Below are 163,131 nucleotides of genomic sequence, written 5' to 3'. Positions count from 1 at the left end.
CGGGGCCGCCCCCACCCTGCGTGGTGGCCAAACCCCGGCCCCCCCCCCCCGCCGGGCCCCGGCCCCCGGCCCCCGGCGGGGGGGGGGGGGGGGGGCCCCCCCCCCCCCCCCGGGGGCCCGCCCCCCCCCCCCCCCGCCGGACCGCACGAAGGGGCCGGCCGCCCTACCCGGGAGGTAGGGCGGCCGGCCCCTTCGTGCGTCCGTGTGTGCCGTCGGTCCTACGGGGAGGAGTTCAGCGGGGCCAGCGCGCGCGGGCGCCGGCAGTGGAGGACGAAGGCCGGCGGCAGGGAGTCCCACGACGTGCGGCCGGCCACCACCTCCTCGAAGGACACCCCGAGCATCCGCCGGAAGCGCCGCTCCTCGGCCCGGAACCGGGCGTGCAGCGGGCCGGGCGCGGTGAACGCCCCCGCGGGGCTCAGCACCTCGCGGACCGCGGCGAGGGAGGCCCGCCGCTTCGCGTGCGGCAGGCCCGCCCAGGACCGGCCGGCGATCACCACGTCCGCCGCCGCGATCCCCCGCCCGGCGAGCACACCGGGGAGGGACGCGGCGTCGGCGGTGACCACCTCGACGTCCGGGAAGCGCAGGCTCAGGCGGGCCGCCCGCACCGGATCGGACTCGACGGCGAGGTGCCGCCCCCGGCCGCCCAGCAGCTCCCGGACCAGGGCGGTCACCTCGCCTTCGTACGCGTCCAGTTCCACCACCACGGCAGGTCCCGACTCGGGCACCGGCGCAGTCAGGGCCATGGCGATCCGACGGGGGCCGGACGCCCCGGCGCGGGCCCAGGGCCCTCGGCGCGGGGGCCCACCGGGCAGGGTGGCTCGGTCGCTCGTCACAGCGCTGGCCTCTCGCGTTGTAAGGGAGTGGGCGCGGGGTGCCGGGGCGCGGCGGGATGCGCCCGGTACCAGGCGGTCACTCGCGCATGCCCGCCAGTTCGACCGGCCGGACGCGCAGCGCGAACGACGCGGGCAGCACGGAAGCCACCGTCGCGAGCAGGGCGCTCGCGCCGATCACCGCGGCGACCGTGCCCCAGGGCACCACGACGTCGGACCACACGTCGAGCAGGCCGAGGGCGCTCCACACACCGAGGAGGTTCACCCCGGCGATCACCGCCCCGAGCACCGCGCCGACCGCGACCACCACCAGGGCCTCGACCCCGACGAGCCGCAGCACCTGCCCCTTCGTGGCGCCCGTCAGACGCAGCGAGGCGAGGTCGCGGACCCGGTCGGAGGTCGCCATCATCAGGGTGTTGGCGAGCGCGATGCCCGTGTAGATCAGGGCGATGCCGAGGATCATCCACAGGCCGAGCCGGGTGTTCTCGCTGGAGCGCGGGTAGTGGACCTCGACCCATCGGTCGCCCGTCAGGAGCTGGACGCCGGTCGCCTTCGCGGCGGCGCCGAGTGCGGCGGCCGCGGTGTCCGCGCCGTCCTGGGGCAGCGCGAGGTCGACCCGGTCGACGGGGGCACCGGCGGCGTTGCGTTCCGTGAGGTAGACGCCGTTGCTGCCGGTGCCGGTGGAGAGCACCGCCGCGATGCGCAGGTCCGCCTTGCGGCCGTCGCCCAGCCAGACGGAGACCCTGTCGCCCACCTTCGTGGTCAGCCACTCCTCGTTGACGACGATGCTGTCGTCGTCGAGGTCGGCGAGGCGGCCCGCGACGACCGGCAGGTGGGAGACGGCCGCGTGCGCCGCCGGATCGACCGCCTTGGCCTCGGACTTGACGAGGGCGACCCCCTCCTCCAGGACGGTCACCCCGGTGGAACGGGTCGCGCTGACGGTCACGCCGGGGACGGCCCCGGCACGCCGGACGAACTCTTCGGGCAGCGCCCGGCCCTCCCCGCCCGCCGTGGCGACCAGGTCCGCGGTGATCTGCTCCCGCGCCTCGCCGGCCTTGGCCTCGCTGATCGTGGCGGTGGTGCCCATCAGGGAGGCGGCGAGGGCCACCGTGATGATGACCGGGGCGGCGACGGCGGCGGTCCTGCGGACCCCGGCGGACGCGTTCTCCCGGGCCAGCATCCCGGTCGCGCCGGGAAGCCGGGCCGGCAGCCAGGTCAGCAGCCGGGTCAGCGGCTTGACCAGGACCGGCGCGAACAGGGCGAACCCGACGATCAGCAGCATCGGCTGGGTGATGTAGGTCTTGCGCTTCAGGACGTCGCCCGGGCTGTCCACCAGGGCCAGGGAGAGCAGCCCGAGGCCGGTCGCGAGGACCGCGCCGCCGATCAGCCAGCGGCTCACCGGCATCGCGCGGGAGTCGATCGCGGACTCGCGCAGCGCCTCCGTCGGACCGACCCGGCCGGCCCGCCACGAGGAGACGACCACCCCGCTCAGGGCGACGAACAGGCCCGTCCAGAACGCGGTGTGCAGCGGCCACGTCTGCTCGCCGATCCGGAACCAGGAGGGAGCGATGCCGGCGTCGGCCATCCAGGCGGCGAGTCGTGGCGCGCCCGCCGCGCCGAGCCAGCAGCCGGCCGCCGAGGCGAGCACGCCGATGACGAACGCCTCGGTGAACACCATCCGCCGCACCTGGGCGGGGGTGGCACCGGCGGTGCGCAGCAGTCCGAACTCCCGGCGCCGCTGGGCGACCGCGAAGGAGAACGTCGAGGCGACGACGAACACCGACACGAAGCCGGTGACGCCCGCGGCCGTGCCGAGGAGCGCGTTCACCGCGACCAGTGCCTCCTCGTCCCGGTCGGGGTCCGGGTCGGCGCGCCGGCGTTCGTCGCCGGTCAGTACGTCGAACCCGGCGCCCACGGCCGCCTCGACCCGGTCGGCCGGGGCGTGCACGGCGACGGCGTCCACGTCGGGAGAGATCCGCGCGGCCTCGGAGTCGGTGAAGAACAGCGCGTTCTCGAAGCCGGCCGAGGCGACCGTCCCGACGATGGTGACCTGCTCGGACCCGCGGGCCGTGGCGGCCTGCACCCGGGTGCCCGGGCGCAGCGCGTCCCCGGTGGCGACGGCCTCGCCGGGCGCTGAGGGGGCGCGTCCGGCGGTCAGCGTGTAGGGGGTGAGCGCGGCGACCGACCACGGGTGGCCGACGGTGTCCTCGCCGAGTCCGGGGCCCGACACGGGGAAGGTGCGGTCCTCGACGGTCCCGCCGAGCGCCGCGAGCTTCGCGGTGACGGCTGCCGGGACGGGCGCGGGATCGGTGATCGTCTGCGTACGTTCCCCGATGGGGGTGTCCGCCCGGACGAGGCCGGAGGTCTTCACGACGACCGGCGCCTTCACGAGCCGCTCGGGCCCGCGGTCCGGAGCGCTGAAGGTCGCCGCGAGGGCGAGTCCCGTGGTGGCGATGAGGCCGACGCCGAGGGCGAGGGCGATGAACGAGCCGATGAACGTGACCCAGCGGGTCCGCATTCCCTGCAGAGCGAGCTTCAGCACGGGAGGGCCGCCAGTCCGGTCATGTGCGCGGCGACCTGCTCGGCCGTCGGGGCGAACAGCTCGTCGTTGACCCGGCCGTCGGTGAGGAACAGCACCCGGTCCGCGAAGGAGGCGGCCACCGGGTCGTGCGTCACCATGATGACGGTCTGCCCCTGGTCGACCATCTGCCGCAGCAGCGTGAGCACTTCACGGCTGGTGGTGGTGTCCAGGGCGCCGGTCGGCTCGTCACCGAAGAGCACCTCCGGCCGGGTGACCAGGGCGCGGGCGAGCGCCACCCGCTGCTGCTGACCGCCGGACATCTCACTGGGCCGGTGCCCGGCCCGCTCGCGCAGGCCCACCTTCTCCAGCACGTCCAGGACATCGCTGCGCTTGGGGCGGCGGCCGGCGAGTCGCAGCGGCAGCGCCACGTTCTGCTCGGCGGTGAGCGAGGGCAGCAGGTTGAACGCCTGGAAGACGAAACCGATGCGGTCCCGCCGCAGCAGCGTGAGCTTCTTCTCGCTCAGCTTGCTCAGGTCGGTCTCCCCGAGAAGCACCTGGCCGCCGGTCGGCCGGTCCAGACCCGCGGTGCACTGGAGGAAGGTCGACTTGCCGGAGCCCGAGGGCCCCATGACGGCGGTGAACGTGCCGCGGGGGATGTCCAGGGAGACGTTGTCCAGGGCGGTCACGGCGCTCGCGCCCTTGCCGTAGGAGCGAGTGACCGAACGGAGTCGGACGGCTGCTTGATTCATGGTGTCCACTCAATCGGGCCCGGAGCTGGCGCACATCGCAGCCGGGCGGAGTATTCGGGGTGGAGATAGCTCCACCCTTCTGTGCACGGTGGCCGCCCCGGGCGGGAAAAGGCAGTGCCCGGAGGCGACAGGAACTTGCGTGGGCAGCCTCCTGCCGCCGTCCCGGCCAGGTCACCGCGGCAACGGCCCGCACCATGGAGGGACGGACACGGCCACCGCACGGTGGCGGGAGGGCGGCTCGGAATGACGATCATCAGCAGGGGAACAGCGGGAAAGTGGTTCCGGAGGTACCCGGCGCGGAGCGGGGCACCCCGGCTGCGCCTGGTCTGCCTGCCGCACGCCGGCGGCACCTCGACGCTGTTCCACCGTTGGGCGGGGCTGCTGCCCGACGGTGTGGAGGTGCTGGCCACCCAGTATCCCGGCCGCCAGGAACGGCTCGGCGAGCCGTGCGCCTCGTCCATGACGGAGCTGGCCGACGCGATCGCCGACGCCCTGAAGCCCGAACTCGACGCGCCGGTCGCCTTCTTCGGCCACAGCCTCGGTTCGGCCGTCGCCTACGAGGTGGCCCGCCGCCTCGAAGACCACCACGGCGTCGTCCCCGAACGGGTCGTCGTCTCGGGCCGGGGAGCCCCGCACACCGAACGGGCCGGCGGCACCCTGCACCTGCTCGACGACGAGCTCCTGGTGGCCGCCGCCCGCAGGCTCGGCGATGTGGGCTCCGCCGTCTACGACGACCCCGACCTGCGTCCGCTGCTGCTGCCCTCGCTGCGCGGCGACTTCCGGCTCATCGAGTCCTACCGGCCCCTCGACGTGACACCGCTGCGCGCTCCGGTGACGGCCGTCGGCGGCACGGCCGACCCGGGCTGCACCCTCCCCGAGCTGCTGTCCTGGTCGGCGCTGACTACAGCGTCGTACGAGCACCGGCTGTTCCCCGGGGACCACTTCTACCTGGTCCCGCAGGAGGAGGCACTGGTGCGCTTCCTCGCCGAGCGGCTGTGACCAGGACGTCGCCGGCCACGGCGGGCGCGCCCAGGGGGCCCTGGGCGCGCCCCTCTTCGGTACGGGCGGCCCGGGCGGCCCGGGCGTGCTCGCCGCGGGCCGTGAGCAGCAGCGGCAGCGACGTGGTCAGCAGCAGTACGACCGACGCGCAGGCCAGCACACCCGAACCGCCCCACTTCTCCCAGGAGCTCCCGGCGAGCAGCCCGAGCCCCACACAGCAGGGCGCCCACAACAGCGCGGCCAGCACGGACCACCCCAGGTACGGCCGCCAGGGCACCTGTACGGAGCCGCACAGCGCCGGGACCAGGGTGCGCAGGCCCCCGTTGAACCGGCCGAGCAGAACGGCCCGGCCGTGCCGGGCCCCCACCGTGGCCAGCGCCAGCCGGTAGGACCGCGAGCCGGTGAGCCTCCCGGGGAGGGCACCCTCCAGCCGGTCGCCCCAGCGCCAGCCCACCCCGTACCCGAGCACATTGCCCGCCAGAGCCCCGGCCACCGCCAGCGCGAACACCCCCGCCAGCGGCAGCACCCCGTGGTGCACGAGCACCCCGCTCGCCACCAGGGCGGTCTGCGAAGGGAACAGCATGCCCACCACCGGTACCGCGGGCTCCACCGCGGGCAGCAGGAACACGATCACCAGCGTCAGCCAGACGGGCACGACCGCGAACATGGCCTCCGGCGAGAACATCCCGGTCCCCTCCCCCTCGTACAGGAGCGGGCGGCTGCCCACTGCCCCCATCCGACCCCGCGGCACCCCTCGCGCACATTGCACCTGGTGGCCGTCCTTACGGGGAGCCCGCTACCGGTCGGATGGTGGAGCTGGCTGGGTGGTCCGCGCGATACGGGCCTCATATCGTGCCCCCATGCACTCACCCAGCCTCTGGCAGGCCCTGCACCAGCGCCGGTACCTCCGGAGCGGCTGGCCCTGGCGCTGCGCCCTGTACTTCCTGACCAGCGTGCCGCTGGGCGCCGCTCTGCTGGCCTGTCTGCTCGTCCTCGCGCTGGCCGGCAGCCTGCTGACCGTGGTCCTCGTCGGGGTGCCCCTCCTGCTGACACTGGTCCTCGCCGGGCTGCCGGTCGCGCATGTGGAGCGGCGCCGGCTACGCCTGATCGATCCGGCCGTGCCGCTGGCCGACGCCCACCAGGACCCGCCGCGCACCGGGCCCGCCGCCTGGCTGCGTACCCGCCTCCAGGAGCGTTCCACCTGGCGGGAGTTGGGTTACGCCCTCCTGTTCGGCTGCCTCCTGTGGCCCTTGGAGGCAGCGGTCATCGGCACGGTCCTCGGCGTGAGCGGGGGGCTGATCTCCACCCCCCTGGTCATGGCCACGGCCGGCGGCGGCGAGGAGGCGCGGGTCATCAAGCTGTGGCTGGTCCACTCCTACCCGGCGGCGTTCGCCGTCGCCCTGGCCGGGCTGCTCCTGCTCCCCCTGCTGGCCTACCCGCTCGGCCTGCTCGCCGTGGGACGCGCCCAGCTCACCCGCCTCCTACTGGACGTGTCGCCCCATCAGGACGACGTACGTGTCAAGGAGTTGAGCCGTTCTCGGATGCGCCTGGTGACCGCCTTCGAGGCCGAACGCCGCCGGATCGAACGTGACCTGCACGACGGCGCCCAGCAGCGGCTGGTCTCCCTGTCGATGCGGCTGGGCCTGGCGCGCCTCGACGCCCGCGAGGAGCCCCTCGCCGGGCTCCTGGCCCAGGCCCACGGTGAGGCCCAGGCCGCTCTGGTCGAGCTCCGGGAGCTGATCCAGGGCATCCACCCCCGGGTCCTCACCGACCGGGGTCTGGCCGCGGCCATCGAGGACATCGCCGACCGCTCCCCGGTCCCCGTCGACCTCGATCTCGACCTGCCCCACCGGTTCCTCGAAGCGGTCGAGTCCGCCGTCTACTTCGCGGTGTGCGAGGGTCTGGCGAACGTCGCCAAGCACAGCCAGGCCACCAGGGCCACCGTCGAGGCCCGCGTCGAGGCGGGCCAACTCGTCGTCCGCGTGGTGGACAACGGCGTGGGGGGCGCGGACGAGGCCGACGGCACCGGGCTGGAGGGGGTCGCGGATCGCATCTCGGTCCTGGGCGGGCATTTGCTAATGTCCTCACCGTCCGGCGGGCCCACGGTCTTCCGTCTCCTCGTGCCCTGCACCCCGGCTCCGGACCGCCGACTCGACGCCCCGCCGGCCCGATAGCCCGTAGAGGAAACAGATGTTGCGCATCGTGTTGGCCGAGGACAGCGTGCTGCTGCGGGAGGGCCTCGTCGGGCTCATGGAGCGCTTCGGCCACCAGGTTCTCGCCGGTGTCGGTACGGCCGACGAGCTCACGGCAGCCGTCGCGGAGCACGAGCCCGACATCGTCGTCACCGATGTACGGATGCCGCCCGGCTTCTCCGACGAGGGGCTGCGGGCCGCGCTGCGGCTGCGCGAGAAGAACCCCCAGCTGCCCATCCTGGTCCTCAGCCAGTACGTCCAGCGCGCCTACGCCGAGGAGCTGCTCGACTCCTCCGACGGCACCCACGTCGGCTACCTCCTCAAGGAACGCGTCGGCAACGTCGAGGAGTTCGTGGAAGCCCTCCAGCGGGTGGCCGCCGGCGCGACCGTCGTCGATCCCGAGGTGGTCCGCCAGCTCCTGCGCCACCGCCGCGACCCACTGGCCAAACTGACCCCCCGTGAGCAGGAGGTCCTCGCGCTGATGGCCGAGGGCCAGTCCAACGCGTCCGTCGCCGCGTCCCTGCACGTCAGCGAGGGCACCGTCAGCAAGCACTTCGGTTCCATCCTCACCAAACTGGACCTGAGCCTGTCCGACGCCACCAACCGCCGGGTACTGGCCGTCCTGGCCTACCTGCGCGGCTGATCTTCCGGGACAGCCTTACGGTGTCCCCGCGTCCGGGTCCGCTCAGCCGACGAGCCAGCCCCGCTCAGCCGCCAGCGCACCCAACTGAAAGCGGCTACGGGCCCCCAGACGGTTCATCAGCGCCGCCGTCACCCGGCGACTGGTGCGCACCGAAACCCCCAGCTTGCGGGCGATCACCTCGTCGGTGAGGCCGGCCGCGAGCAGTCCGAGCACCGCGCTCTCCTGGTCCGCGAGCGCCCCGTCCCGCTCCCGGTCCCGCTCCTCGCCGAACCGCGCCGCCCGCTGCCACACCTGCTCGAACAAGGACTGCAGCGCGGCCACCGGCCCCGGGCTGGACAGCAGGAAGGCTCCCGTGTCCGGTGCGGCCGGGTCGATCGGCACGAGCGCCGTGCGCCGATCCCAGATGATCACCCGGAGCGGCAGATGCGGAACCGTCCTGACCTCAGCCCCCTGCTCGACCAGCCACTGCGCGTACTCGCTGGTGGGCCGGTCGTTGCGGATGCTGTCCTGGTAGACGTAGCTGACCCGGGCCGACCGTTCCAGGAGCAGCAGATCGAGCGGCTGGGAGGAGGCGAGGACGTCACCGGGCTGCGCGCCACCGGGCACGAACACCTGGATCTCCTCCCGGCACTCATGACACGTCTTTTCCACACAGGTCTGCACGGCGTCGATCCCGCGCAGTTCCCGCACGGATGACACCGGCCCGCTCTCCGATGCACTGCGGTATTCGTCGACCAGGTTCTCCGCCGCGAGTTTCGTCTGCGTGAGAATCTGCTGCCGCCGGAGCAATTCCCTTTCCTGTGCGTCGATCAGAGCTTGCAGTCCGAGTTCAGGATCCACCAGCCGCCGGCTGTCCCGGTGCTCGTGCGAGGGCCGCACGAGAGAGAGGCCGAAGAGTTCATCGAGGGCGTTCGACGCCCGGTCGACCGACCAGCCGAGGCGTGCGGCGAGCGCCCCCGTCTCCGCTCGCGGCTCCTTCAGCAGAGCGCGGTACGCGCACGCGGCGTCCGTGCCGAGCCCGATCTCCGTGAGCACTCCGGCCTCCAGTCGTCGATGGTGCGCGCAGCGTATGCCGACCTCCTTTTCACCCATTTTCACGAGGATTTCCGCGCTGCGAAATCGAGGAAAAATAGGCTCGAAAGTCCAGCTCCGTAAGGTTCTGCTCAGAAAACGAAAACAGCGCGAACGGCCGATGCGGCGTTCAACGAGGGGGAAAAATCCACATGCGTAACAAGAGCGCGTTCCTTGCAGCGGCGACCGGTGCGATCCTGATGAACGTCCTGCTGCTGGCGACTCCGGCCGCCGCCGACGGCGGGAACGAGCGCGACCTTCCCTGGACTGCACCGCCGGCGCGCACGGTGGAGCTGGTGCTCGACCCCGTCCTGGACGTTCTTGACCCCCTGAGCGGCGAGGTCGACGGCGACCTGCCCTGGACCCGCTGATCGACGGAACTCGCATTGCCGGGCGGCCGGAGCGTGAGCCGGGGCGTCCGGCAGGCAGAGCAAGAACCGGTAGGGGGAGTCTGGGCAGCTTCCGCCGTATGTCTCGCGAGTGCGAGCAGTGGGCTGGCCGCCCCCTGCGTCGACCGTCATGCGCTGTCTCAACCGACGGCGCAGTTGCTGGGGGAGTAAACGGCACACGCACCTGTGAGAACAACGCACACATAAGATCGCCGAGCCCACGTCACGGACAACGCACCCGACGCCAAGGCTTGGACGTCCCGTTTAGATCCTGCCGCTTCATCACGCACAGCTGTCCACCGGTGGCATCACGCACCAGAGAAGTCGCACATGCCCGATTCACCCGGAACTCAAGGCCATTCGACAGAAGAAACCCCAGGTCACGGGCTATTTGACCTGGGGTTTCGCTGAGCCGCCTTCGGGATTCGAACCCGAGACCTACGCATTACGAGTGCGTTGCTCTGGCCAACTGAGCTAAGGCGGCGTGCCCTGTCGCACTATGGTGCGATCAGCAGCGGGGCCAAGTCTACACAGTTTCCGGGGGTGCTCCGTACACGGCACCCCCGGAGGCGTTTGCCCTGGTCAGGGGGGTCAGGTGCACTTCTTGGCGTCGGTGGGCGGCGTGCCCTCCAGGAGGTAGGTGTTGATCGCCGTGTCGATGCAGTCGCTGCCCCGGCCGTACGCCGTGTGGCCGTCGCCGTCGTACGTGAGCAGGGTGCCGGAGTCGAGCTGGGCGGCGAGGGCCTCGGACCACTTGTACGGGGTGGCCGGGTCGCGGGTGGTGCCGACCACGACGATCGGGGCGGCGCCCTTCGCCTCGGTGCGGTGGGGGGTGCCGGTGGCCTTGGTGGGCCAGTACGCGCAGTTCAGGGACGCCCAGGCGAAGCCTCGGCCGAAGACCGGGGAGGCCTTCTCGAAGTCTGGGACCGCCTTCTCCACGGCGTCGGGGGTGTCGAAGGCGGGCGGGAGGTCGAGGCAGTTCACGGCGGCGTTCGCGTACATCAGGTTCGCGTACTTCCCGTCCGGGCCGCGCTCGTAGTAGCTGTCGGCCAGCGAGAGGAGGCCGGACCCGTCGCTGCGCTGGGCGCCCTCCAGTGCCTCGCGGAGCTGGGGCCAGGCCGCCTCGTCGTACATCGCCGCGATCACCCCGGTCGTCGCCAGGGACTCGCCGAGCTCGCGTTCGTCGTCGCCGCTCGGGATCGGCTTCGCGTCCAGGTCCTTGAAGAGCTGCTTCAGGTTCGTCGCCGCGTCCGCCGTGGATGTGGTGCCCAGCGGGCAGTCCGGCTGCTTGACGCAGTCGGCGGCGAAGGACTGGAACGCCCCCTCGAAGCCCGCCGTCTGGTCGCGGTTCATGTCGATGGCCGGCAGGGACGGGTCCATCGCGCCGTCCAGGACCAGGCGGCCGGCCCGCTGCGGGAAGAGGTCCGCGTACGTGGCGCCCAGGAACGTGCCGTACGAGGCGCCGACGTAGTTCAGCTTCTCGTCGCCGAGGAGGGAGCGCAGGACGTCCATGTCGCGGGCCGTGTCGACGGTGGAGACGTACGGGAGGATCTCGCCGCTCCTCTTCTCGCAGCCCTGCGCGAATTTCCTGAAGGCCGCGCTGAGCTTCTGGACCTCCGCCTCGTCGTCCGGGGTCTGGTCCACCTGCGTGTAGGCGTCCATCTCCTTGCCCGTCAGGCACTCCACGGGTTCGCTGCGGGCCACGCCGCGCGGGTCGATGGCCACCATGTCGTAGCGGGCGCGCACCGGGGCCGGGTAGCCGAGGGCCGCGTACCCCTGGAGATAGCTGATCGCGGAGCCGCCGGGGCCCCCCGGGTTCACCAGGAGCGAGCCGATCCGCTTGCCGGGGCCGGTCGCCTTCTTGCGGGAGACGGCGAGGTCGATGTCCCCGTCAGCCGGCTTGCCGTAGTCCCTCGGCGCCTTCATGGTCGCGCACTCGAACCCCTCCACCCCGCAGTCGCGCCAGCTCAGCTTCTGCGTGTAGTACGCCGACAGCCTCTCCGGCGCCGCTGTGCCGGTGGCCGAGGCGTTCGGCGACGAGCCTCCGGTGCTGCAGCCGGAGATGAGCAGGCCGGCAGTGCCGATCCCGATGGCGAAGGTGCGGAGCAGGCGCCTGGTATCCATCCTGGGAGCGTATCCGGCGGGTGACGTGTCGTCCGATTCCCTGCTCAATCGGGTGAACCGGGACGCCCCCGCATACCGCTCAGCCCGCTCTCAGCGACATCGTCATCGCCTCCACCGCCAGCAGCGGTGCCACATTGCGGTCCATCGCCTGCCGGCACGCGATCACCGCCTCGATCCTGCGCAGCGTCTGCGCGGGTGTCGAGGACTCCGCGATCCGGTCCAGCGAGTCCTGCACGTCCACATTGGCGATGGCGATCCGCGAACCGAGCTGGAGCGCCAGCACATCGCGGTAGAAGCCGGTGAGCTCGGTGAGCGCCAGGTCCAGGCTGTCGCGCTGCGTACGGGTCTTGCGGCGCTTCTGTTTGTCCTCCAGCTCCTTCATCGCCCCCGCCGTGCCGCGCGGCATCCGGCCGCCCGCCACCCCGCCGAGCGCCGCCTTGAGGTCCTCGGTCTCCTTGGCGTCCACCTCATCCGCCATCTGCTTGGCGTCGTCGGTGGCCGTGTCGATCAGCTCCTGGGCCGCCTTGAGGCAGCCACCGACATCCGCGACCCGCAACGGAACCTTGAGCACCGCCGCCCGCCGTGCCCGCGCCCGCTCGTCCGTCGCGAGGCGGCGCGCCCGGCCGATGTGTCCCTGGGTGGCCCGCGCCGCGGCGTGCGCGCGCTCGGGGTCGACCCCGTCGCGGCGGATCAGGACGTCCGCCACGGCCTCCACAGGCGGAGTGCCCAGGGTCAGGTGGCGGCAGCGCGAGCGGATCGTGGGCAGGACGTCTTCGAGGGAGGGGGCGCACAGCATCCACACCGTGCGCGGCGCCGGCTCCTCGACCGCCTTCAGCAGCACGTTGCCCGCGCCCTCGGTGAGCCGGTCCGCGTCCTCCATGACGATGACCTGCCACCGGCCGACCGCCGGGGAGAGCTGGGCACGACGGACCAGGTCGCGGGTCTCCTTCACGCCGATGGAGAGCAGGTCCGTACGGATCACCTGGACGTCGGCGTGCGTACCGATCAGGCTCGTGTGGCAGCCGTCGCAGAAACCGCAGCCGGGCTCCCCGCCCAGCGCCCGGTCCGGGCTGGTGCACTGGAGCGCGGCGGCGAAGGCGCGGGCGGCGGTGGACCGCCCGGAACCCGGCGGTCCGGTGAACAGCCAGGCGTGGGTCATCTTCGACCCCTGCGCCTCGGCGTCTTGCGGTTTACCGTCGGAGACCGCCGTGACCAGCGCGTCGGCGTCCCTGGCGGCAGCGGCGAGCTGTTCCCTCACCCGGTCCTGTCCGACCAGGTCGTCCCATACGGTCACCGGTCCGCCCTTCCCATCGTCGGATCCCTGTCGGATCTCCTGTCGGATCTCCTGTCGGATTTCCTGTGCGATCCCATTGTGGAGGACGCCACTGACAAGTCCGGCCCGCCCACCCCTCAGGGCGGACGGGCCGGACTCCCGACAGATTCAGGTCAGCCGCGCGGGCGGCGCCCCCGGCCCGTGGGGCCGTCGTCGTCCTGGCCGCCGAGCAGTTCGTCCGCCAGCGTCGGCAGATCGTCCAGCGGGGTCTCCTCGGCCCAGTCCGGACGGGGGCGCTTGCGGCGGGCGCGGGACTCGTCACCGGCCTGGCCCGCGGCCCGCGGGTCCTCGACCTGCGGCAGTTCCCGGGTGCGCTCGTTCTCGCTCTCCGCCGGCGGGGAGGCCGGGCCCTCGTCCCGGAAGTAGCCCTTGGGCACCCGGTCGGAGGGCTGATCGCCCCGTACGGGCGGCAGCACAGCCGTCTCGTCGGCGGCCCGAGAGTCGCGAGCGTCCCGGGTGTCACGCGCATCCCGCGCGCCCCGAGCGTCCCGGCCGTCCCGCGCGTCGCGCCCCGACCGCTCGTCCGTGATCCGCGGCAGCATCGCCGTCTCGTTGTCCCCGGACGACTTGTCCTCCTCCGGACGTGCCGTCGGCACCTGCTGCGTGATCTCATTCGGGTTCACGATCGGCGTGGGCACCGTCAGCTCGTTCTCCGGAATGGTGGGCCCATGCCCCTCCGACCGCGAGAACGCCTCAGGCCCTGAGTCACGGGCGTCACGGGAGTCACGGGCGTCACGGGCGTCACTGGCGTCACGGGAGTCACCGGAAGCACGCGAAGCACGCTCCGCCTCCGCGCGCGAAGCCCGCTCCGCCTCTGCCCGCTCCGCAGCCTCGGCCGCAGCACGCCGACGCGCCTCCTCCGCCCGTACCAGCGCCTCCTCCGCCTTCCGCTGCTTCTCCAGACGGAGCGCCTCGGCCTCCTTGCGGAGCCGCGCCTCCTCCGCCGCCTGCTTGCGGAGGCGTTCCTGCTCGGCCTCGCGGGCCCGCTCCTCGGCCTCCAGCCGGCGGCGGTCCTCCTCGGCGCGGCGACGGGCCTCCTCGGCACGCTGCCGGGCCTCCTCCGCCTGGCGCTCGGCCTCGCGCTGCCGGGCCTCCTCCAGCTCGCGCTGCTTGCGCTCCTCCTCCTCGGCGCGCAGCCGGGCGAGCTGCTCCTGGCGCTCCTGCTCCAGGCGCTCCTCCTCGGCCTTGCGGGCGGCCTCTTCCTCCGCCTTGCGCCGGGCCTCCTCCTCGGCCTTGCGCCGCGCCTCCGCGATGGCCTCGATCTCGGCCTCGGAGAGCGGAAGGAGCCGGTCGAGCCGGTGACGTACGACCGTGGTGATCGCCTCGGGCTCCTGCCCGGCGTCCACCACCAGGTAGCGCGTCGGGTCGGCGGCGGCCAGGGTCAGGAACCCGGACCGTACGCGCTCGTGGAACTCCGCCGGCTCCGACTCCAGCCGGTCCGGCGCCTCCGTGAACCGCTCCCGCGCGGTCTGCGGGTCGACGTCCAGCAGCACCGTCAGATGCGGTACGAGGCCGCTCGTCGCCCACCGCGAGATCCGGGCGATCTCGGTCGGGGCCAGGTCCCGTCCGGCGCCCTGGTAGGCGACGGAGGAGTCGATGTAGCGGTCGGAGATGACGATCGCGCCGCGCTCCAGCGCCGGGCGGACGACGGAGTCGATGTGCTCGGCGCGGTCGGCGGCGTACAGCAGCGCCTCGGCGCGGTTGGAGAGCCCGGCGGAGGAGACGTCCAGCAGGATCGACCGCAGCCGCTTGCCGACCGGGGTGGCCCCGGGCTCGCGGGTGACGACGACCTCGTGGCCCTTGGAGCGGATCCAGTCGGCGAGCGCCTCGACCTGGGTGGACTTGCCCGCCCCGTCGCCGCCCTCCAGGGCGAGGAAGAAGCCGGTGGCGGCGGGCGCGACGGCCGGGTCGCCGCCGCGCAGCGCCTCGCGCAGGTCGCGGCGGAGCGGTACGCCCGACCGGTCGTCCGTCTTGGCCAACACGATCGCGGCGAGCGGCAGCAGCAGCGCGCCGATCAGCATCAGCGTGAAGGCCGCACCGCCGTGGGCGAAGACGAAGTCACCGGAGGCGGAGGCCAGGCGGTGCTGCCCGATCGCGGCGGCGAGCAGCGGACCCGCGACCGCGCCGAGTGCGACGAGCACCCGGACGAGGGCCTGGAGGTGCTCGGTGGTCCGGGCCTGCCGGGCCGCCTCCGTCTCCTGGTCGATGATCGTGTGCCCGATGTTCGCGGCGACCCCGGCCGCGTAACCGGCGAGGAGCGCGATCGCGAGCACGGTGGCGGTGTCCGGCACCAGGCCGAGCGCGAGGAGCGCGATGCCCGTGACGGTGATGGCCAGCGCGAGGAGGCGGCGCCGCGACAGGGCGGGCAGCACCTTCTGCGCCGTACGGATACCAAGGGCGGTGCCCCCGGTCAGCGCCAGGATCAGCAGCGCGAACGTGACGGGTCCGCCGCCCAGGTCGTAGGCGTGCAGGACGGATACGCCGGCGGCCGCCGCGATCGCTCCGGCGACGGCCGCGCTGACGGCGGCGACCAGCGGGAGCGCGCCGGTGCGGCCCTTGTCCGGCCCGCTACCGGTGGTGGGGCGGCGCAGGCCTTCCAGGGGCGAGCGCGGCCGGGGGGTCTGGGTGCCGGGCAGTTCGAGGAAGTACAGGATGGAGATGGAGGCCGAGAACAGACCGGCCGCCACATACGAAGCCAGCGCCGCCTGGTGGAAGGAGAACCACTCCAGGCCGGTGCCGAGGAGGTTGCCGATCAGCGTCGCGAACAGCAGGACCACCGCGGCGGCGGGGACGGCGAGGAAGTTCGTACGGAGCGACAGCCTGCGCAGGGCGTCGAGGTGGTCGGGGAGCGGGCGGACGGCGGCGCCTTCGATCGGCGGGGCCGGGAGCAGCGCCGGGGCGGCGCTCTCCTTGGCCACCGTCCACAGGCGCTCGGCGGCGCCCGTCACGAAGACGGTGATGAGGATCATCATGGGCGCCTTGTCGGGCACCCAGTCGATCCACAGCGGGGCGATGATCAGCAGGGCGAGCCGCAGCGCGTCCGTCCCGATCATCAGCCATCGCCGGTCCAGTTTTCCGCCGGGCGCGGTGAGCGACGTCAAAGGCCCCAGGAGTACGGCTCCGAAGAGCACGGTGGACAGGATGCGGGCACCGAACACGGCGGCGACGGCGAAGGCCGCCCCGCGGTATCCGGCCCCAAATGAGCCCTCCAGGACCGCTGCTTGCAGCGACAACAGCACCAGCACGAGAAGGGCGAGTGCATCGCCGATACCGCCGACGAGCTGGGCGCTCCACAACCGCTTCAGCGGGGGAACACGCAACAGGGCCCGTACGGCGCGCTCGCGTGAGTCTGCGGCAAGTGTGTCGGAGGTGGGGCTCACGACCGTTGGCTGCTCGGCTCGCGTCATCCGCCCAGCCTATCGGCAGCGGTGCGGTGACTGTCGGCCCGTCCGAACATATGGCCGCAGATGATTTCCGGCCAGCTCCCGGACAGGCCCCTTGCGGACAGGCCCGCTGCGGACAGGTCCCTTGACGTACTGCTGCCCGGCACCTGAATCAGGCACCGGGCAGCAGTACGTCACACCGACAGAACCGGTCAGTCCTCGGAGGAGGCAGAAGAAGCTGACGCGGAAGCTGTCTTCTTCGCCGTCGCCTTCTTGGTGGTCGTCGCCTTCTTGGTGGTCGTCGTCTTCTTCGCCGCGGTCTTCTTGGCCGCCGTGGACTTGGTCGCCGTCGTCTTCTTCGCGGCCGTCTTCTTGGCCGTCGCCTTCTTCGCCGGGGCCTTCTTCGCCGTCTTCTTCTTGGCGGGTCCCTTGGCGCGCTTCTCGGCGAGCAGCTCGTAGCCGCGCTCCGGCGTGATCTCCTCGACGCTGTCGCCGGTCCGCAGGGTGGCGTTGGTCTCGCCGTCGGTGACGTACGCGCCGAAGCGACCGTCCTTCACCACGACCGGCGAACCGCTCACCGGGTCGGTGCCCAGCTCCTTCAGCGGCGGCTTGGCGGCGGCCCGGCCGCGCTGCTTGGGCTGGGCGTAGATCGCGAGGGCCTCGTCGAGGGTGATGTCGAAGAGCTGGTCCTCGGAGGTCAGCGACCGGGAGTCGGTGCCCTTCTTGAGATACGGGCCGTACCGGCCGTTCTGCGCGGTGATCTCGACACCCTCGGCGTCGGTGCCGACGACGCGCGGCAGCGACATCAGCTTGAGGGCGTCGGCGAGGGTGACCGTGTCCAGGGACATGGACTTGAAGAGCGAGGCGGTCCGCGGCTTCACCGCGTTCTTGCCGGTCTTCGGCGTCCCCTCGGGCAGCACCTCGGTGACGTACGGGCCGTAGCGCCCGTCCTTGGCGATGATCTGGTTGCCGCTGACCGGGTCGGCGCCCAGCTCGAAGTCGCCGCTGGGCTTGGCCAGCAGCTCCTCGGCGAGCTCGACGGTCAGCTCGTCGGGTGCCAGGTCCTCGGGCACGTCGGCGCGCTGGTGGCCCTCGGCGTCCTTCTCGCCCCGCTCGATGTACGGGCCGTAGCGGCCGACGCGGAGCTTGATGTCGTTGCCGACCGGGAACGAGGAGATCTCCCGGGCGTCGATCGCGCCGAGGTCGGTGACCAGTTCCTTCAGGCCGCCGAGGTGGTCGCCGTCGCCGTTGCCCGCGTCGGAGGCGGAGCCCGCACCGGCCGGGTCGTCACCGGAACCGGTCGTTCCGAAGTAGAAGCGCTTCAGCCACGGCACGGACTGGGCCTCGCCCCGCGCGATGCGGTCGAGGTCGTCCTCCATGCGGGCGGTGAAGTCGTAGTCCACGAGCCGGCCGAAGTGCTTCTCCAGCAGGTTGACCACGGCGAAGGAGAGGAAGGACGGGACGAGCGCGGTGCCCTTCTTGAAGACGTAGCCGCGGTCGAGGATGGTCCCGATGATCGAGGCGTACGTCGACGGGCGGCCGATCTCGCGCTCTTCCAGCTCCTTGACCAGCGAGGCCTCGGTGTAGCGGGCCGGGGGCTTGGTGGCGTGGCCGTCGACCGTGATCTCGTCGGCGGACAGCGCGTCGCCCTCGGCGACCTGCGGCAGCCGGCGCTCGCGGTCGTCCAGCTCGGCGTTCGGGTCGTCGGCGCCCTCGACGTACGCCTTCATGAAGCCGTGGAAGGTGATCGTCTTGCCGGAGGCGGAGAACTCGGCGTCCCGGCCGTCGCTCGCCCGGCCGCCGATCTTGACGGTGACCGAGTTGCCGGTCGCGTCCTTCATCTGGGAGGCGACGGTCCGCTTCCAGATCAGCTCGTAGAGCCGGAACTGGTCGCCGGTGAGGCCGGTCTCGGCAGGGGTGCGGAAGCGGTCGCCGGAGGGGCGGATCGCCTCGTGCGCCTCCTGCGCGTTCTTGACCTTGCCGGCGTACGTACGCGGCTTGTCGGGCAGGTAGTTCGCCCCGTACAACTGCGTGACCTGGGCCCGGGCCGCGGAGACCGCGGTGTCCGAGAGGGTCGTGGAGTCCGTACGCATATAGGTGATGAAGCCGTTCTCGTACAGCTTCTGCGCCACCTGCATGGTCGCCTTGGCCCCGAAGCCCAGCTTGCGGCTCGCCTCCTGCTGGAGGGTCGTCGTCCGGAAGGGGGCGTACGGGGAGCGTCGGTACGGCTTCGACTCGACGGACCGGACCGCGAAGGACGTGTCGGCGAGCGCGGCGGCCAGGGCGCGGGCGTTCACGTCGTCCAGGTGCAGGGTCTGGGCGGAGCCGGCCTTGAGCTGCCCGTCGGCGCCGAAGTCGCGGCCCTGGGCGATGCGGCGGCCGTCGACCGCGCTGAGGCGGGCGGTCAGGGTCGAGGGGTCGGAGGCGTCACCGGTACGGCCGGTGGCGAACTTTCCGGTCAGGTCCCAGTACTCGGCGGAGCGGAAGGCGATGCGCTCGCGCTCCCGCTCGACGACGAGGCGGGTGGCGACGGACTGGACGCGGCCCGCCGAGAGCTTCGGCATGACCTTCTTCCACAGGACCGGCGAGACCTCGTAGCCGTAGAGGCGGTCGAGGATACGGCGGGTCTCCTGGGCGTCGACCATGCGCTGGTTCAGCTCGCGCGGGTTGGCGACGGCGGCCCGGATCGCGTCCTTGGTGATCTCGTGGAAGACCATCCGGTGGACCGGGACCTTGGGCCGCAGGACTTCCTGGAGGTGCCACGCGATGGCTTCGCCCTCGCGGTCCTCATCGGTGGCGAGGAAGAGTTCGTCGGACTCGGCCAGGAGCTGTTTGAGCTTCCTGACCTGGGCCTTCTTGTCGGCGTTGACGACATAGATGGGCTGGAAGTCGTTCTCGACGTCCACTCCGAGGCGGCGTACCTCGCCGGTGTACTCGTCCGGGACCTCGGCCGCGCCGTTCGGGAGGTCGCGGATGTGCCCGACGCTCGCCTCGACGACGTATCCGGGGCCGAGATAGCCCTTGATCGTCTTCGCCTTGGCAGGCGACTCGACGATGACGAGTCGGCGGCCGCCCTGTGCGGTCTCGCTGGTCGGGGACAACTTCGCTCTTCTCTCCGGTCGACACTCGATAGGCATCCGGGCAGCGTCGGAACGCTTCCCGCAGTGCTGTCGCTGCGGAGTGTGACGGTACAACCCGCCCCCGTGTCAAACGGCAAAAGCCCGCAACGGCCACTCGAACGGTAACCCGACTTCCGCCATTCCTGCCGCCCGGACCGTCGGGTCCGCGCCGCGCGAAGTCCTGACCTAGGGGTATCCGTAGGTGGTTGCGGTGATCGTCCGGCGGCCCCCCGACCCGGGCGGCGACCTGACGGGGACGGGGATCAGACCAGCGTGAAGCACCACACGCCGAGGACCAGGAAAACTACGCCGAAAAGAGTCGTGAGTGCGGTGGAGGCGACGGGGCTCACACCGTGCAGCACCGGCGCGCGGTGCAGGGCGCGCGCCCCGGTCCAGATGAGGAGCGCGGCGCCGAACAGCGCGAAGGCCGTGCCGGCGAAGACTGCTGCGACGCTCTCCATGTCGTACCCCTCGACCCTGTCGTACCGCTCGAGCCCGTCGTACCGCTCGATCATGGGGGAGGCTGCCACCCCGGGGCGTCGGCGACACGAACCCCGGGTGAACAGCACACACCCACGCGGAGTACCGGGGTCGTCACCTGACGTCAAGGGCCTGGGGCGGGCCCCAGCGGCGCGCTGAGCGGAATTCGTGCACCGAGCGGGAGGAGGTCGACGTTCAGCGTGAAGGCGCTGATGAGAAGGGTGTCGAGGACACGGAGCACGGCCCGTCCGATCCGGAGCGGAGTCCGGCGGACGGGGCACGGCCCGTCCGGAGCGGAGTCCGGCGGCGGTGCGCCGCCGGTCCGGATCGCGCCGCCCTCGGCCGAGCCGAGGCCCTAGCCGGAAACGGCCCCCGGCACCGGCTCCAGGAAACCCTCCTCGACCAGCAGCCGGATCGCCTGCGGGGTGCGGTCACGCAGGAGCACCGGGTCCTCGGACATCAGCTGGGCGATGGCGTCCAGGATGCGTCCGGCGGGCAGCGACCCGTCGCACACCCCGGCAAACCCGGCGGCCACCGCGTCCACCTTGGTCGCCCGCATCATCCCGCGGTGCTGGCGCAGCACCACATGCTCGGGATCCTCCGCCCCGGGCAGGCCCACCTGCTCCTGCACGACCTCGGCGGCGAGGGTGAAGTGCCCGGCGAGCAGGGCGGCGTCGTCCTGGTCGCGCAGATAGTCCTGGCGGGCGAAGTGCTCCTCCACGGCCCGGCCCAGCGGCTGCTGCACGGCGTGCGGCCACTCCTCGACGACGATCGACGGGCGCCCCTCGGCCGCCGCGGCGGACCGGCGCAGCGTGATCCAGCCGAAGCCGACGGACGTGGTCCCGCGCGCCTCGAACTCGTCGAGCCACGCCTCGTACCGCTCGGCGTACGCGGCCGGATCGCTGCGGTGGTCGCCGCTGTCGCGCAGCCACAGCTCGGCGTACTGCGTGACGTCCTGGGCCTCGCGCTGCACGATCCAGGCGTCGCATCCGGCGGGCACCCAGGAGCGCAGCCGGTCCTGCCACTCCTCGCCCTCCACGTGCTGCCAGTTGGCGAGGAACTGGGCGTAACCCCCCTCGTTCAGATGGCTCCCCGCCTGCTGGACGAGGGTGCGGCAGAGGTCGTCGCCGGCCATGCCGCCGTCCCGGTAGGTGAGGCGGGCGCCGGGCGAGATGACGAAGGGCGGGTTGGAGACGATCAGGTCGAAGGTCTCCGTGCCGACGGGCTCGAAGAGGGAGCCCTCGCGGAGGTCGGCGGGGGCGGCGCCGGACAGGGCGAGGGTGAGCCGGGTGAACTCCAGGGCGCGGGGGTTGAGGTCCGTCGCGGTGACCCGGGTGGCGTGCTGCGCGGCGTGCAGCGCCTGGATGCCGGAGCCCGTACCGAGGTCGAGGGCCGAGGCGACCGGCGTACGGACGGTGATGGAGGCGAGGGTGGTGGAGGCCCCGCCGACGCCGAGGACGACGCCCTCCTCATGCGAGCCGATCCCGCCCGCACCGCCGACCGCGCAGCCGAGGTCGGAGACGATGAACCAGTCCTCGCCGTCCGGACCGCCGTACGGGCGTACGTCGACGGTGGCGCGGACCAGGCCGTCCTGGACGCTCACCCAGCCGTCCCGGACGCACTCCTCCAGCGGCAGGGCGGCGCGGGCCTGCTCCTCGGGCACGGGCCGCTGAAGGAGGAACAGCCGCACCAGCGTGTCGAGCGGCGACGCGCCCCGGGTGGCGCGCAGGGCGGGCACGGTCTCGCTGCGGGCGAGCGCGGCGTAGGCGGCGGCGCCGAGCCGGTCGAGGAGGCCGTCGGCGGTGAAGGCGGCGGCGAGCAGCGCCTCGCGGAGGGCGGCGGTGTGGTCGGGTACGGGAAGGCTGGTCTCACTCACCCGACCATTGTGTCCGGTCCCACCGACAACGGCAGCGGCCCGGGCACCCACCGGGTGTCCGGGCCGCCGCACCGAGGCCGTACTCGCGGCCCTGAGACCGCCTGATCCTCCGAAAGCCGAAGGAGGCCGAGGGAGGCCGAAGGAGGCCGAGGGTTACGCCTTCTTCTCCTCCGAGGCCGATCCCGAGGCCGACGCCGAAGGGGTCGCCGCGCCCGCTTCCGGCGCCGCGGATCCTCCGGGGCTGGCGGGCCCGGTCGAAGGTGCCGGCTTCTGGCAGCCCTTCTGCTTCGACATCGCGGCGCCGACGTCACCGGACTGGAGCTTCTTCAGCGCCTGGTCACCGCTGGTGCTGATCTTGTTCAGCTCGTCGGCGATGCCCTTGAGGCCGTCGGCGAACTTCGCCTGGTCCTTGGTCTCCAGGGCGTCGACCTTGGTCTTCAGACCCGCGTACGCCGTGGCGGAGGCGTTGAGCTCCTTCACGGCCTCCTTCTGCGTGGTCTCGCCGCCGTCGACCGGCGGCGGACCGGCCGAGTCCACGGCCGTGCCCAGCGACTTGTACGCCTGGGAGATCTGCTGGAAGGCGGCCGAGTCCGTCTTCTGGACGTCGGCGGGCTTGCTGTTGTCCGCGGTCTGCTGCTGGATGGAGGCGTTGGCGTTGGCGATCTTCTGCAACTGGGGCTGGACCTGGTCGCAGACCTTCTTGGCCCAGTCGTTCACCTTGTTGTCGCTGTCGTCGCTGCAACCCGACAGCGTCAGTACGAGTACCGCACCGCCGGACAGTGCGGCTGCAAGCTTCTTGTTCACCGGTTGGGTCCCTTCCAAGGCTCTCGGCCCCGGAACTTACACGCCGAGGGGGCTCCATCCGGATGCCGGGCATCCGATGTGCACCCTTTTGAAGCCATTTGCACCAAGGGAAATGAGGGAGACGCCACTCAGTCGGAGATTCCTACACCCGTTCGGTCACTCACCAGAACGACGGGATTTGATCACCGGCCCCCACAAAGGAGCACGCCCAAAGGAGCACGCCCAAAGGAGCACGCCCAGAGGAGCACGGCCAAGGGAGGCAAGGCCAAAGGAGCACGGGCGGGCGGTACGTCAACACGCACCACCCGCCCGCACAGTGACGGAAGGTCACCCGGAGACAACCACCTACGGGGCCGCCGCCGGGTCCGGTGACGGGAGCGACGGACCGCCACCGTCCGAGGCACCGCTGTCGTCGTCGCCCACGGCGATGCCGCGCCGCTTGGACACGTAGACCGCGCCGACGATGACCACGACGGCGAAGACGGCCACCAGCGCCCGGATCCAGGGGTTCGCGTCCGCCCCGTAGCTGAACTGCACCACCGCCGGGGCGATGAGCAGCGCGACCAGGTTCATCACCTTCAGGAGCGGGTTGATCGCCGGGCCCGCCGTGTCCTTGAACGGGTCGCCGACCGTGTCGCCGATCACGGTCGCGGCATGGGCGTCGCTGCCCTTGCCGCCGTGATGCCCGTCCTCGACGAGCTTCTTGGCGTTGTCCCAGGCCCCGCCGGAGTTGGCGAGGAAGACCGCCATCAGGGTGCCGGTGGCGATGGCGCCCGCGAGGTACGAGCCGAGCGCGCCGACGCCGAGGCTGAAGCCGACCGCGATCGGCGCCAGGACCGCGAGGAGGCCGGGCGTGGCCAGCTCGCGCAGGGCGTCCTTGGTGCAGATGTCGACGACGCGGCCGTACTCCGGCTTCTCCGTGTAGTCCATGATCCCGGGGTGCTCGCGGAACTGCCGCCGGACCTCGTAGACCACGGCCCCGGCGGACCGGGAGACCGCGTTGATGGCGAGCCCGGAGAAGAGGAAGACGACCGCCGCGCCGAGGATCAGGCCGACGAGGTTGTTGGGCTGCGAGATGTCCAGGCTCAGCCCGAGCTCCCCCGCCCCGGCCCCGACGTCGGCGACCGCCGAGGCGATGGCGTCACGGTAGGAGCCGAAGAGGGCGGCCGCCGCCAGGACGGCGGTGGCGATGGCGATGCCCTTGGTGATGGCCTTGGTCGTGTTGCCGACGGCGTCCAGGTCGGTGAGCACCTGGGCCCCGGCGCCGGTGACGTCCCCGGACATCTCGGCGATGCCCTGGGCGTTGTCGGAGACCGGTCCGAAGGTGTCCATGGCCACGATGACCCCGACCGTGGTGAGCAGCCCGGTCCCGGCGAGCGCCACCGCGAAGAGCGCCAGCATGATCGACGTACCGCCCAGCAGGAACGCCCCGTAGACGCCGAGGCCGATCAGCAGGGCGGTGTAGACGGCCGACTCCAGGCCGATGGAGATCCCGGCCAGCACCACGGTCGCCGGGCCGGTCAGCGAGGACTTCCCGATGTCCTGGACGGGGCGGCGCTTCGTCTCGGTGAAGTAGCCGGTGAGCTGCTGGATCAGCGCCGCGAGGACGATGCCGATGGCCACCGCGACCAGGGCGAAGACGCGCGGGTCGCCGCCGTGCGTGGTGATCGCCTCGTCGGTGACCCCGGTCAGCCCGGCGTACGAGGACGGCAGATAGGCGAACGCGGCCACGGCCACCAGGACAAGCGAGACCACCGCGGAGATGAAGAAGCCCCGGTTGATCGCGGTCATCCCGCTGCGGTCGGCGCGGCGCGGGGCGACGGCGAAGATCCCGATCATCGCGGTGACCACACCGATCGCCGGGACCATCAGCGGAAAGGCCAGACCGGAGTCGCCGAAGGCGGCCATGCCGAGGATGAGCGCGGCGACGAGCGTCACGGCATACGACTCGAAGAGGTCGGCGGCCATGCCCGCGCAGTCACCGACGTTGTCGCCCACGTTGTCCGCGATGGTGGCGGCGTTGCGCGGGTCGTCCTCCGGGATGCCCTGTTCCACCTTGCCGACGAGGTCGGCGCCCACGTCGGCGGCCTTGGTGAAGATGCCGCCACCGACCCTCATGAACATGGCGATCAGCGCAGCGCCGAGGCCGAATCCCTCCAGCACCTTGGGCGCGTCGGCCGCGTAGACGAGCACCACGCAGGAGGCGCCGAGCAGCCCGAGCCCGACCGTGATCATTCCGACCACACCGCCGGTACGGAAGGCGATTTTCGTCGCCCGGTGCGAGACGGCGGTGAGATCCTTTTCCGGTTCGCCTTCTCCCGGAGTCGCCTCACGCGCGGCGGCGGCCACGCGCACATTGCTCCGTACGGCGAGTCGCATACCGATGTATCCGGTCGCGGCCGAGAAAAGGGCACCGACCAGGAAGAAGAGCGAACGCCCCGCGCGCTGCGACCAGTTGTCGGCCGGCAACACGAGCAGCAGGAAGAACACGATCACGGAGAAAACGCCGACCGTGCGCAGTTGCCGCGCCAGATAGGCGTTGGCGCCCTCCTGGACCGCCGCGGCGATCTCCTTCATCCGCTCGGTGCCCTCGCCGGCCGCCAGGACCTGGCGCACCAGCAGCCGGGCGACGACGAGCGCGGCGACGGCGACGACCGCCACGATGATGACGATCAGCCGGTTGTCGTCGGTGAGGACCGCCGCCGCGAGGGAGACGGGCCCGTCGGAAAGTGCGGATTCCTGCGTTGGTGCAGCCGGTGCGGCCGGTGCAGCCATTGGGGTGGTGAAGAACTCCGCCATACGTCCTCCTTGACGCTCAGCGCTCAAGACGTGGACGGATTGTAGGGAGCGGAACGGGATCAAAACAGTGGTCCGGAAGAGAAATGATCGCGCCCCCTCAAACGCCGAAAGATCGACGGAGATATTTTCCCGAATGCAGTAACGGGACAGGCGCATTACTCCGACTCATTGCCCGGACGCATTACGGAGAGGGGCTGCGCGGGACCGCAGGGGAAAGGCCCTGCTCAGCAGGGCCCGGAAAAGGAAGTGGCGCACGCGCCACGGAAGGTCGCCGGCCTTCCGCCGCACGGGAAACCGGCCAGCCGCCGTACGGCGGAACCGGCGTGACGGCGCCCTACGGGAAGACGGCATGACGGCGCCGTACGGGACACGAGCGTGACTACGCCGTACGGGATCGCTGGTAGGGCGCCGTACGGGACACCGGCAGGGCGCCTCGCGGGACCTCAGGCCTCAGGCCTCAGGGGCGCACCGCGGCGAGGGCCGTCGGCCAGGTCATGCGGATGGTTCCGCCGTCAGCACCGGAACGGACCTGCACGTCGTCGACGAGACCACTGATGACCGCGAGGCCCATCTCGTCCTCGCCGCCGTCGCCGCCATCGCTCGCGGGCTCGTCCGGGCCTCCGGCCGCGCCACCGCGCGCTCCGGGCGTGGCGGGGTCGCTCCCGGGCTCGGGAACGCCGTCCCCGACCTCGATGGAGAACGCCTTCTCCTCCTCGGTCAGCACGACGCTGACGGGCGCGGTGATGCCGTGGCTGCGGTGCAGACCCACAGCACGGCTGCACGCCTCGCCGACGGCGAGCCTGACCTCGTCGAGGACCGCCTCGTCGACGCCGGCCCGGCGCGCCACGGCGGCCGCCACCAGGCGGGCCGTCCTGACATGTTCAGGCTGGGCACTGAAGCGGAGTTCAACGGTGGCCATGCGATCCCCCTGGAACGTTCGGGCGTACGCGTCAGAGGCCCGGGCCCACAGCCCGGCACCTCTGCTCTCCTCCTCCGGAAACCGACGGGATCGACAGAGCGGACAGCCGACCCGGAGGTCGACCGCCTGCCCGCCACGGCATGGTTTCTGCCGCTGTCGGCCCGTTCACTGCCTACGACCGGCCCAGGGGCCGGTCGGGAAGCCGACCTCAGTCGGTGGCGGCGACAGCCTCGTCGACCGTGGTGTGAATCGGGAACACCTTGGTCAGGCCCGTGATCCGGAAGATCTTGAGAATGCGCTCCTGGTTGCAGACCAGGCGCAGCGAGCCCTCATGGGCCCGGACACGCTTCAAGCCGCCCACGAGCACGCCGAGGCCGGTGGAGTCGAGGAAGTCGACACCTTCCATGTCGACAACCAGGTGGTAGCTGCCGTCATTCACCAACTCGACCAACTGCTCGCGCAGCTTGGGCGCGGTATACACATCAATCTCGCCACCGACCTCGACAACCGTACGGTCGCCAACATTGCGAGTCGACAGGGACAGGTCCACGGATCCTCCAGCACCTTGCTATCGAGCGGTCGCCCCTCGGTCTCCCCGACGGAGGCCAGGGGACGGATCGCCAGCCGCGATGGCATTCAATCACTTACCAGCAGCCATGCACGACGCCTTGGGACCATTGTCCGTCACGCCAGTGACACACTCGGTGCCGATGGCCAAGAATCACCGTCCCGGACGACCACCCGAGAGTGGGGACACGCGCCCCTCTCCCGCCATGATCCTCGACCGGCTCGCCGCAGGGGCGGGCCGGGCCGCGCGCATCACTCATACGGAGCACCTGCCCCCTAGATCGGGAACCCATGCCATCTGGCCGGATCGCATCCGGCCAGAAGTGATCTCGGCGATCGAAGAAGCCGGAATCGACCATCCGTGGGCCCACCAGGCGGCTGCCGCCGAGCACGCGCTGGACGGCGAGTCGGTCGTGATCGCCACCGGTACGGCGTCCGGCAAGTCGCTCGCCTATCTCGCCCCGGTCCTCAGCACCCTGCTGGAGGGCTCCGAGGCCCCCAACGGCCGCGGGGCGACCGCCCTGTACCTCGCCCCCACCAAGGCGCTCGCCGCCGACCAGCGGCGCTCGGTGAAGGCCCTGGCGGCTCCCCTGGGCAACGCCGTACGGCCCGCGGTCTACGACGGCGACACCCCGGTCGAGGAACGCGAATGGGTGCGCCAGTACGCGAACTACGTCCTCACCAACCCCGACATGCTGCACCGCGGCATCCTGCCGTCCCACCCCCGCTGGTCCTCGTTCCTGCGCGCGCTGCGCTTCGTCGTGATCGACGAGTGCCACACCTACCGGGGCGTCTTCGGCTCCCATGTGGCCCAGGTCCTGCGCCGGCTGCGCCGCCTCTGCGCCCGCTACGGGGCGGACCCGGTCTTCCTCCTCGCCTCCGCCACCGCGGCGACCCCCTCGGTCGCCGCCGGGCGCCTGACGGGCCTGCCGGTCACGGAGGTGTCCGACGACGCCTCCCCGCGCGGCGAGCTGGTCTTCGCCCTCTGGGAGCCCCCGCTGACCGACCTGCACGGCGAGAAGGGCGCCCCCGTACGCCGTACCGCGACGGCCGAGACCGCCGACCTGCTCACCGACCTGACCGTCCAGGGGGTCCGCTCGGTCGCCTTCGTACGGTCGCGGCGCGGCGCCGAGCTGATCTCGGTCATCGCGAAGGAGCGCCTCGCCGAGGTGGACCGCTCGCTGCCGCAGCGGGTCGCCGCCTACCGAGGGGGGTACCTCCCCGAGGAGCGCCGCGCCCTGGAGCGGGCCCTGCACTCCGGAGAGCTTCTCGGCCTGGCCGCCACCACCGCCCTCGAACTCGGCATCGACGTCTCGGGCCTCGACGCCGTCGTCATCTGCGGCTACCCGGGCACCCGGGCCTCCCTCTGGCAGCAGGCGGGCCGCGCCGGCCGCGCCGGGCAGGGCTCCCTGGCCGTCCTGGTCGCCCGGGACGATCCGCTGGACACGTACCTGGTGCACCACCCCGAGGCGCTGTTCCGGCAGCCCGTGGAGTCGACCGTGCTGGACCCGGACAACCCCTACGTCCTGGCCCCCCACCTGTGCGCGGCCGCCGCCGAGCTGCCCCTCACCGAGCCCGACATCGCCCTCTTCGGCCCCGCCGTGCCCGAGCTGCTGCCGCAACTGGAGGCGGCGAAGCTGCTCCGCCGACGGGCCTCGGGCTGGCACTGGACCCGCCGTGAACGGGCCGCCGACCTCACCGACATCCGGGGCGGGGGCGGCCGTCCCGTCCAGATCGTGGAGGAGGGCACGGGCCGTCTGCTGGGCACGGTCGACGCGGCCGCCGCCCACACCGCCGTCCACGAGGGCGCCGTCCACCTCCACCAGGGCCGTACCTACCTGGTCCGGAAGCTGGACCTGGAGGACTCCGTCGCCCTGGTCGAGCAGGCCGACCCCCCGTACTCCACCGTCGCCCGCGACACCACGGCCATCTCCGTCCTGGAGACCGACACCGAGATCCCGTGGGGCCAGGGGCGGCTCTGCTACGGCTCTGTCGAGGTCACCAACCAGGTCGTGTCCTTCCTCCGCCGCAAGCTGATGACCGGTGAGGTCCTGGGCGAGACCAAGCTCGACCTGCCACCGCGCACCCTGCGCACCCGCGCGGTCTGGTGGACGGTCACCGAGGACCAGCTCGACGCGGCCCGCATCAACCCGGAGATCCTCGGCGGCGCCCTCCACGCGGCCGAGCACGCGTCGATCGGCCTGCTCCCGCTCTTCGCCACCTGCGACCGCTGGGACATCGGCGGCGTCTCGATACCGCTGCACCCGGACACCCTGCTGCCGACGGTCTTCGTGTACGACGGCCACCCGGGCGGCGCCGGATTCGCCGAGCGCGCCTTCCACACCGCCCGTACGTGGCTGACCGCGACCCGGGAAGCCATCGCCTCGTGCGAGTGCGAGGCGGGCTGCCCGTCCTGCATCCAGTCCCCCAAGTGCGGCAACGGCAACGAGCCCCTGCACAAGCGGGGCGCCGTACGCCTCCTGACCGAACTTCTCAGGGGGGCGCCGCCGGAGGAGCGGACGGAGACGCAGACGACGGAGACGCAGACGGAGGACCGGGCCGACACCTGACGGATCAGACCGGCAGCAGCGGCGTGACCAGCTTCTTCAGCTCCGCCTCGCCGATCGCCCCGATCCGCGCCGCCGCGATCCGCACCTCAGGGTCGACGATGAGCGTGACCGGGTGGCCGACGGTACTGACCACGCTCTTGGGAAGGCGGAGAAGCTGCCGCCCCTGCGGGTTGTGCAGGCCCGGATACACGAGCGCAGCGTCCTTCTCGAAGGCGCGCGCCGCCTCGACCGGGACATTCGCGTTGGCCCCGACCACCCGCCGGCCCTTGGCCTGCAACTCCTCGTGCACCCGGGAGAGGCCGGGAGCCTCCGCACGGCACGGGGCGCACCACGAGGCCCAGGCGTTGACCACGACGACCTTGCCCCGCAGCTCTTTCAGGCTGACCCGGCCGTCGCCGTCCCCACGCTTCCCGGCCAGCTCCGGCATCGCCGGCCGGTCGGCGGAGGCGAAGGACTTCAGCGGTCCGGGCCTGCGGGCGTCGTCCACCGGCGGAGGGGCCGCCGAGCACCCCGCCAGCGCGGCAAGCAGAAGAACCGCGGCACAGGACTCCGTTCCGAACCAAGCCCCTTGGGGAGGAGCCAGAAGGGGCTTTGCCTCAAAAGGCAAAGAAGAGGCCTGCATTCAGGTCGTCTCCCCCCATGTCATAGCGTGTCGCACGACCACCTCCCCCGGAGCGGGAAGACGAACTGTTTGCGCATGCCCCGCAAACGCACAACCCTCCCCCTGGCCGCTGTCGCCGTGGCTGTCGCCGCCGTTCTGGTCTTCGTCGTCACCAAGGAGCCCCACTACAACGTCCGGCCGGGCGCCCAGTCCGGCAATGCCCATTGCGGGCGCATAACGGAGAACGCTCCCGGCAAACTGGCAGGGCACACCCAGCACGCCACCAAGCTGGCGGGCGTCGCGCTCTGGGGTGACAGCAACATCGTTCTGCGCTGCGGCGTGACGGAGATCAGTCCCACCTCGGACCCCTGCTTCTCGGCCGACGGCATCGACTGGGTCATCGACACCGCACGGTCCACCGACACCCAAAAGGTGATCATCACCTATGGCCGCACCCCGGCCACCGAGGTCACCGTCACTCACTCCCCCAAGGCACCCGACGAGATCCTCGTCGAGCTCTCGGCCCTCATCGCGCCGATCACACAGACCTCGCAGTGCATCCGGTCCGAGTGAGAACCCGTCGTCCCGGGGCGGGTTCGGACGACTCAGTCCTCCGCATCGCCGACCGGAAGACAGCACCAGGGCGGCCGGTCGTGCGCCCGCCCCTCGCACGGAACGGGCGCAAACCGCGGCGTCCTGGCGGCTATCGGCTATCCCCAGTTCCTGGGCCAACTGTCTGTTGCCCAGCCCCGTACCGAGCAGAAGGGGAACCTCCCTCTCCCGGCCGGTGAGGCTCTCCGACCGCGCCGCGCCGCGGCCCACTCGGACGTGCGGACCGTCTGACACCGTGCGGCGGCTCGTGGCCGAAGCGAAGGACGACCGGCCGGCCACCGCACCGGGACCCGCCGGAGGCGCGGCCCGGGCCCGGACAGCGGGCGCGTAACGCCCGAGGCTCGACCGGGCGACCACATCGGCGATCTCCCCGTGGACCGTGCAACGGACGAGCACCGCCTTCTGCGCCCGGGCCACTCTCCGGGCCGCCTCGCACGCGACCTCCGGCCCCTCCAACGACCGGTCCGCAGCTGCCAGCGCCGCCAAATCAGCTGCACCACCGGCTCGGTGACGTGCGGTCACGGCCTGCCCGAGCTCAAGTACAAGGGCGAACACCGCGCACATGGCCATGGTGGTGACAGCCACCCACACCGTCGCCACACCCCGGTCCCCTCCCCGATTCCGCTCCCCACCCGGCCGCCCGCCCGGAGCCCGGCTCCGGACCCGGCCCCAGGCCTCCTCCTGACGGCACCGCCAACGCCCGCCGTCTTCAGGGCCCGTCGACTTCACGGGCCAGCACCTCCCACCGTGTCCTCGGCCAGGGCGGCTGCCTCGGCGCGCAACGTCAGGGCCAGCGCCGCCGGCCCCGGAGTGGGCGCCTCCACCGTTACGCGCCACAACTCCCCGGCCCTCCCCACCGCGACCCGGGCCCCATGAGGCGCGGCATCGCGCGTGGCCGTCAGCACCGCTGCCTCCGGCTCCGAACGGGCCGCGGCCCGTGCCCCCGCCCGTGCCGCGTCCACACACCGGATCTGGACCGAGGCCGCCGCCAACGCCCAGAGCAACGCCATGGCGAAGGCCACCAGCACCGGGATCACCACAGCCGCCTCCGCCGTCACCGCCCCGCGATCCCGAAGCCGGCACACGCTCCGCCGTCCGGCCCCGGCTTCGGCTTCGGCTTCGGCTTCGGCTTCGGCTTCGGCTTCGGCTTCGGAACGTCTGCTCCGCCGTCCCGCCCCGGCCTCAGAACTTCGCATCGAGTGCGCCCTCGATCATGGACTGCATGGCCGACATGACCGGCCCACTGTTGACCACCTTGTAGAGCACCGCGGCGAAGGCGCACGCGGCGATGGTGCCCACCGCGTACTCGGACGTGGTCATCCCGCGATCGGACGACCCGACCAGCCTTCCCTGCCACCGCGCTACCCACGTCGCCGCCGACCGGCCCGCCACCCGCGTCGTCCGCCGTGTGCGGCTGGGCGCCCCAACCACGCGCCCCTCTCCTCCCGTTCGCTTCGTCAGTTCCGTGCGTCCCTCGAACTTCTTGTTCATTTCGTCCCCGATGAGCATCGATCGATAGCGGGCGGGCGTCCGAACGGAACGCCCGTGAATCGTGAACAGAGGCCGTGCGGGCCTAACCCGTGGCCAGCAGTCCGCCGGCCAGGCCGATGATCACCGGCGCCACCCCGACCGCCAGGAAGGCGGGGAGGAAGCACAGTCCGACCGGCGCGGTGATCAGGACCCCGGCCCGCTGAGCGCGAGCCACAGCGGCACCGGCCTGCTCGGCGCGCATCGTCTCCGCCAGCTTGGAGACCGGTTCCGCGGCCGGGGCCCCGGTCGATCCGGCCCGGTGCAGACAGCGGGCCAGCGGTCCGGCGCCCGGTATCTCCCCGAGCCGCCCCCACGCCTCGGCGGGCTCCCCGCCGAGGCGGATCTCGGCGGCGACCCGGGCGAGCCGGTCGCCGACCGGGCCGCCGATGGACTCACCGACCGCCTCTGCCGCCTCGCGCGGCCCGGCACCGACGGCGACGCATGCCGCCAGCAGATCGGCGGCCAGAGGGAGCTGTCCGGCGATCGCGGCCCGCTCCTCACGGGACTCGCCCGGGCCCGGACGGGGCCGGGACCGCTGCCATCGCCAGGTCCCGTACGCCGCTGCCGCACCGACGGCCCACCCCATCAGGCCGCCGATCAGGAACCACCCGGCCAGCCAGGCGCCGGCCGGAGCGGCCCACCGCAGAACACCGGCACGAGCCCCGGCCCCGCCCCCGGCATCAGCACCGGCACCGCTGACCGCCCGGATACCACCACCCGCCCGGACACCACCGCCCGTCCGAGCACCACCACCCGCCCGGACACCGTCCCCTCCCGTCCGATCTCCGCTGCCCTTCCCGGCCCGTACGACCGCCGTCCGGGACCACCAGCCGGTTCCCACGCCAGGTGCGGCCTCCAGCAGGAAGGCGCCCCGGCCACGCATCATCCGGCTCCGGCGCCCCGCGGCCACGGCGAGCGCCAGCTCCGCCCCGGCCCCCGCCAGCGCCCCCAGCATCCCCAGGCTGTGGAGAACTTCTCCCGTCCCGCTCATGGCGCCTCCCCTCCCCGCACGATCCGACAGGCCCAGAAGAGTCCGGCCGCTTCCAGGAAGCCCCCCACCGCCAGGCAGAACAGCCCGCCCGGCGTATGGAGCAGCACCCACAGGGGGTCCGCTCCCAGCGCGGCGCCCAGCCCCAGACCCGCCACCGGCAGCAGCGCCAGAACCACGACGGTCGACCAGGCTCCCGCCAACTGGGCCCGCAACTCCTCCCGTCTGCGCCGCTCGGCCCGTAGCGCCGTTTCCAGACGGTCCAAGCCCGCCGCGAGACCGGCTCCGCCGTCCGCCGCCACCTGCCAGCACGCGGCCATCCCGGACAGGCCCCCCAGCCCCGGCCCGGCCGCCGCCTGCCGCAACGCCCCGGGCACGTCTCCTCCGAAGCGTGCGGCCGCGAGCACGGCGGCCTCCGCGTCCCCGAGCCAGGCCCCGCCGCCCGGCCCACCTCCGGCCGACGGCTCGCCGTCCGCCGCACTCTCCCTCAACCCGGCCGACAGGGCCTGGCCCGGCTCCTGGCCGGCCCGCAGCTCCCCGACCACGGCCGCGCACAGCGCCGCCACCGAGTCCGCCGCCCGCTCGCACTGCCGTCGCCGGGCACGGCCGCGCATCCACCTCCGTAGCAACGGCACCGCCACGGCTCCGGCGATCAGCGGCAGCATCGAAGCCCCCAGCACGGCCAGCAGCACCGCCACCGGAACGCACCACCACTCGCGCCGCTCCACCACCAGCACCCGGGCCCTGAGCAGGAACGGCCACGATCGCCACGCCCGCCACGGCTCGGCCGGACCGTCCACGAACAGGACCCGCGCCCGGCGGGCCCCGGGTTCCCGCATCGCGACCAGCCACACGGCCGCGCCCGCGCAGAGGGCGGCCGCATGCGCCGCGTATCCCGCGGTTCCCTCCGTCACAGCGCGCCCCCGATCAGCGACTCCAGCCGCGCCCGGCCCCGCTCCGGGACGAACCCGTCGGCGCCCCAGCTCAGCGCGGGCACCGTGAACACCAGGCCGGCCCCGTCCCGCTCCAGTACGTGCACGTCGGCGATCCGTCGCCGCCCGGCCCGGTCCCGTACGAGATGGACGACCACCGAGAGCGCGGCCGCCAACTGGCTGTGCAGAGCCGTCCGGTCGAGGCCTGCGGCCGTCCCGAGAGCCTCCAGCCGGGCGGGCACGTGCTCGGCGGCGTTCGCGTGGACCGTGCCGCAGCCGCCCTCATGACCGGTGTTCAAGGCGGCCAGCAACTCCGTCACCTCGACACCTCTGACCTCACCCACCACCAGCCGGTCGGGACGCATCCGCAGCGCCTGGCGCACCAGGTCGCGCAAGGTCACCCGGCCCGCGCCCTCCTGGTTGGCGGGGCGGGACTCCAGGCGCACCACATGGGGGTGATCGGGGCGGAGTTCGGCGGAGTCCTCGGCGAGCACGATCCGTTCGTCCGCACCGACGGCGCCCAGCATGCTGGCGAGGAGGGTCGTCTTGCCCGCCCCGGTGCCGCCGCTGATCAGGTACGAGAGACGGGCCTCCACCATGGCCCGCAGGATCCGGTCCCCACCCGGCGGTACGGTCCCGGCCTCCACCAGCTCCGCCAGGGAGAAGGCCCGCGGGCGCACCACCCGCAGGGAGAGGCAGGTCGAGCCGACGGAGACCGGGGGCAGCACGGCGTGCATTCGCGTCCCGTCCGGCAACCGCGCGTCCACCCACGGCCGGGCATCGTCCAGCCGCCTGCCCGCGACCGCGGCGAGCCGCTGGGCCAGCCGCCGGACCGCCGCCGCGTCCGGAAAGGTGATCCCCGTCAACTGAAGCCCGCCGCCCCGGTCCACCCACACCCGGTCGGGCGCGGAGACCAGCACATCGGTCACCTCGGGGTCCGCGAGCAACGGCTCCAGCACGCCGGTCCCGACAAGTTCGCCGCGCAGCTCGGCCGCGGCTCCGAGCACCTCCGCGTCGCCCAGCAGCCGCCCCTGGGCCCTAAGCGCCGCCGCCACACCGGCAGGTGTCGGCGCGTCACCACTGCGCGCCAGCCGTTGGCGCACGGCATCCAGAAGCGCATCGGTCATGGTGTGCCTCCCCCGGCCGGAGCCCCGGCGGAACCCGGCTCCCCCGCTGCTGCCGCCGCCTGCTCCCAGAACTCCGCGCAGAAGCGGGCGAGCGGGCCGCGAGCGCTGCCGCCGGGTGGCATTCCGACGTCCTGGGCGGCCAGGAGGTCCGGCTCAGGGGGCAGTTCGCCGACGAGCGGCAGACCGATGGCCTGGGCTACCCAGCGCTCGTCCAGGCCTGCCGCATACGGTCCCCGGGCCACCACCCGCACGTCGTCCAGCACCATGCGGACCGTGGACGCCACGCGCTGGGCGGCCGCGACCGCCCTCAGCTCGCCCGGCACCACGAGCAGGCCGAGGTCGAGCTGGGCCAGGGCTTCCGCGACGCCCTCGTCCACCCGGCGCGGCAGATCGACGACCACCACCCCGCCGAGCCGGCGCGCGGCGGCCAGGACCGCCCGCACAGCCTGCGGGGCGATGGTCACTTCGTCGTCACGGCCCCAGCTCAGCACCCGCAGTCCGTGGAGCGCGGGCAGGGAGTCCTCCAGGGCTCCACCACCGAGGCGCCCCTTCGAGTGGGCGAAATCCGGCCACCTCATACCCTCGGCCCGTTCGCCGCCGAGGAGGACATCGATGCCTCCGCCCAGGGGGTCCGCGTCGATCAGCATCGTCCGCCGGCCAGACCTTGCCGCACTGACGGCGAGGGCACAGGCCAGGGTCGACGCGCCGGAGCCGCCCCGTCCGCCGATCACCCCGACGGTGAGCGCGGGCCTGCCGACGCCCTCCGCCGCATTGGCGATCTGGTCGACGAGCCAGCCCTCCGAATCGGGCAGCCGCAACACGTATTCGGCCCCGATCTCGACCGCCCGCCGCCAGATGTCCGGGTCGTCCTGGTCCCGCCCGACCAGCATCACCCCCCGCCTGCGGGCGGCCCCGCGACACCGCGCGGCCGCGTCGTCGCCCACCAGGACCATGGGAGCCCGCTCCCAGCCACCCCGCCGCCCGGGCGGCCCGTGATGAACCTCCGGCTCCGCGCCGGCCGCGGCGCAGAGCCGCAGCAGATCATCGAGCAGCTCCACGTCTTCCGTCACGATCAGCGGCCCGCCGCGTCGCCCTTCGGCGACCGTCAGCCCTTCTCGCGTGAGGGATCCAGCCACGATCTCCGCCCCTTCTCACTGCCCCTTCAGTGCGGTTCGCGGCGATCTCGGGCGTTTCCGAGATGCGCGATTCCGGTACCCGCGGACTTCGCGGGAGGAATCAACGTGCAGCACCCCGGAAAAACTTGTGGATCTTGCTCAAAAACTGTGGACAACTTCGGCGTTGTGAATATCTCCGTCACCCGAACCAGCGACTTCCGGAGCGCAGCCTCGCTGCTACACACTGTGACGAGAGGCGGCTTGCGTCGGCGCATCGCACGACTGGGCCCGGCAGGGTCCGGAAGGGAGGGAGGCACTGGGCCCGGACGTCAGAAATGCATCCGGACATGCGACGACCCCCGCCGGGGGGGAGAGCGGGGGTCGTCCCCACGGCCGACTCGGGGGGGGAGGAGCCGGACCGGGGTTGGCACGGTCGCGAACGATCCGTGACTTCCATGGTGTACCCGAGGGCCCTCTCAGGCAAACCCACGCGCCGGACTTTACGCCGAATGGCGGCCCCCTATGCTCAGCGTTGTGGAAAACTGCTTCTCGCCGCGCACAGCAGCCTTCTTTGACCTGGACAAGACGGTCATTGCGAAGTCTTCGACGCTGACCTTCAGCAAGTCCTTCTACCAAGGCGGGCTGATCAACCGCCGTGCCGTACTGCGCACCGCGTACACACAGTTCGTGTTCCTGGCCGGGGGCGCCGATCACGAGCAGATGGAGAAGATGCGTGCCTACCTCTCCGCCCTCTGCAAGGGATGGAACGTCCAGCAGGTCAAGGAGATCGTCGCCGAGACCCTGCACGACCTGATCGACCCGATCATCTACGACGAGGCGGCCACCCTCATCGAGGAACACCACACGGCCGGCCGCGACGTGGTCATCGTCTCGACCTCCGGCGCGGAGGTCGTCGAACCGATCGGCGAACTGCTGGGTGCCGACCGTGTCGTCGCCACGCGCATGGTCGTCGGCGACGACGGCTGCTTCACGGGAGAGATCGAGTACTACGCCTACGGACCGACCAAGGCCGAGGCGGTGAGGGCGCTCGCCGCCTCGGAGGGGTACGACCTTTCGCGCTGCTACGCCTACAGCGACTCGGCGACCGATGTGCCGATGCTGGAAGCGGTCGGCCACCCGCACGCGGTCAACCCGGACCGCGCGCTGCGCCGCGAAGCGACCCTTCGCGAGTGGCCGATTCTCGTCTTCAATCGCCCGGTCCGACTGAAGCAACGGCTCCCCGACTTCTCCATGCCGCCGCGCCCGGCACTCGTGGCCGCCGCCGCGGTCGGCGCCGCAGCCGTCACCGCGGGACTCGTCTGGTACGCGAGCCGTCGGCGTACCGCCGGGGCAGCACTCCCCGGCTGAGGCCCCCAGCGCCCAGCCACCGGCCACCGGCCACCGGCCCCAGCTACCAGCTATCAGGAGAACGGAGCACTCGACCCGCAGACACCACCGCCCGATTCGCCCTTGATTGAACCTAAAAGTAAAGAAGTGCGGCCAGGGCTTTCCCTCCCCCGGGTCCTGGAGTACAAAGGATTCAACGGCCCGCGAGACCAAGGACATCCGTGAGGATGACCTGTAACGCTGTGACGGCCCCACGGACCGCGCACGAAAGCCGAGCACCCACGCGACGTCGACCCGTCGATTACGGGCCAGCCGCACCAGGTGACGGGCAAAGTACCCGACCTGATGGGCAATTTACGAGGACGCTTGGTAACTGGGCGGACGTGCCAGCGGCGGTACCGCATTTCGGTACCGCCGCAACCCTTTCCCGGGCTTTCCCACCGACAGGGAACCCCGACCCCGCCCTGCCTCGCCTCGCCCCGCCCCGCCCCGCCCCGCCCCGCCCCGGTGGCGCCTACGCCGCGCCGCGCTGGAGGGCCTCGCAGACCGCCGTCGACTCGCGTACTCCCAGCTCCACCGAGCGCCCGCAGTGCGCGATCCACGCGGCCAGGCCTTCCGGGGTCCCGGTCGTATAGCCCTCGAACGCCGCGACGTACGCCGCCCGTCCCTGTTCCGCATGGCCCACCTCGGCCGGGCAGATGGACTTCGGATCCAGTCCGCTGCCGATCAGCACGATGCGCTCGGCGGTCCGCGCCACCAGGCCGTTGTGCGAGCTGAAGGGCCGCAGCGCCAGCAGCTCGCCATGGACCACGGCGGCCGTCACCAGGGCGGGGGCCGCGGTGCCCGCGATGATCAACTGCGACAGCCCTTCGAGCCGTCCGGCCACCTCGTCGGCACCGGGGAGCGGCGCCTCGATCAGCGGCTCGTCGACGGGTTCTCCGGCCAGCCGCGGGCGGCCGACCGCGTCGTCGGGCGCGGCTCCGCCAGCCGCCACCAGGTGCAGCCGGGCCAGCACCCGAAGCGGCGACTGCCGCCAGATGGAAAGCAGTTGTCCGGCCTCCGCGGTGAGCCTCAGTGCGGCTCCGACCGTGCGCGCCTCGTCCTCGCCGCTGAAGTCGGTGCGCCGGCGCACCTCCTCCAGGTTCCAGTCGGCACCGGCGAGCGCCGCCGATCCCCGGGAGCCCCGCAGCGCGGCCTCGGCCGTGACCTCGTTGCTGCGGCGGCGCATGACGCGGTGACCGTAGACCCGGTCGACGGCCTTGCGTACGGAGTCCACGGCATCGGGCACTCCGGGCAGGGAACCGAGCGTGGCGAGCGGGTCTGGGGCAGTCGTACTCATAAGTAGCGAGGCTACGCGCCCCCTACACCCGAACCGCCCTCACGTGTTCATCTTCACGAACATCGACAGCGTAGCGCGATCGACCCACTACCCTAGGTGAACATGAAGATCGCTTTCGTCGGGAAGGGCGGCAGCGGTAAGACCACGCTGTCCTCGCTCTTCATCCGCCATCTCGCCGCCAACGAAGCCCACGTCATCGCCGTCGACGCCGACATCAACCAGCACCTGGGGGCCGCCCTCGGCCTCGACGAGGCGGAGGAGGCCGCGCTGCCCGCCATGGGTGCGCACCTCCCCCTCATCAAGGACTACCTGCGCGGCACCAACCCCCGGATCGCCTCCGCCGAGACGATGATCAAGACGACTCCGCCCGGCGAGGGCTCGCGGCTGCTGCGGGTCTGCGAGGACAACCCGGTCTTCGACGCCTGTGCGCGTACGGTCCGGCTCGACGACGGGGACATCCGGCTGATGGCCACCGGCCCGTTCACGGAGTCCGACCTCGGCGTGGCCTGCTACCACTCGAAGGTCGGGGCCGTCGAGCTCTGCCTCAACCACCTGGTCGACGGCCCGGACGAGTACGTCGTGGTGGACATGACGGCGGGGTCGGACTCGTTCGCCTCGGGGATGTTCACGCGCTTCGACATGACGTTCCTGGTCGCGGAGCCGACCCGCAAGGGGGTGTCGGTGTACCGCCAGTACAAGGAGTACGCACGGGACTTCGACGTCGCGCTGAAGGTCGTCGGCAACAAGGTGCAGGGCCAGGACGACCTGGACTTCCTGCACGCGGAGGTCGGTGACGACCTGCTGGTCGGGGTGGGCCACTCCGACTGGGTGCGGTCGATGGAGAAGGGGCGGCCGTCCCGGTTCGAGCTGCTGGAGGCGGACAACCGGATGGCGCTGCAGGCCCTCCAGGACGCCGCCGAGGACTCGTACGAGCTGCGCGACTGGGAGCGCTACACCCGACAGATGGTGCACTTCCACCTGAAGAACGCGGAGAGCTGGGGCAACGAGAAGACGGGCGCCGACCTGGCCGCCCAGGTCGACCCCTCCTTCGTGCTCGGTGAGCGGCTGGCGGGAGCGGGCGTCCCGGCACCCGCCTGACCCGCCGCGCCGCGCCGCATCGTCCCGTCACCTCGGCGACGTACCGGAGTACAGGCGTACGACCACGTACGACCGAGGTGACGGGACGGGGGCCGCTAGCCGGCGTCCCGGGCCGCCGGCTCGCCGGCCTCCGGGCCTGCCGCCTTGCCCTTCTCGGCCTTCGGGGCGGCCGCGGCCTGGGCGCCGAGGTAGGTTTTCCACCCCTCCTTGGGCGCCTCGCCGACGCCGAGCGTGGAGAGCTTGGCCAGCGCCTGCGGGTCCTGCGCGTCCAGCCAGTCCGCGAGCTGCCGGAAGGAGACGCAGCGGACCCCCTCCTTCGTGCACACCTTCGCGATGGTCTCCTCGATGGCGCGCATGTAGGTGCCGCCGTTCCAGGACTCGAAGTGGTTGCCGATGATCAGCGGTGCCCGGTTGCCGTCGTACGAGCGGTCGAAGGCCTGGAGCAGGCCGTCGCGCATCTGGTTGCCCCAGTACTCGTGCTGCGAGGGGTCGCCCTGGGTCTTCGTACCAGACTGGTTGACCATGAAGTTGTAGTCCATGGAGAGGGTCTCGAAGGCGCGGCCGGGCATCGGGACGAGTTGGAGCGGGATGTCCCAGACGCCGTCCTTCTTCTTGGGCCAGACCTGGTTGCCGACGCCGCTGGAGTCGTAGCGGAAGCCCATGTCGCGGGCCGCGGCGACCATGTTCTTCTGCCCTTCCAGGCAGGGGGTGCGGGCGCCGATCAGCTCCTGGTCGTAGTCGAAGGGGAGCGGGGCCTCGCCCTTCAGCTCCGGAGCGTTGGTCTTCCAGTTCTTGACGAAAGCTTTCGCCTGGCTGATCTCGCTCCTCCACTCCTCGACCGACCAGGTGCCCACACCGCCGTCCGGGCCGCAGAAGTGGCCGTTGAAGTGGGTGCCGATCTCATTGCCGTCCTTCCAGGCGGCGCGCACCTCGGCGAGGGTGTCGCGAATGCCCGCGGTGTCGTTGAAGCCGATGTCCGAGCGGCCCGCGGAGTGCTGCGGCGGAGCGTAGAGGGATCGTTTCTCCTCAGGCAGGAGATACACACCGCTGAGGAAGTACGTCATGGTCGCGTTGTACTTCTTGGCGACGCCGCGGAAGTGCGAGAAGAGCTTCTGACTGTCCTCCCCGGCCCCGTCCCAGGAGAACACCACGAACTGCGGGGGCTTCTGACCCGGCGCCAGGCGCTGGGCGGCCGGCAGCTTCGGCTGGGCGCCCGTGAAGGCGGTGGAGCCGTCCCCGATGAGCTTGACGGCGTTCTTCGGGGCGGCCTTCGGAGCGTTCTCCTTCGCGCCGTGGGCCCCCTTCTCCGCGCCCGCACCCGCCCCGCCGGGCTCGGAGCCTCCGGAGCCCGCACCGGAACAGCCCGCGAGTACGGCGACCAGCGCCGCGGTCATGACGCCCGAGGCGATCCTCTTCGTGGCGGCCATCATCCGCCCACCCTCTTCCTTGCAGGTCATTTGCGTTGAGTGCCGACGCGGCGCGGCCAAACTCGCACGGAGCCCTGCGGAGAGGAGAGCGACATACCGAATGAAAAGCTGCCTATTCACTGGAATGGGCGCGGAACTGACCTGAATGCCGCGCACGCGAAGCCCGGACAGAGCACAGGCGGAGCACAGGCGGAGCACAGGCGGAGCACAGGCGGAGCACAGGCGGAGCACAGGCGGAGCACAGGCCCATCCGCCGCCTGCGGAGCCCCGCTCCGGCACACGCCCCGACACCGACCCCGACGCCCCTGAACCGGACAGCCCTCGGGTCCGTGAGACCTGATGACCCCACTCCGCGCGGCGACTTTGCGCCAAACAAGGCCAACACGCGTCGTAAAGCCGCTCTGACCAGCGGAGCGGGATCATGCTTCCATACACGAAGACACAGGTCTAAACCAATTCCCGGCAGACACTTGTCACCCGGCCTCGCGCCTGATGAGCTATGCCCCGGGACACAACGGACACCCTGGGACTGGGAGAAGTCGTGAGCAACGAGAGCCTGGCCAACCTGCTTCGGGAAGAGCGGAAGTTCGCTCCACCTGCAGCTCTGGCCGCCAACGCCAACGTCACCGCAGAGGCGTACGAGCAGGCCGAGGCGGACCGGCTGGGCTTCTGGGCCGAGCAGGCCCGCCGCCTGACGTGGGCCACCGAGCCGACCGAGACCCTCGACTGGAGCAACCCGCCCTTCGCGAAGTGGTTCGCGGACGGCAAGCTGAACGTCGCGTACAACTGCGTGGACCGGCACGTCGAGGCGGGCAACGGCGACCGGGTCGCCATCCACTTCGAGGGCGAGCCCGGCGACAGCCGCGCCATCACCTACGCGGAGCTGAAGGACGAGGTCTCCCGCGCCGCCAACGCGCTGACCGAGCTGGGCGTCAGCAAGGGCGACCGGGTCGCCGTCTACCTGCCGATGATCCCCGAGGCCGCCGTCGCGATGCTGGCCTGCGCCCGCATCGGCGCCACGCACTCGGTGGTCTTCGGCGGCTTCTCCGCCGACGCCATCGCCACCCGTATCCAGGACGCGGACGCCAAGGTCGTCATCACCGCCGACGGCGGCTACCGCCGCGGCAAGCCCTCCGCGCTCAAGCCCGCGGTGGACGACGCCGTCTCCCGTATCGAGAGCGTCGAGCACGTCCTCGTCGTCCGCCGCACCGGTCAGGACACCGCCTGGACCGAGGGCCGCGACGTCTGGTGGCACGAGATCACCGCCCGGCAGTCCGCCGAGCACACCCCCGAAGCGTTCGAGGCGGAGCAGCCGCTCTTCATCCTCTACACCTCGGGCACCACGGGTAAGCCGAAGGGCATCCTGCACACCTCCGGCGGCTATCTCACCCAGGCGGCCTACACCCACCACGCGGTCTTCGACCTCAAGCCCGAGACCGACGTCTACTGGTGCACGGCCGACGTCGGCTGGGTGACCGGCCACTCGTACATCGTCTACGGGCCGCTGGCGAACGGCGCGACCCAGGTCATGTACGAAGGCACGCCCGACACGCCGCACCAGGGCCGGTTCTGGGAGATCGTGCAGAAGTACGGCGTCACGATCCTCTACACGGCGCCGACCGCGATCCGTACGTTCATGAAGTGGGGTGACGACATCCCCGCCAAGTTCGACCTGAGCAGCCTCCGCGTCCTCGGTTCGGTCGGTGAGCCGATCAACCCCGAGGCGTGGATGTGGTATCGGAAGAACATCGGCGCCGACAAGTGCCCGATCGTGGACACCTGGTGGCAGACCGAGACCGGCGCGATGATGATCTCGCCGCTGCCGGGCGTGACCGAGACCAAGCCGGGATCAGCCCAGCGCGCCCTGCCGGGCATCGCCGCCACCGTCGTGGACGACGAGGCCAACGAGGTACCGAACGGCGGGGGCGGCTACCTCGTCCTCACCGAGCCGTGGCCGTCCATGCTCCGCACCATCTGGGGCGACGACCAGCGGTTCCTCGACACCTACTGGTCGCGCTTCCAGGGCAAGTACTTCGCGGGCGACGGCGCCAAGAAGGACGAGGACGGCGACGTCTGGCTGCTCGGCCGGGTCGACGACGTCATGCTCGTGTCGGGCCACAACATCTCGACCACCGAGGTCGAGTCGGCCCTCGTCTCCCACCCGTCGGTCGCCGAGGCGGCCGTGGTCGGGGCGAACGACGAGACGACCGGCCAGGCCATCGTCGCGTTCGTGATCCTGCGCGGCAGCGCGACCGCCTCCGACGAACTGGTCGCGGAGCTGCGCAACCACGTCGGCACGACGCTCGGCCCGATCGCCAAACCCAAGCGCGTCCTGCCGGTCGCCGAGCTGCCCAAGACCCGCTCCGGCAAGATCATGCGCCGCCTGCTGCGCGATGTCGCCGAGAACCGCGAGCTGGGCGACGTCACCACCCTCACCGACTCCTCGGTGATGGACCTGATCACCACCCAGCTGCCCTCCTCGTCCTCCGAGGACTGACCGGGGCTGCCCGAGGGCTGACCAGGGACCGACCGGGTACTGACCAAGGACTGACCAGGGACTGACCAGAAAATCTTCTTGTACGGCTCCGATGGGCATCCGGCACCGCGCCGGATGCCCATCGGTGCTCCCGTACAGTGAAGGGCGTGCCACCTGCGACGTCGTAGCGGCACGGAACCGCCGTCGTGGCGTAGTAGCGGAAAAAATCTCACAGGGGCGCCGGGAAGTCTGGTCGGCAGGTCGATCAGCCATGGCATCATGCCGTTCCCCACCCGGAGGTTCCCCCTCGTGGCACCACCCACCCCTGCCCCGCGCACACCCACGCCCACACCGCCCCGGCGCACCCTGCTCGGCATGCTCCCCCTCCCCGAGCGGAGCTACGTCGCCGAGGCTCTGCGCACCGAGACCGTCGGCGGTGTCCTGCTCCTGATGGCCGCCGTCGCGGCACTCGTCTGGGCCAACACCTTCGGCAGTTCGTACGAAGCGGTCAGTGACTTCCACTTCGGGCCCGGCTTCCTCGGACTGGACCTCTCCGTGGCGCACTGGGCCGCGGACGGAATGCTCGCGATCTTCTTCTTCGTGGCAGGCGTCGAGCTGAAGCGGGAACTGGTGGCCGGCGAGCTGCGGGACCCGAAGGCGGCCGCCCTGCCCGTGGTGGCGGCCCTCTGCGGCATGGCGGCGCCCGCCCTGGTCTACACCCTCACGGTGGTCATCGGCGGCGGTTCACTCGCCGGCTGGGCCGTGCCCACCGCCACCGACATCGCCTTCGCCCTCGCCGTCCTCGCGGTGATCGGCACCTCACTGCCGGCCGCGCTGCGCGCCTTCCTCCTCACCCTGGCCGTCGTCGACGACCTCTTCGCCATCCTGATCATCGCCGTCTTCTTCACGTCGGACCTGAACTTCCTGGCTCTCGGCGGAGCCGTCGTCGGCCTGGCCGCCTTCTACCTGCTGCTCCGCTTCGAGGTCCGCGGCTGGTACGTGTACGTTCCCCTGGCTCTGACGATCTGGGCCCTGATGTACAACAGCGGAGTCCACGCCACCATCGCCGGTGTCGCGATGGGTCTGATGCTGCGCTGCACCCGCCGGGAGGGCGAGAGCCACTCGCCCGGGGAGCACATCGAGCACCTGGTCCGGCCGATCTCGGCCGGGGTCGCCGTACCGCTTTTCGCCCTGTTCGCGGCCGGGGTCTCCATGAACGGCGAGGCGCTGGCAGGCGTCTTCACCCGGCCCGAGCCCCTCGGCGTCGTGCTGGGCCTCGTCGTGGGTAAGACCATCGGCATCTTCGGCGGCACCTATCTCGCGGCCCGCTTCACGAAGGCGGAGCTCAACAAGGACCTGGCCTGGGCCGACGTACTCGCCCTCTCCTCGTTGGCGGGCATCGGCTTCACCGTCTCCCTGCTGATCGGTGAGCTGGCGTTCACGGACGACGCGGAGATGACCAACGAGATCAAGGCCGCCGTGCTCATCGGTTCGCTGACCGCGGCCCTTCTCGCCTGCGTACTGCTCCGGATGCGGGTCCGCAAGTACCGTGCCCTCCTCGACGCCGAAGAACTGGACGAGGACGCGTCCGGGGTGCCCGACGTCTATGAACAGGACGATCCGGGGTACCACCTGCGGATGGCCGCGATCCATGAGGAGAAGGCGGCCGAACACCGCCGTCGCGCCGAACAGGCGGGGGCAACGCGCAACGAGCCGGACAGTCCGGCATGATCTGACATCAGGTGTGTCGAAGACGGAGAGGGAGTCAGGGATGAGCGACCCCGGCAACTACGTGGGCAGTGCGGACCGCAGCATCGGGCAACTGGTCGCCGCGGCGACGGCCGAGATGTCCGCGCTGGTGCACGACGAGATCGCCCTGGCGAAGGCGGAGGTGCGCCAGGACGTCAAGCGCGGGGCGATCGGCAGCGCGGCGTTCATCGCGGCGGGGGTGCTGCTCCTGTTCACGATGCCGATGCTGAGCTTCGCGGCCGCGTACGGGATCCACAACCTGGGTCTCGGCCTGGCGTGGTCGTTCCTGATCGTGGCCGGCGCCTTCATCCTGCTGGCCGCCCTGATCGGCTTCATCGGCCTGCGGAAGTTCAAGAAGATCAAGCCGCCGGAGAAGTCCATCGCCTCCGCCAAGCAGACCGCCGCCGTCCTGCAGAAGGCGAAGCCGCACCCGCGTCCGGCCATCGAGGCCGACGCGATCCTCAGGCGCTCCGGCTCCAGCCTCGCGGCCGGTACGGGCGTGGAGGCCCTGCCGGCGGGCAAGGACAAGGCCTCCGCTGTGGCACGCTCGTCCACATGACGGTCCCCGATTCCAGCGCATCCGGTCCGGCGGGCTCGGCGAGCCCGGCCGGCGCCGGAGGCCCCGTACGGCTCGACGGCCCCTGGACCCACCGCGACGTGGCGGCCAACGGGGCACGGTTCCACATCGCCGAGATGGGCGAGGGGCCGCTGGTCCTCCTGCTGCACGGGTTCCCGCAGTTCTGGTGGACCTGGCGCCACCAGCTCCCCGCGCTCGCGGACGCGGGCTTCCGGGCCGTCGCGATGGACCTGCGCGGGGTGGGCGGCAGCGACCGCACGCCGCGCGGTTACGACCCCGCCAACCTGGCCCTCGACGTCACCGGGGTGATCCGCTCCCTCGGCGAGCCGGACGCGGCCCTGGTCGGCCATGACCTGGGCGGCTACCTCGCCTGGACGGCCGCCGTGATGCGGCCCAAGCTGGTGCGTCGGCTCGCCGTCTCCTCCATGCCGCACCCGCGCCGCTGGCGCTCCTCGATGCTGTCGGACTTCTCGCAGTCGCGGGCGGGCTCGTACATCTGGGGCTTCCAGCGCCCCTGGCTGCCGGAGCGTCAGCTCGTCGCGGACGACGCCGCCCTGGTGGGCCGGCTGGTCCAGGACTGGGCCGGGCCCCGCACACCGGAGTTCCCCGACGAGGAGACCCTGGCCGTCTACCGGCGGGCCATGAGCATCCCCTCGACGGCGCACTGCTCGATCGAGCCGTACCGCTGGATGGTCCGCTCGATGGCGCGTCCGGACGGGGTCCAGTTCAACCGGCGGATGAAGCGGCCCGTGCGCGTGCCCACCCTGCACCTGCACGGATCACTCGATCCGGCGGTCCGGACCCGGAGTTCGGCGGGGTCCGGCGAGTATGTCGAGGCGCCCTACCGGTGGCGACTTTTCGACGGTGTCGGCCACTTCCCCCACGAGGAGGATCCGATCGCCTTCTCCACCGAACTCATCAACTGGCTCAAGGATCCTGAGCCCGACCGGTAGCCGCGCACCCGCCGGGGGCACAGCCGTACGACGAACAGCCACTTGCCTGCCGCATAAGCCAATTGGCTGACGCGCGCACGATTACCGACCTTGGGTCACGGGCAGACGTCGGGGTATGGGCTGGACGCACGACTTCACTGACGAAGCACGCAACCGCCGCTCCACCGCGACAGCAGGTGCGAGCACTCATGAGGGGGGCGGCCCCCTGGGCCGGGTGCACGATGTGCAGGACCTTCATCATTATCGGCTCGGGAATCACCGGCTCGGGAATCACCGCCTCGGGATCTCGCGCATCCTCCGCCGTCGGGCCCGCTGGGTCTCGGCGCGGCTGCGCCACCCCCGTAGCTGATCTCTCCGGTATCTCCGTCTCCTGACAACCTCGCCCCCGCCGATCCGCGTGTGCCGACCGGCGGGGGTCCTTCAGGTTCATGACGGCCTCAGGCTCTGAGCGCGCGGTCCCGGCTGGAGCGCGCAGCCCTGGCTAGAGGGCGCAGCCCTGACTGTCGACCTGCTGGTTGGCCGTGCGGCCGATCTCGATGTCCTCACGGATCTCGTCGGCCGTCAGCGCGTACCCGGTGTCCGGGTCGTCGAGCGACTTGGCGAACACCACCCCGTACACCTTGCCGTCCGGGGTGAGCAGCGGGCCGCCCGAGTTGCCCTGGCGCACGGTCGCGTAGAGGGAGTAGACGTCGCGCAGGACGGTGCCCCGCTGGTAGATGTCGGGGCCGTTGGCGTCGATACGGGCGCGGACGCGGGCGGAGCGCACGTCGTAGGCGCCGTTCTCCGGGAAGCCGGCGACGATCGCGCTGTCGCCGGTCCGGGCGTCGTCGCTCGTGAACTCCAGAGGCGTGGCCCTGAGGTCGGGGACGTCCAGGACCGCGATGTCGCGCTGCCAGTCGTAGAGGACCACCTTGGCGTCGTAGAGCCGGCCCTCGCCGCCGATCTGGACGGTCGGCTCGCTGACGCCGCCGACGACGTGGGCGTTGGTCATCACCCGGCGGTCGGAGAAGACGAAGCCCGTGCCTTCGAGGACCTTGCCGCAGCTCGGGGCCGTACCGACGACCTTGACGATCGACTTCTTGGCGCGGGCGGCGACCGGGCTGCCCACCAGGGCCGGGTCCGGGGGCTTGACCTCGGTGATCGGCTCGTTGGCGAAGGGGCTGAAGACCTGCGGGAAGCCGTTCTGCGCGAGGACGGAGGAGAAGTCCTGGAACCAGGGCGGCGGCTGTTGGGGCATCACCCGGGAGATGCCGAGGAGGACCGAGGAGTTGCGGACCTCCTTGCCGAGGGTCGGCAGCGAGGTACGGGCCAGCGGCAGGGCGATCAGCCAGGCGACCAGCAGCATGGCCACCACATTGACCAGGGCGCCTCCGGTGGCGTCCAGCGCGCGGGCGGGCGACCAGGTGATGTGTCGGCGGAGCTTGTTGCCCAGGTGGGTGGTGAAGGCCTGGCCGATCGAGGCGCAGACGATGACGATGACGACCGCGCCGATGGCGGTGGCGGTGGAGACCTCGGCCCCCTCGGTCACCCGGTCCCAGATGATCGGCAGCAGATAGACGGCGACGAGACCGCCCCCGAGGAAGCCGATCACCGACAGGATGCCGACGACGAAACCCTGTCGGTAGCCGATGACCGCGAACCATACGGCGGCGAGCAGCAGCAGGATGTCCAGCACGTTCACCGTCGATAGCCTCGCAGTTTCGTCACCTGGCCCGTCGGGGGTGACGGGGTCCGGGCCGGGCCCGGTACAGCGCAGCAGGACAGCCAGCGTGTCATGCGCGCCAGTCGAGCGGCACCTCTCTGGCCCGGTCCCACGGGCGCTCCCAGCCCGCGTAGTGCACGATCCGGTCGATCACTCCGGCGGTGAATCCCCAGACCAGGGCCGATTCGACCAGGAAGGCCGGGCCGCTGTGGCCGCTGGGGTGGACGGCCGTGGCCCGGTTGGCCGGGTCCGTGAGATCCGCCACGGGGACGGTGAAGACCCGGGCCGTCTCGGCCGGATCGACCACGCCGACCGGGCTGGGCGCACGCCACCAGCCGAGCACGGGCGTCACGACGAAGCTGCTGACGGGGATGTACAGCCGGGGCAGCACGCCGAAGAGCTGGACGCCCCGGGGGTCGAGGCCGGTCTCCTCCTCGGCCTCGCGCAACGCGGCGCGCAGCGGCCCGGTGGTGGCCTGGTCGCCGTCGTCGGGGTCGAGGGAGCCGCCGGGGAACGACGGCTGGCCGGGGTGCGAGCGCAGGGTGCCGGCGCGCTCCATCAGCAGCAGCTCGGGTCCGCGCGCCCCTTCGCCGAAGAGGATCAGGACGGCGGACTGCCTGCCCGCCCCGCTCTCGGGCGGCAGGAAGCGGCTGAGCTGCTGCGGGCGGACGCTGCGGGCGGCCTGGGCCACGGGGTCGAGCCAGGCGGGCAGGCCCGCGGTGGTCACGTCGAGCGCCGCGCGGTCGAGCGCCGCACGGGTGTCCGCGTCTGCGTCTACCTCTACTTCGGCGTCTGCGTCCGTGCGCGTATGCGTGTGCGTCATCGGCACCCCCCTCGTTCCCCTGGTTTCACAACGCCTGTCGTCGGCCATTTCGTTCCGAGCCGTTCCGTGGTTCTTCGTCGTTCGTCATGGTTCGTCATGGTTCATCGGGAGGCACTCACTGCGGCACTCCCTCATACGGCTCCGAGCGCGGGAGCGGGCTTGCCCGGGAAGTCGGGGGGCGGGCTGAGCCGCTGGCCCGGATAGCCGCCCATCTCGTACTTCAGCAGCTTCCTGGCCTTCTCGGGGTCGGTCTCGCCCTCACCGTACGAAGGACAGAGCGGCGCGATGGGGCAGGCGCCGCAGGCCGGTTTCCGGGCGTGGCAGATGCGGCGGCCGTGGAAGATCACCCGGTGCGAGAGCATCGTCCACTCGCTCTTCGGGAAGATGTCGGCGATCACCGCCTCGACCTTCACCGGGTCCTCCTCGTCCGTCCACTTCCAGCGCCGGACCAGACGGCCGAAGTGCGTGTCCACGGTGATGCCGGGGACCCCATAGGCGTTGCCCAGCACCACGTTGGCGGTCTTGCGGCCGACGCCGGGGAGCTTGACCAGATCCTCCAGGCGGCCGGGGACCTCGCCGCCGAAGTCATCCCTCAGCGCGGCGGAGAGGCCGAGGAGGGACCTGGTCTTGGCCCGGAAGAAGCCGGTCGGCCGGATCAGCTCCTCCATCTCCTCCGGATTGGCCGCCGCCATGTCCTCGGGCGTCGGATAGGCGGCGAAGAGCGCGGGGGTGGTCTGGTTGACCCTCAGGTCGGTGGTCTGGGCGGAGAGGACCGTGGCGACCAGCAGCTCGAAGGGGTTGCGGAAGTCCAGCTCGGGGTGGGCGTACGGATAGACCTCGGCGAGCTCGCGGTTGATCCGGCGGGCGCGGCGGACCAGCGCGAGGTGCGACTCGCCCTTGGGGATCTTGGGGGCCTTGAGGGTCTTCGGCGCCTCGGGGGCCTTGGGAGTCTTCGGCGCCTTGGTTGCCTTGGCGGTCTTCGCCGCCGTGGACGTCCTGGACGCCGTGGTCGCCTTCGAGGCCTTGGGCGGTGTCGTTCCGGGCTCTGACGATGTCACTGCGGACCTCCTGGCCGACGTCGAGGCCGGCGTCCCCGGCCCTCCCAGGGAGCCATTTGCGGCACTCTCCGGGCGAACCGAGGGGTGTTCGCCCACAGCGGAATCACGCCTTTCCGGCACCCCATCAGCCCCCTCGGCCCGTGTACTCCCCGGCATTCTGGACACCCGGCCAGCCTAGAGCCAGCCACTGACAACCGCCCCGGTCACCGCGTATCCACCCCCGATCGGCCCCCTGCCGTAGGGACCGGCACGCCCGTGCGTCAAACTGGTTTGTGATTGATCGCACTGTTTTACCGTCCGGCATGATGGGGACCACGGTTCCCTGAACAGGCCGACAAGGAGAGAACTCGTGGACGACGTTCTGCGGCGCGCCCCGCTTTTCGCGGCGCTCGATGATGAGCAGGCCGCGGAGCTCCGCGCCTCGATGAGTGAGGTGACCCTCGCGCGCGGCGACGCGCTTTTCCACGAGGGCGACCAGGGTGACCGCCTGTACGTGGTCACCGAGGGCAAGGTGAAGCTCCACCGCACCTCGCCCGACGGGCGCGAGAACATGCTGGCCGTGCTCGGTCCCGGCGAGCTGATCGGTGAGCTCTCGCTCTTCGACCCCGGCCCGCGTACGGCGACCGCCTCCGCGCTGACCGAGGTCAAGCTCCTCGGCCTCGGCCACGGCGACCTGCAGCCCTGGCTCAACGCCCGGCCCGAGGTCGCCACCGCGCTGCTGCGCGCGGTCGCCCGGCGCCTGCGCAAGACCAACGACCAGATGTCCGACCTGGTCTTCTCCGATGTGCCGGGCCGTGTCGCCCGCGCCCTCCTGGACCTGTCGCGCCGCTTCGGCGTGCAGTCGGAGGAAGGCATCCACGTCGTGCACGACCTCACCCAGGAGGAGCTGGCCCAGTTGGTCGGCGCCTCCCGCGAGACGGTCAACAAGGCCCTCGCGGACTTCGCGGGCCGCGGCTGGCTGCGGCTGGAGGCCCGCGCGGTCATCCTGCTGGACGTGGAGCGCCTCGCGAAGCGTTCGCGCTGACCTGGTGATGTGACCTGCTGAACGGAAAGGGCCCCGCGCCGACCGGATGCACTCCGGCGGGCGCGGGGCCTCAGTACGTTCACACGGCCGCCCTAGATGAGCCCGTGGCCCGCGAGGTACTCCAGCTGGGCCCGTACCGACAGTTCGGCGGCCGGCCACAGGGAGCGGTCCACGTCGGCGTAGACCCGGGCCACCACCTCCGACGGCGTACGGTGCCCCGCCTCCACCGCCGTCTCGACCTGGGCCAGCCGGTGCGCGCGGTGGGCCAGATAGAACTCCACGGCCCCCTGCGCGTCCTCCAGGACCGGCCCGTGGCCCGGCATCACCGTGTGCACGCCGTCGTCGACCGTCAGCGAGCGCAGCCGCCGCAGCGAGTCCAGGTAGTCGCCGAGCCGCCCGTCCGGGTGCGCGACCACCGTCGTACCGCGGCCGAGGATCGTGTCGCCCGTCAGCACCGCCCGGTCGGCGGGCAGATGGAACGAGAGCGAGTCGGCGGTGTGGCCCGGCGTCGGGACCACCCGCAGCTCCAGGCCGCCGGTGGTGATCACATCGCCCGCCCCGAGGCCCTCGTCCCCCAGCCGCAGGGCCGGATCCAGGGCCCGTACATTCGACCGCGTCAGCTCGGCGAACCGCCCCGCGCCCTCCGCGTGATCGGGGTGGCCGTGCGTGAGCAAAGTAAGGGCCACGCGGCGCCCGGACCGCTCCACCGCGTCGATCACGGCCCTCAGGTGTACGTCGTCGAGGGGCCCCGGGTCGATGACGACGGCGAGATCCGAGCCGGGCTCGGCGACGATCCAGGTGTTCGTGCCGTCGAGCGTCATCGCGGACGGGTTCGGCGCGAGGACGTTGACCGTACGGGCGGTCGCGGGCCCGGAGGCCACGATTCCGCGCGGCTGTCCCGGCAGGGCGGCTGCGTCGCTCACGAGGCACCTCCGGTCTCGCCCGCCGAGGAGCTCTCGCCGGCCCTGGAGCCCTCGCCCACCGTGGGCACGTGCTTGGTGAACTCGTCGTGTCCCGGCCAGCTCAGCACCAGCTCATCCCCCTCCAGGCGGGCCTGCGCGAGTACGGGAGTCATGTCCTGGGCCTCCGCCGCCCCGAGCGCCTCGGCGGCCGTCCTGAACGGCGTCAGGGCCCGCAGCGTCGACACGGTGGGCGGCATCATCAGCAGCTCGCCCAGGTCGTAGCGGCGGGCCGCGTCCGCCGGGGCGATCCACTCCGTACGGTCCGCCTCCGTGGAGACGGCCCGGGTGCGCTGCCCCTCAGGGAGTGCGGCGACGAAGAACCAGGTGTCGTACCGCCTCGGTTCGAACTCCGGGGTGATCCAGCGGGCCCAGGCGCCCAGCAGGTCCGAGCGGAGCAGCAGCCCGCGCCGGTCCAGGAACTCCGCGAAGGACAGATCGCGGGCGACCAGCGCCTCACGGTCGGCCTCCCAGTCGGCCCCGGTCGTATCGCCGACCACCGTCCCGGCACTCTCCCCGGCGAGCAGGACGCCCGCCTCCTCGAAGGTCTCGCGGACCGCCGCGCAGACGATGGCCTGCGCCTCGGTGACCGTCGCCACGCCGAGCCGGTCGGCCCAGTGCTCCAGCGGGGGCCCGGCCCACCCGATCAGCCGGTCGTCGTCGCGCGGATCGACGCCGCCACCCGGATAGGCGTACGCGCCTCCGGCGAACGCCATGGAGGTCCGCCGGCGCAGCATGTGCACCACAGGGCCCGGCGTCGCGCCCTGAGCCCCCGGATCGCGGAGCAGCATCACGGTGGCCGCCCGCCGGGGTGCCACGGCCGTCAGCTCACCGGCGGCGAGCGCCCGGATCCGCTCGGGCCATTCCGGGGGGTACCACTGACCTTGGGACATGGCCGGAGGCTATCCGGAACCGCGCCGATGTTCGAGAGGCTCCCTGATCACCACCCGGAGGCCGACATACCCCGTACACACGCGATCCCGCCCGGTCACGGGGACCGGGCGGGATCGGAAACGTACGGGAAGGGGTCCTCAGGCCTCGACGAGCTCGACCTGGACCTCGACCTCGACCGGGGCGTCCAGCGGCAGCACGGCGACGCCCACGGCGCTGCGTGCGTGCACCCCCTTGTCGCCCAGGACCGCGCCCAGCAGCTCGCTCGCACCGTTGATCACGGCGGGCTGCCCGGTGAAGTCGGAGGCCGAGGCGACGAAGCCCACGACCTTCACGACGCGCTTGATCCGGTCCAGGTCACCGGCGACCGACTTCACGGCGGCCAGGGCGTTGAGCGCGCAGGTCTTCGCGAGCTCCTTCGCCTCGTCCGGCGTGACCTCGGCGCCGACCTTGCCGGTGACGGCGAGCTTGCCGTCCACCATCGGGAGCTGTCCGGAGGTGTACACGTACACCCCGGACTGCACGGCCGGCTGGTACGAGGCCAGCGGCGGCACGACGGCGGGCAGGGTCAGGCCGAGCTCGGCGAGCTGAGCCTCGACGGCGCCCGCCACTAGCCCTTCTCCCGCTTCAGGTAGGCCACGAGCTGCTCGGGGTTGTTCGGGCCGGGAACGACCTGGACCAGCTCCCAGCCGTCCTCGCCCCAGGTGTCCAGAATCTGCTTGGTCGCGTGCACGAGAAGGGGCACGGTCGCGTATTCCCACTTGGTCATGGGCCTGACTGTAACGCCTGGCACGTACGGTCCCGTGCGTAGGCCGGGGCCGGACTGGTTAGGCTCGAATACGTGAGCAGGTTCCAGGTCGTCAGCGGCAAGGGCGGTACCGGTAAGACCACGGTCGCCGCCGCCCTCGCGCTCGCCCTCGCGACCGAGGGCAGGCGCACCCTCTTGGTCGAGGTCGAGGGCAGACAGGGCATCGCGCAGCTCTTCGGTGCCGACGCGTTGCCCTATGAGGAGCGGAAAATCGCCGTCGCGCCGGGCGGCGGCGAGGTGCACGCGCTGGCGATCGACGCCGAGCAGGCGCTCCTCGACTACCTCCAGATGTTCTACAAACTCGGCGGCGCGGGCCGGGCGCTCAAGAAGCTCGGCGCGATCGACTTCGCCACCACCATCGCGCCCGGGGTCCGGGACGTCCTGCTGACCGGCAAGGCCTGCGAAGCCGTACGCCGCAAGGACAAGCAGGGCCGGTTCGTCTACGACTACGTGATCATGGACGCGCCGCCCACCGGCCGCATCACGCGCTTCCTGAACGTCAACGACGAGGTCGCGGGGCTGGCCAGGATCGGCCCGATACACAACCAGGCCCAGGCCGTGATGCGGGTCCTGAAGTCCCCGCAGACCGCCGTCCACCTGGTGACCCTGCTGGAGGAGATGCCGGTCCAGGAGACCGCGGACGGCATCGCCGAACTGCGCGCCGCCGACCTCCCCGTGGGCCGCGTCATCGTGAACATGGTGCGCCCGCACCTGGTCGACGAGGAGACCCTGCGCACCGGCGCGACCGGCCGCCGCAAGGAGATCGCCAAGGCGCTGACCCGCGCCGGGGTGACCGGCTCCGCCGCCCTCGTACGGCCCCTGATCGAGCAGGCCTCCGAACACGCCCAGCGGGTCGGCCTGGAGCGCGAGCAGCGCGCCGTACTGGCCGGGCTCGGCCTGCCGACGGCCGAGCTCCCCCTGGTCGGCGACGGGGTCGGTCCCGCCGCACTGCACGATCTGGCCACGGAGCTCCGTAAACAGGGCGTAGGGGAAGGGGCGGACGCATGACTCAGGCCACGGACCACATCCCGGAGCCGGATCTCGGGGCGGCCCCCGGACTGGACACCGACGCGCTGCTCGACGACCCGGGCATCCGGATCATCGTCTGCTGCGGGTCCGGCGGCGTCGGCAAGACCACGACGGCCGCCGCCCTCGGCGTACGGGCGGCCGAGCGCGGCCGGAAGGCCGTCGTCCTCACCATCGACCCGGCCCGCCGGCTCGCGCAGTCCATGGGCATCGACCAGCTCGACAACGTCCCGCGCCGGGTCGACGGCATCGCGGGCGAGGGCGAACTCCACGCCATGATGCTCGACATGAAGCGGACCTTCGACGAGACCGTGGAGGCGCACGCGGACGCGGAAAGGGCCCGCGCGATCCTGGAGAACCCCTTCTACCAGTCCCTGTCGGCCGGGTTCGCCGGTACGCAGGAGTACATGGCGATGGAGAAGCTCGGGCAACTGCGGGCGCGCGACGAGTGGGACCTGATCATCGTCGACACCCCTCCCTCCCGCTCCGCGCTGGACTTCCTGGACGCGCCGAAGCGGCTCGGCTCGTTCCTCGACGGGAAGTTCATCCGGCTGCTGATGGCGCCCGCGAAGGTGGGCGGCCGGGCCGGGATGAAGTTCCTCAATGTCGGCATGTCGATGATGACCGGGACGCTGGGCAAGCTGCTCGGCGGCCAGTTCCTGCGGGACGTGCAGACGTTCGTCGCCGCGATGGACACCATGTTCGGCGGCTTCCGCAGCCGCGCGGACGCCACGTACAAGCTGCTCCAGGCCCCGGGGACGGCCTTCCTCGTAGTCGCGACCCCGGAGCGGGACGCGCTGCGCGAGGCCGCCTACTTCGTGGAGCGGCTGGCGGCGGAGGACATGCCGCTGGCCGGTCTCGTCCTCAACCGGGCGCACGGCAGCGAGGCCGCCCGGCTCTCCGCCGAGCAGGCGCTGGCCGCCGCAGAAAATCTTGACGACGCCCGCATTGTGGATCAGACGGCCGGGAAGGCTGGCTTTGGTGACCGGGAGGCCCCCGACCCTGCGGTCACCGCCCCCGAAGCCGGCACGACGCCGCTCTCCCCCGAGCGTGAGCCCGACTCCGAGCCCGACCCCGATCCCGCCCCCGAGAACACCGAAGAACATGACCAGGACCATGCCTACACCCACACCCACACCCACGCCCCCGACGCCGTCGAAGTCCCGGTGGACATCGACGAACTGACGGCAGGTCTGTTGCGTCTGCACGCCGAGCGCATGCAGGTCGTCGCGCGCGAACAGCACACCCGCGACCGCTTCATCGAGCTGCACCCCGAGGTCCTGGTGACCGCGGTGGCCGCACTGCCCGGCGATGTGCACGACCTGGACGGACTGCGAGCCATCGGCGACCGTCTGGCCTCCGGTTCCGCCCCGGCTCCGGCCGGAACGGCGTAGACCTCCGGCAGCGAGCGGCGTAGACCTCCCGCAGGGAACGGCGTAGACCTCCCGCAGGGAACGGCGTAGACCTCCCGCAGCGCCCTGTCCGAGCGGCCCGAGCGCGCCGACCCCACAGCCGCGCACGGCCCGAGCGCACTAGCCCACAGCCGCGTACGTCTCCTGCAGTTCGTCGTCCTCCAGCCCGATCACCGCGGGCAGAATGCCGGTGGACCGCTCGTACTCACTGCGTGCGGTCTCCAGCAAGCGGCGCCAGGACGTGACGGTGGGCCGGCGGCGCAGCAGTGCGCGGCGCTCCCGCTCCGTCATTCCGCCCCACACGCCGAACTCGACGCGATTGTCCAGCGCGTCGGCCAGGCACTCGGTCCGCACCGGGCATCCGGTGCACACCGCCTTGGCCCTGTTCTGCGCTGCCCCTTGTACGAACAGTTCATCCGGATCGGTAGTGCGGCAGGCTGCCTGCGCACTCCAGTCGGTTACCCAGCCCATGCCGGCGCCGTCCTCTCCCGAATCGAGGCTCCCCCACGGCGGAAGCGGCATATTCACCGCTGCCAGTTGAGGACGTTACGGAAGGTGGGGACAGCACAACACCCCCTTCGGGCCCAATCTTGAATGGTCCGAACGGACTATGCGTATGCGGCAGATCACCCAGGGGAGTGAGGGAAAGACATGCGCGACTAAGTCCGCGAAAACCGGACAGCACACCCGAATGGCAACGGACGTTCAGTGACACACGGGGCGATTTCGGGAGCGCCGTGGTGTGCGATTCACCTGTGCGTCGGCCGGGAGAAGAATGACCGGAAGAGGCGCATGGGGCTGCAGGGGGGTTGATACGGAACCGGACTGCTGTGACAGTTGAGAGCAGCTTAGGCCAAGGCCTGTCCGCCTGTCCGGCGAATGAGAACGTAGGCGTCTCAGGTGGCCTCGTGCGGGTGTGCCCGTTCGCCGTGCCTGCCGTCTTCCGCACCGCGCCGCGCTCGCGAGCGCATGCCCGTACGCACCGAGGAGCCCACACGCGCCGGGGAGTCGGAGAGTACGCCCGCACCCGGATGTCACGGTCTGGTACGCGAACGCTCCGAGAGGCCCCCGTTCCTACAGAACGCTCATAACTACGGATTAGGCTGCCCTCATGCCAAAGAAGCGCTCGGGCGGGGGTCTCACCACGACCCAGCAGGCCGCCAAGTTCCTCGGTGTCGCCGCACTCTCCGGAGCTGTCCTGGCAGGCATCGCGCTGCCCGCAGCCGGAGCGTTGGGGCTCGCCGCCAAGGGGACGGTCGAAGGGTTCGACGAGATCCCCTCCAACCTGAAGACTCCGCCGCTCAGCCAGCGGACCACGATCCTGGACCGCGACGGCGGGGCGATCGCGACGGTCTACTCGCGCGACCGCACCGTGGTCCCGCTCAAGGACATCTCCCCGTACATGCAGGACGCGATCATCGCGATCGAGGACTCCCGCTTCTACGAGCACGGGGCGGTCGACCTCAAGGGCATCCTGCGCGCGATGAACCGCAACGTACAGACGGGCGGGACCGCGCAGGGCGCGTCGACCCTCACCCAGCAGTACGTGAAGAACGTGTTCGTCGAGGAGGCGGGCGACGACCAGGAGAAGGTCGCGCAGGCCACCCAGCAGACGCTCGGCCGCAAGGTCCGCGAGCTGAAGTACGCGATCCAGGTCGAGGAAGAGCTCGGCAAGAAGAAGATCCTGGAGAACTACCTCAACATCACGTTCTTCGGCCAGCAGGCCTACGGCGTCGAGGCCGCGTCCCAGCGGTACTTCTCCAAGCACGCCAAGGACCTGAAGGTGGAGGAGGCCGCGCTGCTCGCCGGCATCGTCCAGTCGCCGACCCGCTACGACCCGGTCAACGACACGGAGGAGGCCACCAAGCGCCGTAACACCGTGCTGACCCGGATGGCCGCCACCCGTGCCATCACCCAGGCCGAGGCCGACAAGGCCATGGCGACCCCGATCAAGCTGAAGGTCCGCAAGCCGCAGAACGGCTGCATCACGGCCGTCAGCGGCTCCGGCTTCTTCTGCGACTACGTACGCAAGACGATCCTGACGGACCCGGCGTTCGGCAAGACCGACGAGGAGCGCTCCAAGCTCTGGAACCTCGGCGGGCTCACCATCAGGACCACGCTCGACCCGCGCGCCCAGCAGGCCGCCAACGAGGCCGCGACCGCGAAGGTCAACAAGGACGACAAGTTCGCGGCCTCCGTGGTGCAGGTGCAGCCGGGCAGCGGCAAGATCCTCTCCATGGGCCAGTCCCGCCCGTACGGCCTGGACCAGAAGCAGAACGAGACCATGCTCAACCTCTCCGTCAACAACAAGATGGGGGGCAGCACGTACGGCTTCCAGGTCGGCTCCACGTTCAAGCCGTTCACCGCGGCGGCGGCGCTGGAGAAGGGCATCACCCCGGCGACGTCGTTCTCGACGGACTGGAAGATGACCCTCAAGGAGCAGGACTTCCGGAACTGCACCGGCTCCCCGGCGGGCTACGCGGACTGGGCCCTGCAGAACGAGCTGGAGTCCGAGAAGGGCTCCTGGGACATGACCAGCGCGCTCGGCAAGTCCATCAACACCTACTTCGCGCTGCTGGAGCAGAAGGCCGGCCTCTGCGAGACCGTGGAGATGGCGAAGAAGCTCGGCTATGAGCGCGGCGACGGCAAGAAGATCGTGGAAGCCCCCTCGATCACCCTCGGCAGTGAGGTGAGCACCCCGCTCTCCATGGCCGCCGCGTACGCCGGGTTCGCCAACCGGGGCACGTACTGCACGCCGATCGCCATCGAGTCGATCACCGACCCGAACGGCAAGAAGCTCAAGGTCCCGCAGACGAAGTGCTCGCGGGCGATGAGCGAGAACACCGCGGACACCATCAACCAGATGCTCAAGGGCGTCGTCGAGGACGGCACCGGTACGCAGGCCGGCCTGAGCGACCGGGACAACGCGGGCAAGACCGGTACGACGAACGACCGCAAGGACGCCTGGTTCGTCGGGTACACGCCGAACCTCTCCACCGCGGTGTGGGTCGGTGACGACGTCGGCGACAAGAGCTCGATGTTCAACGTCACCATTGGCGGCCAGTACTACGACAAGGTCTGCGGTGGCTGCCTCCCCGGACCGATCTGGCGGATCGCCATGACCGGCGCGCTCAACGCCTCCGAGACTCCGGCGTTCAACCCCGTCTCCGTCCCCCGGGCGAAGGAGAAGGGGGACAAGGAGAAGGGCGACGGCGACCAGGACGGTGACCGTGGCGGCGACGAGGACCGCGAGGACGGCAGGCCCGGCGGCAACCGGCCCGGCATCCAGCTCCCGGGCGGCCTGATCGGCGGCGGTGGCGGTGGCGACCAGCAGGGCGGCGGCAGGTCCGGCCCCTGACCTGCTCGCACGACTCGCACGAAGGGGGGGCGCCCCGGTCGACGGACCGGGGCGCCCCCCTTTTTCACGTCTGTACGGGGCTCAGCCCGCGAGGAGCTTCTTCACTGCGGCGGCGACCCGGCCGCCCTCGGCGAGGCCCGCCACCTTGGGGTTGACGATCTTCATGACGGCACCCATGGCGCGCGGCCCCTCGGCCCCGGCGGCCTTCGCCTCCTCGACGGCGGACGCCACGATCGCGTTCAGCTCGTCGTCGGAGAGCTGCTTGGGGAGGTAGCCGTCCAGCAGCTCGCCCTCCGCCTTCTCCCGCTCCGCCTGCTCGGTCCGGCCGCCCTGGGCGAACGCCTCGGCCGCCTCGCGGCGCTTCTTCGCCTCCTTGGCGATCACCTTCTGCACCTCGTCGTCGGAGAGCTCGCGCGCCGACTTGCCGCTGACCTCTTCCTTGGTGATCGCGGTGAGGGTGAGCCGAAGGGTGGACGAGGTCAGCTCGTCACGCGCCTTCATGGCCGTGTGGAGGTCTTCCTTGAGCTTGGACTTGAGCGTGGTCATGCCGTGATTGTGACAGGTGCGGGGTGCCCGCCGCCCTCCGGTTTTCCGCTCCAGGCACCGTGTCTGCGACGATGGACAGATGCGCGCACGCTACGGAGTACCCCTGAAAGTCACGGCAGTCGGTGCGGCGGTCGGCGCCGCCGGCCTCGCCTACGCCGCCGGATTCGAGGCCCGCTCGTTCCGCTTGCGGCGGGTCACCGTTCCCGTACTCCCGCACGGCGCACGCCCGTTGCGCGTCCTCCAGGTGTCCGACATCCACATGGTGAGCGGCCAGCGCAAGAAGCGCGCCTGGCTCCAGTCGCTGGCGGGCCTGCGCCCCGACTTCGTGGTGAACACCGGCGACAACCTCTCCGACCCGGAGGCGGTGCCGGAGGTGCTGGACGCGCTCGGGCCGCTGATGGAGTTCCCGGGGGTGTACGTCTTCGGCTCCAACGACTACTACGGGCCCAAGCTGCGCAACCCGGGCCGCTACCTCCTGGAGAAGGTCCAGGGCAAGCACGGCCTCAACGGCAACGAGCCCGCGGTCGGCGTCGTGCACAACCCGTGGGAGCCGATGCGCGACGCCTTCGACGAGGCGGGCTGGCTGAACCTGACGAACACCCGGGGCCGGCTCAAGCTGGACGGCACGGAGATCGCGTTCACGGGCCTGGACGACCCGCACATCAAGCGCGACCGGTACGCGGAGGTCCAGGGCGGCCCGGAAACCGGCGCCGACCTCTCCATCGGCGTGGTCCACGCCCCGTACCTGCGCTCCCTGGACGCCTTCACGGCCGACGGCTACCCCCTGATCCTGGCGGGCCACACCCACGGTGGCCAGCTGTGCATCCCCTTCTACGGGGCCCTGGTCACCAACTGCGACCTGGACACCGACCGGGTCAAGGGCCTGTCCACCCACACGGCGGGCGACCACCGCGCCTACCTCCACGTCTCCGCGGGCTGCGGCACCAACCGCTACACCCCGGTCCGCTTCGCCTGCCCGCCCGAGGTCACGCTGCTGACACTGGTGGGGCGGGACTGAAGGGCGGGGCGGAGCCGGGGGCCGGAGAAAGCGGATTTCGCCTCCGGCCGCAGGTGGGCTAAAGTAATCGATGTCGCCGGGAGACCGGTGGACATCGGGGTGTAGCGCAGCTTGGCAGCGCGCTTCGTTCGGGACGAAGAGGTCGTGGGTTCAAATCCCGCCACCCCGACGCTGGTCAGAGGCCACATACGGATATCCGTATGTGGCCTCTGTCGTGCTCCGGGGGGCCAAACAGGGGGCCAAAGGATTTGATCAAGCCTTCGACATGGGTGCCGCATGCCGCTCGGCAAAGATCTCGTCCATAGCCTCTGCTCCCTGCGTGATCACCGGCCGAAGCTGCTTCCTGTACACAGCCTCGGTGGTCGCCTGACTGCTGTGGCCGACCAGCATGGCGATGCGCTCCAGCGGAATGCCGTGATCGGAGAGCAGGGACACGAAACTGTGGCGAAGTTCCCTGGGCGTCCATTCGGGATCGAGCCCCGCCTTTTTCACGATGGCGCGGAAGTCGCGCCGCACGTTCGCGGCATCCAGCGGCTCCCCGCTCCGTGTGGTGAACACCCGGCCGTCAGGACGCCACTCAATGCCGTGAGAGGCGCGTTCCTGCTTCTGCCACCGCAGGTGTTCGACCAACACATCCACGACCTGCTTCGGAAGGGCGATCGTCCGGCGACTCTTGCGCGTCTTCGTCTCCCCGTGCCTGCGCACAGACCGCCACACGGCGACGTGCGGCGGGATGCCGTCCTCGGGGGCCAGGTACACGTGATCCCAGGTGAGCGGCCGGGCCTCCTCAGTCCGCACCCCTGCGAGGAGTGACAGCACCAGGTAGGCGTACAGGCGGCTCCCCCGCGCGGCCCCGAGCACGGCTTTCGCCTGCTCCAGGTTAAGCGCCTTGCTTGGCCGGCCGGTACGCCCCTCCGGAGCGGTCACCAGCAGGGCGACGTTGCGCACGGCCTTGTCTCGCCGCTGGGCGTGTTCGATGGATCGGCGGAGGATTGCGAGCACGTCTCGAAGGCTGCGCGTGGAAAGCGCACCGACACGGCCGGTGAGCCAATCGTCCACGTCGTCGGCGCTGAGGTCCTTGAGCTTGGCCTTACCCACGAACGGGATCAGATGCTTGTCAGCGAGTGTGCGGTTCTTGGCCACGGTCTGAGCGTCTCGGCCCTTCAGTCCGCGCTCCAGCCAGTCATTCACGGCGCTCTCAACGGTGTAGTTGGCGGGAGTGCGAACACCCGCTGCGACCTCCTTCTTGAGCACGCGGATCTTTTCGCGGACCTCCGTCTTGGTCTTGCCGTAAACCTTGGGTCGCAGGCGCTTGCCGTTCGGCGCATAGCCGAGGGAGACCGCCCCCACGTAGCGGTTCTTCGCCTGGTCCCAGTAGATGGTGTCTTCCCCGTGCCCGGCCCTGCGGGTGGGTTTGCTGGTTGCCACGTCGGCAGTTCCTTTCATGCAGCGGGCCCGCCCACGAGAGTGGACGGGCCCGCTGGTCTGGTTGGTCAGTTGGATTCGCGCTTGAGGAGGTCGATGTACTCCTCGACGTACTCCGTCGGGATGCGCCGACTGCGGCCAATCTGGACAGTGCGCAACCGTCCGAGTCGGATCTCCTCGTATGCGGTGGAGCGTTTGACCCCCAGGATTTCGGCGGCGACATCGACGCGGAGGAGGCGGGCGGGCGGCGAGGTGGTTGGCGTGGCCACGGGATTCTCCTCTGGGTGTGGCGGGCGGGTGCTTTCTCTGTCCTGGCAGATCCGCAACGTCCGCCACGCCGCCACATCGCAGGTCAGGGGCCTGTGTTTGTGGCGGATGGCGGTTGTGTGGCGGATAGGTGCCGCCACATCCGGGGGTGTGGCGGCACCTGGTGGTGTTGGGGGTCAGCCCGCGACCGGGAGGAGCGGTGTGGCGGATTCCGCAGGCGTGTGGCGGATGGGTGTGGCGGTATCCGCCACGGATTCACCCCCGTTGACCTGCGGTGTGGCGGACGTGGCGGATGTTGCGGATTCCTCGGGGGGCGGGGGGCAGTACCGGGTCCAGGCGTCCGTGAGGTCTTCCGCGTAGTAGCCCTTGGGGGTGCCGGAGGGGGTGCGGATGCCGCGCGGCTTGATGGGCTTGATGGCCGGGGTGACGTACTGGCCGAGGAGCTTGGCGAGGGTGCGGGAGTTCAGCGGTTTGTCGTCCAGGTCGCCCCAGGGGGCGTCGTCCATGCGGAGCAGGATTTCGAGGATGACGGCGGTGGGCACCCGGTCGGCGCCGCAGAACACGGTGTCGCGCAGGTCGGTCAGCAGCCGGACACCCAGCGATGCTTCGTCGTTGTCCTGTCCGGCGTTGATCAGGTCCAGGCAGGCGGCGCGGGCGCGGGCGGGCCAGGTTCCGCCGGCCGCGTCCGCGACGGCGAGGAGCGGTTCCCATACGTCGGCGGGGCGGTCGGTGACTCCTTCGGGCATGTCGGGCCAGGCGTTGGCGACCTGGTCGCGGACGGTGTCGGCCCATTTCGCGATCCGGTCGCGCAGGGCGTGGCCCTGCTTCTCGTGGATGCGCTGGCGATAGGACTCGACCTTCTCGTTGGGGGCCCGCTTCCGCATACGGATGATGACGGAGCGGGTCAGGACGGTGTCGGGGAGCGAGCCGAGTCCGGCCATGGCGACGGCGCAGTAGGAGCCGAAGACCTGGGCGTTCTGGTTGGAGCCGTCTCCGACGCAGCGCAGGGCCCCGCCGATCCTGCGGTATCCGGCGTTCAGGAAGCCGCGCAGCGCCTCGTCCGCTCCGGCCTTGGGGCCGAAGATGGTGTCCACCTCGTCGAACAGGACGGTGGGCAGTCCCTCGGCGGAGTCGACCAGCCGGTAGAGGGCGTTCGCTGACGCGGACACCGTGCTCATGGGGCGGGGGGTGAGGATTTCCACGATCTCCAGGGCCCGGGACTTCCCCGATCCGGGTTCCGGGGAGAGGAACGCGATGCGCGGGGTGGTCTCGAAGCAGTCGATCAGGTGGGCGTGCGCGTCCCACAGGGCGACCGCGACGTAGGCGGACTCGGTGGGGAAGACGTTGAACCGGCGGTGGAACGCCTCCAGTTCATCGAGCAGGGCAGCACCGTCGATGGGTGCCTTGGACTGCTGGTCGGGGTTCATGCGGCGTTCCTCCGGTGCTGCTCGGTGTGCGGGCAGTGATCGACGCGGGCGCGGGTGGTCAGGTCGGTGACGCGGTCACGACCCCGGGCGCGTTCGTAGTGGCCGCAGGCGCAGAGCCAGTCGGCGGCGGGGATCTGGTTGTGTCCCAGCCCGCGCACCGTCAGGCCGGGGCGGATGCCGGTCACCGTGACCGTGCGCGGGTCAGGAAGAACAGCAACGCGGACGCCTTCGGCGACGCCTTTCGGCCCGCCACCGGTCATCCGTGCTGCGGCGGCATTGGCGGCCTGCGGGCTGTTCGGGGTGACAGGCAGGCTCTTAAATCGCAGGTTCCTGGCGGTGGTCATGCCGGCCGCCCGGGATTGTTGGCGATGGACCAGTTCAGAGCGCTCGCCACAGCCTTGCGGCACTCGTTCTCCCGGAGCCCGGCCGCCAATCCCGCCGAATTAAGAGCCTGCTCCACCTCACTGCGGGCGAGGTCGCCGGACGGGATGAACCGCCCCAACGCCCGTGCGGCCCTCACCAGCGTCCAGTTCCGCACACCCTCACCGGCCCCGGCTACGGCCGCCGTTTCGGCCCTGAGAGCCGCTGCGGCGTACCGAGAGGCCCGAACCGGCACAGGTGCGGCCGTCAATGCCCGGGAGGGCTGACGGGGCGTCAGAAGCGCGTACAGCCATTCCGGGAGCGGTACGGGCGCGGTCGGATCGACCACCTCGTACGCACCGCCGGGGAGGACGCTCCCGGCGCTCACGACGTAGCCACCGTGGGCGCGGGTGTCGATGTGGGTGCCGAGCCTGCCCGCGCTGTTGCCGAGCCGGACCCCGCCGGGGGCGGTGAAGTACAGGTGGTGTCCACCGCTCGCGGTCCGGGTCCGGTAGGTGGCGGGGACGGTCTGCCCGGCGCGCTCGCAGAGTGCTTGCAGGGCAGTCACGCCGTCAGGCGTTCCTTTCGGGTCCTTCGCCTTGACCGGGTCCAGGTCCACCACGACCAACCCGGAAGGGCCCGTGGCCAGACCGACGTTGAACGCCCCCGCCGACCACGCCTTGCGGATGCGATCGGGGTCGGTGGTGGCCCGCTGCTCCCACTTCCGGTGCCCGCCGGCGCAGTCGCCGGTGCCGGGGCAGGCGGTCTCGCCGTGGAGGGCGGGGCGCTTGTCGCGGGGGCGGAGCGGGAAGACATGCCACCCGCGCTCAGCCGCCTCCAGCGTGACGGCCAGGAGGCGGGCGTTCACGCGGCCACCCCCGCCGGACGGACAGCGGTGAGCAGGGCGTGGCCGATGTGCTCGGAGAACGCCGGGGGGATGGCCTCGGTCAGTTCCTCGCGGACGTCGGTCCACGTGATGCCCATCGCGGTCTGCATCTCGGGGACGGTGGCTTTGCCGCCGCCGGCGCCGTACGGGGCGACGTAGGGCCCGTCCCGGTAGACGCCATGGCGGTAGCCGCGCACGTACCCCCGGTGCTTCGGGTGCGCCGGCTGCGGCATGGTCCAGCCGCCCAGCTCGAGGTTGCGGTGGCGCAGGACACCGAGACCGAACATCTCCCCGCACAGCCACACGTCCCGCCGTACGGGCGCCTTCCCGTTGGGCTGCTCGATGACGTACGGCAGGCCGGTGGCGTCCAGCAGGGTGCGCAGTTCGGGGATGAGCTGGACGTGGTCACGTCCCCAGCCGCGCGACTTGTTGGTGCCGATGGTGAGCGCGCATCCGGCCTGGCACGGCGGCGAGGTGTGCACGGCGGCGAACCGACCGATCTCCCCGGACGCGATCAGGGCGGCGAGGTGATCGAGAGCGTCGGCCCGGACGAACTCGTACGGGTAGTTCGGGCGGTCCACGATGTCGACACCGACGACGTCGAACCCGGCTCGCTGGTAGCCGGTGGCGGCGCCGCCGGCGCAGCAGAACAGGTCGAGTAACAGCGGCCGGTGGCCGGGCACTCGCCTGATAGGGGTGGGGTGGGTCATGCTGGATGCCTCCACTGTTGAGTTGGGTGGACGAGAGCGGCCCCGCGACTTTGGCGAGACGAGGGGGCCGCTCTCGGCGTGTGGGGTCAGGGGGATGTCACGAACGGGGCGGGTTGAGTGCGGCCAGGCAGGTGGGGCACGTGACCTCTCCGGGGTCCGCCACCTCCGTCAGTCCGGATGCGCCGCACAGCCCGAACGGGGTGCCCTGAAAGCCGTACCGGGTTGCTCCGAGTCGGTGCACGAGTCCCGTGTCGTCGCGGCCGTACGTCTCGAAGGGTCCGCCGTCCGCGAAAAAGGGTCGGTGGGTCATGCAGGTCTCCTCTACAGGTCGGGGATGGAGTCGACGGGAGCGCCGCGTTGGGCGCTATCCGGAATCCCTGCCGCTGATACGGCAGGGAGGCTTGGGCACCCCCTGTCGGGGTGGGCGTGGAGGGGTTTCGGGGGCCTGACCTGCGGCGCCTCCCTGCCTCCCTGCAAGGTCATTTGTGCTGGTCAGGGCCAGGGAGGCAGGTCAGGGAGGGGGTCAGGGAGTTCTCCCTGCCTCCCTGACCCGGCGGGGGTCACTTCCCTGCTACTCGGCGGCGGAAGCGGAACCGTCGGTATCCCGGTTGGCGAGGTGGCGGGCGAGGCGTTCGCGGCGGATGGTCATGCGGCCGTCGGACTTGTAGGGCTCGGCCCCGGTGCCGTCCAGGACCCGCTTCAGGTCGAGGAACGACCACTCCCCGTAGGCGTCCTCGTTCAGCGCGGCGAGGCGCTTGAGGACGTCCTGGGTGAGGACGCGGGAGGTGTCTCCGAGGACGGTCATGATGTCCGCGAGCGGGTCCCGGTCCTCGCCGTGGTCGATGGCGGTCAGGGTGGTGACGCCGTCGCGCATCGCCTTGGCGCGGTCCGCGACCACGGCGGCGTCGTCGGTGCTGATGTAGTGCGTCCGCACCGTGATCGCGGCCTGCCCGGCGGGAATCTTGATCCCGTCCGAGGCGACCACCACCGTGCCCTTGTCCAGACCGGGCCGCAGGAGGTTCGGTGCCGCACCACCGTCGACCGCCTTGTCTCCCAGGGCCATGCGGGCCTGGGAATCGGTGCCGAGGGCGAGGGAGGCGCGGGTGTGGGCGCCTTCGCGGACCAGTTTGGGGAGGTTCTGGTCGGTGGGGTCCTGGGTGCCCTGGTAGAGCAGCACGTCCACGGCCCGCCCCTGGTTGTGGATCTTCCGGGCGGCCATGAAGTACCGACTGGTTGCCTTGGACCCGCCGTAGGGGCGCTTCTCGCCGTCGACCACGGGGCACATGAACGCGACCTGCGCTTCGTCCACGATCCCGATCAGCGGCGTGAACACGGTCCCGGGCGGCGCCTGGATGCGGCGCTCCATCTCCTTGACCAGGCCTTCCAGCATCTCCGTCGCTTCGATGACGTGGTCATCGGTCGGCCCCTGGATCAGGACGGTTGCGAGGCCGTCGAACATGCCCCAGTCCCCGACGCCCTTGAGGTCCGCGATCCGGAACTCCACCCGGGCGTCCAGGGCGAGCCAGAGGGCGAGGGCGCGCAGGGCGGCGGTCTTGCCCTGGTTGGACAGGCCAGTGATCAGGAAGTGCCGCTGGTAGAGGCTGATCAGGGCGGCGTCCCCGCGCAGGTCCTGACCCCAGGGGGCCCGGCCCTTGGCGTAGTCGGCGGTGAGGGTGGTGTCCGTCAGGAGCGGGGAGGGGCCGATCGGCTCGTCCAGCGCCCCGGAGTCCGCGATCCACAGCCGGACGGTGCGGGCGGCCTGCGGGATCGTGATGAACACCTCGTGTTCATGGCGGGCGAGGTTCTCCGCCAACTTCCTCCGGCGCCCCTGCACTTCGTTGGTGGCGACGCCGGAGGGGAGGGTGACGTCGACTTCGACACCGCACCCGGCGATGCGGATCGGGCCGAGCATCGCGGCCCCCGCATCCCCCATCTCCTTCACGGCCTGCCGCAACGGCGCGATGCCGAGATCGCGCAGGGCGGTGACGACGACGGACGGGGTGATCGGCGCCCCCGCGTCCGCCGACCGGGCGGGCAGTACCCACTGCGGCGCCGCCTGCTGATGCCGCCCCACACCCCACAGGGCCAGTAAGGCGGCCCACGGTCCCAGGGTGACCAGCGGCCCCCACACCACGGTGATGACCACGACGATCCAGCGAACCAGTTCGATCAGTGCCAGGGTCGGGGTGGCGAGGTCGGCGAAGTTCGTGTTGGCGATGGCGAGGAAGATGCCGAGGACCAGCAGCCCACCGGCCGTGAGCCCGGCCGCTGCGGCGGCGCCCTTGGCGGCCTTGACCGGGGCGGAGAGCAGGTCCATGCGGCGCTGGTGGCGGGCGGCGCGGAAGCGGGAGAGGCGCTCTTCCCACTCGGTGGCGAGGTCGAGGTTCCCCGCGGCTTCCGCCGCCCGCAGCATCCGCTCATACCGTGAGGCGGTACGGCCCTCCCACGCACGGCGGGCGACGATCCGGCCGCCGCCGACCACGTACATGCCGTGCCGGACGGCGAACCGGGCCGTGGAACGCGTGCGGTCATGCGTGGCGACCCTGCGGACGGCGCGGCCGGTACGGACGATCCGCGACACCTGCGGCACGGCCAGGGGCGGCGGGGTGGTCGGTGCGGTGGCCGGGTCCTTGGCCAGGCTGACCGGGTCGGCCGGCGGGGTGGGGCGGTGGTCGTCGAGGTGGTGCACGGTCCCCATTCCGGGGTCCGCGATGGCGGGTTCGGTCATGATGAACGTGCCTCTCCTGCTCAGTGAAACGGGTTGGGGTGTGATGGGGGTGGCCGGTTTCCTTGGCCGGGTCCGGCCGCCCCCGCTCAGCCGCGCTCGGCCTTGTGAACGGCCCGCTCGGCGAGGCGTACGCGCTGCTCGGCCTGCTTGCGGGCCTCGCGAGCGGCGGGCTTGTCGGCGCGGGGGGCGGTGCGCTCGACGGCCTTGGCGGCGGCGAGATCCTGGCGGGCCTTGGCCTGCACCTCGTGCAGCGCGGCCAGTTCCAGGGCGCCGCGCTCAGCGGCGGCCTGGTCGATGCGCTCGATCCGGCGCTTGATGTCCGGGTCGACGCAGTCGGCGAGGGACTGGCGGAAGCCCTTGCGGAACAGCTTGCCGCGCTCGCGGGACTCGGCCTTGGTGTAGCTGTGCACGGTGACCTCCCGTGATGGGGCCGGACTGTCCGGCTCCCCAACCACCCCCGAAACGAGTCCAGTTCGGGGGTGGCGGGCAGCCGTCAGGCGGGCCGCAACTCGCGGGTGTGGCACAGGGCGGGGCCGATCAGCAGCCCGATCCCGTGCACGGTCCACCGGCCCCCGGTGAGCGGGCCGGGCGGTACTTCGTCAACGATCCGGCCGGTTCTGCCGGCCGCGCGCGGGTCGTCCTCACACGAGACGATCCGCACCCGATCACCTGCCTGGAACACGGGGTGTCTCCCTTCCAGGTCAGCGGCGCTTGCGGCCGGTCGGGGCGCCCTTGTCGCCGACCGACTTCACGACGGTCACGACGCCCCAGGCGCAGACGGCAGCGACCAGGGCGAGCAGGGCGAGGTTCGCGGCGATCGCGGTGAGCACCCCGACCAGCAGCGGGCCGAAGTAGACCCCGGCGGCCACCATCCCGGCGCCCATCCCGGAGCCGAGCGCGAGACGCTGAACGGTGCGGTCCGGGGGTGCCTGGTGGACGTGGACGACATGAGGCACGGCCGTGGACTGCTGGTAGGGGGCGGGCAGGTGGTCGGTGTAGGCGGGGGTGCCGTCCGGGAGCTGCACGACGGCAGGCGGACGGGGGGCGGGCAGGTGGGGTTCCACGCGGGTCCTTCCCTAGGCGGGGTGGTGCGAGAGTGCCCCGGGCCGGAGTCGAACCGGCTGACCACCTCCGCGTTCATCGGGTGGCCGGGGCGGTACTGCGTCAGGCGTCGGACGGCTGCGAGGTACGGGCCTCGGTGGCCTCGGAGGTCGCGGCGGAGACGGCGAGCTGGGCGAGGATCTCGGCCTTGCGGAAGTCGTAGGGGGTGATCGCCTGGTAGCGGTCCCGGTCCTTGGCGAGGAGGCGTTCGGCGGCGGCACGGTACTCGGCGGCGTTCATCAGGCGATGTCCTTCCGGGCGGGCGGGGTGTCGTGGCAGGTGACGCACATGCCGAGCGAACGCGGGATGCAATACCCGACGTCGGTCCGGCAGTTGGGGCAGGTGCGGCGGGCGAGCATCGCCGCCGCCAGAGCAGCCGTGCGGCCCGGGGTCATGGGCCGCACCGGCTTGGCGTGCTCGATGCGGTAGAGGTAGGCGACCAGCGGGCCCCGCCGGCGGCGGGGCCGGTGAAGCTCTGCCACGACGTCCTGACCGCCCGGCCGCAGCCCCATGGACCGGAGCTGCCGGCGGGTGGCCAACCCGTCGGGGGCGAGGCGCCACCGGTAGACGTCGGCCATCAGGCGGCCACGACGCGCTTCCACGCCCCCCGGAGCCGGACCTCGGATGCGGAGTGGCCGGCGGCCCGGAAGCGGGTGGACATCTCCCGGTAGGACAGGGCCGGGGTCTCGCTGTGCCGGATCTCATCCACCAACCGGTCCAGCTCCGCATCCGTGAGCGCGGGCGCACTCTCCAGCGCGGGGAGGGGGTTGGTGGGGCCCCAGACGGGGAGTTCCCAGGTGGGTGTGACGCCGGGTGTGACGCGGGTCGTCACGCTGGTCAGGGCCCTGCCGGTGTCCTTCCCGGCCCGGGTGTTCTCCAGCGTCGACCACGCCTTGGCGAGGGTGGTGGCGGTCTGTGCCTGGACGCGTGCGACGCGCGCCCCGGCCTGCGTCACAGCCGCCAGCCGCGTCTCCTCCGTGCCCGCCTCGGCCCGCAGCCGAACACGGGCCACGGCGGCTTCGTCGCGGGCTTCCTGCTGGATCCCCTGAATCGCCTCCAACGCGGACCCGGTCAACGCGGTCCGCTCCCACAACCCATGCACCAACCACAACGCCTTCGCCGCCAGCGGCAACCAGGCCACCGCGAGCCACGCACCGGCGCTCCCGTCGGCGGTGGCGGCATGGGCGACCAGGACACCGGTGGCAACCAGGCCGAAGAACCAGCCCACGACCGTAACCGGGGTGGAGTGGTCACCCTGGGCGGCGAGACGGCGTTCGTAGGCGAGGGTGGCGAGCCACCCGCCATCGATCCCCAGACCCACGACCAGGGCGATCGGCCACGGCATCGCGGTACCGAGCCACATCACGACCACGGCCAGCGTCAGGACCATGGACACCGCCGTCATCGCGACGGCCGGCAGAACCGTCTTCGCGGTCGTGGCACTCATGCCGCACCGCCGTTCCCGTACAGGAAGCGGAACAGGGCCAGCTTGAGTTCCACCCAGTCCGGGCCGGAAGCGGGCCGGGGGTAGCCGTGCCGGGTGAGTACGTCGGCCACGTCCAGGGCCAGCCCTGCGGTGAACCGGGCGTCGTCCTCGGGCCGGGGGGTGATCGGGTAGGCCCGTTCGGCGGGGGCCGGACTGCTGTCCGGCGTCATCGACTCACTCACGCCGCACCGCCAGGCGCGGCCACGGCGGCGGCGCGGTTGGCGAGGTCCCGGCGAACGGCCAGCATCCGGCGCCGTGCCCGGCGGATGCGCTGCTGGTCCAGCTCGGTCGGGGTGCGGTCGATGGTCATGATCTGCGCGTCCAGCAGGACGACGTCCGCCAGAATCAGCGGCATCTCCGTCTCGATCGCGTCCAGCTCGGCGTTCGACGGCTCACCGTCGAACGGGGCGGCCGTAACAACGGCCTGAAGTGCTGCGATGCTCTTCATGAGTCGTTCTCTCCCTGTGAAGGATGTGCGGCTCGAACAGCGGCCCCGGTGTTCCAGCACCGGGGCCGCACTGCGTCGTGAAGCGGTTGGAGCGTCAGACGGTCGCGGTGGCGGCGGCGGCGCGGATGAGGTCGTCGGCGGCCTCGATCGCGGCCCGGCGGTAGAAGTCGAGAAGCTCCCGGTTCTCCGCACCCCGCAGCGCGTACGCCGCATCCGCCGCAGCATGGGCAGCTACAGCGAGCTCGGGGGCCAGGATCGCCAGCGTGGTCAGCGGGGCGGTCAGGGCGGAGCGGGTGTTGTGACTGGCCACACGGGCGGCCTGGTAGTCGGCCTCCGAAGCGCCGGACAGCCGTGCGTCCTCGCGGACCCACATCGCCCGCCGGTGATCGGCCAACGCCGCCGTCGCAGCGGTGACAGCCGCGATCCGGTCCCGCCGCTCCTCATGCCGGCGGACATCCGCACGGTCGGTGCGGGCGGTGCGCTGCTGAAGCAGATAGGCGGTCACCGACCCCAGCAGGGTTCCCAGTACCGCGATCACGCTTCCCCACATCGTGGGCCCCTCTCGTTGGATGAAACCGGGTGTCCGGCTCCCCTCAGCCCCGCCCGTACAGCACCGCGTAAAGCGGACTGGACGGGCGGAGGAGGCAACCGGCCGCAGCAGTCATGGGCACTGCGGTGGGTCTGGACATGCGGGTGTCTCCTTCGGGAACACGAGCTCCCGGGTAGGCGTATGGAGACGCGACCTTTCGGTCTAAGCCCTCCGGGACTGACAAGGGACCCGGGACCCTCCCCCCGACCAATGCGGGGCTCCTGCGGTTCAGCGATGCGGTCCGGCGGAGAGCCGACGGGCGCAGGTCGAAGCAGCCCAAAGAAAGGCCCGACTCACCGCACTTGACCAACTTGGCTAGCTTGGCTGAGCTGCCCCTAATGTAGCCAGCATGACTAGCCATGTCAATGTCTGGCTAGCCTGGCTGCCCTGATCAAGGATTTGGGGCGTAGCATCGGGGCATGACTTTCACGCCCGAACCGCTGGACCCGGACGACAGCCGCCCGCCTTACGAGCAGGTCGCCAGCAGCCTTGCCGCAGCCATTCGGACTAGGAGGCTCGCCCCTGGCGACAAGCTGCCGTCGCACAAGAACCTCACCGACCTGTACGGGTTCGCCAGGGCGACGATTCAGCGCGCACTGCGGGACCTGGAGGATGAAGGGCTGGTCGTCTCCCGCAAGGGAAGCGGCGTGTACGTGCGGAACCGGACCGAACGGCCGGCCGGTCTGCGGCCCTACGTCGAGCAGGCTTTCGCCAGCCCGAACGTCTCAATCGACTTCGCTGGTTTCTCTAGTGAGACGCTGCATGGAGCCCTACAGGAACCGATCGACAAGATCCGGGTCGGCCGACTGACACCGACCAGCATCAACATCCGAATTCTGGTGCCGGACATGGACGTGCCTCAGGCCGCCCCGGTACGTCGGAGTGACGGCGCTGACGACCCCCGCCTCCGAGCCCGCATGCACGACATGATGGTCGGCTTCACCCGAAGCATCGCCAACGCCGTGGGGGAACTCCAGCACCTTGGCCTAGTCCAAGAGGCCACTGTCAGCGTGCGAGTTCACAGCGGAACGCAATTCTTCAAACTCTACGTCATCAACCAGGGAGACGCGTTCTTCGGGTACTACCCGATCCGCCCGAACAAGGTGTCCGCGGGAGGGGAAACGATCGACATCTACGACCTGGTGGGCGCGGACGCTGCACTGTTCCACTACTCGACCAATGAAGGCGACGCGACCAGCGGCGCACAGCAAGTCGAACAGGCCCGCCTCTGGTTCGAGAGCGTCTGGAGCACCGTCGGAAGGGACTTCGACCCCTATGGCGCCTGAGAGCCTGACCGCGACCGTCGCCGCTACCAGCGGCGTGCTCTTCGACTTCGACGGGCCCGTCTGCGACGTATTCGCCGGGCACCCCGCCCCTGACGTCGCGCGAGAGCTCGCCGCCATCCTCACCCAGATCGACACGTCGACTGGCGAGCGGGCTCTCGAAACGGACGACCCGATGGAAGTGCTGCGATTGGCACCCCGCGTCGGCGAGAGTGCCGTGCGCCGCATCGAAGAAGCCCTCACGGCGGCAGAAGTCTCGGCAGTCAAGGCTGCGGGCATCCCCGTCACGGGCGCCGTGGATTCTCTTCGCGCGGCCCATAAGTCCGGCCGAAGAGTGGCGATCGTCAGCAACAACTCGGCGGCGTGCGTGAAGGAATTTCTAGCAATCCACGACCTTGATCGATTCGTGCACCAAGTGATCGGCCGCTACCCGAATCGCCCGGACCTCATGAAGCCTTCGCCGTTTCCTCTTGAAAGAGCCGCTGAGGGACTTGGGGTCAGAGCGAGCACCTGCACACTGATCGGTGATTCGACTACGGACATCGAGGCCTCCGCGCGGGCGGGCTCCATGGCGATCGGCTTCGCCAACAAGCCCGGCAAGGAGGAAAGCCTCGCTGCCGCCGGAGCTTGGGCGATCGTCACGACGATGGCTAGCATCGCTGAAGCTCTTCTGACGCCACGGCCGCACGTTTAGCCTTTGGTTATTCAACCTCTCCCTTCATGAGATTCTCAATCATCTCAGATGCGGCCGGAATCTGCTCCGGACTTGCCACGCATATTCTACGGAGCACATCGATACGCTCGTCATTACTCATTTTGGAGGACTCTAGAGACTGCCACATAAATTCAATCGCTTCACCTTTTACTTGAGGGGCATACTTCGCCATATCCTGCGCTGTCAATATTCGCCTACCGAGGCCGACGCTTGAATCCGCCAGAAGCGCCCGGTAACCCGCAACAGCAGCGTCCCCTGCCCCTAGTTTCTGCAATTGCTCACAGGCGTTCTCACGGGTGATCTGCGTAAAGCCATTAGAACCTGAACGCATGGCAATTTCGGCCAACCGGTCGCAGACCCAAGCGAGGCGCGTGGGTTCAATCTTTGCTATTAGCTCAAGGGCGCTAACCTTATCTAGCCCACTGCCGTCGCTAGCTTCAAAAATGTCTTCGATAACCGATACGCATTCACTTTTAAGTTGAGGACGCTTGAGAGACAATAGCCGAGCACCTATTAGACGCTCACTGTACGGAAGATGGACGGAGTGCATTCTCCGTACAGTCTCCTCAGCATCAAACCCGGAATCAATCTGCGCAGTCATATAGTCCAGAACACCCGAACTAAGGGCATGCGTGCGCCCGAGGGGCGAAAAACGAACATTGCGCGCTAGCGCGATTTTCGCGCCTTCGTTCCTATTCCTCTGCTGCGGAACGGGGCGCGATTGGGCCATTAGGCGATCACGGAGGTTAGCGTAAATAATTTCCAGACTGAGGTATTCGGGTGCGCCAACAATCCCCTCCGATAGAAGTCTGAGCAACTCGCCAGTGAAAGCCGTGTATGTTTCCCCAGGAGGAGCGAGGGCCGTCTTAGTCTCAGCCGCAGCAGTAAGGATGTAGGTTCCCGCGATGTCGGAATGTGCGGCAAGATCGACAGGTCCCGACATCGAGCCAACCATGGCTTTGCCACTGAAACAGCAATCAAGAACCACTACTTTTCGCGGAGCTTTACGGGCCGACAATACGGCGGCCCTCACGTCGTCAAATCGGACCGATGTATGGGGTCGAGCAGTAGACGTAGCAGGAATAGCGAGAGACAAGTCGCCATTTGGAAATGAAGTCAACCCATGGCCCGCAAAATAGAATAGCAGGGTGTCGGTGCATTCTTCTGCTGCATCGTAGATTGCATCCAGCACAATACCGGGACTGCTCGGCTGCGAAATAACAGTGCACACCTCAGGTTCGATCCCCCCGATTGCGGGATCGCCCAGAACTTCCACTAGCTTATTGAGGTTGTTTTTTACGGACGGGAGATCCTCTAGATTCTCATACTGGTGACACCCAGAGATGATGAATCGACTACCATTTACTTTGCCACGATCCGCCACCATTTTATGCAGTCTCGCGCCTCAGAGATGCGACGAGTTCTTGAATTTGCACATCATTCAGCCCCTCAATGGCGACCTGAGTGCCGTTCACCTCTACGTGAACTTTGACCAGATTCGCTGAATCTTCTTCATGTTGCATAGATTGACGCCAAGTGAGATAGGCCATCACGAGGCTTCCTAGGCTCGCGACCTGCCCTGCGACGGCAATCACTGTGTCGAAAACGCCAGCCATTTGACCAGGGCGATTCCGCTTTACAGTATCGACGGACACATCATTCAATGGCGCACTATCTTCTAGCAGCCAGGAGTGCAATGCGGCAAGGTAATGTGCGTCATTCACGCTATCGACATTAGCTTGCAACTTCAGGAGCGATACCGGGTGAGATGAAACCATGTTACTCAGCATAGTTAAGATCGCTCGGTCACACAGTAGTTTTCGTACAATCTCGGCTCGATCTTCGACCTACCCCTACCGGAGACCGCTCACTCAGACCGGCGGCGTCAGTGAGCGCGACCGAAGCTCAGAGGTGCAGTCAGTCAGCCGCGTTCGTGGTCGGCTGGTGACGTTGAACGTCAGCCCCTCCGTCATCAGTGAGGGAGATCGCGCCGTCACTGCGGCTGTTCCAGGGCCTGTTCCTTGCACATTGCCCATCCCTTGGGGGCCAAACGGGGGGCCAACGCACTCAACCGGAGAGGGACGAGCAGGGACGCCGACAGACGAGCCGACGCCCCATCTGCCCAGCACAGGACCAAGCTGGGCAGCCTGGCATCCCCCCGGATAGCGTTCGGGACGAAGAGGTCGTGGGTTCAAATCCCGCCACCCCGACAGCTAAGCACCAGGTCAGAGGACCCCTACCGAATCGGTGGGGGCCCTCTGACGTTGCCGTGTGTCCATCGCCACGGCGCCTACCCCTCGCCGAACCGGGCCGTAGTGCCGCCATCACCGTCGGCCGGTTGAGCGGGGCACCCGCCCCTGTCGGTGACCGATTGGTCACATCGTGCTCATGGGGCGATCACCATCTGCCAGTCACCCGCAGGCCGCAGGAGGGCCCAGCCGACGGACCAGGGACCGGGCTGCCACGTTGGGCCGTACGGATGAAACCGCCGGCTCCAGTAGCGGGGCCTTGCCGCTCCGGGCCGGTGCGAAACGCCGTCGGGCGGGCGGCGGTCGGACGCATAATCTCCCCTGAACTTGGCTGTTTCTGCACGGAGTTAAGGGTTCATCTACGCGCGGAGCGTCACCCTCCCGGAGATCATCCGGGCATATCAGACGACTTCTTGCGTGGGCATTACCGGTGGGTACCGCGAGCTGCTAGACACTGCATCGCACCTTCAAACCCCCACTCACCCCCCACACTTCGAAGGTCGGCAGCCATGTCCGTACGTAGGCTCTGGGCATCCCTATCCACTCTCGCACTCGCCGCCGTGGCCGCTCTCGGTGTCGCCGGGACCGCCGTCGCGGCGGACTCGGCCGCTGCGGGCGGTTACGTCGCGCTGGGCGACTCCTACTCCTCCGGTGTCGGCGCCGGGGACTACCTTCCCGACAGTGGCAACTGCCGGCGCAGCGCCAACGCCTATCCGCAGCTGTGGGCGGCGGCGAACTCCCCCACCTCGTTCGCCTTCGTCGCCTGCTCGGGGGCGACCACCTCTTCCGTCGCCAGTGGTCAGCTGGGCGTGCTCGACGCGTCCACCTCGCTGGTCAGCGTCACGGCCGGAGGCAACGATGTCGGGTTCGCCGATGTCATGCAGGACTGCGTGCTGGGGAGCGAGGCCACCTGCATCAGCGGCGTTGACACCGCGGTCGCCGAGATGAACAGCTCCCTGCCCGGGAGCCTTGACTCGCTGTATGACGGCATCCGTGCGGGCGCTCCCGACGCTCAGGTCGTCGTCCTCGGGTATCCGCGCTTCTACCAGCTCTCCGGCAGCTGCGTCGCGGGGCTCACCGAGGCCGAGCGGGCCGCGATCAACGACGCGTCGGACGTGCTGAACGGGGTCCTCGCCAAGCGGGCCGCCGATGCCGGCTTCACCTTCTCCAGCGTCGTCGACGAGTTCACCGGGCACGAGCTGTGCTCCGGTGACGCCTGGCTCCACAGCGTGACCGTGCCCGTCCAGAACTCGTACCACCCCACCACCGCCGGGCAGTCGGGCGGCTATCTGCCTGCCTTCCGGTCCGTGGTGTAGCGGGGCCGTACCTGTGGCTGTGGCTGTGGCTGTGGCTGTGTGGAGGCGGTTCGGCGGTGAACCCGGTGGCCGCCTTCCTCAGTACCTCTCCACCAAGTGCTCCCGGCCCGCAGGGGGTTCGTACGACTCCGGCCAGAAGTCCGTCACCCCGGTGATCAGGCCCCGGTCGTCGAAGGTGAAGAAGTGGATCGCGTGCGTCTTCTCCGGGCCGACCGTGACCTCGGTCCGCGCCGCCGCCTGGAGGCCCTCGGCGTCGGCGACGATCCGCTCGATGCGGATGTGCCAGTCGCCCGGGTACTCCTGGTTGAAACGCACGTAGCGCTCCTTGCCGTGGATGCGCTCCCTGGTCTGCGGCAGCTCGTACACCATGTCGTCCGCCAGCGTCGCCGCGAATGCGTCCCAGTCGCGGGTGTCGGCCGTCGCCCAGTACGTCTCCACCGCCGTGCGGAGGCCGGCCGTGGAGGTGTTGTCGCTTGTCTCGTGCGTCATGGGAGTGAGTGTGGCGTGCGGCACTGACAATCGGCCTAAGAGCCGTTGCTGAGCTGTCGTCATGTCCCTTGCGGCTTGGGACGCGTCGCCTTCAGCGAGTACATCAGCGGGATCCTCGGGCGGTCCGGTGGGAAGCGGTAGTGGCCGTCCGCGCCTCGCTCCAGCGTGCCGAAGCGCGGGAAGAGCGAGACGTCGTGCTCGTGGAGGAACTCGATCCGCAGGCCGGCCGCCGCGAGCGCCGTCACCACCTCGCCCACCGGGTGCTGCCACTCGACGCTGCGGTTGTGCACGGTCGGCGCGTCGAAGTCGGCGTACGTCCCGGGGGTCTCGTCCACCCAGGCCTCACGGCTGAAGTAGTCGTGGGTGACGACCGAGCCGGTCCCGTCGTCCAGCGTGTCGGTGAGGGGGTGGAACTCCGCCAGGTAGAGGAAGCCGCCGGGAGCGACCAGCGAGGCCGCCGTCTCGGCCCAGCGCTCCATGTCGGGCAGCCAGTTCAGCGCGCCGATGCCCGTGTACACGATGTCGTACGAGGAGTCGGGGACGGCCGTCGCGGCGTCGTACACGTCGGCCGCCACGAACGCCGCGCGGTCCGGGCCCAGGCCCAGCGATTCCGCCAGGCCCCCGGCGGTCTCCACGGCGGGCTCGGAGAAGTCCAGGCCCACCACCTGGGCGGCGCCGTGGCGCGCCCAGGACAGGGTGTCCAGGCCGATGTGGCACTGGAGGTGCAGCAGGGTCTTTCCCGTGACATCGCCGACCTCCGCCAGCTCGAACGGGCGCAGGGCGTCCTTGCCCGCCCGGAACGCCTCCAGGTCGTAGAAGTCGCTCGCCGCGTGTATCGGCACGCGCTCGTCCCAGCGTGCGCGGTTGGCGTCCTGCCAGTCGTCCGGCGTCGGGGAGTACATATCCGGAAAGTTACCCATGGGGCGGGAAGGGTGCGAACGGTTATCCACAGGCGGAGGGGTGCGGTCATATCTTCATAGGGGGGTTGTGGACGGGCTTCTTCGGTCGGGCGGGAGATCGGGTTGGATGGAGGCATGAGCGAATCAGAGAACGTCTCGACCATGCCGGAGTGGGAGCAGCGGTTCCGCGCGCCCAGGGTGTCCCTGCCCGACTGGGCCGAGGACGCGCCCGACCGCTCGCTCTTCGTCTCCAACGCCACCGGGACCTATGAGCTGTACGCGTGGGACCGGGCGAGCGGGCGGCAGCGCCAGGTGACCGACCGGCCCAACGGGACCACCGACGGCGTGCTGACGCCGGACGGTGAGGCCATCTGGTGGTTCAGCGACACCGACGGCGACGAGTTCGGCGTGTGGATGCGCCAGCCCTTCGGCGGCGGGGAGGACGAGCCCGCCGCCCCGGGCCTCGCTCCCTCGTATCCGGCGGGCCTCGCCATCGGGCGCGACGGGTCCGCCGTGATCGGCCGTTCCACGGATGAGGAGGGGACGACCATCCATCGGGTGCCGGCGTCGGGCGGTGGCGATGCCGTCGAGATCTATCGGCATCGCGAGTCCGCCGGGGTCGGGGACCTGTCGCACGACGGGTCGCTCATCGCGCTGGAGCACACCGAGCACGGCGACGCCATGCACTCCGCCCTGCGTGTGGTGCGCCCGGACGGTTCCACGGTGGCCGAGCTGGACGACACCGAGGGCGGTACGAAGGAGCTCGGGCTCGCCGTCCTGGGCTTCGCGCCCGTGGCCGGTGACCCCCGGCTGCTCGTGGGGCACCAGCGCCGGGGGCGGTGGGAGCCGATGATCTGGGACCCGGTCGCGGGCACGGAGACCGCGCTCCCCGTCGACCTGCCCGGGGATGTGGGAGCCGAGTGGTATCCGGACGGGTCCGCCCTGCTCATCGAGCACAGCTTCGAGGCCCGCAGCGAGCTGTGGCGGTACGAGCCGGGGGCGGCGGAGCCCGTGCGGGTGGAGACCCCCGCCGGGACGGTGTCGGGCGCCACGGCCCGGCCGGACGGCACGGTGGAGTACCTCTGGTCCTCGGCCGCGCAGCCGCCGGTGGTGCGGTCGACGAGCGGTGCGGTGGTCCTGGACCCGCCGGGTGCGAAGGCCCCGGCCTCGGTGGCCGTCGAGGACGCGTGGGTGGAGGGGCCGGGGGGCCGGATCCATGCCCTCGTGCAGAAGCCCGCCACCGGGGACGGTCCCTTCCCCACCGTCTTCGAGATCCACGGTGGGCCGACCTGGCACGACAGCGACGCCTTCGCCTCCGGGCCCGCCGCCTGGGTGGATCACGGCTTCGCCGTCGTGCGGGTCAACTACCGGGGCTCGACCGGTTACGGCCGCGCCTGGACGGACGCCCTCAAGCACCGGGTCGGGCTGATCGAGCTGGAGGACATCGCGGCCGTGCGGGACTGGTCGGTGAAGGCCGGGCTCGCGGACCCGCAGCGGCTGGTCCTGGCCGGCGGCTCCTGGGGCGGCTATCTCACCCTGCTCGGCCTCGGCACCCAGCCCGACGCCTGGGCGCTGGGGCTCGCGGCCGTGCCGGTCGCGGACTACGTCACGGCCTACCACGACGAGATGGAGGCCCTGAAGGCGATGGACCGCACGCTGCTGGGCGGTACGCCGGAGGAGGTGCCCGAGCGGTTCGAGGCCTCGTCCCCGCTGACGTACGTCGACGCGGTGCGCGCTCCCGTCTACATCTCGGCGGGCGTCAACGATCCGCGCTGCCCCATCCGTCAGGTGGAGAACTACGTGGACCGGCTGGCGGCGCGCGGCGCGGTCCACGAGGTCTACCGGTACGACGCCGGGCACGGGTCGCTGGTGGTGGAGGAGCGCATCAAGCAGGTACGGCTGGAGCTGGAGTTCGCCCTGAAGCACCTGGGGGGTGGTGACGTCCTGGGGGCGTGAGGGGCGGGCGGTCCGCCACGGGGGCGTAAGACGCGGATAAAGGGGCGACCCCGCTCCGGGGGGCCGGGGCGGGGAACCGTACCTTGGTGGGGTGTACCGGTTCCTGCTGACCCCGCGATGGTGGGGGATCAACCTCTTCGTCGTGCTGGCCATCCCGTTCTGCGTGTTCATGGGCACCTGGCAGCTCGGCCGCTTCGAGGACCGTGTGCAGTCGCACGAGCAGGCTGAGCAAGCGCCCGATCCGAGCACCCGGGCCGCGAAGCCGCTGGACGAGCTGCTGCCCGTCGACAAGGTGACGTCCGGCCGCCCGGCGATCGCGACCGGGACGTACGCCGACCAGTTCCTGGTCCCCGGCCGTGAACTGGACGAGCGGCGCGGCTTCTACGTCCTGAGCCTGCTGCGGACCGACGAGGGCAAGGCCCTCCCGGTAGTACGCGGGTGGCTGCCCGGCACCGCGGGCAGCGTCCCCGTACCGGCCGCGCCGCAGGGCGAGGTCACCGTCACCGGCGACCTCCAGGCCTCCGAGAACATCCACAGTGACGGCGTCGACACCAGGGGCGGGCTCCCCACGGGCCAGCTCGGCATGATCAGCGCCGCGTCGCTGGTGAACCTGGTCGACTACGACGTGTACGACGCCTGGGTGACGCTTCCCGAGGTGGAGGCGGGCGGTACGGGCGGCGCAATGAAGCCGGTGCCCGCCGCCGCCCCGCAGGGCAGCGGGCTCGACCTGAAGGCGTTCCAGAACCTGGGGTACACGGGCGAGTGGTTCGTCTTCGCCGGCTTCGTGCTCTTCATGTGGTTCCGGTTGGTCCGCCGCGAGGCCGAGGCCGTCCGCGATGTCGCCCTCGGGCTCGTCCCGGCGGACGAGCCCGAGGGCGCGGACGGCGAGGGCGCGGAGGGCCGGGAAGCCGACGCCCGTAGTGCGGAAGGCGGGGCCGTGCAGGCGCCTAAGACTCCGGAGACCGCACGGGGGGCGTAGTGCTCGTGGTGCCGTGTAGCTCGTCAGGCCCGTGTAGCTCGTGAAGCCCGTCGAGCCCGTGTAGCTCGTCGGGTCCGTGTAGCTCGTCGGGTCCGTGTAGCTCGTGGGGCTCCCAGGGGCCGGTGCGTCTGTCGTGGGCCTCCGGGCGACTACGAGGTGGGTAGTACGCCCGTCCGGTAGATCGTGCCCGCGCAGGCGTTGTCGATCTTCGTCTCGGCCGTGGGCGCGCCCGTCTCCGGTGTGTGCGTCACGGCGATGCTGCCGTCCGCCGATGAGCCGTCCTCGCGCAGCGACTGGGTGTCGGTGCCGGACTGGCCGGAGCTCTCACCCGTCGATCCCCCGGTGCTCGTGCCCGGGTCCGGGGTCGGGGTGGGGGTGGGTGAGGGGGCCACGGTCGGGCAGGTGTCGGCGGGGACCCAGGCGAACTGCACCTCGTAGGCCATGGAGGGCTTCAGCAGCACCGTGCCCGGCTCCTGCGAGGGGTCGGGCAGGCCGGGGGCGGGGTCGCCCGCCGTGTGCTGGATGACGTTGATCTTGAGCGGGTCGGCGGCGCCGAGGGCGGTGAAGCCGACGGTGCCGTTGCTGCTGACCATGCATTCCGCGCCGGAGACGTTCGCGATCTTGAAGCTGCCGTAGACCGTGCCGTCGGCGCCCGGAGTGCCCGCTCCTGCGGAGGCGACGCCGAGCTGGCCCGGGTCGCAGACCGGCAGGGAGGTGAGATCCGCCGGCGGGGGCGCGGCGGAGGGACCGCCCGCCGTGGCGCCGTCCACCGGGTCCTCGGTGGGATCCGCCGAGGGGTTCTGCTCGGAAGGCTTCGGTTCGCCGACGCCGCCCCGGCTCTCCTGGTCGGTGGGCTCCACGGTCCGGTCGCCCGGCGCCTGGGGCCTGGGCTCCTCCTCCTTGTCGCCCTGGGCCTTCTCGCCGTGTCCGGCGATGGCGGGGAGGGCGGTGGCCGGGCCGTCGGAGCTCGCCACGTGCACGAAAGCGGGGACCGCGGTGCCGATCAGCAGCGCCGCCGCGGCCGCGCCGACGACTGCCTGCCGTCGGCGGGCCCGCCGGGCGGGCACCGCGCGCTGGAGATGCTCCAGGGTCCGATCGGAGGGTTCAAGGCCCCCCACGGCACCGTGCAGCATCCGGCGCAGGGCGATCTCGTCCATCTCGTCGTCACCGGTTCCGAGCCCGCTCCGGACGCCCGCGAAGAGGTCGGTGAGCGTACCGGGCGCGGACGCGGAATCAGCGGAGACGGCGGAATCGGAGGAATCGGAGGAGTCGGAGGAGACGGTGGGGCCGCTCTCGTCCGGCTCGTCCCGCTCTCGGGGCGCGCTCGCCTCGCGCGGACCGTCCGGTCGGTCCGGCTGCTCCGGATCGGTGTGCGGAGTCTTCTCCGGCCCGTGGTTCACAATTCCGTTTCCCGTCGGGTCATTCTCGTGCCTGTGCTCGTCCCGGTGGCGGGGCCCGCTCATGTCTGGGCCTCCATCACGACGCGCAGCGCCGCGATACCGCGGGAACCGTACGCCTTGACGGAGCCCAGCGAAACTCCGAGCGTCTCCGCGACCTGGGCCTCCGTCATGTCCGCGAAGTAGCGCAGGACCAGCACCTCGCGCTGGCGCCGCTGGAGCCCCTTCATGGCCTTGATCAGGGCGTCCCGCTCCAACTGGTCGTAGGCGCCCTCCTCCGCGCTCGCCATGTCCGGCATGGGCTTGGAGAGCAGCTTGAGCCCGAGGATGCGGCGGCGGAGCGCGGAGCGCGACAGGTTGACGACGGTCTGGCGCAGATACGCGAGCGTCTTCTCCGGCTCCCGGACGCGGTTGCGCGCGGAGTGCACCCGGATGAACGCCTCCTGCACCACGTCCTCGCAGGACGCCGTGTCGTCCAGGAGCAGGGCCGCGAGGCCGAGCAGCGAACGGTAGTGGGCGCGGTAGGTCTCGGTGAGATGGTCGACCGTGGTTCCTGCTGCCACCGTCTCGTCAGCACCCCCGCGCTGCGAGGGCAACTGCGCCGGGCGTGCGGCGGGCATGGGCGCGATCACCGGCATGCCGCCGGGCGCGCGGGGCCGCCGCGGCGGACGCATGGTCGCGCCTCGCAACGGGCCCACCACTGTGATGTCGAGAACCTCTGCCACGCCTGTTGGACACGCTGCCCCCCGTCAGGGTTGTACGCGTACGGCGCCACGTTCGGCGCTGTGCGACATGCCCTCATACGTACCTGCTCTTCCCCAAATGCCCCGTAAACGCGTCCCCGTCACGCAAGAAGTGACGGCATAGACGCTGCCCGGCCGACGTGCGGTTGCAGAAGGCCGGGAGATCATCGTCGGATATGACAACGCCCCAGCTCAAGGGGTTCAGACCAGGTAATTGCTCATAGGGCGTTCACAGATCCTACAAAACAGGTTCGACCAATCCGCACACGATCGGGATCTGTTCAGGCAGAGGTAATTTCGGCGGCCACCGATTCCGCGATCTGCGCCACGTTCAAAGCCGCACCTTTACGGAGATTATCGCCGCAAACGAACATTTCCAGGGCGCGGGGATCATCCATCGAGCGCCGTACCCGGCCGACCCAGGTGGGGTCGGTGCCCACGACGTCGGACGGGGTGGGGAAATCTCCGGACGCCGGGCTGTCGAAGAGCACGACACCGGGGGCGGTCGCCAGGATCTCGTGGGCCCGGTCGACGGCGACCTCGTTCTCGAAGCGCGCGTGGACGGACATGGAGTGCGTCGCGACGACGGGGACGTACACGCAGGTCGCGGTGGTCTTCAGGTCCGGCAGGCCGAGCACCTTGCGGCACTCCTCGCGCAGGGCCAGCTCCTCGGAGGACCAGCCGTCCCCGGCGTCCGTACCGGCCCAGGGCACGACGTTCAGGGCGACGGGGGCGGCGAAGGGGCTGTCCGCCGTACCGGCGTGGTCGCCCAGGGCCCGGCGTACGTCTCCGGGGTGGGTGCCCAGCTCCGTACCGGCCACCAGCGACAACTGTTCGCGCAGGGCCGTGACGCCGTCGCGGCCCGCGCCGCTGACCGCCTGGTAGGAGGAGACGATCAGTTCGCGCAGCCCGAATTCCGCGTGCAGCGCGCCGACCGCGACGATCAGCGACAGCGTGGTGCAGTTCGGGGACGCGACGATGCCCCGCGGTCTGAGCCGGGTGGCGTGCGGGTTGATCTCCGGGACGACCAGCGGAACGTCGTCCTCCAGGCGGAAGGCCGCCGAGTCGTCGATGACGACGGCGCCCTTGGCGACGGCGATCGGGGCCCAGCGGGCGGACACGTCGTCCGGCACCAGGAAGAGGGCCACGTCGATGCCGTCGAACACGTCCTCGCTCAGCGCGAGGACCTCGCTCTCCTCACCGCGCACGACCAGCTTGCGGCCGGCCGAGCGCGGTGAGGCGACGAGTCTGACCTCGCCCCAGACGTCCGCGTGCTGCGAGAGGATCCGGAGCATGACGCCGCCGATCGCCCCGGTCGCACCGACGACCGCGAGCGAAGGGCGGCGTACGGTCATCGGCCGGTGCCTCCGTAGACGACGGCCTCGTCGGAGTCGCTGTCGAGACCGAAGGCGGTGTGCACGGCGCGCACGGCCTCGTTGACGTCGTCGGCACGCGTGACCACCGAGATGCGGATCTCGGAGGTCGAGATGAGCTCGATGTTCACGCCCGCGTCGGAGAGCGCCTCGAAGAAGCCGGCGGTGACACCCGGGTTGGTCTTCATGCCGGCGCCGACCAGGGAGATCTTGGCGATCTGGTCGTCGTAGCGCAGCGACTCGAAGCCGATGGAGCCCTTGGCCCGCTCCAGGGCGTCGATGGCCTTGCGGCCCTCGGCCTTGGGGAGGGTGAAGGAGATGTCCGTCAGGCCGGTCGACGCGGCGGAGACGTTCTGCACCACCATGTCGATGTTGACCTCGGCGTTGGCGATGGCGCGGAAGATCGCGGCCGCCTCGCCCGGCTTGTCCGGGACGCCGACGACGGTGACCTTGGCCTCCGAGACGTCGTGGGCGACTCCGGAGATGATCGCGTGCTCCACCTTCTGGTCCCCTTGCGGCTCGTTGCTGACCCAGGTGCCGCGCAGTCCGGAGAAGGACGAGCGGACGTGGATCGGGATGTTGTAACGGCGTGCGTACTCGACGCAGCGGTGCAGCAGCACCTTGGAGCCGGACGCGGCCAGCTCCAGCATGTCCTCGAAGGAGATCCAGTCGATCTTCTTCGCCTTCTTCACGACCCGGGGGTCCGCGGTGAAGACGCCGTCGACGTCCGTGTAGATCTCACAGACCTCGGCGTCCAGCGCGGCGGCCAGCGCGACGGCGGTCGTGTCCGACCCGCCGCGGCCGAGGGTGGTGATGTTCTTGCCCTCCTGGCTCACACCCTGGAACCCGGCGACGATGGCGATGTTGCCCTCGTCGATCGAGGTCCGGATGCGGCCCGGCGTGACGTCGATGATGCGCGCTTTGTTGTGGACCGAGTCGGTGATGACACCGGCCTGGCTGCCCGTGAACGACTGGGCCTCGTGGCCCAGGTTCTTGATCGCCATCGCCAGCAGGGCCATGGAGATCCGCTCACCGGCGGTCAGCAGCATGTCGAACTCACGGCCGGCAGGGATCGGTGAGACCTGCTCGGCGAGATCTATCAACTCGTCCGTCGTGTCGCCCATCGCGGACACCACGACAACCACCTGGTTGCCGTTCCTCTTGGCGTCGACGACTCGTTTGGCGACCCGCTTGATGCCCTCGGCATCGGCTACGGAGGAGCCTCCGTACTTCTGCACGACAAGGCCCACGTGCGCTCCTCGCTCAGTCATTACTGCGGTCGGCTCAGTTTAACGAGCAGCCCGGAATCGACCCGCCCCTACCAGATGGTGAGATGTCCCGCCCACAACCCGGTACGGCGTGTCGACCCGAACCGCTCGTACGGGGCTGCTGCCCAGCACCGGAGGAGCGCACTCCCTTTTGTGTCCCAGCCCACACCTTCGGGGCGGAATGCGCGAGTCGGCGGCGCCGGTCGGGGTACGTGGCTTGACTGCTCACGGCACCGGGACACCGCACCGGGTCACCGCACCGGGTCACGGCACCGGGTCACCGCACCGGGTCACGGCATTAGGTCACCGCACCGCGTCATCGCACCGGGTGGAGCTTGCGGAAGTACGTCCAGCTCGTCTCGTTCGGCTCGCTCCACTCCGCCGGGGCGTGGGCGAACTCCGGGTGACGGTCCGCGATGTACGCGCGCGTCCGCGCCGGGACGTCGCCGTACGAGCCCAGCTTGCGGCCCCGGCAGTGGAAGGTGAGGCCGCCCGGCCGCTGCCCCTGGGCCATCCACGGCAGCCACGGCGACATCCGCGACCACGACATGGTGGCCGGCACGCTCGGCGCCGGACCGGCCAGGTCGGCGCGGTCGGCGAAGAACTGGAAGAGCTCCAGCGCCTTGTAGGTGTCACCGGCCGAGTGGTCCGGGTACTCGGCCACCGGCAACGGCGACGGGTAGGCGAGCGGGATCTCCAGGCTGAAGCAGACCCGCCCGCCGAGCTCGGTCACCGGGACGGGGAAGGGGCGCCACTTCTGGTTGGCCGGGTCGTTCCAGACGTGCACCACCGGCCGGTCCTCCCAGCTCTCCAGGATCTCGCGGGTGGCGGGGTCCAGGTAGAACGCGGCCTCCCGGGTGAGCAGCCGGTAGGCGTCCGGACCGGCCTCGTCGTCCTGGACCAGGCGGGCCACGTTGAGCCCCTCGAAGCCGAACACGCGCTGATAGGGCTCGTCGGGCGCCCAGGAGTACACGTCTCCCGACCACCAGTACGTGACCTCCTCGCCGTCCAGCGAGGCGCGGGTGCGGGCGAAGGAACGGAGCAGCTCGGCGGGGGTCGGCTCGGCGGGGGCCGGCGCTGAGGGAGTCGGCTCTGAGGGAGTCCCTGCGGGTGTCGTCATACGTCCCACTGTGCGGCAACGCCGCCGCCGCCCGGGCATGAGGTCCGGGCGGCGGCGGCTTTCAGCAGTGGTCGACGGTCAGCGTCCGGTGCTCAGCGGCCGGCGGCAAGCCACGGCAACTGGCGGATGTCCCCCTCGGACAGCACACCCTCGTACGCGAACACGCTGTCCACCGCACCGTGCAGATACTCGCCCCACCCGTCGGCGGTGCGGCCCCGGCCGAGCTGGAGCCCGCCCGTGCTCTTCCAGGCGGCGGCGAAGTCGGCAGTACCGCCTTCAGCGAACCTCACCCCGTCCACGTAGAAGGACACCTCCTTGACGGAGGCGTCGTACACGACGGTCAGCCGGTGTCCGATCCCCTGGTTGCCGTCCGGCGCCTCGATCCGCCTCAGCACGGTCTCCGGCGCACCCGGCTCGTCGGCGTGCGACATCACCAGGTCCCAGCTGGAGTTCTCCGGGTCGTAGCGCACCTTGAAGGCGTCACCGTGCTCGCCGCCCTGGGAGATCGCGGTCATCGGCTTCGTCGGCTCGTCGTCGGTGAGCCGGACCCGGACGCTGACGGTGAAGCTTCCCGAGGTGTCGATCACGGGTGCGTCCGTGGCGGCGTGGCCGGAGACTCCGTCCAGGCGGAGGTGGCCGTCGCCGTCCATCTCCAGCGGGGAGTCCTGGACGCAGTCCGGGTCCAGCCAGTCGCACGGGTCGTCGTCGATGCGGTAGAGCGAGGCACCCGGTCCCAGCCTCAGCGGTGCGCCGCCGCGCTCCTCCGGTGCGAGGCCGTCCGGCGCGGTGTCGAGGGCCCAGTGGCCGAGCCGCCGCGCGGCACGGGTGGCGAGGCCCTTCACCTCGGAGGCCACGACGATCCGGTCGTACGCGCGTACGTCACCGATCTCGCCCTGCCAGCGGTCCCGGTACCCCTGCGCGCCCCGCGCCCGGCCGATCTGGAAGGCGCCCGCGCCCGCCACGGGGACGGCGGCCACCTCCTCGCCGGCCGCGCGGCCGTTGACGTACAGCCGTGCCGTACCGGTCTCCGCGTCGTACTGGCCCAGCACGTACGCCCACACGCCGGTCTCGGGCAGACCGCCCGTGACCCGCGCCCCGCCGACGGAGAACGACCACGTCGGGCCACCCGCGGCCTGGGTCAGGCCCAGGGTGAAGGCGCGCGCCGTGCCCGCGTCCTGCGAGAGGACCGTACGGGTGCCGTCCACGCGTCCCGGCCGCACCCAGCCGCCGACGGCGAAGGTCTTCGCGGTGTCGGTGACGACCGGGGCGTCCGGGGTCAGGAAGCCGTGTCCCGATCCGTCGAGCGAGGCGGTGGAGGTGAGCGGGGTGCCGGAGGGCGCGGGCGCGCCGAGGGTGACGCCCGCACCGGCTCGGGCGGCCGCACCGGTCTCCGCGGCGGCCGAGCGGGAGCCCGCCGGGTCGGCGAGCTTCCACTGCGCCACCGGGGCGGGGCCTTCCGCGATCCGGAAGGTGTAGCTGGTGCGCGGGCCGCGGTTGCCGGCGCGGTCCTGTGCCTGGACGGAGAGGGTCTGCGGGCCGCTGTTCTCCGGCAGGAAACGGATCTCGGCGGACCCGTCGGGGCCGGCCTGGACCGTCTTCAACGGGCCGCCGATGAAGGAGTAGCTGAAGGCGACGACGTCTTCGGCCCGCGCCGTGACGTGGAAGGTCCCCCGGACCCCGACGCCGGGCGTCCAGGTGTTGTCGTCCGGATAGTCGGAGGAGGTGACGACCGGGGCGTCGGGCAGGGTGCGGTCGTACACGAACTCACAGGGCGCTCCCGCCCCTTCGCTGCTCCAGGCCGATGCCCCGGCGTCGTTGACGGCGCGCACCCGCCAGGAGACGACGGCCCCGTCGGGGATCTCGTCCGGCAGCTGCCAGGTGAAGGGGGCGGTGTCGGACATCGTGGTGGTGGTCGTGGTCACGCGCTCCTCGGCGCCGCCCTCGCCCTGCCACCAGGCCTCGAACTCACCGCGTACGCCGTTCGCTTGGCCCGGCTGTCCGCCGCCGGGCCCGTACAGCCGTGCGGTCAGCCGCGGCACGGACCCCACATAGGGCCGCTCGGCGCCGGAGGCGCACGGCTTGCCGCCCGTCCCCAGGTCGGCGGTCAGCGGCTGCTTCGGCGGGAGCGCTCCGGGCGCCGCCAGTACGGTGCCCGGCGCCGCCAGCATCGTCCCGGCAGCGATCACCGCGACCGCGGCCGCCCGTCTCGCCCGTCCAGCTCCCGTACGTCTCACCATGCGCGTACCCCTCCCCTGCCCCTGCCTCCGAAGATCGTCGGCCGGGCGAGGCTAACAGCGGCCTCCGACAGCCCGCTCTCGAATATCGCCTCCCGTGAGCGGGCGGGGCGGGGCGGGGATGTCCTCAACCCGCCGTAAGCGTCTCCGCGTCGATGACCGAGGTGTTCTGCGCGGCCGCGATGCGCCAGACCCCGTCGTCCTTCGCCAGGACGTAGGTCGGGGTGCCAGGAACCGACTCGGGCAGGCCGGTCAGCCTCTTCCCGTGGGCCGTGGGCCGTGGGCCGTGGGCCGTGGGCCGTGGGCCGTGGGCCGTGGGCCAGATGGCGTCCTCGCGGAAGTCGCTGAGGAACGCGTCGGGCCGCGCGTTCCGCTGGGCGTCCTGCACGCCGGCGACGAACGCGACGATGGCGTCCACGTCCTCCTGCGGGGCGGGTACGCCGAGAGCATGTCCCCGCAGGACGCCCCGGCTACTTCACCGGCCGCAGCCCCAGCGGCCCCGCGATCTCCTGGAGCATCACGCGCCCCGCCTCCTCGGCGAGGTCGTCCTCGCCCGGGTCCTGGTCGGTGTCCAGCCCGTCCAGCTCCTCCAGGGGCTGGCCGAGGCGGATGTGGGCGACCAGGGACTGGAGGGCGCGCAGGGCGGCGGAGGCGGTGGAGCCCCAGTTGGAGAAGTACGAGAACTGCCACCACCACAGCGCCTCGGCCGTGCGGTCCGCCTCGTAGTGCGCGAGTCCGTGGCCGAGGTCGGTGACCAGGTCGGCGAGGTCGTCGGAGATGCGGTGCGGCACCGGGGCCTTGCGGGGCTCGTACGGGTCGAAGACCTCGGAGTAGACGTCGATCGGCTCCAGCAGGGCCGCGAACCGCTCGCGCAGGCCGTCCGCGTCCGGCTCGGCGCCGAGGTCCGGCTCGTACCGCTCGTCGGGCAGGACGTCCTCGTACGCGCCGAGGCGGCCGCCCGCGAGGAGGAGCTGCGAGACCTGGAGGAGCAGGACCGGAACGGCCTCTTCCGGCTCGTCGACCTTGGAGACCTCGGTGACCGCGACGATGAACGTCTTGATCTGGTCCGCGATCTGGACGGCGAAGTCGCCCGGGTCCTGCGTGACGGAGTTCAGCGTGGCGTCAGACATCGAGGGGACCTCCCGTGGGCACGGTCACAGACGGTGAAACGGACGGCGGTGCGGGGAAGGGCCGGGGGCGGGCGGCGGCCTCGGTCTCAGACATCCAGCAGCCGCCTCCCCTCGAACGCGCGGCCCAGCGTGACCTCGTCGGCGTACTCCAGGTCGCCGCCGACCGGCAGGCCACTGGCCAGCCGGGTCACCCTGAGGCCCATCGGCTTGACCATCCGCGCCAGATACGTCGCGGTGGCCTCGCCCTCCAGGTTGGGATCGGTCGCCAGGATCAGCTCCGTGATGGAACCGTCCGCGAGCCGGGCGAGCAGCTCACGGATGCGCAGGTCGTCCGGGCCGACGCCCTCGATGGGGCTGATCGCCCCGCCCAGGACGTGGTAGCGGCCGCGGAACTCACGCGTCCGCTCGATCGCCACGACGTCCTTGGGCTCCTCGACCACGCAGATGACACTCCGGTCGCGGCGCGGATCGCGGCAGATCCCACACTCCTCCTGCTGGGCGACATTGCCGCACACGGCGCAGAACCGGACCTTGTCCTTGACCTCCAGGAGGGCATGGGCGAGACGGCGTACGTCGGTGGGCTCGGCCTGCAGGACGTGGAAGGCGATCCGCTGCGCGCTCTTGGGACCGACGCCGGGCAGCCTGCCCAGTTCGTCGATGAGGTCCTGAACAACGCCTTCGTACAACGGAACGCCTTTCTTCGCTTCCTGCTCCGTACCGTAGTGGGTACGGGTCGGTACCAGTAGGCCTCCGGGCCTGATCGGACGGGCCTGATCGGACGGGCAGGCTCAGAACGGCAGGCCCGGGATCGAGCCGCCGCCGCCCAGGCCCTGCGCCAGCGGGCCGAGCTTCTGCTGCTGGAGCGTCTGCGCGTTCTCGTTGGCCGCCTGGACGGCCGCCACCACGAGGTCGGCGAGCGTCTCGGTGTCCTCCGGGTCCACGGCCTTCGGGTCGATCACCAGGGCCCGCAGCTCGCCGGAGCCGGTGACGGTGGCCCTCACGAGGCCTCCGCCCGCCTGTCCGTCGACCTCGGCCCTCGCCAGCTCCTCCTGGGCCGCGGCGAGGTCCTGCTGCATCTTCTGGGCCTGCTGGAGCAACTGCTGCATATCGGGCTGGCCACCACCGGGAATCACGGTCACTCCTGGCATTTCGACGACAAATGTTTCGGTAAGCCGAGCCTACGTGCTCCCCGGTCACCGCGCTTCACCCGCCGGGGAGCAACTCTTTCGGGTGAGATTCGTCAACCGTCGTGAAGGCTCCTATACCTGACCAGCGGCCCTGCGCAGGCGGGAATCCCGCGATTTCGACTCCGCAGCCCACCATTCGGCGGTAGGAAGGGCATGCACATCGGTACGCCTGCGCGCATGTGTGGTGACGCAGAGTTACCAGCGCTGCCCGTTGTTGCCCGCGTCGCTCGCGTTGCCCGCGAGGAAGCCCTGGGCGTCCGTTCCGTCCGTCAGAGTGCAGAAGAGTGCAGAGGAGTGCCCCGGTGAGTCAGCCGGAGATGCAGCCCGAGGGGCCGCCCCGCAAGGAGTCCGATGCGGGTTCCGGTGAGATCGGAGTGGAATATTCCGCTTCTGGCGCCCGAGCCGGGGGAGCCGACGGAACCGGTGGAGCCGCAGGGAGCGGCGGCGGCCGCGGGGTGGGCGGCGGCGGAGGCCGCAGCGGTGGCGGAGGCCTTGGAGCCGGTGACGCCGGCGCGCGGGACGGATCGGGGGGCGGCGGGGCCGGGAGCGGCGGCTCCCGGGCCGGCGGGGCCGGAGGCGGCGGCTCGGGGGCGGGTGGCTCCGGGACAGGCGGCTCCGAGGCCGGCGGCTCCGGGACAGGCGGATCCGGGGCCGGCGGGCGCGATCTGACCGGGCGGCCCTTCCCCCTCGGGGACTGGGGCGAGCCCGCCGAGCGGCTCGACGAGCTCTACCGCTGGGTCGAGTCCGGCGCCCTCGAAACGGCGGAGTGGTATCTCACCGACCGCGTGTGGAAGCGCCGGGGCGCCCGGGCCCTGCGGCTGGGCACCGCCTTCGGGGTCGTCGCGGGGGCCGCGCTGCCGCTGCTCGACCTGACCGGGACGCTGAGCGGGTCCGCCGGGTGGGGGTACCTCTCGCTGCTGCTGGGCGCCGCCTGCATGGGCTGCGACCGGTATTTCGGTCTCACCTCCGGCTGGATAAGGAACCTCGCCACCGCGCAGGCCGTGCAGCGGCGGCTCCAGGTGCTCCAGTTCGACTGGGCGTCGGAGTGCGTACGGGAGACGCTCGGCCCGTCCGAGGGGACGGCCAGTGAGGCGGCGGAGCGGTGCCTGGGGGTGCTGCGGCGGTTCTCCGAGGACGTCACGGAGCTCGTGCGGTCGGAGACGGCGGACTGGATGGTGGAGTTCCGGGCGGGGCCCGCGCCCATGGGGACGCAGGCGCTGGTCTCCGGGACCGCGGGCGGCCGGGCCGAGCCCGGCGGGCTGCCGGGACGGTTCTCCATGCCGTCCGTCGCCGCCCGGCCGAACATGCCCAGGCAGCGGCCTCCGGAGGCGCCGCGCTAGCCCGGCGGGCGGGTGGCTCAGCCGAAGAGACGGCCGTCAGCTGAAGATGATCATCGAGCCCTGCGCCAGCGACCGAGTGGCCGCCGCGTGCAGCCCCAGCCAGACGTGGCGCTCCCGGGCGAACGGACTGTCGTCGTACGGAACCGGGCTCGCCGGTTCCTCCAGGGCCGTGGGGCCCGGCGGCGGCTGCGGGGCGGCCGGGGGGTTGGCCGGGTCGATGCCGATGGCCGGGGCCACGTACTCCAGCTCCCGCAGCAGGCCGTGCGCGGAGCCGAGCGGTCCGCCGCCCTCCAGCAGCGCGTCGTTGGAGAGCGGGTGCGGGAAGTCGAGCGGGACGTACGCCCCGGCGTGGTCGTAGTGCCAGACCAGGTGCGACTGCTGGGCGGTCGGCTCGAACATCTCCAGCAACTGCTCGTAGTCGCCGCCGAGGCCCTCGACCGGGGTGACGGCCAGACCGCTCAACTGGAGCAGGTAGGCGCGGCGCAGGAAGTGCAGGGCGTCGTAGTCGAAGCCGGCGACCGGGGCCACGTCCCCGTTGAGCCCCGGCATGTAGGCGAAGACGGGGACGGGCGGCAGCCCCGCGTCGTTCAGCGCCCGGTCGTAGACGGCGATCTCTTCGGCGAACGGATTGTCGGGGCTGTGGCACAGCACATCGACGAGGGGGACGAGCCACAGGTCACAGGCCACGAAGTCTCGCTCTCCATCGGGTTCGGCGATCGTCGGACCAGCGTAATGCGAGGTGAACCCGGCGCACAGTGCCCCGGCACCGCGGAGGGCCCTACTCTTCCGGGCGCTCCCGGGTCTCCCGCACCCCCCGGGTCTCACAGGTCTCCCGCGCCTCTCGGGTCTCACGGGTCCCCTGCGCCTCCCGGGCTTCCCGGTCGTCCCGCGCCTCCCGGGCCTCCAAGTGGTCCGCCCAGGCCAGCGCGTGGGCGTAGTACGTCTGCATCACCGCCAGCACCTCGGCGCGGTCGCCGCCCGCGATGGCCTCGACCAGCTCCTCGTGCCCGAACCACAGCACCCGCTCGTCCGCGCGCTCGCCGCGCAGCCGGTGGACGGCGAACACCCAGGCCTGGACGCGGAGTTTGGCGAGGAAGGCGGTGATGTACGGGTTGAGCACGAAGGCCCCGAGCTCCCGCCAGAAGCGGAGGTCGTACCCGATGAGTACGTCGAGGTCGCCGCCCTTCGCCGCGCGGACGGCCTCCGCGGCCCGGCGCCGGATCGGGGCGAGCGCCTCGGCCCGGACGGCGACCTGGTCGGCGGGGCTGCGGAAGATGCCCTCGACGACGAGGGAGCGGGCCTCCACCATCGCCCGGTAGTCCGCGATCGTGAACTCGTGGACCTGGAAGCCGCGGTGCTGGTCGGAGGAGAGCAGCCCCTGCGCGGAGAGGTCGAACAGCGCCTCGCGGACGGGCGTCGCGGAGACGCCGTACTGCTCCGCGATCTGCTTGACGGTGAACTCCCGGCCCGGACGCAGTCGCCCGGCCAGCACTTCGTCGCGCAGCGCGTCGGCGATCTGCTGGCGCAGCGTACTGCGGGTCACGCCTCCGCTCGGCGCCATGGGCGGCCCTTCCCGTTCGTCAGCCGTAGGTCGACGGCCGTATGTCGTCGGCCGTATGTAGTCGGCGGCCGTGTTCAGCCGTGCTCAGCCGCGTTTCAGCCGTCTTTCGGCTCGGGTCACCTTAAGCCAGCCGCCCGCCGTGCCCGATTTCGGGCAGGGCGGGCGGTGATGGAGTGCGTGAGAGTGCTCGGACGCTTACACCGTGTGCTCGTCGGCCGCCGCGAGGGCGATGTCCAGCGCCGCGAGGCCCTCCTTGGCCTCGGCCTCGGTGACGTTGCAGGCGGGGACGGCGTGGGTCCGGTTCATGTTGATGAACGGCCAGAGCCCCTGCTTCTTCGCCGCCGCCCCGAAGGCCGCCATCGGGGCGTTGGCCTCGCCGGAGGCGTTGTAGGGGACGAGCGGCTCGCGGGTCTCGCGGTCGCGGACCAGCTCCAGCGCCCAGAAGGCACCGAGGCCGCGCACCTCGCCGACCGAGGGGTGGCGCTCGGCGAGCTCGCGCAGGCCGGGTCCGAGAATCGTCTCGCCGATCCGGGCGGCGTTCTCGACGACCTTCTCGTCCTCCATCACCCCGATGGTGGCGACGGCGGCGGCGCAGGCGAGCGGGTGGCCGGAGTAGGTGAGGCCGCCGGGGTAGGGGCGGGTCTCGAAGGTGGCGGCGATCTCGGCGCTGATGGCGACGCCGCCGAGCGGTACGTAACCGGAATTGACGCCCTTGGCGAAGGTCAGCAGGTCCGGCACCACGTCGAAGTGGTCGGCGGCGAACCAGGCGCCGGTGCGGCCGAAGCCGGCCATGACCTCGTCGAGCACGAAGACGATCCCGTACCGGTCGCAGATCTCGCGCACGCCCGCCAGATAGCCCGGCGGCGGGGTCATGATGCCCGCCGTGCCCGGGATGGTCTCCAGGATGATCGCGGCGATGGTGGACGGCCCCTCGAAGGCGAGGGTGTCCTCCAGGTGCTGGAGCGCGCGGGCGCACTCCTCGGCCTCGGTCTGCGCGTAGAACGGCGAGCGGTAGAGGAACGGCGCCCAGAACCGTACGACCCCGGCCGAGCCGTTGTCGGAGGGCCAGCGGCGCGGGTCGCCGGTGAGGTTGATCGCGGTGGAGGTGGCGCCGTGGTACGAGCGGTAGGCGGAGAGCACCTTCGTACGGCCGGTGTGCAGCCGGGCCATGCGGATGGCGTTCTCGACGGCCTCGGCCCCGCCGTTGGTGAAGAAGATCTTGTCCAGGTCGCCCGGGGTGCGCTCGGCGATGAGGCGTGCGGCCTCCGAGCGCGCCTCGACGGCGAACGCGGGCGCGAAGGTGGCGAGTTTGCCCGCCTGCTCCTGGATCGCGGCGATCACGGTGGGGTGCTGGTAGCCGATGTTGGTGTAGACGAGTCCGCTGGTGAAGTCGAGGTAGCGGTTGCCGTCGTAGTCCCAGAAGTAGGAACCCTCGGCGCCGGCGACGGCGAGCGGGTCGATGAGGCCCTGGGCGGACCAGGAGTGGAACACGTGCGCGCGGTCCGCGGCCTTCACGGCCGCACCGGCCGCGGGGTCGGCGTACGGGGCATGAGGGGCATGAGGGGTCATGCGGGGAGCGTAGGTGCTGGTGGGGTGCGGTCTCCATGGCCATGTTGTACGACGTGGGGCGCGGGGTTCGGCAGGGTGTCGGGGTGTTGGGGTGGTGGGGTGTGGGGTGGTGGGGTGTGGGGTGTGGGGTGCCGGGACGTCGGGTGCAGCCGCCCGCGTGCCATTGACAGCATGTTGTCGTTATGACAGCCTTCTGTCATCTACTTCGGGAGGCTGCCATGAACGGCACCAGCGCTGTGGTTCATCTCGCCGTGTACGACACGCTCGCCGACTGGGAGACCGGGTACACGACCGCGTTCCTCGCGCAGAACGGCTACACCGTGCGGACGGTGGGGCCGGAGCGGGAGTCCGTCACCACGATGGGCGGGCTGCGCATCCAGCCCGATCTGGCGCTGGCCGAGCTGCGGCCCGAGGACAGCGCGCTGCTCGTCCTCCCCGGGGCCGGGCTCTGGGACGCGGGCGACGACCTGGCCCCGTTCGCCCGTACGGCGCGCTCCTTCCTCGACGCGGAGGTGCCGGTCGCGGCGATCTGCGGGGCGACGGCCGGGCTGGCCCGCGAGGGGCTCCTCGACGACCGGGCGCACACGAGCGCGGTCTCGTTCTACCTGGCGGCGACGGGGTACGGCGGTGGCGCGCGGTACGTGGACGCCGACGCGGTGACGGACCGCGGGCTGGTCACGGCGGGGCCGACGGAGCCGGTGGCGCTGGCGCGGGAGGTGTTCGGACTGCTCGGGGTGTACGGGGAGGAGAAGCTCGGGGCCTGGTACCGGCTGTTCCACGACTCGGACCCGAGCGCGTACGAGGTGCTGGAGGGTGAGTGAGCGCGTGCAGGAGGACCCTTCCCAGCAGGAGTTGCTGAGCCGGGCGGCGCTGACGGTGTTCCGGCTGAACGGCCAGTTCCTGGGCGTGGCGGAGGAGTTGGCCAAGCCGGCCGGGCTGACGGCGGCGTGGTGGCAGGTGCTGGGGGCGGTGCTGCCGGAGCCGTTGCCGGTGGCGGGGATCGCGCGGGCGATGGGGATCACCCGGCAGAGCGTGCAGCGGATCGCGGACCTGCTGGTGGGGCGGGGGCTCGCGGAGTACGTCGAGAACCCGGCCCACCGCCGGGCGAAGCTGCTCCGCCCGACGGCTGCGGGCCGGGAGGCGGTGTCCCGGATCACCCCGTCCCACGCGGAGTTCGCCGCGCGGCTGGCGGCGGAGCTGGGGGCGGAGGGGTTCGCGGAGGCGGTGGGGGTGCTGGAGCGGTTGGCGGGGGCGATGGAGTCGGCGACGGACGCCGCCCCTTCCAGCCCGTCCGGTTCCAGCCCGTCCGGCGCTTGAGGACGGAACCCTCGGGGTGGGGAGCCCGCCACTCCAGCGCGCCGGGCGCCCACTCAAGCCCGTCCGCCGCTTGAGGACGGAACCCTCGCCCTGGTGGGGGCGCACCTGAATACCCGCTCCCCCGGAGCACCGCCCAAGCCCGCGCACCGAACCCCCGCTCCCCGGTTCCGTCCTCAAACGCCGGACGGGCTAGGGGCGCACGCCGGACGGGCGGCGTAGGTGCGCGCCGGACGGGCTGAACGGGCGCGGGCGGAACCAGGGGCGCGGCAGGCGTGTCGTAGACGGCGGGGGCGGGGCGGCGGCGCCCCGAGCCGCCGGGGCTATCCTCGTGCGGGCCGCACGGGAGGAACCGCACATGGACAAGCTCGGCCCCGACGACCCGCACCGCATAGGCGCGTACCGCCTCCTCGCCCGCCTGGGAGAAGGCGGCATGGGCCAGGTCTTCCTCGCCCGCTCCGACAGAGGCCGCACCGTCGCCCTCAAGCTCGTCCGCCGCGAACTCGCCGAGCAGCCCGAGTTCCGCGCCCGTTTCCGCCAGGAAGTCCGCGCCGCACACCAGGTCGGCGGCGCCTGGACCGCCCCGGTCCTGGACTCCGACACCGAGGCCCCGGTCCCCTGGGTCGCCACCGGCTACGTCGCCGGCCCCTCCCTCCACCGCATCGTCTCCGGCCGCCCCGGCGCCCCCCTCACCGACGCGGGCGCGTACGGCCCCCTGCCGACCCGCTCCGTCCAGCTCCTCGGCTCCGGCCTCGCCCACGCCCTCCAGCACATCCACCGCGCCGGGCTCATCCACCGCGACCTGAAGCCCTCCAACGTGCTGCTCACCATCGACGGCCCCCGGGTCATCGACTTCGGCATCGCCCGCGCCCTGGAGTCCCTGGCCGACGGCGACCTGACCCGCACGGGCGCGATGATCGGCTCACCCGGGTTCATGGCCCCGGAGCAGGTGCGCGGCGAGCGCGTGACGACGGCGTGCGACGTGTTCTGCCTGGGCTCCGTGCTCGCGTACGCGGCGACCGGCCGGCTCCCCTTCGGCGCGGCCGAGAGCGGCGGGGTGCACGCCCTGATGTTCCGTATCGCCCAGGAGGAACCGGACCTGGCCGGCGTCCCGGCGGAGCTGTCCGGGATCGTCCGGGACTGCCTGGCCAAGGACCCGGCCGCCCGCCCGGCCACCGACGAGATCCTGGCCCGGCTGGGCGAGGCGCAGGCGGACGAGCCGTGGCTCCCCGCCACCCTCATCGCCCAACTGGGCCGCCATGCTGTGGGGTTGCTCGACGCGGAGGACCCGGAGGCGCCGGCGGTCCCGGAGGCGCGGGCGGACCCGGGCGCACCGGCGGACCCGCAGCACCCGCACACGCCCCCCGCAGCCGTCCACGCGCCACCCACGCAGGCGGCGACTCCCCCGCCGACCCCGACGCCACCCCCGTACACCCACCAGCCTCATCCCCAGCCGTACAGCCGCCCCCACCCCCAGAGCCATCACCTCGCCCCCGCCCCCACCCACGGCCCGACGTACAACACCCCCCTCCCACCGGCCTACTTCACGCCCGCCCCGGCTCCCACCCCCACCCCCGCGCGCCGGTCCGCCGGGGCGACGGTCGCGCTCGTCGCCGTCGCGATCGTCGTGGCGATAGGCGCGGGCGGATCCGTGTACGCGTTCATGAACAACAAGGGCGGCGACACCCCCACCCCCGGCCCGTCCTCCTCCGCCTCCGCCTCCGGCGACACGGCGGGCACCGACGACGACGGCGTCCCGGACGACTACCTCGGCACCTGGACCGCCTCCCTCCCCGGCGACCGGGGCGCGTCCACCCGGAAACTGACCATCCGCCAGGGCGACGTCGGCGACCAGGTCCTCTCCCTCACCGCCGAAGGCCCCCTGGCGCTGGGCGCCACGTACCACTGCGAGTTCACCGCGCCCCTGGCCGCCCCGCCCGGCGACGGCGAACCCGTCCGCATCGGCCCCTCCACCGTCTCCGTGGGCCGCCCGGCCGCCTCCTGCTCCCCCGGCAAGGCCACCGAGCTGACCCTTCTCCCGGACGGCACCCTGCGCCGGACGACGACCGCGTCCGGCGAGAGCCTGATCTACACCAAGTCGGAGTGAGACGCGGGCACTTCCTCCATCGGGGAGGCCGCGGGCCTCGGCAGCGCCCCGGTGATCAGCGCCGCGCCGGCCAGCAGCACCAGCACCACGATCATCGCCGACCGCAGCCCCACATGGTCGGCCAGGAAGCCGAGCGAGGGCGGGCCGACCAGGAACGCCGCGTACCCGGCCGTCGAGACCGCCGCGACCCGCGCCGAAGCGTCCCGCGCCCCCGCCCCCTCGCCCGCCGCCGAGACCGTGACCGGGAACCCCAACGAGGCGCCGAGCCCCCACAGCACGACCGCCGCCCCGGCGAGCAGCGCACTGGAGGAGAACACCACCAGCGCCACCCCCGCCGCCGCCACCACCGCGCTCGCCCGCACCACGGCCGCAGGCCCGTACCGCACCAGCAGCGGCCCGCCCGTGAACCGGCCCGTCGTCATCGCGACGGCGAACAGCAGGAACGTCAGCGAACCGGCCGTCGCGCTCGTCCCGTGGCCGTCCACCATCAGCAGCGGCAGCCAGTCGTTGGCGGAGCCCTCCGCGAACGCCATGGCCAGCACGATCAGCCCGATCAGCACCAGCCGCCGGTCCCGCCAGACCTCCACCTGCGCCCGCCACCCACCGGACGCGGCCCGCTCCCCGTCACCGGAGTCCGCCGCCTCCCGGCCCGTGCCCGGCGGAACCGCCCGTACGGTCCACACCGCGGCCGACGCCACCGCGACGGCCACCGCCGCCAGGTGCCAGCCGACCGGGAACCGCACCGCCGTCAGCCCCATCCCCAACAGCGCGCCGACCACCGTCCCGAGGCTGAAGCAGCCGTGCAGCACCGGCAGGACCGGGCGGCCCACGGTCCGCTCCACGGCCGCGCCCTCGATGTTGAACGCCACCTCCGCGAGCCCCATCCCGGCCCCGAACAGCGCCAGCCCGCCGAAGACCCCGCCGGACACCTCCAGCGCCGCGCCCCCGGCGACGCCCAGCAGCCCCGCCACGATCAGCCCGGCGCCGAGCGCGATCACCGGCCGCCCGCCGTGCCTGCGCACGAGCCCGCCGGAGACCAGCACACCGGCCATCGAGCCGATCGAGAGCCCGAAGAGGACGAGCCCCATCGCGCCGGTGGACACGTCCAGCGCGTCCCGTACGCCGGGCGTCCTGGCCACCCAGGACGCCATGCTCACGCCGATGGCGAGCATGAAGAGGAAGAGCGCGGCGCGCCAGCGGCGGGTGCGGGCGTCGACGGTCGGTGTGACCTTCATGGGAGCGGTTCCTCGGTGAAGGGAGGGAGGTGGAGCGTACGATCGTACGCCTGAAGCGTACGTTCGTACACACTCCACCTCGCCTCGCTATCCGGCGCTCACGACCGGCGCTCGGAAGCCGCCTCCGCCGGTCCGTCGGTACGCCTTCGGCCGCTGACCCGGGAGGCCGGGAGGCGTCCGGCCTTGGAGGTGCCCGCGAGGGTGTCGCCGGTGACGGTGACGTCGAAGGCCAGGTTCAGCCGCATCGGCCGGGTGACCGCCTGCTTCCAGGTGAGCCGGTCGCCGCCGGTGAGGAGGAGGCCGTCGAGCGGGACCTCCTCGCCGGCACCCCGGGCCGTACCGGTCAACGAGCCGTCTTCGTCACGGAGTTCGATGACGGCGGAGATCTTGCCGATGGGCGTGGCGATGGAGAGGTCCCAGATTCCTGCGACGGTTCCGGTGCTGTTCATGCTGGTTCTTCTTCCTTCGGTACGGGAACGGGAGGCGGGTTCGGACGTTCAGAGCGCGGCCGGTACCGGGCCCTGGTCGCGCCAGACCGTGCCCCGCCGCTCGTGGGCGAACAGCTCCTCGACGGCGTGGGCGATACGAGGACCGGCCTCGCGTTCCAGGAGGTAGAGGCCGAGGTCGAGCCCGGAGGTGACCCCGGCCCCGGTGACGAGGTCGCCGTCGTCGACGACCCGGGCACGGACCGCGTGGGCGCCGGTGGCGTCGAGCAGGTCGAGGCCGAGGTGGTGGGTGGTGGCGTGGCGCCCCTCCAGCAGCCCGGCCAGGGCCAGGACCAGCGAGCCGCCGCAGACCGTCGCGACCGTCACGGCGGGGTTCTCCATGGCGGACCGGAGGAGGGCGGGGAGGCCGGTGGTGAGGGTGCGGCCGAGGAGGACGGGGATGGGCTGGTCGGTGGAGTGTGCGGGGTCGGTGAGGTGAGCGGGGTCGGTGAGGTGAGCGGGGTCGGTGGGGCGGACGGGGTCGGTGAGGTGAGCGGGCTGGGTGAGGTGTGCGGGCTCAGCGAGGCCCTCCTCCGCCCCGCCGACCCCGTCCGCCCCACCAGCCTCCTCCGCACCGCCGACCTCCTCCGCCCCGCTGCCCTCCTCCGGTTCGCTCACCCGGCCCGACGCCCCCGGCACCAGCACCAGGTCCGCGCGCTCCGGGTCGAGGGTCGCCGTGGCGCGCAGGGTCAGGCCGCCGGTGCCGCTGACCACCTCGCGGGGGCCCTCGGCGGAGACCAGTTCCACGGTCACCGAGCCGCCGGAGGCGGTGCCTCCGGCGTACAGGACCTCGAAGGGAGCGATGACGTCGAGGGGGTCGAAGCCGTCGAACAGGACGATCTGGGCATGCATGGCGGGTTCCTCCGGAGGCGGCGGTCCCGGTCGCGGCCGGGCACGGCACCGACGCTAGGCGGCCACCGGGCGACTCCCCAGTGGCAGGAGTGCCACCTTTCAACGGAATATCGCCAAGACCGGTCAGATCACTGTTCTGACTGCTCACAGCCCTGATGCAGGCCTCCCACCGGCCTCCCCCGGCCCATGGAAGCAGCCCGGCACGGTATCTTCCCGCCATGCACACCGTCGCCGTCCTCGCGCTGGACCAGGTGATCCCCTTCGACCTGTCCACGCCGATCGAGGTCTTCACCCGCACCCGTCTGCCGGACGGCCGGCCCGGCTACCAGATCCGTGTCTGCGCCGAGCGGCCGGAGGTCGACGCGGGAGCCTTCACGCTGCGGGCGCCCTGGGGGCTGGACGGCCTCACCGGCGCCGACACGATCATCGTGCCCGGCACCGCCACGCCCACCGCCCCGCTGTCGGCGGCCGTTCGCGACGCACTCAGGACCGCCGCAGGGGCGGGCACGCGCATCGCGTCCATCTGCACGGGCACGTTCCCGCTGGCCGCCACCGGCCTCCTGGACGGCCTCCGTGCCACCACCCACTGGCTGGCGGCCGACCTGCTGGCCGCGAGCCACCCGGACATCGAGGTGGACCCGGACGTCCTGTACGTCGACAACGGCCGGATCCTCACCTCCGCCGGGGCCGCCGCCGGGCTGGACCTGTGCCTGCACCTGATCCGCCGCGACTACGGCTCGGCCGTCGCCGCCGACGCGGCCCGGCTGTCGGTGATGCCGCTGGAACGGGAGGGCGGTCAGGCGCAGTTCATCGTCCACGACTACGCTCCCGCCCCACAGGGCCACGCCTTGGAGCCGCTCCTGGCCTGGCTCCAGGAGAACCTGGCCGCCGAGCTGACCTTGGCCGACATGGCGGCGCGCGCCGGGATGAGCACGCGGACGCTGATGCGCCGCTTCCGCGAGCAGACCGGCACGACCCCGCTCCAGTGGCTGCACCGTGCCCGCATCCGCCAGGCCCAGCACCTGCTGGAGACCACGGACCACTCCGTCGAACGAGTCGGCGCCCAGGTCGGCTTCGGCTCCCCCACCGCCTTCCGCGACCGCTTCCGCAGAACCACCGGCGTCACCCCCCGGACCTACCGCCGCACCTTCGCCTGACCGGCCACCACCGAGCCTCCGCCCCACCCCGAGGCGAGGGGTCGGCGGCGAGCGGCGAAACTGCCCGCTCGCCGCGGACATCGCTCGCTCTATGCTGCGAGAGGCCAAGGGAGGCCGGAAAAGACCAGGCCGAACGAGGAGGCGCCAGGTGGCGACAGGGCGCACCGATCCCGAGCGGCGGGACCGCATCATCGACGCGGCTCTCGATCTCATCGCTGACGAGGGTGTCGCGGGTATGTCGCATCGCAAGGTGGCCGCCCGTGCCGGAGTGCCGCTCGGCTCGATGACGTACCACTTCGCGAGCATGGACGAGCTGCTCCACGAGGCGTTCACGCGGTTCTCCGGCACGATCGTCGCCGTCTTCGAGCAGCGTCTCGGCGCCGCCGGCACTCCCGACGAGGCGCGCGAGGCCGTCGCCGATCTCGTCCACCACCTCTCCGGCGGCAACCAACGCGAGCTGGTCCTGACCCACGAGCTCTACACACTCGCCGCCCGCAAGCCCGCCTACCGCGAGCTCACCCGCACCTGGATGAGCCGCAGCCGACGCGCCCTGGAATGGCACTTCGACCCCGCCACCGCCCGCCAGTTGGACGCGCTCATCGAGGGGCTCTCCATCCACCGCGCCCTGGAGACCGAGCCGCACGACCGCGCGCTGACGGTCGAGGCGATCGCCCGGATCACCACGCCATGACGGAAGTAGCCGGCGTGTCGGAACACCGCCTGCCGGCCGCGATGGCCGACGGGGGCTGTGGCACCCCGACGTGCTCTCCACGCTGCGCGTCCCGTTGCCCGACGTGCAGATCGACACCCGACCCGCCGGAGCCGATGACAAGGAGGCGACCGCCTGGCTCAGCGACGGGCACTCGTCCTGGGCCGTCCTCCAGCAGACCGGCACCGACGCCGTGCACGTACGCCGTGGCGGAGAACGGAACCTGGCCGACGAAGCCGACCGGGCCTGGACCGTCTGGGAGGAGCGCGGGGCACCCGGCATGTACGACTTCGGGCTGCACCTCACGCCCGGCACGCACCACGTCTTCACCGGGGACGACCCCGACGGCCCCCGCTGGCAACCACTCGCCCATGCCCTTTAGCGCCCGCGCCGCACACATCAGGCGGGCCGGTCACCGAGCGTCGCCTCTGAGGAGGTCGTCGAGTTCGTCGGCGCAGTCCGTGCGGTCACGGGAGAACACCAGGATTGAACCTTCTCCCTTGCTGTTGCTCTTGGCTACGTGCATCCGGCCTTCGATCTCCGCGATGTAGTCGCGGCACTCGGCCTTGATGTGTCTCTCGGGCCGCGCTTCCGGTGGCGATGCGGCGGACTCAAGCCAGGCGGTCGCGGTCAGGCCGGCCGCGCAGAGTCCCGCCCAGGTCAACACCCAGGCGCGGCGGCTCATCCGTCGTGGATTCGGCATTCAGGCACCTTACGAGCCCGGCGGCGGCCACGCCCAGAGGGCCAGCGCCACCCCCAACCGCCCTCGTCCGAAACGCAGTTGCGAGAGCGCTCCCCCAGCTCCAAGGATCGGCGCCATGACCACCCACGCCACCCTCCGCCCGTACCGCCCCGACGACCGCGACGCCCTCTTCGACATCTGCGTACGCACCGGCCACGAAGGCGGCGACTCCCGCCACCTCTACGAGGACCCCGACCTCCTGCCGAACATCTTCGCCGCGCCCTACGTCGTCCTCGAACCGGACCTCGCCTTCGTCGTGGAGGACGGCGGCCGAGCGGTCGGCTACATCGTCGGTACGGCGGACACCGCGTCCTTCGTCGCCCGCTACCGCGCCGAGTGGCTCCCGGGCCTGGCGGACCGCTACCCCGCCCCCGTACAGCCGCACTCCCCGTGCACCCCCGCCGAGAGGATGACCGGCCTCCTGCACGACCCGGAGCGGATGGTGCTGCCGGAGCTGGACGCCTATCCGGCCCACCTCCACATCGACCTGCTGCCCAGCCACCAGCGGTACGGGTACGGGCGCCGGCTCATGGAGACCTTCCTCGGCGCCCTCCACCGCCAGGGCGTGCCGGCCGTCCACCTCTCCATGCTCACCAGCAACACCGCCGCCCGCGCCTTCTACGACCGCGTCGGCTTCCACGAGATCGCCGTCCCCGATCCGGCGCCCGTCACCTATCTCGGCCGGAGTACAGCAGCGACTCCACCGCGCTGACCAGGATCAGCGTGTGGACGAACCGGTCCGGGGCCGTCGGCGGGTACCGCCACGACAGCGGCCACGTCCGGCCCTCCAGCGCCGGGACGGGTACGTAACTCACCCGGTTCCTCGTCGCGTTCAGGATCGTTACCTCGCGCGGCCAGCACCGGTACGCCGTCGAACCCGGCGGTACGAAGAAGTAGACGCCGCACCTGCCGTTCGCCTCGGTCACCACCGGGCCGGGTTCGCCGCCGACCAACTCCTCCATCAGGTCGGCCAGCCGCCGCCCCGCCTCGCCGTCCACGCGGACCGCGTCGAATTGCACGCCCGCCTTGCGGAGTTGGAATCCCGAGTCCGGGACCCAGCCGACATTGCGTTCACCATTCAGTGCATTCACAGGGCGATTGTGACGCCGATCACCTAGCGTTCTCTACGACTGGCGAGGGGCGTCGCACACCCGTTGACCTGCACGAACTTCGCTGTTGGGCAGTTGATTTCAGCCACATCGCGTAGTGACCGGTTGAGTTCGGTTGAGTCGAAAAGAGATCACCTCATGGCAAGTGCGGAGAACAAGGATTCAGCCAGCCCGGCGGCGAAGCTGGTGGCCAAAGTGACGCGCATGCTGCGCGTCCAGCGGGACTGGTCGCAGGACCGGCTGGGGGACGAGCTCGGCTACTCGGCGGCAGCCGTCAGCGCGATGGAGACGTGCGCACAGCCTGCCAGTGACGCGATGCTGGTGGCGCTGAAGCGGGTGCTGAGCGAGGGCAGCGAGGTCTTCGAGACCGCACGGCGGTACATGCGGATGGAGCGGCTTCCCGAGCAGTTCCAGGATTACGCCCTGCTGGAGGACGCCGCGATCAGCCTCCAGTTGTTCGTCACCAACGTCATCCACGGGCTCTTCCAGACGGAGGCCTACGCGCGGGCGCTCATCGGTGGCGGACACCCGCCCCTCTCCGACGAGCGCGTGGAGGAGCTGGTTCAGCTGCGGATGGCGCGCAAAGCCCTCTTCGACCGCGATCCGCTCCCGATGATCGAGATCATCATCGACGAGGCCGTGCTGCGTCGCGTGATTGGCAGCGAGGAGATTATGCGGGAGCAGCTCCTTCATCTTGTGGAGTGTGCACAGCGGCGTAATGTCACGCTGCTGGTGCTGCCGCTGGACGCCGGGAAGTATGGGGAGTACGCCGGTGCTCGTGGCGCGATGAACCTGGTGGAGACCCCGGAGCATGAGCACCTTGTCTATCTGGAGCCGCAGGACGAGAGTCTGCTGATCAGTGACCCGGCAAAGGTCAGCATCTACGCGCAGCGCTATGCGAAGATCCGGTCACAGGCCCTGGGTCCTCGTGAATCGCTGGACCTCATCATGCGGTTGGCAGGAGTGAAGGAATGAGCAGCACGCTTCGATGGTTCAAGTCGAGCTACAGCAGCGACAGCGGCGGCGACTGCATCGAGGTCGCCTTCGACTGGCGCACCTCCTCCTACAGCAGTGAGAGCGGCGGCGAGTGCGTCGAGGTCGCCGCCTGCCCCCACGCCGTCCACATCCGTGACTCCAAGTTCCAGGACGGGCCCGCCTTCGCCGTCGCCCCCGACGCCTGGTCCACGTTCGTCACCTGGGCGGACTGACCCCGCTCGGCGAACCCGTGACCGGGCATGGCTGAATACCCCCACCGACACGTTCAACTCAGGGGTGGGGGGCACCACATGATCACCAGACGTACTCGTACGCGTACCGCCACGCTCGCCGCGCTCGCGGCCATGACCGTCGCCGCAGCCACGCTGTCCGCCGCCGGAACCGCCGTCGCCGCGCCGCTTCCCGTACCGCAGGACATCAACGGGGACGGGTACCGGGACGTCGTCCTGCCCGCGCCCCGGGCCACCGTAAAGGGGCGGTGGGCGGCCGGGGCCCTCGTCGTGCTCTACGGGTCGGCCAAGGGGGTCTCCGCCGCCAAGCGGGCTGTGATCACCCAGGAGTCGCCGGGGGTGCCGGGGGCGGCCGAGGAAGGTGACGCGTTCGGGGGATCGAGCGCGATCGCGGACCTGGACAAGGACGGATACGCGGATGTCGTGGTCGGGACTCCGTACGAGGATGTGGGGACGACCAAGGAGGCCGGTTCGGTCGTGGTCCTGTGGGGCAGCAAGAAGGGCCTGGCCTCCGGGGCCGCGCTGCCGACCCGGGTCGAGAAGAACGGCTTCGCGGGGCGGGACGTGGCCGCCTGGTCCGGGCCGGACGGGGCGCAGGTCCTCATCGTGAACAACAGCACCACCACCCGCCTGACCGGGCCCTTCACGCGGGCCGGGAAGCCGAAGTGGTCGTACCTGCACGACGAGACGGGCTGGATGCGCTCCGCCTCGTACGGCGATCTGAACGGGGACAAGGCGGCCGACCGGGTCCTGGTCACCGGGCGGATGGGCGGGCGGAGCGGCGGCAACGTCTTCGTGAACTCCGCGATGGAGAACGGCTTCTTCGACCGCCGGATGACCGGCGGGGACGGGCTCACCTCGGCCGTCGGGGACGTGAACGGCGACGGGTACGGGGACGTGGTCGTCGGGGATCCGGACGACCCGACCTCCGAGGGTCGTTACGGCCATCTCGGCGGGGCCGTGCACGTCTGGTTCGGGTCGGCGAACGGGGTGGCGTACGACAAGGCGCCGATGACCGTGCACCAGGACACGGCGGGCGTGCCGGGGGCCGGTGAGGAGTACGACGCCTTCGGGACCTCCGTGGCGGTCGCCGACCTGGACCGGGACGGGAAGGCCGAGATCATCGTCGGTGTTCCGGGCGAGGCCATCGGGACGAAGGCGCGTGCGGGCACCGTCGTCGTGGTGCCCGGGCGGGCAACGGGGGCGCTGGGGGCGGGCTCGTACGCGTTCTCGCAGGACACGGCGGGTGTGCCGGGCGCGGTCGAGGCGGAGGACTGGTTCGGCTCGACGGTGAGTGCCGGAGATCTGAACCGCGACGGGCGGCCGGAACTCGTGGTCGGGTCCGCGTGGGAGAACGACCGGGGCGGGGTGTGGGTGGTCCCGGGCGGCGCGTCCAAGCCGGTGTTCGGATCGTCGGTCACCTTCGGGCACACCGCACTGGGGCTGCCCGGAGACATCGGGTTGCTGCTGGGCGGCGACCTCCAGACGTGAGCTGAGCCGTCCTGCGGTCCAGCATCCGGCGCGCCGTGGGATGCAGGATGGGCTCATGCCCACACACCCCGTGCCCGTACCCGCACCCGTCCTCGTCTACGACGGCGACTGCGCCTTCTGCACGACCTCGGTGAACGTCCTGACCCGGTGGGTGCGGCCGCGCTGCACCGTCACGCCGTGGCAGTTCGCCGACCTGGACGCGCTCGGCACCACCCAGGAGCGGGCCGAGCACGAGGTGCTGTGGGTCTCGCCGCTCGGAGCGGTGTACGGGGGCGCGCAGGCCGTCGCCAAGCTCCTGCTGAGCGCGGGCGGGGGCTGGGCGTGGCTGGGCGGCCTGCTCACCCTGCCGCCGGTGCGGTGGATCGCCCACGGGGCCTACCGGCTCATCGCCGCCAACCGCACCCGCCTCCCCGGCGGCTCACCGGCCTGCGCGCTGCCGGCGGACCGCAGGCCGGGCGCGCAGGCCTAGGGCACATCGTCCGGATCACGCACCCGTCGCCTGTTGATGCCGGCGTACGTGGGTCGGTGGAGCGTGGTGCTGCCGTGGGTCTGCGGGGCCGGGCGAGCGGGGCCCGGCCCGGCGGGGTGAGCTAGTGTTGCCTCGCGTCAAATGTCTTGACGCTCTTGAGTGGTGCGGGAGAACGCCGGTGACGGGGTCTGGCAACGGCAGGCCGGCGTCTGCTGGACAACAGGGCTCTGCTGGACACCAGGGCCCGGACTCCGCACCGCTGAGTGACGTGGGTCGGCTCGATGCGCTGCGGGATACGGGACTGACGGCGGCGCCGGACGCGGGGATGGAGCGGTTCGCCCGTCTCGTCGGTGCTGTGGTGGGTGTTCCGGTGGCCTTGGTGTCGCTGGTGGAGCCCTCGCGGCAGGTGTTTCCCGGGATGCTGGGGCTCGCGGAGCCGTGGGCGGGCAAGCGCGAGACCCCGCTGACGCACTCCCTGTGTCAGCACGTCGTGGCCGAGGGCCGCCCCCTCGTGCTGACCGACGCCCGCGAGGATGCCCGGACGTGCGACAGCCTGGCCATCCCCGACCTGGGCGTGGTCGGCTACGCGGGCATGCCGCTGACCGACACCGACGGCCACGTACTGGGGTCCCTGTGCGCGATCGACACCCGGCCTCGGGAGTGGACCGGCTCAGAGCTGGGGCTGCTGGAGGACCTGGCGGCGGCGTGCAGTGCGGAGCTGCGGCTGCGGATCGTCTCCCGCCAGCGCGAGGCCGCGCGGGGGGAGGCCGCGACGAGCGCCCGCAGGTACCGGACGGCGCTGGAGCGCTCGCAACTGCTGCTGCGCGCTGCCGACGCCCTGGCCGACACCACCGGCCTGGCCGAGGTCAGCGAGACCGTGCGGCACCTGGTGACCGGCGATCTGAAGCCCGTCTACGTGGGTCTGGTGCTGGTCGAGGGCGTGCGCCAGAACCGTCTGCGCCGGCTGGTCGACGCCAAGGGCAGCGCGCCGATGGAGCGCGAGTACGAGAGGTACGGTCTGGATTCCGGTTGGCCGACCGCCAGGGCGGCACGGGAGAACCGCACGATCACCGTGGGCAGTGAGGCGGAGCTGGTCCGGGACTACTCTCCCGAAGCGGTGGCCGCGTTCAACAGCCTGGGACTGCACAGCGCGGTCTGCATCCCGCTGCCGGGCACGGTGATCCCGCTGGGCACGCTGGTGCTGGGCTGGGACGACGCGCACGAGATCGACATCGTGGAGCAGGCACTCCTGGCGGCGCTGGCCGGATACACCGCCCGCGCGGTCGAGCGCGCGCTGTTCGTGGACAGCCGGGTCACCGTGGCACGACAGATGCAGGAGGCGATGCTCACCGAGCTGCCCGTGGTCCCGGGCATCGAACTGGGTGCCCTGTACCGGGCCGCCGCCTCGACCAACCTGGTCGGCGGAGACTGGTACGACGCCTACCGGCTGCCCACCGCCTCCCAGGGCGGGGAGGACTCCCGCGAAGCGGACGAGCTGGCGGTGTCCATCGGGGACATCACCGGCCACGACATGCACGCCGCCACGCTGATGGGGCAGGTGCGCAGCATGCTCCGCCAGGCCGACCTCGACCACCCCGGAGGCGGACCCGCCCGCGCGGTCACCGCCGTCGAACACGCCAACACCCGCCTGGGCATCGGCGCCAGCGGCACCCTCGTCCACGCCCACCTCCGCCCCTGCTCGGCACCGGATGACGCGAGCTGGGAACTGCGCTGGACCAACGCCGGCCATCCTCCCCCGCTGGTCATCTCCCCCGGTGTCCCGGTCCGCCAACTGGATGAGCACGGGATGCTCTTCTTCCCCGGGCTGGCCGCCTTCGCGCGGGAGGAGTACCGGCACCTGCTGCCGCCGGGCAGCGTGGTGCTGTTCTACACCGACGGTCTGGTGCAACGCACCGGGACGAGCATGGACGAGGCCATGGACCTGGCCGGCCGGTGCCTCGCCGACCACCTCGGACAGCCGCTGTCCGAGGTGCTGGAGACGATCGCCGACCGGGTCGCCGGGGACGGCTCGGGAGACGACATCGCGCTGCTCGCGCTCCGCATCCCGCACTCCCGTGTCCTCCCCGGGCCGTAGGCTCTCGGGCGCTCCTTCCGCGCACGGGTGGCGGTCCCGCCCGCCCTGCACGCGGCCGGCGATCCCGCCCCTCGTGGGAGCGTAGGGTGAGGGCTCTCGTCGCCGCGGCGGGATTCAGCCGCTCCTGGCTCAGGCCCTCCCCGTGATCACGGGATCGTGGACCGTGATGGTGGCACACGCCGACGAAAGGTCCCCCGTGACCTCCCCCGCCACCCCCCGGTGGCACCCGCGTACCCACGCCATCCATCAACAGATTCAGACGCTCTGCGCCGAACTGGCCGCCCTCCCGACCGAGGAACGGCTGACCGCGCTGGCCCACCTCGAACACGCGGTGCAGACCGTAGTGATCCAAGCGGTCCGGGAAGCCGCCGTCGATGCCCGCACCGAGGGATGGCCGCTACGCCGGATCGGCCTGCACCTGAACCGTTCACACGAGCAGATCCGCCTCCTCACCATGCCCGAGGTGCCGTGAATCCCACGTAGGGGGCAGCAGAGGAACCCCCAAGGCGCCGACCACCGCACGGCTCCACCGCGATCCGTCGGCCCTGTGCCGGGCTGCCGGTCCTGGCATCCTGTCGTGGATGAGGGACTTCGTCAGCAGCGTGGTCGGCCGACTGGAGATCGCGCACCATCGGGTACGCGGGGCGTACGTGCTGGTCCTGCGCGGCGCCACCGACATCGCCTGCGATTCGGAGCTGGAGGACGCGTTCATCCACGCCATGGTCGGGGGTCTCCCGCTGATCGTGGATCTGTCGGAACTCAGCTCCGGCGACGAGGAACTCCTCGGTCACCTGATCAACGCCCAGCGAGCCACGGAGTTCGCTCTCGTCGGCCCGGTCACTCCCGGCTTCCAGCGCCGCCTCGAAACCACCGGCACCACCGCCCTGTTCACCGTCCACCCCGACCTCACCACCGCCCTCGGTCTCTGAGCCCGTTCCGTCCCGGCGCGCCGTGCGGTCGTCGACTCGAACGTGCCGCCGGCCGACGCGCGAGGGGCGTGGATACCGCCGGTGTCACCGTACGGTCACCTCGTCGAGGAGGAAGGCAGCCGGATCACCGGGCGGTGATCGACGCCATCGCCTGGAAGCTCCGGACCGGATCGCCCTAGGAGGGGCTCTGCTTCCAGTCCTCCACGAGGAGGCCGAGCAGCACCTCGTCCAGGAACTCACCCAGCACCCAGGCCGAGGAGCGCAGGACCCCTTCGCGGACGAAGCCGTTGCGTTCGGCGGAGCGCTGCATCGCCGTGTTGTCCGCGAGCGTCTCGATCTGGAGCCGGTGCAGGCTGCGTACGACGAACGCGTAGTGGCACAGGGTCGCGACGACGTCCGTTCCGTACCCCTTGCCCCGGGCGGCGGGCAGCAGCGCGAGGCCGAGGTGGGCCGACCGGTTGTGGGTGTCGATGCCCCACACCGACGCGATGCCGATGATCGTGTTGCCCTCCAGCTCCACCACCGAGAAGGCGATGCGGTCCTCCTTCTCCTCGGCGTCCACCGCCAGGGGCGAGTCCTTCGCGTCTGGTGACAGCGGCCGCCAGGGCACGCCCGAGGCCCGGGCGGCGTTGACCACGTCGTTGTAGAGCTCGGTCCGCAGGACCGGTATGTCGTCCTCGTGCCGGGCCCGGAGCCCGATCTTTCCGCCTGTGAGCATGCGAGCTTCCTATCCGACGGGGCCCGGCGGCGGCAATCGGTTAAGGGGTCATCTCCTGGGCGGCGAGCCAGGCCACCGAGCCATCCACAGGAGATGGCCTCCGAGCGCGTGCGACAGCGGAATTACCTCTATTCCCGGCGGGGCGACCGCGGTTACTATGACTGCGCTTCTGACCAGGGGATTTGGTCGTTGAAGCACGTCATCGTGGGCGGCCGAAGGCCCCTGGGGAACGGGACCTGCCGCTGGGGGGCGGCGCTTCGTCGATACGCCGTCGCAGGCGTACAACGCACGTCACTTCATCGACGCGCGTCACTCATGCACGACCTCTTCGTCGGTACAGCGTGCGCAGGCGCGCCGACTCCGCTCTGCCTGATTTCGCTCCCACGGCCCTTCGCGCCATTAGTGAAACGGATGCATCATCATGCGTTCCAGACCACCCGGAACTTCACGTCACCCAGGCTGGGCATCCCGTCTGACGGGACGCCTGCTTCCTCCTGTGCTCGCTCTCGCCCTGCTGGCTGTCGCCGGCGCGGGTGACGGCTACTCGGCTCCGCCGACCGTACCGGCGGCCTCCTACGACTGGTACGAGGAGACCGCCGCCGAGTTGTTGCGGCAGGACCAGTGCCTGATGAGCGACGTAGGGCGGTTGGGCGGGCCGTCCATGGCCGCGACCGCGAAGGACGGGCTCAACCAGACGCCCGAGCGACTGCGTGAGCTGGCGGACCGGAACTACTGGAGAGGCACGCCCCTCGGTGCCGCGTACCAGAAGGACAAGGACGTCGCCAATGTTGAGCTGAGCCGACTCCACGCGCTTCGCGACAACTGGAACATCACCGGTCTCGAAACCCCCGGCGGCTTCAAGTCCGTCGCGGACTTCGAGTGGCCCCCAGGGGGCCCCGGCGATGACAGGGACGACTTCCACTCCCAGACCGGGCTCCTCTCGTGGATCGCCGACCGGTTCTGGAAGACCGAGAGCGACTTCTACGAGGACGCCACACCGGAGGCGGACGACCAGACCGTCGCCAAGGTCAAGGCATTGGGGCAGCCGCTGTACGGCGGTGCCCCGGACCGTACGAAGCCTGATTGGGACCTGCAACTGGCTTACGAGTCCGCATACGATCACCTGACGAACTGGAGTCTTGAGCCGACAGGTGCGGATGACGCCCGCATCTTCCTCGCCTCGGGCGGCTTTCCCGACAAGGCGCCGGTGCCGGGCACAGCAGAGCACCGCATCGCTGTGGAGGATCTGAAGTCGCGGTATGCGGCCTGCGCGTGGCGCGACCCGATCGACCCCGCGAAGGTTCTCGGGGAGGTCAGCGCCACCGCCGCCGCCGAGTGGCAGCAGGAGATCACCTCGCAGGCCGGTCCCCGCAACGCGATCCTCTCCATAAGCGCCTCCACCACCAGCTCGCTCGCCGCTGGATCCGAGGCGATGGGCCAGCTCCTCGGGCACTCCTGGGTCGCGGACCACATCACCCGTTGGCAGGACTACTGGTCCTCGGGTGGCATCGGCTGGATCGGGACATCGCCGATGACGATCCAGATCCCGGGTGCGTCAGGAAAGTGCCTGGGGGTCCAGGGCTCCGGCACCGCCAACGGCACGGCGGTCGAGGTCGTCACCTGCTCTACGACGGCCGCCCAGCAGTGGCGGTTCAACGGCGGGTACGGAAACGGCTACAGCCTGCAGAACATCAACTCGAACAAATGCCTGGATGTCGCGTCGAACCAGACGAAAATTCAGATCTGGTCGTGCGACGGCACCCCGAAGCAGGTGTGGAAGTTCGGTGTCCGCGCCAACACCACGCTCGAGAACACGAGCGGGAAAAAATGCCTGAACTTCCCGGCCTACACGGCGGGGCAGGACGCCCAGGCGGCTGCCTGCTCGACAGCGGCCACCCAGAAGGTGCTGTTCAAGGTATCCGAGCACAACGGAAGCGTGCCGCCCGCAGCCCAGTTCACGAAGGCGTCGCAGCGACTGACCGCCGCACGCAACGGGGCCAAGGCCGAACTCGAAAAGCTCAAGGAAGTGGCCGAGTTCGCGAGGCTCGACACGGTCTTCATCACGGGAAACCAGAACCGCGCGTACGCGATCGCTGACGAGGCGGGTGCGCCTCGGGGCCGTGGGCTGCTGATGGGGCAGCAGAAGGTCCAGGTCACGCAAGGCGCGGCCGCCGCGCTCGCCGCACTGGTGAAGGCAGGTGAGACCGCGGAGGCGGCCACGCGCGCCTCAGCCGCGGACAGTGCGACGATCGCACAGCGGGCGCTGGCCCAAGCCGCGCAGTCCAAGGCGGAGTTCCGCAAGAAGGCCGCGGAAACGGCGGAACTTCAGGCCAAGAGCGCCATGGACGCGGCCAAGCTGCACCGGGACAACGCGCGCAAGGACAAGGAGACCGCCGAGGCCAAGCTCGCCGTCGCCCTGACGGAGGAGTCCAAGGCGAAGGCCGCCGCAGCGGCAGCACACGCCAAGCGGCTGGAGGCGGAGGCCGAAGAGGCCACGGCGAAGAAGGAGAAGGCGACCGCCGACGCCAAGAAGGCCGAAGCGGCCCGGCACCGGCAGACCGCCGAGGCCGAGGCCGTGAAGGCCGAGCAGGCGAAGACGAGCGCCGAGACGGCCGAGAGGACGGCCGTGGCCCGGAAGCAGGACGCGGAGTCCGCCCGCGACCGGGCTCGTGAACTGCGCGACGACGCCTGGGACGCCGAGCAGAAGGCGAACGCCTCCCGGGCGAAGGCCGACGCGAAGGCCGCCTACGCGGCGTCCCTCGACGCGGGCCAGGCCGCTGACGACGCAAGGGCAGCGGCCGACAAGGCCGACCGGCACGCGGACGACGCGGAGGCGGCGGCCGGACGATCGCGCACCGCCGCGAACGCCGCGACGCAGGCCGCGGCCGACGCCGACGCCGCAGCCACCAAGGCGGAGGCAGCGGCCAAACGCTCCCGGGCAGCGGCGGACGACGCCCAGGCCGAGAAGCTGAAGGCCGACGCCGCCGTACGCACCGCCACCAGCGCCGCCGCCGACGCCATCGATGCCTCCGAGCGCGCAGCAGCATCGGCCGGCTTGTCCGTCAAGGCTGCCAACGATGCCGAGGCCAAGGCCAAGGAGGCCAGGACGCAGGCGAACCTCGCGCAGGCAGAGGCCGACAAGGCCACTGCCGCGTCGGCGAAGGCCGCCGGTTTCGCCTACGTCACCGCGCAGGCGGCCACGGACGCTGGGAACTCGGCCGCCCAGGTCGCGAAACCCGCCAACGACGCCATCCAGCTCGGCTCGCCCTACGTCACCAAGGACTCGGCCGCCTCGCTGGTCGTGCTCTCCGGCCAGGCCGCCAAGACGATCGCCGAGCAGCAGAAGGCCGTCGCCGACGCGCACGCCGCCAACGCGGCGGAGGAGGCACAGGCCGCCCAGCTCATCGCTGACCTGGCACAGGGCGACGCGAAAGCCGCCTACCAGCACGCGGCCAACGCCGCCAAGTACGCGGCCGAAGCCCGCGGCTACTCGAAGGAGGCCCTCAGCTACGCCGCCGCAGCGGCAACAGCCGCCGCCAAGGCCCAGCAGTCCCTGGCCCGCAGCATCGGGTACGCGGCGCAGGCCGCGACCGACGCCGCAGCCGCGGACAGCGCGGCGGGCCGCGCCGAAGGGCACGCGAAGGAAGCCCGGACCTCCGCGGACGAGGCCGCCCTCGACGCGGCTGCGGCCCGGGCCGCAGCCACCCGTGCCGAGGACTCCGCCCGGGACGCCCGAGCAGCCGCCGAACGCGCCGACGCAGCCGCGACGGCCGCCGAGGAAGCCGCCAAGGACGCCCAGAAGTTCGCCGAATCAGCCCAGGAAGCCGCCGAACAGGCCGAGAACGCCGGCAACACCGGGCAGATCGAGACCGGCACCGTTCCGGACGCGGCCGGCGGGCCCGTCGGAGGCGTCTTCTACGTCGTCAACGAGATCGAGAAGGTCGGAGAGCCGCAGGTCGTCAAGAAGACCGAGGGCTGCGACGGCTGGTGGGACCAGCTCTTCTACGACGGCGACTGCACGATGACCCAGAAGATCAGCTACAAGGCTGACCTCGACCTGTTTCTGTGCAGCACCGAGGTCTGGGAGAACACCTGCTCCTCTACGGACACGATGTTCCTGGGCGAGACCGAAACCGACGTCCTGAGCACCGAGGTCACCCACACCATCACGATCGCGGAGTACCAGCGGGGCGTCGACCCCGTAGACATCCTCTTCGGCAGCTGGATCCGGTGCGCACAGAAACTCACCCCCGGCGGCGAGAACGGAAGCTGGGGCGGCTGCGCCTGGGCGGTCGTCGACGTGGCAGCCATGTTCGCCGGTAAGGTCCTCCGTCCGATCGCGGACGCTTTCAGAGCGGCGGACGCCGCAGCCAGGACCGGGATCGGCTTCGTCGACGCACTCAAGGCGCTCCGAGCCCTGCCGCTGGCTGATGATGTCGTCGCCCGCCTCGGATACCGGGTGATGGATGAGTTCGTCGAGGCCTGCACACGCAAAAGCAAGCGCTTCGCTGCCCTGGCGGCAACCGCCGCCGATGGGTGTGGCGGTCTGATCCGCTACAACAGCGATGACCTCAGCCGAATGGCTTACCAGTACAGGGTCGAATCCGGATTCTTCGGAGCAGATCATAATGTCGCTGTGGCCCGAGTGCCGGGCTGGAACGACCCGAAAACCGGAGACCTCGTGGTGGCGAGCAGCGGCTTCTCCGGGCACTCGGAGACGACGATCTTGAACATGCTGAAGGCGAAGAAGGTCGACCCCAGTAGGATCACCAGTCTGTATACGGAGCGGCAGCCGTGCGCGTCCTGTGCTTCCGAGTTGTCCGGGGCCCTCAAGGCAGGCACACCCGTCACATGGTCGGTTCCGTATTTCGATGGCATCGAAAGTGCGGCCAAGCAACTTCTGGCGAAGTACGTCGCGCAGGCTGGTGGCGGTCGCGTGGCGCGGTCGTCGGCAGACTTGCGGCAGCAGGAGACGGAGACACATGAGCCAGCACGGATTCGATCTACCACCGAAAGCCACGCGTGAGGTCATGGACCGTCGTGAGGAACTAGCCGAGAAAGCCTGTGCTGCCTTGATGCAGGCAGGTCTTCCCGCTTTCCTGGACGCCTCGCAAGATGTGCCCGGTGCGCACATTCACGTGGAATCCCTGACCGACGGCGGTGTTCTCGTGGAATGGAGCACTCAGGAAAGTCTCACGACCGCAGCCGTAGATATTCTGGAGAACGGGGTTGATCCCACGAACCTGCCACAGGCGATTCGCCACTACGAAACCGTGCAGACGTGCATGCGGGACGCAGTTCTGCAGATCCTCGCTTCAGCCGGGTTCCACGTGGAGAGGGCGGACGCGCACACCTACGGAAGCGCGGTCCACGTAAAGGAGGGCTGCCCCTGATCGTCGTCGGGTCCTGTCGATGCTGAGCGGCTCAGCATCGACGGGGCCGCAGTACGGGTAGATCTTGACTGGTGAACGGCCCTCGCGCCCGGGACGGCGGGGATCGCCAACCGCTGGACCGGTTGGGCGGATCATGAACCGAAAGGTCATCACCACCGTCGCCCGGCTGGCCGTCTGATCGCGAACAGTTCCCAGGCGCCGGTGGTTCCGTAGATCTGGGATGGATACGCGTAGGCGGCACCACCCACCGACTCACCCGCACTCTCATCTGCCACCGCAGCCTCCCCACATGAGATGACGTGTCAGTACCAGGGCAAGTCGCCGGTCCTCAAGGGGGCGTGGGGATGGCCGGGGGCACGAAAAATGTGCTCCGTTGTCGGTGGCGTGCCTTATTCTGCGATCCGGGCCGCGCCCCAACGCTTCTCTCTCTCATCTCGGGTGACGCGCGGCCCCTTTCATACCGTGGGGGTATCAGTAACTGTGCGCACGCGCAGAATTTCGACCGCGACGGCGTTCGCGGTCCTCTTCAGTTCCGTGGTGCTCGTCGGCGGTACGGCGGGCTCGGCCGCCGCCGACTCCAGTGCGTCGCTGCCGATCAAGTCGAGCGGTGACATCGTCGTGGACGGCGTCCACAAGCGGGTGTTCATCAGCGATCCGAGCTCCGGCAAGGTCGTCGCGACGGACTACAACGGCAAGGTCGTCCGGCAGATCGGTTCGCTGCCCGGGGTGAGCGGGCTGGAGGTCTCGCCCGACTCGAAGACCGTCTACGCGGCACTGCCGGGCGCCGGGGCCATCGCCGCCATCGACACGGCCACCCTCGCCGAGACCAAGCGCTACCAGGTCGGCAAGAGCGTGCAGCCCAAGTATCCGGCGGTGGCCGGAGGCCGGCTCTGGTTCGGTTTCGACTACAGCTTCGACAGCCCCTCCTCCGGGGGGCAGCGCGGTCAGATCGGCTCGATCGACATCGCCTCTCCCGAGGAGACGGTGACGCTCGGCAGCGGCACGGAGGACGGCTGGTACTCGGCCCCGCGCCTCGCGGCCGACCCCGGCGCGCCGAACGTGCTGGCCGCCGCCCAGGAAGGCAGCAGCTTCACCGAGTTGGCGGTGTACGACGTATCGGAAGGCACGCGTACGCGGGTCGCGCACGGGCCGAGCGCCACCGGCCCGAACGGCGAGGACCGGTACCAGTCCTACCTGAACGACTTCGACATCACGCCCGACGGCAAGCACGTCCTGGTGGGCAGCGGCAGCGGGTCGCCCTACTCGGCCCAGTCGTTCTCGACCGCCGATCTGTCCCTGACGGGCAGGCTCGCGACGAACAACGGCGGCAAGGCCGTGGCCGTCGCGCCCGACGGGACGATCGCGCTCGGCGCGTCACAATCCCCGAACGTCCGCATCTACAAGCCGGGCGGAAAGGGCGCGTCCCGTACCTACACGTTCCCGCCCTACACCGGCGACACCACCACCCCCTACGACCTGCGCGAGGCCGGGCTCGCCTGGGCGCCCGACCGCAGCCGCGTCTTCGCCCTCGCGACCAACGTCTACAACGACGTCTTCGCGCTGCGCACGCTGACCGATGCCTCCAAGGCGGCGGTCACGGTCTCGGTCAAGGCCCCGTCCAAGGCCACCCGCGCCAAGAAGCTGACCGTCACCGGCAAGCTCACGACCAACACGCCGCTCCCCACCGGCACCAAGGCCACGGTTCTGCGGACCGACCTGGAGTCCCCGAAGGGCAAGTCCCTGGCCTCGGTGACGCCCAAGAAGGACGGCACCTTCTCCTTCACCGACACCCCGCACGCCGGCGGCAAGGTGACGTACAAGGTGAGTTACGCGGGCAGCGCCACGCACTCCGCCGCCTCCCGCTCGGCCGCTGTCGCCGTATCGCGGTCCACGGCCTCGCTCAAGCTGAACCGGAACAAGGCGCTCTACGCGTACAACACGAACGTCTCCTTCACCGCGACCCTCGGCAAGACGTACAAGAACCGCGTCGTCGAGCTGTGGGCCGACCCCTTCGGCGCCGACAAGCCGAAGAAGCTGGTCAAGAAGGCGAAGGTCAACTCCAAGGGCAACCTGTCCGTCACCGTCAACATGAAGCGCGACACGACGGTCACAGCCGTGTTCGCGGGTGACGCCCGGTACGCGCCGAAGACCGTGAAGTCGACCGCGTACGCCAAGGTCAACGCCTCGGTGAAGCTGTCGAAGCACTACAAGACGGCGAAGATCGGGAAGACCTCCTACGCGTACTACAGCAAGAAGAAGAACCCCGACTTCACCACCTACATGACCTACCACAAGGGCCGGGCCCACCTGCTGACCCTTGAGTTCAACTACCAGGGCACCTGGTACGACGCGGGCCAGCAGTACTTCGGGCTCGGCACCAGCGGCAAGTCGATCGTGACGCTGGAGGGACCGCACGAGACGGGCTACAAGATGCGCGTGCGGACCTCGTACATCAACGGTTCCTCCGGCGACAACGTCAACTCCACGACGCACTCGGCCTGGAAGTACTTCATCTTCACGAAGTAGCCACCGCCGCCGCTGTGTCGCGGGCCCGTAGCGCCAGCCACAGGTCGTAGCGGGCGCTCGGGGGGCGCAGCAGCGAGCGCTGGAGCACGGTCTCCAGCCGGGTGAGGCGCTTACGGGCTCCGGGAACGGAGATGCCCAGCTCGGCCGCTGTCGGGCCGAGGCGGCCCTCGCAGCGCAGCCAGGTGCGCAGGGTCACCTCGGCGGCCCCGGACACCGGCTCCGCCACCGGGGCCAGTTGGCGGGCGGCCCACTCCTGGACGGCGGGGCGGCGCAGGACCTCATCGAGGTCGTGCGCCGCCCCGTTCGCGTGTCCGGGTGCCGGTACGTTCGCGTGTCCGGGTGCCGGTAAGTCCGCGTGTCCGGGTGCCGGTACGTCGTCGTGCTGTGCGGCCTCCGGGGTGCAGACCGGGGCCGGGGTGGCGCGGATGCGCAGGGCCAGGTCGAGCGCCGCCTGGTCGGCCAGCCGGTGGAGGTCGAGGCCGAGCAGCTCGCCGATGAGCTTGAGGCGGGCGGCCAGGGTGTTGCGGTGGACCTTGAGGTGGTCGGTCGCGTGCGACGAGAAGGCCAGCCAGGACGCGGCGGTCGCCGCGAGCTCCTGGCTCCCCGGGTCCTGGGCCCGGCGCGGCACATGGGTCAGGAGCGGGGTGAGCAGGGCCTCGGCCCAGCGCCGCCCGGCGGTGCCGACGACGAGCGCCGGTTCCGGGGCGGCGCCGAACCGGACGTGCCGGCCGGGCACTTCACGGGCTACCGCCAGGGCGTGGAAGGCCTGGCGGTAGCCGGTGGCGGTGTCGGCAAGCGGCACCTGCTCGCTGACGCCGACCACGCAGCGGTCCACCAGGGCGGCCACGGCCTCGTCGGTGGAGGCCCCGCCGTCCGGGCTCACGAGGATGAGGTGGCGGGCGTAGACCGGGCACCGCACGATCCAGGACCGGCCGCCGTCCGCCTCGGCGCAGACCCGGGCCACCTCGTCCCGGCTGTCCCCGGGGCACTCCACGACACAGACCCGTACGGGGTCGGGCAGGCGCGGGCGCAGCGCACCGGCCACCTGCTGGGCGATGGAGAGCTGGCCTGTCATCAGCAGGTGCAGCACCGCCTCCCTGCCGCGCGACTCGGCGAGGTCCACCCGGCGCCGCTTGCGCTCGACCGCCTCGGCCTCCCGGCACAGGGAGAGCGGCATCAGCACGTCGGCCAGGAGCGTGGCGAGCCCGGCGGCCACGGGCCGGGGCGTGACGACGGCGAGGAGGGGGGCGGCGCCCCGGTCCTCACCGTGCGGGGCGTGGGGGCCGGGCAGCGGGAAGAGGAGGACGGTGTGCGCGCCGGTGTCGTGGGAGTACGCCAGGGCCCCGCGCTCGGTCAGCGCCCGTACGCCCTCGGCGACCAGCCGGAGCACGTCGGGGGTGTCGGCCGGTGGGGTCGGGGGGCCGCTCGGGGCCGCCCCTGACACGCTCAGCACGGTCCCGTCGGAGCGGGCGATTCCGGCCCAGCCGTCGGCGCGCCCCGCCAGCCAGCGCAGCAGGCCGGCCGTTCCGCCGTTGCGGGCCAGCCGTTGCATCCTCAGCAGGTCGTCGTCGCGTTGCCGTGCTCGCACATGATCCCCCGATCACCGCTGCGCATCACTGCGCATGACTGTGCATCACTGTGCGGAGTGATACCCCCGCCGTCGCCCCACTGGGCGCATTGAACCTCCCGGTGCCCCTACCCACCGGTCTATGGTCCGAACGTGGTGTTCCGGCACCGGTGGCAGCGGCTCACGGGGGTGGTCGCTGTCACCGGAGCCGGGGCGTCCTCGGCTCGGGCCCCGGCCGATTGTCAGTGGTGACCTCTAACGTCGTCCGAGTCCGGACGACCTGTGAGAAGAGGCCCCACCGTGGAGTTCCGCATCGAGCGCAGTGCCCTGGCCGAAGCCGTGTCCTGGGCCGCCCGCGTCCTGCCGGTCCGCTCCCCCGTTCCCGTACTGGGCGGGCTCCTGCTGGACGCCGAGGGCGGGCGGCTGCGCGTCAGCGGGCTCGACTACGAGGCGTCGGCGCGCATCGACGTGGAGGCCGCCGAGGTGCTGCGCCCGGGGAAGGTGCTCGTCATGGGGCGGCGCCTGCTCGACATCTGCAAGGTGCTGCCGGAGGGCCCGGTGGAGTGCGCGGTGGAGGGCTCGCGGTTCACGGTGTCGGGGGACGGCGCCCGCTTCGGCCTGTCCGTGCTGCCGTTGGCCGACTACCCGGCCCTGCCGTCGCTCCCGCAGGTGCGGGGTGCGGTGGAGGCGGCGGAGTTCGCGGCGGCCGTCGCCGATGTGGCGGTGGCGGCGGGGCGGGACGACACCCTGCCCGCGCTCACCGGGATCCGGCTGGGGCTCGACGCGGAGGCCGGGACGATGACGCTCGCGGCCACCGACCGGTACCGGTTCGCGGTGCGGACGCTGCCGTGGAAGGCGGCTGCGGCGGACGCCCGGAGCGTGGATGTGCTCGTCTCCGCGCGGCGGTTGACCGAGATCGCGCGGTCGCTGGGGCGGTCCGGGCTGGTGAGTGTGGCGCTGGACGCCGGGTCGGCGGGGTTCGAGCACGCGGGGATGCGGACCACCGTACGGCTGCTGGAGGGGCGGCTCCCGCGCCACGACAAGCTGTTCGCCATGGAGAGCCCCGCCGTGGCGGTGGTGGACCGGGCGCGGCTGGTGGAGGCCGTCAAGCGGGTCTCGGTGGTCGCCGACGGGGACAGCCCGGTGCAGATGGCCTTCTCCGCCGCCGACAACTCCGTACACCTCCAGGCCGGTTACGAGGACGACGTGGCGTCCCAGCGGCTCCCCGCGACGCTGGAGGGGGCCCGGGAGATGACCGTGGCGTTCAACCCGGGGTATCTGGCGGACGCCCTGGCCTCGTTCGATGAGCCGTCGCTGCGGTTGGTGATGATGGGGGCGGGGCAGCGGGCGATGGTCACGGGGGGCGGGGCGGGGGCGGAGGCTCATCGGCATCTGCTGATGTCGGTGAAGCCGCAGTTGGCTTGAGGCGGGCCGGACTTCCCCGTACGGTGTCCGGCCCGCCCGCCCGCCGCCTCTCCTGGCTGCTAGTCCTGCGGCCGCACCCCCGCCTCGTCCACCACGCCCCGCTTGACCACGGCGTCGGCGCTGAGCAGCGCGCCCTTCCTGCCGTACGCGGTGTCGGCGGTCAGGAAGCTGCGCGAGCCCAGGTAGGTCAGCGTCTCCGGGTCGAAGACCCACTCCGAGCGTGAGGAGTAGTGGGCGTCCACGCGGGCGATGCCCACGCCCTTGCGGCCGACCGCGTCCACCGCGTTCGGGGCCTCGGTGACGCCGGGGATGAGGGCCGCGGCCTTGTAGAGCGCGGCGGCCGTCTCCGGCGGCATCACCGTGAAGCCGACCAGGCCGCCGATCTCGTCGAACACGGCCTGCGCGTGCTCCTGGCCCTCCGGCTTCGGGGTCAGGGCGGTGATGTGGTCGAGCAGCTTCCGGGGGTCGGTCGGCAGCTCCGCCAGCCAGCGGTAGGTGGGCCGGCCGATGCCCGGCGCCGTGCCCTCGGTGTCACCGAGCTGGGGGTTGATGGGCAGGGTCTCGCCGTCCTCGCGGCTGAGGCCGAGCTTCTTCTGCGGGCCGGGCTTCTGCGCGTACCAGTCCTCCCGCTCCGACAGCGGGGTCGTCACCAGCGTGCCGCTGGTGAGGTCGCCGTTCTGGACCTGGCTGCGGACGTAGACGAACTGGTCGTCGCGGACCGGGCCCGCCTCGCCCTTCGCCGCCGCGTCCGAGATCCGGTTCAGCACGAGCGCCACCGGCTGCGCCTCCCCGGCCCGCTCCGAGGCCGACGCCCCGCTCTCCATCCGCTCCGGGGCGTCTCCGCCACCTTGCGCGGAGTAGCCCGCCACCAGCGCGCCGGCGAGGGCGAGCGCGGTGGCCGGGGCGAGGAAGGACGGGCGGAGGAGGCGTGGGCGGGCGGGGGCGAGGTCCCGAGCGCCTTCCCGGGCTCGGTCCTTCGCGGAGGCGGCGGAAGCGGAGGCCGTGTCGGCGGCGGTGTCGTGGTCGATCTGGTTCATCAGGCGTTCCCTGTGGTGCTCGTGACGGCCCGGCGGAAGGGCGAATCCGGTGGCGGGCGGCAGCAGCCGCGCCAGCTCGGCGCGGTCGTCCCGGCCGCCCCGGCTGTCCCGGCTGCTCCGGCCTGCCCGGCCGTCGTCGGTACCCGTGGTGGCGGTCATCGCGATCCCCCCTCTCCTGGCAGGGCGACGAATGCCGCCCTGCCTCCTACCTCTCCGCGACCCCGGCGGGGTTCCCGCCCGGACCGCCCGGGCCGTCCGGACTCCTCCGCTTCCCGCTCCAGGTGCTCGCCCGCCAGGCCGCGCAGCCGCGTACGGGCCCGGGAGAGCCGTGACCGTACGGTGCCGACCGGGACGCCCAGCGCGGCCGCGGCCTGCGCGTAGTCCAGCCCGGCCCAGACGCAGAGCGCCAGCACCTCGCGCTCGGGCTGCCGCAGGCGGTCCAGGACCGCCCGTACGGCGGCCAGTTCGCGCTGGTGGTCCAGCCGCTCGGCGGCGGCCTCCGCGAAGTCCTCGGTCTCCTTCGGCTTCGGCTGCCGGGCCAGGAACGCGAGCCGGCGGCCGACGCCGCGCCGGTGGTTGCGCGCCTTGTTGGTGGCGATGCCGAGCAGCCAGGGCCTCAGCGAGCCGCCCTCCGGGTCGATCTGCTCGCGGGTGCGCCAGGCGGCGAGGAAGGTCTCCGACATCACGTCCTCGGCGGCGGAGAGGTCGCCGGTGAGGCGGCAGGCGTGGCTGTGCACGGACTGCGCGTACCGGTCGTAGAGGACGCCGAAGGCCTCCCGGTCGCCCGCGCGGATCCGTTCCCGTACGCGGGAGTCGTCGTCGCGATCGAAGTCCCGGTCGTCGTCCCGGTCGTCGTCGCGGTCGTCGGGCGGGTGGGCCGGGTGCGCCGGCTGTTCGTTGTGCTCCACGCCCCGTACCTCTCCGCGGCGGCCACCGGGTTCCCGTGGCCCGCGTCACAGGGCGGTGCTCCCCGCGCACCCGATCCTGCCGCCCCGCCCCGGAACGCCGGAACGGGGGGTGGTTCACCCGCGAGGGATCAGCGGGTGGGCGTCAGCAGCTCAGGTTCGAGCCGGTGGTGGTGCCGAGGATCTGGGTGAACTGCGTGAACTTGTTGATGCGGCTCTGGACCTGTGCCGGGTTGCCGCCGTTGCACTCCAGCGAACCGTTGATGGAGCGGATGGTCTCGCCGAACCCGCGGTTGTTGACGATCGCGTTGTGCGGCGTCATGGTGCCGGGGCCGTTCTGGGTGTTCCAGTACCAGAGGCCGGTCTTCCAGGCCACGGAGGCGTTCTGCTCCACCAGGTAGGGGTTGGCCAGCAGGTTGATGCCCAGCGCGTCACCGGCGGCCTTGTAGTTGAAGTTCCAGCTCAGCTGGATGGGACCGCGGCCGTAGTACGCGGCCTGGCCGGCGGGGCAGCCGTAGGACTGGGTCGTGTCGCAGTAGTGCGGGTAGTTGGCCTCGTTGACTTCCTTGATGTACACCAGCCCGCCGGTCTCGTGGCTGACGTTGGCGAGGAAGGCCGCGGCCTCGCGCTTCTTCACTTCGGTGCTACCGGTGTTGGCGAAGGCGGGGTAGGCGCTGAGGGCGGCGGTGAGGCCGCTGTAGGTGTAGAAGGAGTTCCGGTTCGGGAACATCTGGTTGAACTGGGCCTCGCTGACGACGAAGCCGGTACCCGGCTGCTCGCCGCCCCCGCCGGTGCCGCAGGCGCCGTTGTCGGCCCAGACGTCGGAGGAGCCCGGCCGCTCGTTCTGGGTCCACCACTTGGCGGTGTAGTTGCGGCCGTTGTACGAGGCGGTCTGGCCGCCCGTGTAGACGGACGAGGAGTTCCAGGCGCTGAAGCAGTTGGCGGCCTGGGCGGTGGCCGCGGGGAGGACGACGAACGCCGCGACGACCGCGACGAGCGCGACCAGCAGGCTGAGGACACGCTTGATCACGTGAACACGCTCCTTAGACGCGGCGCGGCGTCCGGCCGTGCGCCGCCGTGGGGGTGCCGATACTCAAGCGACGATGGTCTGGACCTGTCAAGGTCTAGACCAACTTTCGTGACGATGCCGCGCGCCGCGCACCAGCCGTCCGCCGCCCGTGACAACGATGCCATCAGGCCCCTCAACTGCCGTGATTCCGGAAGGAGTCGATCCGGATCAAGCCGTGAACAGGACGGAAGCGGAAGGTAAAGATTCGGGCGTGTCCACCATGCGAACAGGTCGGGGGCGGGCGGCCCGGCACCTGAGGTCCGGGGCTGAACAACGGGAGAACAACGGACGTCGCCTTCCTCCCGCCCCTCCCGCTCCTCCCCCGCCCCGCCTACGGTGACTCGCACCGACGCACGGGCACGAGGGCCGGTTGCGCGGACACGAGGGCCGGTTGCACGGGCGCGGGAACCAGACGCACGGGCGCGGGAACCGGACGCGCGAGCACGGGGGACCGGGGGGGGGCAGCCGTGGAGTGGTTCAGTGCCGAGAACGTCGTGGCGGTCCTCACCGCCGTGCTGGGCGTCCTGGCCTCGGTCGGGGTGCTCTGGTACGAGCGCCGGGTGCCCCGCCGCAAACGCATCGGCTACCGCGTCCAGATGGACACGCCCATCGGCAGCGACGTGAGCCAGGGCCGGGCCAACGTACGCCTCGGGCTCTTCAGCGAGACCCCCGACATGTCGGACGCCACGCTCGTCCTGCTGCGCATCGAGAACGACGGCTCGCAGTCCATCGTCGACAGCGACTACACCGGGCGCGAACTGCACGGCCTGACCGCCGAGTTCACCGGACGTACGGTACGCGGCATAGCCGTCACCCAGCCCCCCGGCGCCGCCCACCTGATGGAGCACTTCACCCCGGCCGCCGGGATGCGGCACAGCGGGTCGCTCATCCGGCTGCCCCGCGTCCCGCTGAACCGGGGCGAGCACTTCAAGCTGCTGGTGCTGCTGACCGGCGCCGACGTCGGCTCCCCGATCCGGATCACCGGCGGCATCCGGGACGGAGAGGTGACGGTCAACCGCGCCGCCCGCCCCGACGACAAACCGCCGCTCTTCGGCCGGGCCTCCCGGCTCATCACCGTGACGCTGACCGTCTGCGTCATGGCGCTCGCCACGATCATCCTGGTCCGGGACGACACCCCGCCCCCGCTGGACTGCGCACGCGGCGAGCTCCGGGTGACGGGATCGACCGCCTTCGCCCCCGTCGTACGGGAGCTGGCCGCGACGTACATGAAGGAGTGCGACGGCTCCCGGATCGAGGTGGACCCGCACGGCAGCAACTCCGGCATCCGCGAGCTGGCGGACCAGGGCGCGCGGTCCGCGACGTCGGGCTCACCGGGACTGGTGGCCCTCTCCGACGGCCCGAAACCGCCCGGCCACCCGGAGCTGCGCGAGACCCGCGTCGCCGTCTCGCTGTTCTCGCTGGTCGTGAACGACCGGGTGCCGGTACGCGACCTGGCCCTCGCCGACATCCGCCGCGTCTACGCGGGCGAGATCCGCAACTGGCGCGAGCTCGGCGGCCCGGACCTGGAGATCCTGCTCGTCAGCCGGGACGCCAACTCCGGTACGCGCGAGGTGTTCCAGCGCCGGGTCCTGGACCGTAACGAACCCGCCCAGTCCTCCCGCGACTGCGCCACCAAGGACGACCCGCGCGCCCCGGTGACCCGCTGCGAACTCGACGGCACCGACCAGGTCCTGGCCACCGTCGCCCGGCTGGACGGCGCGCTCGGCTACAGCGAACTGCGCTCCGGCAGCGAGCCGCGCGGCCTGCACCGCATCGCGATCGACGGCGCCGAGCCGTCCGTCGACACGATCGGCACCAGCCCCTACCCGTACCGGGAGATCGAGTACGCCTACACCTACGGCCGCCCGCCCGCCGACTCCCTGGCCTCCAGCTTCCTCGGCTATCTGAGCCGGGGGCGCGGCCAGGACGTGATCCACATCCACGGCCACCTGCCGTGCGCGACGCCGAAGGGGCTGCGGGTCTGCGGCGAGGACTGAGCGGCCGGCTGCCACCCGCTTACGCCGAAGGGCCCCGGATCGTCACCGACCCGGGGCCCCGCGCTCGTACAGGAGCCAGATGCTCCTACAGGAACGAGTTGATCTGGATCGTCTCGGTCCGGCCGGGGCCGACGCCGATCGCGGAGATCGGGGCGCCCGACATCTCCTCCAGCGCCTTCACGTACGCCTGCGCGTTCTTCGGCAGGTCGTCGAAGGTCTGGGCCTGGGTGATGTCCTCGGACCAGCCCGGCAGGTTCTCGTAGATCGGCTTCGCGTGGTGGAAGTCGGTCTGGTTGTACGGGAGTTCCTCGACGCGCTTGCCGTCGATCTCGTACGCCACGCAGACCGGGATCTGCTCCCAGCCGGTGAGGACGTCCAGCTTGGTGAGGAAGAAGTCGGTCAGGCCGTTGACCCGGGTCGCGTACCGCGCGATCGGGGCGTCGAACCAGCCGCAGCGGCGGTCACGGCCGGTGGTGACACCGCGCTCGCCGCCGATGCGCCGCAGCGCCTCGCCGTCCGCGTCGTGCAGCTCGGTCGGGAACGGACCGGCGCCGACACGCGTCGTATAGGCCTTGAGAATGCCGATGACGCGGCTGATCTTCGTCGGGCCGACACCGGCACCGGTGCAGGCGCCGCCCGCCGTCGGGTTCGACGACGTGACGAAGGGATACGTGCCGTGGTCGACGTCGAGCAGCGTGCCCTGGCCGCCCTCGAAGAGCACGACCTTGCCCTCGTCGATGGCATCGTTCAGGATCAGGGTCGTGTCGGCGACGAACGGCTTGAGCTGCTCCGCGTACTGGAGCATGTCCTCGACGACCTTGCCGGCCTCGATCGCGCGGCGGTTGAAGACCTTGGCCAGGAGCTGGTTCTTCTGCTCCAGGGCCGCCTCCACCTTCTGCTCCAGGATCGACTCGTCGTAGAGGTCCTGGACGCGGATCCCCACCCGGTTGATCTTGTCGGCGTACGTCGGACCGATGCCCCGGCCCGTCGTGCCGATCTTGCGCTTCCCGAGGAAGCGCTCGGTCACCTTGTCGAGCGTGACGTTGTACGGAGTGATCAAATGAGCGTTGCCGCTGATCAGAAGCTTGGACGTGTCGACGCCTCGCTCGTTCAGACCGCTCAGCTCGGAGAGCAGGACCGCCGGGTCGACCACGACACCGTTCCCGATGACCGGGGTACAGCCCGGCGACAGGATTCCGGAGGGGAGGAGATGCAGTGCGTACTTCTGGTCGCCTACGACGACCGTGTGACCGGCGTTGTTACCGCCTTGGTATCGCACGACATAGTCCACGGATCCACCGAGGAGATCGGTGGCCTTCCCCTTGCCCTCGTCACCCCACTGAGCACCGAGCAGCACAAGTGCGGGCACAGGCGTACACCCCTTCCGGGCGGGGCATGTCCAAGGTCAGGGGGCGTACGTAAAGGTCGTACCTGCCGCACGACGATGTACGGCAAAGCCTGAGCCGTCGAACCGGGTGCCCCGGAATAGACGAAGCCCCTGGCGCAATAGCGCAAGGGGCTCTTGCACCAAGATGCTACCCGAGGAAGGACCCAGGTGTCGGCTGCAGAGCCCCCCGGCGACGGCGGCGACCAGCTTCTGGTGGTCATCGACCCGGTCGCCCGCCGGACCGACGGCGAATCCGTCCGTATCGCGAAGGACGTGCTGAGCGCCGGCTCGCACGCCAAGATCTGCCTTCCGGACACCCCGGAGGAGTTCGCCCGGGCCCTGTCCCGGCGGGGTTCGCGCCGCCCGGTGGTGGTCGGCGACGACGCCGCGCTGCTGCGTGCCGTGGCCCAGCTCCACCGGGAGCGGGAGCTCGCCCGGGGCGTCCTCTCCCTGATCCCCGTGGGCGCCGCGCACGCCCTGGAGGTGGCCCACGCGCTCGGCGTGCCCCGGGGCGCGGTGGCGGCCGCGCGGACGGCGCTGGACGGGGCGGTGCGGCGGCTGGACCTGCTGGTGGACGACAGCGACGGCGTGGTGCTCGGCCGGCTGTGCATCCCCGCCCCCACGCCGGCGCCCGGTGCGGGGGCCCCGCACACGGGCGTCACGGCCGTCTGGGACACCTGCCGCTCCCTGATGACGTCCCTGGTCCGCCCGGCGGCCCCGGGCGCCGCCACCGCGCCCCCGGGGACGTACCGGCTGCGGGTGGAGGCGGACGGGGTGCTGCTGAGCGACCTGGACGCGCCTGTGCGGGGCGTCTCGGTGCTCTCCCACGGCGACGGGGGCCTCGCCGACGTGGTGGTCCGCACCCCGGCCGGCGAGGACGTCACGGTGGAGGCCAAGGCCGTCACCGTCTCGGGCGCGGACTTCCGCTACCGGGCCGACATACAGACCGGCGGCCCGGTCCGGACCCGGACGTGGACCGTGCGGGCGGGCGCCTGGGGCCTGATGCTGCCGCTCCCGGCGAGCGCGGGCGGGGCCGCGGGGGCACGCTAGAGGGGTACGTACGCGACACGCACGAGACACGTATGCGATACGCGCGATACGTACGCGATATGTACGCGATACGTACGCGGAGATGTACGGGAATCGGCCGCGGAGGTGACCGCCATGACCAGCACCACCATGCCCCGAGTCGCTGTCGGATGGCACGTCGAGCTCGAATTCGAGGAGGACTCGCACCGGACTCGCGCGGCGGCCCTGGTCCGCCTCTCCGACGGAACCGAGGTACGCGCCCACGGCTACGCCAGCCGCCACCCCTCGGACGAGGACCAGCAGCGGGTCGGCGAGGAGATCGCGGGGGCCAGGGCCCTGAACGAACTGGCGATGAAGCTCCTGACCAAGGCCCACGACGAGATCGACGAGGCCTCGGGCCGGACGTCGTACCCGCTGACCTGAGTAGCCCCTCCGGCGCTTGAGGAGCGGGGGTCCGGGGCAGCGCCCCCGAAACGCGGCGCGGAACCGCCCGCCCACCCCACCGCGTCCCCCCACCTATGGAGACCCGACAAGAAGCCGTCACCGGCACCATCGGCTGCGCGGCCGCCCTCCTCGGCGCCCTCGCGGGCATCGCGGCCTGGTTCCCGTACGGCAGAACCGCTCTCTTGGGCGGCTTCGAGGGCGAGACCAATCCCGCCGTCCTCTGGCTGGGCCTCCCCGTCATGGCCCTCGGCGGAGCCGCCACCGCCCTGGCGATCCTCGCCGCCGCCCGGCGCCGGTGGCGCCTCGCGGCCGGCCTGGCGGCGGCCGTCGCCGGGCTCGCCGCCTTCGGCTACGCCTTCGACGTCCTGGCCGCCCCCCAGGCACTCCAGGACTGCGGCTCCCCCTGCTGAGTCGGCCACACCTCCCCTGAGTCGGTCACACCTCCACCACCAGCTCCTTCAGCCCCCGGATCACATACCCGGGCTGCCACTCCGGCTCCGCCACCATCCGCATCGCGGGCGCCTTCCGCAGCAACTCCCCGAAGGACGCCGCCAGTTCGAGCCGCGCCAGCGGAGCGCCCAGGCAGTAGTGGATGCCCGCACCGAGCGACACGTGCTGGTTGTCCGGCCGGGTCAGGTCCAGCCGCTCCGGGTCCGTGAACCGCTCCGGGTCCCGGTTGGCCGAGCCGAACAGCAGCGCCACCTCCGCCCCGCGCCCGATCACCTGGCCGTCCACCTCGATGTCGTCCAGCACCCACCGCTCGAACAGCTGCAACGGGGTGTCGTAGCGCAGGAGTTCCTCCACAGCCGTCGGCAGCGACGCGGGCGCGGCCCGCAGGGCGGCGAGCTGCTCCGGGTGGTGGAAGAGCGTCCGCCACCCGTTGACCGTGGTGTTCACCGTCGCCTCGTGGCCCGCGTTCAGCAGGAGCACACACGTGGAGACCATCTCCTGCTCGGTCAGCCGCTCCCCGTCGTCGTGGGCGGCGATGAGCGCCGAGATCAGGTCGTCGCCGGGAGCCGTGCGCCGCTCGGCGATCAGCCCGCGCAGATAGGCGGAGAACTCCTCCGACGCCCGCACGGCCGCCTTCGCCGTCTCCTCGGACGGATTCAGCTCGTACATCCCGCAGATCGCCGCCGACCAGGGCCGCAGCGGCCCCCGGTCCTCCTCCGGCACGCCCAGCATCTCCGCGATCACGGCGACCGGCAGCGGCTCGGCGACCTCCGCCAGGAGGTCCCCGCCGCCCTGGGCCACGAACGTGTCGACCAGCCCGGCCGCCAGCCGCCGTACGGTCGGGGCGAGGTTCTCGACCGTACGCGGGGTGAACGCCTTGGAGACGAGCCGCCGGATCCGGGGGTGGTCGGGGGCCTCCAGGTCGAGCAGCCCCTGCCCGTTGAGCGTGGTGAACGGCTCGTGCGCGGCGGGCGGCGGCGTACGGCCGAACTCCTCGTGGGTGAAGCGGTGCAGATACGTACGGCCGAGGCGCCGGTCGCGCAGCAGGGCCGATACGTCGGAGTGGTGCGGGATCAGCCACTGCCCGGTCGGCTCGAACCAGTGCGCCCGGCCGGCAGCGCGCAGGGCGGCGTAAGCGGGGTAGGGATCGGCGACGAAGGCGGGCGACCAGGGATCGAAGGACACATGCATGACCCGACGCTACCCGCGCCCACCACCACCGCAAGAGGCCCTGCCAGGGTCCGGGCCCCCGGCCCCTACCCCGGCGTGACCAGCCGCGCCTCGTACGCGAACACCGCCGCCTGCGTCCGGTCGCGCAGCCCCAGCTTCACCAGGATCCGGCTCACATGCGTCTTGATCGTGGACTCCGCGACGATCAGGTGCGAGGCGATCTCCGCGTTGGAGAGCCCCTGCGCGATCAGGACGAGCACCTCCGTCTCGCGCTCCGTGAGGTCCCCGATCCGGGCGAGGGCGGGCGGCCGCGGGGCCTCCGCGAGCTTGGAGAACTCGGTGATCAGCCGCCGGGTGACGGTCGGCGCGAGCAGGGCCTCCCCCGAGGCCACCACCCGTACGCCGTCCGCGAGCTGCCGGGCCGAGGCGTCCTTCAGGAGGAAGCCCGAGGCCCCGGCCCGCAGCGCCTGGTACACGTACTCGTCGAGGTCGAACGTCGTCAGCACCAGCACCTTGGCGTCCGCGTCCTGGGCGACGATCTCGCGGGTGGCCTCGATGCCGTTCATCTCGGGCATCCGGATGTCCATCAGGACGACGTCCGGGCGCAGGGCGGCGACCTGGGCGACGGCCTGCCGTCCGTCCACCGCCTCCCCCACCACCGTGATGCCCGGCATCGCGTTGAGCAGGACGGAGAAGCCCTCGCGGACCATCATCTGGTCGTCGACGATCAGGACGCGGGTGTCGGTGCCCGCCCCCGCGGTGGTGCCGGTGCCGCTCATGCGCCACCGTCCCGTTCGATGACGACGGTCTGCGCCTCGGCGCCCCGGCCACCCCGCTCGTCCGGCTCGCTCTCGGCCGGCGGGACGGGCAGGAACACCGCGACCTCGTACCCGCCGTCCTCCGTCGCCGCCGCCGTCATCACCCCGCTGAGCATCGCGACCCGCTCCCGCATCCCGGTGATCCCGTGCCCGGCCCCCGGGGACGGCTTGACCAGGCCCCTGGGAGGCCCGTTGACGATCCGCAGGCCTATCCCACCGAGGACGTACGAGATCTCGACCCGGGCCGTGGCGCCCGGCGCGTGCCGCAGGGTGTTGCTGAGGGCCTCCTGGATGATCCGGTACGCCGACAGCTCCACGCCCTGGGGCAGCTCGCGGACGGCCCCGGTGATCACCTTCTCCGTCTCCAGACCCGTCTCGCGGACGTTGTCCAGGAGCCCGTCCAGGACGGCGAGCGTGGGCTGCGGGGCGTCCGGGGCCTCGTAATCCTCGGCCCGGACGACTCCGAGGACGCGGCGCAGCTCGGTGAGGGCGGCCACCGCGTTCTCCCGGATGGTGACGAAGGCCTGCTCCAACTCGGGCGGCGGGTTCTCCACCCGGTAGGGGGCGGCCTCCGCCTGGATCGCGACGACCGACATGTGGTGGGCGACCACGTCGTGCAGCTCCCGGGCGATGGTGGTGCGCTCCTCCAGCAGGGTGCGCCGGTCGCGCTCCACGGCGGTGACGGTGCGCTGCACGGTCACCTCGCGCTCGGCGTCGCGGACGTCCTGCTCGGCCTCGCGCCGGACCTGGAAGATGGCGACGACGAGCAGCGCGAAGGCTGAGAGGACGGCCAGGGGCGCGGTGATGGACGGGTCGCCGCCCTCCAGCACCACGCCGAGCAGCAGGGTCAGCAGCCACATCCACACCGCCGTACGGGGCCGGGTCCGGGCGGCCACGACCACCAGGACCACCACCTGCGCGATGAAGGCGCTGGGCCCCCAGAGCCCCTCACTGCCCAGGAGCGCGCAGAAGAGGGTCGCGGCCCAGGACGCCCAGAACGCGGCGACCGGCCTGACCAGCGTCATCGCGACCGCGATCGCCGGCACCAGCCCCATGAAGATGCGGAAGTGCCAGTTGGCGAACCCGGCCATCATCACGATGAAGGCGGCGAACAGCACCAGGGCGTGCGGGGTCCAGACGACGGCCCGCTTCAGCCCGTCGGGCAGCCGGCGTATGAACCGCCCCTCCGGCGAGAGGGGCGGCAGCGGGCGGTAGGCGAACACATCGCGGAAGAGGTCTTCCCGCAGGCCGTCCATCGCGCCGGCGGCCGCCCGGATCTCCGGGCTACTGGTCTTCGTCTGGGTCTCGGTCACGTTTCCACGGTAGGCGGCGGCGGAGTACGGGTCGTCCCTATCGATGCTGATTCCGGGGCATCCCTCTCAAGGACTACGCGCCCTACTCGCGCCCCGGGGCGGCGCCCCCCGACGCCGCCCCGAGACCGCCCTGAGACCGCCCTGGCCCCTCCCCCGCGGCCCCTACGGACGGAAGAATTCCGCGTTCTCCCCGGCCCACTGCGCGAACGTCCGCGCCGGCCGCCCGGTGACCTTCTCGACGGTGTCGATCACCGTCTTCCCCTCCGGCGGGGTGTCCCGGTAGACCTGGATCAGGAACGCGATGACGTCCTCGGGCATCCCCTTGGCCCGCCACCCGGTGAGCGCCTCCTCCTCGGTGAGCTCCACCAGCCCGATCTCCTGCCCCCGCGCCGCCGCGATGGCCGCCACCTTGTCGCGGACGGTCAGCGCCTGCGGCCCGGTGACCAGGTACACCTGGCCGCCGTGGCCGTCCTCGGTGAGGGCCGTCGCCGCGACCGAACCGATGTCGGACTCGTGGACCATCGCGCTCAGCCGGTCGACGAAGGGCTCACGGACCACACCCTCGGCCTTGATGTCCGGCGCCCACTCCAGGGCGTTCGCCATGAACTCGACCGGCATGACGACCGTCCACGCCAGCCCGCTCCCCCGTACCGCGGTCTCCATCGGGGTGTCCCCGCCGCCGTTGAGCACGGTCACCCGGCGCACCCCCGCCGCGCGGGCCCGCTCCATGAGCTCCTCGCCGCTCGTCAGCGGGGCGAACAAGCCGCCGTCGAAGGTGATCAGGTGCAGCCCGGTCACGCCCTCAAGCGCGCTCTCCAGCGACGCCGGGTCGGCGAGGTCACCGCGGACCACGTCGACGCCCGCGGGGAACTCCGCCCGCGCCGGGTCGCGGGTCACGGCCCGGACGTGCTCGCCGCGCTCCATCAGGTGCTCGACCACTCGTCGGCCGACCGTTCCCGTGGCTCCGGTCACCAGGATCGTCATTGCGGGTCTCCTTCGTCAGGTCCGACTTCGTCAGGTCCGACTTCGTCAGTTCCGGCCGTTCGGTCCGGCACCAACCAACCTAGGGACCCTTGCGGTCAGCTTCTGTCCGCGACGGAAGGGCGCAACGGGAACGGCGCATCGAAGACCTCACCACGCCAACTGCGTGATCTCCTCCGCCACGATCGCGCAGGCGTCGGCGGCCGGGTCGATCAGCGGGAAGTGCCCGACATCGCCGAGCAGGGTGAGCCCGACCATCTCTCCGGACTTCGCCGCCGCGTCGACGTACGCCTCCGAGACGGCCGGCGGGACGACGATGTCCTCCTCACCGTGCACGATCGCGGTGGCGATCCCGGTGGGCAGCAGGGCGGCGGGGTCGGCCTGGGCCGTACGGTCCTCCGACTCCCCGCCCTCCCCCAGGAGTTGGGTGACCGCACCGCCGCACACCCCCAGCTCGACCGACGTGGCGAAGTCCGCGATCGGGGCCAGCGCGACGACCCCGCGCAGCGGCGGCGGGGCCGGCAGGTGCCACGGCGACCCCTCGGGCAGCACATGGCGCGCCGCCGCCCAGAGCGCGAGGTGGCCGCCCGCGGAGTGCCCGGTGACCACGATCCGGCGCACGTCGGCCTCCGGCAACTCCCGGGCGGCCAGCGCCGGTACGGCGTCGAGCGCGGCGGCGACGTCGTCGAAGGTCTCCGGCCAGCGCCCGGCCGCGGGGTCACCACCGGGCACCGGCTCGCCCTCGCCGCCGCGCCGGTACTCCACGCTCGCCACGGCGAACCCCCGCCGGGCCAGGAAGTCCGCGAGCGGGGAGACGTGCGCCCGGTCGTAGGGGGCCCGCCAGGCGCCGCCGTGCAGCAGGACGACGAGGGGAGCGGCGGTGCGGCCGTCGCGCGGCGCGTAGAAGTCGATGACCTGGTCGGGATGGTCGCCGTAGGCGGCGGTCCGGTCGGGGGCGACCACCGGATGCGCGAGCGCCGACTCGGTCTCGGCGTCGTCCCGATCACGCGCGGCAGAGTCCGGAAAGCCCGGGGAATCCGACATGCTGCTCAACCGTCCTATGCCTGTGTCCTGTGCCTGTGTCAGGTGCCTGTGCCTGTGTCAGGTGCCTGTGTCAGGTGCCCAACTGGGTTGACCTGCGGGGACGGTACCAGTGATCGGCACCGCCCCCGCCCGGTCGCACACGCATGGACGGGCCGTCAGACGGCGGGCACCTCGTCGAGCACCTCGGCCAGGACCCGCGCCGCCCGTTCCGCGTCGGCGAACCCCACGTACAGCGGGGTGAATCCGAACCGCAGCACATCGGGCCGCCGCAGGTCGCCCACGACGCCCCGCTCGATGAGCCGACGCATCACGGGTTCGGCCTCGGCGCAGCGCAGGGCGACCTGGCTGCCGCGTTCGGCGTGCGCGGCCGGGGTGACGGAGACGACCCGGCCCTCCGGTACGTACGCCTCGACGCACTCCAGGAAGAAGTCCGTCAGCGCCAGCGACTTGGCCCGCACCGTGTCCACCGACACGCCGTCCCACACGTCCAGCGCCGCCTCCAGCGTGAGCATGGAGACGATGTCGGGCGTGCCGACCCGGCCCCGTACGGAACCGTCCGCCGGGGCGTAGTCGGGGGTCATACCGAACGGGTCGGCGTGCGAGTTCCACCCCGGCAGCGGCGAGTCGAAGGCGGCCTGGTGGCGCTCGGCGACGTACAGGTACGCGGGCGAACCGGGGCCGCCGTTCAGGTACTTGTACGTGCAGCCGATCGCCAGGTCCACCCCGTGCTCGTCCAGACCGACCGGCAGGGCGCCCGCGCTGTGGCAGAGGTCCCAGACGGCGATCGCGCCGGCCGCGTGGACGGCGGCGGTCAGAGCGGGCAGGTCGTGCAGCCTCCCCGTACGGAAGTCCACCTGGTTGAGGAGGACGGCGGCCGTACGCTCCCCGAGCGCGGACGGTACGTCGTCGGGCGCGACCGGCACGACGCGGTGGCCGGTCAGCCGGGCGGCGGAGGCGGCGATGTACCCGTCCGTGGGAAACGTCGTGGCGTCAACCAGGATCTCGTCGCGTCCCTCGCCCGCGAGAGCGGCGAGACGGGTGGCCGCGACGACGGCCTTGAAGACGTTCACGCTGGTCGAGTCACCGACGACGATCTGCCCGGCGGCGGCCCCGACGAGCGGGGCGATCCGGTCGCCGATCCGCTCGGGCGCGGTCCACCAGCCGCTCTCGCCCCAGGACCGGATACGCAGCTCGCCCCACTGGCGGGTGAGGACGTCCTGCACACGGGCGGGGACGTGGACGGGGAGCGCGCCGAGCGAGTTGCCGTCAAGGTAGACGCCGTCGTCGAGCGCGAAGAGCTTGCGGCGGTCGGCCAGCGGATCGGCGGCGTCGAGGGCGGCAGCGCGCTCACGCAACTCCGTACTCGTGGTCTCAGACATGGCTGCGCGCCGTCCACAGCTCCGGGAACACGTTCTTCGTGGCGCGCTTCTCCAGCCAGGCCACCCCGGCGGAACCGCCGGTGCCGGTCTTGGAGCCCATCGCGCGGCGGGTGGCGACGAGGTGGTCGTTACGCCATCGCCAGACGAGCTCGCCGACGTCCGTGAGCAGCTCACCGAGGCGGACCAGCTCGTCGTTCTGGTCGGCGGCCGAGTAGATCTCCGCCCACACCGCCTCGACCTCGGGCGACGGCTCGTACCGCTGGGTCAGGTCCCGGGTGGTGACGGACTCGGGGACGGCGTACCCGCGGCGGGCCAGCAGCGCGAGCGTCTCGTCGTACAGGCTCGGCTCCCCGAGCGCCTTCTCCAGCTCGGCGTACACCCGGGGCGCGCCCCGGTGCGGCACCAGCATGGAGGCGGACTTGTCGCCGAGCAGGAACTCCATCCGCCGGTACATCGCCGACTGGAATCCGGAGCCCTCCCCGAGCGAGCCCCGGTAGGAGTTGAACTGGGCGGGGGTGAGTCCGGCCAGCGGCCGCCAGGACTCGTTGAGCGCCTCCAGCTCGCGCAGCGAACGCTTCAGGGCGTCGCGGGCGACCGGTATGCGGTCCTCGCGCAGGGCGCGGGTGGCGGTCTCCCACTCATGGACGATGACCGTGAACCACAGCTCCATGACCTGGGTGGTGACCAGGAAGACCATCTCGCCGGGGTCGTCCGAGCGGAGGTGCTGGAGGTGGGTCAGGACATCCGCCTGGACATAGTCCTCGTACGGAGTCGTTCCCGCGAAGTCGAGGTGCGGGGTGTCCGCACCGGTGGCTTCGGGGTCGGGGTGATTCGTCGACATCGCTGTCTCCTCGACACGAGCTTCCGGGTAGCGGTCCGCCCCTTCCGTGAGGTGATGGAGCTCCGGTCCCCTGCTCGCATACTAAGCGCCTCCCCGCCCGTCTCGCTTGGGCGGGGAGCGCCGGGAAGGTCAGCTCAGGATGTCGGCGGCGGTCGGCGAGGAGTCGCGCAGGAAGGTCGAGCAGCGCTCGTGCTCCTCGGTCTCCCCGATGGCCCCGGCGGCCCGCGCCAGGGCGTGCAGGGCGCGCAGGAAGCCACGGTTCGGCTCGTGCTCGAACGGTACGGGGCCGTGGCCCTTCCAGCCGGCCCGGCGCAGGGAGTCGAGGCCGCGGTGGTAGCCGGTACGGGCGTACGCGTACGACTCGATGACCCGGCCGCCCTCGTACGCCTCGTCGGCGAGCTGCGCCCAGGCGAGCGAGGAGGTGGGGTACTTCGCGGCGACCTCGGCGGGCGGGGTACCGGCGGCGAGCAGCTCGCGCGGCTCGGGGTCGTCGGGCAGATGGGTCGGGGCGGGGCCCCCGAGAAGGTTCTCGTGGATGGACATGGATCAAGTGTGCCTGGACCGGGACGCGGGTGACACCTCACCGGCCGCCTCACTGCCCGGTTTCCCGCGCCCGTTCCGGTGACGGGAAGACGGCTCACGGCGCGCGCTCCGGACACCTGGGGGGGGCGGGCTCACCGCCCGGCCTCCCGCGCCCGCTCCGGCTCCAGCGGCGGGGCCACGATCCCGCAGTGGACGGTGCACTCGGGGCGCTCCTCCGCCCGTTTCCGCTCGGGGGTGACCGCCGGGGTGCGCACGGTCCAGCAGGCGATGACCGCGCCCAGTACCAGCAGCCCCGCGCACATCGGCATCGCCCGCCGGAAGGTCGCCGCGAACTCGCCCGCGTCCCGGTACGCGTCCGGACCCATCCCGGCGAGCAGCGGGAGCGCGGCCACCGCGATCAGGCCGGCGGCCCGGGCGGCCGCGTTGTTGATCCCGCTGGCCAGACCGGCGCGCCCGGTGTCCACGGCGGCCAGGACCGTCGCGGTGAGCGGCGCCACGACCACGACGAGCCCGGCGCCCAGCACCGTGACGGCGGGCAGCACCTCACCCACGTACCCGCCGAAGGACGCGCTGCCCGGCCCCACCCGCAGCATCAGGAGCATCCCGGCGGCGGCCAGCAGCGGCCCCACCGTCAGCGGGATGCGCGGCCCGATCCGCCGCCCCAGCTCCCCCGACCAGGCGGAGAACAGCAGCATGAGCACCGTGGTGGGCAGCAGCGCGGTACCGGCCCCCAGCGCCGAGTACCCGGCGACCACCTGGAGCTGGATCGCGGAGAGGAAGAAGAAGCCGCCGAGCGCCGCGTACACGCAGAACGTCACCAGGTTGACCGAGGTGAACAGCCGGGAGCGGAAGATCGACGGCGGCAGCATCGGATCCGCCCGCCGCTGCTCCACCAGCACGAACGCCACCCCGAGCAGCACCCCGCCGAGCGCCGCCCCGATCACGAGCGGCGAGGCACCCTGCTCCGGCGCCTCGATCAGCGCGTACGTCACCCCGGCCAGCGCCAGCGCCCCGAGCGCGGCCCCCAGCACGTCGAACCGGCCGTGCGCCGCCGGATCCCGCGACTCCGGTACGTGGCGGAGGGCGATGGGCACGCAGATCGCGGCGAGCGGCAGGTTGAGCAGGAACACCCACCGCCAGCCGGGCCCGTCCACGAGCCACCCGCCCACGAACGGCCCCACGGCCGCCCCGACCCCGCCGAACCCGGACCAGAGCCCCACGGCCCGCGCCCGGTCGTCGGGATGGAAGCTGGCCTGGATGAGCGCGAGGGACCCCGGCGTGAGCAGCGCGCCGCCCACCCCTTGCAGGGCCCGCGCGGCGATGAGGACGCCCGCGTTCGGCGCGATCCCGCAGAGCAGCGAGGCCAGCGCGAACCACACGATCCCCACGACGAAGACCCGCCGCCGCCCGTACCGGTCCCCGAGCGCCCCGCCGAGCAGGATCAGCCCGGCGAGCGTGAGCATGTACGCGTTGACGGTCCACTGGAGCGCGGCCAGATCGGTGTCGAGGTCGGCGCCGATGCGGGGCAGGGCGACGTTGATGACGGTGGAGTCGAGCATCGCCATGCCGGACCCGAGCACGGTGGTCAGCACGACCCAGCGCCCGACGGGGGAGGCGACCCGGATCTCCCCGGGAGCGGAGGCAGCGGCCATGGGGCCAGCTTGCCCCAATCAAGCCCCTCCGGCGATTGAGGAGCGGGGGCCCGGGGGCAGCGCCCCCGAAACCACGCGGCTACCGCACGGCCCGCACCGCCCGCACCAGCGCCTCCACCCCCCGCTCCACCTTCCCCCGGGGGCACCCCACGTTCAGCCGCACGAACCCCGGCGCCCCGTAGACCGCCCCGCCCATGATCGCGACCTTCTCCCGCTCCACCAGCACCCGCTGCAACTCCGCGTCGTCCACGACCCCCGCCGCCCGCAGGTCGATCCACGCCAGGTACCCGGCCTGCGGCGGCTCCCACCCCAGCTCGGGCAGGTCGGCGGAGAGCCTCTCCGCGACGTACGCCAGGTTCCCCGCCACGTACGCCCGCACCGCGTCCAGCCACGGCTCGCCCTCCCGGTACGCCGCGATGTGCGCGGTCAGCGACAGCACGGCAGGCGACGCCAGCCCCTCCGCCGTCTCCATCCGCCGCAGATACTCCGTCCGGTCCGCCGGATCGCCGATGAGCCCGTACGAACCGGTCAGCGCCGGAAAGTTGAAGGCCTTGGACCCGGAGGTGATGAGCGCCCAGCGGCCCTCACCGGCCACCCGCGTCCACGGCACATGGACGCCTCCCTCGTGCACGAAGTCCGCATGGATCTCGTCGCTGATCACGGCCACCCCGTGCCGCTCCGCCAGCTCCGCCATCCGGGTCAGCTCGGCGCCCGTCCAGACCCGTCCGGTCGGGTTGTGCGGCGAGCAGAGCACCAGGACCTTCGCGTCCGGCCGCGCCAGCTCCCGTACCAGCGCCTCCTCGTCCCCCACCGGCACCCCGCGCAGCTCACGCCCGAGCCCGGTGATCGCCTTGCGGAAGCCGTCGTACGTGGGGGTGTGGACGACGACCCCGTCCCCCTCGCCCGTCCACATCTGGAGGAGCTGGGAGAGCTGGCTGAGCACGGACGGGCCGTACACGAGCTGCCGGGTGTCGATCTCGGTGCCGTACCGGGTGGCGTACCAGTGCGCGATGGCCGAGCGGAAGTCGTCCTGCTGCCAGGTGGTGTAGCCGAAGACGCCGTGGTCCAGCCGGGCCCGCAGTGCGGCGAGCACCTCGGGGGCGGTGGCGAAGTCCATGTCGGAGATGGTGAACGGGAGCAGCCCGTCGACCCCGAACCGGTCCGCGACCCCGTCCCACTGGACGCACCAGGTGCCCCGGCGGTCGACGGCGGTGTCGAAGTCGTACAGCTCGGCCATGACGGGCCCTCCCTCTCGCAGCGGCACGGCAACGGGCCCGGCCCTCCGGAAGGAGGACCGGGCCCGACGCCGCACATCGGTACATCCGCACATCGGTACACCCGTACCTCGGTACACCCGTACGTCGGTACTGACGTGTGGTTACTTCAGCTTCGTGCCGGTCGAGCGCAGGTTCGCGCACGCCTCGGTGACGCGCACGGCCATGCCAGCCTCGGCGGCCTTGCCCCAGGTGCGGGGGTCGTAGGTCTTCTTGTTGCCGACCTCGCCGTCGACCTTCAGGACACCGTCGTAGTTGCGGAACATGTGGTCCGCGACCGGGCGGGTGAAGGCGTACTGGGTGTCGGTGTCGAGGTTCATCTTCACGACGCCGTTCTCCAGCGCGGTGGCGATCTCCTCAGCGGTGGAGCCCGAGCCGCCGTGGAAGACGAAGTCGAACGGCTGGCTGCCGGCCGGCTTGCCGTACTTCTCGGAGACGCCCGACTGGAGGTCCTTCAGCAGCTCCGGGCGGAGCACGACGTTGCCCGGCTTGTAGACGCCGTGGACGTTGCCGAAGGAGGCGGCCAGCAGGTAGCGGCCCTTCTCGCCCAGGCCGAGCGCCTCGGCGGTACGCAGCGCGTCGTCGACGGTCGTGTACAGCTCGTCGTTGATCTCGTGCGTGACGCCGTCCTCCTCACCGCCGGTCGGGGTGATCTCGACCTCAAGGATGATCTTGGCGGCGGCGGCCTGGGCCAGCAGCTCCTGGCCGATGGCCAGGTTGTCGGCGAGGGTCTCGGCCGAGCCATCCCACATGTGGGACTGGAACAGCGGGTTCAGACCCTTGGCGACGCGCTCGGCGGAGACGGCGAGCAGCGGACGTACGTACCCGTCCAGCTTGTCCTTGGGGCAGTGGTCGGTGTGCAGCGCGACGGTGACGTCGTACTTGGCGGCGACGATGTGCGCGAACTCGGCCAGGGCGACCGCGCCCGTGACCATGTCCTTGTTGTACTGGCCGCCCAGGAACTCCGCACCGCCCGTGGAGATCTGGACGATGCCGTCGCTCTCGGCCTCCGCGAAGCCGCGCAGAGCCGCGTGCAGGGTCTGCGTCGAGGTGACATTGATGGCCGGGTAGGCGAACTTGCCCGCCTTTGCCCGGTCGAGCATCTCGGCGTACGCCTCGGGGGTTGCGATGGGCATCTGACCGCTCCTTGGGATGTGCGGGTGTGCAGGCTATGAGTCCCTGACCTGGGGGCGACGTCATCGTCGCCCCCATCTTCCCAGACTCCTCGTCCGGCTCCACCCGGCGGACCCTGTTTCACGTGAAACGGTCCGTGAGGTCCGAAATGGCTCAGGCGGAGGGATCAGGCGGAGGGATCAGGCGGAAGGATCAGGCGAGGCCGAGGTCGGCCACCGAGTAGACCTGTACGTACGGGAGACCGGCCTCGGCGATGGCCGGAGCGGCGCCGCGCTCGACGATCACGGCGACGGCGACGACCTCGCCGCCCGCCTCCCGTACGGCCTCGACGGCGGTCAGCGGCGAACCGCCGGTGGTGGAGGTGTCCTCGACGACCAGGCAGCGGCGGCCCTTCACGTCGGTGCCCTCGATCCGGCGCTGCATCCCGTGCGCCTTCTGCGCCTTGCGGACGACGAACGCGTCCAGGCTCTCCCCGCGTGCGGCGGAGGCGTGGAGCATCGAGGTGGCGACCGGGTCGGCGCCCAGCGTCAGCCCGCCGACGCAGTCGTAGTCCAGCTCGACGGTGGCGTCGAGCATGGCCTGGCCGACCAGCGGCGCGGCCTTGCCGTCCAGCGTGATCCGGCGCAGGTCGATGTACCAGTCGGCTTCCAGGCCCGAGGAGAGGGTCACCTTGCCGTGCACCACGGCCTTGTCCTTGATCTGCTGGAGCAGGTCAGCGCGTACGTCAGTCATGGACACGAGGGTAAGCGGTGATCCCTTGCCCCGGCCTCCCGCCTCAGAGCCGCGTCCAGCTCCAGGTCGTCGTGATCTCCAGCGGGTCGATCGGGGTGACCAGGCGAGGCGCGGTGTTCAGGCCGTTCGGCGGGCCGGACTGCGGCTCGACGCAGACCGCCTCGTCCTGCTCGTCGTAGATCACCACCCACTCGCTGCGGCTCTTCACCGTCAGCTCCAGCCGCTCCGGCCAGGTGAGCTTCACGTCCACGCCGTCGGGCATCCCGAAGCAGTCGTCCCACGGACCCGGTACGGGGTCGATGCGGCGGCCGGTCGGCAGGTGGTCGTCCCCCCGCTCCTCCTGCCAGGCGGCGTCGAAGGACAGCTCGGCGGGCCGACCGTCCCCGAGGGTGCGGTGGAACCAGGGGTGCCAGCCCGCCTGGGCCGGGAAGGAGGTGCCGTACGTCTCCACCGCGAGGCCGAGCGTCAGCCCGTCCTCGGTCAGCTCGAAGGTCTGGGTCACCCGGCCCTCGTACGGCCAGGGCTCGGCGAGGTCGTAGTAGAAGGCGGCCTGAGCCTTGTCCACGTGGGCGGTGTGCCAGGCGGTGTCCCGGCCGGTGCCGTGGATGGCGTGCGGCGGGGAGTTCAGGGGGAGTTGGTGGGCGGCGTCGCCGTTGCGGAACTGCCCGTACCCGGTCCGGCCGCACCAGGGCACCATCGGGAAGCAGCCGTACCGCTCGCCCTGGCGCAGCAGTTCGGTGGATCCGATCCGGAGGCTGCTGATCCGGCAGCCGTGGGCGGGGTCGACGGTCAACTCGGCGTCGCCGGCACTCAGCCTGACGCTCTCTTCGCTACGGGTGCTCTCTTCGCTGCTGCTCACCCGACGACCCTACTGGCGGGCCGGAGGAGTGTCCTCCCAGTCCGGCCGGATTCGGCCCGTCCCTACGGTTCCTCCCTACGGTTCCTCCCCACGGCTCCTACCTCCGCCGCCGCAACGCCCTGCCCAGCACCACGGCGGAGGCCAGCGCGAGGGCGGCCGCCGGGGCGACCCAGCGCAGGGTGGTGCTCGCCCCGCCCGCGTCCGGCGAGGGCACGGGGGCGTACCGGCCGCGCGGGGGCGCGTGGTCGACCTCCTCCGCGCTGCGGCCGATCATGGTGCGGCGGGCGTGCGCGGCCTCGGCGGGCGGCTCGTCCGGGACGGTGAACTCCACGCCGGCGACGGGGTCGAGGGCGGGCGGCGGGACGGGCGAGTCGAATACGGAGGCGGAATCGGCGGATTCGGCAGGCTCGGCGGGTCCACCGGGTCCACCGGGTCCACCGGGTCCGCCGGGTCCGCCGGTGGGTTCGGCCGGGGTGGCGGGGTCGGCGGGCTCGACGTCCCCCTCAAGCCCCTCGGCCGACACGTCCTCCGCACCGTCACCCGCCGCGCCGTCATCCCCCTGCGCGGCCAGCGTCTCCGTCACCAGTTGCTGGGTGAAGCGGTCCAGGAGCCGCTGGGCGGCCGCGAGCGCGGCGCCCTCCTCCAGCTCGGCCAGCCGGCCGTCGCCGCTCGCCGTACCGCTGTACGCGAGGGTCGTCCCGCCGTCCGTCTCCGTGAGGCCGATGGTCAGGGCCACCTTCACCGCCCCGACACCCCGGGCCTCCACACCCTCCCCGGTCACCGAGAAACGGTCGCCGTCGGAGCCCGGGCCGGAGAGCTTCAGCTCGCCCCGGTACGTGATGGTGTGGCCGCCGGCCCGGAACTTCAGCCGGCCCGCCAGCGGCGAGGCCGACGCGTCGGCGTCCTGCTGGATCCCCGGGACGCAGCGGGCGACCCGGGCGGGGTCGGCCAGGGTGCGCCGCAGGGCCGGGACCGGGACCGGGACGAACACCTGATGCTCCATACAACCGAGCCTAATCGCCCCCGGCCCGCACGTCAGGGCTTCCACCCGCCCGACCGGACCGCGCGACCCGTCCACCTGACCCGTCCCCCCGCCCCGCCCGCCCTGCCGGTAACGCCTTCCCCCGCACGCCTCCCCTTCACGCCTCCTCCCAGTAGCGCGGGTGGATCAGCGTGGACGGCACCTGCCCCGGCAGCCGTAGCCCGTCGGCCGCCCGGGCCCCCTCCCGTAGCTCCGCCTCCCCCAGCGAGCGCGGTACGGGCGCTCCGACGCCCAGCCCCGGCTCCCCCACCGGCCCGGCCGCCGCCAGCACGAAGCCCCAGTCCTCCGGAGGCCGCCCCCCGGCGCCGAGCCGGTCGGGGCTCGCGGTGAAGCCGGACGGATGACCGGACGGATGACCGGAGGGGCGGCCCGGGGTACGGCCTGGGATGCGGCCCGGGATGCGGTACGGGCGGGTCGCGAGGCCTCCGGCCCGCACCGAGGCCTCCACCGTCCAGAAGGTGTGGGGCCGGACCTCCGGCGGGCCCGCGTGCACCACGAGCCGCCCGCGTGGGGCCAGGGCCTCGGCGACCAGCCCGTAGAACTCGGCGGAGTACAGCTTCGTGCTGGCCGTGATCCCCGGGTCCGGCAGGTCGGAGATCACCACGTCGTAGCGCTGGTGGTCGGCCCGCAGCCAGGTGAAGGCGTCCGCGCCGACGGCGGTGAGGCGCGGGTCGCGGTAGGCGTGGCCGTTGAGCTCGGAGAGGGCGGGGTCGGTGCGGGCCAGTCGGGTGACGGCGGGGTCGATCTCGACGAGGGTGACCGAGCGGACGTCCCCGTAGCGGAGGACCTCGCGGGCGGCGAGCCCGTCGCCGCCGCCCAGGATGAGGACCCGGGCGCGGGGCCCGTCCATCGCCGGGTGGACCAGCGCCTCGTGGTAGCGGTGCTCGTCGCGGGCGCTGACCCGGAGCCGGCCGTCCAGGTAGAGGCCGAGGGAGTCGCGGTCGGTGCCCGTCAGGACGACCTCCTGCACCCCGGTCCGCACCGCGACCCGCACCTGGTCCCCGTAGACCGCCCGCCGCGCAGCCTGCTCGAAGTCGTCGACCAGGACCGTGGCGGTGGCGAGGACGGCGATCACCGAGACGTTGACCACGACGAGGAGCCGGCGGGAGCCGGGGGTGAGGTCGCGCCGGAACACCCACAGGACCAGCGCCCCGCCGGCGGCCGCGTTCACCGCACCCGTCAGGAGCGCTCCGGTGAGCTGCCCCAGCATCGGCAGCAGCAGGAAGGGAAAGGCCAGCCCGCCGACGAGCGCGCCCACGTAGTCGGCGGCGAAGAGGTCGGCCACCGCCCCGCCCGCGTCCTGCCGGTCGACGCGCTGGATCAGCGTCATCAGCAGCGGGATCTCCGCCCCGATCAGCACCCCGATCGCCAGCGAGAACCCGACCAGGGCGTACTGCGACTCACCGAGCCAGGCGAACGACGCGTACAGCACGAGCGCCGAGGAGCCGCCGATGAGCGCGAGGGCCGCCTCGATCAGCCCGAACCCGACGGCGGCGTGGCAGCGTAAACGTTTCGCGAGGAGCGAGCCGATGCCCATCGCGAAGACCATCACGGACAGCACGACGGAGGCCTGGGTGACCGAGTCACCGATCAAGTAGGAGGCGAGCGCGACCAGTTCCAGCTCGTAGACGAGGCCGCAGGCCGCGCAGACGAAGACGGCGGCCAGCACGAGGAAACGGCCGGTCCTCGGCCGTACGGGAAGCCGCGCCGCGCCCCCTCGCAGCAACACCTGCTGGTCGATCATGCTGCGAACGCTACGTCACTGTCCGATCGCAGCTTGTCACCCACAAGGGTGCAAGTGGTGCGGCCGGGGGCACCCACCCCCGGCCGCACCCCCCGCCGCACGGACACGGGAATCACACCGCGGGCGCCGGAATACGCACCCCCACCCGCGTCCGGGTGACCACCAACTGCCCTTCCTGCGGGTACGCGTGCCAGGTGCGCCACCGCACCTGACCCTCGATGCGCTGGGCGAGCATCGCCGTGAAGGCGTACGGGCTGCCGGGGAAGGTGCCCGCCAGGCCGTGCGGGTGGTCGCTCACGAGCGCGAGCAGTTCCTGCGCCCGCCCCGCGAACTGGCCCTGCGTCAGGGTCTCGACGCGGGCGGCGAACTCGTACTCCCAGTCGCCGAGCCGCTTGGCGACGCCGAGGGGAAGGGGGGTGCTGCTGCCCGGCATACAGGCAACGGTCTCGGAGCAGACCCCGCGGTCCTCCTGGAGGAGGACCTGGTGAGAGGCGCCGAGGAGCCTCAACTGGAGTTCGGCACCGCCGAGCTGGAGGTCGAGGACGGCGAGGGCGGGAAGCGGCTCCCGGCCCAGGGTCCAGGCCAGGTCGGCGGCGCGGGTGTCGGAATAGGCCGTCTGGAGGGTGGTGAGCATGGGTCGGCTCCGCAAACACACATGGACACATGGACAGCGGGCGTCCCCTGGCATACGCGTGGGAGGAGGGGGCGCCCGATCTGGTCCAACTGGGGTCCGAGGGCTGAATATTCTCTCCAACGAGGGAATCACGAAGTACGCCGCACTCGCAGCGTTTTTACCCAACTTGACGTGGTTTCCATCCCCCCGGGGGCAGCCCGGTTCAACTGTTCAGCCACTTTCCTCTGCGTGGCTCAACGACAGGGCGCCCGAAGGGAGTTCACCTTCGGGCGCCCGGGGCCGGAGTCACTGTCGGTGACGAAGACGGAGACGGAGACGGCGGTGGTGGTGACGGAGACGGCGCCGACTACGGCGCGCGCCAAGCTCCCCGCCAAGCTCCCCGCTCAGCTGCCCCGCTCAGCTACCCCCGCCGCAGCCGCCCCCGCCGCCACCGCAGGACGATCCGCCGCCGCACGAGTGGCCGGAGGAGGAGCCGCAGGACGATCCGCCGCCGCTGTCACCACCCGCCCACCAGCCACCGCCACCCGCCGTCGCACCGCCCGCGTGGGACCGCCGCCGGGCACGCGCCGCGTGCGGCCCCTTGCTGACCCTGGTCACCCGCGCCAGGACCACCATCAGCACGAAGAGAATCCCCACACCGACCAGCACCGTGATGAAGACCGTCATGCCCCTCACCCGCCTTTCTCTCCCCCGAAGCGCGGTTCCCCCGTCGCTTCCCGGTTTCCCTTGGCTTCCCTTGCTTTCTCTTGTTCTTCCTTCGTTCCTTCGTTCCTTCGTGACAGGGGGATCCCCATGGCGCACGCGAGCCAAAGCAGACTTGAGCAACTCCAGAGCTTGGGCACAGGATGGCGCCCATGACACAGGGACGACCGTTGCTCAACCGCCGCCTCGCCGGATTCGGCACGACGATCTTCGCCGAGATGTCCGCGCTGGCCGCGCGGACCGGCTCGATCAACCTCGGCCAGGGCTTCCCCGACACCGACGGCCCGGAGGAGATCCGGGAGGCGGCGGTCCGGGCGCTGCGCTCCGGCCACGGCAACCAGTACCCGCCGGGCCCCGGCATTCCGGAGCTGCGTACCGCCGTCGCCGACCACCAGAAGCGGTTCTACGGCCTGACCTGGTCCCCCGACACCGAGGTCCTGGTCACCACCGGGGCCACCGAGGCGATCGCCGCCTCGCTGCTGGCCCTGGTGGAGCCGGGCGACGAGGTCATCGCGTTCGAGCCGTACTACGACTCGTACGCCGCGTGCATCGCCATGGCGGGCGGCGTCCGCGTCCCGCTCACGCTCCGCGCCCCCGCCTTCCGCCCGGACCTCGACGAACTGCGCTCCCTGATCACCCCGCGCACCCGCCTCCTGCTCCTCAACACCCCGCACAACCCGACCGGCACGGTCCTCACCCCCGAGGAGCTGAGCGGCATCGCGGCCCTGGCGGTCGAGCACGACCTGCTGGTGGTCACCGACGAGGTGTACGAGCACCTCGTCTTCGCCGGCTCCCACCACCCGATCGCGGCCCTGCCCGGGATGCGCGAGCGGACGGTCTCCATCTCGTCGGCCGGCAAGACGTACTCGTACACCGGCTGGAAGATCGGCTGGGTGACGGGGGACGCGCCCCTGGTGACCGCCGTGCGCTCGGCGAAGCAGTACCTGACGTTCGTGAGCGGGGGCCCGTTGCAGTACGCGATCGCGGAGGCGCTCCAGCTACCCGACACGTTCTTCACGGAGTTCCGCGAAGGGATGCGGCGCCGGCGCGATCTGCTCGCGGAGGGGCTGCGGAGCGCGGGCTTCCAGGTCTACGAGCCGGAGGGGACGTACTTCGTCACCACCGACATCTCCCCGTTCGGCGAGGAGGACGCGTACGCCTTCTGCCGGGCGCTCCCGGAGCGCTGCGGGGTGGCCGCCGTCCCGGTCTCGGTCTTCTACGACGACCCGGAGGCGGGCCGCAGCCAGGTCCGGTTCACGTTCTGCAAGCGCGAGGACGTGCTGGAGGAGGCGGTGGAGCGGCTGCGGCGGCTGGGGTAGGCGCCTTCGACGCGGCAGCGGGCCCGGGAGGCGGTCGCGGTGACCGCCCGCCCCGGGCCGCTGCCGTGGATGGACCGGAGGAGGTCAGGCGCCCTCGGTGTCCGGCTTCTCCTCGGCCGGGGCGAGGCCCAGGCGCTCCAGGAGCCACTTGTCGAACTCGATCGAGGCGCGCACCCAGCTCACCGTCGAGGAGACGAAGTGCTCCAGGCTGACGCCGGTGCCGATGAGCATCTGCGCCTCACCGATCAGCCGGACGGAGCCCGCCTCGCCCTCCTCGCCCTCGTGGGCGTGGGTGTAGACCTTGGGCCACAGGGTGCGGCGGTTCCAGTCGTCGATGGCGTCCAGGAGGACGGGACGCTGGTCGAGGTCGTGGGGGCGGTCGTAGAACGTACGGACCGAGAAGACCTGCTGCTCGTCCTCGCCCCGGAACATGAAGTACGTCCGGAACTCTTCCCACGGCGCGGCGAGGTCGCCCTCGTCGTCGACGACGTACTTGAGCTCCATCTGGTCGAGGAGCTGCTTGACGAGGTCCTGGTCAGGGACGACGGGGCCCTCCGGTCCTGCCGCCTGCGGTTCGGGCTGGCCCCCGAAATTAGGAATCGAGGACGGATCGATGCTCACCGTTATTTCCCTTCGTGCGGTTGCGGCCATCCTCTCCCATGGCGGGCGGGGCATGGCAAGCCCGCACGGCCCCTATCCGCCACAAGCTGACACGCGGCGGGTGCGGAGAGGGGCCGTGCGGGGTGGTTCACACACTCTGTGAAGACCCGTGCCCGGCTGTTACGAGGCCGGGCCGACGATCAGGCCGGGCCGACGACCAGGCCGTCCTCGGCCCGGTCCACCCGGACGGTGTCGCCGTCCCGGACCTCGCCGGAGAGGATCTCCTTGGCGAGCCGGTCGCCGATCGCCGTCTGGATGAGGCGGCGCAGGGGGCGCGCCCCGTACGCCGGGTCGTTGCCCTCCTCGGCGAGCCAGGCCAGGGCCTCGGGGGTGACGTCAAGGGTGAGCCGCCGGTCGGCGAGGCGGGCCGCGAGGCGGTCGACCTGGAGCTTCGCGATGTGCGCGAGCTCGTCACCGTCGAGCGCCGAGAAGACCACCAGGTCGTCCAGCCGGTTGATGAACTCCGGCTTGAAGGAGGCCCGCACCACGTCCAGCACCTGCTGCTTCTTGACCTCGGGCTTGACCAGGGGGTCCATCAGGAACTGGCTGCCGAGGTTGGAGGTGAGGATGAGGATGGTGTTGCGGAAGTCGACCGTGCGGCCCTGGCCGTCGGTGAGCCGGCCGTCGTCGAGGACCTGGAGCAGGATGTCGAAGACCTCGGGGTGGGCCTTCTCCACCTCGTCCAGGAGGACGACGCTGTACGGGCGGCGGCGGACGGCCTCGGTGAGCTGACCGCCCTCCTCGTAGCCGACGTAACCGGGCGGGGCACCGACCAGGCGGGCGACGCTGTGCTTCTCGCCGTACTCGCTCATGTCGATGCGGATCATGGCCCGCTCGTCGTCGAAGAGGAAGTCCGCGAGCGCCTTGGCCAGCTCGGTCTTGCCGACGCCGGTCGGGCCGAGGAAGAGGAACGACCCGGTGGGCCGGTCGGGGTCGGCGATCCCGGCGCGCGTCCGGCGTACGGCGTCGGAGACGGCCTGGACCGCCTCGCTCTGGCCGATCAGCCGCTTGCCCAGCTCGGACTCCATCCGCAGCAGCTTCTGGGTCTCGCCCTCCAGCAGCCGCCCGGCCGGGATGCCGGTCCAGGCGCCGACGACGTCCGCGATGTCGTCCGGCCCGACCTCCTCCTTGACCATGGTGTCCTTGTCCTTGGAGGCTTCCTGCTCCGCCTCGGCGGCCTCCTCCAACTCCCGCTCCAGGCCCGGGATCTCCCCGTACAGCAGCTTGGAGGCGGCGTCGAAGTCGCCGTCACGCTGCGCCCGTTCGGCCTGGCCGCGCAGCTCGTCCAGCCGCTCCTTGAGCTCACCGACCCGGTTGAGGCCCTGCTTCTCCTTCTCCCAGCGGGCGTTGAGGCCGCGCAGCTCCTCCTCCTTGTCGGCGAGGTCGCGGCGCAGCTTCTCCAGGCGCTGCTTGGAGGCGGCGTCGGACTCGTTCTTCAGGGCCAGCTCCTCCATCCGCAACCGGTCGACGGAGCGCTGGAGTTCGTCGATCTCCAGAGGCGAGGAGTCGATCTCCATACGGAGCCGGGAGGCGGCCTCGTCGACCAGGTCGATGGCCTTGTCGGGGAGGAAGCGGGAGGTGATGTAGCGGTCGGAGAGGGTGGCGGCGGCAACCAGCGCCGAGTCCGCGATCTGGACCTTGTGGTGGGCTTCGTAACGGCCCTTGAGGCCACGGAGGATGGCGATGGTGTCCTCGACGGACGGCTCGGCGACCAGCACCTGCTGGAAGCGGCGCTCCAGGGCGGGGTCCTTCTCGATGCGCTCGCGGTACTCGTCCAGCGTGGTCGCGCCGACCATGCGCAGCTCGCCGCGGGCCAGCATCGGCTTGAGCATGTTGCCCGCGTCCATGGCGGAGTCGCCGCCCGCGCCGGCGCCGACGACGGTGTGCAGCTCGTCGATGAAGGTGATGATCTGGCCGTCGCTCTCCTTGATCTCGGAGAGGACGGTCTTCAGGCGCTCCTCGAACTCGCCCCGGTACTTCGCGCCCGCGACCATCGCGCCGAGGTCCAGCGACACCAGCCGCTTGTTCTTCAGGCTCTCCGGGACGTCGCCCTTGACGATGCGCTGGGCGAGCCCCTCCACGACGGCGGTCTTGCCGACGCCGGGCTCACCGATGAGCACCGGGTTGTTCTTCGTGCGGCGCGACAGCACCTGCACGACGCGGCGGATCTCCTGGTCACGGCCGATGACCGGGTCAAGCTTGCCCTCGCGCGCGGCGGCCGTGAAGTCGGTGCCGAACTTCTCCAGGGCCTTGTACTGGCCCTCCGGGTCGGGTGTGGTCACGCGACGCCCTCCCCTGCTCGTCTCGAATGCGGCCAGCAACTTCTTGGCCGTGGCCCCTTGCCCGTCGAGGATCTCACCGGCGCGCCCGCCCTTCGCGGCGATCCCGATGAGCAGGTGCTCGGTGGAGAGGTATTCGTCGCCCAGCTCCTTCGCTCGCTGCGCCGCGTCCTGGATGACGGCCAGCAGCTCACGGTTGGGCTGCGGCGGGGCCACGGTGGAGCCGGTGACACTGGGCAGGGTTCCGAGCAGCCGCTCGGTCTCGCCGCGTACGACGGCCTGGTCGGCCTCGACGGCGGCGAGCAGGTCGGTGATGTTCTCGTTGTCCTCACCCGCCAGGAGCGCGAGCAGCAGATGCCCGGGGGTGAGGTCGGGGTGCCCGTCCTTCACGGCCCTGTCGGTGGCCGCGTTGATGGCGTCCCGGCTCTTGTTGGTCAGCTCGGCGTCCACGTGTGCTTACTCCTCCTCGCAGCTGGAACTCGTCCCTTGACGGAAACAACGTGCACAAAGTTGAGTCTATTCCACTCAAGGCAAGAGTACGGCACACGGGCCCGCGCGTCCCGTTGCCACCCGTCCCGAGTGAACCGGCCACCGGGGCCACCTGCCACCGCACCGGCACGGCCCCGCGCCTACGCTTCACCCATGGCAGACGTACGGAACCCCACCCCCGGCTACCTCGCGTTCTGGCGCGAGCGCCACGTGTGCACCCTGACGACGCTCCGCCCCGACGGCACACCGCACGTGGTGCCGGTGGGCGTGACGTACGACCCGGAGACCCGGGTGGCACGGGTGATCACCGGCAAGGGCACCCGCAAGGTCGCCAACATCCTGGCCGCCGGCCCGGAGGGGGCACGGGTCGCCGTCTGCCAGATGCACAAGGCCCGCTGGGCGACGCTGGAGGGCGTCGCGACCATCCGCAGCGAGCCGGAGGTCATCGCGGACGCGGAGAGCCGTTACGCGGAGCGCTACGAGCGCACGCCGAGGCCCAACCCGGAGCGCATCGTCATCGAGATCGCCGTCGACCGGGCGCTCGGGAACGCCTGAGACCCCCGGGCCGGATCGGAAACGCCTGAGACCCCGGCCGGCCCTGATGCTCCCGAGCCGGAACAGCACAACGGCGCCACCGTGTTCAGGTCACGGTGGCGCCGCTGTGTGGGGGAAGCGCCTGGAGCGACAGGTGACGACGGGGGAATCGCTCAGGCACTGCGGGGGGTGGCGGAAAGGGGTTCTGACGCGATCAGCTCATGGTCCCGCTGATCGAGGTTCACAAAGATCATCCCGTACCTGACGGCGCAGCGGACGGGCTGCGGCGCGCCACGGGGGCGGCGGAGACAGCGATAGGCGCGGACGTCCTCGTCCTCTTCCATCACGACGACGATCGGCTCTCCGAACAGGGTGACCATCAACGAGTCGCCACGGCGGGGGAGGGCCGTGAGCAGATCGATGAAATGCCACCCTGAGCGATAGGCGGTTGCCATCTCGCGCCGGAAGGTGCGGTCGTCCGGCGGCGTGGTCATGCTCGGTCCTTCTCGGTCGGGGCGAAGTCCCGTGCCCCGTCGACAAGGTGGGCCGCTTCCGCGTGCACCCCTGCCTGACGGGCGGGGACGGTATCCCAAACGACATCGCCTGGTTTCGGCGCCGCCTTCGACCAAGCTTCGACCGCCCGATGAGGTACATCGCCCCGGGTCAGGTCCGAGGCACCGAACACCCCGAACGCGAGCCCGGCGGAGAAGGCCACAGCAAGCACCGAGCGAAGCGATTTGTTACTCATGGTGGGCTTCGTCCTTACTTCCAAGGTTTCCTCTCCCCCGCATCACAAGACGATGGCCCATCAAGGCACGTCAAACCACAGAAACGATGCATCATGTTCCTGCTGATGCATGTTCCTGGGGGGTGGAGAATTGACCACGGATGGGAAAAAAGCGACACATCCACACTCTGTCAGCACTTTGTGCGACGAGGGGGCACGGCTCTACGCCAGCGCGCTGAGCGTGGGGAAGATAGCCCGCGCCGAAGCTGAAGCCGCTCCATGCCTGCTGGACTTCGCCCTCCTGCACGCCGACCCGGACGACCCCACCTGGCTCCGTCCCGTGCCCGCCTTCGCGGCACTCACGCAGCGACTTCACCCCATCGAGCGTGAGATCCAGGAGCGCCGGCGCCTCTCGATCGAACTCACCAAGGCCTTCGAGCCCTTCATGGCGGTCAGCGCCCAGACGCCGCCGATCACCCACGCCATCACCGTTCTCGAAGGCATCGGCCGCATCAACGCCTCCATAAAACTCGCCATGGCCGAGTGCCACTCCGAAGTCCTCACGATCCAGCCCGGCGGCGGCCGCAGCGAGGACACCCTGAACATGGCCATGGAACGCGGAAACATGCTCATGCAGCGCGGGGTGGGCATGCGCACCCTGTATCAGCACACCGCCCGTCACAGCCAAGGAACGCTCAACTACGCGGCGCGCATGGCGGAAAGCAAAATGGAGATCCGGACCCTCGAGGAACTCGTCGAGCGCCTCATGATCTTCGACCACACCGTCGCGTTCATCCCGGCCACGGACGACCGGACCGTGGCACTCGAACTGCGCCACCCGGGCATCGTGAAGTACCTCGTCAAGGTTTTCGAGCAGTTCTGGCACCGGGCGATCCCCCTGCAGGACCAGATCCCTTACGACCCCGTGCCGGAAGGCATTTCCGGAGTCCGCCATTCCATCGCCAAACTCCTGGTCGAGGGCCACGTCGACGAGGCCATCGCCCGCCGCCTCGGCATGAACGTGCGCACCTGCCGCTCCCACATCGCCAAGCTCAGCGTCGCGCTCGGCAGCAACAGCCGGGCGCAACTCGGTTATCTGATCGCGCGATCAGGAATCCTGGAATCCGATTCCTGATTGCGCGAACGATCCCCCCGTGGGGACCCGGGCGTGACTACGCAATGGGGGAGAGCACAGCCGACTCCCGGGCGGTGCCGAGAGAGTTCCCGGCTCCCCCGACAGCCCCACACTCCCCCCAGAACTACGCTGGCACCACCGTCAACTTGTTGCACTGCATAAAGCAGGGGGATCCCAAATGGGAAGCAATGAAGCCAGATCGGGACATCATCCACACGCGCAGACCGAGCTGTGCGAGCCGGCACTCCGCCTGTACGAGAAAGCCCTTCGCGCCGGACGAATAGCCCGCCCCGATCTCGCCGGCGCCCCTTGCCTGACGGAAGTGGCCCTGCTGCATCCCGACCCGTGGGACGACACCTGGATGCGGCCCGTGCCACCGTCGGCCGCTCTGGCCAACCTCCTGCAACCGGTCTCCCGGGAGATCGACGAGCGCCTGCGCCTCGCGACGGCGCTGAGCCGGTCCCTGTTCCCGCTCACCGCCGTCGCCCACGACGACCCCAACCTGGCCATCACCGTGCTGGAGGGGGTTCCGGCCATCCAGGCGTCCATCAACGAGGCCACCGCCACCGCCACGGACGAGATCCTCACGGCCCAGCCCGGCAGCGACCGCCCGGCCGGCACCCTGCGGGAGGCGCTGGCCAATGCCCGTACGGCCATCCGGCGGGGAGTCAGGATCCGGCACATCTACCAGCACCCGGCGCGCTACAGCAGCACGGTCCGGGACTACCTGTCCCAGGTCCCGGCCCAGCACCTGCAGGTACGCACGACCGAGCTGACCGTCGAACGGCTGATCATCATCGACCGGACGGTGGCCTACATCCCCGCCTCCGCCGACCGCAGCACCGCGCTGCGGATCAGCCATCCGGCCCTGGTCTCCTACCTGATCCAGGTGTACGAGGTCCTCTGGGCCCAGGCCGTACCGCTGGCCGAGAACCACCAGGCGACCGCACCAGGCGCCCCGGTCACCGCGGTCCAGCTCAGCATCGCCCGCCTCCTCTCCGAAGGCCATGTGGACGACGTGGTGGCCCGCAAGATGGGCATCAGCGTCCGCACCTGCCGCTCCCACATCGCCAGACTCATGCAGACCTTGGGCGCCACCAGCCGCACCCATCTCGGCGCGTTGCTCGTCGAGTCGGGCATCGTCGAAGCGACGGGCGCCGAGCGGCCGTCACCTCCGGATCCGACGCGCCCGGAGGACAGCGACTAGCTCCGCCCCGAAGGTCGAGGACGAGGGGCGAGGGCCCTGAAACAGCGAGGGCCGAGAGCTCTGAAACAGTCGACAGCCAGGAGGAGAGAGACATGTGCGCGACGGGGGAGAACGCGGACGCACCGGGAACCGTCCACGGCCTCTGCGAGCCCGCCATGAGCCTCTACGCGACAGCTCTGCGCGAAGGCCGCCTGCCCCGGGTGGAGCTCGCCGAAGCGCCCTGCCTCCTCCAGCGCGGCCTGGTCCACCCGGACCCGGACGACGAGCGGTGGGTACGCCCCGTACCGGCGTCGGCCGCGCTCACACGCCTGCTCAGGCCGTTCGCGCAGGACGTCTTCGAACGCCTCGACACCACGGCCGCGCTCGTCGACGCCCTCATGCCGCTGACCGCGATCGCCGACCGGGAATCGCAACCCGCGATCACCGTCATCGAGGGTCGGGAGCGCGTCATCGCGGCCCTGAGCGACGCCTCCCGGTCCGCCCGGGACGAGGTCCTCACCGCACAGCCGGGCGGCAACCGTCTCGTCCACAACATGCGGCAGGGCCTCACGAACGCCCGGGCCGTCATCGCGGCCGGCGGCCGGATGCGCCACCTCTACCAGCACCCGGTGCGCTACAGCGTGCGCTTCGCGGAGTACCTGGACCAACTGCCGCCGGGTCACCTGGAAGTACGCACCATGGAACAGGCGATCGACCGCCTGATCGTCTTCGACCGCGAGGTCGCCTACATCCCCGCCGCCCCCGGCGACGACACCGCCCTGGAGATCCGGCACCCCGCCCTCGTCCGCTACCTGGTCCACGTCTACGAGGTCCTCTGGGCCCGGGCCACCCCGTACGACGAAACCCTCCCGACCACGACCCCCGACACCCCCCTCACCGCCGTCCAGCTCAGCATCGCCCGCCTCCTCACCGAAGGCCACGTCGACGAGGTCGTCGCCCGCAAGATGGGCATCAGCGTCCGCACCTGCCGCTCCCACATCGCCAGACTCATGCACACCCTCGGCGCCACCAGCCGCACCCACCTCGGCGCCCTCCTCGCCCACTCCGGCATCGCGAGAGCCGGCCACGGCTCCACCTGAAACGCATGGCGGCACCTGAAACGCACGGCGGGGCCGGAAGAGCGTCCGCTCCTCCGGCCCCGCCGCACACAGGCGTGTGCCCTACTCCGGCCCCGGCCTCTTCGGCTTCGGCCGCCAGACCACCAGCGCGCTCGTCTGCTGCACGTCCTGGTACGGCACGAGGTCGCGGCGGTACGAGGCGTGCACCTGGGCCTCGCGCTGCTGCATGGCGACCGCCGCGCCGTCCACCGCCGCCGAGAGCTCGGCGACGCGCTGCTGGAGCGCGGCCACCTGGTTCTCCAGCTCGATGATGCGCTTGATGCCCGCCAGGTTGATGCCCTCGTCCTGCGAGAGCTGCTGCACGGTGCGCAGCAGCTCGATGTCACGGGCCGAGTAACGGCGGCCGCGGCCGGCCGTACGGTCGGGGGAGACCAGGCCGAGACGGTCGTACTGGCGCAGAGTCTGCGGGTGCAGGCCCGAGAGCTGGGCCGCGATCGAGATCACGTACACCGGTGATTCATCGGTCAGCTGGTACGGATTGCGTCGACGGCCGTCCATCTCAAGCTCCCTTCGCGGCCTGGAACAGTTCCGCCCGCGGGTCCTCTTCCGCGGTCGCCTTGCGGTAGGCCTCCAGTGCGTCCCTGGCCTCCTGGCCGAGGTCCGTGGGGACCGCCACCTCCACGGTGACCAGCAGGTCGCCGCGGGTGCCGTCCTTGCGGACCGCGCCCTTGCCCCGGGCGCGCATCGTACGCCCGTTCGGGGTGCCTGCGGGCAGTTTCAGCGTGACCGGCGGTCCGCCGAGGGTGGGGACCTTCACCTCGCCGCCGAGCGTCGCCTCCGGATAGGTGACGGGCACGGTGACCGTGAGGTTGTCTCCCTTGCGGCCGAAGACCGGGTGGGCGCCGACGTGGACGACGACGTACAGATCGCCGGCCGGCCCGCCGCGCTCGCCCGGACCGCCCTTGCCGCGCAGCCGGATCCGCTGGCCGTCCGAGACACCCGCCGGGATCCTGACCTGCATCGTGCGGGCCGACTTGGCCCGGCCGCTGCCGTGGCAGACCTCGCAGGGGTCCTGGGCGATGAGGCCCCGGCCCTTGCAGTCCACGCACGGGTCGGTGAGGGAGAAGCCGCCGCCGGTGCCGCGCGAGACCTGGCCGGTGCCGACGCAGGTCGGGCAGACCCTGGGGGTGCCGTTCTTGTCGCCGGTGCCGGAACACGCCTTGCAGGGCGCCTGGCTGGACATCCGCAGCGGGACCGTGGCCCCGTCGACCGCCTCGGTGAAGCTGAGCGTCACCTCGGACTCGATGTCCTGGCCGCGCCGCGGCTGGACCCGGGTGCCGGTGGAGCCGCGGTTGAACAGCCCGCCGAAGACGTCACCGAGACCGCCTCCGCCGCCGCCGAACCCGCCGCCCGCACCGCCCTGGCCGCCGCCCGGGGCGCCGCCGCCGAAGAGGTCGCCCAGGTCGAAGTTGAAGTTGCCGCCCGCACCACCGGGGCCGGCGCGGAAGCCACCGTTGCCGAAGAGGGCGCGCGCCTCGTCGTACTCCTTGCGCCGCTTGGTGTCACCGAGGACGTCGTTCGCCTCGGAGATCTCCTTGAACCGCTCCTCCGCCTTGGCGTCACCCTTGTTGGCGTCGGGGTGGAACTCGCGGGCGAGCTTGCGGTACGCCTTCTTGATCTCGGCGTCGGTGGCGTCCTTGGGGACGCCGAGGACCTTGTAGTAGTCCTTCTCGACGAAGTCCTTCGTGCTCATCGACGTCCCTCCTTCCGGACGATCGGCGCGGGGGGCCGCCCCCGGGGGGGGGGGCCGCGCCGGGGGGGGGGGCCCCGGCAGGTTAAAAAAAACCCAGAGTAAAAATAAAAAGAGCGCAGGGCCCACGAGGGGGGGGGTGTAG

151 protein-coding genes, 2 tRNA genes and 1 pseudogene are annotated in these 163,131 nt (G+C 71.3%); 52 read left to right on the top strand and 102 right to left on the bottom strand.

All coding sequences use genetic code 11. The features are described 5' to 3' along the window. Positions 1–218: 218 nt before the first annotated feature. The 3 genes from ACFWRT_RS25820 to ACFWRT_RS25810 all read right to left on the bottom strand — a co-directional run bounded on the left by ACFWRT_RS25820 (position 219) and on the right by ACFWRT_RS25810 (position 4,100). Positions 219–743, bottom strand: a complete 525-nt coding sequence (locus ACFWRT_RS25820) for a ribose ABC transporter ATP-binding protein (RefSeq protein WP_234331432.1) — start codon at positions 741–743, stop codon at positions 219–221. Between the two features lie 166 nt (positions 744–909). After that, the gene (locus ACFWRT_RS25815; RefSeq protein ID WP_380952122.1) at positions 910–3,372 is read right to left on the bottom strand and encodes an ABC transporter permease; all 2,463 of its coding nucleotides are present in this window, start codon (positions 3,370–3,372) and stop codon (positions 910–912) included. Next, positions 3,366–4,100 (bottom strand): ABC transporter ATP-binding protein, encoded by a 735-nt coding sequence (locus ACFWRT_RS25810; RefSeq protein WP_380952121.1) that lies wholly within the window; start codon positions 4,098–4,100, stop codon positions 3,366–3,368. The genes ACFWRT_RS25815 and ACFWRT_RS25810 overlap by 7 nt, the downstream gene beginning before the upstream one ends. A 243-nt stretch (positions 4,101–4,343) precedes the next feature. On the opposite strand from ACFWRT_RS25810, the gene ACFWRT_RS25805 reads away from it, so the two are divergent. Beyond that, positions 4,344–5,099, top strand: a complete 756-nt coding sequence (locus ACFWRT_RS25805) for a thioesterase II family protein (RefSeq protein WP_380952120.1) — start codon at positions 4,344–4,346, stop codon at positions 5,097–5,099. Here the strand turns inward: ACFWRT_RS25805 and ACFWRT_RS25800 are convergent. Further along, positions 5,002–5,835, bottom strand: coding sequence for a DedA family protein (locus ACFWRT_RS25800; RefSeq protein ID WP_380952118.1), 834 nt, complete (start codon positions 5,833–5,835; stop codon positions 5,002–5,004). The two genes, ACFWRT_RS25805 and ACFWRT_RS25800, sit on opposite strands and share 98 nt — an antisense overlap. A gap of 124 nt (positions 5,836–5,959) precedes the next feature. Here ACFWRT_RS25800 and ACFWRT_RS25795 point away from each other — a divergent pair, with 124 nt between their 5' ends. Continuing rightward, positions 5,960–7,273, top strand: a complete 1,314-nt coding sequence (locus ACFWRT_RS25795) for a sensor histidine kinase (RefSeq protein ID WP_380952117.1) — start codon at positions 5,960–5,962, stop codon at positions 7,271–7,273. 16 nt (positions 7,274–7,289) lie between these two features. Then, positions 7,290–7,934, top strand: a complete 645-nt coding sequence (locus tag ACFWRT_RS25790; protein WP_336678939.1) for a response regulator transcription factor — start codon at positions 7,290–7,292, stop codon at positions 7,932–7,934. Between the two features lie 42 nt (positions 7,935–7,976). Here ACFWRT_RS25790 and ACFWRT_RS25785 read toward each other — a convergent pair whose 3' ends face one another. Then, the gene (locus tag ACFWRT_RS25785) at positions 7,977–9,026 is read right to left on the bottom strand and encodes a LuxR C-terminal-related transcriptional regulator (protein ID WP_380952116.1); all 1,050 of its coding nucleotides are present in this window, start codon (positions 9,024–9,026) and stop codon (positions 7,977–7,979) included. A 131-nt stretch (positions 9,027–9,157) separates the two neighbouring features. Between ACFWRT_RS25785 and ACFWRT_RS25780 the strand changes: the two genes are divergently transcribed. Next, entirely contained in the window at positions 9,158–9,376 is a 219-nt protein-coding gene (locus ACFWRT_RS25780; protein ID WP_380952115.1) for a hypothetical protein, read from the top strand. 428 nt (positions 9,377–9,804) lie between these two features. Here the strand turns inward: ACFWRT_RS25780 and ACFWRT_RS25775 are convergent. The 11 genes from ACFWRT_RS25775 to bldG form a co-directional block, all read right to left on the bottom strand. Then, a tRNA-Thr gene (locus tag ACFWRT_RS25775) sits at positions 9,805–9,878 on the bottom strand. Positions 9,879–9,985: 107 nt separating this feature from the next. After that, positions 9,986–11,518 (bottom strand): alpha/beta hydrolase, encoded by a 1,533-nt coding sequence (locus ACFWRT_RS25770; protein ID WP_380952114.1) that lies wholly within the window; start codon positions 11,516–11,518, stop codon positions 9,986–9,988. A 79-nt stretch (positions 11,519–11,597) separates the two neighbouring features. Beyond that, positions 11,598–12,812 carry a DNA polymerase III subunit delta' gene (locus tag ACFWRT_RS25765; RefSeq protein ID WP_380952113.1) on the bottom strand — a complete coding sequence of 405 codons (1,215 nt, stop codon included), beginning with the start codon at positions 12,810–12,812 and terminating at the stop codon, positions 11,598–11,600. A 152-nt stretch (positions 12,813–12,964) separates the two neighbouring features. Next, the gene (tmk, locus tag ACFWRT_RS25760; RefSeq protein WP_380952111.1) at positions 12,965–16,258 is read right to left on the bottom strand and encodes a dTMP kinase; all 3,294 of its coding nucleotides are present in this window, start codon (positions 16,256–16,258) and stop codon (positions 12,965–12,967) included. A 188-nt stretch (positions 16,259–16,446) separates the two neighbouring features. Then, entirely contained in the window at positions 16,447–19,335 is a 2,889-nt protein-coding gene (gene topA, locus ACFWRT_RS25755; RefSeq protein WP_380952110.1) for a type I DNA topoisomerase, read from the bottom strand. 281 nt (positions 19,336–19,616) lie between these two features. After that, complete coding sequence (locus ACFWRT_RS25750; protein WP_380952109.1) at positions 19,617–19,868, bottom strand: hypothetical protein; 252 nt, start codon at positions 19,866–19,868, stop codon at positions 19,617–19,619. A 320-nt stretch (positions 19,869–20,188) separates the two neighbouring features. After that, positions 20,189–21,709 (bottom strand): DUF7059 domain-containing protein, encoded by a 1,521-nt coding sequence (locus tag ACFWRT_RS25745; protein WP_380952108.1) that lies wholly within the window; start codon positions 21,707–21,709, stop codon positions 20,189–20,191. Positions 21,710–21,862: 153 nt separating this feature from the next. After that, complete coding sequence (locus ACFWRT_RS25740; RefSeq protein ID WP_380952107.1) at positions 21,863–22,513, bottom strand: small secreted protein; 651 nt, start codon at positions 22,511–22,513, stop codon at positions 21,863–21,865. A gap of 345 nt (positions 22,514–22,858) precedes the next feature. Then, positions 22,859–25,312 carry a sodium-translocating pyrophosphatase gene (locus ACFWRT_RS25735; protein WP_380952106.1) on the bottom strand — a complete coding sequence of 818 codons (2,454 nt, stop codon included), beginning with the start codon at positions 25,310–25,312 and terminating at the stop codon, positions 22,859–22,861. A 457-nt stretch (positions 25,313–25,769) separates the two neighbouring features. Further along, a complete protein-coding gene (locus ACFWRT_RS25730; RefSeq protein ID WP_380952105.1) occupies positions 25,770–26,231 on the bottom strand; it encodes an ATP-binding protein in 462 nt (153 codons plus the stop codon). Between the two features lie 208 nt (positions 26,232–26,439). Further along, positions 26,440–26,781, bottom strand: coding sequence for an anti-sigma factor antagonist BldG (bldG, locus tag ACFWRT_RS25725; RefSeq protein ID WP_093690221.1), 342 nt, complete (start codon positions 26,779–26,781; stop codon positions 26,440–26,442). Positions 26,782–26,860: 79 nt separating this feature from the next. Here bldG and ACFWRT_RS25720 point away from each other — a divergent pair, with 79 nt between their 5' ends. After that, the gene (locus tag ACFWRT_RS25720; protein ID WP_380952104.1) at positions 26,861–29,368 is read left to right on the top strand and encodes a DEAD/DEAH box helicase; all 2,508 of its coding nucleotides are present in this window, start codon (positions 26,861–26,863) and stop codon (positions 29,366–29,368) included. 4 nt (positions 29,369–29,372) lie between these two features. Here ACFWRT_RS25720 and ACFWRT_RS25715 read toward each other — a convergent pair whose 3' ends face one another. Continuing rightward, the gene (locus tag ACFWRT_RS25715; protein ID WP_380952103.1) at positions 29,373–29,855 is read right to left on the bottom strand and encodes a TlpA family protein disulfide reductase; all 483 of its coding nucleotides are present in this window, start codon (positions 29,853–29,855) and stop codon (positions 29,373–29,375) included. 210 nt (positions 29,856–30,065) lie between these two features. Between ACFWRT_RS25715 and ACFWRT_RS25710 the strand changes: the two genes are divergently transcribed. Next, positions 30,066–30,542, top strand: a complete 477-nt coding sequence (locus tag ACFWRT_RS25710) for a DUF3515 family protein (protein WP_380952102.1) — start codon at positions 30,066–30,068, stop codon at positions 30,540–30,542. A gap of 384 nt (positions 30,543–30,926) precedes the next feature. Here the strand turns inward: ACFWRT_RS25710 and ACFWRT_RS25705 are convergent. The 7 genes and pseudogenes from ACFWRT_RS25705 to ssd all read right to left on the bottom strand — a co-directional run. Continuing rightward, positions 30,927–31,145 (bottom strand): annotated as a pseudogene (locus tag ACFWRT_RS25705) (Rv3654c family TadE-like protein); the annotation flags it as partial. 161 nt (positions 31,146–31,306) lie between these two features. Further along, positions 31,307–31,777, bottom strand: a complete 471-nt coding sequence (locus ACFWRT_RS25700; protein WP_380952101.1) for a TadE family type IV pilus minor pilin — start codon at positions 31,775–31,777, stop codon at positions 31,307–31,309. Continuing rightward, a complete protein-coding gene (locus ACFWRT_RS25695; protein ID WP_380952127.1) occupies positions 31,764–31,925 on the bottom strand; it encodes a DUF4244 domain-containing protein in 162 nt (53 codons plus the stop codon). The genes ACFWRT_RS25700 and ACFWRT_RS25695 overlap by 14 nt, the downstream gene beginning before the upstream one ends. A gap of 229 nt (positions 31,926–32,154) precedes the next feature. Further along, positions 32,155–33,102 carry a type II secretion system F family protein gene (locus ACFWRT_RS25690; RefSeq protein WP_380952099.1) on the bottom strand — a complete coding sequence of 316 codons (948 nt, stop codon included), beginning with the start codon at positions 33,100–33,102 and terminating at the stop codon, positions 32,155–32,157. After that, complete coding sequence (locus ACFWRT_RS25685; protein WP_380952098.1) at positions 33,099–34,013, bottom strand: type II secretion system F family protein; 915 nt, start codon at positions 34,011–34,013, stop codon at positions 33,099–33,101. The genes ACFWRT_RS25690 and ACFWRT_RS25685 overlap by 4 nt, the downstream gene beginning before the upstream one ends. Further along, complete coding sequence (locus tag ACFWRT_RS25680; RefSeq protein WP_380952097.1) at positions 34,010–35,158, bottom strand: TadA family conjugal transfer-associated ATPase; 1,149 nt, start codon at positions 35,156–35,158, stop codon at positions 34,010–34,012. Before ACFWRT_RS25680 ends, ACFWRT_RS25685 begins: the two co-directional genes overlap by 4 nt. Next, positions 35,155–36,294 carry a septum site-determining protein Ssd gene (gene ssd, locus ACFWRT_RS25675; RefSeq protein WP_380952096.1) on the bottom strand — a complete coding sequence of 380 codons (1,140 nt, stop codon included), beginning with the start codon at positions 36,292–36,294 and terminating at the stop codon, positions 35,155–35,157. The genes ACFWRT_RS25680 and ssd overlap by 4 nt, the downstream gene beginning before the upstream one ends. A 501-nt stretch (positions 36,295–36,795) precedes the next feature. On the opposite strand from ssd, the gene ACFWRT_RS25670 reads away from it, so the two are divergent. Beyond that, positions 36,796–37,641 carry an HAD family hydrolase gene (locus ACFWRT_RS25670; protein WP_380952095.1) on the top strand — a complete coding sequence of 282 codons (846 nt, stop codon included), beginning with the start codon at positions 36,796–36,798 and terminating at the stop codon, positions 37,639–37,641. Positions 37,642–38,134: 493 nt separating this feature from the next. Here ACFWRT_RS25670 and ACFWRT_RS25665 read toward each other — a convergent pair whose 3' ends face one another. Further along, positions 38,135–38,959: a Fic family protein gene (locus tag ACFWRT_RS25665; protein ID WP_380952094.1), complete on the bottom strand. Its 825-nt coding sequence runs from the start codon at positions 38,957–38,959 to the stop codon at positions 38,135–38,137. A 102-nt stretch (positions 38,960–39,061) separates the two neighbouring features. Between ACFWRT_RS25665 and ACFWRT_RS25660 the strand changes: the two genes are divergently transcribed. Continuing rightward, positions 39,062–40,057 (top strand): ATP-binding protein, encoded by a 996-nt coding sequence (locus tag ACFWRT_RS25660; protein ID WP_380952093.1) that lies wholly within the window; start codon positions 39,062–39,064, stop codon positions 40,055–40,057. A gap of 95 nt (positions 40,058–40,152) precedes the next feature. On the opposite strand, the gene ACFWRT_RS25655 is transcribed toward ACFWRT_RS25660, so the two are convergent. Then, the gene (locus ACFWRT_RS25655; protein WP_380952126.1) at positions 40,153–41,487 is read right to left on the bottom strand and encodes a polysaccharide deacetylase family protein; all 1,335 of its coding nucleotides are present in this window, start codon (positions 41,485–41,487) and stop codon (positions 40,153–40,155) included. 496 nt (positions 41,488–41,983) lie between these two features. Between ACFWRT_RS25655 and acs the strand changes: the two genes are divergently transcribed. The 5 genes from acs to ACFWRT_RS25630 all read left to right on the top strand — a co-directional run bounded on the left by acs (position 41,984) and on the right by ACFWRT_RS25630 (position 47,588). Then, positions 41,984–43,981, top strand: a complete 1,998-nt coding sequence (acs, locus tag ACFWRT_RS25650) for an acetate--CoA ligase (protein WP_380952092.1) — start codon at positions 41,984–41,986, stop codon at positions 43,979–43,981. 258 nt (positions 43,982–44,239) lie between these two features. Next, positions 44,240–45,691, top strand: coding sequence for a Na+/H+ antiporter NhaA (nhaA, locus tag ACFWRT_RS25645; RefSeq protein WP_380952091.1), 1,452 nt, complete (start codon positions 44,240–44,242; stop codon positions 45,689–45,691). Between the two features lie 40 nt (positions 45,692–45,731). Beyond that, a complete protein-coding gene (locus tag ACFWRT_RS25640) occupies positions 45,732–46,268 on the top strand; it encodes a phage holin family protein (protein WP_018514211.1) in 537 nt (178 codons plus the stop codon). Next, positions 46,265–47,239: an alpha/beta fold hydrolase gene (locus ACFWRT_RS25635; RefSeq protein WP_380952090.1), complete on the top strand. Its 975-nt coding sequence runs from the start codon at positions 46,265–46,267 to the stop codon at positions 47,237–47,239. The genes ACFWRT_RS25640 and ACFWRT_RS25635 overlap by 4 nt, the downstream gene beginning before the upstream one ends. 115 nt (positions 47,240–47,354) lie before the next feature. Beyond that, positions 47,355–47,588 carry a hypothetical protein gene (locus ACFWRT_RS25630; protein WP_380952089.1) on the top strand — a complete coding sequence of 78 codons (234 nt, stop codon included), beginning with the start codon at positions 47,355–47,357 and terminating at the stop codon, positions 47,586–47,588. A gap of 132 nt (positions 47,589–47,720) precedes the next feature. Here ACFWRT_RS25630 and ACFWRT_RS25625 read toward each other — a convergent pair whose 3' ends face one another. The 3 genes from ACFWRT_RS25625 to nth form a co-directional block, all read right to left on the bottom strand. Further along, positions 47,721–48,920, bottom strand: coding sequence for a MarP family serine protease (locus ACFWRT_RS25625; protein WP_380952088.1), 1,200 nt, complete (start codon positions 48,918–48,920; stop codon positions 47,721–47,723). A gap of 91 nt (positions 48,921–49,011) precedes the next feature. Beyond that, the gene (locus tag ACFWRT_RS25620) at positions 49,012–49,764 is read right to left on the bottom strand and encodes an NUDIX hydrolase (protein WP_380952087.1); all 753 of its coding nucleotides are present in this window, start codon (positions 49,762–49,764) and stop codon (positions 49,012–49,014) included. 131 nt (positions 49,765–49,895) lie between these two features. Further along, complete coding sequence (gene nth / locus ACFWRT_RS25615; RefSeq protein ID WP_380952086.1) at positions 49,896–50,822, bottom strand: endonuclease III; 927 nt, start codon at positions 50,820–50,822, stop codon at positions 49,896–49,898. Between the two features lie 349 nt (positions 50,823–51,171). On the opposite strand from nth, the gene ACFWRT_RS25610 reads away from it, so the two are divergent. Further along, positions 51,172–51,846, top strand: coding sequence for a Crp/Fnr family transcriptional regulator (locus ACFWRT_RS25610; protein WP_003967450.1), 675 nt, complete (start codon positions 51,172–51,174; stop codon positions 51,844–51,846). Between the two features lie 92 nt (positions 51,847–51,938). Here ACFWRT_RS25610 and ACFWRT_RS25605 read toward each other — a convergent pair whose 3' ends face one another. From ACFWRT_RS25605 to ACFWRT_RS25590, 4 genes are all read right to left on the bottom strand, one after another. Further along, the gene (locus ACFWRT_RS25605) at positions 51,939–52,769 is read right to left on the bottom strand and encodes an MBL fold metallo-hydrolase (protein WP_380952085.1); all 831 of its coding nucleotides are present in this window, start codon (positions 52,767–52,769) and stop codon (positions 51,939–51,941) included. Next, positions 52,766–53,698 carry an NUDIX hydrolase gene (locus ACFWRT_RS25600; protein WP_380952084.1) on the bottom strand — a complete coding sequence of 311 codons (933 nt, stop codon included), beginning with the start codon at positions 53,696–53,698 and terminating at the stop codon, positions 52,766–52,768. The genes ACFWRT_RS25605 and ACFWRT_RS25600 overlap by 4 nt, the downstream gene beginning before the upstream one ends. 138 nt (positions 53,699–53,836) lie before the next feature. Continuing rightward, positions 53,837–54,307, bottom strand: coding sequence for a RidA family protein (locus tag ACFWRT_RS25595; protein ID WP_018489474.1), 471 nt, complete (start codon positions 54,305–54,307; stop codon positions 53,837–53,839). Beyond that, a complete protein-coding gene (locus ACFWRT_RS25590) occupies positions 54,307–54,465 on the bottom strand; it encodes a DUF4177 domain-containing protein (protein ID WP_019888269.1) in 159 nt (52 codons plus the stop codon). Before ACFWRT_RS25590 ends, ACFWRT_RS25595 begins: the two co-directional genes overlap by 1 nt. Positions 54,466–54,537: 72 nt before the next feature. Here ACFWRT_RS25590 and ACFWRT_RS25585 point away from each other — a divergent pair, with 72 nt between their 5' ends. Next, a complete protein-coding gene (locus ACFWRT_RS25585) occupies positions 54,538–55,512 on the top strand; it encodes an ArsA family ATPase (RefSeq protein WP_380952083.1) in 975 nt (324 codons plus the stop codon). Next, positions 55,509–56,924 carry an ArsA family ATPase gene (locus tag ACFWRT_RS25580; protein ID WP_380952082.1) on the top strand — a complete coding sequence of 472 codons (1,416 nt, stop codon included), beginning with the start codon at positions 55,509–55,511 and terminating at the stop codon, positions 56,922–56,924. Before ACFWRT_RS25585 ends, ACFWRT_RS25580 begins: the two co-directional genes overlap by 4 nt. A gap of 138 nt (positions 56,925–57,062) precedes the next feature. Here ACFWRT_RS25580 and ACFWRT_RS25575 read toward each other — a convergent pair whose 3' ends face one another. Beyond that, entirely contained in the window at positions 57,063–57,413 is a 351-nt protein-coding gene (locus ACFWRT_RS25575) for a WhiB family transcriptional regulator (RefSeq protein ID WP_380952081.1), read from the bottom strand. Positions 57,414–58,053: 640 nt separating this feature from the next. Here ACFWRT_RS25575 and ACFWRT_RS25570 point away from each other — a divergent pair. Continuing rightward, positions 58,054–60,300, top strand: coding sequence for a transglycosylase domain-containing protein (locus tag ACFWRT_RS25570; protein ID WP_380952080.1), 2,247 nt, complete (start codon positions 58,054–58,056; stop codon positions 60,298–60,300). Between the two features lie 81 nt (positions 60,301–60,381). Here ACFWRT_RS25570 and ACFWRT_RS25565 read toward each other — a convergent pair whose 3' ends face one another. Then, the gene (locus ACFWRT_RS25565) at positions 60,382–60,846 is read right to left on the bottom strand and encodes a GatB/YqeY domain-containing protein (protein WP_018514200.1); all 465 of its coding nucleotides are present in this window, start codon (positions 60,844–60,846) and stop codon (positions 60,382–60,384) included. Positions 60,847–60,925: 79 nt separating this feature from the next. Between ACFWRT_RS25565 and ACFWRT_RS25560 the strand changes: the two genes are divergently transcribed. Both ACFWRT_RS25560 and ACFWRT_RS25555 read left to right on the top strand, forming a co-directional pair. After that, on the top strand, positions 60,926–61,864 hold the full coding sequence (locus ACFWRT_RS25560) for a metallophosphoesterase (RefSeq protein ID WP_128846526.1): 939 nt from the start codon (positions 60,926–60,928) through the stop codon (positions 61,862–61,864). Positions 61,865–61,959: 95 nt separating this feature from the next. Continuing rightward, positions 61,960–62,033: transfer RNA gene (locus ACFWRT_RS25555), tRNA-Pro, on the top strand. A gap of 83 nt (positions 62,034–62,116) precedes the next feature. Here ACFWRT_RS25555 and ACFWRT_RS25550 read toward each other — a convergent pair. The 17 genes from ACFWRT_RS25550 to ACFWRT_RS25470 all read right to left on the bottom strand — a co-directional run bounded on the left by ACFWRT_RS25550 (position 62,117) and on the right by ACFWRT_RS25470 (position 73,252). Continuing rightward, entirely contained in the window at positions 62,117–63,292 is a 1,176-nt protein-coding gene (locus ACFWRT_RS25550) for a site-specific integrase (RefSeq protein WP_380952079.1), read from the bottom strand. A gap of 65 nt (positions 63,293–63,357) precedes the next feature. Beyond that, positions 63,358–63,558, bottom strand: a complete 201-nt coding sequence (locus ACFWRT_RS25545) for a helix-turn-helix domain-containing protein (RefSeq protein WP_216322753.1) — start codon at positions 63,556–63,558, stop codon at positions 63,358–63,360. 174 nt (positions 63,559–63,732) lie between these two features. Next, positions 63,733–64,983, bottom strand: coding sequence for a DUF3631 domain-containing protein (locus ACFWRT_RS25540; protein WP_380952078.1), 1,251 nt, complete (start codon positions 64,981–64,983; stop codon positions 63,733–63,735). Further along, the gene (locus ACFWRT_RS25535; RefSeq protein WP_380952077.1) at positions 64,980–65,327 is read right to left on the bottom strand and encodes a hypothetical protein; all 348 of its coding nucleotides are present in this window, start codon (positions 65,325–65,327) and stop codon (positions 64,980–64,982) included. Before ACFWRT_RS25535 ends, ACFWRT_RS25540 begins: the two co-directional genes overlap by 4 nt. Then, a complete protein-coding gene (locus tag ACFWRT_RS25530) occupies positions 65,324–66,211 on the bottom strand; it encodes a bifunctional DNA primase/polymerase (RefSeq protein WP_380952076.1) in 888 nt (295 codons plus the stop codon). Before ACFWRT_RS25530 ends, ACFWRT_RS25535 begins: the two co-directional genes overlap by 4 nt. Further along, positions 66,208–66,939, bottom strand: a complete 732-nt coding sequence (locus ACFWRT_RS25525) for a DNA cytosine methyltransferase (RefSeq protein WP_380952075.1) — start codon at positions 66,937–66,939, stop codon at positions 66,208–66,210. The genes ACFWRT_RS25530 and ACFWRT_RS25525 overlap by 4 nt, the downstream gene beginning before the upstream one ends. Before the next feature lie 97 nt (positions 66,940–67,036). Further along, positions 67,037–67,249 carry a hypothetical protein gene (locus ACFWRT_RS25520; protein ID WP_380952074.1) on the bottom strand — a complete coding sequence of 71 codons (213 nt, stop codon included), beginning with the start codon at positions 67,247–67,249 and terminating at the stop codon, positions 67,037–67,039. Positions 67,250–67,510: 261 nt separating this feature from the next. Continuing rightward, positions 67,511–69,667 (bottom strand): FtsK/SpoIIIE domain-containing protein, encoded by a 2,157-nt coding sequence (locus ACFWRT_RS25515; RefSeq protein WP_380952073.1) that lies wholly within the window; start codon positions 69,665–69,667, stop codon positions 67,511–67,513. A gap of 86 nt (positions 69,668–69,753) precedes the next feature. Further along, positions 69,754–70,077 carry a hypothetical protein gene (locus ACFWRT_RS25510; RefSeq protein ID WP_380952072.1) on the bottom strand — a complete coding sequence of 108 codons (324 nt, stop codon included), beginning with the start codon at positions 70,075–70,077 and terminating at the stop codon, positions 69,754–69,756. A gap of 83 nt (positions 70,078–70,160) precedes the next feature. After that, on the bottom strand, positions 70,161–70,349 hold the full coding sequence (locus ACFWRT_RS25505) for a hypothetical protein (RefSeq protein WP_380952071.1): 189 nt from the start codon (positions 70,347–70,349) through the stop codon (positions 70,161–70,163). A 19-nt stretch (positions 70,350–70,368) separates the two neighbouring features. Next, positions 70,369–70,731, bottom strand: a complete 363-nt coding sequence (locus ACFWRT_RS25500; RefSeq protein WP_380952070.1) for a DUF6251 family protein — start codon at positions 70,729–70,731, stop codon at positions 70,369–70,371. A 100-nt stretch (positions 70,732–70,831) separates the two neighbouring features. After that, positions 70,832–71,008, bottom strand: a complete 177-nt coding sequence (locus tag ACFWRT_RS25495) for a hypothetical protein (protein ID WP_237325464.1) — start codon at positions 71,006–71,008, stop codon at positions 70,832–70,834. Next, on the bottom strand, positions 71,008–71,346 hold the full coding sequence (locus ACFWRT_RS25490; protein ID WP_380952125.1) for an RRQRL motif-containing zinc-binding protein: 339 nt from the start codon (positions 71,344–71,346) through the stop codon (positions 71,008–71,010). Before ACFWRT_RS25490 ends, ACFWRT_RS25495 begins: the two co-directional genes overlap by 1 nt. After that, complete coding sequence (locus ACFWRT_RS25485; protein WP_380952068.1) at positions 71,346–72,215, bottom strand: protein spdB; 870 nt, start codon at positions 72,213–72,215, stop codon at positions 71,346–71,348. Before ACFWRT_RS25485 ends, ACFWRT_RS25490 begins: the two co-directional genes overlap by 1 nt. Further along, on the bottom strand, positions 72,212–72,436 hold the full coding sequence (locus ACFWRT_RS25480) for a hypothetical protein (RefSeq protein ID WP_380952067.1): 225 nt from the start codon (positions 72,434–72,436) through the stop codon (positions 72,212–72,214). Before ACFWRT_RS25480 ends, ACFWRT_RS25485 begins: the two co-directional genes overlap by 4 nt. Beyond that, positions 72,433–72,702 (bottom strand): DUF6284 family protein, encoded by a 270-nt coding sequence (locus ACFWRT_RS25475; protein ID WP_380952066.1) that lies wholly within the window; start codon positions 72,700–72,702, stop codon positions 72,433–72,435. The genes ACFWRT_RS25480 and ACFWRT_RS25475 overlap by 4 nt, the downstream gene beginning before the upstream one ends. A gap of 94 nt (positions 72,703–72,796) precedes the next feature. Next, positions 72,797–73,252, bottom strand: coding sequence for a protein kilB (locus tag ACFWRT_RS25470; protein WP_380952065.1), 456 nt, complete (start codon positions 73,250–73,252; stop codon positions 72,797–72,799). Positions 73,253–73,710: 458 nt separating this feature from the next. Here ACFWRT_RS25470 and ACFWRT_RS25465 point away from each other — a divergent pair, with 458 nt between their 5' ends. Beyond that, positions 73,711–74,577, top strand: coding sequence for a GntR family transcriptional regulator (locus tag ACFWRT_RS25465; RefSeq protein WP_380952064.1), 867 nt, complete (start codon positions 73,711–73,713; stop codon positions 74,575–74,577). Further along, a complete protein-coding gene (locus ACFWRT_RS25460) occupies positions 74,567–75,268 on the top strand; it encodes an HAD family hydrolase (RefSeq protein WP_380952062.1) in 702 nt (233 codons plus the stop codon). Before ACFWRT_RS25465 ends, ACFWRT_RS25460 begins: the two co-directional genes overlap by 11 nt. 7 nt (positions 75,269–75,275) lie before the next feature. On the opposite strand, the gene ACFWRT_RS25455 is transcribed toward ACFWRT_RS25460, so the two are convergent. Beyond that, entirely contained in the window at positions 75,276–76,676 is a 1,401-nt protein-coding gene (locus tag ACFWRT_RS25455) for a caspase family protein (RefSeq protein WP_380952060.1), read from the bottom strand. A gap of 1 nt (position 76,677) precedes the next feature. Beyond that, positions 76,678–77,067, bottom strand: a complete 390-nt coding sequence (locus ACFWRT_RS25450) for an effector-associated constant component EACC1 (RefSeq protein ID WP_380952059.1) — start codon at positions 77,065–77,067, stop codon at positions 76,678–76,680. Positions 77,068–78,047: 980 nt separating this feature from the next. Between ACFWRT_RS25450 and ACFWRT_RS25445 the strand changes: the two genes are divergently transcribed. Beyond that, the gene (locus ACFWRT_RS25445; protein WP_380952058.1) at positions 78,048–78,854 is read left to right on the top strand and encodes an SGNH/GDSL hydrolase family protein; all 807 of its coding nucleotides are present in this window, start codon (positions 78,048–78,050) and stop codon (positions 78,852–78,854) included. A gap of 78 nt (positions 78,855–78,932) precedes the next feature. On the opposite strand, the gene ACFWRT_RS25440 is transcribed toward ACFWRT_RS25445, so the two are convergent. Both ACFWRT_RS25440 and ACFWRT_RS25435 read right to left on the bottom strand, forming a co-directional pair. Continuing rightward, positions 78,933–79,343 (bottom strand): nuclear transport factor 2 family protein, encoded by a 411-nt coding sequence (locus tag ACFWRT_RS25440; protein WP_380952057.1) that lies wholly within the window; start codon positions 79,341–79,343, stop codon positions 78,933–78,935. Positions 79,344–79,402: 59 nt separating this feature from the next. Beyond that, positions 79,403–80,245, bottom strand: coding sequence for a class I SAM-dependent methyltransferase (locus tag ACFWRT_RS25435; protein ID WP_380952056.1), 843 nt, complete (start codon positions 80,243–80,245; stop codon positions 79,403–79,405). A 132-nt stretch (positions 80,246–80,377) separates the two neighbouring features. Between ACFWRT_RS25435 and ACFWRT_RS25430 the strand changes: the two genes are divergently transcribed. Then, positions 80,378–82,198: a S9 family peptidase gene (locus ACFWRT_RS25430; protein ID WP_380952055.1), complete on the top strand. Its 1,821-nt coding sequence runs from the start codon at positions 80,378–80,380 to the stop codon at positions 82,196–82,198. Between the two features lie 91 nt (positions 82,199–82,289). Then, on the top strand, positions 82,290–83,177 hold the full coding sequence (locus ACFWRT_RS25425; protein WP_380952054.1) for an SURF1 family protein: 888 nt from the start codon (positions 82,290–82,292) through the stop codon (positions 83,175–83,177). Between the two features lie 149 nt (positions 83,178–83,326). On the opposite strand, the gene ACFWRT_RS25420 is transcribed toward ACFWRT_RS25425, so the two are convergent. The 10 genes from ACFWRT_RS25420 to ACFWRT_RS25375 all read right to left on the bottom strand — a co-directional run bounded on the left by ACFWRT_RS25420 (position 83,327) and on the right by ACFWRT_RS25375 (position 93,575). Continuing rightward, entirely contained in the window at positions 83,327–84,577 is a 1,251-nt protein-coding gene (locus ACFWRT_RS25420) for a hypothetical protein (RefSeq protein ID WP_380952053.1), read from the bottom strand. A gap of 59 nt (positions 84,578–84,636) precedes the next feature. Further along, positions 84,637–85,299, bottom strand: a complete 663-nt coding sequence (locus tag ACFWRT_RS25415) for a SigE family RNA polymerase sigma factor (protein ID WP_179115509.1) — start codon at positions 85,297–85,299, stop codon at positions 84,637–84,639. A 299-nt stretch (positions 85,300–85,598) separates the two neighbouring features. After that, entirely contained in the window at positions 85,599–86,672 is a 1,074-nt protein-coding gene (locus ACFWRT_RS25410) for an aspartate-semialdehyde dehydrogenase (RefSeq protein ID WP_380952052.1), read from the bottom strand. After that, entirely contained in the window at positions 86,669–87,940 is a 1,272-nt protein-coding gene (locus tag ACFWRT_RS25405; RefSeq protein ID WP_018514188.1) for an aspartate kinase, read from the bottom strand. The genes ACFWRT_RS25410 and ACFWRT_RS25405 overlap by 4 nt, the downstream gene beginning before the upstream one ends. A gap of 334 nt (positions 87,941–88,274) precedes the next feature. Beyond that, positions 88,275–89,078 carry a DUF1838 family protein gene (locus tag ACFWRT_RS25400; RefSeq protein ID WP_380952051.1) on the bottom strand — a complete coding sequence of 268 codons (804 nt, stop codon included), beginning with the start codon at positions 89,076–89,078 and terminating at the stop codon, positions 88,275–88,277. A gap of 92 nt (positions 89,079–89,170) precedes the next feature. Then, positions 89,171–91,315, bottom strand: a complete 2,145-nt coding sequence (locus tag ACFWRT_RS25395; protein ID WP_380952049.1) for a LamG domain-containing protein — start codon at positions 91,313–91,315, stop codon at positions 89,171–89,173. A 124-nt stretch (positions 91,316–91,439) separates the two neighbouring features. Beyond that, entirely contained in the window at positions 91,440–91,730 is a 291-nt protein-coding gene (locus ACFWRT_RS25390; RefSeq protein ID WP_380952048.1) for a hypothetical protein, read from the bottom strand. 52 nt (positions 91,731–91,782) lie between these two features. After that, positions 91,783–92,442 carry a DUF5063 domain-containing protein gene (locus tag ACFWRT_RS25385; RefSeq protein ID WP_380952047.1) on the bottom strand — a complete coding sequence of 220 codons (660 nt, stop codon included), beginning with the start codon at positions 92,440–92,442 and terminating at the stop codon, positions 91,783–91,785. An 86-nt stretch (positions 92,443–92,528) separates the two neighbouring features. Next, entirely contained in the window at positions 92,529–93,128 is a 600-nt protein-coding gene (gene recR, locus ACFWRT_RS25380; RefSeq protein WP_109164890.1) for a recombination mediator RecR, read from the bottom strand. Between the two features lie 102 nt (positions 93,129–93,230). Next, complete coding sequence (locus ACFWRT_RS25375; RefSeq protein ID WP_380952046.1) at positions 93,231–93,575, bottom strand: YbaB/EbfC family nucleoid-associated protein; 345 nt, start codon at positions 93,573–93,575, stop codon at positions 93,231–93,233. Positions 93,576–93,931: 356 nt separating this feature from the next. Between ACFWRT_RS25375 and ACFWRT_RS25370 the strand changes: the two genes are divergently transcribed. After that, positions 93,932–94,969, top strand: a complete 1,038-nt coding sequence (locus ACFWRT_RS25370; protein ID WP_380952045.1) for an SLATT domain-containing protein — start codon at positions 93,932–93,934, stop codon at positions 94,967–94,969. A gap of 36 nt (positions 94,970–95,005) precedes the next feature. Here ACFWRT_RS25370 and ACFWRT_RS25365 read toward each other — a convergent pair whose 3' ends face one another. The 3 genes from ACFWRT_RS25365 to ACFWRT_RS25355 all read right to left on the bottom strand — a co-directional run bounded on the left by ACFWRT_RS25365 (position 95,006) and on the right by ACFWRT_RS25355 (position 98,099). Continuing rightward, complete coding sequence (locus tag ACFWRT_RS25365; protein ID WP_380952044.1) at positions 95,006–95,656, bottom strand: hypothetical protein; 651 nt, start codon at positions 95,654–95,656, stop codon at positions 95,006–95,008. Between the two features lie 91 nt (positions 95,657–95,747). Continuing rightward, a complete protein-coding gene (locus tag ACFWRT_RS25360) occupies positions 95,748–96,530 on the bottom strand; it encodes a GntR family transcriptional regulator (RefSeq protein WP_380952043.1) in 783 nt (260 codons plus the stop codon). Between the two features lie 195 nt (positions 96,531–96,725). Beyond that, the gene (locus ACFWRT_RS25355) at positions 96,726–98,099 is read right to left on the bottom strand and encodes an aspartate aminotransferase family protein (RefSeq protein WP_380952042.1); all 1,374 of its coding nucleotides are present in this window, start codon (positions 98,097–98,099) and stop codon (positions 96,726–96,728) included. A 218-nt stretch (positions 98,100–98,317) separates the two neighbouring features. Between ACFWRT_RS25355 and ACFWRT_RS25350 the strand changes: the two genes are divergently transcribed. From ACFWRT_RS25350 to ACFWRT_RS25340, 3 genes are all read left to right on the top strand, one after another. Then, positions 98,318–98,920 (top strand): DJ-1/PfpI family protein, encoded by a 603-nt coding sequence (locus tag ACFWRT_RS25350; protein WP_380952041.1) that lies wholly within the window; start codon positions 98,318–98,320, stop codon positions 98,918–98,920. Then, on the top strand, positions 98,913–99,416 hold the full coding sequence (locus ACFWRT_RS25345; protein WP_380952040.1) for a MarR family winged helix-turn-helix transcriptional regulator: 504 nt from the start codon (positions 98,913–98,915) through the stop codon (positions 99,414–99,416). The genes ACFWRT_RS25350 and ACFWRT_RS25345 overlap by 8 nt, the downstream gene beginning before the upstream one ends. 355 nt (positions 99,417–99,771) lie before the next feature. Further along, on the top strand, positions 99,772–101,520 hold the full coding sequence (locus ACFWRT_RS25340; protein ID WP_380952039.1) for a serine/threonine-protein kinase: 1,749 nt from the start codon (positions 99,772–99,774) through the stop codon (positions 101,518–101,520). Here ACFWRT_RS25340 and ACFWRT_RS25335 read toward each other — a convergent pair. From ACFWRT_RS25335 to ACFWRT_RS25325, 3 genes are all read right to left on the bottom strand, one after another. Then, positions 101,502–102,755: an MFS transporter gene (locus tag ACFWRT_RS25335; RefSeq protein WP_380952038.1), complete on the bottom strand. Its 1,254-nt coding sequence runs from the start codon at positions 102,753–102,755 to the stop codon at positions 101,502–101,504. The two genes, ACFWRT_RS25340 and ACFWRT_RS25335, sit on opposite strands and share 19 nt — an antisense overlap. 98 nt (positions 102,756–102,853) lie before the next feature. Beyond that, positions 102,854–103,204 (bottom strand): hypothetical protein, encoded by a 351-nt coding sequence (locus ACFWRT_RS25330; RefSeq protein WP_380952037.1) that lies wholly within the window; start codon positions 103,202–103,204, stop codon positions 102,854–102,856. Positions 103,205–103,252: 48 nt separating this feature from the next. Then, on the bottom strand, positions 103,253–104,092 hold the full coding sequence (locus tag ACFWRT_RS25325) for a DJ-1/PfpI family protein (protein ID WP_380952036.1): 840 nt from the start codon (positions 104,090–104,092) through the stop codon (positions 103,253–103,255). Between the two features lie 218 nt (positions 104,093–104,310). Here ACFWRT_RS25325 and ACFWRT_RS25320 point away from each other — a divergent pair, with 218 nt between their 5' ends. The 3 genes from ACFWRT_RS25320 to ACFWRT_RS25310 all read left to right on the top strand — a co-directional run bounded on the left by ACFWRT_RS25320 (position 104,311) and on the right by ACFWRT_RS25310 (position 106,340). Continuing rightward, on the top strand, positions 104,311–105,249 hold the full coding sequence (locus ACFWRT_RS25320) for a GlxA family transcriptional regulator (RefSeq protein WP_380952035.1): 939 nt from the start codon (positions 104,311–104,313) through the stop codon (positions 105,247–105,249). A gap of 148 nt (positions 105,250–105,397) precedes the next feature. Next, the gene (locus tag ACFWRT_RS25315; protein WP_380952034.1) at positions 105,398–105,940 is read left to right on the top strand and encodes a TetR/AcrR family transcriptional regulator; all 543 of its coding nucleotides are present in this window, start codon (positions 105,398–105,400) and stop codon (positions 105,938–105,940) included. 70 nt (positions 105,941–106,010) lie between these two features. Then, entirely contained in the window at positions 106,011–106,340 is a 330-nt protein-coding gene (locus ACFWRT_RS25310) for a hypothetical protein (RefSeq protein ID WP_381121355.1), read from the top strand. A gap of 30 nt (positions 106,341–106,370) precedes the next feature. Here ACFWRT_RS25310 and ACFWRT_RS25305 read toward each other — a convergent pair whose 3' ends face one another. Continuing rightward, the gene (locus tag ACFWRT_RS25305) at positions 106,371–106,643 is read right to left on the bottom strand and encodes a hypothetical protein (protein WP_380952032.1); all 273 of its coding nucleotides are present in this window, start codon (positions 106,641–106,643) and stop codon (positions 106,371–106,373) included. 133 nt (positions 106,644–106,776) lie between these two features. Here ACFWRT_RS25305 and ACFWRT_RS25300 point away from each other — a divergent pair, with 133 nt between their 5' ends. Continuing rightward, positions 106,777–107,412 carry a GNAT family N-acetyltransferase gene (locus ACFWRT_RS25300; RefSeq protein WP_380952031.1) on the top strand — a complete coding sequence of 212 codons (636 nt, stop codon included), beginning with the start codon at positions 106,777–106,779 and terminating at the stop codon, positions 107,410–107,412. On the opposite strand, the gene ACFWRT_RS25295 is transcribed toward ACFWRT_RS25300, so the two are convergent. Further along, the gene (locus ACFWRT_RS25295; protein ID WP_380952030.1) at positions 107,369–107,791 is read right to left on the bottom strand and encodes a hypothetical protein; all 423 of its coding nucleotides are present in this window, start codon (positions 107,789–107,791) and stop codon (positions 107,369–107,371) included. The two genes, ACFWRT_RS25300 and ACFWRT_RS25295, sit on opposite strands and share 44 nt — an antisense overlap. Positions 107,792–107,947: 156 nt before the next feature. Between ACFWRT_RS25295 and ACFWRT_RS25290 the strand changes: the two genes are divergently transcribed. The 7 genes from ACFWRT_RS25290 (at position 107,948) to ACFWRT_RS25260 (ending at position 114,019) form a co-directional block, all read left to right on the top strand. Beyond that, the gene (locus ACFWRT_RS25290; protein WP_380952029.1) at positions 107,948–108,784 is read left to right on the top strand and encodes a DUF5753 domain-containing protein; all 837 of its coding nucleotides are present in this window, start codon (positions 107,948–107,950) and stop codon (positions 108,782–108,784) included. Next, a complete protein-coding gene (locus ACFWRT_RS25285) occupies positions 108,781–109,017 on the top strand; it encodes a DUF397 domain-containing protein (RefSeq protein WP_380952028.1) in 237 nt (78 codons plus the stop codon). The genes ACFWRT_RS25290 and ACFWRT_RS25285 overlap by 4 nt, the downstream gene beginning before the upstream one ends. 78 nt (positions 109,018–109,095) lie before the next feature. Beyond that, positions 109,096–110,526, top strand: coding sequence for an FG-GAP-like repeat-containing protein (locus ACFWRT_RS25280; protein WP_380952027.1), 1,431 nt, complete (start codon positions 109,096–109,098; stop codon positions 110,524–110,526). Between the two features lie 55 nt (positions 110,527–110,581). Beyond that, positions 110,582–110,995: a thiol-disulfide oxidoreductase DCC family protein gene (locus ACFWRT_RS25275; RefSeq protein WP_380952026.1), complete on the top strand. Its 414-nt coding sequence runs from the start codon at positions 110,582–110,584 to the stop codon at positions 110,993–110,995. Between the two features lie 268 nt (positions 110,996–111,263). Further along, the gene (locus ACFWRT_RS25270) at positions 111,264–113,090 is read left to right on the top strand and encodes a GAF domain-containing SpoIIE family protein phosphatase (protein ID WP_380952025.1); all 1,827 of its coding nucleotides are present in this window, start codon (positions 111,264–111,266) and stop codon (positions 113,088–113,090) included. A gap of 196 nt (positions 113,091–113,286) precedes the next feature. Further along, the gene (locus ACFWRT_RS25265; RefSeq protein ID WP_380952024.1) at positions 113,287–113,562 is read left to right on the top strand and encodes a hypothetical protein; all 276 of its coding nucleotides are present in this window, start codon (positions 113,287–113,289) and stop codon (positions 113,560–113,562) included. A 109-nt stretch (positions 113,563–113,671) separates the two neighbouring features. Beyond that, the gene (locus tag ACFWRT_RS25260) at positions 113,672–114,019 is read left to right on the top strand and encodes an STAS domain-containing protein (protein ID WP_380952023.1); all 348 of its coding nucleotides are present in this window, start codon (positions 113,672–113,674) and stop codon (positions 114,017–114,019) included. A gap of 175 nt (positions 114,020–114,194) precedes the next feature. Here ACFWRT_RS25260 and ACFWRT_RS25255 read toward each other — a convergent pair whose 3' ends face one another. Next, positions 114,195–114,737: a GNAT family N-acetyltransferase gene (locus ACFWRT_RS25255; RefSeq protein WP_380952022.1), complete on the bottom strand. Its 543-nt coding sequence runs from the start codon at positions 114,735–114,737 to the stop codon at positions 114,195–114,197. A gap of 421 nt (positions 114,738–115,158) precedes the next feature. Between ACFWRT_RS25255 and ACFWRT_RS25250 the strand changes: the two genes are divergently transcribed. From ACFWRT_RS25250 to ACFWRT_RS25240, 3 genes are all read left to right on the top strand, one after another. Beyond that, positions 115,159–119,763: a nucleic acid/nucleotide deaminase domain-containing protein gene (locus ACFWRT_RS25250; protein ID WP_380952021.1), complete on the top strand. Its 4,605-nt coding sequence runs from the start codon at positions 115,159–115,161 to the stop codon at positions 119,761–119,763. After that, positions 119,720–120,130: a hypothetical protein gene (locus tag ACFWRT_RS25245; protein WP_380952020.1), complete on the top strand. Its 411-nt coding sequence runs from the start codon at positions 119,720–119,722 to the stop codon at positions 120,128–120,130. Before ACFWRT_RS25250 ends, ACFWRT_RS25245 begins: the two co-directional genes overlap by 44 nt. Positions 120,131–120,610: 480 nt before the next feature. Next, complete coding sequence (locus ACFWRT_RS25240; protein WP_380952019.1) at positions 120,611–122,656, top strand: Ig-like domain repeat protein; 2,046 nt, start codon at positions 120,611–120,613, stop codon at positions 122,654–122,656. Here ACFWRT_RS25240 and ACFWRT_RS25235 read toward each other — a convergent pair. Continuing rightward, complete coding sequence (locus ACFWRT_RS25235) at positions 122,646–124,208, bottom strand: helix-turn-helix domain-containing protein (RefSeq protein ID WP_380952123.1); 1,563 nt, start codon at positions 124,206–124,208, stop codon at positions 122,646–122,648. The genes ACFWRT_RS25240 and ACFWRT_RS25235 overlap by 11 nt on opposite strands. Before the next feature lie 315 nt (positions 124,209–124,523). Here ACFWRT_RS25235 and dnaN point away from each other — a divergent pair, with 315 nt between their 5' ends. After that, positions 124,524–125,648 (top strand): DNA polymerase III subunit beta, encoded by a 1,125-nt coding sequence (gene dnaN, locus ACFWRT_RS25230; RefSeq protein ID WP_381121353.1) that lies wholly within the window; start codon positions 124,524–124,526, stop codon positions 125,646–125,648. A gap of 59 nt (positions 125,649–125,707) precedes the next feature. Here the strand turns inward: dnaN and ACFWRT_RS25225 are convergent, their stop codons facing one another. The 3 genes from ACFWRT_RS25225 to ACFWRT_RS25215 all read right to left on the bottom strand — a co-directional run bounded on the left by ACFWRT_RS25225 (position 125,708) and on the right by ACFWRT_RS25215 (position 128,620). Then, positions 125,708–126,844, bottom strand: a complete 1,137-nt coding sequence (locus ACFWRT_RS25225) for a CU044_5270 family protein (RefSeq protein ID WP_380951281.1) — start codon at positions 126,842–126,844, stop codon at positions 125,708–125,710. Further along, entirely contained in the window at positions 126,841–127,479 is a 639-nt protein-coding gene (locus tag ACFWRT_RS25220) for an RNA polymerase sigma factor (protein ID WP_380951299.1), read from the bottom strand. The genes ACFWRT_RS25225 and ACFWRT_RS25220 overlap by 4 nt, the downstream gene beginning before the upstream one ends. A 256-nt stretch (positions 127,480–127,735) precedes the next feature. Continuing rightward, positions 127,736–128,620, bottom strand: a complete 885-nt coding sequence (locus ACFWRT_RS25215; protein ID WP_380949774.1) for a glycoside hydrolase family 19 protein — start codon at positions 128,618–128,620, stop codon at positions 127,736–127,738. 506 nt (positions 128,621–129,126) lie between these two features. Between ACFWRT_RS25215 and ACFWRT_RS25210 the strand changes: the two genes are divergently transcribed. Next, positions 129,127–130,656: a substrate-binding domain-containing protein gene (locus ACFWRT_RS25210; RefSeq protein WP_380949773.1), complete on the top strand. Its 1,530-nt coding sequence runs from the start codon at positions 129,127–129,129 to the stop codon at positions 130,654–130,656. Between the two features lie 85 nt (positions 130,657–130,741). Here the strand turns inward: ACFWRT_RS25210 and ACFWRT_RS25205 are convergent, their stop codons facing one another. After that, complete coding sequence (locus ACFWRT_RS25205; protein WP_380949772.1) at positions 130,742–132,025, bottom strand: adenylosuccinate synthase; 1,284 nt, start codon at positions 132,023–132,025, stop codon at positions 130,742–130,744. A gap of 186 nt (positions 132,026–132,211) precedes the next feature. Between ACFWRT_RS25205 and ACFWRT_RS25200 the strand changes: the two genes are divergently transcribed. From ACFWRT_RS25200 to ACFWRT_RS25190, 3 genes are all read left to right on the top strand, one after another. Beyond that, positions 132,212–133,093: a diacylglycerol kinase family protein gene (locus ACFWRT_RS25200; protein WP_380949771.1), complete on the top strand. Its 882-nt coding sequence runs from the start codon at positions 132,212–132,214 to the stop codon at positions 133,091–133,093. A 129-nt stretch (positions 133,094–133,222) separates the two neighbouring features. Next, positions 133,223–133,495: a DUF1876 domain-containing protein gene (locus ACFWRT_RS25195; RefSeq protein ID WP_380949784.1), complete on the top strand. Its 273-nt coding sequence runs from the start codon at positions 133,223–133,225 to the stop codon at positions 133,493–133,495. A 95-nt stretch (positions 133,496–133,590) separates the two neighbouring features. Continuing rightward, a complete protein-coding gene (locus ACFWRT_RS25190; RefSeq protein WP_380949770.1) occupies positions 133,591–133,926 on the top strand; it encodes a hypothetical protein in 336 nt (111 codons plus the stop codon). A 25-nt stretch (positions 133,927–133,951) separates the two neighbouring features. On the opposite strand, the gene ACFWRT_RS25185 is transcribed toward ACFWRT_RS25190, so the two are convergent. From ACFWRT_RS25185 to ACFWRT_RS25105, 17 genes are all read right to left on the bottom strand, one after another. After that, positions 133,952–135,157, bottom strand: coding sequence for a cytochrome P450 (locus ACFWRT_RS25185; RefSeq protein ID WP_380949769.1), 1,206 nt, complete (start codon positions 135,155–135,157; stop codon positions 133,952–133,954). Between the two features lie 65 nt (positions 135,158–135,222). Then, positions 135,223–135,915 (bottom strand): response regulator, encoded by a 693-nt coding sequence (locus ACFWRT_RS25180; RefSeq protein ID WP_380949768.1) that lies wholly within the window; start codon positions 135,913–135,915, stop codon positions 135,223–135,225. After that, a complete protein-coding gene (locus ACFWRT_RS25175) occupies positions 135,912–137,267 on the bottom strand; it encodes a sensor histidine kinase (protein WP_380949767.1) in 1,356 nt (451 codons plus the stop codon). The genes ACFWRT_RS25180 and ACFWRT_RS25175 overlap by 4 nt, the downstream gene beginning before the upstream one ends. Before the next feature lie 162 nt (positions 137,268–137,429). Further along, positions 137,430–138,251: an NmrA family NAD(P)-binding protein gene (locus ACFWRT_RS25170; protein WP_380949766.1), complete on the bottom strand. Its 822-nt coding sequence runs from the start codon at positions 138,249–138,251 to the stop codon at positions 137,430–137,432. A gap of 147 nt (positions 138,252–138,398) precedes the next feature. Then, entirely contained in the window at positions 138,399–139,292 is an 894-nt protein-coding gene (locus tag ACFWRT_RS25165) for an alpha/beta hydrolase family protein (RefSeq protein ID WP_380949765.1), read from the bottom strand. A 155-nt stretch (positions 139,293–139,447) separates the two neighbouring features. Further along, positions 139,448–140,671 carry a kynureninase gene (gene kynU / locus ACFWRT_RS25160; RefSeq protein ID WP_380949764.1) on the bottom strand — a complete coding sequence of 408 codons (1,224 nt, stop codon included), beginning with the start codon at positions 140,669–140,671 and terminating at the stop codon, positions 139,448–139,450. Continuing rightward, positions 140,664–141,512 (bottom strand): tryptophan 2,3-dioxygenase family protein, encoded by an 849-nt coding sequence (locus ACFWRT_RS25155; protein WP_380949763.1) that lies wholly within the window; start codon positions 141,510–141,512, stop codon positions 140,664–140,666. The genes kynU and ACFWRT_RS25155 overlap by 8 nt, the downstream gene beginning before the upstream one ends. A gap of 129 nt (positions 141,513–141,641) precedes the next feature. Further along, entirely contained in the window at positions 141,642–142,055 is a 414-nt protein-coding gene (locus ACFWRT_RS25150; RefSeq protein WP_018514127.1) for a DUF3151 domain-containing protein, read from the bottom strand. Positions 142,056–142,186: 131 nt separating this feature from the next. Further along, positions 142,187–143,707: an MFS transporter gene (locus tag ACFWRT_RS25145; protein ID WP_380949762.1), complete on the bottom strand. Its 1,521-nt coding sequence runs from the start codon at positions 143,705–143,707 to the stop codon at positions 142,187–142,189. A 79-nt stretch (positions 143,708–143,786) separates the two neighbouring features. Continuing rightward, positions 143,787–144,944: a MalY/PatB family protein gene (locus tag ACFWRT_RS25140; protein WP_380949761.1), complete on the bottom strand. Its 1,158-nt coding sequence runs from the start codon at positions 144,942–144,944 to the stop codon at positions 143,787–143,789. 141 nt (positions 144,945–145,085) lie between these two features. Then, a complete protein-coding gene (fbaA, locus tag ACFWRT_RS25135; RefSeq protein WP_018514124.1) occupies positions 145,086–146,117 on the bottom strand; it encodes a class II fructose-bisphosphate aldolase in 1,032 nt (343 codons plus the stop codon). A 190-nt stretch (positions 146,118–146,307) separates the two neighbouring features. Next, positions 146,308–146,847, bottom strand: coding sequence for an orotate phosphoribosyltransferase (gene pyrE, locus ACFWRT_RS25130; protein ID WP_380949760.1), 540 nt, complete (start codon positions 146,845–146,847; stop codon positions 146,308–146,310). A gap of 43 nt (positions 146,848–146,890) precedes the next feature. Then, a complete protein-coding gene (locus ACFWRT_RS25125; protein WP_380949759.1) occupies positions 146,891–147,706 on the bottom strand; it encodes an aldose epimerase family protein in 816 nt (271 codons plus the stop codon). Positions 147,707–147,803: 97 nt separating this feature from the next. Continuing rightward, a complete protein-coding gene (locus ACFWRT_RS25120) occupies positions 147,804–148,709 on the bottom strand; it encodes an SRPBCC domain-containing protein (protein WP_380949758.1) in 906 nt (301 codons plus the stop codon). A gap of 136 nt (positions 148,710–148,845) precedes the next feature. Further along, positions 148,846–150,492, bottom strand: coding sequence for a polyamine aminopropyltransferase (locus ACFWRT_RS25115; RefSeq protein WP_380949757.1), 1,647 nt, complete (start codon positions 150,490–150,492; stop codon positions 148,846–148,848). Positions 150,493–150,604: 112 nt separating this feature from the next. Further along, positions 150,605–151,126 carry a DUF2617 family protein gene (locus ACFWRT_RS25110; RefSeq protein WP_018514119.1) on the bottom strand — a complete coding sequence of 174 codons (522 nt, stop codon included), beginning with the start codon at positions 151,124–151,126 and terminating at the stop codon, positions 150,605–150,607. Between the two features lie 396 nt (positions 151,127–151,522). Continuing rightward, positions 151,523–151,792, bottom strand: a complete 270-nt coding sequence (locus ACFWRT_RS25105; protein ID WP_380949756.1) for a hypothetical protein — start codon at positions 151,790–151,792, stop codon at positions 151,523–151,525. Positions 151,793–151,980: 188 nt separating this feature from the next. Between ACFWRT_RS25105 and ACFWRT_RS25100 the strand changes: the two genes are divergently transcribed. Continuing rightward, positions 151,981–153,147 carry a pyridoxal phosphate-dependent aminotransferase gene (locus tag ACFWRT_RS25100; RefSeq protein WP_380949755.1) on the top strand — a complete coding sequence of 389 codons (1,167 nt, stop codon included), beginning with the start codon at positions 151,981–151,983 and terminating at the stop codon, positions 153,145–153,147. Positions 153,148–153,231: 84 nt separating this feature from the next. Here the strand turns inward: ACFWRT_RS25100 and ACFWRT_RS25095 are convergent, their stop codons facing one another. Both ACFWRT_RS25095 and clpB read right to left on the bottom strand, forming a co-directional pair. After that, positions 153,232–153,768 carry a type III secretion system chaperone family protein gene (locus tag ACFWRT_RS25095; protein ID WP_380949754.1) on the bottom strand — a complete coding sequence of 179 codons (537 nt, stop codon included), beginning with the start codon at positions 153,766–153,768 and terminating at the stop codon, positions 153,232–153,234. Between the two features lie 179 nt (positions 153,769–153,947). Beyond that, positions 153,948–156,536 carry an ATP-dependent chaperone ClpB gene (gene clpB / locus ACFWRT_RS25090; protein WP_380949753.1) on the bottom strand — a complete coding sequence of 863 codons (2,589 nt, stop codon included), beginning with the start codon at positions 156,534–156,536 and terminating at the stop codon, positions 153,948–153,950. 192 nt (positions 156,537–156,728) lie between these two features. Here clpB and ACFWRT_RS25085 point away from each other — a divergent pair, with 192 nt between their 5' ends. Continuing rightward, entirely contained in the window at positions 156,729–157,130 is a 402-nt protein-coding gene (locus tag ACFWRT_RS25085) for a pyridoxamine 5'-phosphate oxidase family protein (protein WP_380949752.1), read from the top strand. 152 nt (positions 157,131–157,282) lie between these two features. Here ACFWRT_RS25085 and ACFWRT_RS25080 read toward each other — a convergent pair whose 3' ends face one another. Continuing rightward, complete coding sequence (locus ACFWRT_RS25080) at positions 157,283–157,603, bottom strand: Rieske (2Fe-2S) protein (RefSeq protein WP_015609572.1); 321 nt, start codon at positions 157,601–157,603, stop codon at positions 157,283–157,285. Between the two features lie 363 nt (positions 157,604–157,966). On the opposite strand from ACFWRT_RS25080, the gene ACFWRT_RS25075 reads away from it, so the two are divergent. From ACFWRT_RS25075 to ACFWRT_RS25065, 3 genes are all read left to right on the top strand, one after another. Then, the gene (locus ACFWRT_RS25075) at positions 157,967–158,971 is read left to right on the top strand and encodes a helix-turn-helix transcriptional regulator (protein ID WP_380949751.1); all 1,005 of its coding nucleotides are present in this window, start codon (positions 157,967–157,969) and stop codon (positions 158,969–158,971) included. A 178-nt stretch (positions 158,972–159,149) separates the two neighbouring features. Next, positions 159,150–160,178, top strand: a complete 1,029-nt coding sequence (locus ACFWRT_RS25070) for a helix-turn-helix transcriptional regulator (RefSeq protein WP_380949750.1) — start codon at positions 159,150–159,152, stop codon at positions 160,176–160,178. Positions 160,179–160,270: 92 nt separating this feature from the next. Further along, positions 160,271–161,257, top strand: a complete 987-nt coding sequence (locus ACFWRT_RS25065) for a LuxR C-terminal-related transcriptional regulator (RefSeq protein WP_380949749.1) — start codon at positions 160,271–160,273, stop codon at positions 161,255–161,257. Between the two features lie 81 nt (positions 161,258–161,338). Here ACFWRT_RS25065 and ACFWRT_RS25060 read toward each other — a convergent pair whose 3' ends face one another. Together ACFWRT_RS25060 and dnaJ are read right to left on the bottom strand one after the other, a co-directional pair. Continuing rightward, on the bottom strand, positions 161,339–161,794 hold the full coding sequence (locus tag ACFWRT_RS25060; RefSeq protein ID WP_030571015.1) for a heat shock protein transcriptional repressor HspR: 456 nt from the start codon (positions 161,792–161,794) through the stop codon (positions 161,339–161,341). 1 nt (position 161,795) lies between these two features. After that, positions 161,796–162,989, bottom strand: coding sequence for a molecular chaperone DnaJ (dnaJ, locus tag ACFWRT_RS25055; RefSeq protein WP_380949748.1), 1,194 nt, complete (start codon positions 162,987–162,989; stop codon positions 161,796–161,798). Positions 162,990–163,131 lie beyond the last annotated feature (142 nt).

This window comes from Streptomyces cyaneofuscatus (genome assembly GCF_042718795.1).
Taxonomy (GTDB): domain Bacteria; phylum Actinomycetota; class Actinomycetes; order Streptomycetales; family Streptomycetaceae; genus Streptomyces; species Streptomyces cyaneofuscatus_A.
Note: the sequence above shows the minus strand (reverse complement) of the source record. Positions and strands in the feature narration are given on the sequence as shown.

Bases quoted from the DNA above. Each gene is read 5' to 3' on its own strand.
- ACFWRT_RS25820 (WP_234331432.1), bottom strand. From the start codon at position 743: ATGGCCCTGACTGCGCCGGTGCCCGAGTCGGGACCTGCCGTGGTGGTG.
- ACFWRT_RS25810 (WP_380952121.1), bottom strand. From the start codon at position 4,100: ATGAATCAAGCAGCCGTCCGACTCCGTTCGGTCACTCGCTCCTACGGC.
- ACFWRT_RS25805 (WP_380952120.1), top strand. From the start codon at position 4,344: ATGACGATCATCAGCAGGGGAACAGCGGGAAAGTGGTTCCGGAGGTAC.
- ACFWRT_RS25800 (WP_380952118.1), bottom strand. From the start codon at position 5,835: ATGGGGGCAGTGGGCAGCCGCCCGCTCCTGTACGAGGGGGAGGGGACC.
- ACFWRT_RS25795 (WP_380952117.1), top strand. From the start codon at position 5,960: ATGCACTCACCCAGCCTCTGGCAGGCCCTGCACCAGCGCCGGTACCTC.
- ACFWRT_RS25790 (WP_336678939.1), top strand. From the start codon at position 7,290: ATGTTGCGCATCGTGTTGGCCGAGGACAGCGTGCTGCTGCGGGAGGGC.
- ACFWRT_RS25785 (WP_380952116.1), bottom strand. From the start codon at position 9,026: ATGGGTGAAAAGGAGGTCGGCATACGCTGCGCGCACCATCGACGACTG.
- ACFWRT_RS25780 (WP_380952115.1), top strand. From the start codon at position 9,158: ATGCGTAACAAGAGCGCGTTCCTTGCAGCGGCGACCGGTGCGATCCTG.
- ACFWRT_RS25770 (WP_380952114.1), bottom strand. From the start codon at position 11,518: ATGGATACCAGGCGCCTGCTCCGCACCTTCGCCATCGGGATCGGCACT.
- tmk (WP_380952111.1), bottom strand. From the start codon at position 16,258: ATGACGCGAGCCGAGCAGCCAACGGTCGTGAGCCCCACCTCCGACACA.
- ACFWRT_RS25750 (WP_380952109.1), bottom strand. From the start codon at position 19,868: ATGATCGAGCGGTACGACGGGCTCGAGCGGTACGACAGGGTCGAGGGG.
- ACFWRT_RS25735 (WP_380952106.1), bottom strand. From the start codon at position 25,312: ATGGCGGAGTTCTTCACCACCCCAATGGCTGCACCGGCCGCACCGGCT.
- ACFWRT_RS25730 (WP_380952105.1), bottom strand. From the start codon at position 26,231: ATGGCCACCGTTGAACTCCGCTTCAGTGCCCAGCCTGAACATGTCAGG.
- ACFWRT_RS25720 (WP_380952104.1), top strand. From the start codon at position 26,861: ATGGCATTCAATCACTTACCAGCAGCCATGCACGACGCCTTGGGACCA.
- ACFWRT_RS25710 (WP_380952102.1), top strand. From the start codon at position 30,066: ATGCCCCGCAAACGCACAACCCTCCCCCTGGCCGCTGTCGCCGTGGCT.
- ACFWRT_RS25700 (WP_380952101.1), bottom strand. From the start codon at position 31,777: ATGCGAAGTTCTGAGGCCGGGGCGGGACGGCGGAGCAGACGTTCCGAA.
- ACFWRT_RS25690 (WP_380952099.1), bottom strand. From the start codon at position 33,102: ATGAGCGGGACGGGAGAAGTTCTCCACAGCCTGGGGATGCTGGGGGCG.
- ACFWRT_RS25680 (WP_380952097.1), bottom strand. From the start codon at position 35,158: ATGACCGATGCGCTTCTGGATGCCGTGCGCCAACGGCTGGCGCGCAGT.
- ACFWRT_RS25670 (WP_380952095.1), top strand. From the start codon at position 36,796: ATGCTCAGCGTTGTGGAAAACTGCTTCTCGCCGCGCACAGCAGCCTTC.
- ACFWRT_RS25665 (WP_380952094.1), bottom strand. From the start codon at position 38,959: ATGAGTACGACTGCCCCAGACCCGCTCGCCACGCTCGGTTCCCTGCCC.
- ACFWRT_RS25660 (WP_380952093.1), top strand. From the start codon at position 39,062: ATGAAGATCGCTTTCGTCGGGAAGGGCGGCAGCGGTAAGACCACGCTG.
- ACFWRT_RS25655 (WP_380952126.1), bottom strand. From the start codon at position 41,487: ATGATGGCCGCCACGAAGAGGATCGCCTCGGGCGTCATGACCGCGGCG.
- acs (WP_380952092.1), top strand. From the start codon at position 41,984: ATGCCCCGGGACACAACGGACACCCTGGGACTGGGAGAAGTCGTGAGC.
- nhaA (WP_380952091.1), top strand. From the start codon at position 44,240: ATGCCGTTCCCCACCCGGAGGTTCCCCCTCGTGGCACCACCCACCCCT.
- ACFWRT_RS25640 (WP_018514211.1), top strand. From the start codon at position 45,732: ATGAGCGACCCCGGCAACTACGTGGGCAGTGCGGACCGCAGCATCGGG.
- ACFWRT_RS25635 (WP_380952090.1), top strand. From the start codon at position 46,265: ATGACGGTCCCCGATTCCAGCGCATCCGGTCCGGCGGGCTCGGCGAGC.
- ACFWRT_RS25630 (WP_380952089.1), top strand. From the start codon at position 47,355: ATGGGCTGGACGCACGACTTCACTGACGAAGCACGCAACCGCCGCTCC.
- ACFWRT_RS25620 (WP_380952087.1), bottom strand. From the start codon at position 49,764: ATGACGCACACGCATACGCGCACGGACGCAGACGCCGAAGTAGAGGTA.
- ACFWRT_RS25600 (WP_380952084.1), bottom strand. From the start codon at position 53,698: ATGTCCCAAGGTCAGTGGTACCCCCCGGAATGGCCCGAGCGGATCCGG.
- ACFWRT_RS25590 (WP_019888269.1), bottom strand. From the start codon at position 54,465: ATGACCAAGTGGGAATACGCGACCGTGCCCCTTCTCGTGCACGCGACC.
- ACFWRT_RS25580 (WP_380952082.1), top strand. From the start codon at position 55,509: ATGACTCAGGCCACGGACCACATCCCGGAGCCGGATCTCGGGGCGGCC.
- ACFWRT_RS25575 (WP_380952081.1), bottom strand. From the start codon at position 57,413: ATGGGCTGGGTAACCGACTGGAGTGCGCAGGCAGCCTGCCGCACTACC.
- ACFWRT_RS25570 (WP_380952080.1), top strand. From the start codon at position 58,054: ATGCCAAAGAAGCGCTCGGGCGGGGGTCTCACCACGACCCAGCAGGCC.
- ACFWRT_RS25565 (WP_018514200.1), bottom strand. From the start codon at position 60,846: ATGACCACGCTCAAGTCCAAGCTCAAGGAAGACCTCCACACGGCCATG.
- ACFWRT_RS25560 (WP_128846526.1), top strand. From the start codon at position 60,926: ATGCGCGCACGCTACGGAGTACCCCTGAAAGTCACGGCAGTCGGTGCG.
- ACFWRT_RS25540 (WP_380952078.1), bottom strand. From the start codon at position 64,983: ATGAACCCCGACCAGCAGTCCAAGGCACCCATCGACGGTGCTGCCCTG.
- ACFWRT_RS25535 (WP_380952077.1), bottom strand. From the start codon at position 65,327: ATGACCACCGCCAGGAACCTGCGATTTAAGAGCCTGCCTGTCACCCCG.
- ACFWRT_RS25525 (WP_380952075.1), bottom strand. From the start codon at position 66,939: ATGACCCACCCCACCCCTATCAGGCGAGTGCCCGGCCACCGGCCGCTG.
- ACFWRT_RS25520 (WP_380952074.1), bottom strand. From the start codon at position 67,249: ATGACCCACCGACCCTTTTTCGCGGACGGCGGACCCTTCGAGACGTAC.
- ACFWRT_RS25515 (WP_380952073.1), bottom strand. From the start codon at position 69,667: ATGACCGAACCCGCCATCGCGGACCCCGGAATGGGGACCGTGCACCAC.
- ACFWRT_RS25495 (WP_237325464.1), bottom strand. From the start codon at position 71,008: ATGAACGCCGCCGAGTACCGTGCCGCCGCCGAACGCCTCCTCGCCAAG.
- ACFWRT_RS25490 (WP_380952125.1), bottom strand. From the start codon at position 71,346: ATGGCCGACGTCTACCGGTGGCGCCTCGCCCCCGACGGGTTGGCCACC.
- ACFWRT_RS25485 (WP_380952068.1), bottom strand. From the start codon at position 72,215: ATGAGTGCCACGACCGCGAAGACGGTTCTGCCGGCCGTCGCGATGACG.
- ACFWRT_RS25475 (WP_380952066.1), bottom strand. From the start codon at position 72,702: ATGAAGAGCATCGCAGCACTTCAGGCCGTTGTTACGGCCGCCCCGTTC.
- ACFWRT_RS25470 (WP_380952065.1), bottom strand. From the start codon at position 73,252: ATGTGGGGAAGCGTGATCGCGGTACTGGGAACCCTGCTGGGGTCGGTG.
- ACFWRT_RS25465 (WP_380952064.1), top strand. From the start codon at position 73,711: ATGACTTTCACGCCCGAACCGCTGGACCCGGACGACAGCCGCCCGCCT.
- ACFWRT_RS25460 (WP_380952062.1), top strand. From the start codon at position 74,567: ATGGCGCCTGAGAGCCTGACCGCGACCGTCGCCGCTACCAGCGGCGTG.
- ACFWRT_RS25455 (WP_380952060.1), bottom strand. From the start codon at position 76,676: ATGGTGGCGGATCGTGGCAAAGTAAATGGTAGTCGATTCATCATCTCT.
- ACFWRT_RS25450 (WP_380952059.1), bottom strand. From the start codon at position 77,067: ATGGTTTCATCTCACCCGGTATCGCTCCTGAAGTTGCAAGCTAATGTC.
- ACFWRT_RS25445 (WP_380952058.1), top strand. From the start codon at position 78,048: ATGTCCGTACGTAGGCTCTGGGCATCCCTATCCACTCTCGCACTCGCC.
- ACFWRT_RS25440 (WP_380952057.1), bottom strand. From the start codon at position 79,343: ATGACGCACGAGACAAGCGACAACACCTCCACGGCCGGCCTCCGCACG.
- ACFWRT_RS25435 (WP_380952056.1), bottom strand. From the start codon at position 80,245: ATGTACTCCCCGACGCCGGACGACTGGCAGGACGCCAACCGCGCACGC.
- ACFWRT_RS25430 (WP_380952055.1), top strand. From the start codon at position 80,378: ATGAGCGAATCAGAGAACGTCTCGACCATGCCGGAGTGGGAGCAGCGG.
- ACFWRT_RS25410 (WP_380952052.1), bottom strand. From the start codon at position 86,672: ATGACCGTACGCCGCCCTTCGCTCGCGGTCGTCGGTGCGACCGGGGCG.
- ACFWRT_RS25400 (WP_380952051.1), bottom strand. From the start codon at position 89,078: ATGACGACACCCGCAGGGACTCCCTCAGAGCCGACTCCCTCAGCGCCG.
- ACFWRT_RS25395 (WP_380952049.1), bottom strand. From the start codon at position 91,315: ATGGTGAGACGTACGGGAGCTGGACGGGCGAGACGGGCGGCCGCGGTC.
- ACFWRT_RS25385 (WP_380952047.1), bottom strand. From the start codon at position 92,442: ATGTCTGACGCCACGCTGAACTCCGTCACGCAGGACCCGGGCGACTTC.
- ACFWRT_RS25360 (WP_380952043.1), bottom strand. From the start codon at position 96,530: ATGGCGCCGAGCGGAGGCGTGACCCGCAGTACGCTGCGCCAGCAGATC.
- ACFWRT_RS25355 (WP_380952042.1), bottom strand. From the start codon at position 98,099: ATGACCCCTCATGCCCCTCATGCCCCGTACGCCGACCCCGCGGCCGGT.
- ACFWRT_RS25350 (WP_380952041.1), top strand. From the start codon at position 98,318: ATGAACGGCACCAGCGCTGTGGTTCATCTCGCCGTGTACGACACGCTC.
- ACFWRT_RS25340 (WP_380952039.1), top strand. From the start codon at position 99,772: ATGGACAAGCTCGGCCCCGACGACCCGCACCGCATAGGCGCGTACCGC.
- ACFWRT_RS25335 (WP_380952038.1), bottom strand. From the start codon at position 102,755: ATGAAGGTCACACCGACCGTCGACGCCCGCACCCGCCGCTGGCGCGCC.
- ACFWRT_RS25330 (WP_380952037.1), bottom strand. From the start codon at position 103,204: ATGAACAGCACCGGAACCGTCGCAGGAATCTGGGACCTCTCCATCGCC.
- ACFWRT_RS25325 (WP_380952036.1), bottom strand. From the start codon at position 104,092: ATGCATGCCCAGATCGTCCTGTTCGACGGCTTCGACCCCCTCGACGTC.
- ACFWRT_RS25320 (WP_380952035.1), top strand. From the start codon at position 104,311: ATGCACACCGTCGCCGTCCTCGCGCTGGACCAGGTGATCCCCTTCGAC.
- ACFWRT_RS25305 (WP_380952032.1), bottom strand. From the start codon at position 106,643: ATGAGCCGCCGCGCCTGGGTGTTGACCTGGGCGGGACTCTGCGCGGCC.
- ACFWRT_RS25300 (WP_380952031.1), top strand. From the start codon at position 106,777: ATGACCACCCACGCCACCCTCCGCCCGTACCGCCCCGACGACCGCGAC.
- ACFWRT_RS25290 (WP_380952029.1), top strand. From the start codon at position 107,948: ATGGCAAGTGCGGAGAACAAGGATTCAGCCAGCCCGGCGGCGAAGCTG.
- ACFWRT_RS25285 (WP_380952028.1), top strand. From the start codon at position 108,781: ATGAGCAGCACGCTTCGATGGTTCAAGTCGAGCTACAGCAGCGACAGC.
- ACFWRT_RS25280 (WP_380952027.1), top strand. From the start codon at position 109,096: ATGATCACCAGACGTACTCGTACGCGTACCGCCACGCTCGCCGCGCTC.
- ACFWRT_RS25275 (WP_380952026.1), top strand. From the start codon at position 110,582: ATGCCCACACACCCCGTGCCCGTACCCGCACCCGTCCTCGTCTACGAC.
- ACFWRT_RS25260 (WP_380952023.1), top strand. From the start codon at position 113,672: ATGAGGGACTTCGTCAGCAGCGTGGTCGGCCGACTGGAGATCGCGCAC.
- ACFWRT_RS25255 (WP_380952022.1), bottom strand. From the start codon at position 114,737: ATGCTCACAGGCGGAAAGATCGGGCTCCGGGCCCGGCACGAGGACGAC.
- ACFWRT_RS25250 (WP_380952021.1), top strand. From the start codon at position 115,159: ATGCGTTCCAGACCACCCGGAACTTCACGTCACCCAGGCTGGGCATCC.
- ACFWRT_RS25245 (WP_380952020.1), top strand. From the start codon at position 119,720: ATGAGCCAGCACGGATTCGATCTACCACCGAAAGCCACGCGTGAGGTC.
- ACFWRT_RS25235 (WP_380952123.1), bottom strand. From the start codon at position 124,208: ATGCAACGGCTGGCCCGCAACGGCGGAACGGCCGGCCTGCTGCGCTGG.
- ACFWRT_RS25225 (WP_380951281.1), bottom strand. From the start codon at position 126,844: ATGACCGCCACCACGGGTACCGACGACGGCCGGGCAGGCCGGAGCAGC.
- ACFWRT_RS25195 (WP_380949784.1), top strand. From the start codon at position 133,223: ATGCCCCGAGTCGCTGTCGGATGGCACGTCGAGCTCGAATTCGAGGAG.
- ACFWRT_RS25190 (WP_380949770.1), top strand. From the start codon at position 133,591: ATGGAGACCCGACAAGAAGCCGTCACCGGCACCATCGGCTGCGCGGCC.
- ACFWRT_RS25185 (WP_380949769.1), bottom strand. From the start codon at position 135,157: ATGCATGTGTCCTTCGATCCCTGGTCGCCCGCCTTCGTCGCCGATCCC.
- ACFWRT_RS25180 (WP_380949768.1), bottom strand. From the start codon at position 135,915: ATGAGCGGCACCGGCACCACCGCGGGGGCGGGCACCGACACCCGCGTC.
- ACFWRT_RS25170 (WP_380949766.1), bottom strand. From the start codon at position 138,251: ATGACGATCCTGGTGACCGGAGCCACGGGAACGGTCGGCCGACGAGTG.
- ACFWRT_RS25165 (WP_380949765.1), bottom strand. From the start codon at position 139,292: ATGTCGGATTCCCCGGGCTTTCCGGACTCTGCCGCGCGTGATCGGGAC.
- kynU (WP_380949764.1), bottom strand. From the start codon at position 140,671: ATGTCTGAGACCACGAGTACGGAGTTGCGTGAGCGCGCTGCCGCCCTC.
- ACFWRT_RS25155 (WP_380949763.1), bottom strand. From the start codon at position 141,512: ATGTCGACGAATCACCCCGACCCCGAAGCCACCGGTGCGGACACCCCG.
- ACFWRT_RS25150 (WP_018514127.1), bottom strand. From the start codon at position 142,055: ATGTCCATCCACGAGAACCTTCTCGGGGGCCCCGCCCCGACCCATCTG.
- ACFWRT_RS25145 (WP_380949762.1), bottom strand. From the start codon at position 143,707: ATGGCCGCTGCCTCCGCTCCCGGGGAGATCCGGGTCGCCTCCCCCGTC.
- ACFWRT_RS25140 (WP_380949761.1), bottom strand. From the start codon at position 144,944: ATGGCCGAGCTGTACGACTTCGACACCGCCGTCGACCGCCGGGGCACC.
- fbaA (WP_018514124.1), bottom strand. From the start codon at position 146,117: ATGCCCATCGCAACCCCCGAGGCGTACGCCGAGATGCTCGACCGGGCA.
- pyrE (WP_380949760.1), bottom strand. From the start codon at position 146,847: ATGACTGACGTACGCGCTGACCTGCTCCAGCAGATCAAGGACAAGGCC.
- ACFWRT_RS25120 (WP_380949758.1), bottom strand. From the start codon at position 148,709: ATGGAGCATCAGGTGTTCGTCCCGGTCCCGGTCCCGGCCCTGCGGCGC.
- ACFWRT_RS25115 (WP_380949757.1), bottom strand. From the start codon at position 150,492: ATGATCGACCAGCAGGTGTTGCTGCGAGGGGGCGCGGCGCGGCTTCCC.
- ACFWRT_RS25110 (WP_018514119.1), bottom strand. From the start codon at position 151,126: ATGCTCACCACCCTCCAGACGGCCTATTCCGACACCCGCGCCGCCGAC.
- ACFWRT_RS25105 (WP_380949756.1), bottom strand. From the start codon at position 151,792: ATGACGGTCTTCATCACGGTGCTGGTCGGTGTGGGGATTCTCTTCGTG.
- ACFWRT_RS25100 (WP_380949755.1), top strand. From the start codon at position 151,981: ATGACACAGGGACGACCGTTGCTCAACCGCCGCCTCGCCGGATTCGGC.
- ACFWRT_RS25085 (WP_380949752.1), top strand. From the start codon at position 156,729: ATGGCAGACGTACGGAACCCCACCCCCGGCTACCTCGCGTTCTGGCGC.
- ACFWRT_RS25080 (WP_015609572.1), bottom strand. From the start codon at position 157,603: ATGACCACGCCGCCGGACGACCGCACCTTCCGGCGCGAGATGGCAACC.
- ACFWRT_RS25075 (WP_380949751.1), top strand. From the start codon at position 157,967: ATGTTCCTGGGGGGTGGAGAATTGACCACGGATGGGAAAAAAGCGACA.
- ACFWRT_RS25070 (WP_380949750.1), top strand. From the start codon at position 159,150: ATGGGAAGCAATGAAGCCAGATCGGGACATCATCCACACGCGCAGACC.
- ACFWRT_RS25065 (WP_380949749.1), top strand. From the start codon at position 160,271: ATGTGCGCGACGGGGGAGAACGCGGACGCACCGGGAACCGTCCACGGC.
- ACFWRT_RS25060 (WP_030571015.1), bottom strand. From the start codon at position 161,794: ATGGACGGCCGTCGACGCAATCCGTACCAGCTGACCGATGAATCACCG.
- dnaJ (WP_380949748.1), bottom strand. From the start codon at position 162,989: ATGAGCACGAAGGACTTCGTCGAGAAGGACTACTACAAGGTCCTCGGC.